Raw genomic sequence first — 227,088 nt, 5'->3', positions numbered from 1 at the left:
GCAGCTCAAAGGCGCGGGCGAGTTCCTCCAGCAGCCGCGCCTGGCTGGCGCTCTCGGCGAGCTTGCGGCCGAGCGCCTCGCGGGCGTTCTGCAAGGCGTGCTCGACCAGTTCGCGCTTCTCGCCGCGCTTGGGCACCGCGACTTCGACCCGGTGACCGGCGCGGGTGGACAGCGCCTCCTCCAGCAGTTCGCGTTCGGCGATGTCGTGGCTGAGCAGGACGAGGCGCGGGCAGGGCTTGTCCTCGTAGAACTGGGCGAGGAAGGATTCCAGCACCTCGCCGACCTCCAGCGCGCGGTCGGCGCGCGGGTAGAGCGCGTGGTTGCCCCAGTTCTGGCCAGTGCGGAAGAAGAACACCTGCACGCATGTCGCCCCGCCTTCCTGATGGATGGCGAAGACGTCCGCCTCCTCCACCGAGCGCGGGTTGATGCCCTGCGTGCCCTGCACGGCGGAAAGCGCGGCGAGGCGGTCGCGCAGCGCGGCGGCGCGCTCGAATTCCAGTTCCTCGGCGGCCTGTTCCATCTCGCGGGCGAGTTGCTCCTTCACCGCGCGGCTGCGGCCGGAGAGGAAGTCGCGCGCTTCCTCCACCAACTCGGCATAGGCGGTGTGGCCGATCTCGCCGGTGCAGGGGCCGGCGCAGCGCTTGATCTGAAACAGCAGGCAGGGACGCGTGCGCGACTCATAGAAGTTGTCCGAGCAGGAGCGCACGAGGAACGCCTTCTGCAGCGCGTTGATGGTGCGGTTGACCGCCCAGACCGAGGCGAAGGGGCCGTAATAGTCGCCCGGCCGGTTGCGCGCGCCGCGATGCTTGGCGATCTGCGGCGCGCCATGGTCGCGGGTGATGAGGATATAGGGGAACGACTTGTCGTCGCGCAGCAGCACGTTGAAGCGCGGCCGCAACTGCTTGATGAGGTTGGCCTCCAGCAGCAGCGCCTCGGTCTCGGTGCCGGTGGAGACGAACTCCATCTCGGCCGTGGCAGCCACCATGCGCATGATGCGGGCGGTGAGCCCGGCCGGGCGGGTATAGGCGACGATGCGCCGCTTGATGCTCTTGGCCTTGCCGACATAGAGCACGCCGCCGTCGGAGCCGATCATGCGGTACACGCCGGGGCCGTTCGGCGCGTGCCTGATGGCGCGGGTAATGGCGGCGCGGCCCATGGCGACCGTGCCCGGGGCGGGCTCGGATTCCTCCGGCTCGGCCGCCAGCAGGACGAGATCGTCCTCGGTCTCGGCGCTCTCGGCCTCGTCGGCGTCGATATCGGGCATGTCGGCGGTGGGGCGGGCAATCATGAGTCCCTAGATACGTATTCGTGACCACGCCGAACAGGGGCTTCCGCCCAGACCTGCGGGTCGACATGCTAGAAGTCGCGCGCGCCCGATGTGGCGGAAGCGCCACGGAGACCAGATTGCTCTCAGCCTTGAAGACCGCCGGCGCCGCGCGCTTTCCGCGTCTGTTCGCGCTGGCGAGCGTGCCGGCCGACTGGCGGGCGGCGGCAAATCCCGCCAGCGAGCTGCAATTCCTGCCGCTGGTCGTGCGGCCCGGCGACATGGCCTGCGACGTCGGCGCCAATCGCGGGCTGTTCACCTACTGGCTGCTGCGGCTGGGGGCGCGCGTCGCCGCCTTCGAGCCCAATCCCGCCATGATGCGCGTGCTCGCCTGCCGCTTCGCGCGGGCCCGCGACGAGGGACGGCTGACGCTCGGCGGCCACGCGGTCAGCGACATCGACGGAAAGGGCGTGCTCCACATTCCGCACGACCATTCGGCGCTGGCGACGCTGGACGGTCGCCTCGACGGCAACGAGGCGGTCGACGCCATCGCGGTGCTGCGCCATCGTCTCGACGATTGCGTGCGCGGGCCGGTCGACTTCATCAAGATCGACGTCGAGGGCCACGAGGCCGCCGTGCTGGAGGGCGCGCGCCGGATCCTCGCCGCCTCGCATCCCACGGTGCTGCTGGAGGCGGAGGAGCGCCATTGTCCCGGAGCGCTCGCCCGGGTGCGGGCGATACTGGAGCCGCTCGGCTATGAGGGCTATTTCGCGCAGGCGGACGGGCTGCATCCGGTGGCGGCCTTCGATGCCGGCCGCATGCAGGACATCGGCGCCCTGAACGAGGAAGGAACGCGCGTGCGCGAGGCGTATGGCTACGTCAACAACTTCCTGTTCGTGGCCCGCCCGGAGGTGCGCGAGCGCCTCCTGAACTGGCGGCCCTCCCGCGCGCTGCTCCGCGCCTGAGGCGAGGGCGCCGGAACGGATGCGTTCCGCGGCCAGCGGCCATGCGCGCATGCCACGTGTGTTCGTGCGCGAACGGGTCTATGGGAGCGGGCCATGTCCCGCCCCAGCGACGCCGTTTCACGCCCCGCCATTCCCCTGACCGGCTACGCCTTCGGCGCCGCCGGGGCGATCCTGTTCGCCTCCAAGGGCATCATCATCAAGCTCGCCTATGCGGAGGGGATCGACCCGGAGACCCTCCTGGCGCTGCGCATGGCGCTGTCGCTGCCGTTCTATCTCGTCATCGGTGCGCTCGCGGTGATGCGGATGCGGGCGAAGGGCGAGGCGCTGCCGGGGCCGGGGCTGATCGCGAAGTCGATGGCGGTGGGGGCGCTCGGTTACTGGTTCTCCTCCTATGCCGACTTCCTCGGGCTGCAGTACATCTCGGCCTCGTTCGAGCGGCTGATCCTGTACACCTACCCGTTCTTCGTCGTGCTGTTCGGCGCGCTGCTGTTCGGCCAGCCGATCCGCCGCAAGGCGCTGTGGACCTTCGTGGCCGCCTATGGCGGACTGGCGCTGATCTTCGCCGAGCGCTTCTCGGTCGATGGCAGCAGCACGGTGCGGGGCACCTTCTTCGTCGGGCTGGCGGCGATCAGCTTCGCACTCTACCAGCTCATGGCGAGCAGCCTGCTGCGCAGCATCGGCTCGGCGCTGTTCACCTGCATCGCGATGATCTCGGCCTCGTTCGTCGCGCTGACCCAGTTCGCTCTGATCCGCCCGGTGGAGGCGCTGGCGGTGTCCTCGCACGGGCTCGCGCTCGCGGCGATGATCGCCATCGGCGCGACGGTGCTGCCGAGCTTCTTCATGAACGCCGCGCTCAAGCGCATCTCGGCGCAGGCCAACTCGATGATCAGCACGGTGAGCCCGGTGGCGACCATGGTGATGGCCGTGCTCATCCTCGGCGAGACGGCGAACGCCACCGAGCTTGCCGGCGCCGTGGTGGTAATGGTCAGCATCGGCTGGTTCACGCTCAGCGACGCCCGCCGCCGGCGCTAGGCGGGCGCTCCGGGATCAGTCGTCCTCGGCGTCCGGCGTGCGCCAGGCGAGGTGCTGGCCGCCATCGACCGCGATCATCTGGCCGGTGACGCTGGCGGCGCGCGCCAGATAGGCTACCGCCCCGGCGATCTCCTCCGGCGTCGGGCCGCGCCCGAGCAGCACCGCGCCCGACTGGCGGGCGAAGGCGTCGGCATCCTGCTGCGGATTGGCCAGCGTCGGGCCGGGGCCGACGCCATTGACGCGCACACGCGGCGCCAGCGCCTGCGCCAGCATCCGCGTCGCCGCCCACAGCGCCTCCTTGGCAACGCTGTAGGAGAAATAGGCCGGCGTCGGCTTCAGCACCCGCTGGTCGATGATGTTGACGACCGCGCCGCGCGCGCCGTCGGGAAGCTGCGCCGCGAAGGCCTCCGCGAGAAAGACCGGCGCGCGCAGGTTGATCGCGAAATGGCGGTCCCACAGGGCGGTGTCGAGGCGGCCGGCGCTGTCGGGGTGGAATTCCGAGGCGTTGTTGACGAGAAGTTCGAGTGGGCCGAGCGCGGCCACGGCGGCCGGCACCACACCGGCAACCGCCTGCGGGTCCGACAGTTCCGCCGTGACGACGGCGACGCGGGCGCCGGCGGCTTCCAGTTCGGCGCGCGCCTCGTCCGCCGCCGGGCCGGCCCGGCGCACATGCAGGACGATGTCGTAGCCTTCCGCCGCCAGGCGCCGGGCGATGGCGCGCCCGATGCGCACCGCGCCGCCGGTCACGAGGGCGACGGGGCGTCTGTTCGGGGCGAGGATGGAACGTTCGGTCATGGGGTACTCATGCGACGCTGCGGCGGAATCGTCTATCGCGATGCCGTCGATTTACGCCGGCCGCACGGCAACGGATCACCGCCATCCATGGCGGCGTCAACCCTTCATTAACCAACAAATCGGCGTTTCATTCGATAATTCAGTGTATTCACAATCGCAAAATCGCATGCCTTGCGATCGTGGCTGAAGTAAATATTCGAATACCTTATGTAAACGCTTCTTTAAGCATAACGCATTCTTTCATCATCATCTAAGATTTCGATCATACATTTATCCGACTGTCAGCCTTATCTCAGGCGGAAACGCCGCTCCACGCGTGGATGCGACGCCTGAACGAGATCTAGGAGACGATTATGAAGAGCACTATCCTCGCCGGCGTCAGCCTCGCCGCCCTGCTGGCCGTGCCGGCCGCCGCTGCCGACCTCGCCTACAAGGCGCCGGCCGCCTATGCGCCGCCGCCGATGGCGTTCACCTGGACCGGCTTCTACATCGGCGCCAATGCCGGCTATGGCTGGGGCACCGCCGACTGGTCGCCGGACATTGACGGCTTCATCGGTGGCCTGCAGGCCGGCTACAACTGGCAGGGCGCCGGCCCGCTGGTGCTCGGCGTCGAGACCGACATCCAGTATGCCGACGTCTCCAGCGGGATCTTCTCGCTCGACTATTTCGGCACGGTGCGCGCGCGCATCGGCTACGCCTTCGATCAGGTTCTCGTCTACGGCACCGGCGGTCTCGCCTATGGCGGCGGCACTTACGAGACCTGGGGCCTGTCGAACTCCAAGAACCAGATCGGCTGGACGCTGGGCGGTGGCGCCGAATACGCCATCAACAACAACTGGAGCGTGAAGGGCGAGTATCTCTACGTCGATCTCGGCGAGGAGTCGTACCAGACCCTGACCGGCCCGCGCGATGTCGGCGTGAGCAGCAACATCCTGCGCGCGGGCGTGAACTACCGCTTCTGATGCCGCGAGGCGGACGGCGCCGCCGCCGTCTTGCCCGGTCTGCCGCAAGGCCCCGATGGCCGCGCGCTCCTGTCGAGCGCGTGGCCATTGTCGCTTGCGTCCCCTGCTTGCGCGGGAGTGAGTGGGTCAAATAGTGATATTCATGCAACGGTCCATGGGTTTGTTGAATGGATCGTGGCAAAATTGTTGCGTAGCGCACCGATTCGTGATCGGCAAAATTACCTCCGAGAAGTGAGGCACGGCAAGGCTTTGCGCCCGAGGGCACGTGGATTCAGGCGTCGGCGCGGCGGGTCTGGCGACCGATTCCGCCGTAATCCGGCCCTCGCCGTGCCAATGTGGGCCCCTACTTCACCTGCCGACTGAATGGCGTAACCGCGTTCACGTTGCAGGTTTATTCGGAGAGTACCCATGAAGAAGATCATCAGCTCGGGCGTCGCCGCCGTCGCCCTTCTCGCCGCGGCCCCGGCCTTCGCCGCCGACCTGCCGCAGCCTTATCCGACCAAGGCGCCGGCGGCGGTCATCGCCGAGCCGGTCTTCACCTGGACGGGCTTCTATCTCGGCGCCAATGCCGGCTATGCCTGGGGCTCGGGCGAGGGTGCCGCGAGCACGCTCGGCATCAACCCGGACGGCTTCCTCGGTGGCGGCCAGATCGGCGTGAACTACCAGTTCGACAACAACATCGTGCTGGGTGCCGAAGCCGACTTCCAGGGCTCGGACATCAAGGACAGCAGCATCTACGGCTATGAGTCGAAGCTCGACTATTTCGGCACGGTGCGCGCCCGCCTCGGCTACGCCATGGGCAATGTGCTGCCCTACGTCACCGGCGGTCTCGCCTGGGGCCACCACGAGGTCAGCGACAACCTCCTCGGCCTGAGCTCCGACAAGACCCTGGTGGGCTGGACGGTCGGCGGCGGTCTCGAATACGCCCTGACCAACAACTGGACCGTCAAGGCCGAGTATCTCTACATGGATCTCGGCGACGACTATTACGACAGCATCGGCGACAAGAGCGGCCTGACCGCCAACATCGTCCGCGCCGGCGTGAACTACAAGTTCTGATCCGGGCCGCCGGGGCGAGGGCTCCGGCGCGTCTTTCGATGAAGGCTCCGGCCATGCGGACTGAGGTTCGCGCGTGGCCGGGGCCTTTTTCGCGTTTGGGAGGCCGTGCGCGGCCCGCCGGCTCAGACCGCCGGGCGGGTTGCCTCGAAAGCGGGCACGCGTGCGGCGAACGCGTCCAGCCAGGCGACGAGGGCGGGATGGCCGGCACGCCACGCGCCGGCAAAGCGCAGGTCGAGATAGCCGAGCGCGCAGGCGAGCGCGATCTCGGCGGCATCGGCGGCGCCGCTGACCGGCGCCTTGCGGGGCGGGGACGCCTCGAGAGCCTTGAGCCCGCGCGCGACCTTGCCGGCCTGATGGTCGACCCAGTTCGCGCTGCGCTCCTGCGCCGCGCGGTAGCGGCCCTCATAGACCTGCAGCAGCGCGGCATCGCTGATGCCGTCAGCGAGGGCGAGCGCCGTCAGCACCGCATAGCGCGGTTCGCCGGCGGCCGGAATGATGACGCCGCCACCGGCGAGCGCGTCGAGATAGTCGAGGATCACCCGGGAATCGTAGATCGGCGCGCCTTCGTCCCGGAGCAGGACGGGGATCTTGCCGAGCGGGTTCTGGCCGCGCAGGGAATCGGCGGGATCGCTGGTGTCCGCCGGCACGACGTCGAGGTGGAGGCCGCACAGGACGGCGCCGATCTTGACCTTGCGGCCGAAGGGGGAGGCGGGGGAGGAACGCAGTTTCATCGCGGGGCAAGCCGTTGTCGCAGGCGCGTCGCCTGCCGGGGGGATCCGCCCCCGGAGCGCCATGCCCGGTGCCGACCGTCCCGCCGGGGCGCGGTGCCCCGGCTTCGCCGAACGCTTATCAGTCGGCCGGCTGAAGGTCGATGGCCTTCGGACCCTTGCCGCGCTTGTCCGGCTCGACCTCGAAGCTGACCCGCTGGCCTTCGGCGAGCGAGCCGAGCCCCGAGCGCGTGACCGCCGAGACATGCACGAACACGTCGCGTCCGCCGTCGTCCGGACGGATGAAGCCGTACCCCTTCTCGGTGTTGAAGAACTTGACGGTACCCATGGTCGCCATGCGCCTGCTCCTTACCCTCGGACGGCCGCGACCATCCGCCGGTTCAATATGCTGGCGAAGCTAAAGCAAGACCGATGCCGGATGATGACGCGGCGCGCCGATTCAGCGTTCCGGGGTCAGCCAGCCGACCCGGACGCGGCCGGCGCCGTCGGTGGAAAGCACCGGGGCAAGGGCGGAAAGCACGCTGCGCAACTCGTCCGCCAGCGTGAAGGGCGGGTTGACGATGACCATGCCGCAGCCGGTCATGGTGTCGGCCTGCCGCACGGCGCGCAGGTCGAACTGCACGTTCAGCGTCTTGGGGATTCCGGCCCGCTCGATCTCGCGGCGGAAGGCGTCGACCGCGCGCACATCCTTGATCGGATACCAGAGCGCATAGATGCCGGTGGACCAGCGCCGGTGCGCCTCGGCCAGCCCCTGCGCGAGCCGGTGGAACTCGCCCGGCTCCTCGAACGGGGGATCGACCAGCACGAGGCCGCGCCGTTCCCTCGGCGGCAGATAGGCGTTGAGCGCCTGCCAAGCGTCGGTCGCCAGCACCTTGGCGCGGGCGTCGCGGCCGACCGATTCCTCCAGCGCCGCGCGCACGCCGGGCTGGGTCTCGCAGAACAGCAGCCGGTCCTGCGGGCGGGCGAGCGCCTGCGCGATCAGCGGCGAGCCGGGATAATGGCGGAGCGCCGTCGCCAGCGCCGCATCGTCCGCCGCCGCCACGTTCACGGCGCGCACGGCGTCGAGCCAGGGCGCCAGCAGTTCGGCGATCGCCGGGGCGAAGCGGGCGCGCAGCACGGCGCCGATGCCGCCCTCCCACTCGCCGGTGCGGCGGGCCTCGTCGCCGGCCAGATCGTAGAGGCCGGCGCCGGCATGGGTGTCGATGACGCGGAAAGCGGCATCCTTGCGGGCGAGATAGGCGAGGATGCGCGCCAGCACCACGTGCTTGACGACGTCGGCGAAATTGCCGGCATGGAAGGCGTGGCGATAGTTCATCCGGTCCTCATCGCGCCGACGCGCCCTCGCGTACGGGCGGCATCACCACGCGGGCGGCGCGGCAGGCGCGCCGGTCGACTTCCGGGCAGGGGGTGAAGCCGAGCGAGCGATCGAGGCAGATGCGCACTTCGGTAAGCCGGCGGCCGTCGCAGCCGACCGCGATCATGTCGGCGGCGAGGCCCGGATTGTCGGCCCGGAACGCGCTCTCGACCTCGGCGGGCGAGACCATGCGGTAGTCGTCGAGCCGGCGGAAGGCGGCCGGGATGGTCACGCCGGCATAGGCGCGGCGCACGAGGTCGAAATAGGCGGCCGGGTCGGGCGTGGCGCAGGTGCCGTGCGTGCGCCATTCATGTAGCACGAGGCGGCGGCTCGGCATGATGTCGAGCATGGAGCGCAGCACCGGCTCGGGCACGTAGGGGGCGGGGGTCACGCAGTTCTCCGGCCAGCCCCGCTTATATTGCGGCCACAGCCCGTGCACGACGAAGGCGAAGGGGCGGGCGGTGGCACACTGCGCCGGCTCGGCGCGCTCGCCCATGGCCTCGCAATAGGAGGGCGACCAGGACAGCGCCAGCACGTAATGGTCGAAACGGCCGGGCTCGCCCTTCTGCTGCGCGCCCGCCAGAGCGGGCCAGAGCATCAGCGCGGCAAGGACAAGCCATGCCACGCCCGCGCGCCTCGGGGCGCCCATGGTGCCGACCGGGCTCCGCGCGGCCAGCCTCAGGGCTTGGCCATGCGGCAGTTCGGCTCGTAGGTCCAGGAGCGGTCGAGGCCCTCGACGCACCATTCGACGCCCCAGGAGAAGCCCAGGAAGCCGCCATCCTCGACGATCGAGTACCAGACGGTGTGGCGGCGCGGGCCGGAGGCCACCTTGCCGGTGGTGCCGCCCTGATAGGCGCCGCTGCCATAGGCACCTTCGGTGCCGAAGCTCGGCGTGCCCTCGACGCCCGTGACCACGACGTCGGCACGGCAGAAGCGGCGCGGGATGTTCTCCTCGCCCCAGGGCCGGAAGGCGATCTCGCGGATATGGTCGAAGCTGTTGATGGTCAGGCTCGAATTCCAGAAGCGCGATTCGGTGGTGGCGAAGTGGCTCTGGATGCGCGAGAGCGCCGAAGGCGTGTCGCAGGCCGGAATGTTGCCGCTGTAGTTCGGGCCCGACAGCCAGAAGTTCTTCTCGAAGAAGTTCGCCGCCTCGGCGCTGCCGAGCGAGGCCGTGAGCATGCCGGCCGCCGCGAGGGCGCACATGGTCCGGCCGAAAAGGCCCGTCGTTCCCTTGCCGTCGGCACGCATCGCACGTCTCCAATACCCGTAGGGTTGGGAAGATGCGTCGCCCCGCCGGCCGGGTCAATGACGGCAAGGCCACACTGCGCCGGATTCCGGCACCGTCGCGGGCGGAAGGCCGCCGTTCAGATCAGCCGGATGACGTAGAGCTTGCGCGTCGTCTCGACGACTTCCCAGATTCCCTTGAAGCCGGGGCGGATGGCGAAGCTGTCGCCCGCCTTCACCCGGACCGGCTCCTTGCCGTCCTCGTGCAGGATGGAGACGCCCTCGGTGATCGAGCAGAACTCCCATTCCTCGTAATCCACCCGCCAGGCGCCGGGCGAGGACTCCCAGATGCCGGCGAACAGGGCGCCGTCCGGCAGGGTCTCGAAGTTCCAGGTCAGGTGGCGCGGCTCGCCCGAGACGATGCGCTCGGGCAGCGGCACCGTCTCCTCCGGCGGACCGAGATCGGCGGGGTCGAAGGACAGGAGGAACGACATGGAGACCTCGGCGGATGAACCCGTACGGCGGCCCGGCAGGGCCTCCAAACAAGAGCGGCGCGGACATCCTGCTGGATGAGCCGCGCCGTCTCAAGCCGCTTCGATGCCCCCCAGCGTCGAAGCGAATGGCTATTCCGCCGGCGCCGGTTCCGCGTGGACGGCGGATGGCGATTCCTCAAGCGCGGCGTATTTCGCGCAGGCGAAAAGGAAGCCGGCAACCAGAAGGTAAGCAAATGCCACCGCTGGAGTCACGGCAAATCCGACGCTCTCCCCGTGCATGAAGCCGAAAAAGGTGAGGACAGCGCCGGCAAGGGCAAAGGCGGCCGCGTTGACGAGCTGGCGTTCGACCACGAAGACGCCGATGGCGCCGAGCACGAGGCCGACCAGGATGGCGCCGCCGCCCATCACCTCCAGCCCGTGATAGAGCACGCCGACCTGACCCATCTTCTCGATGCCGATGGCGGCCGCCGAGGTGCCCGCGAGGCCGAGCGAATTGTCGATCAGCAGCTTGGCCCAGGCCGCCAGATGCGGTGTCAGCGCCAGCACCACGGCCGGCGCATGCTTGGCCGGCGTGGTCTGGAAGGCCTGCGCCCCGATCAGCATGCCGATGTAGAGCAGGATGGGTGAGATGGCGACGACCGGGATCAGCGCCAGCAGCAGCGCGATGATGCCGAACCAGGACAGCACGATGACCATCACGCCGGTGGCGGCGGAATAGCCGATGCGCCCGCCCATCGATTTCCAGCCGGGGTGGCCGATATAGACCGCGTTGATGAAGGGGTTGCCCATCAGGCAGCCGATCAGGCTGACCACGCCGTCGGCGGTCAGCACGCGGGTGGTCGGATAGTGGTCGCCGGCCGCCTCGGCGCTCTCCACATTGTCCATCGCCTCGACCAGATCGTAGATGCCGAAGGGAATGGCGGTGACGAGGATGACGCCGAGATAGTTGAAGCCGTGGAACACGTGGTCGAAGGCGGGCAGCGGAACGGAGAAGCCGAACGTGGCGAAGGCGTCGCCGACCTTGTCGACGCTCATGCCGCCATAGTTCAGCCCGAACAGGTTCGAGCCCCAGGCGATGATCATGCCGACCGCGATGGCGATGAGGCCGGCGGGAATGCCCTTGGGATATTTCACCCCGCCGAACCAGCTCACCATGATGATGGCGAAGCAGACGAGGCCGATCACCGGGGTCGAGAAGATCTCGAAGGCCGGGCGCATCGAGATGAAGGCGATGGACACGCCCGCCAGCGTGCCGAGCAGGGCCGCGCGCGGCGTGATCTTGCGGATCCACGGCGCGACGAAGCCGCCGATCATCAGGATGAAGCTCTGGAAGAACACCCAGACGAGGCCGGCCTCCCAGCCCTGCACCGGGTCGCCGGTGGCGGCGCCGATGGGCAGCATGATGACGAAGGTGACGACGAACATGTGCGGCACGCTGATGCCCGAGGGCAGGGCGCACACATCGTCGCGGCCGGTCTTCTTGGCCAGCTGGTAGCCGAGGAACGCGTAATAGGCGGTGGACAGGAACATCATCAGCCCGACCGCCGGCAGGATGCGGCCGAAGACGATCTCGGGCGGCATCTTCAGCACGAACTGCAGCAGGCCGGTCAGCACCAGCATGTTGACGAGAATGTTGGTGCCGAAGCCGAACAGCGCGTTCCAGTCGCCGGGGGTCCACAGCGTCGGGCGCGTGCCCATGCGGGCGGGGGAGATCGGGGTCATTTCGGTCGCGGACATGCGGCAATTCCTCGAATGGCAAATGACGGGTGGCATGCGCAGGCGGGCGGCGCCGGGCGCCGGACGAAGCGGCTTCAGGCGGCGCTGGAGCGCGCGGCCTCGGTCTTGTTGCCGAGCGCGGCGAGCAGCGCGGCGGAATCGGACACCCAGCCGAATATCCCGCCCTGCGCCTTGATCATCTCAAGGCCGACGCGGTGGAAATCCGGGAAATAGGAGGCGCAGCAATCGGCCAGCGCCACGCAGCGATAGCCGCGGTCATTGCCTTCGCGGATCGTGGTGTGGACGCACACTTCGGTGGTGACGCCGGCCACCAGCAGGGTGTCGATGCCGCGGTTCTTGAGGATGAGTTCGAGGTCGGTCTGGTAGAAGGCGCCCTTGCCGGGCTTGTCGAGCACAACCTCGCCGGCGGCCGGGTAGAGTTCGGGGATAATGTCGTGCCCGGCCTCGCCGCGAATGAGGATGCGGCCCATCGGGCCGGCGCAGCCGATGCGCGCGGTGGGCTCGCCGCGCTCCACCTTGGCGGGGGGCGCGTCGGCCATGTCGGGGCGATGGCCCTCGCGGGTGTGGATGACCAGAATGCCGGTCGCGCGCGCCGCCGCCAGCGCCCGCTGGCAGGGGCCGACGGCGGCCTGCAGCAGCGAGACGTCGTTGCCCAGCGTCTCGCCGAAGCCGCCCGGCTCCAGAAAGTCGCGCTGCATGTCGATGATGACCAGCGCGGTACGCCGTGGATCGAAGGCGAGGGGGGCCGGCTCGGCGGCCAGGAGTGAGTCGGGCATGGCGTCTCCGCGGGGCGGTGGGGGGCGACGGACGCAGGCGGCCGGCACGGCCTCGCCGCGCGGTCGGCGTTGTATGCATTGGTGTATGCATCGCCCATGCCAACGGGGATGGCAGAATAAGTCATTGATTTTGATTATTAAAAAATAAGGAGCGCAGTGGCGCCGGTCGTCGATGGCGCCAAGGATTAGGTCATGATGACCAAATTTTAGTCGTCGAGGCAGCGCTGCCTCTCGCGTGACCGGCGGCGCCCCGGGCGTTCGGCGAGGCGGCGACGGGGTTTGATCGCTCCGCGCGGCGCCGCCTTTGCATGGGCCGATTCTGCCCCCATATTCGCGCCATGGCCAAAGCAGCTCGTCCCGGCGGATTCTCCGAACGCTCCCAGCGCGCGTTCGAGCCCGCACAATCCGCAACGCTCGATCCCGCCCTCGCCGAGAAGCTCGGCGTGGCGCCGACCTCGGGCGCCTCCGCCACCGTCGCGGCGCTGACGGCGCTGATCGAGACCGGCCGGCCGGAGGTGGACGGTCAGCTCTGGGTGCCGCACCGGCCGGCGCGGCCGGAGAAGTCGGAGGGCGGCGTCCGCTTCGTGCTGAAGTCGGACTACACGCCCAATGGCGACCAGCCGCAGGCGATCGAGGAACTGGTGGCGGCGGCCAATGAGGGCGAGCGCGACCAGGTGCTGCTCGGCGTCACCGGCTCCGGCAAGACCTTCACCATGGCCAACGTCATCGAGCGGGTGCAGCGTCCGGCGCTGGTGCTGGCGCCGAACAAGACGCTGGCGGCGCAGCTCTATGGCGAGTTCAAGAGCTTCTTCCCCGACAATGCGGTGGAGTATTTCGTCTCCTATTACGACTACTACCAGCCCGAGGCCTATGTGCCGCGCACCGACACCTTCATCGAGAAGGAATCGTCGATCAACGAGCAGATCGACCGCATGCGCCACTCGGCCACGCGTTCGCTGCTGGAGCGCGACGACGTGATCATCGTCGCCTCGGTGTCCTGCATCTACGGTATCGGCTCGGTCGAGACCTATGCGTCGATGACCTTCAAGATCGAGGTCGGCGAGCGCGTCGACCAGCGCCAGCTTCTCGCCGATCTGGTGGCGCTTCAGTACAAGCGCACGCAGGGCGATTTCGGGCGCGGCACGTTCCGGGTGCGCGGCGACGTCATCGAGATCTTCCCCGCCCATTACGAGGATCGCGCCTGGCGGGTGTCGCTGTTCGGCGACGAGGTGGAGAGCATCCAGGAATTCGACCCGCTCACCGGGCAGAAGTCGCAGGACCTGAAATTCGTCAAGCTCTACGCCAACTCGCATTATGTGACGCCGCGCCCGACGCTGATCCAGGCGATCCAGGGCATCAAGGCCGAGCTGAAGCATCGCCTCGACGAGCTGAACGCCATGGGCCGGCTGCTGGAGGCCCAGCGGCTGGAGCAGCGCTGCACCTTCGACCTCGAAATGATGGAGGCGACGGGTAGCTGCGCCGGCATCGAGAACTATTCGCGCTGGCTCACCGGCCGCCAGCCCGGCGAGCCGCCGCCGACCCTGTTCGAATATGTGCCCGACAACGCGATGATCTTCTGCGACGAGAGCCATGTGACCATCCCGCAGATCGGCGCCATGTATCGCGGCGACTTCCGCCGCAAGGCGACGCTGGCCGAATACGGATTCCGCCTGCCGAGCTGCATGGACAACCGGCCGCTGCGCTTCGAGGAATGGGAGGCGATGCGCCCGCAGACGGTGCATGTCTCCGCCACGCCCGGCAAATGGGAGATGGAGAAAACCGGCGGCGTGTTCGTCGAGCAGGTCATCCGCCCCACCGGCCTCGTCGATCCCGAGATCGAGGTGCGCCCGGCCCGCACGCAGGTCGACGACCTGCTGGGCGAGGTGCGCCAGACCGCGCAGCAGGGCTACCGCACTCTCGTCACCGTGCTCACCAAACGCATGGCCGAGGACCTGACCGAATATCTGCACGAGAACGGCATCCGCGTGCGCTACATGCACTCGGACATCGACACCATCGAGCGCATCGAGATCATCCGCGACCTCAGGCTCGGCGCCTTCGACGCGCTGATCGGCATCAACCTGCTGCGCGAGGGCCTCGACATCCCCGAATGCGGGCTGGTCGCCATTCTCGATGCCGACAAGGAGGGCTTCCTGCGCTCGGAAACCTCGCTGATCCAGACCATCGGCCGCGCCGCGCGCAATGTCGACGGGCGCGTGCTGCTCTATGCCGACAGCATCACCGGCTCGATGGAGCGGGCGATGGCGGAGACGCAGCGCCGCCGCGACAAGCAGATCGCCTGGAATGTCGAGCACGGCATCACGCCGGAGAGCGTGAAGAAGGCGATCGGGGACATTCTCAACAGCGTCTATGAGCGTGACCATGTGACGGTCGATTCCGGCCTCGCCGAGGGTGCGGCGACCTATGGCAACAACCTCGCCACCGTCATGGCCGACCTCGAAAAGCGCATGCGCGCCGCCGCCGCCGACCTCGACTTCGAGCAGGCTGCGCGGCTGCGCGACGAGATCAAGCGGTTGCAGGCGACGGAACTGGTGCTGTCGGACGATCCGCTGGCCCGGCAGGACAGCGTCGACGAGCGCACCGGCGGCTATCGCGGCGAACGCAAATATGGCCGCGCCGCCAATATGCCGGAGAAGAAGGCGAAGGGTGGAGGCCGGGCCGGCACCGGGCGCTCTTCCCCGGGGCATGTCTCCTCGGGGCACGAGGCGCGCGCGGACGAGGCGCAGGCCGCCTATGAGCCGGGCGAGCCGCCCATGTTCGCGCCGCGCGCGGCTTCGCGCATCGTCAAGCCGTCGCTGGACGATATGGGCCCCGGCACCGACCGGGTGGAGCCGCTGCGCGTGGAGGACTGGGTACGCCCCGAGCGTCCCGATCCGATGACCAAGGGCCATCGCAAGGGCGGAAGGCGGGCGCCGAAGCGGTGAGGGCGGCTATCCGCGTGGTCCCGCATTGACGTTGCGCGGCAGAAGGCTTCCCCTGCGCCATGCCGGATCGCGCGCGGCATGTCGTGCGCTGCGGATCGCGGCGGGGGGACGACATGAACTTCACGCAGGCTGTTTCCAGCGTTCTCGGTAACTACTCCACCTTCACAGGCCGCGCGCCGCGCTCGGAATACTGGTGGTGGGCGGCCTTCTCCATCCTCGTGAACATCGCCACCAGCGTCATCGATACGGCGATCTTCGGCACCTATGCGCTGGTGCATTATGGCGAGATGACCGCATTCACCCCGATCACGACGCTGGTCGGGCTGGCGCTCATCATCCCCTCCATCGCGGTGGCGGCGCGGCGCTTCCACGACATGGACCGCACCGGCTGGTGGCTGCTGATCGGCTTCACCGGCATCGGCGCCTTCGTCGTCTTCTTCTGGTTCATGGTGAAGGGCACGCCCGGCCCGAACCGCTTCGGCCCCGACCCGCTGGGGCAGTAGCCAGCAAAAAGGGCGGCTCGCGCCGCCCTTCGTTCTTCCTGTTCCGCAGGCGCGTGCGCCGTTCAGCCCTGCTGGATGGCGCTGAGCTTCCAGTCGCCGCCGGGGGCGCGCGTGAAGGTCCAGAATTCGACCGCCTGCTCCTTGCGCTGGGGATCGCCCTGCACGACGCGGCCGGTGGCCTTTTCGCGGGTGACGTCGGTCAGTTCGTAGCGCATGGCGACGGTGGCGTACTCGCCGGTCTCCTCGGCCCAGGCTTCCGACAGGTCGCCCTGAAGAAGCTTGACGTCGCCGAGCTGGTTCTCCAGCCCGTCGCGGTCGAGCTCGTCGAGCTCGCCGGCGAGATAACCGGCCATTTCCGGCGTGGCGAGGCCGGCAAGGGCGGCGCGGTCGCCGCGGCTATAGGCGTCCTGCACGTCGCCGAGCATGCGCTCGAAGGCATCGAAATCCGAGCCCTCCAGCTTGATCGGCTTGCCGCGCGGGCCGGTGCCGAAGCCGAAGCGCGGGGCGGCCGCGCCCGTGCCGCCGGCTGGCGCGGCGGCGCCGTTCAGCGCCTCGCGGGCCATCGGCTCGGGACGTCCGTCCGGGCGAGCGCCGCCGGCATAGGACGGCTGGTTGCGCGAGCGCATCCAGCCCATGACCAGCCGCACGACGATGAAGATGAGCGCGACCTGAAGCAGCAGGCCGAGAATGCCGGACAGGCTGCCGAGGCCGGAGAAGAAGCCCGAACCCATCAGCAGGCCGAAAATGCCGGCGCCGAGCAGGCCGCCCATCAGCCCGCCCATGAAGCCGCCACGGTTGAAGAAGCCGCCGGGACGGGCGGCCGCAGCCGTGCCCAGAGTCGAGGCGCCGGGCTGCGCCTGAGGCGTTGCCGAGCGCTGCATGGGCTGCGCGGTGGGGGCGGTGGGCGTGGGCGCCGGGGTCGACCAGGTGCGGGAGCCACGGCTGCCGAAACTCATGCTGCGGCCGGCGCGGGCCTCGGCGAAATCGCTGGCGACGAGGACGCCGGCGGCGACGAACAGGGCGCCGATGGCAAGGCGCAGGGCAGCGGAACGCAGGCGCAGGGATCGCAAGGGACACGTCTCCAGTGACATCATGCGGCACGTGCCGCAACGTCATCTATATGGGGTGAGGCGGGTGGAATGCCAGCCCTCACGCGTCGCGCGCACGGGCACGCGGCGTGCGGAAGGTGCGTCCGGGCGGCATGGGGCCGGCGTTCGCCGCCGCTTTCAAGCGCTCGCACATTGACGTGAGGGGGGCGCGGATTCGGCGAAACGCGGGAGGTGCCGAGGGCTCGGCGGCGGCGCGCAAGTGGGCGCCGGATCCCGGCCGGACTCAGTTCTCCGGCGGTGGCGCGGCGCACCGAGGGCGTCGCGCGGGCGGGCGTGTCATTCGCCGCCGGGGAGGGCGGCAGGCCGGCGCTTCAGAAGCCGAGCCGCGATTCGATGGCGGCGATCGAGCCGACCGGGGCGTTCACATTGTCCGCCTTGCGCTCGCCGGGTATGGCGGGACGTGCGGGGGCGATGCTGGCCGTCTGGCCGAAGGCGGTCTTGGTGGGCGGCAGGGCAGCGGGGGTCTGAACCTCGTTGCGGTTCATGACGGGGGGCATTTCGAAGTCCTTCCTGTTACGCATACGCGTCTCGATAGCAGCCTTCCGGCTGTTCCTTTTCCGGCGCCGCACGACGGCGACACCGGCCTTCACGATCATGGTTATGAACCGGTAACCCTGAATCTTTCCTGATCGACCCGTTCATGCTGGCGGGGGTTTCGTTCAGAATCGCGGCGGCTCTGGGGCAATTGGCGAGAAATTCGCCGGCTGTGGCCTCATTGCCGCAATCCCCGCGCAAGCTTTGGCCCTCGCTTGGCGCGCGGTTCGTCCCATGGATGGGGAAAGGACGCCTGAGCGGGCCGATGGGGGCTGCGTCGATGGGGATGACGGCCCACGCGAGGGTGTCATCGGCGGCATGCTAATTGCTAAGTTCGGCTTAGTCTTAAGGAGTATCGCCATGTCCGTTGCCCTCACCATCGCCCTGACCGATGCCGAGCCCGAAGCCGATGGCGAGCTCGACCTGTCGCTGCGCGACGACATCCGCATGCTCGGGCGCGTGCTGGGCGAGACGCTGCGCGACCAGGAGGGCGAGCCGACCTATGAGCTGGTGGAGCTGATCCGCCGCGTCTCCACGCGCTTCCATCGCGAGGAGGACGAGGGCGCCCGGGCTGAGCTGGAGGCGATCCTGAACGGGCTCGGCCCGGAGCAGGTCATCACCATCGTGCGCGCCTTCTCCTATTTCTCGCACCTCGCCAATATCGCCGAGGACCAGAACGTCATTCGCCGCATGCGCGCGGCGGCGGCGTCCGGTCGCGGCCCGGCGCCGGCGACCATCGCCAACGCGCTCGACGAGGCGCGTCGGCACGGCATCTCGACGGCGGAGCTGCGCAAATTCTTCGACACCGCGCTGGCGAGCCCGGTGCTGACCGCGCACCCGACCGAGGTGCGCCGCCGCTCGACGCTAACCCACGAGATGAAGATCGCCGAACTGCTGGCCGACCGCGACCGCCGCGACCCGACGCCGGAGGAGCAGGAGCTGGCCGCCGAGGAACTGCGCCGGCGCGTGCTGACGCTGTGGCAGACCAACCTGCTGCGCAAGACCAAGCTGACCGTGCTCGACGAGGTGGCGAACGGCCTTGCCTATTACGACTACACCTTCCTGCGGCAGCTGCCGAAGCTCTATTCCGCGCTCGAGGACAGCCTCGCCACGCTGGAGGGCGCCGGGGACGCCGCGCCCGAGGTTGCCTCCTTCGTTTGCATCGGCAGCTGGATCGGCGGCGACCGCGACGGCAATCCCTTCGTCACCGCCGATGTGACGCGCGAGACCCTGCGGCTGCAGAGCGCGCAGGCCGTGCGCTTCTATCTGGAGGAACTGGACGCGCTCGGCGCCGAGCTGTCGATCAGCACCATCCGCGTGCATGTGTCCGAGGAACTGCTGGCGCTGGTGGACGCCTCGCCCGACCTCTCGCCGCACCGGCGCAACGAGCCCTATCGCCTCGCCGCAACCGCCATCGCGGCGCGGCTGCGCGCCACCGCCTTCCGGCTGGAAGTGGCCGACCTCGCGGGGCTCACGGTCAAGCCGGCCGACCTGCCTTACGCCAGCGCGGCGGAGCTGAGGGCTGATCTCGACGTGATCGACCGCTCGCTGAAGGCGCACAAGTCGGCCGCCATTGCGCGCGGCAAGCTGCGGGCGCTGCGCCGCGCGGTGGATTCCTTCGGCTTCCATCTGGCGGTGCTCGATTCCCGCCAGAACTCGGACGTCCATGAGCGCTGCGTCGCGGAGCTGCTCGAGATCGCCGCGCCCGGCACCAACTACAAGGCGCTGCCCGAGGGTACGCGCGTGGCGCTGCTGCTGCGCGAGATGACCACCGCGCGCCCGCTCACCTCGCCCTTCGTCCCCTATTCCGACGAGACGGTGGGCGAACTCGCCATGCTGCGCACCTGCGCCCGCATCCACAACATTTACGGCCCGGAAGCCATCCAGACCTGCATCATCTCCAAGGCCGAGGGCGTCTCGGACATGCTGGAGCTGGCGCTGCTGCTGAAGGAGGTCGGCCTCGTCGACCCCGCCGGCTCCTCGGCCGTCCACATCGTGCCGCTGTTCGAGACCATCGAGGATCTGCGCAACGCCGCCCGGGTGATGGAGCAGATGTTCCGCCTGCCGGAATACCGCAAGCTGGTCGACAGCCGCGGCGGCGTGCAGGAGGTCATGCTCGGCTATTCCGACAGCAACAAGGATGGCGGCTTCGTCACTTCCGGCTGGGAACTCTACAAGGCCGAGATTGAGCTGATCGAGGTGTTCCGCCGCCACGGCGTGCGGCTGCGCCTGTTCCACGGGCGCGGCGGCTCGGTCGGGCGCGGCGGCGGGCCGAGCTACGACGCCATCCTCGCCCAGCCGGGCGGGGCGGTGCAGGGGCAGATCCGCATCACCGAGCAGGGCGAGATCATCTCGTCCAAGTACTCCAACCCGGCGGTCGGGCGCGGCAATCTCGAAATCTTCGCCGCCGCGACCATCGAGGCGACGCTGCTCTCAGACGACGCCAAGGCGCCGCGCGAGGAATATCTCGACGTGATGGAGGATCTGTCGGAGTCGGCGTTCAACGCCTATCGCGGCCTCGTCTACGAGACTCCGCGCTTCGAGGACTATTTCTGGGAATCGACCGTCATCAACGAGATCGCGACGCTGAACATCGGCTCGCGGCCGGCCTCGCGCAAGAAGACGCGCCGCATCGAGGACCTGCGCGCCATTCCGTGGGTGTTCTCGTGGGCGCAGTGCCGGCTGATGCTGCCGGGCTGGTACGGTTTCGGCACCGCGATCCGCTCCTGGCTCGCCACCCATCCCGACGGGCTGGGGCTGCTGCAGGAGATGTACCGGGAGTGGCCGTTCTTCCGCACCCAGCTCTCCAACATGGACATGGTGCTCTCCAAGAGCTCCATCGCCATCGCCTCGCGCTATGCCGAGCTGGTGGAGGACGAGGAACTGCGCGAGAACATCTTCGGGCGCATCCGCACCGAGCATCAGGCGGCCATCGACGCGCTGCTGGCGATTTCCGAGCAGCCTAAGCTGCTGGGCTCCAACCCGATGCTCGACCGCTCGATCCGCGCCCGCTTCCCCTATATCGACCCGCTCAACCATGTGCAGGTCGGCCTGCTCCGGAAGTACCGCGCCAACGACACCGACGAGAAGGTGCTGCAGGGCATCCAGCTCACCATCAACGGCATCTCTGCGGGGCTGCGGAACTCGGGCTGAGAGGGGCGCCGAGCCCCATTCGGGCGACGGGAGATGACGGCGCGGCGGGAGAGGGTCATAGTGGAGCCTTCCCGCCCGCCATCGACGATTGAACGATGTACACGCCTCCCGCTTTTCGCGAAGACGACCCGGCCACGCTGCTCCAGATGATGCGCGAGACGCGTCTGGCGACGCTCGTCACCACCACCGCCGAGGGGCTGCTGGCGACGCCGCTGCCGCTCTATCTCGACGAGGGGGAGGGTTCGCAGGGCGTGCTCTACGGCCATGTCGCCAGGGCCAACCCGCAATGGAAGGCGCTGCCGCTGGCCGAGGCGCTGGTGATCTTTCAGGGGCCGGAAGCCTACATCACGCCGTCCTGGTACGCCTCGAAGCAGGAGCACGGCAAGGTCGTGCCGACCTGGAACTATGCGGCGGTTCATGCCTATGGGCCGGTCGAGTTCTTCGAGGACGAGGACCGGCTGCGCGAGGCGGTGACGCGGTTGACCGATCTCCACGAGCGCCCGCGCGCCGCGCCCTGGGCGGTCACCGATGCGCCGGAGGCGTTCGTGCGGGCGCAATTGAAGGGGATCGTCGGCGTGCGGCTGCCGATCGCCCGGCTCGAAGGCAAGCGCAAGATGAGCCAGAATCGGCCCGAGGCCGACCGCGAGGGCGTCGCGGCGGGGCTGCGCGAGAGCCTTAGCGAGGCCGACCGCGAGGTCGGCGCGATGATCCCGACAGCGGCCAAGTAGATGTCCTTCAGCCGCCCGCGATGGAAGGCGTTGTTTCCGGTGCGAGTTTCGGCGGTACCCGCGCCAGCACCAGCGCCGCCTTGATCAGCGCGGCATTGTCGGCCGCTTCCTCGCCCGAGGGCAGGTGCCTGCCGTCCTCCAGACCGATGCGCCCGTCGAGGCCGCGCATCAGCGCGTCGCGGTAGAGCGGCCAGACGGTGGCGTCATAGCCGTGCTGAAGTACCGGCACGTCGAGGCTGGCGGCGGCCAGCACGGTGCGGATGGCGGCGGCGGCCGCCAGGCCCTCGGCCTCGTCCTGCTCGTTGATCTCGATGAGGATGCGCAGGCACTCCCGCGCCTGCGGCAGCTTCACGAGGCGGTCGGCGTCCGCCACCGACCACAGCCCCGCCTCCACGCCGATGCCGCGCGAGAGGGCGAGGGCAATCATCTCCGGCGCGTCCGGCTCGATGAGGTTGACCGACACATAGTCCGGCAGCGCCTTCCAGCCGCGCACCGCGTCCAGCCTTTCGCCGGCGATTCCCGCATGGGTCGACAGGCCCACGGGTATGCTGGGCACGCGGGCGCGGATCGCTTCCAGCGCGGCGGCGACAGGGGCGGGGGCGAGCGTCTCGGCGCCGCCGGCATCGCGCGGGTGCAGATGCAGCTCGCCGGCGCCCGCCGACACGACGGCGGCGGCATCGGCCGCCAGTTCCGACGGGGTGAGCGGCGTATGGGGGTGGAAGTCCTTGCCGCGCGATCCGTTCAGGCAGGCTTGCAGCATCGGTGTCTCCTCGTCGGGCTGGTGTCGGGGTCAACCCGCGAGGAAGCCTTTCCGTTTCAGTCTTTGTATGGCGCGGTCCAGAGACTGAAGGAATTCCGAGCGGTCGCGCGGGGAGAAGGGGCGGGGCCCGCGTGTGATCTCGCCCGCCTCGCGCAGATCCGCCATCAGGTTGCGGGTGGCGAGCTGCATGCCGATGGACGAGGCGGTGAAAGGCTTTCCGGTCGGCCCGATGGCCTCGGCGCCCCGGGCGACGACCCGCGCGGCGAGCGGCACGTCGGCGGTGATGACGAGATCGCCTTCCTCCACCCGCTCGGCGATCCAGTCGTCGGCGACGTCGAGCCCGGCCGGCACGATGACCCGCTCGACCTCGACGTCGCGCGGCACGGCGATGAAGGCGTTGGCGACCAGAAACACCTTGATGCGGTGGCGGGCGGCGACGCGGTAGGTCTCCTCCTTCACCGGGCAGGCGTCGGCGTCGATATAGATGAGTATCGGCTTCGTCAAAGTAGAACCGGAGTTACAGGGCGCCTCACCAAGAAAGAGGGGCTGCCCTCGCGGACAGCCCCTCCCATGTCAGACCGCGGTCCGGTCCGGTAACCGCCGAAAAGGCGGTGCGAAGTGTCGCATCACGCGGCACGGACCTCGCAAGAGGCAATGGTCCAGGTCACGGATACCGACGACCGCAGATCAAGACGATCAGACACTGGATCACCTCCTTTCAATTGTTGACGACATCTGAAGCTTAGCCCGATTCGCGGCTGCGTCATCCGTCCGTCACGCCGAGAAGGCGGATTTGCCGTTCACTTCGCGTTACGATGCGCAATCTTTGGTGCACGCCTATTAAGGAGGCAGTCATGCGGAGCCCGTGGTCGCGGCTGGTCGCCGTCCTTGCGGTGGCGGTGCTTTGCTGCCCGCCGTTCGCCCGCGCGCAGCAGGCTTCCGACGCGCATGCGCCGGAGCAGGCGAGCGCACTCGGTATCGGCCAGAAGGTGGCGACCGGGCGTCGCTGGATGGTGACGGCGGCGAATCCGCTTGCTGCCGAGGCGGGCGCCTCGATGCTGCGCGCCGGCGGCAATGCCATCGACGCGCTGGTGGCGACGCAGCTCGTGCTCGGACTGGTCGAGCCGCAATCCTCCGGGCTCGGCGGCGGCGGCTTCCTCGTCTATTGGGACGCGAAGGCGAAGACGCTCACCACCTTCGACGGGCGCGAGAGCGCGCCGCGCGCGGCGACGCCGACGCTGTTCCAGGACGCGGCCGGCGCGCCGCTCGCCTTCCTCGATGCCGTGGTCGGCGGCCGCTCGGTCGGCGCGCCCGGCACGCCGCGCCTGCTGGAGACGGTCCACCGGCGCTATGGCCGGCTCGGCTGGCCGAGGCTGTTCCGGCCGGCGCTGGCGCTGGCGGACAAGGGGTTCGCCGTCTCGCCCCGCCTTGCCGGGCTGATCGAGGGGGAAAAGGAGACGCTGGCGCGGGATCGTGCCGCGAGCGCCTATTTCCTGCCGGGCGGCACGCCGCTGAAGGAGGGCGCGCGGCTGCGGAACCCGGCCTATGCCCGGACGCTGCGGCTGCTGCGCGAGCGTGGGGCGGATGCCTTCTATGGCGGCGCGCTGGCGCGGGAGATCGTGCGCACGGTGCGCGGCGCGGCCAATCCGGGGCTGCTCTCGCTTGGCGATCTGCGCGAATACCGGGTGAAGGAACGCCCGCCCGTCTGCGCGCCCTATCGCGGGCTCGACGTGTGCGGCATGGGGCCGCCGAGTTCCGGGGCGCTCGCCCTCGGGCAGATCCTCGGCATGCTGGATTTCTACGACCTCAAGGCGAAGGGGTCGGACTCGCCGGAATCCTGGCGGCTGATCGCCGACGCCTCGCGCCTCGCCTTCGCCGACCGCGAACGCTACATGGCGGACGAGGACTATGTGCCGATGCCGACGCGGGGCCTTCTCGCGCGGGACTACCTCGCCGGCCGGGCCGCCGCGCTCGCGCGCCCGGACGCGCTGCCCGAGGCGGCGGCGGGCACGCCGCACTGGGACCACGCCATGGCGGCGCCGGCGCGGGCGGACGGGACGGCGCCGGAGCTGCCCTCGACGACGCAGATCACCATCGTCGACGCCTCCGGCAATGTCGCCTCCATGACCTCGACCATCGAGGCGGCCTTCGGGTCGCGGCTCATGGTCGGCGGCTTCCTGCTCAATAACGAACTCACCGACTTCTCCTTCCGCTCGCACCGCGACGGCGTGCCGGTGGCCAACCGCGTCGAGCCGGGCAAGCGGCCGCGCTCGTCCATGGCGCCGACGGTGGTGATGAAGCAGGGGCGCCCGGTTCTGGCGCTCGGCTCGCCCGGGGGCAGCCAGATCATCGGCTATGTCGCCAAGACGCTGATCGCCCATATCGACTGGGGCCTGCCGCTCGCCGAGGCCATCGCGGCGCCGAACGTGCTGGCGCGCTTCAAGGCGGTGGAGATCGAGGAGGGGAGCGCGGCGACGGCGCTGGCGCCGGAACTGCGCCGGCTGGGCTTCGAGGTGAAGACGGCGCCGATGACCTCGGGCGTGCAGGCGGTGTCCATCGGCCCGCAGGGTCTCGTCGGCGCCGCCGATCCGCGCCGCGAGGGAGTGGCCATCGGGGAGTAGAACCTTCGGCTTCCGGTCCGGGCGTCAACCCGGCCGAGCGCAGTGGAAGCCGGATTCGCTCTTTGATGTTTGCGCGATCCCGGATCGCGCCTGCGGCGCGTCCGGGATGACGGCCTCCGCTCAGTGGCTGATCATCCACGGACGCGCGGAGGGGAAGCTCTTGGCTCCGCTGGCCGCGGTGGCGGTCTTCGACTTCTTGGTGCGGCTCTTCATGCCGCCGGAGCAGCAGGAGCAGCTCGACGGGTGCTTCCTGGCGGCGAACTCGCCCGTCGTCATCGGCGCGTTGGCGGCGCGCTCATTGGTCGAGTGAGCGACCAGGCTCTCGCGCGACATGCCGCTGAAATGCGGCGCCGTCAGCATCACGCGGGGCGCGAGCGTGCCGCAGTCCGGGCAGGGTTGCGGCGCCTGATACTCGCTCATCGGCCGCATCTCGGTGAAGTCGCCGCAGCTTTCGCATTGATATTCGTAGACGGGCATCGGCGTGTCCTCTGGGCGTTTCCTCGGAGGAGGTGGAGCGGCGTGCTGAGCCGCCGCCCCGGATCCTGTGAAGTGGGGCGGGGCGGCGCTTTGCGCCGCCCCGCATGCACCGGACATAAGCGGGGGTCAAAGGTCCGGTGAAAGCGGCATGTCGATGGAGCCGTCGAGGAACTTGGTCGGCCCGGCGGCGGTCGGGTTGATGTCGAAGTCGAAGATCTCGGTCGGCAGCCACAGGGTGGCGCAGGCGTTCGGGATGTCGACGACGCCCGAGATGTGGCCCTGCACCGGCGCGGTGCCGAGGATCGAATAGGCCTGAGCGCCCGAATAGCCGAACTTCTTCAGGTATTCGATGGCGTTGAGGCAGGCCTGGCGATAGGCGATGTGGACGTCGAGATAGTGCTGGCCGCCATATTCGTCGACCGAGATGCCCTCGAAGATCAGGTAGTCCTTGTAGTTCGGCGTGACCGGCGAGGGCTTGAAGATCGGGTTCTTGATCCCGTACTTGGCCATGCCGCCCTTCAGCACCTCGACCTTGAGGTGCACCCAGCCGGCCATCTCGATGGCGCCGCAGAAGGTGATCTCGCCGTCGCCCTGGCTGAAGTGCAGGTCGCCCATGGAGAGGCCGCCGCCTTCCACATAGACCGGGAAGTAGATCTTGGAGCCGCGCGACAGGTCCTTGATGTCGCAATTGCCGCCATGCTCGCGCGGGGGAACGGTGCGCGCGCCGGTGGCCGCGGCGGCCGCCTTCGCGTCGCCGGTGAGCCGGCCCATATGGGCGGTGGCGGCGAAGGGCGGGACGGCGAGGGCGGGCACGCGGGTCGGGTTGGTGTCGATGAGCGCCTGCTCGCGGGTGTTCCAGGTCTCGAGCAGCTTCGGGTCGGGCAGGCAGCCGATCAGGCCGGGATGGATCAGCCCGGCGAAATTAACCCCCGGCACGTGGCGCGAGGAGGTGTACATGCCCTTGAAGTCCCAGATCGACTTCTGCGCCAGCGGGAAATGGTCGGTCAGGAAGCCGCCGCCATTCTTCTTGGAGAAGAAGCCGTTGAAGCCCCACTGGCTGTCGGGCATGGCGCCGATGTCGAGCAGGTCGACCACCAGCAGGTCGCCCGGCTCGGCGCCCTTGACGCCGATGGGGCCGGACAGGAAGTGCACGATCGACAGGTCGATGTCGCGCACGTCGTCGGCGGAATCGTTGTTCTTGATGAAGCCGCCGGTCCAGTCATAGGTCTCGACGATGAAGTCGTCGCCGGGCTTCACCCAGGCCACCATCGGAATGTCCGGGTGCCAGCGGTTGTGAACCATGTCGTTGTCATAGGCCGACTGGTTCAGGTCGACTTTGATAAGCGTCTCGGTCATGCGTTTCTCTCCCCGGGGACAAGCTGGAAACGTGGGCAGGCTGGGCACGGCGGTCTGGCGGGGGGCTCAGACCGAAAGGAACTTGGAGACCTTCGCCTCGTCGATGTCGGCGCGCACGTCCTCGTGGACGATCTCGCCGTTCTCGATGACGAGCACGCGGTCGGCGATGTCGAGGGCGAAGGAGAGCACCTGCTCCGAGACGACGATGGACAGGCCGCGTTCGTCGCGGATGCGCTTCAGCGTGCGCGCCATCTCGCGGATGATGGAGGGCTGGATGCCCTCGGTCGGTTCGTCGAGCAGCAGCACCTTGGGCGCGGTGGCGAGCGCGCGGGCGATGGCGAGCTGCTGCTGCTGGCCGCCGGAGAGGTTGCCCCCGCGCCGGCCCTTCATCTCCAGAAGCACCGGGAACAGCTCGTAGATATCCGGCGGCACTGTGCTCTCGCCGCGCGGAATGAGCCCGGTCTCGATGTTCTCCTGCACCGTCATGGTGGAGAAGATCATGCGGCCCTGGGGAACGTAGGCGACGCCGCTGGCGACGCGCTCATAGCTCTTGAACTTGGTCACGTCGGTGTCGCCGACCGTCACCGTGCCGCTCTTGGTCGGCACGATGCCCATGAGCGACTTCATGAGCGTGGTCTTGCCCATGCCGTTGCGGCCCATGATGGCGATGATCTCGTTGGGCGCGACCTTGAAGTTGAGGCCGTGCAGCACCTCGCTCTCGCCGTAGGAGACGTGCAGGTGGGATACGTTCAGCATGATCCGCCCCTCAATGGCCGAGATAGACTTCGATGACCTTCGGGTCCGCCTGGACCTTGGCCATGGAGCCCTCCGAGAGAATCTTGCCCTGGTGCAGCACCGTGACCTTGTGGGCGATGTCCTCGACGAACTTCATGTCGTGCTCGATCACGATCACCGAACGGTTCTTGATGATGGTGTTGAGCAGTTCGGCGGTCTTCTTGCGCTCGGACACGCTCATGCCGGCCACCGGCTCGTCGAGCATGAGCAGTTCGGGGTCCTGGATGAGCAGCATGCCGATCTCCAGCCACTGCTTCTGCCCGTGCGAGAGATATTCCGCGCGCTGGTCGAGCTGGTCGGCGAGGAAGATGGTCTCGGCGATCTCCTGCACCCGCTCCTTCACCGCGGTGTCGCGGCGGAAGGTCAGCGCTCCCACCACGGACCGGCCCTTGGGATAGGAAATTTCGAGGTTCTCGAAGACGGTGAGATCCTCGTAGATCGACGGATTCTGGAACTTGCGCCCCACCCCGGCGCGCACGATCTCGTGCTCCTTCATCCGGGTCAGCTCGCGCTCCTTGAAGCGGATCGAGCCGGTGGTCGCCCGGGTGCGGCCGCAGATGAGATCGAGCACCGTGGTCTTGCCGGCCCCGTTGGGACCGATGATCACGCGGATCTCGTTCTCGTCGACATAGAAGGACAGGTCGTTGACCGCCTTGAAGCCGTCGAAGGAGACGGTGAGCCCTTCCACCGCGAGAACGAAGTCCTTGTTCATGGTGTCGGCGATGACTTGCGGGTTCATGGCACCAGATCCTCACTCGGCCGCGGCGGGGGCCGTCGTCCCGGAGGACGGCGGGACGGGAGGCGTCGCCGAACGCTTCGCGGAGCCGCCGAACAGCGGGCCCAGATGCGGGGCGATGTAGGACTGCCAGAGGCCGGCGATGCCGTTCGGGAAGATGAGCACCACGGCGATGAACAGGCCGCCGAGGCCGAACAGCCAGAGTTCGGGGAAGCTCTCGGAGAAGGAGGTCTTGGCCCAGTTGACCACCAGCGTGCCGTAGATGGCGCCGAGGATCGACAGGCGCCCGCCGACCGCCGTGTAGATGACCATCTCGATCGAGGGCACGATGCCGACGAAGGACGGCGACATGAAGCCGACCTGCAGGGTGAACATCGCCCCGCCGACCGCCGACAGCGACGCCGCCAGGCAGAACACGAAGATCTTGAAGCTGGAGACGTCGTAGCCGGAGAAGCGCACCCGGTCCTCCTTGTCGCGCATGGCGACGAGGATGCGGCCGAGCTTGGAGGACTTCACGTAGAAGGCGAGCAGGATGCAGGCGATGAGCAGCGCCACGCAGACGAAGTAGAGGATGGTCTTCGCGCTGTCGGTGCGGATGTCCCAGCCGTGCAGGCTGCGCAGGTCGGTGATGCCGTTGATGCCGCCGGTATAGCCCTGCTGGCCAATGATCAGGATGGTCATGATCGCGGCGAGCGCCTGGGTGATGATGGCGAAGTACACGCCGCCCACGCGCCGCTTGAACATGGCGTAGCCGAGCACGAGGGCGAAGAAGGCCGGCACCAGGACCACGGCGATGGTGGTGAAGCCGAAGCTCCGGAACGGCTCCCAGAACCACGGCAGCGACGTGATCTGGTTCCAGTCCATGAAGTCCGGGATGCCCGGCGTGGTCTGGATCTTGGTGTTCTCCGGGCTGGAGGATTCCAGCTTGAGGAACATCGCCATGCAGTAGCCGCCGAGGCCGAAGAACACGCCCTGGCCGAGCGAGAGAATGCCGGCATAGCCCCAGCACAGCACGAGGCCGAGCGCCACGAAGGCGTAGGTCAGGTACTTGCCGACGAACTGCAGGCGGAAATTGTCCAGCGTCAGCGGCAGGACCACGACGAGGATGAAGGCGAGGACGACGATCCCGATGATGTCCTGGGGTCGCAGGAAGAAGGTGCGGCTGGACGATTTGCTCATGTGCGCCTCCTCAGCGACGGACCTTGATGACGAACAGGCCCTGGGGCCGCAGCATCAGGATGATGACCACGCCAAGCAGCGTGAGGACCTTGGCCATCGAGCCGGAGAGGAAGAACTCCATGGTCGACTGGGCCTGCGAGATGGTGAAGGCGGAGGCGATGGTGCCGAGAAGGCTCTGCGCGCCGCCGAAGACGACGACCAGGAAGGTGTCGACGATGTAGAGCTGTCCGGAGGTCGGGCCGGTCGAGCCGATCATGGTGAAGGCCGAACCGGCGACGCCGGCGATGCCGCAGCCGAGGCCGAAGGTGTAGCGGTCGATCTTCTCGGTGTTGATGCCGACGGCGCCGGCCATGACGCGGTTCTGCACCACGGCGCGCACCTGCTTGCCCCAGGCCGACTTGTACATCAGCAGGGCGACGGCGACGGTGATGGCGATGGTCAGACCCATGACGAACAGGCCGTTGATCTGCACCTCGACCACCTCGGTGACGGGCAGCGAACCCATCATCCAGCTCGGCAGCTCGACGCCGACCTCACGGGGGCCGAAAACGGAGCGGTAGACCTGCTGGAGGATGAGGCTGAGGCCCCAGGTGGCGAGCAGAGTGTCGAGCGGGCGTTTGTAGAGACGCCGGATCATCAGCCATTCCACCGCCATTCCGAGCGCGCCGGAGGCGAAGAAGGCCAATATCATCGCGATGAAGAAGTAGATGCTAAACAGGGCCGGAATGTAATGTAGAAACAATTGCGATGTGAAATAGGTGACATAGGCGCCGAGGATCATGAACTCGCCATGCGCCATGTTGATGACGCCCATCTGGCCGAAGATGATCGCCAGACCCAGCGCCATGAGAACGAACACCGAGAACAGGATGAGGCCGGCGAAGCCTTGCATCAGGAAGATCGAGCTGAGTTCGCTCAACGAGTATTCGGAAAACATTCAGAAATCCCCCGGCGTGCGCGCGTGCGGCGCGGTCCCCGTCAACGGAAAGAGCCCCGGAGAGGGCGCGAGCCCTCTCCGGGTGGGAGCTTCAACCGATCACTGGTAGCCCTTCGGGAACGGATCGGGCTCGATCAGCTCGGGGGTCTCGAAGACCACCTTGAACTGGCCGTCCGGCTGGGCCTGGCCGACGCGGGTCTTGGACCACAGATGGTGGTTCGGGTGGATCTTGACGTAGCCTTCCGGCGCCTTGGTGAACTCGATGCCGGCCGAGGCCTCGGCGATCTTGTCGATGTCGAAGGAGCCCGCCTTCTCGACGGTCATTTTCCACAGCCACGGGCCGAGATAGGCAGCCTGGGTGACGTCACCGATCACGGTCTTCTCGCCCCACATCTTCTTGAAGGCGGCGACGAAGTCCTTGTTGTTCGGATTGTCGAGCGACTGGAAGTACTTCATGCAGCTATAGGCGTTGACGAAGTTCTCGCCGCCGATGCCGTCGATCTCGTCCTCGGTCACCGAGATGGTGAGCAGGGTCTGCTTCGAGAGGTCGATGCCGGCCGCCTTGAGCTGCTTGTAGAAGGCGACGTTCGAGCCGCCGACGACCGCGGCGTAGATCACGTCCGGCTTGGTCAGCTTGAACTTGTTGATCACCGAGTTGAACTGGGTGTGGCCGAGCGGGAAGTAATCCTCGCCCACGACCTTGCCGGCCAGCTTGTTCTCGATGTGCTTGCGGGCGATCTTCATCGAGGTGCGCGGCCAGATGTAGTCCGAGCCGATGAGGTAGAAGCTCTTGGCGCCCTTGGTCTTGTTGACCCAGTCGAGGCCGGCGAGGATCTGCTGGGTGGCTTCCTGGCCGGTGTAGATGACGTTCTTGGACTGCTCGAGGCCTTCATAGAAGGTCGGGTAGTACAGCATGCCGTTGTACTGCTCGACGACCGGCAGCACGGCCTTGCGCGAGGCCGAGGTCCAGCAGCCCATGATGGCCGCGACCTTGTCGTTGACCAGCAGCTTCTTGGCCTTCTCGGCGAAGGTCGGCCAGTCGGACGCGCCGTCCTCCTGGATGAACTTGATCTTGCGGCCGAGCACGCCGCCCATCGCGTTGATCTGCTCGATGGCGAGCTTCTCGGCCTGCACCGAGCCGGTCTCCGAGATCGCCATGGTGCCGGTGACCGAGTGCAGGATGCCAACGGTGACTTCCGTATCGGTAACGGCGAGGCCCGTGGTGTTCACGGCAGACGTCGCCGGCGCCTGGGCGAAGGCGGGAGTAGAAAAGAGGCCGGTGTTTGCGAGAAGAGGCACGGCCGGCAGCGTCGCCATGCCCATAAGGAGCTTGCGGCGCGTGCTCGAAAACTTGGAAGAATTGTCGTTATTTGAAGACATAAGTTCCCCTCCACGGGTTTGACGTGGCCTTAACAAGCTTAGCTATGTGCTTGCATTGACCGGATCGTGGGGGGCGATGACGCGATGCAGCAATACGTCGATTGACGTATAGGGGATTGGCGGCGGCTCCTACACAGTGACCCGGTAAGCTCGGCGTCGCGTGTGCGTTCGCCGGCGTACATGTTCGCGCGCGCGCGTATAGAAGTTCAATGATCTGGCTTGTGGTAAAGGTGGAAGCTGTTCGCCCTATTTGGATTCAATTTGAAATTAAATCATTGACAGATGGGTCGGCGCTGTCACCGATACACGGCGGTCAACGTGACGCGGACAGTGTCGACTTAACTGGAACGGTTCGTGCTTGATATTCGGCCGGCGGAGGTGGGCTCCGTCCGGGTTCGATGCAGTGCAGCAACAACAAAATGCGTGGGGAGGTTAAGCGCGCGGGCATGTCTGGCGTCGATGCGGCGAGGCGGAACCCTATGGCGGCGGAACAGAAGATCGTTCGCGTGCGGCGCCGCTACAATCAGTGGGTCGTCAACGAGACGCTGGAAGACTACGCTCTGCGCTTCACGGCCAAGAGCGCGCGCCGCTGGTCGGCGCTGCGCGTGGCCAATACCGCGCTCGGCGCGGTGTCCTTCCTGGCGCTGGAGGCGATCGGCGGGGCGATCACGCTCGCCTACGGCTTCCAGAACGCGGTGGCGGCCATTCTCGTGGTCTGCGCCATCATCTTCGCCGCCGGCCTGCCGATCAGCTACCACGCCGCCAAGTTCGGCGTCGACATCGACCTGCTCACCCGCGGCGCCGGCTTCGGCTATATCGGCTCCACCGTCACCTCGCTGATCTACGCCTCCTTCACCTACCTGTTCTTCGCCATCGAGGCGGCGATCATGGCGCTGGCGCTGGAGATGTGCTTCGGCGTGCCGCTGATGATCGGCTATTTCATCAGCGCGCTGGTGGTGATCCCGCTGGTGACGCACGGCATCACCTTCATCAGCCGGTTCCAGCTCTGGACGCAGCCGTTCTGGCTGGTGCTGAACATCATTCCCTTCGTCTTCATCTTCCTGATGGCGGATGATCCGATGGCCGGGTGGACCTCCTTCACCGGCCAGTTCGGCGCGCGCGACGGCTCGTTCGACCTCGTGCTGTTCGGCGCCGCCACGACGGTCGTGTTCGCGCTGGTGGCGCAGATCGGCGAGCAGGTCGACTTCCTGCGCTTCCTGCCGCGCCGGGCGCCCGGGCGCAGCGAGACGGCGCGCAATGTGCTGTGGTGGGTCGCGCTGCTGAGCGCCGGGCCGGGCTGGATCATCCCCGGCGGCATCAAGATGCTGGCCGGGTCCTTCCTTACCTATTTCGCGCTCACCCAGGGCATTCCGCTGCTCCACGCCGCCGAGCCCACGCAGATGTATCTGGTGGCGTTCAAGACGGTGCTGTCGCCGGAGGTGGCGCTCGCCTTCACCGGCGTCTTCGTCATCCTGGCGCAGCTGAAGATCAACGTGACCAACTCCTATGCGGGGTCGATCGCCTGGTCGAACTTCTTCTCGCGCCTGACGCACAGCCATCCGGGCCGGGTGGTCTGGCTGGTGTTCAACGTCACCATCGCGCTCACCCTGATGGCGCTCGGCATCTACAAGGCGCTGGAGCAGATCCTCGGCCTCTACGCCATCGTGGCGGTGGCGTGGGTGGCGGCGCTGGTGGCCGATCTCGTGGTCAACAAGCCGATGGGCTGGAGCCCGCCGGGCATCGAGTTCAAGCGGGCGCATCTCTACGACATCAACCCGGTCGGCGTCGGCGCGGTGCTGGCCGGCACGCTGGTCGGAGTCATCGCCTTCGCCGGCTTCTTCGGGCCGACGCTGAAGGTGTTCGCGCCCTTCCTCGCGCTGGTGGTCTCCTTCGTCGCGGCCGCCGCCATCGCCTTTGCCACCGGCGGGCGCTACTACATCGCCCGGCGCACGGCCAAGAACTGGGATGCCCGCCATACGCTCAAGTGCTGCATCTGCGAGCACAAGTTCGAGCCGGAGGACATGGCGCACTGCCCGGTCTATGCGGGCCCGATCTGCTCGCTGTGCTGCTCGCTCGACGCGCGCTGCAACGACCGCTGCAAGGAGGATGCGCGCTTCCCCGACCAGATACTGGCGGCGATGCGAGCCACGCTGCCGAGCTGGGTGGTGGCCCGCGTCAATTCGCGGCTCGGCCACTATATCGGCGTCATGTCGCTGCTGGCGCTGGTGATCGGCGGCATATTGGGCGTGATCTATTTTCAGGCGACCTTCGCGCCGGCGGCCGAGCGCGAGGCGGTCGGCAATGTGCTGTTCACGCTCTATTTCATCCTGCTCATCATCGCCGGCGTCGCCGCCTGGCTGCTGGTGCTGGCGCAGGAAAGCCGCAGCGTCGCGCAGGAGGAGAGCAACCGCCAGACGTCGCTGCTGATGCGGGAGATCGAAGCGCACAAGCGCACCGACGCCAAGCTGCAGAAGGCCAAGGAAGCCGCCGAGGCCGCCAACCTCGCCAAGAGCCGCTATGTCGTCGGCATCAGCCACGAGCTGCGCACGCCCCTCAACGCCATTCTCGGCTACGCCCAGCTTCTGGAGCGCGACACGCTGATCCCGCCGCACCGGCGCGACGCCATCCGCGTCGTGCGGCGCTCGGCCGAGCACCTGTCCGGCCTGATCGACGGGCTGCTCGACATCTCCAAGATCGAGGCCGGGCGGCTGCATCTCAACCGCGACGAGGTGCGCATCGGCGACTTCCTCGACCAGCTTGTCGACATGTTCCGCCTTCAGGCTACCGCCAAGGGCATCGACTTCGTCTATGTGCGCCCCGAGCGGCTGCCGGCGGTCGTCTACACCGACGAGAAGCGGCTGCGGCAGATCCTGATCAACCTCCTGTCCAACGCGATCAAGTTCACCGCCAGCGGGCGGGTGGCCTTGCGCGTGGGCTATCGCAACCAGGTGGCCGAGTTCGAGGTGGAGGACAGCGGCATCGGCATTCCCGCCGCCGACCACAAGCGCATCTTCGAGCCGTTCGAGCGCGGCGAGCGCGCCGGCACCTATTCCACCGCCGGCATCGGCCTCGGCCTCACCATCACCAAGCTGCTGACCGAGATCATGGGCGGCGAGATATCGCTAACCTCGACGCCCGGGGAGGGCAGCACCTTCCGGGTGAAGCTGATGCTCTCGGAGGTCACGAATCCCTCCGGCGTCGCCCCGATCCAGCACCGGCACATCGCCGGCTATACCGGCCCGCGCCGCACGGTGATGGTCGCCGACGACGACGCCGCCCATCGCGACCTGATGCACGAGCTGCTGGTGCCGCTCGGCTTCACCGTGCTGGCGGCCTCCGACGGCGTGCAGGCGCTCGACATGGTGCGCGAATGGGACCCGGACCTGCTGCTGCTCGACATCTCCATGCCCGGCCTCAATGGCTGGGAGGTGGTGCGGCTGCTGCGCGACGAGGGGCGCGCGCGCCCGCGCATCATCATCATCTCGGCCAATGCGGGGGAGATACACGGCGACGGGCTGTCCCAGCACGACGACCATCTGGTGAAGCCGGTGCATCTGCGCACGCTGCTGGAGAAGATGGCCGTGCTGCTCGACCTCGAATGGATCGGCGAGGCCGAGCTGACCGCGCAGGCGGTGAAGGAGGTGGTGCCGGCCGGCAGCCTTCAGGCGCCTTCCGGCGTGCATATCGACGACCTCGTGAAGCTGGGCGAGATCGGCTATGTGCGCGGCATCCAGGCCAAGCTGAGCGAGATCGAGGGCGCCTCGCCCGACCACAAGGCGTTCGTCACGCATATGCGCGACCTGATGGAAACGTTCGACCTCAAACAATACATGGCTGTCCTGGAGGCGTTGCGCAGCAATGATGCATAGCGTGGAGCGCCGAGACATCGTCCTCGTGGTGGACGATTCGCCGGAGACGCTGAGTCTCCTCACCGACGCGCTCGAAGCGGCGGGCGCAACGGTGCTGGTCGCCGTCGAGGGCGCCAACGCGCTGGCGCTGGTCGAGCGCATCACGCCCGACATCATCCTCATGGACGCGGTGATGCCGGGCATGGACGGGTTCGAGACCTGCCGCCTGCTCAAGCGCAACAAGGCGGTCGCCCATGTGCCGGTCATCTTCATGACCGGCCTGTCGGAGACCGAGCAGATCGTGAAGGGGCTGGAGGCCGGCGGGGTCGACTATGTGACCAAGCCGATCTCGCCGGACGAGCTTATCGCGCGCATCCGCGTGCATCTGGCCAATGCCCGCCAGACCCACAGCGCCCGCGCGGCGCTCGACGCGGCCGGGCGCTACCTGCTCTCGGCGACGCGCGAGGGCCGGGTGCTGTGGTCGACGCCCCAGGCGACGGCGCTGCTGACCGCGATCACCATCTCGCCGCCGGGCGACAGCTTCATGCTGCCCGAATCGGTGCGCCGCTGGCTGGAAGGCCGCAAGGGCGAGTCCGCGGCGGCCGAGCCGAACGTGATCGAGCTTGCCGTCGACAGCACGCCGCGCCGGCTCAAGCTCTCCTATGTCGGGCAGATCGGCCCTGAGGAACTGCTGCTGCGCATCGTCGAGGACGAGGGCCTGCCGCCCGAGCAGGTGCTGAGGGCGAAGCTGAACCTCACCGTACGCGAGGCCGAGGTGCTGATGTGGCTGGCGCGCGGCAAGGCCAATCGCGACATCGGCGAGATTCTCGGCCTGTCGCCGCGCACGGTGAACAAGCATCTCGAGCAGATCTACGCCAAGATCGGCGTGGAGAATCGCGCGGCAGCCACGGCGCTGGCCGTCACGGCGCTCACCAGCCGGTAGCTGCGCACCCCTCTGGCGGTCCGCCGGATTTTCCGCCATAAAGCCCGACCCGCGCCCAGGTGGCGGCATGTATGTACCGTCCGTCGCTGCCCGGCGCGCCGAGGGGGATGGTATCCGGCCCGCTCGGCGAATCACGGGGTGCCTCGAATCGTGCAGCCGCGCCATTTGCCCGCCTGTTGGGCGGAATCCCGGCCGGATTTGGGGGCGTACTCATAAAATTCAAATCTGAAGCGAAAAAACTGCGATATAATTTCAAAATTGTTGCTTTATCGACAACGAAGTGTAAATTCCGCCGCCAAGCCCAGGCTCGACGGGGGTCGCCAAGGTGAACAAGAAGCATATCGTTACGGGTGGAATTGCTCTGGCATGCGGCGCCACGCTTCTCGGCGGCATCGCCTTTGCGCAGCCGCGTTGGGCCGGCAGCGACCTGCAGGGCGCCGTGGAGCGCGTGTGCGTGGTGGAGATCAGTTCCTCCGCCGGCCGCATCGAGCTGCAGAATCTCTGCTTCAACCCGCGCGCCGTCCGCATCAGCTGGGGTGAGGGTCGCCTCGTCGACTACTGCCTCAACAGCGGCGGCGACGTGCGCTTCGTCACCAAGCTGGCGGACACCTACCGGCTCGTGCGCGAGCAGGACATCCTGCTCTGCCAGTGAAGCCGGGCCGGCATCGCCGCCGGCTTTAGCGAAGTTCCATTTGATCCTATGGCGCCATCCGTACCCGCGGGTGGCGTTTTCGTCAGGCGTCAGCCGTCCGCGCCCTCGCGGGTCGGGGCCAGGCGATCGAGCTCGTCGTCGGCGAAGAGCCGTGAGCGGGTGAGGAAGCGCACGTCCCGCCCGTTCTCCAGGCTGAACATGCCACCGCGCCCGGGCACCACGTCGATGATCAGCTGCGTGTGCTGCCAGTAGGCGAATTGCGAGGGGCTCATATAGAAGGGCGCCCCGCCGATCTCGCCCATGCGCACGTCGCGGTCGCCGACGATGTAGTCGCCCTGCGCGTAGCACATGGGCGAGGAGCCGTCGCAGCATCCCCCCGACTGGTGGAACAGCAGCGGCCCGTTGGCGGCGGCGAGGGTGGCGATGAGTTCGAGGGCGGCCGGTGTCGCCAGCACCCTGGGAATGGTGTCGGCGACGGTTGCGGCTTCGGCTTCGGCGGTGCTCGTTGGGCTCATGAGGGCCTCCTTACGAAAAAAGCCGCCGTCCCGGCGAAGGGTTCCGGGACGGCGCAACGCCGGTATGACGGCGAGGCAGGCGGCTCGGCGGGCGACGGCCCGGTGGCTCCGGTTGCCGCCCGCCGGCCATCCGCTCAGAAGAAGCCGAGCTTCTTCGGGCTGTAGCTGACCAGCATGTTCTTGGTCTGCTGGTAGTGGTCGAGCATCATCTTGTGGTTCTCGCGACCGATGCCGGACTGCTTGTAGCCGCCGAAGGCCGCGTGGGCGGGATAGGCGTGGTAGCAGTTGGTCCACACGCGGCCGGCCTGGATGGCGCGGCCGAAGCGGTAGGCGCGGTTGCCGTCGCGGGTCCACACGCCGGCGCCGAGGCCGTACAGCGTGTCGTTGGCGATGGAGAGCGCGTCCTCGTCGTCCTTGAAGGTGGTCACGGACACGACCGGGCCGAAGATCTCCTCCTGGAAGATCCGCATCTTGTTGTGGCCCTTGAACACCGTCGGCTTCACATAGTAGCCGCCGGCGAGGTCGCCGCCGAGATTGTTGCGCTCGCCGCCGGTGAGCACCTGCGCGCCTTCCTGCTTGCCGATGTCGATATAGGACAGGATCTTGTCGAGCTGCTCGGAAGAGGCCTGGGCGCCGATCATGGTCGCCGGGTCGAGCGGCGAGCCCTGAATGATGTCTTCCACCCGCTTCAGCGCCTTCTCCATAAAGCGGTCATAGATGCTTTCCTGGATCAACGCGCGGCTCGGGCAGGTGCAGACCTCGCCCTGGTTGAGCGCGAACATGACGAAGCCTTCGACCACCTTGTCGAAGAAGTCGTCGTCCTCGGCCACCACGTCCTTGAAGAAGATGTTCGGCGACTTGCCGCCCAGCTCCAGCGTGACGGGGATGAGGTTCTGGCTGGCGTACTGCATGATCAGCCGGCCGGTCGTCGTCTCGCCGGTGAAGGCGATCTTGGCGATGCGGTTGGAGCTGGCGAGCGGCTTGCCGGCTTCGAGGCCGAAGCCGTTGACGATGTTCAGCACGCCCGGGGGCAGAAGGTCGGCGATCAGCTCGGCCAGCACGAGGATGGAGGCCGGGGTCTGTTCGGCGGGCTTGAGCACCACGCAATTGCCGGCGGCCAGCGCCGGGGCGAGCTTCCACACCGCCATGAGGATGGGGAAGTTCCACGGGATGATCTGCCCGACGACGCCGAGCGGCTCGTGGAAATGGTAGGCGATGGTATCGTGGTCGATCTCGCTGATGCCGCCTTCCTGGGCGCGCACGGCGCCGGCGAAGTAGCGGAAATGGTCGATGGCGAGCGGCATGTCGGCCGCCGTCGTCTCGCGGATCGGCTTGCCGTTGTCCCAGGTTTCGGCCAGCGCCAGGAGGTCGAGATTTTCCTCCATGCGGTCGGCGATCTTGTTGAGAATCTGGGCGCGCTCGGCGGCCGAGGTGCGGCCCCAGGCGTCCTTGGCGGCATGGGCGGCGTCGAGCGCCTTCTCGATGTCGGCCGCGTCGGAGCGGGCGATCTCGCAGATCTTGCCGCCGGTGACGGGCGAGGTGTTGTCGAAATAGCGGCCGCCGACCGGCTCGACGAACTGGCCGCCGATGAAGTTCCCGTAGCGGGCCTTGAAGGGCGACTGCTTGGTGATGGCGAGTTCAGGTTTGTTCATATGTTCCTCCCAGGCTGGGAGTCCGAGAATTGCACCCGTTGTGCCAGTCCTTTGCGGCGATGCACAAATTCGATACTGCATGGCGGCAAGATGTTGGTATTGCTCGCGGGCGCGGTGCTCTCGCGAAGCGGTGATGATCATTCGCGTGGACGCGCCACGAAAACTTTGCAACAACTGTCCGATATAACAACAAGACCTGCGACACGTGTGGCATTTTGCAACACTCCGGGAGGATCGCATGCGCCCCGAGGTCTCATCGCGCACGGTGCTCGCCGCGCGCCGGCAGTTCTTTCAGCACGCCCGCCCGGACCGGCCGCTGGACGCGCTGGTGCCGGAGCCGATCCTGCGCTCGTGGCAGCGCTGCCAGGAACGCGGGCTCGACAGCGCCGCGCTGCCGCGCCTCGAACCGCTGACCGCCTATGAGCTTAGCGCCGTCGCCGAGCGGCACGAGCGGCTGCGCCGGCTGTGCCGGCCGGAGATCGAGAGCCTCTACGCCGACGCCATGCAGACCGGCTGCGTGGTCATCCTCACCGATGCCGACGGGCTGATCCTCGACGCGCTCGGCAATGCCGACTTCGCCGCCCGCGCCGCGCAGGTGGCGCTGCGCCCCGGCGTGCTGTGGGGCGAGAACTCGACCGGCACCAACGCGGTCGGCACCGCGCTGGTCGAGGGCCGGCCCATCGCCGTGCATGGCGGCGAGCATTATTACGACCCGCACGGCATCCTCTCCTGTTCGGCGGCGCCGATCCTCGATCCCTATGGCCGCACCGTCGGCGCGCTCGACCTGTCCGGCCCGGCGGCGGTCGACCATCGCCACGCGCTCGGCCTCGTGCGCATGGCGGTGGCGCAGATCGAGCACCGTTTCTTCGACGAGGATTTCGCCGGGAGGCGCATCCTGCGCCTGCAATCCGAGCGGGCCCTTTTGGGAACCGCGCGCGAGGGCGTGCTGGTGTTCGAGGATGAGCGGCTGGTGGCCGCCAACCGCACCGGGCTCGGCCTTGTCGGCGCCGACTGGTCGGCGCTCGGCGCGGCGCGGGCGGACGCGCTGCTGGAGCGCCTGCCGCGTCCCGACGGCGAGACCCATGCGCTGCGCGGCGCCCGTGGCGAGGCCCTGTTCGCCCGTTTCGACGGCGCCGGCGGCAGCATCGCCCGTGCCTTGCGGCCGACGACGCCTGCGGCCCGGCTGCGGGACGCCGGGCCGGTGCTCGGCACGCCCGAGCGCGAGGCGATCGGCCGCGCGGTGCGGATGGTGGATGCCGACGTGCCCGTGCTGGTGCGCGGGGAGACCGGCACCGGCAAGGAACTGGCGGCGCGCGAGATTCACCGGCTCAGCACCCGGGGGGGCGGCCCCTTCGTGGCGGTGAACTGCGCCTCGATTCCCGAGACGCTGATCGAATCCGAGCTGTTCGGCTATGAGGACGGCGCCTTCACCGGCGCGCGCCGGCATGGCCGCAAGGGCCTGCTGCGCGAGGCCGATGGCGGCGTGCTGTTCCTCGACGAGATTGGCGACATGCCGCTGGGGCTGCAATCCCGGCTGCTGCGCGTGCTTCAGGAGCGCGAGGTCGCCCCGCTCGGCGGCGGTCGGCCGGTCAAGGTGGACTTCGCGCTGCTCTGCGCCACCCATCGCGACCTGCGCGCGCTGGTGGAGACGGGCAGCTTCCGGCAGGACCTGTATTTCCGCATCGCCCATTACACGGTGGAACTGCCGCCGCTGCGGGCTCTGGCCGACCGGCGCGCCATCGTGCGGGCGCTGTGGCAGCGCCTCGTCGACGACGACCGGATCACCCTCTCGGAGGGTTGCGAGCGGCGTCTGGCGGAGCATGGCTGGCCGGGCAATTTCCGCCAGCTCGCGGGCACGCTGCGGGCTCTCGCCGCCCTTGCCGAGCCGCACCGGCCGGTGAACGAGGACATGCTGCCGGCCGACATCCTGTCCGCCTCGCCGATCCCCGCCGCGCCCGCGCCGGACACGCTCGACGCCCTGACCGTGGAGGCGATGCGGCGCGCGCTCGATGCCTGCGGCGGCAATGTCTCGCAGGCGGCGCGCCGGCTGGGCGTCAACCGCTCCACGCTCTACCGGCGCCTCTTCCAAGCCTGATCGGCCGCGCGGCGGGAACCTGCCGCGCTGCCGCCCGTTGCCTCTCCAGACAAGCAACGGAGGCATGACCATGGTCCGCGATCCCCGCCGGCTCGACCAGAATCCCGTCGTCGTCGACCCGGCCAATGTCGATGCCGTGCTCGACGACCGGCTGACCGGGGTAAGCGACCCGCTCGCCCCTCCGCTCGACGAGGTCGACAACGACAATCACCCCACGGATGGCAAGGAGGCGCGCCGCGACGGCGGGCGCTTCCACAAGGAGACGCTGCAAACCGTCGACGGTTCGCTCGACGGCACGCCCGAAGAGCCGGACGATCCGCGCCGCTGACGCGCCGCGCGCTCAGGGGTCGGTCGGCTCGGGGTCGTTCTCGGGGGCGTCCGGGTTGCCCTCGACGCGGTCGCGGTAGAGCGAGGCGCGGGCCAGCAGCATCAGCGTCACCGGCGTGGTGATGGTGATGAAGAGGGCGATCAGCACCTCGTGCACCAGCGGCCGGCTCTGCAGCACCGAAAAGCAGATCATCGAGGCGACGAGGATCGAGCCGGTGCCGAGCGTGGCGCCGAGCGAGGGGGCGTGCAGCCGGGCGTAGAAATTCGGCAGCCGCCACAGGCCGATGGAACCGATCAGCGTCACCAGCGCGCCGGCGACGAGCAGGAACGAGACCAGGAGCGCCGCCCAGAGCGGCAGGTCGGGAACCGGGCTCATTCGACCACCTCGCCGCGCATGAGGAACTTGGCGAGCGCCACCGTGCCGACGAAGCCGAGCAGGCCGATGACCAGCGCCGCCTCGAAATAGAGCGTGGCGCCGCTGCGTATGCCCAGCGTCAGCAGGATCAGCATCGCATTCACGTAGAAGGTGTCGAGGCCGATGATGCGGTCCTGCGCGCGCGGGCCGCGGATGAAGCGCAGCGCCGCGCAGGCCATGGCGAGGGCGAGCAGTATCTGCGCCACCGTGATCGACCAGCCGAGGATCGCCGCGCTCATTCGAAGATCTCCATCAGCAGGGCCTCGTAACGCTGCTTGATGATGCGCACCCACTCCTTCTCGTCCACCAGATCGAGCACGTGCAGCATCAGGACCCCGCGCGAGGGATCGTAATGCACCCATTGGGTGCCCGGCGTGCAGGTCAGCACGATGGCCAGCACGGCGAGGCCGTAGCTGTTGGTCAGGTCGAGCCGCAGGCTCATGAAACCGGAATGGGTGCGCCGCTCCTCGCCGCCGAGGATGATGCGGCCGACGGCGATGTTGGAGCGGAACACGTCGACGAAGACCCGCCCGGCGAGGCGGGCCACGGCGCGCGGGCGGCGCAGGCGCGTCGGCGGTGGATCGAGCGCCACCATCAGCCAGCAGCCGCCGAAGGCCACGACTGCGCCGAGCACGAGCTGGCCGGCGGAGAGGCTCTGCATCAGCAGCAGCCACATGGCGAGGAGGGCGAGGAACAGCAGCGGATGCGGCAGCACCTTGCGGATGAGGCTCATGGCGTGCCTCCCGGCGCAGCACGCCCGGCCGGAGTATTGCCGGAAGCGGCGGGACCGAGCACCTCGCGGGCATATTCGCTGGGCCAGTAGAGGATCTGCGCGGTGGCCTCCATGTAGCGCATGGTCGGACCGCCCGCGACCGTCATCGCCGCGCACAGGAACAGCAGCACCCCGACCGGGATCGCCTCGATGGCGCGCACGCGCGGAATCTCGTTCTCCGCCGGCACCCAGAGCGTGCGGATGCCGTTGCGGGTCATGGCGATCAGCGTGGCGAGGCCCGACATCATCAGCAGCGCGACGAAGGCCCAATGCGCGGCCGGAATGTCCCCGGCCTCGTTGATCAGCGCCGACAGCATGGCGAATTTGGCGATGAAGCCGGAAAGCGGGGGCAGGCCGGCGAGCAGCGCGGTGCAGGCGACGAAGGCGCCGCCCAGCACGGCGATGGTGGCGGGAATGGCGACGCCGACTTCCTCGTCCTCGTCCTCGATGTCCTCCTCCGGGTCGCCGAAAATTTCCAGCGTCACTGCCAGCACGTCGGCGCCGGCCGCTTGGCCGCGCTCGATCAGCTCCACCAGCAGGAAATAGGCGCTGATGGCGAGGGTGGACGCGGCCATGTAGTAGAGCGCACCGGAGATCACCGCACTGTTGCCGGTGCCGATGGCGGCGAGCAGCGTGCCGGAGGACACCAGCACCGCATAGCCGCCGAGCCGCTGCATGGACTGCGAGGCCAGCACGCCGATGGCGCCGAAGGCGATGGTGGCCATGCCGCCATAATAGAGCCAGAGCGCGCCGAATTCCTCCGAGGCGCCGGCCTCGTCGCCGAAGCAGAGCAGGAACAGGCGCAGGATCACATAGACGCCGACCTTGGTCATGATGGCGAACATCGCCGCGATCGGCGCGCAGGCGGCGGCATAGGTGGTCGGCAGCCAGAAGCTCAGCGGCCACATGCCGGCCTTCACCAGGAAGGCGATGCCGAGCACCGCCGCGCCGGCCTCCATCAGCACGCGCGCCTGCGGCTCCAGCGTCGGCACGATGCGGCTCAGATCCGCCATGTTGAGCGTGCCGGTGACGCCGTAGATCACCGCGACGCCGATGAGGAAGAGCGAGGAGGCGACGAGGTTGATCGGGATGTAATGCAGCCCCGCCCGCACCCGCGCCGTGCCGGAGCCGTGCAGCACCAGCCCGTAGGAGGCGGCGAGCAGGATCTCGAAGAAGACGAACAGGTTGAACAGGTCGCCGGTGAGGAAAGCGCCGTTCAGGCCGGTCAGCAGCAGCAGGAACAGCGTGTAGAAGCGCGGCCCCGCCTTGTGCCAGCGCGCCATGGCGAAGAGCAGCGTCGCGCTGCCGAGCAGGGCGGTCAGAAGCAGCATCATCGCGGCGAGGCGGTCGACCACCAGCACGATGCCGAAGGGCGGCGGCCAGTTGCCGAGCGGATAGACGAAGATGGTCGACCAGCGGTCGCCCGAGGGCATGTTGACCAGCACGATCAGCGTGACCGCGATGCCCAGAAGGGCCAGCACGGTGGCAAGGCTTAGCACCATCTTCAACAGGCGCCGGCGCTCGTCGAACAGCAGCATGAAGGCGCCCACCGCCAGCGGCAGCAGGACCGGCAGGATGGCGAGATGCTCGATTGCCGGGGTCGTCGCGCCGGTCATCGCTCCGGCTCCCGTCCGTCGACATGGTCGGTGCCGGTGCGCCCGCGCGCGGCGAGCAGCACGACGAGGAACAGCGCCGTCATGGCGAAGCCGATGACGATGGCGGTCAGCACCAGCGCCTGCGGGATCGGGTCGGCCAGCACGGTGGGGTCGCCGGCCGTTCCCGTGCCGATGATCGGCGGGGCGCCGACCCGCAGTCCGCCGCCGGCCATGGCGAAGATGAACAGGTTGACCGCGTAGGAGACCAGCGAGAGGCCGATGATGACCTGATAGGTGCGCGGGCGCAGGATGAGCCACACGCCCGAAGCGGCGAAGATGCCGATGCCGATCGACAGGATGATTTCCATCAGTCGCCTCCCTCCGCCGCCTGGGCGGCGCGCGAGCTGCGCAGCGACTGATGGGCGAGGGCGATCAGGATCAGCACGGTGGCGCCGACCACCAGCGAGAACACGCCGAGGTCGAACAAAAGGGCGGACGCCGCCGGCATCTTGCCGATGAAGGGAATGTCCAGATACTGGAAATGCGAGGTGAGGAACGGGTAGCCGAACCACCAGGAGCCGGCCCCCGTCGCCGCCGAGGTGAGCAGGCCGAGCCCCATCCAGCGCAGCGGCAGCACGCGCAGATGGTCCTCCACCCAGCGCGTGCCGCTCGCCATGTACTGCACCACGAAGGCGATGGAGAGGGTGATGCCGGCCGCGAAGCCGCCGCCCGGCAGGTCGTGGCCGCGGATGAACAGATAGACCGCCATCACCGCGATGACCGGGAACAGCCAGTTCATGATCAGGCGCGGGATCAGCATGTAGTCGGTCACGGTGTCGCCCGGCGAGCGGTCCGGCTCGGCCTCGTCATAGGCGTTCTGCACGCGCTGCTGCTCGGGCGCCGCGACGCTCTCCGGCGCCGGGCGGAAGCGGCGCAGCAGGGCGAAGACGGTCAGCGCGGCGAGGCACAGAACCACGATCTCGCCCATGGTGTCGAAGCCGCGGAAGTCGACCAGTATGACGTTGACGATGTTGCGCCCGCCGCCCTCCGTGTAGGCGCGCTCGACGAAGAAGCGCGACACGGTGTCGGGCACCGGGCGGGTCATCAGGCAATAGGCGAGGAAGGCCATCAGCCCGCCGAGCGAGCAGGCGAGGGCGAGGTCTATATAGCGGCGCACGAGCACGCCCAGCGGCGGCCGCGTCGGGTAGACCTCCTCGATCCGCTTGGGCAGCCAGCGCAGGCCGAGCAGCAGCAGCACCGTGGTCACGATCTCGACCAGGAGCTGGGTGAGCGCGAGGTCCGGCGCCGACAGCCAGACGAAGGTGACGCAGGTGACGAGGCCGGCGCCGCCCACCAGCACCAGCGCGGCGAAGCGGTGATACTTGGCCTGATAGGCGGCGCTGAGCGCGCAGGCGATGCCGACCGCCCACAGAAGCGCGAAGGCCGGCGCCACCGGCGAGCCGGGCAGGCTGCCGGCGCCGACCGCCCCGTTGACGATGAAGGGCGACAGCGCCGCCGCCACCGCCAGCGCGATGACGATGCGCATCTGCGGCTGCAGCCGGCGCGTGCCGAGCGCCGACTCGGCCGCGCGCGCCCATTGCCAGGAGATCGTCACCAGCAGCTTCTCGAAGATGCGCTGGCCCTTGAGATCGCGCAGGAGCGGCGGCCCCTCTATGCCGCTCTCCAGATAGCGGCGCAGGGAGAAATACAGCAGCACGCCGCCGGCCAGCGCGATGAAGCTCATCAGCAGCGGCAGGGTGAAGCCGTGCCAGAGCGCGAGGCTGTAATAGGGCGGCGTGGCGTCGAGCAGGCCCTTCACGACGGTGGCGAGCATCGGCCCGACCGTCAGCCCGGGCACGATGCCGATCAGCAGGCAGATCAGCACCAGAAGCTCGATGGGAAAGCGCATCCAGTGCGCCGGCTCGTGCGGGCGATGCGGCAGGCCGATCGGGGGCGGGCCGAAGAACACGCCGAGGATGAAGCGCAGCGAATAGGTAACGCTGAACACGCCGGCCAGCGTCGCCCAGTAGGGCAGGCTGTCGTCGAGCAGCGAGCCGGTATGCTCGGCCACCGCCTCGGCGAAGAACATCTCCTTCGAGATGAAGCCGTTGAGCAGCGGCACGCCGGCCATGGCGGCGGCGGCGACCATGGCCAGCGTCGCGGTGAACGGCATGTAGCGGTACAGGCCGCTGAGCTTGCGGAGGTCGCGCGTGCCGGTCTCGTGGTCGATGATGCCGGCGGCCATGAACAGCGAGGCCTTGAAGATGGCGTGGTTCAGCGTGTGGAAGACCGCCGCCACCGCCGCCAGCGGGCTGCCGAGGCCGAGCAGAAGCGTGATCAGCCCGAGATGGCTGATGGTCGAATAGGCCAGCAGCCCCTTCAGGTCCTGCTGGAAGATGGCGATGAAGGCGCCGAGCAGCAGCGTCACCAGTCCCGCCGGCACGACGAGATAGAACCACGCGTCGGTGCCGGCCATCACCGGCCAGAGCCGCATCAGCAGGAAGATGCCGGCCTTCACCATGGTCGCCGAGTGCAGATAGGCGGAGACCGGGGTGGGTGCCGCCATGGCGTGCGGCAGCCAGAAATGGAACGGAAACTGCGCGCTCTTGGTGAAGGCGCCGAGCAGGATCAGCACCAAGGCCGGCTCGTAGAGGCTGCTGTCGACGATGAGGTCGCGCGCCTCCAGCACCTGGTCGATGTCGTAGCTGCCGACGATGCGGCCGATCAGCAGCACCCCGACCAGCAGGCACAGCCCGCCCGTTCCGGTGACGGTAAGCGCCATGCGCGCGCCGTCGCGCGCCGTCGCCGAATGGTGCCAGTAGCCGATCAGCAGGAACGAGAAGAGGCTGGTCAGCTCCCAGAAAAAGACGAGCTGCACCAGATTGCCCGAGATCACGATGCCGATCATCGAGCCCATGAAGGCGAGCAGGAAGGAGAAGAAGCGCGGAACCGGGTCTTCGCGCGACATGTAGTAGCGCGCATAGAGCACGACCAGCGCGCCGATGCCGTAGATCAGGATGGCGAAAAGCCAGGACAGGCCGTCCAGCCGGAGCGTGAAGTCGAGCCCCAGCATCGGGAGCCAGGACAGCCACAGCCGGATCGGCCCTTCGTCGGCGACGCCGGCATAGAGCCAGATGACGATGCCGCCTCCCGCCACCGCCACGCTTCCAGCCAGAACCGCCGCGGCGTTGCGCGCGTGGGTCGGCAGGAACCCCGCGGCGAGACTGCCCAGGAAGGGCAGAATCAGCGCGACGAGGAGAAGCGTGCCGTTTGACATAGGTAGCGGGAGCCTCCCTGCGGGCGGATTTCCTCAGAGTCTTGCGAGATGTCGCCCATTATGGTTGATTTGGTCGTCTTCACGCAAGGCAGAAGCGATGGAATTGGCGCCCGAACAATGCCGCGCCGCACGCGGGCTGCTCAACTGGACCCAGGAGCACCTCGCGGAACGCGCCGGCGTTTCCCGCAGCACCGTCCGTGACTTCGAGCGGCACCGCCACGTCCTGCACCGCGGAACGGAATCGATGCTCGTCCGCACGCTTCAGGACGCCGGGGTCATGCTGCTGCCGCCCGGCGAGCACGGCCCGGGCGTACGCATCCGCTGAGCGGCATTCCGGTTTCCGCATCATCCCGGCCGGAGCGAAGCGTAGAGCCGGGATCGCGTGCCGTTGATGGCTTGTGGGACGATCCCGGATCGCCCTGCGGGCGTCCGGGATGACAGCTTCTTGGTCCCTATTTCCACATGGACCGCATGCGCGCGCCGATGTCGATACGCGCGGCGGGCTCGGCGCGCGAGGCGGGGGCCTCGGGCTGCGCCGGCGGCCAGGCGGCGACGCTGAAGCGGTTGAGGATCGTGGGCGGGATGAAGCGGGTGCGCGCGGCATAGACATGCCGGTCGCCGCGCGCGGCCTGCCCGTGGACGAAGAAGCGCTGCGGCAGCATCAGGTGCAGGCTGTCCTTTGCGCGCGTCATTGCGACATAGAGCAGGCGGCGCTCCTCCTCGATCTCCTCGCGCGTGCCGGCGCCGAGGTCGATGGGGATGCAGCCGTCGACCGCGTTGAGCACGAAGACCGACTTCCATTCCTGCCCCTTGGCGGAATGGATGGTGGAGAGGATCAGGTAATCCTCGTCGAGATGGGGCGGTCCGGCCTCGGCGCTGGTGGCGTCGGGCGGGTCGAGCGTCAGTTCGGTGAGAAAGCGGGCGCGGGACGGATAGCTCGCCGCGATCTGCGCGAGTTGCACAAGGTCGGCCTGCCGGCTCGGCGCGTCCTCGTGGATGCGCTCCAGATGCGGCTCGTACCATTGCCGCACGAGGTCGAGCTCGCCCGGCCAGCCGGCCGCCGGCGATTTCAGCGTCCGCGCAAGGGCGAGAAAGGCCGGCCACTCCTCCTCCGCCCGCGCCGGCGGCGTCACCGCCTCCAGCGCCGGCAACAGCGTCCCCTCGGCGCTCACCGCGTCGAGGATGCGCCCGGCGGTGGCCGGGCCGAGGCCGGACAGCAGGCGCAGCACCCGGAAGCCCGCCACGCGGTCGCGCGGGTTCTCCATGAAGCGCAGCACCGCCAGCACGTCCTTGACGTGGGCGGCGTCGAGGAATTTCAGGCCGCCGAACTTCACGAAGGGAATGTTGCGGCGGGTCAGCTCCACTTCCAGCGGGCCGCTGTGGTGGGCGGCGCGGAACAGCACCGCCTGCGCCTTCAGCGCGATGCCGTCCTCGCGGTTTTCCAGCACGCGGGTGGCGACGAAGTTCGCCTGCTCGATCTCGTCGCGCACGCTCACCAGCACCGGGCGCTCGGCAGAGGCGCGCTCCGACCACAGGTTCTTGGCGTAGCGCTCGCTGGCGAAGTCGATCACCGCATTGGCGGCGGCGAGGATGGGCTGGGTGGAGCGGTAGTTCTGCTCCAGCATCACCGTGTCCGCGCGTGGGCTGAAATGACCGGGAAAGTCGAGGATGTTGCGCACATTGGCGGCGCGGAAGGAATAGATCGACTGGGCGTCGTCACCGACCACGGTCAGGCCGCGCCCGTCGGGCTTCAGCCCGAGCAGGATGGTCGCCTGCAGCCTGTTGGTGTCCTGATACTCGTCGATCAGCACATGGTCGAAGCGGGCGGCGAGGTCGGCGGCGAGCGCCGGCTCGCTCGCCATCTGCGCCCAGTAGAGCAGCAGATCGTCGTAATCGAGCACGTTCTGGCGCTGCTTGGCCTCGACATAGGCGGAGAAGATCGCCTTCAGTTCGGCGTTCCAGCCCGACACCCAGGGGAAGGCGCGGCCAATGACCTCCTCCAGCGGCTGCTCGGCATTGACCGCCCGCGAATAGATGGCCAGCAGCGTGCCCTTGGTGGGGAAGCGCTTCTCGGTCTTCGACAGGCCGAGCTCGTGGCGCACGAGGTTCATCAGGTCGGCGCTGTCCTCGCGGTCGTGGATGGTGAAATTGGGGTCCAGCCCGATCTGTAGTGCGTAGTCGCGCAGCAGCCGGGCGCCGACGCCGTGGAAGGTGCCGGCCCAGGTCAACCCCTCGGTCAGCGTGCGCGCCTGCGGCCCCATCACCTGCCCGGCGATACGCTCGACGCGTCGCGTCATCTCCGCCGCCGCGCGGCGCGAGAAGGTGAGCAGCAGGATGCGGCGCGGATCGACGCCGTTGACGATGAGATGGGCGACCCGGTGGGCGAGCGTGTTGGTCTTGCCCGAGCCGGCCCCGGCGATGACCAGCAGCGGCCCGCCGGCGATGTCGCCGGGCCCGCCCACGCCATGCTCGACCGCGCGCCGCTGCTGCGGGTTCAGCTTGTCGAGATAGGCGGCGGGCTGCATGGGCGGACGAATCCCCGGGGGCGGATCACGCCTCCAGAGAGCACGTTTCGCGTTTTGTTCGCAACCGCGCCCGGCGGGGCCAGGCACCGCGCCTCACGCGAAAAGGCCGCCCCGTGGGGCGGCCTTCGAGGCATCGGTGCGGCGGGCAGGGGGGCGGCGCCGGGCGCCGTCGTCTCAGTCGCCGAACAGTTCGTCCGTCGCGGTGATCAGCCCGATGCTCGGATTGGCGGCGCAGTACTCGCCGAGCTTGCCGGCATTCTCGACGAACTTGTCGGTGTCGATCACCGGCGGCGCGTCGACGTCCTTGTAGTAGGCGTCGAGCCAGGCCAGCGTCAGCATGATCTCGGTCTTGTCGCTCTCGAGGAACTGCCCGCAGGTGGTCGTTGAGAGGTCGATCTTGTCCGCCATGGCGGTGAGGGGAAGGCAGGCGAAAGCGACGGCCAGGATGAGCTTCTTCATCGGTGAACTCGCGAAAGGAGGACCCGGCGCGGGTCCGCTGGACGCTACCATGGAACCGGCGCGCCGCCGAGCCGGGCGGCGGGGCGACGCGCGGATATTTCCGGCGTCCTAGCCGCGCTTGCGCACGAATTCGGTGCGCAGCACGAGGCCCTTGATGCCCTCATAGCGGCAGTCGATCTCTTCCGGGTTGTCGGTGAGGCGGATGGTCTTGATCACCGTGCCCTGCTTGAGGGTCTGGCCGGCGCCCTTGACCTTGAGGTCCTTGACGAGGACCACGGAATCCCCGTCCGCGAGCAGGTTGCCGGAGGCGTCGCGCACCTCGACGACGCCGGCGCGGGCCGCCAGCATCTCCGAGGCAGGGCGCCATTCGCCGGTCGCTTCGTCATAGACATAGGCATCGTCTTCGTCGGCCATGATCGCCTCCGTTGGTGGATGAGGGCTGACCCAGCCGATGGGGGAAGGGCGGGGCGAGGCCTCGCCCTTCCGGACGCTCGTTCAGGGCACCTGACGCACCGCGCCCTTGGCGGCGCTGGTGGCGAGTGCCGCATAGGCGCGCAGCGCGGTGGTGACGTTGCGCTTGCGCGGCGCCGCCGGCGTCCAGCCATGCGCTTCCTGCTCCTCGCGGCGGGCGGCCAACTCGGCGTCGTCGACCGCGAGATGGATGCGCCGGTTGGGGATGTCGATCTCGATCGTGTCGCCCTCGCGCACCAGCCCGATCGTGCCGCCCTCGGCCGCTTCCGGCGAGACATGGCCGATGGACAGGCCCGAGGAGCCGCCGGAGAAGCGCCCGTCGGTGATCAGCGCGCAGGCTTTCCCGAGGCCCTTCGACTTGAGGTAGCTGGTCGGGTAGAGCATTTCCTGCATGCCCGGCCCGCCGCGCGGCCCCTCATAGCGGATGAGCACGATCTGGCCCGGCTTCACCCGGTTGCCGAGGATGCCGGACACCGCGTCGTCCTGGCTCTCGAACACGGTGGCGGTGCCGGTGAACTTCAGGATGCTCTCGTCGACGCCCGCCGTCTTCACGATGCAGCCATCCTCGGCGAGATTGCCGTAGAGCACGGCGAGGCCGCCATCCCGGGAGAAGGCGTGCTCATAGTCGCGGATCACGCCCTTCGCGCGGTCGAGGTCCACGTCGTCGTAGCGGGCGGACTGGCTGAAGGCGACCTGCGTCGGCACGCCGCCGGGCGCGGCGCGGAAGAATTCGTGCACCGCCTCGCTGGCGTTGCGCTTCACGTCCCAGTGCTCCAGCGCCATGGCGAGCGTCGGGGCGTGGATGGTGCTGACGGAGGTGTCGAGCAGGCCGGCGCGGTCCAGCTCGCCGAGAATGCCCATGATGCCGCCGGCGTGGTGGACGTCCTCCACATGCACGTCCGGCACCGCCGGGGCGACCTTGCACAGCACCGGCACCCGGCGCGAGAGCCGGTCGATATCGGCCATGGTGAAGGGCACCTCGCCCTCATGCGCAGCGGCCAGCAGGTGCAGCACCGTGTTGGTCGAGCCGCCCATGGCGATGTCGAGCGTCATCGCGTTCTCGAAGGCTTCGAAGCTGGCCACCGAGCGCGGCAGGATGCTGGCGTCGTCCTGCTCGTAATAGCGCCGCGCGAGGTCGACGATCGTATGGCCGGCCTCGACGAACAGCCGCTTGCGGTCGGAATGGGTGGCAAGCGTCGAGCCGTTGCCCGGCAGCGACAGGCCCAGCGCCTCGGTGAGGCAGTTCATCGAATTGGCGGTGAACATGCCCGAGCAGGAGCCGCAGGTCGGGCAGGCCGAACGCTCGATCACCGCGACGTCTTCTTCCGAGATGCGGTCGTCGGCGGCGGCGACCATGGCGTCGACGAGGTCGAGCGCCCGGGTCTTGCCGCCCAGCACCACCTTGCCGGCCTCCATCGGGCCGCCGGAGACGAACACGGTCGGGATGTTGAGGCGCAGCGACGCCATCAGCATGCCGGGGGTGATCTTGTCGCAATTGGAGATGCAGACCATGGCGTCGGCGCAGTGGGCGTTGACCATGTACTCCACGCTGTCGGCGATCAGCTCGCGCGAGGGCAGCGAATAGAGCATGCCGTCATGGCCCATGGCGATGCCGTCATCGACCGCGATGGTGTTGAACTCCTTGGCGACGCCGCCCGCCGCCTCGATCTCGCGCGCCACCAACTGGCCGAGGTCCTTCAGGTGGACATGGCCCGGCACGAACTGGGTGAACGAGTTGACTACGGCGATGATCGGCTTGCCGAAGTCGCCATCCTTCATGCCGGTAGCGCGCCAGAGGCCGCGCGCGCCGGCCATGTTGCGGCCATGGGTCGTGGTGCGTGAGCGATAGGCGGGCATGGAATTCCTCCAGACTATTTGCCGCGCTTATGCGCCTCGCCTCCTTTCCGCGCAACCGTTTCGGACGATTTCCGGCGGCGCGGATGCGGTGGCCGGCCCTGCGGCGAGCCGCTCGCCAGGCCGCTTGCCAAGCCGGTGCCGACGTCTTCTTCTGGAGCCCGCGAGGGGCCGCGACCGGGCCCCGGGGGAGACGCGCCGTGATCACGCTGCACCATCTGAGCTTCTCGCGCTCGAGCCGGATCCTCTGGCTGATGGAGGAACTCGGCCTCGAATACGAGCTGGTGCGCCACGAGCGCGACGCGCGCTTCAAGGCGCCGGCCGCGCTGCGTGCGGTGCATCCGCTCGGCAAGGCGCCGGTGATCGTCGACGGCAATCTCGTGCTCGCCGAATCCGCCGTCATCCTCACCTACATCAACGACCGCTATGGCGAGGGCCGCCTCGCGCCGCCGCCGGGCACCGCCGGGCATTACCTCCACGAGGAATGGCTGCATTATGCCGAGAGCACGGCGGCCTTCCCGATCATGACCATGCGCATCGGCGCCATCACCGGCGGCATGAGCGAGGCGCTTCGGGCCTTTATCGCCCCGACGCTGGCCGCCACGCTCGACCACATCGCCGCCCGCCTCGCCGATCGCCCCTATCTGATGGGCGAGGCGCTGACGCTGGCCGACATCCAGATGTGCTACCTGATCGAGGTGGCCGCGCGCACCGGCCTGCTCGGCGGCCATCCCGCCCTGCCGGCCTATCTCGAACGCCTCACGGCGCGCCCGGCCTTCCGGCGGGCGGAAGCGACCGGCGGGCCGATGATGCCGCCCGAATGAGCTTCTTCCCGCTGCACGGCGTGGCGCCGCTCAGCCGCGGAACCTGATGCGCCGCTCGCGGCAGCGCTGGCCGACGAGGCACTGCTTCACATCGCGCGCGGGGAGCCAGGCCGGCTCCGAGCGCTGCGAGGCGCAGTAGCCGGGATCGGCAACGAAGCGGTCATAGAGATTCGGCCCGGTGCCGATGACGACGGCCCCTTCGCGCCGCACCAGCGCCTGCAGGTCGGCGCAGCGCGTCGCCAGCGAATCCGGCCGCGCCTGCGCCATCGACGGCGCTGTCAGAGGCAGCAGGAGAGCGGCAAGGAGAAGGGCAACGGCGAGGAGAAGGGCACGCATCCGGCGTCTCCCTTGCGGCGCCGGGCGAGCCCGGCGGCTTCGAGGAATGGTGGGCCCGGCAGGACTCGAACCTGCAACCAGACCGTTATGAGCGGTCGGCTCTAACCATTGAGCTACAGGCCCGTTCCGGCGCGCGCCGAGGCGGCGGCGGGCGGGCGGAAGCTAGCAAATGGTTGCCACCGCGCCAACCGGCATGGGCGCGTCGTCCACCTCTGCCGTCCGTCCAGTTCCGCGCCGCCCCGCAGGCCCGATGGCGGGCGCGGCGGCCATTTCCGCGTGAGGGCGGTGCATGCGGGGCGCCGCCGCCGCAATGCCGCCGCCTTCCCGAAGTGGTGTCGGGCGCTGCCGCTTCGTCACCCGGCTGGTTCAAGGAAGATAGTCATGAAGCTCATCCGCGCCTCCCTGTGCGCCGTCCTGCTCCTCTCGGGCCTGTCGCCGCTTGCCGCGCAGGACATGTCCGCGAGCGCCCGCCGCACCACGCTCACCGTGAGCGGCGAGGGAACGGCGAGCGCCGCGCCGGACATGGCGACGCTGTCCTCCGGCGTGGTGAGCGAGGCCAAGACGGCCCGCGAGGCGCTCGACGCCAATTCCTCGGCGGTCGCGGCGGTGATCGAGGCGATCAAGGCGGCCGGCATCGAGCCGCGCGACATCTCCACCTCCGGCTTCTCGGTGCAGCCCAGCTACGCCCCGCCGAAGAAGGACAGCGGCGATGCCCCGCGCATCGTCGGCTATCAGGTCAGCAACGGGGTCACCGTCCGGGTGCGCGACCTGTCGAAGCTCGGCGACCTGCTGGACCAGCTCGTCACCAAGGGCGCCAACCAGATCGGCGGCATCGCCTTCGACATCGCCGAACCGGGCAAGCTGGAAGACGCCGCCCGTGTCGCGGCGGTGAAGGATGCCCGCCATCAGGCCGAGATCATCGCCGAGGCGAGCGGGGTGCGGCTGGTGCGCGTGGTTTCCGTCTCCGCCGATGGCGGCGCCCGCCCGATGGTGCGCCAGTTCGCCGCCGCGCCGGCGATGATGAAGGCGGATTCGGTGCCGGTGGAGGCCGGCGAGACGCTGCTGCGCGCCGGTGTCACCATCACCTACGAGATCGAGCCGCGCTGACCGCGCGCCTCACGCCGGCGGGCGGGGCGGAACCAGCACCTTCAGAGCCCCGGGCATGATCCGGTAGTCGAGCGGGATGGCCTCGCGGCCCAGCTCGCCATCGGTCGAGACCCAGACGCGGTTGCGGTTCGGTCGGCGCAGCACGATGTGCCGGCCGGTCAGGCTGACGATGCCCGGATTGCCGCGCCAGCTGTCCGTCACCATGTCGGCTCCGGCCCTGAGCAGCGCGAGGGCGCCGCGATCCTCGGCGACGTGGAGTTCCAGCACGCCCTCGTCGAGCCGGCCGCGCCGCCAGCCGGGGCCGCTGAAGCGGTTCACCGACAGCAGCGCGGCGAAGGCGCGGAAACGGTGCTCGGTGCCGTCGACGGTCACGTCGAGGTCGAAGCGGCCGCTGCGGCGCAGCGCATAGACGGCGGCGATGGCGACGGCGAGGAAGCGCCAGAGCTTCCATTTGCGCGCCGTTTCGCGGGCGCGCGCCATCTGGCTGAAGAAGCCCATGCCGGAGATGGTGTGGAAGGGGCGCCCGCTGAGCGCGGCGAGGTCGATCGTCTGCTCCTCGGCCGCGTCGAGGGCGGCCAGCGCCTTGTCGAGCCCGGTCGGCATGCCGAGATCGCGGGCGAGCAGGTTGAGCGTGCCGAGCGGCAGGATGCCGAGCACCTTGTCGGTACCCTCAAGACTGCGCGCCGCCAGACTCACGCTGCCGTCGCCTCCGCCGACGATCACCGTGTCGTGCGGGCCGCGCCCGGATTCACGGATGGCGCGCACGAGGTTCCTGCCGCTGAGCAGGTGCACCTCGACCTTGCGGCCTTCGCCCTCCAGCGTCTGCCCGACAAGGTGGCGCACCTCCTCGGCGTTCCGGTCGAGAAGCGTACCGGCGCGGGCATTCAGCAGAACCAGAAGGTGGCGCATCGGGGCCTTGGGGATGAGACCGCCGGAATCGGCGGCATGCAGGATACTTCCCTGCAATTCGGACGATGCGAAGACGTTCCTTTGGGGGAGGCGTTCTTACCGCAACGCGCGCACGCGCCGCACGATATCGCGGCGCGGCCCCAACTGCCCGCCGAGCGCCGCCCCGGCGCGGGACCGGGACGGCGTTGTGGGCGGGGATCAGCCGCCGACGAGGTCGCGGCACAGAGCGACGATGCCTGAATCATAGGCGCGCGGCTCGGACAGCACGCCCACGCAGCGCACCTTCTTCGCCGCCATGTCGCCGGTGCGGCTGCCGGGCGCGGCGGCGCTGTTGCCGGCCGAAGTGCCGGGGGTGACGCCCGGACCTGTGCCCGGGCCGCCGGGACTCCCGGGATCGCCGGGGTCGGCGGGAGAGCCGGGGCTGCCGAGGCCGATGCCGACAGCCGCCGAGGCGGTGCTGGCACCGCCGACATCGACGCGCGCGGCGGTGTTCAGGCCGCCGAGAGTGGTGGTGCTGTCGATGTCGGCCGCCTGCGTGCCACCGACCACGGCGCGGGTGTCGCTGGTGAGGCCGGTCGTACCGAGTGCCGTCAGCCCGACATTCGCATTGACGAGGCTGCGGGAGGCCGGGCGCCGGTCGGCGACGGTGGCGTCGACGTTGGTGGTGATGCCGCGCGCGCCGCCCAGCCGCGCCTGCGCATCGGCGCCGAGGGCGCGCTGGCGCGTCGAGCCGACCGCCACGTCGGCCGCCACGTCGGCCGCCACGCCGCGCGTGCCGAGCAGCCGGGCGTTGACGTCGGCGATGTTGCCGCTGGTGCTGCGGCCGATGGCGACCGGCGCGCGCCGGCGCAGCAGGTCGATCTGGATGCCGGCGACATTCGCCGCGACCGGCGCGCGGCCGGTGACGGAGGTGGTGGCGTCGCCGCGCATAGTGTCGCGCGTGATGGTGCCGACCGTGCCCAGCGTCGAACCGACCGCCGAGCCGAGCCCGGCAGTGGCGCCGGTCACGCCGTCGCCGGCCGCCGTGCCGATGTCGCCGACGGAGCGCCCGACGCTCGACACCGCACTTCCGACGCCCGACACGGCACCGCCGGCCGCACCGACGCCGCCGAGCGACTCGCCCGTGCCCGACAGCGCACCGCCGGCCGCGCGGCCGATGCCCGACACAGTGTCGCCGGCCGCACGACCGATGCCACCGAGGGCTCCGCCGATGCCGCCGCCCGCTCCCCCGCGCGAGCCGGGCCGGGCGTCGGCCGCCGTCGTCATCACGAGGGATGCCGCGAGAAGGCCCGTACCGATCAGGGCGGCTCCTCGTCCATTCTTTTCAGTCTTCCACATTGCAACGCTCTCCAGTTGAAGGCCGGCGTCGACACAATCGCCTGGCGCCTTGGGCACAAGCGACGGGCCTGCCCAGAGTTTCAGCGGCGGAGAGGGGGCATCGGCGGGTTCGGCGCGAAAATTGGGCTGGATGCCGGCCGGCGGTAGGATGCGGTCGTGTCGGTGGTACCGGGGCCGTGGCCGCCGGCGTGGCGGTCACGGCGTTTTGAAAAGCGTCAGGATCGGCGGCGCGGCAGGGCGGCCGGACGCAGGCGCCGCAGCAACCGGGCGGCAAAGCCGCGCGGGCGCGGCGGCCGGCGCGCCGGATCGCGCGGTCCGGCCCGTGGCAGCAGCAGGGCCTGCTCGGCCTCCCGGGCGCGCCGGAAGGCTGCGGCCGCACCGTCCGGGTCGGGAAGGCCGCCGAGCCCTTCGGCCAGCGCGGCGGCGTAGCGGCGCAGGTCGGCCGGCTCGCCGCTTTCCGCCGCGCGTTCGAGCGCGCGCAGGGCGAGGCGGTGCAGTTCCGGGTAGGGGGCCGCGCGCAGGGCGTCGGCGACGTTGCGGCAGAAGGCGGGCACGCCGCAGCCGATGGCGCGGGCGAAGCCCTCGCGGGCGTGGTCAAGCCGGCCGGTCAGTTCCAGCGTGAGGCGGGCATGGTCGAACAGGCCGCGATAGTCCTCGCCGGCCGCGCCCCTCGCGTACCAGCGCAGCGCCGCCGCCGGGCGGGCGGGGCGGTCCCAGCCGAGTTCCAGATAGCGGCCGACCATCGACATCGCCTTGGCGTTGCCCCGGCGCGCCGCGCGCAGATACCAGCCGAGCGCCTCGCGGCGGTCGGGAGCGACCCCGCTGCCGTGAAGCAGCAGCGTGGCGAGGTTGAACGGCGCCCAGGCATGGCCAGCCTCCGCCGCCCGGCGGTAGTGCCGGGCCGCCTCGGCGGGGTCGGCCGGAGTCCCCCAGCCGAGTTCGTGGCAGCGCCCGACCATGTTGATGCCGTCCGCGCTGCCCGAATCCGCGGCGACGCGAAACCAGCGCAGCCCAGCCTCCGGGTCGCGCGGGACGCCGTGGCCGTCGACCAGCATCTGCCCCCAGGCGATCTGCGCGTTGACCAGCCCGTTGAGCGCCGCCGCCTCGATCCAGCGGGCGGCCGTCGCGGGCGCCTCACTGATGCGTTCGCGCAACAGTTCCGGGCCCATTCGCTCAATGTCGGTGAAGGAAATCCATTCGTCGCGCATGCGCCTGCGGTCGCCCGTCCCTGTACGGTCCGCGCCGCCTGACGTGCCGGAACGGCCGAAAACCCTTCTGTCACATAATGTATATGTCCACTCATCGGCAATGAACCGGATCAAGATTTAGATTTTAATAATTCGAAACTGCAAGTTTGAATCTGTCTAACAAGTCTAAGTTGGAACATGTAAAAAACATAATGTTTGAAGCGGGTTAGAATCGCGTCTAATAGCCAAAACAACCAAAATTTAAGGGGCTCTGGTCAGATGAAGACATTGAAGACTCTCCGGGATACTGCACCTAATGCGGCTCTGACGGCCGGGCTCGCGGTCACCATGTCGGCGCTTCCGATGTTCGCCGCGTCCGCCCAGCAGGCGGCTGCCACCAGCGGCACGGAAGAAGAGCTGCCGACGGTGACGGTCGAAGGCGAGGGCTCGCCGGCGAATACGCTGGAGGCCACGACCGGCATTTCGCGTCTGCCGGGCACGGTGCAGGACACCCCGCAGGTCATTCAGGTCATCACCCAGGAGACCATGCAGCAGCAGGGCGTCACCACGCTCGAACAGGCGCTGCGCAACGTTCCGGGCGTCACCGTCGGCATCGGCGAGGGCGGCGGCGGCATGAATGGCGACCAGTTCCGCATCCGCGGCTTCCAGTCCAAGGGCGACGTCTACATCAACGGCCTGCGCGACTTCGGCGTCTATGTGCGCGACAGCTTCGCCTATGAGAGCGTCGAGGTGCTCAAGGGCCCGTCTTCCGAGAGCTTCGGTGCCGGCACCACCGGCGGCGTGATCAATTCCACGCTCAAGCAGGCGCATATCGGCGACAAGTACGATTTCGAGGGCCAGTTCGGCTCCGGTCCGCTGTATCGCGGCGTGTTCGACGTCAACAAGCAGCTCGACGCCACCACGGCGGTCCGCATCGTCGGCATGGTCAACGAGCAGGACGTGGCCGATCGCGACAATGTGGAATCGAACCGCTACGGCCTGATGGCGGATGTCGGCTTCGGCCTCGGCACCGACCAGAGCCTGCACCTGAACTTCCTGTACCAGAACGGCGACCGCACGCCCGACTACGGCGTGCCGATCATCGCCCCGCAGACGAACACGCAGAAGGCGCTCTACGGGACGCTCGGCCAGCCGGTGACGGAGTGGGGCGTGCCGCGCTCGAACTTCTACGGCAAGGTGACGGACACCGACCAGACCGAAGCCAACATGTTCACCGCCAACTACAAGCGCGAGGTGAACGACTGGCTGACCATCACCAACGATTCGCGCGTCGGCTACTACACACGCTACTTCTCGGCGTCGGTGCCGGAGTGCAGCACCTCCTGCGCCACGACGTTCTTCAACGGCGGCAACCCGCCCGTCACCTTCGGCGGCGGCAATCCCGGCTTCTATCAGGAGAGCTGGGCGGGCCAGAACATCACCACCGGCATCGCCAAGTTCACCACCGGCTTCCTGCGCCACGAAGTCGTCGCCGGCCTCGACATGTATTTCGTCAATGACGAACGCACGCTGGTCTCGGTGTATGGCAGCAAGGGCGAGCAGACCATGTGGGACCCGGTCTACGCCAACACGACCGGCTATTTCCTCTACCAGAATCCCTGGGGCAACAACGGCCAGCGCAACTCGAGCGCCACCGATATCGGCATCTTCGCCAGCGACCGCATCTGGCTGACCGAGCAACTCTCGGTCCTGGGCGGCATCCGCTACGACAGCTACACGGCCGACTACTCGCAGTACTGCCAGTACAGCTCCCGCTCGACCTACTGCCCGCCGACCCTCGGCTGGGTCAGCGCCGACACGACGACGCAGTTCTGGAGCCCGAAGGCGAGCGTCATCTGGGAGCCGACCAACGAGCAGACCTATTACGTCTCCTGGGCGCGCTCCTACTCGCCGCAGGGCATGTTCCCGACCAACGACGTCACCGTCGTCAACCCGTCGCAGAACAACCTGGAGCCGGAAGAGAACGAGACCTACGAGGCCGGCTTCAAGATCTCGATGCTCGGCGGCCGCCTCGGCTTCACCGGCTCGCTGTTCCGCGTCGACAAGAGCAACGCCTATTACGTCGACCCCGTGACCCTCGATACGGTGGAGACCGGCGAGAACCAGCGGGTGCAGGGCGTCGAACTGGGCCTGACCGGCAACATCACCGACGCGTGGACGATCCAGGCCGGCTACGCCTATTACGACAGCGAAATCCAGACCGCGACCACGGCGTCCTATGTCGGCAACGAGGTGCCCTTCGTCTCGCAGAACAACTTCACCCTGTGGACGACCTACGACCTGACCAAGGACGTCTGGAAGTCGCTGCCGGGCACGCTGCTGGTGGGCGGCGGCATCACCTATGCCGACCAGTACTACACCAACACCGCCAACACCTCGATCATCCCCGAGACCTTCTCGCTCGATGCGCTGCTCTCGTACCAGTACGAGAACTACCGGATCGCGCTGAACGGCTACAACCTGACCGACGAGCTGAACTATTCGGCGGGCTGGGGCAACCGCGCGGTGCCGGCCTCGGGCCGCACCTTCACCCTCACCATCGGCGCGACCTTCTGACCGCGCGCCTTTCTGCTGACCGTCTCAATCTGGGGGAAGGCCGGGGTTCCGGCTTTCCCCCTCTTTTCGTTTCCGGAACCGAGCCATGCTGATCCAGATTCCCGATCTCCTCACCCGCGAGGAAGTCGCCCATTGCCGCCGCGTGCTGGAATCCTCGCCCTGGGTCGACGGGCGCGTGACGGCGGGCCAGCAGGCCGCGAAATCCAAGTTCAACCTTCAGATTCCGGTGGAATCGACGGAGGCCGCCGAGCTTGGCGACCTGGTGCTGCGCGCGCTCGGGCGCAGCCCGGTGTTCAACTCGGCGGTGATGCCGCTGCGCGTGCTGCCGCCGATGTTCAACCGCTACGATGTCGGGATGCGGTTCGGCGCCCATGTCGACGGCGCGATCCGCACCGTCCCCGGCGCCGGCATCCGCATGCGGGCGGACGTGTCGACCACTATCTTCCTGACCGAGCCGGAGGAGTATGACGGCGGCGAACTGGTCATCGAGGACACGTACGGCGCGCATGAGGTGAAGCTGCCGGCCGGCCACGCCGTGGTCTATCCCGCCTCCAGCCTGCACAGCGTCAACGAGATCACCCGCGGCAGCCGCTGGGGCTCGTTCTTCTGGTCGCAGTCGATGATCAAGGATCAGGAGCGGCGCGCCATGCTCTACGACCTCGACCGGGCCATCATCGGCACCCGCACCCGCCTGCCGGACGACGACCCGGCGGTGCTGTCGCTGGCCAATGTCTACCACAACCTGCTGCGGCACTGGGCCGAGCTGTAGCCCCGTCCGCGATCCGGGCCGCCGGGCCGGATGCCGATTGACAGGAATTGGGTCGCGTGGGAACGCGGGGACCGCACGCGGCACAGGCGCCGCGCGAGGCACATTCCATGGTCGGGTCTTCGCTTTCCACCGAACTCATCGGCGGCGTCGCCGCCGTGCTGACGACGCTGTGCTGGCTGCCGCAGGCCCTCAAGATCCTGCGCACCCGCGAGACGCGCGACCTTTCGCTCGTCGCCTATCTCGCCTTTGCCGGCGGGGTGGCGCTATGGCTGGTCTATGGTGTGCTGATCGGCTCGATTCCGGTCATCATGGCCAATGCCTCGACGCTCGTCCTGCTCGTCGGCATCCTGTCGCTCAAGCTGCGCTACGGCTGAGGCGGGGCAGGGCGGCGCGGGGCAGGACAGTCCCACCCTCTATCGACGGAACCGCGATGACCGGCCTCTTTCCTCCGGCGCTCACGCCGATCCTGCTGCTGTTCGCCTCGAACGTCTTCATGACCTTCGCCTGGTACGGCCACCTCAAGCACAAGTCGACGCCGCTGATGATCGCCATTCTGGCGAGCTGGGGCATCGCCTTCTTCGAATACTGCCTCGCCGTGCCGGCCAACCGCTATGGCTCGGCCGTCTATTCCACGGTGGAGCTGAAGACCATCCAGGAGGTCATCACGCTGGTGGTGTTCGCCGGCTTCTCGGTGCTCTGGCTGAAGGAGCCCTTCTACTGGAACCACCTGATCGGCTTCGCCTTCATCGCACTGGGCGCCTTCTTCATCTTCCAGAAGTGGTAGGCGCTCAGTCCGCCGGGCCGAGGCGCAGCAGGCGCCCGTTCGAGGGATCGTCGGTCAGCAGCCACAGTGCGCCGTCCGGGCCCTGCCTGACGTCGCGGATGCGCTGCCCGCGCCCGGCGAGCAGGATTTCTTCGCCGACGACGCGTTCGCGCGCCTCGTCGAGCCGCAGCCGCACCAGCCGCTGGCCGGACAGCCCGCCGGTGAACAGGTCGCCCTTCCACGCCGGCAGCAGGCTGCCGGTATAGAAGGCGAGGCCCGACGGCGCGAAGGACGGGTCCCAGTATTTCACCGGCTGCTCCATGCCGTCCTTCGCCGTGCCCTCGCCGATGCGCGCGCCGCTGTAGTCGCGGCCATAGGTGATGACCGGCCAGCCATAGTTGCGGCCGGCCTCGGGGCGGTTGAGCTCGTCGCCGCCGCGCGCGCCGTGCTCGATCGTCCACAGCCGGCCGGTGGCGGGGTCGATGGCGGCGCCCTGCACATTGCGGTGGCCGTAGCTCCAGATTTCCGGCCGGGCGCCGTTCCGCGTGCGGAAGGGGTTGTCGCCGGGCACCGAGCCGTCGGGGGCGATGCGCACGATCTTGCCGATATGGCTGGAGAGCTGCTGCGCCTGCTCGCGCAGCGAGTAGCGGTCGCCGAGGGTGACGAACAGCGTGCCGTCGCGTCCGAAGGCGAGACGCGAGCCGTAATGGCTGCCGCCGGCCGCCGCCGGCTGCTGGCGGAAAATGATCTCCAGCCCTTCCAGCCGGGCGTCGCCGCCCTGCTCGACCAGACGCGCCCGCGCCACCGTGGTGCCGGAGGCCCCCTCGCGCGGCTCGGCATAGGAGAGATAGAGGCGCCCGCTGCTGGCGAAATCCGGCGCCAGCGCCACATCGAGCAGCCCGCCCTGTCCGCGGGCGAAGACCGGCGGCACGCCCGCCACGGGAGCGGACACCGTGCCGCTGCGGCTGACGATGCGCAGCCGGCCGGGGCGCTCCGTCACCAGCATGCGGCCATCCGGCAGGAAGGCGAGGCTCCACGGACTGGCGAGGCCGGCGGCGACGGTCTCGACCTCGAGCGGGCCGGCCGACGAATCGATCCGTTCGGGTTCCTGCGCCATGGCGGGAGTCAGCAGCCCGGCCAGCAGCGCAAGGGAAAGCAGACGGTGGAGAGGTCGCAAGGGGCAGGCTCCGGGCTTCGCGGCGACGGAGCGAATGGTTAGAGCAGGTTGGCCCGCCCGCCAACTCGGGCGGGCTGACAAGGCCGTGACGGGCCGTCCGGCGCGGGGCTCAGCCCTGCCGGCGGCCGGCGCGCTCCGAGCTGCGGACCGGCTGCAGCGTCTGGCGCAGCATGAAGGTGGTGAGCCCGCACAGGCCGACGAAAGCCGCCAGAAGCACCGCGCCGGCGGCGAGGCGCCCGTCGCTGGCGGCGGTCGGGGTGAATTCCAGCGCCGAGGCGCGCTGCAGGCCGAACATGCAGAGCACCGCCACGATGGCGAAGGTCAGGGAAAGGACGACGCCCGCTTCCATCACCGCGCGGCGCAGGCGCCGACGGGCGGTGTGGCGGGGGGCGGCACCCGCGGCGATGCGGGGCGGCGTCTGGGTCTGGGACGGCTGCGACATCACGAACATCCTCCGGTCAGTTGGGGCACAGGGCCCGTCCGACGGGAGGTAATCTCAGGTGCGAACGCGGCTCCGCTTCGACGCCACTTTGCGGAACACGGCGCCATTTCGGGGCCATTTCGGGGCAAGTCGTTAAGCGATGTTAACCAATTGGCTGCTGGCCTCGGGCCGCCAGCCCATGTCGACATGGCCGGGCGCGGCCGCCACGCGGGCGAGCCATGCCTGCACCGCCGGAAATCCGGTCAGGTCGAACTCGCCCTCCTGCGCCACATGGGTGTGCGCGTAGAGGGCGAGATCGGCGATGGTCAGCCCGCCATCGACGAAGAAGCGTCGGCGCGCCAGATGGCGCTCCATGACCCCGAGCGCCGCGTAGCCCTCTTCCAGCCAGCGGTCGATGTCGTGGGTACGAAGCTCGCGCCCGCCACGCACCAGCTTCAGCCAGAACCGCGCCGCGCCGATATTGGGCTCGTGGCTGTGCTGCTCGAAGAACATCCAGCGCAGCACCTCCGCCCGCTCCAGCGGCGCCTCGGGCAGCAGCGAGGTGCCCTCGGCGAGATAGAACAGGATGGCGTTGGATTCCGGGAGGTAGCGCCCGCCCGGCAGTTCGAGCAGCGGCACGCGCCCTTCCGGGTTCTTCATCAGGAAGTCGGGCGTGCGGTTCTCGCCGCGCAGCAGGTCGACGTCGACGAGTTCGAAGGGCAGGCCGAGCCGGGCCAGCAGCAGCCGCACCTTGTAGCAGTTGCCGGAGCTCTGCATGGCGTAGAATCTGAGCATGCAAGGTCTCCGGCATGGCGCGAAACAAGGGGTGCAGCGGCAGGATAACGCAGTGCCGGGCCGGGGGGCACGTAGGGAATCGCTTGCCGGGGCGCAAGGGCTCGACTAGTTGTCGCGCGCAAAACATCCTCAAGGGAGCTCGGCCATGAGCCTGATATCCGCCGCCCTGAAGCGCATCAATCCCTCGCAGACGATTGCCATTTCGAACAAGGCGCGGGAGCTGAAAGCGGCCGGTCGCGATGTGATCGCGCTGGCGGCCGGCGAACCCGATTTCGAGACGCCGGACAACGTCAAGGAAGCGGCCATCAAGGCGATCCGCGACGGCCAGACCCGCTACACCGCCGTCGACGGCATTCCCGAGCTGAAGGCGGCCATCGTCGCCAAGTTCAAGCGCGAGAACGGCCTCGACTACAAGCCGAGCCAGATCACGGTCGGCACCGGCGGCAAGCAGGTGCTGTTCAACGCGCTGGTGGCCACCGTCGATGCCGGCGACGAGGTGATCATCCCGGCGCCGTACTGGGTCAGCTATCCCGACATCGTGCAGTTCGCCGGCGGCACCCCGGTCGCCATCGAGACGAAGCTGGAAGACAATTTCAAGCTGAAGCCCGAGGCGCTGGAAGCGGCGATCACGCCCAAGACCAAGTGGCTGATCTTCAACTCGCCGTCGAACCCGACGGGGGCGGCCTATTCCCGCACCGAGATGAAGGCGCTCACCGATGTCCTGGTGAAGTACCCGCATGTATGGGTCCTCACCGACGACATGTACGAGCACCTCGTCTATGACGACTTCGAGTTCGTCACCCCGGCGCAGATCGAGCCCGCGCTCTACGAGCGCACGCTGACCATGAACGGCGTTTCCAAGGCCTATTGCATGACAGGCTGGCGCATCGGCTACGCGGCCGGCCCGGAGGCGCTGATCAAGGCCATCGGCACGCTGCAGTCGCAGTCCACCTCGAATCCCAACTCCATCGCCCAGTGGGCGGCGGTCGAGGCGCTGAACGGTCCGCAGGACTTCATCGCCGCGAACAACAAGGTGTTCAAGGAGCGCCGCGACCTCGTGGTGTCGATGCTCAACCAGACGGCGGGCCTCACCTGCCCGAAGCCGGAGGGCGCCTTCTACGTCTATCCCTCCTGCGCCGGGCTGATCGGCAAGAAGACCGCCGCCGGCAAGGTGATCGACACCGACGAAACCTTCGCTTCCGAGCTTCTGGAAGCCGAGGGCGTGGCGGTGGTGCATGGCTCGGCCTTCGGCCTCGGCCCGGCGTTCCGCATTTCCTACGCCACCTCCACCAAGGATCTGGAGGAGGCGTGCCTTCGCATCCAGCGCTTCTGCGGGTCGCTCCGCTGAGGTAGAAGAGTGTTGAACGGCCGGGAGGCGCGCCCCGGCCGGCAAGCGCCGCACAACGGCGGGGGCGCCGGTTCCCGAGAGCCGGCTGCGCGTCATCGTCAGGAGATTTGAATGTTCCGTACTGTTCTGTCGCGCGGGCTGCTCGCCGCCGCCCTTGTCGCCGGCACCGCTACCCTGGCCGCCGCGCCCGCCTCTGCCCAGACCAAGCGGGTCGAGGTCGGTTCGCTCGCCTGCAAGGGCTCCAAGTCGGTGAGCTTCATCATCGGCTCGAAGCGCACGCTCGACTGCACCTTCACCGCCGCCGGCGGCAGGAAGTTCGCCTATGAAGGCAGCATCCGCCGCTGGGGCCTCGACCTCGGCGTGACCGGCCGCAACATCCTGCTGTGGACCGTTCTGGCGCCGTCGAAGGGCGTGCGTTCGAGCGATCTCGACGGCACCTATGTCGGCGTGTCCGGCAGCGTGGCGCTCGGCGTCGGCGTGGCCGGCAACGTGCTGGTCGGCGGCTCGAACAAGACCATCGCGCTGCAGCCGGTCAGCGTCGAGGGCCAGACGGGCGTCAACGTCGCGCTCGGCGTTGGCGACCTGCGCCTCACCTCCAAGTGAGTGCCGGCCGGTCAGCCGGCCTGCCTCGTGCTATCGAAAGAGCCCGGCGGACCTTCCGCCGGGCTTCTTTTTTGCCGAATTGCACAACAAGTTGAAACACGGCCTGAAATAAAGCGCCGGCTCGACGCGTACTCTCTTCGGTACCACCAAGGAGGCCGCCATGCTGATCCGCCGTCGCCGCTCATGGGAGCTGCCCGAGAGCGCCGCAACGCCCGAATCCGTCTATCTGACCCGCCGCAGGCTGCTGGGCGCCGGAATCGGCCTGCTCGGCGTCGCCGGGCTGGGAGCGGCCCTGTCGCCGTTCGCCGAGGCCGCGCCCGAGCCGGGCGATCCGGCCAATGATCCGACCCGCGATCTCTATCCGGCCCGGCACAACGACGCCTACACGCTGGACCGGCCGGTGACGCCCGAGGACATCTCCGGCAACTACAACAATTTCTATGAGTTCGGCTCCGACCGCTCGGCCTACCAGATCGCCGATGTCGCGGCCCGCATGCCGCGCCGGCCGTGGACGGTGAAGATCGACGGGCTGGTCGAGCAGCCGCGCGAGGTCGGCATCGACGACCTCATCCGCGCCATGTCGCTGGAAGAGCGGCTCTACCGCCACCGCTGCGTGGAGGCGTGGTCGATGGCGGTGCCGTGGACCGGCTTCCCGCTGAAGGACTTCGTGGCCTGGGCCAAGCCTCTGTCGGGCGCGAAATATGTGCGCTTCGAGACCTTCGTGAAGCCCGACGTGGCGCTCGGCCAGCGGCGCTTCATCTACCCCTGGCCCTATATTGACAGCCTGACCATCGAGGAGGCGACCAACGAGCTGCCGCTCCTCGTCACCGGCATCTACGGCAAGCCGGCGCCCAATCAGTTCGGCGCGCCGCTGCGCCTTACCGTACCGTGGAAGTACGGCTTCAAGTCGGTGAAGTCGATCGTGCGGATCTCGTTCGTCGCCGAGCGGCCGGTCGGGCTGTGGGAGCAGGTGCAGGGCCGCGAATACGGCTTCTGGGCCAATGTGAACCCCGCCGTCTCGCATCCGCGCTGGAGCCAGGCGACCGAGCGCGACATCGGCACCGGCGAGCGGCGGCCGACGCTGATCTACAACGGCTATGGCGCGCAGGTGGCCGGTCTCTACAAGGGCCTGACCGGCGAGAAGCTGTTCATGTGAAGCCGGCGCCGCGGAGCGCTTGGGACAAGAAAAAAGCCGGGCTCGAAAGAGCCCGGCTTAAGTTTTCGCCGCCTGAGCGGCGAACCTTCCAGAGGGGAACAGCCGAAGCGATGTCGCATCGGCGTCGCCCTAGATATGATCAAAGAGAGGGCAGCCTGCAATAATGTATGCCCGCATGGCAGGCATGCGGAATTGCATTCAGGCTGTTACGCGCCTGTCACTGCCCGCGATTTGAGCGCCGGCAGCGTGTGTTCCGGGGCTGGCGATCATCGCCAAGTTGCGCGATGCTTCCCCCAAGGCCGCCGCCGAGCGGCCGTTCCGGGAGGAACGTCGATGCCCCATTCCGATTTGATCCCGCGTGCCGTCCGCCTCGCCCCGCTGGCCGTGGCCCTCGCATTGTCCCTGTCCGCCGCGACGCCAGCGCCGGCCGCCACGGTGCGGGTGGCGGTGGCCGATATCGGCTTCACCGATTCCTCCGGCGAGATGCGCGACCAGAGCGCCGAGCACGAGGCGCGCCGCCGTGCGCTCACCCAGGTGCTGCGGACCGACATCGGCGGCGACGCCGGGCATGAGAGCCTCGCGCTCACCTGCGAGGGGGCCTGTCGGCTCGATGCGGAGGGGGTGGAGGCGTTGCGCCAGCGGGCGGGCGCGGCGGGCGCCGCCTATCTGCTGGTGGGCAGCGTCCACAAGATGAGCACGCTGGTGATGTCCATGCGCGTCGCGGTGCTGGAGACGGGCACCGGCCGGCTCGTTGTCGAGCGGCTGCTGAGCTTTCGCGGCGACAATGATGCGGGCTGGCGCCATGCCGGCGACTTCGTGACCCGCGAGGTGGTCTCCGGCCTGCCGGGCCGCTGACGCTTCAGAAGTTCCAGCGCTGCGCCTTGGCGACGAGGAAGTCGCGGAACACCTGGATGCGGGCGACCGAGCGCATTTCCTGGGGGTAGACGAAATAGGCTTCCAGCGTCGGCGTGGTGCGCTCGGGGAAGAGCTGCACCAGCGTGGCGGAGTCTTCCAGCAGGTAGTCGGGCACGATTCCGATGCCCACGCCGCGCTCGACCGCGCGCTTGAGGCCGAGCACGTTGTTGACCGAGAGCGCCGGCACGCGCGATTCCTGCCCGTCCTCCAGCCCCGCCCGCTCCAGCCAGTTCAGCCCCTGGAAATAGGAGGGGATCGGCCCGCCGAGCAGGATGATGCGGTGCTGGTCGATCTCTTCCAGCGTGCGCGGATGACCGTTGCGCTTGAGGTATTCGGCCGAGGCGAAGGCGTGGAAGTGCACGGTGAACAGCTTGCGCTGGATCAGGTCCGGCTGCACCGGCTGGCGCAGGCGGATGGCGACGTCGGCCTCGCGCATGGCGAGGTCGAGCTCGTCGTCGGTCAGGATCAGCGTGATGCGGATATCGGGATAGAGTTCGAGGAACTCGCCGATGCGGGCGGTCAGCCAGTGGGTGCCGAGGCCCATGGTGGTGGTCACGCGCAGTTCGCCATTCGGCTTTTCGCGCGAGTCGGTCAGCTTGGCGCGCGCCGCCTCCAGCTTCATGAACACTTCGTGCGCGGTGCGGTAGAGCAGGTCGCCCTGCTCGGTCAGGATCAGCCCGCGCGCGTGGCGGTGGAACAGCGGGATGTTGAGTTCCTGCTCCAGCGCCGAGACCTGCCGGCTCACCGCCGACTGCGAGAGGCCGAGGGCCTCGCCCGCATGGGTGAAGGAGCCAGCCTCCGCCGCCACATGGAAGACCTTGAGCTTGTCCCAGTCCATGTCGCGCGCGCGATTGGCCTTGTTATCCATGCGATCGGACCCTCTGGCGATCATTCGGCGGCGTGGGCGAGCGACTCGCGTACGGAGAGGAAGCGCTCGGCCTCAAGGGCGGCCATGCAGCCCATGCCGGCCGCCGTGACCGCCTGGCGGAAGGTGTCGTCGGCGACGTCGCCGGCGGCGAACACCCCCTCGACCGAGGTCTGGGTGGAGTGCGAGGCGGTCCACACATAGCCGCTCGGCTTCAGCTTGAGCTGGCCGGCGACGAGATCGGTCGCCGGGGCGTGGCCGATGGCGATGAACACGCCGTCCGCCCTGCGCTCGGAAAGAGCGCCGGTGACGACATCCTTGAGCACCACCCCGGTCACGTGCGGGGGATCCTCCTCGCCCTTCACCTCGTGCAGCGCCGCGTTCCACACCACCTCGACCTTGGGGTGGGCGAACAGGCGCTCCTGAAGGATCTTTTCGGCACGGAAGCCGTCGCGGCGGTGCACCACCGTGACCTTGGAGGCGAAATTGGTGAGGAACAGCGCCTCCTCGACGGCGGTGTTGCCGCCGCCGACAACGATCACTTCCTTGCCGCGATAGAAGAAGCCGTCGCAGGTGGCGCAGGCGGAGACGCCATGGCCGCGATAGGCCTGCTCGGAATCGAGGTCCAGCCAGCGCGCCTGCGCGCCGGTGGCGAGGATGACGGTCTCGGCGATCCACACCGTGCCGGAATCGGTCTCGGCGCGGAACGGCCGGCGGGAGAGGTCCAGCGTCGTCACGAGGTCGTTGACGATGCGCGTGCCCATCTTCTCGGCCTGCGCCTGCATCTGCTCCATCAGCCACGGACCCTGTATGGGGTCGGCGAAGCCGGGATAGTTCTCGACGTCGGTGGTGATGGTGAGCTGGCCGCCGGGCTGGATGCCCTGGATCAGCACCGGCTCGAGCATGGCGCGGGCGGCATAGACCGCCGCGGTGTAGCCGGCCGGACCGGAGCCGATGATCAGCACCTTGACGTGATGGGTCTGGCTGGCGGAAGGGGCCGGCGACATGAAAGGCTCGCTCAGGTTGGCGGCGAGGCGTGCCCTCGCCGGGACGGAACTGCGCTCGGGCTCACTCATGCGCCTGCCCATGCATGCTTCGCAAGGGGCGGCAGGGTCAGCCATGCGAAAATGTAGGGACTGGCCGAACCCACCGCAAGGCGGAGCCCGTCTATCCATTAGTTTTCCAGAAGGAAGATTGCGCAGCGATGGCGCGCAAGATAATTGCTCTGGCCGTCGGCTGCACTATGTTCGCGGCCGAAGGCGCGCCGTCCCCGGCCGCTGCAACGGGAGACGCCGCGTGGCCCGCCGTATCGACGCGATCGACTGGAATATCCTGCGCGAGCTTCAGGGCGATGGCCGCATCACCAATGTCGAGCTGTCCCAGCGCGTCGGCATTTCCGCCCCGCCCTGCCTGCGCCGCGTGCGCTCGCTGGAGGAGGAGGGCATCATCAAGGGCTACCGCGCCCTGCTCGACGAGAAGAAGCTCGGCTTCGACCTGATGGCGTTCGCCATGGTTCACCTCGTCAGCCAGGCCGAGGCGGACCTGTCCGCCTTCGCCGCGCAGGTGGAGCGCTGGCCGCTGGTGCGCTCCTGCTGGATGCTCTCGGGCGAGACCGATTTCATCCTGCTGTGCGTCGCGCCGGACCTGCGCACCTTCCAGAACTTCGTGCTGGAGCTGACCGGGGCGCCCAATGTGCGCAACGTGAAGACGGCGCTGACGCTCCGGCAGAGCAAGGACGCCGCGGTGGTGCCGATGGAAGGGGACACGCCTTGATCGTCGCCACCGCGACCGACACCACCTATGTCGAACTGACCGGCATCCTGCTCGCCTCGCTGGCGGACAGGGCGGCCGGCGACTTCGAGACGGTCCACGTCTTCTGCGACGGCGTGAGCGACGCCGACAAGGCCCGGCTGCAGGCGAGCTACGGACTGGCCAATATCGACTTCATCGACCTCACCGACGAGATGGCCCGCCATTTCGCCGGCCGGCCGGAGAACCACCATCTCTCGCGCACCGCCTATGCGCGCATTCTGATGCCGCTGAGCCTGTCGGAGGCCACCGGGCGGCTGCTCTACATCGACTGCGACACGGTGGTGAACGCCCCGCTGGCCCCGCTCGCCAGCCTGCCGATGGAGGGCTTCGCGCTGGCGGCGGTGGACGATATCGCCCGGCAGGTGCCCGAGCGCCACGCCAAGCGCAACCGCGACATCGGCCTGCCCGACGACATGCGCTATTTCAACAGCGGCGTGCTGCTGATCGACCTTGAACGCTGGCGGGCCGAGCGCATCAGCGAGCGCACCATCGCATTCGTCGACGCTCATCCCACCCTGCCGATGATGGACCAGGACGCGCTCAACGGCGCGCTGCGCGGCGAGTGGCTGCCGCTCGACGAAAGCTGGAACCTGCATCGCCGGCTGGAAAAGGGCGCCTATACCGACGATCCCGCCATCTGGCAGGGCGCGCGCATCGTGCATTTCATCGGTCAGGTGAAGCCCAACTACACCGACTGCAACCACCCCGCCCGCGACCTGTTCCTCGCCTATCGCGCCCGCACGCCCTTCGCGGGCGACCCGCTGAAGACGAAGTTCGGGCGCAAGGTGGAGAAGAAGGGGCGCAAGCTGCGGCGCTTCTTCGGCAAGCTCAAGCGGCGCGTTTTCGGAGCCTAGCGAATGGAATACAGCCTCGTCGACGAATACGCGAAGCTGCACGCGCGCCACCGCTACGGCGCCACGGCGCGCCACGCGCTGGCCGACATGCTGCCGCACATCATGGCGCTGAAGCCCGCCTCGCTGATCGACTTCGGCTGCGGCCAGAGCAATCTCGCCTTCCTCATCGCCGCCAAGGCCGGCATCCCCGAGATCCATCGCTACGATCCGGCGATCCCGGAGATCGCCACCCTGCCGGGCCGGCAGGTCGAGCTGGCGGTGAATGTCGACGTGATGGAGCACATCCCCGACGAGGAGATCGATTCCGTGCTCGCCTCCATCGCGGCGAGCGCGCGCGACGCGCTGTTCGTCATCGACACCGGGCCGGCCAAGATCCTGCTGTCCGACGGGCGCAACGCCCATGTCTCGCAGCACGGCGCCGACTGGTGGCTGGCGCGGCTGAAGCCGCATTTCCCGGCCATCCGCGAAATGCCGATCCACCGCCGCGCCCGCGTCGCCTTCAAGACCTGGGACAGCGAGGTGAGGGGGGCGACGGGCCTTGCCGTGCGCGCCCGCGAACGCATCATCTACCGCACGCAGAAGCTCGCCCGCTCGGCCGCTCGCAAGCTCTCGCAGCTGGCAAATGGCGGGGCGCGCCGGTGAAGCTGCTGGTCCTGCGCGACAAGAAGCCGGGGCATTTCAACCAGGCGGAAGGCGTCGCGCTGGCGATCGGGCGGCTGGCGCCGGTGGAGGTCGCGCGGATCGACGTGCGCCCGAGCTGGTTCGCCCATGACGACGTGCGCAAGATCATCATGCGCCGCTGGGGCCGCGATGCCCGCTACTGGCTGAAATCCATGTACGCCATCGAGGCGGACCGCCTCGACAGGCCGGACGTCATCGTCGGCTCGGGCCGCCCGACCGTGGCTGCGGGCATCCTCATCAGCCGGGCGTTCGGCGGCGTGCCCTTCGTCTATTCCGGCGGCATCGGCGGCTACGACACGCGCGAGGTCAGCCTGATGATCGTCGCCTCGCCGCGCGCGGCCGGCAACCCGCGCTCGGCCTGGGCGCCGATCCCCTCCATCGTCGATCCGGCCGACTATCCCGCCCCGCGCCGTCTTGCCTCTCCCGCCGACCTGAAGGGGGCGGAGATCGCGCTGCTGGTCGGCGGCACCGCCTATCGCAAGGAATGGCCGCGGAACGAGTGGGACGCGCTGATCCGGCTGGTGCGCGACGTGGCCCGCGAGCATGGCGTGCGCTGGCGGGTGACGACCTCGCGCCGCACGCCGGACGAGGTGGGCGCGCTGTTCGCCGGGCTGGCGGGCGAGGGCGTGCTGGCCGAGTTCATCGACTACCGCACGGCCGGACCGGGCTCGGTGCGCGCGCTGTTCGGCGCCGACGCGGTGGCGGTGACGGAGGATTCGATGAGCATGCTGGTCGAGGGGCTGACGGCGGGTCGCCCGGTCATCGGCCTGCGCTCGGCCAAGGTGCATGACGGCTACGCCAGCGAGGCGATTTCCGCGTGGGCGGCCAAGAGCTGGGCGGCGCCGTCCTTCGCGCCGAGCCTCGCCATCCTGCCGCTGGGAACGGTCGATTCCGGGCAGTTCGCCCGCACGCTGGCAGGGCTTGAGCCGCCGACGCTGGACGTGCGCGGGGAACTCGCCCGCCTGATCGCGCCGGTGCTGGGCCTGGAGAGGCCTTGATCTGAAATACTGCCCTCATCCGCGGGCTTGACCCGCGGACCCAGGGCACTTGGCGCGCCGGGTCGCTGGGTGCCCGGGTCAAGCCCGGGCATGAGGGAAATCGGATTGGCGTCATCCCGGCCGAAGGTGAAGCCGTGGAGCCGGGATCGCTCTCCTTCCTGCATACACGATCCCGGATCGACCTTCGGCCGTCCGGGATGACGGGAAAGAGGCCGGACCTCACCGCGCCGCCCACGCCTGTTCATAGACGGCGTTGATCTTCTGCGCCTCGACCTCGATCGAATGGGTCTCGACGACATGGCGGCGCGAGGCGGCGGCGGCTTCGGCGCGGGCGGCATCGTCGAGCTGCATGAACGCCTCCACCGCGCCGGCCATCTCGCCGACATCGCCGGGCGGAACCATGGTGCCGGTGCGGCCCTCGACCACGAGTTCCTCGAAGGCGCCGACGGTCGTCGCCACCACCGGCACGCCGCAGGCCATGGCCTCCAGCGGGGTGACACCGAAGCCCTCCCAGCGCTGCGGGGCGACGTAGAGATCGAGAGCGCGATACCACAGGGCGATATCGGAGGTGGCGACCTCGCCGGGGAAGAGGATGCGGTCGGCAAGGCCGGCCTTCGCGACCTTCTCGCGCTGCTCGGCGAAGAAGGCGGTGTGCGCGCCGGTCGCCCGCCCCAGCACCACGCCGCCCCAGCCGGGGTGGTTCGGCAGCACGCGGATCAGCGCGTCGACGAAGACGTCGGTGCCCTTCTGGGCGCGGATGCGGCCGAAGCAGCCGATCATCTTCAGCTCTTCCGGCAGGCCGACGTCGCGGCGCGCCTGCGCCTTGTCGGGCGCGGGGGCGAAGGCGCCGACGTCGATGCCGTGATGGATCACCGTGGAGGGGCGCTGGAGATAGGCGGCGGTCTTCTCGGAGGTGGAGATTACCGCATCCATGCGCCCGATCAGGAAGCGGCTCCAGCCCGTGTGCCAGCGCTGCGAGGCGGAGGTGAAGACGAGCGTGAGCTTCATGCGCAGCACGTCGCGCAGCACGACGCCGGCCAGCATCTCGACATTGCGGCGGGCGTGCCAGATGCGGGTGCGCCGGCGCGCCGGTCGCCGCCAGAAATGGAGAAGCCCCGGGAAGCCGATGCGCGGCACGCTATCGGCAAGGCCGGGCCCGAGCGCGGCGATGCCGACATCCCGGGCCTGGTAGGGCAGGACGCGCTCCAGCGTCGAGGTGACGCCGGAAAGGCGGCGCTTGAAATTCGGTGCCACGACTTCGAGCCGGGCCGGATCTATCGCCGCCTTTTCCGTCATGGGAGCGTGCCCGCGCCGGCCGTCAGGCGAAGCGGACGTTGGCGATCTCGTAGGAGCGGGCGCCCTTGGGGGTGACCACCTCCACCGAGGTGCCGCGCTTCTTGCCGATCAGCGCGCGCGCCAGCGGCGAGGAGATGGAAATGCGGCCTTCCTTGGCGTCGGCTTCCATGTCGCCGACGATCTGCCACACGCGTTCCTCCTCCGTGTCCTCGTCGATGAGGGTCACGGTGGCGCCGAACTTGACGACATCGCCGGTCAGCTTGGCGACATCGATGATCTCCGACCGCGAGAGCTTGTCCTCAAGCTCGGCGATGCGGCCCTCATTCAGGGCCTGCTGCTCCTTGGCGGCGTGGTACTCGGCGTTCTCGGAGAGATCGCCATGGGCACGCGCCTCGGAAATCGCCTCGATGATGCGCGGACGCTCGACCTGCTGGCGCCGCTTGAGTTCTTCTTCCAGTGCGGCATGGCCGCCGGCGGTCATCGGAATCTTTTCCATCGGTCTTTTCTTGACCTCCCAAAAGCAAAGGAAGCCCCCGCGGGGGTCCGTCCGGGCCAACCGGCCTCGACGAACCTCCCGCGCGGGCTTAATCCATTGTTCGCGGCGGACTGTCTGCGCCGTCGGGCGCCGTCAGTGCCGGCCGGAGCCGAAATAGTCCTGCAGGGCGCGCACTTCCAGATCGCCGCCAATATAGGCCTTGATCCCCCGCGCCGCCGCTATGGCTCCGGACAGCGTGGTGTAATACGGGACTTTGTGCAAGAGGGCGGCCCGGCGCAGCGAGCGGGAATCGGCGAGGGCCTGCACGCCCTCGGTGGTGTTGAACACCAGCTGCACGCCGCCGTTCTTGATCAGGTCGACGATGTGCGGGCGGCCTTCCAGCACCTTGTTGATCTTGGCGCTCTCGACGCCGTTCTCGGCGAGGAAACGCTGCGTGCCCGAGGTGGCGATCACCTTGAAGCCGAGCGCGACCAGCAGCCGCGCGGTGTCGAGGATGCGCGACTTGTCCTGATCGCGCACCGAGATGAACACCGTGCCGGACGTCGGCACCTTGGTGCCGCCGCCAAGCTGGCTCTTGGCGAAGGCGACCGCGAAGGAGGTGTCGAGGCCCATCACCTCGCCGGTGGAGCGCATCTCCGGGCCGAGCACGGTGTCGACGCCGGGGAAGCGGGCGAAGGGGAACACCGCCTCCTTCACCGCCACATGGTCGCCGGTGAAGGGCGTGAGGCCGAACGAGGCCAGCGCCTCGCCCGCCATGATACGGGCGGCGATCTTGGCGATCGGCTGGCCGACCACCTTGGCGACGAAGGGAACGGTGCGGGAGGCGCGCGGGTTCACCTCCAGCACGTAGATGGTGCCGTTCTTGATGGCGTACTGGACGTTCATCAGGCCGCCGACATTGAGCGCCAGCGCCATCTTGCGGGTCTGCGCCTCAAGCTCGGCGATGGTCTCGGGCGACAGCGAGTGGGGCGGCAGCGAGCAGGCCGAATCGCCCGAATGGATGCCGGCTTCCTCGATGTGCTCCATGATGCCGCAGATGAAGGTGTCCTTGCCGTCGGCGAGGCAGTCGACGTCGACCTCGATGGCGTCCGAGAGATAGCGGTCGAACAGCAGCGGGTTCTTGCCCAGCAGCGTGTTGATCTGGCCGGTCTTGTCGTTGGGGTAGCGCGCCTTGATGTCGTTCGGCACCAGCCCTGGCAGGGTGCCGAGAAGGTAGTCGCCGAGCTGGCTGTCCTCGTGGATGATCTGCATCGCCCGGCCGCCCAGCACATAGGAGGGGCGCACGACGAGCGGATAGCCGAGATCGGCGGTGACGAGGCGGGCCTGCTCGACCGAATAGGCGATGCCGTTGGCCGGCTGGCGCAGCTTGAGCTTGTCCAGCAGCGTCTTGAAGCGGTCGCGGTCCTCGGCGAGGTCGATGGCCTCGGGCGAGGTGCCCAGGATCGGGATGTCGGCCTCTTCCAGCGCGCGGGCGAGCTTGAGCGGGGTCTGGCCGCCGAACTGCACGATGACGCCGTGCAGCGTGCCGTTGGCGCGCTCGCGGTCGAGGATCTCGATCACGTCCTCGGCGGTCAGCGGCTCGAAATAAAGCCGGTCCGAGGTGTCGTAGTCGGTGGAGACGGTTTCCGGGTTGCAGTTGACCATGATGGTCTCGTACCCGGCATCCTTCAGCGCGAAGGCCGCGTGGCAGCAGCAATAGTCGAACTCGATGCCCTGGCCGATACGGTTCGGGCCGCCGCCGAGGATGGCGATCTTGCGGGCGTCGGTGGGACGCGACTCGTCGGCCGGCGCGCCGGCGAACGGCATCTCGTAGGACGAGTACATGTAGGCCGTCGGCGCCGCGAACTCGGCCGCGCAGGTGTCGATGCGCTTGTAGACCGGGCGCACGTCGAGGGCGCGGCGCTGGGCGCTCACCTCGGCCTCGTGCAGGCGGGCAAGGCCGGCGAGGCGCGAATCCGAGAAGCCCATGGCCTTGAGCCGGCGGAAGGCGCCGGCGGTCTTCGGCAGGCCGTGCGCGCGCACCTTCGCCTCGGTCTCGACGATCTCGCGGATCTGCTCGAGGAACCACGGGTCGATCCTGCAGCCGGCGTGGATCGCCTCGTCGTCGAGGCCGAGGCGCATGGCCTGCGCGACGTTCAGGATGCGGTCCGGGGTCGGGGTGCCGATGGCGGCGCGGATGGCGTTCTTGTCGTCGCCGAGGCCGAGGCCCTCGATCTCGATCTCGTCGAGGCCGGTCAGGCCGGTCTCCAGCGAGCGCAGCGCCTTCTGCAGCGATTCCTGGAAGGTGCGGCCGATGGCCATCGCCTCGCCGACCGACTTCATCGAGGTGGTCAGCACCGGGTCGGCGCCGGGGAACTTCTCGAAGGCGAAGCGCGGGATCTTGGTGACCACGTAGTCGATGGTCGGCTCGAACGAGGCCGGGGTGGCGCCGCCGGTGATGTCGTTGGCGATCTCGTCGAGCGTGTAGCCGACCGCGAGGCGCGCGGCGACCTTGGCGATCGGGAAGCCGGTCGCCTTGGAAGCCAGCGCCGAGGACCGCGAGACGCGCGGGTTCATCTCGATGACGATCATGCGGCCCGTTTCCGGGTCGATGGCGAACTGGACGTTGGAACCGCCGGTCTCGACGCCGATCTCGCGCAGCACGGCGAGCGAGGCGTCGCGCATGCGCTGATATTCCTTGTCGGTCAGCGTCAGCGCGGGGGCGACGGTGATGGAGTCGCCGGTGTGGACGCCCATCGGGTCGATGTTCTCGATGGAGCAGACGATGATGCAGTTGTCCGCCTTGTCGCGGACGACCTCCATCTCGTACTCCTTCCAGCCCAGCACGCTCTCTTCCACCAGCACCTCGTTGGTGGGGGAGGCGTCGATGCCGCGCTCGATGATCTCGATATATTCGGACTTGTTGTAGGCGATGCCGCCGCCCTGGCCGCCCATGGTGAAGGACGGGCGGATGATGGCCGGCAGGCCGATCTCCTCCAGCGCTTCCAGCGCCTGCGGCAGCGTCTTGATCTGGCGCGAGCGCGGCGTGTCGAGGCCGATCTTGGTCATCGCGTCGCGGAACAGCTCGCGGTCCTCGGCCTTGTCGATGGCCTCGGCGGTGGCGCCGATCATCTCGACGTCATAGGCGTCGAGTACGCCCATCTTGCGCAGCGAGAGCGCGCAGTTGAGCGCCGTCTGGCCGCCCATGGTGGGGAGCAGCGCGAAGCCGCCGGGGACGGCGTGGCGCTCCTTGGCGATGATCTTGGCGACGATTTCCGGGGTGATCGGCTCGATATAGGTGGCGTCGGCCAGATCCGGGTCGGTCATGATCGTCGCCGGATTGGAATTGACCAGGACGACCCGGTAGCCCTCGGCCTTCAGCGTCTTGCACGCCTGGGTGCCGGAATAGTCGAACTCGCAGGCCTGGCCGATGACGATGGGGCCGGCGCCGACGATCAGGATGGTGGAGATATCTGTGCGTTTCGGCATCGGATCCCGTGCGGCTCGCGCATTTGTCCGGGCGCACGAAAAAGGACGCGTCGAGAACGCGTCCTTGGGCGGACCCGGATTGAACTTTCTGGGCGAGGGTGCCCCCGCAATTGGGGGCTTCCCTTAAACCAGATTCCCTCGGGGGGGAAGGGCGGACGACGACGCCCGCCCGCCCGGCGGTGGAAGACGGCCTCAGGCCGCCTTCTTGTTCTTCGCGATCATCTCGACGAAGCGGTCGAACAGATAGTGGCTGTCCTGCGGGCCGGGGCTCGCCTCGGGGTGGTACTGCACCGAGAAGACCGGCTTGTCGGAAAGCGCGATGCCGGCATTCGAGCCGTCGAACAGCGAGACGTGGGTCTCCTGCGCGGTGGCCGGCAGGCTGTCGCGGTCGACCGCGAAGCCGTGATTCATCGAGGTGATCTCGACCTTGCCGGTGGTCATGTCCTTGACCGGGTGGTTCGCGCCGTGATGGCCCTGATGCATCTTCACCGTGCGCCCGCCGACGGCGAGGCCGATCATCTGGTGGCCGAGGCAGATGCCGAAGGTCGGCACGCCCTGCGCGATGATCTCGCGGATCACCGGCACCGCATATTCGCCGGTGGCGGCCGGGTCGCCCGGGCCGTTGGAGAGGAACACGCCGTCCGGCTGGAGGGCGAGAATCTCCTGCGCCGAGGTGGTGGCGGGCACCACGGTGACCTTGCAGCCGGCCCGCGCCAGCAGGCGCAGAATGTTGCGCTTCACGCCGTAGTCGATGGCGACCACGTGATGCGCCGGCGCCTTCTGCGTGCCGTAGCCCTCGGGCCAGCTCCAGGTCGTCTCGTCCCAGCTGAAGCGCTGGGCGGAGGTGACCATCGGCACGAGGTCCATGCCGACCAGGCCCGGCCACGCGGCGGCCTCGGCCTTCAGCGCCTCGATGTCGAACCGGCCGTCCGGGGCGTGGGCGATCACCGCGTTGGGCATGCCGCCGTCGCGGATCAGCGCGGTCAGCGCGCGGGTGTCGATGCCGGAGATGGCGATGATGCCGCGCGCCTTCAGCCAGGAGTCGAAGTGGCGGGTGGCGCGGTAGTTGGACGGGTCGGTGATGGCGGAGTGCAGCACCACGCCGCGCACGCCGGAGGCACCGGCCATCGAGATCGTCTCGATGTCCTCCTCGTTGGTGCCGACATTGCCGATATGGGGAAAGGTGAAGGTGATGATCTGCCCGGCATAGGAAGGATCGGTCAGAACCTCCTGATAGCCGGTCATTGCCGTGTTGAAGCACACCTCGCCGACCGCGTGGCCCGTCGCGCCGAGGCCGAAGCCCTCCAGCACGGTGCCGTCGGCCAGCACGAGGAGGGCGGTCGGGAGCGGCTCGGCCCACACGTCGCCGCCGGAGTGCTGATCAGCGCTACCGTTCATTGAACTTGTTCCCTGTCGTTGTGTGCCCTAATTAGTCGGTTGCCGCGCCGGATGCCAGCCTTCACGCTGCGTATCTGGGCCTCGAATTGCGGATGGCTGCACGCAGGACAGGTGCGGCCTGCGTGGCGGCGTTCCCCTCGCCCGGGGCAGGGCAGGGGGCGGACAAGCATCGGATCGCGAGCAGCGGTGCGGCCCGGAACGGCACGTTTCCGGCGCGCAGCCTCGCCAATGGCAGGAAGGCGTACGGAACGTGTTGCGCGACCAGATCAACAATTCGCTGAAAGACGCCATGAGGGCGCAGGACAAGCGGCGCCTTGCGACGCTGCGTCTCGTCAACGCCGCGATCAAGGACCGCGACATCGAGGCGCGCGGCCATGGCAAGGACCCGCTTTCCGACGACGAGCTGCTCGGCTTGCTGGCCAAGATGATCAAGCAGCGCGAGGAATCGGCCAAGGTCTACGAGGAAGCCGGCCGCGCCGACCTGTCGACGCAGGAGCGCGAGGAAATCGCGATCATCCAGTCCTTCCTGCCGACCCAGCTGACCGAAGCCGAATCGCAGGCAGCCATCGCCGCCGTGATCGCCGAGATCGGCGCGGCCGGGCTCAAGGACATGGGACGCACCATGGCGGCGCTCAAGGAGCGCTATACGGGCGTGATGGACTTCGGCAAGGCCAGCGGCACGGTCAAGAACCTGCTGACGGCGGGCTGACCCGTCCCGGCCGGCGGGCGTCCGGGACGCCCGCCCGAAGCCTTTCTTCCCTCCGCGTGCCCCCATCCGCGTGCCCTCCATGCCGCCAGTCCCCGAAACCCACCCGCAGGCCGGCGCGCCCGATGGCGCGGCGCCGCGCGGGGCGAGCCTGACCTGGGCCGGCTGCCGGCGCGGGGCGCGGGCGATCCTCGCCGTGCTGCCGCCGGTCTTCGTGTTCGGCGTCGCCTTCGGCATCGCCGCGCGCGGCCACGGGCTGGAGGGCTGGCTCGCGACGCTGATGAGCGCCATCGTCTATGCCGGCGCCTCCCAGTTCGCCGTGCTCGACCTGTGGACGACGCCGATCCCGTGGCTGCCGCTGCTGGTCGCGACCTTCGCCATCAATGCCCGGCACATCCTGCTCGGGGCCTCCATCCGCTCGCTGTGCCGGGGCCTCCCGGCGTGGAAGGTCTACGGCACGATGACGCTGCTCAGCGACCTCAACTGGGCGGCGCTGATTGCCGCCGAGCGGCGCGGCGAGCGCGACCTCGGCTTTCTCCTCGGCGGCGGCCTCATGATGTGGGTGACGTGGGTGACGGCGACGGTGATCGGCGCCGTGGCCGGCGGCCTGACGCTCGACGACGTGAAGACCTACGCGCTCGACCTCGTGCTGGTGACGTTCTTCGCCACCACGCTTGTCGGGCTGCGGCGCGGGCGGGTCGACGACCTGCCCTGGGCGGTCGCCGGCCTCGCCGCCATGGCGGCGGTGTGGTTCCTCCCCGCCAACTGGCACGTTCTGGTCGGCGGGCTCGCCGGCGGCATCGCCGGCCTCGTGCGCGACGAGATGAGGCGGCCATGAGCACCGCCAACGCGCTGCTCGTCGTCTTTGCCATGGCCCTCGTCACCTATGCGACGCGGGCGGGCGGCATCTTCCTCGTCGGCTTCATGCCGATGTCGGCCCGGATGGAGTCGTTCCTGCGCTATCTCGCTGGCTCCGTGCTGGTGGCGCTGGTGGTGCCGGCGACGGTGCGCGGCGGGGCCGAGGCCTATGTCGCGGTCGGCGTCGCCGTCCTCGGCATGCTGGCGCTGCGCCGTGCGCTGCCGGCCATCGCGCTCGGCATCCTCGCCGCCGCGCTGTGGCGCGCCTATATGGGGGCGAGCTGAGGAGGCGGGGGGGCTCCTTCGCCTCCTCAGCTTTCGCGCCATGACCGGGTTCGTCCGGCCATGGCGCCGCCGTCGGTCATTCGGCAAGGCGCCGCTCGTATTCTTCGCGGTAGCGGGCGACGAGCGGCCAGAAGGACGGGCGCTCGCCCTCGCCCAGCTCGCCTTCCAGCAAGGCGAGGTGGGAGTGCCAGCCGCCGGCCACGCCGAGCAGGGTGCTGTGCCGGGCAAGGCGGGTATGGGTGACGGTGAGCAGCACGCGCTCGCCGCGCGGGGCAAGCTCGAAGGAAACCTCCGATTCGGAGGGCGTGCCGGCCTCCCAGGTGAAGCGCAGCAGCCGGTTCGGCTCGCAGGCCAGCACCACGCCCTGATTGTGGATCTCGCCGGCATGGCAGGCGAAGCGCTCCGGCGGCGGCTCGTCGCCACCGAGTTCGTTGTTGCGGAAGACGAGATCGACCGCGCCGCCGGTCCTCAGCTCCATGGGGCCGTCGGCGAGCCAGAGGCGGCGCTTTTCCGGTTCGGTGAGATAGGCCCAGACCCGCTCGACCGGGCCGGGCAGAAGGCGTTCGAAGCGCAGCGTGTCGGCGGCCTCGCGGGTGGCGTAGCCGTTGGCGGCGTGGGTGTTCATGCGTCGTCTCCCTTGGTTTCGATGGGAAGCACGGGTTCGGGCTGGCGCAGCAGCGCGTCGAGGGCGTCGAGCCGCTCGGTCCAGAAGCGCTCGTAGAAGCTCAGCCATTCATGCGCCTCGGCGAGGCGGTCGGGCTGGAGCCGGCACAGATGCTGCCGGCCCCTTATCTGGCGGGCCACCAGCCCGGCGGCCTCCAGCGCCTTGATGTGCTTGGAGGCGCCGGCCAGCGACATGGCGAAGGGCTCGGCGAGTTCGCTCACCGTGCGCTCGCCCATGGCGAGATGGTTCAGCATGGCCCGCCGCGTCGGGTCGGCGAGGGCGTGGAAGATGTGATCGAGCCGGCTGGCGGTGTGGGGGATATGTTCAACCATGTGGTTTAGTATTTGCCCGGCCGTGACGATTGTCAACCGAATGGTTTAGCGTTTCGCGATTTTTCCGCCGGTGGATTGCGGGGATTGCGGGACCGCCGGCCCGCCGCCACATCGAGGGCACGGCGTCATCAAACGGCCTGCCTCTTGCCTGCTAGAAGGGGCGTTCGACCGGAGAACCGATTCCCGACATGCGCTTCCCGCCCTCGTTCCTCGACGAGATACGTGCCCGCCTCCCGGTCTCGGAGGTTGTGGGCAAGCGCGTGCAGTTGAAGAAGCAGGGTCGCGAGTGGCGCGGCCTGTCGCCGTTCAATCCCGAGAAGACGCCATCCTTCTACGTCAACGACCAGAAGGGCTTCTACCACTGCTTTTCCTCCGGCAAGCACGGCGACCAGTTCGACTTCCTGATGGATGTCGAGGGCCTGCCCTTCCCGGAGGCGGTGGAGCGCCTCGCCTCCATGGCGGGCCTGCCCATGCCGGTGCAGTCGCGCGAGGAGGAGCAGCGCGAGAGCCGGCGCAAGACGCTGCACGAGGTGATGGAACTCGCCGCCAAATATTTCGAGGCGGTGCTGCAGAACCGGGCCGGCGCCAAGGGTCGCGGCTATCTCGCCGATCGCGGGCTCGGCCCGGCGACGCAGGCGCGCTTCCGCCTCGGTTACGCCCTGCCTGAGCGCTTCGCGCTGAAGGAGGCGCTGGGCGGCAAGGGCGTGCCGGTCGAGGACATGATCGAGGCCGGGCTGCTGGTGAGCGCCGAGGACATCGCCATTCCCTATGACCGCTTCCGCGACCGGGTGATGTTTCCCATCACCGACCTGCGCGGACGCGTGGTCGCCTTTGGCGGCCGGGCATTGGAAAAGGAGGTCTCGGCCAAGTATCTCAACTCGCCGGAGACCTCGCTCTTTCACAAGGGCTCGCTGCTCTACAACGGCTTCTCCGCCCGCGCCGCCGCCCATAATGGCGCGACGGTGATCGCGGCGGAGGGCTATGTCGATGTCATCGCGCTGGTCGAGGCGGGCTTCGCCGGCGCCGTGGCCCCGCTCGGCACGGCGCTGACCGAGGAGCAATTGGCGCTCTTGTGGAAAATGGCGCCGGAGCCGGTGCTGCTGTTCGACGGCGACAAGGCCGGCCGGCGCGCCGCCTGGCGGGCGCTGGACCTCGCTCTGCCGCATCTCAAGCCCGGCGTCAGCCTCTCCTTCGGCATGCTGCCCGACGGGCAGGACCCGGACGACCTCGTGCGGGCCGGCGGGCGCGAGGCGGTCGACGCGGTGCTCCAGCAGGTCCGCCCGCTCGCCGACGTGCTGTGGGCACGCGAGATGGAGAGCGCCAGCGTCGACACGCCCGAACGCCGCGCCGCGCTGGAGGCGCGCATCGGCGAGATCGTCCGCGTCATCGCCGACGAGACGGTGCGCAAGCACTATCGCAGCGAGCTGATGGACCGTTTCCGCCGGCTGTTCGCGCCCGTCGTCGTGCAGGGCGAGGGCGGCCGGCGCGGCGATTGGCAGGGGCGCGGCGCCGGCGGGCAGGGCGGCTTTCCCGGCCGCGGCGGGCGGCGCCCGGCGCCCGGGCGCCCGTCGGCCGGGGTGACGGCGGGCGAGACGATGCGGCGCTCGGCGCTGGTGCGCGGCGCGGCGGCCGAGATTCCTCGCAACGAGGCGCTGCTGCTGTTCGCCCTCATCAACCATCCCTGGCTGATCGACCGCTGCGCCGAGGAACTGGCCGACCTGTCGTTCCAGAACAAGGAGGCCGCGGAACTGCGCCGCGCGCTGCTCGACGCCCATATGGAGGGCGACACCGAGGAGGCCGGCCGCCTCGCCGCCCGGCTGGAGTCGCACGGGCTGGCGCCGCTGGTCACCCGACTCGCCCGCACCGCCATCGCGCGGCACGACTGGCCGGCCTTCGCCGATGCCGCGCCCGCCGATGTCGAACTCTGGTGGCATCAGCGGCTGGTCTTGCACCGGCGCGGCCACGCCCTATCTAAGGAACTGAAGGAAGCCGAGAATCGACTCGCCGAGGAGCCCACCGACATGAACTGGGCCCGCTTTCTCGATGTACAAAGACAGCTCGCGGCACTTGACGGAACCGAAGCTTTGGTAGAGGGGTTCGGCGCTGCGTCGGGTCGCCCGGCGCGGTCGATGTAGAAGTCCCCTGGGTTGCCCGTCCGCGCATGTCCATCGTGCGTGGTGCGTGTGGCCCCGTTTGTGTCTCTCCACCGTGGCGGAGACGCGGGGTTGAACGATCGAAGGACGGCGCCGCAAGGACAGCCGTCGCCCGCCGGGGCGGTTTGCCGCACGGCGCTTGAGGAGCACACGCATGGCGAAGCAGGCAGCGGAAGCGACGGAAGCCCCCGAGAAGGATGGCGACACCCCGGATAGCCCGTTGCTCGACCTTTCGGACGCCGCCGTCCGGAAGATGATCAAGCTCGCCAAGAAGCGGGGCTATGTCACCTATGACGAGCTGAACGAGGTTCTGCCCTCCGAACAGAACACCTCGGACCAGATCGAGGACATCTACGCGATGCTCAACGAGATGGGCATCAACGTCGTCGAGGCCGAGGAGGCGGAAGCCGAGGCCGAGGGCGAGGAGGGCGCCACCGAGGCGGCCGAGGACGAGGAAGAGTCCGGCGGCGAGATCGCCGAGGCCAGCCCGCGCGCCGTCATCCGCTCCGAGACCAAGTCCGAGCCGGGCGAGCGCACCGACGACCCCGTCCGCATGTATCTGCGCGAGATGGGTTCGGTCGAGCTGCTCTCCCGCGAGGGCGAAATCGCCATCGCCAAGCGCATCGAGGCCGGCCGCGAGGCGATGATCGCGGGCCTGTGCGAGAGCCCGCTTACCTTCCAGGCCATCATCATCTGGCGCGACGAGCTGGTGGAGGGCAAGGTCCTCCTGCGCGACATCATCGACCTCGAGGCGACCTATGCCGGTCCCGAGGCGAAGAACGGCCCCATCGTCGAAGGCGGCTCGCTGGCGCCTGACGGCGAGGAGGAGCGCGAGCCCACCATCGGCGAGACCATCGCCGATGACGAGGACGACATGGAGAACGCCCTGTCGCTCGCCGCGATGGAGGCCGAGATCAAGCCGAAGGTGCTCGAGACCTTCGACCGCATCGCCGACGCCTACAAGAAGCTGCGCCGCCTGCAGGACCAGAACGTCGAGTCCAAGCTCAAGAACGAGAGCCTGTCGCCCTCGCAGGACCGCAAATACAAGAGCCTGAAGGACACGCTGATCGGCGACGTGAAGTCGCTGTCGCTCAACCAGGCACGCATCGACAACCTCGTCGAGCAGCTCTACGACATCAACAAGCGTCTGGTGTCGCTGGAAGGCCGGCTGATGCGCCTCGGCGAGAGCTTCGGCGTCGCCCGAGAGGACTTCCTCAAGCAGTATCAGGGCTCCGAGCTCGACCCCAAGTGGATCGCGCGGGTGAAGAACCTGACCTCGCGCGGCTGGAAGGGCTTCGTCGGGCAGGAACTCGACGCCATCAAGGACCTGCGTTCGGAAATCCACGCCCTCGCCACCGAGACCGGGCTGGAGATCCAGGAATTCCGCAAGATCGTCCAGATGGTGCAGAAGGGCGAGCGCGAGGCCCGGCAGGCGAAGAAGGAAATGGTGGAGGCCAATCTGCGCCTCGTCATCTCCATCGCCAAGAAGTACACCAACCGTGGCCTGCAGTTCCTCGACCTGATCCAGGAAGGCAATATCGGCCTGATGAAGGCGGTCGATAAGTTCGAGTACCGCCGAGGCTACAAGTTCTCGACCTATGCGACGTGGTGGATCCGTCAGGCCATCACCCGCTCCATCGCCGATCAGGCGCGCACCATCCGCATTCCGGTGCACATGATCGAGACGATCAACAAGATCGTGCGTACCTCGCGCCAGATGCTGCACGAGATCGGCCGCGAGCCGACCCCGGAGGAACTGGCCGAGAAGCTCGGCATGCCGCTGGAGAAGGTGCGCAAGGTCCTCAAGATCGCCAAGGAGCCGATCAGCCTCGAGACGCCCATCGGCGACGAGGAAGACAGCCATCTCGGCGACTTCATCGAGGACAAGAACGCGATCCTGCCGATCGACGCGGCGATCCAGAGCAATCTGCGCGAGACGACGACGCGGGTTCTCGCCTCGCTCACCCCGCGTGAAGAGCGCGTGCTGCGCATGCGCTTCGGCATCGGCATGAACACCGATCACACGCTGGAAGAGGTCGGCCAGCAGTTCTCGGTGACGCGCGAGCGCATCCGCCAGATCGAGGCGAAGGCGCTGCGCAAGCTCAAGCACCCGAGCCGTTCGAGGAAGCTGCGGAGCTTCCTCGACAATTGAGGTAGCACGTACCGTGCATCCGGAAAGGGCGGCCCCAGGCCGCCCTTTTTCGTGTCCGGAGGTGCCGGGGTCGGCAGCCGGCCGCTTCGCCATTGGCAACGCGGCGGGCCTATTCGGCGCATCGACGGGCTTGCGGCGCGGCCGTATATTCCCGCGATGCGAAACAAAGTGGGTGGCGGTGGCCGATCCTGGCCAGCAGACCTCTTGACGACCCAGGGGACGATTGAATGGTGAATCTGGGTCGAAATGCGACGTTCTATGCCGACGCCGGCGACGACCGGAAGGCCGCCGCGGAATTCAACTGGACGCGGCATAAGCGCAGCCTTCTATCGAGATACCTTTCCGCTTTGCCCCGGAAGGACAAGGTCGTCGATGTCGGCTGCCGCGACGGCCGGAACGCCGAGTTCTTCAAGCAGGCCTGCGGCATCGCTGAGATGCATGGCGTGGATATCGCCGATGCCCCGCTAGAGCATGCGCGCCGCCGGGGAATCCACACGGCCCGCTGGATTTCCGGCGAGTCGCCCTTTCCGGCCGAGGATGGTTCATTCGACGCGGTGATCGCGATGGATGTCATCGAGCACATCTACGACACGGAAGAGTTCATCCGTGAGCTCGCCCGCGTCACGCGCGATGACGGCGTGCTGCTCGTCACCATTCCCAATCTGGCCTGGTGGCGCAGCCGGCTTCGGCTTCTGGTGGGCAAGATGCCCGACGGGGCGGCGAGCATCTCGGTCAATGTCGCGCTTGATCGCTGCGTCGACCTTAAGCACCTGCGCATGGGCATCGCCGCCGAATGGACCCACATGTTCGAGAGTGCGGGCCTGACGGTTGAGGACAGGGCCGGCTACACCTTCGACATCCTCAAGGGCCCGTCGGGGGCGCTGGATCACTGGCTTTCCCGGTGGCCGACATTGGCCCATAGCATCCTCTACGTCCTCAGGAAGTCGGACGCCGCCCGGCGCGGCGGCTGACCTTCCGGCTCCCGGTTCGCCCCGACGCCCCAGGTTCGGCGAAATACGTCTATAGGTTGTATCTCTTTCCCTTGATGACCCGTGCCGTGGGAACCGTGCGGCGTATCCAAGACCGGCGCCGAACTTCCGGTCTGCTTTGTTTTCCGTTGTACAGAAAGGACCGGCGTCGGTAACCTGTCGAAACGACAGCTTGACAGTGCTGTAACTCCGTATTCAACTTAAAGTTGAATATAGGGGGCTGCCATGAATCCGTTCGTCGTGCTCGCCGGTACGCTTCTTCCCGAAATCCTCAAACTGACGCTGGGGCCGAAGTCGGCGCCCATCGCCGAGGCCGTCACCAAGGCGGTTCAGCAGGCGACGGGCACCACCAGCCCGGAACAGGCGCAGGAGCAACTCGCCGCCGATCCCAAGCTCGCCAACGAACTGAGGCTGGAACTGGCGCGCATCGCCGCCCAGGGCGAGGAGGCGCGCCGGCAGGCGGAGCTGGAGGAACTGCGCCTCACCATCGAGCGGGAGAGCCGGGCAGCGGCCGAGGCGATGGCCCATCGCGAGCGCGACGACAAGGACCGCGAGGGCGCGCGGGGCATGTTCCTGGCGCTCGCCAGCGCGCGCAACCCGCTCGCCTGGGCGCCGGTCGTCATCTCCGTCGCCGTCGTCGGCGGCTTCTTCTGGATCCTGTGGGCGCTGATCCAGCCGGTTCCGGCCGGCGTGACCTCGCCCTTCGCCAATGACGGGCCGCTGCTCCAGATCATCAACATCGTGATCGGCGGCCTCGTCTCGGCCTTCGCGACCGTGGTGAGCTATCATCTCGGCTCGTCCGCCTCCTCGCGCGCCAAGGACACGGCGTCTTTCCAGATGCAGGAGCGGCTCGCCGACCAGACCGGCGAGGCCATACGCGGGCAGCGCGCCGGCCCGGGCGGCGCCAGGCCGGGCGGCGACGGCGGCCGGCCGGCGGCGCCGGAGCCTGTCAAGGCGGCCAAGTTCCAGCGCTGCGCCGACATCGTGCTGGTGCATGAGGGCGGCTTCGTCAACCATCCCAAGGACCCCGGCGGGGCGACCAATCTGGGCATCACCCTCGCGACGCTGGCGGAGTGGCGCGGCACCGAGGTCAGCGTCGACGACGTGCGCAACCTCACCCCGGAGGAGGCGCGGGAAATCTACCGCGTGCGTTACTGGAACCCGCTGAACTGCGACGCGCTGCCGCCGGGAGTCGATCTGGTGGTCTATGATTTCGGCGTGAATGCCGGCCCGGTGCGCTCGGCAAAGATGCTGCAGAAGCTCGTCGGCGCCAAGGAGGACGGCGCGGTCGGGCCGGCCACGCTCGCGGCGGTCGCCACCCGGGCGCCGGCGGACATCGTCCGCGCCTTTTCCGAGCGCCGGCTCGACTATTACCGTTCGCTTGGCACGTGGGAAACCTTCGGCAAGGGCTGGACCAACCGCACCGTTGCCGTCGAGAAGGAGGCCGTCCGCATGGCCGGCGATGTGAAGCAGGCGGCCTGAGGGCGCGCGCGAAGGTACGCCTCCCGGCGCGCGGCTCACTCGCCCGGGAGCGGGTGGTTCTTGCGGCGCGTCGTCTTCGTGGTCACGTCGACATAGGCGAGCACCAGCGCGAAGCCGGCGAACGCGACGACGGTGGCGGCGACGAAGATCACGGTTTCGGTCGGCATGACGTCCTCCTCGGTTCGTTTCGGGGAGGCTAATGCGGCGGTGGCGTTCTGCCCTTGCGGTATGTCAATGCGCCGCGCGGCGCTCTTGCGCGGCCGCGTCAGGGCACCGATACCGCCCGGTCGACCAGCAGGGCGAGGCCGACCAGCAGCAAAAAGCCGAGCATGAACAGCGCGAACAGGGTCAGCGAGATGCGGCGCGCGACCGCGGATACGCCGGTCATGCCGATCGCGCCGGCGATGATCGAGACGATCAGGAAGATGGCGGCGTATTTCAGCATCCCCGGCTCCCGTTCTGCTGCCCGTCAACGGCGCGCGCGCCCGAAGGTTTCGGCCGCGTGCGTCAGGCGCCGTCGGAGCGCCCGTCCTGCTCGGTCGGGAAGTCCCCGCCCGGCGCGTCCGTGTCGGGCGCGTCCGGCTTGGCGGGCCCGGCCTTGCCGGCCTCGGGACGGGGCTTTCCGGCGGACAGGGACTTGCCGGAGGGCAAGGGCGGCGCCGGGCGCGGCTGCGGCTTGACCGGCGGGGCCGGCCGGCGCCAGCGGCGGAAGCGCGACACCGGCCCGAGTTCGGGCTCGGGGCGCGGCACGGTGCCGGTCGGCGCCGAGGCTATCGGCTCGCTCATCGGCTCGACGGTGCGCTCCCTCTCGCGCAGGCTCATGCGCCAGACGACGAAGAGCAGCAGCAGGGCGAAGGCGCCGGAGGTGAAGTAGAACAGCGCGCCGGGCCCGTAATGCTGCATGCCGAGCGAGGCGAGGGCAGGGCCGATCACCGAGCCGATGCCGTAGAGCAGCAGCAGGCCCGCCGCCGTCTCCACCGCGTCGGAGGCGGGGGTGCGGTCATAGGCATGGGCGGCGGCGAGCGAATAGGCCGGCAGCGACAGCGCGCCGTAGAACAGGCCGAGTACGCTCAGCCCGACGAGATCGAACTGCATCGCCCCGAGGGCGAGGCCCGAGAGCATGGCGCCGACGGTGAGCGCGCCGAGGATGCGGCGCCGGTCCATGCGGTCGGACAGGAAACCGATCGGCCATTGCGCCAGCGCGCCGGCGACCACCACGGCGCTCATGAAGGTGGCGGCGCCGTCGGCGGTAAGCCCGCGCCCGATGCCGAAGATCGGCCCCAGCGACCACAGCGAGCCGTTGGTGAGGCCGATCACGAAGCAGCCGACCATCGCCACCGGCGCGGCGCGGAACAGCCGCACGAGGCGGATGCGGGCCGTCTCGATCGGCGCCGGCTGCCCGGCCGAGGTGATCGCCACCGGCAGCGTCGCCAGCGAGAACAGGATGGCGGCGAGCGAGAACAGCTCGAAGCCGCGCACCGGGTAGAGCGTGATCATCATCTGGCCGGCGGTCAGCGCCGCATAGTCGACCATGACATAGGCGCTCATGACGAAGCCGCGCGTCTGGTTGGTGGCGCGGTCGTTCAGCCAGCTCTCGATCACCAGATAGAGCCCGGCGAAGCAGAAGCCGGTGATGGCGCGCAGCACGAACCAGAAGATCGGATCGATGAACACCGGGTGCGCGATCATCGTCGCGACGACGCCGGAGGTCAGCGCCGCGAAGGCGCGTATATGTCCCGAGCGGCGCACCAGATGCGGCACGACGAGGCAGCCGACCACGAAGCCGAGATAATAGGACGAGCCCAGAATGCCGAGATTGATGGCGCTGAAGCCCTCGAAGGCGCCACGCAGCGGCAGCAGCGTGTTCTGCAGGCCGCTTCCCGTCACCAGGAAGAACACGCCCAGAAGCAGCGCGGCGACAGGCCCGAGGGTCTGGGACATCAAAGCACCCGGCGAACTGGCAAGGAGGTAGGGCTTTTTGCGTTGCGGAATCTGAATTCCGCCCGGAGTCGGTTAACCTTGATCGCAGGCGATGTCGAGACGGGGATTGGTATGGTCGAGGCCACGGTGAAGCTGACGTCGGAATTCTTCGAGGCGGAGGTCGCCGCGCTCGGCGCCGAACTGGTCCGGCTCACCGACAGGGACGGGCGCGATCTGCTCTGGAACGGCGATCCCGCCTTCTGGAGCGGGCGGGCGCCGCTGCTGTTTCCCATTGTCGGCCGGCTGCCGGGCGACCAGCTCGTCCACGAGGGCGTCGCCTATCCGATGGCGCAGCACGGCTTCGCCCGCCGGCGGGTGTTCGCGCTGGAGGCGCATGACGGCGCCTCGGCGCGCTTCGTCCTCGCGGCGGACGCGCAGACGCGCGAGCAGTACCCGTTCGATTTCGTCCTGCGCGTCACCTACACGCTGGTCGAGGCGACGCTGGCGGTCGAGGTGGTGGTGGAGAATCCCGGCGCCGTGCCGCTGCCGGCGAGCGTCGGCTTCCATCCCGCCTTCCGCTGGCCGCTGCCCTATGGCGGCACCCGCGACGGCCATCGTCTGATCTTCGAGAAGGCGGAGACCGCGCCGATCCACCGGCCGGTCGGCGGCCTGCTGTCCACCGCGACCGAGGCCAATCCGGCGGTCGACACCATCATCGAGCCGACCGACGCGATGTTCGAGCGCGACGCGCTGATCTTCCTCGACCTGCGCTCGCACCATGTGCGCTACGGCGTGCCCGGCGAGCCGGGGCTGGAGGTCGCCTTCCCCGGCATGCCGCATCTGGGCCTCTGGTCGAAGCCCGGCGCGCCGTTCCTGTGCATCGAGCCGTGGGCCGGCTATGCGACGCCGCAGGTCGCGCCGGTCGAGTTCACGCAGAAGCCGGGGCTGAGCCACATTCCACCCGGCGGGGCGCAGGCCTTCGGCCTCTCCGTGCGCTGGCTGCCCGATATCGGCCGCTAGCCTCCCGTCCGCTCAGGCGGGCGGCCGGGGCAGGCGCTGCTGGCGCGCCTCGCGCAGCGCCTGCGCGTCGGCGGCGGCGACGATGGCGGCGCGGCCCGCGCGCTTGGCCTCGTAGAGCGCGGCGTCGGCGTCGGCGATCAGCGTGTTGATGTTGATGCCGCCGCCCTGCACCGTCGCCACGCCGATGCTGACGGTCAGCATGTCGGTCGAGGGGTGCGCGATGGCGCGCGCGGCGAGGCCATGGCGGATGCGCTCGGCCACCTCGACGGCGCCCGCCGCATTGGCGCCGGGAAGGATGAGCGAGAACTCCTCGCCGCCATAGCGGCAGCCGAGGTCGTCCTGCCGCGCGGCGGCGCGCAGCACCTGCCCGAAGCCGCGCAGCGCCTCGTCGCCGGCCTGATGGCCGAAGGTGTCGTTCAGCGACTTGAAGCGGTCGAGGTCGAGCAGCAGCAGGGAGAGCGGCTCGCCGGTGCGCTGGCAGCGGGCGCCGGCGCGCATCAGTTCCTCGTCGAAGGCCCGGCGGTTGGCCAACCCGGTCAGCGGGTCGAGGCGGCTCAGGCGGGACAGTTCCATGTTGAGCGTGCGCAGTTCCAGCTCGTCGACCGCGATCGCCGCCAGCGCCTCCAGCGGCTCGACATCGAACGCCGCGGCGCCGCCCGCAGTGTCGCGCATGATGCAGAGCGTGCCGATGACCAGATCGGGCGTCAGCTTCAGCGGCACGCCGGCATAGAAGTGCTGGGTGATGAAGGGCAGCGCCGGGTGGCCGGCGAACCGCTCATCCGTGTGCAGGTCGCCCACCACCAGCGGCTCGCCGGTGGCGACGATGCTCTGGCACACGGTCTGGGGGCGCTCGGCGACGCTGGGGATGGCGTCGGACGTCACCGCCTTCATCCACTGATGGGCATCGTCGACGAAGCCTATAAAGGCGACGTCGGCGTCATAGAAGCGCTGCGCCAGCCAGGTCAGCCGGTCGAACCGCTCCTCGCGCGGCGTATCCATGATGCCGCAGGCGGAGAGCGCGGCGAGCCGCGCGGCCTCGTTGGCGGGAGGTTCGGGAGTGCGCCACATCAGGGATCCCTCAACGTTACCCGCCGGCGCGGTTCATCCGCGGCGGCCTTCTCCCGGAGGCTCCCCCGGGCTGTCGAAATGGTCAATGGCATTTACTAATTCGTGGATGAAAGTTTCGCACCACGTATGGATGGTGTTGGTGTGCACCTTCTCCCAGTTAGCCTGCCAGCGGGCGCGGCGCTCGTCGAGCGGCATGGCGAGGGCGGCATGGGCGGCCTCGGCCATGCCCTCGACATCGTAGGGATTGACCAGCACGGCACCGCTCAGTTCGTCCGCCGCGCCGGCGAAGCGCGAGAGGATCAGCACGCCGGGATCTTCCGGATTCTGCGCGGCGACATATTCCTTGGCGACGAGGTTCATGCCGTCGCGCAGCGGCGTCACCATGCCGAGGCGGGCATTGCGGTAGATGGCGGCCAGCGTCGCCCGCTGGAACGGCCGGTTGAGGTAGCGCAGCGGCACCCAGTCGAACTCGGCATATTCGCCGTTGATGGCGCCGGCCAGCTCTTCCAGCTCGCGCCGCAGCGCCCGGTATTCGGCGACCTCGCCGCGCGAGACCGGCGCGATCTGCATCATCGTCACCTTGGAGCGGTGCTCGGGGTAGCGGCTGAGAAGCTCGCCAAAGGCGGCGAACTTGCCGGGCAGGCCCTTGGAATAGTCGAGCCGGTCGACGCCGACGGCAAGCTGGCGGCCGGCGAGGCTGGCGCTCAGGCGCTCCTCCTCCTCGCTGCCGACGGAGGCCTGCGCGTCGGCGACGAAGGCGTCGGCGTCGATGCCGATCGGGAAGGCGGCGACACGGAATCGCCGCTCGCGCAGCCCGACCACGCCGCCCGGCGCGATCCAGCCGCGCACCTCGGACGAGATGTAGGTGAGCAGCGCGCGCACATCGTGCTCGGTTTGCAGGCCGACCAGATCGTAATGCGACAGGTCCTGCACCAGCGCGGCGTGCGAGGGCAGGCTGAGGAACACCTCCGGCGTCGGCCAGGGGATGTGGTGGAAATAGCCGATGCGCCCCTCGAAGCCGAGCTTGCGCAGCTCCGCCGCCAGCGGGATGAAATGGTAGTCATGCACCCAGACGATGTCGTCGGGGCGCAGCAGCGGCCGCAGGGCGCGGGCGAAGTGCTCGTTGACCCGGCGATAGCCCTCCCATTCGCTGCGCCGGAACGACAGCGAGCCGAGCCGGTAGTGGCACAGCGGCCAGAGCGAGCCATTGGCGTAGCCGGCGTAGTGGGCGCGCTGGTCGTCCGGGTCGAGGGTCAGCAGCGCATAGGTCACGCGGCCGGAGCGGAAGACCTTCGGCGTGTCGGGCGGGTCGACCTGGGTCTCGCCGCTCCAGCCGAACCACAGCCCGCCATGCTTGCCCAGCGCCTCGCGCAGGGCCACGGCCAGCCCGCCCGCCTTGGCCGCCCGCTCACGGGGCGAGGCCACGCGGTTGGAGACGATCACGAGCCTCGCCAGAACGCTTCCTCCCATGTCTTGGACAGGCGCATCGCGGTGTCGATGAGACCGACCATGGAATAGGTCTGCGGGATGTTGCCCCACAGTTCGAGCGTGCGGTTGTCGATGTCCTCCGACAGCAGCCCGGCTTCGTTGCGCCGGGCGAGCAGGCTGGTGAACATCTCCCGCGCCTCCTCGCGCCGTCCGATCAGGTCGAGCGCGCCCGCATACCAGAACGAACAGATGGTGAAGGAGGTTTCAGGCACGCCGAAATCATCCTCGCCGGCATAGCGCATCATGTAGCCGTTGCGCTTGAGCTCGCGGCCGATGGTCTCCACCGTGGCGACGTAGCGCGGATCGTCCGGCCGCACGAAGCCGAGTTCGGCGAGCAGCAGCAGGCTGGCGTCGAGCTGGCCTTCCTCCTGCGCGTCGACGAAGCTGCCCATCTCCTCGTTCCACGCGAAGGCGAGGATGCGGGTGCGGATCTCGTTGGCGTGGTCGGCCCAGAACTGCGCCCGCTCGGGAATGTCGAGCACGCGGGCGATGCGCGAGAGCCGGTCGCAGGCGGCCCAGCTCATCACCGCCGAGAAGGTGTGCACCCGGCGCCGGCCGCGCAGCTCCCACAGGCCGGCATCCGGCTCGAAGGCGAATTCGACCGCCCGCGCCCCGACGCGCTCCAGCAGTTCGAACAGCGCGCGATCGCCGCGTCCGGGCAGGCGTTCGTCGAAGAACATCTGCGCCGCCGCCAGCACGACATGGCCGTAGCCGTCATTCTGCACCTGCTCGGCGGCCTGGTTGCCCACCCGCACCGGCCCCATGCCCTGGAAGCCGGGCAGGGCGGTGGCGAAATGCTCCTCCAGCGGCGCGCCCGGCACGATGGAATAGACCGGCGCCAGCCGTCCCGACGGCTCCGAGGCGATCACCGTGGTCAGGTAGCGGATGTAGTCTTCCATGGTGCGGGTGGCGCCGAGCAGGTTGAGCGCCCGCACGGTGAAGTAGGAATCGCGCAGCCAGCAGTGCCGGTAGTCCCAGTTGCGGATCGAGTGCGGCGCTTCGGGAATCGAGGTGGTGAGCGCGGCGACGATGCCGCCGGTCTCCTCATAGGCGCACAGCTTCAGCGAGATGGCGGCGCGGATCACCGCGTCCTGCCATTCATAGGGAATGGAGAGGTAGCGCACCCATTCCCACCAATAGTCGCGGGTCTTCTCCTCGAAGCCGCGCGCGGTGTCGGCGAGGCTGGAGGCGAACGGCTCGTCCGGGCCGATGACCAGCGTGGCGGCGCGGTTGAGCACGAAGGGCCGCTCCTCCGTCACATAGACGATGGGCAGGTCGGTGGTGGCGCGCAGCGTGAAGTCGTCGCCGGAGAAGCGCATATGGTTGGAGCCGCGCACCGGCGTCGGGCGGTTCTGGCCCCAGCCGGAATGCGGGCGCAGCCGCACCGTGACGCGGCAGGTGCCGCCGATCGGCTCGATGCGGCGCACCAGCATGGCCGGCCGGTAGATGCGGTCATAGAGCTTGAAGCGCGGGGCGAAGTCGGTGATGCGCAGCTTGGCGCCGTCGGCGCTCTCGAGAATGGTCTCGATGATCGCGGTGTTGCGCTGGTAGCGCCGCGTCGCCTTGACCTGCCCGTCGAGCCGGACGTCGAAGAAGCCGGCCTCCGGCTCGGTACCGCCGAGCAGCGAGGAGAAGATCGGGTCGCCGTCTATGCGCGGCCAGCAGCACCAGGCGATGCGTCCATTGCCGTCGATGAGGGCGGCGATGGTGCCGTTGCCGATGGCGGCGAGGTCGAGAAAGGAACTCACGGGTCGACTTTCTCCAGCAGTTCGGGAATGCGGACCAGCCAGTCGCGCACCTGCGACGGGCCGGCGAGGCGGAAATCGACCTGCCCGGTGGGGCGCGGGCCGACCGCGACGGCAAGGCCGCCGGCGGCGCGGACGGCGCGGAAGCCGTCCTCGTCGGTCACGTCGTCGCCGAGGAAGACCGGCCGGCGGCCGGTGAACAGCGCGGTGCGCATGAACTGCTCGACCGCCGTTCCCTTGTCGTGGCCGCCCTGGCGCACCTCGATGACGAAGCGGCCCTTGAGAAACTCCACGCTGCCGTCGAGCCCGCTGCCGAGGTCGACCACGGTCTGCATCACCTCGTCGGCGAACTGGGGGACGGCGCGGAAATGCACCGCGAGCGAGAGCGGCTTGTGCTCGATGAACACGCCCGGCCAGGCGGAGAGCGCGCGGTCGAGCGACTGCTCCAGCGGTCGGCGCCATTTCGGGGTGGGGATGGGTACGGCCGGCGCGTCCGGCGCGAGGCGTATCTCGGCCCCGTGCTGGCCGGAGGCGGCCAGCCGCGCAGGTGCGAAGCGGTGGTCCATCCAGTCGATGGTGCGGCCCGAGACCAGCGCCACCGCTCCGTCCAGCGCAAGCTGGAGGCGGCTCAGCAGGTCCGGCAGATCATCGGGAATGGTGACGCCTTCGGGGTGGTCGGCGTGGTCGATGAGCGTGCCGTCGATATCGAGGAACAGGGCCCAGTCGGGATCGGGTGACGGCTGGAGGCCGTCCGCCGGTGCGGTTGGTGTTCTCGCCATGCGTTCGGTATACCCGCGCCGTTCCGTGCATCAGAGGTAACTGGATAAGAAAACGCACCCGGCGTCCGTCTCGTCCGGTAACGTCATGCTGTAAACGCACGATTCCCGATGGCGTTCCGTTACCCCCGCAGGAAATTGCGGCGCGGGGTCGCCGCGCGCCCGTCGCCCGGTCTAGCCGCCGGTGACGCGCTCGTCCGGCGCGTGCAGCCGGACCCCGTTGCGCCCGCCCTGCTTCACCGCATACAGCGCCTGGTCGGCGTCCTCGATTAGCGCCGTCCGCAGATCGCCGGCAGGGATCGAGGCGGCCAGCGGCGGCAGGCTGGCGACGCCGATGCTCACCGTCAGCCAGCCCGTGGGGCTGGCCTCGTGCGGGATGGCGAGCGCCGCGATGGCCTGCTGGATGTTGGCCGCGACCTTGAGCGCGCCGGCCGCGTCGGTGCCGGGCAGCAGGACCAGAAACTCCTCGCCGCCGAAGCGCGTGACCATGTCGCCGGGGCGTGTCGCGGCCCCGACCATGGCCTGCGCGACGGCGTGCAGGGCCTCGTCGCCGCCGAGATGACCGTAGCGGTCATTGTACTTCTTGAAGCGGTCGATATCGATCATCAGCACCGAGAGCGGGGTGCCGTCGCGCTGGCTGCGGCCGATCTCCCAGGGCATCAGCTCTTCCAGCGCATGGCGGTTCCACAGGCCGGTGAGCGCGTCGGTGCGCGCTGCCTCGGTCAGCTTGTGGTTGGCCTCGCTGAGCTGGCGGTTGGCGTTTTCGAGCTGGGTCTCCAGCCTCTTGCGGTCGGTGATGTCGACCAGAACGACATGGATGGCGAAGGCCTTGTTGTCGGAGTCGCGCCGGACCGGGCGCGAGGCGACGATGTAGACGCGGCCGAGCGCGGGGAACTCGTGATTGGGAATCGAGCGGCCGGCGTCGAAGGTTGCGAAGTCGCGGGCGATGCGCTCGTCGGCCAGCGGGCCGAAATACTGGGCGGCCCTGCGTCCCACCAGTTCAGGGCCCGGAGTCGCGAGCAGGCTGGCCATTTCCTCATTGACCGCGATATAGCGTCCCTCCCGGTCGAGCACGCAGGCCGGCACCGGGAATTTTATGTAGAGCTCGCGGAGTTCCAGCTCGGAAATTTGCGACAGCATGCAATCACGGCTCATCTTGAGAAGGTGAAGGCCGTCAGCATGCGCATGCGCTTCCGGATTACTCCTCAGGCTACCATGAAAAACGGGGAAGTTGTACTCGGTTGTGGTGCCACCGCCCGGCTGCGGCCTTGCCGCCCAAGGGTGCAGCGGCTACATAGCCCCCCATCACACAACCGCATCGCGACCCGGTTTCGCGGCCGGCCACGGCATCGTCCGCACGCGCAGGATTTGGACATGGCTTCGTATCAGTACGTCTACCACATGCACGGCATGACCAAGGCCTATCCGGGCGGCAAGAAGGTGCTCGACAATGTGCACCTCTCCTTCTACCCGAACGCCAAGATCGGCATTCTCGGCCCGAACGGCTCGGGCAAGTCCACCCTGCTCAAGATCATGGCCGGGATGGACAAGGACTTCTCCGGCGAGGCCTGGGTCGCGGAAGGCGCGCGCGTGGGCTACCTGCCGCAGGAGCCGCTGCTCGATCCGACCCTGTCGGTACGTGAGAACGTGATGCTCGGCGTCGCCCGGCAGAAGGCGATCCTCGACCGCTACAACGAACTCGCCATGAACTACTCGGACGAGACCGCGGACGAGATGACCGCGCTGCAGGACGAGATCGAGGGCCAGGGCCTGTGGGATCTCGACAGCAAGGTCGACCAGGCGATGGACGCCCTCGGCTGCCCCGAGGAAGGCTCCGACGTGTCGAAGCTCTCGGGCGGCGAGCGCCGCCGCGTCGCGCTGTGCCAACTGCTGCTCTCGCAGCCCGAGCTTCTGCTGCTCGACGAGCCCACCAACCATCTCGACGCCGAGACCACAAACTGGCTCGAAGGCCATCTGCGCGCCTATCCCGGCGCGATCCTGATCGTCACCCATGACCGCTACTTCCTCGACAACGTGACCGGCTGGATTCTCGAACTCGATCGCGGCCGCGGCATTCCCTATGAGGGCAATTACTCCTCGTGGCTGACGCAGAAGACCAAGCGCATGGCGCAGGAAAATCGCGAGGACGAGGCCCGCCAGCGCGCGATCGCCTCCGAAGCGGAGTGGATGGGGGCCTCCCCGAAGGCCCGCCAGGCCAAGAACAAGGCGCGTATCCAGCGCTATGACGAGCTGGTCAAGAAGGCGTCCGAAAAGGGCCCGACCACCGCCCAGATCGTCATCCCGGTCTCCGAGCGGCTTGGCAACAACGTCATCGAGTTCAACGGGCTCACCAAGTCGTTCGGCGACAAGCTGCTGATCGACGACCTGTCGTTCAAGCTGCCGCCGGGCGGCATTGTCGGCGTCATCGGGCCAAACGGCGCCGGCAAGACCACGCTGTTCCGCATGATCAACGGGCTGGAGACGCCCGATGCCGGCGCCATCACCATCGGCGACAGCGTGCAGCTCGGCTATGTCGACCAGAACCGCGACGCGCTCGACGACAAGAAGACCGTCTGGGAGGAAATCTCCGGCGGCAACGAGATTCTCTATCTCGGCAAGCGCGAGATCAATTCGCGCGCCTATTGCGGCGCCTTCAATTTCAAGGGTGGCGACCAACAGAAGAAGGTCGGCATGCTCTCGGGCGGCGAGCGCAACCGCGTGCATCTGGCCCGTATTCTCCAGCAGGGCGCCAACGTCCTCCTGCTCGACGAGCCGACCAACGATCTCGACGTCGAGACGCTGCGCGCGCTGGAAGAGGCGCTGGAAGACTTCGCCGGCTGCGCGGTCATCATCTCGCATGACCGCTTCTTCCTCGACCGCATCGCCACCCACATGCTCGCCTTCGAAGGCGAGGGGCATGTCGAATGGTTCGAGGGCAACTTCCACGACTATGAGGAAGACAAGAAGCGCCGCCTCGGCGTCGACGAGATCATCCCGCACCGGATGAAGCACAAGAAGCTCACGCGCTGAGGCGCCCCCCGCGCGCTCTACGCCCTGCCGCATGAAAAGGCCCGTCCGGGAAACCGGGCGGGCCTTTTACGTTGGCGGCGGCGCGTGGCGCTCAGGGCCTGAGCGTGAAGACGGCGGTGGCGTTGGGCGGGCGCGAGGGCGAGGTGAAATCCTCCCAGAAGGCGGCATTGAACCGGCCGGGGGAGGGCGAGACCAGGACGAACTGGTTCCTGCCATTGGTGGTGAAGGTGAAGACGTTGCCCGCATCGCGCTTCACGTTCACTTCGACGATAATCTTGTTGTAGGTGTAGACGATCCGGTCCGGGCCGGTGAACTGGATGTAGCTGACATTGTTGGGGTCGCGCTTGGCCTTCAGCGCCGGGCTCCAGATCCAGCGGGCCTTGTAGTGCTCCTTCCCGAGGCTGATGGAGGGCTTGGCCTGCGCCGCCGTGACGGGCGCGACGACCGGGAGGCCGACGGCCAGAATCCCGGCGGCGACGAGCGCGCCGGCGATGAGCGTCCTGAACTTCATGAGGTCCTCTATCCGCAGGGCGCGACCGCCCATCCGGCTTCCCCCGGCGCGGTTCGCCGATGCCGTCCGCCGGCACCAGGGTAAGGCTAGGCGAGAGGCCGGCGCGCCTACAAGCGGCTCCGGCCCGCCGGTCCGTCCCGCGCGGGGTTCATGCACAGCCCGTTGCCCGCATCGCCGCGCGAAAACCTCAACTCCGCGTCAGGCAAGCACCGGCGAGGCGACCGACGGTTCTCATCGGCCGGCGATTGGGCTATGCCGAGGACATGCACCGCCTCCTGACTGGCCTTCTCACGCTCATCGCGGGCGTCGTGTCCCTGGCGGGCGCGGCCCTCGCCGATGCCGGCTTCGACCGCTTCATCGCCGCGCAATGGCCGGCGGCGCAGGCGATGGGGATCTCGCGCGCCGCCTTCGAGCGCGAGACGCGCGGGCTCGCGCCCGACTATTCGCTGCCCGACCTCGCCATTCCCGGCAAGCCGCGAAAGCCGGACGGGCAGGCCGAGTTCGTGCAGACCCCGGCCGCCTATCTCTCCGACAAGGCGATCGCCAATTACGCCGCGCGGGGGAGGGCGCTGGCGCGCCAATATGCGCCGCAGCTCAAGGCCATCGAGCGCCAGTTCGGCGTGCCGGGGCCGATCCTGCTCGCCATCTGGGCGCGCGAAACCTCCTATGGCGGGGCCAAGCTGAACCATGACGCGCTGCGCGTGCTGGCGACGCAGGCCTATGTGGGCCGCCGCAAGGACGAGTTCCGCGCCGAATTCCTCGCCGCGCTCAAGATTCTCGACGAGGGGCACGTCACCCGCGCGCAGATGAAGAGCTCCTGGGCCGGCGCCATGGGGCTCACCCAGTTCCTGCCGACCGGCTACCTCGCCTATGGCGTCGATCTCGACGGCGACGGCACCGCCAATATCTGGACCGACGTGCCCGAGGCGCTGGCCGCCACCGCCAGCCTGCTGAAGGAGAAGGGCTGGCAGCCCGGCCGGCGCTGGGCCTATGAGGTGGCCCTGCCTTCGGGCTTCGACTGCACCCGGGCCGAGCCCGAGGCGACCGCGACCATCGGCGACTGGCTGCGGCGGGGCGTGAAGATCATCGACGGGCGGAGCGTGCCGGCGGCCGCCATGAAGGATCAGGCCTCGCTCATCATGCCGGCCGGACCGTTCGGGCCGGTATTTATGACGCCGGCTAACTATTTCGTCCTTAAGGCCTATAATTTCGCCGATCTCTACGTGCTCTATGTCGGCCATCTCGCCGACCGCATCGAGACCGACAGGCCGTTCGTAACCCCTTGGTCCGACATCGCTCTTGTCAAGACGCGCGACCTTGAGTTCATGCAGAAGGTGCTGACGCGCGAGGGATATTACGCCGACAAAATAGATGGCAAGGCGGGCATGAAAACCCGCGCCGCCTTGGGCGCCTACCAGAAGGCCAACGGCCTCGCGCTCGACTGCTGGCCGGACGCGCAGGTGCTCGATCACATGAAGCGCGGCGGATAACAAAGCCGGCTACGCAATGACTCGGCCGAATCACCCGAGTTCATCAATTATGCCGTGATTTCGCATCTGCCGACAGGCACGTGCGGGCCTGTCCACGCCGTCGGACGGGGGGCGGGCGGAACTGGCGCGCGGGCCTAGCGTGCCATGCGGCTGATGAAGCGGATGTCGGCGCCGCCGGCAAGATCGGCCGCCGAGAGCCAGAACACCTCGCCCTCGCTGTCCTCGGTGTCGAGCCACAGGAAGGGCATGTTGGGGAATTCGGCTTCCAGTATCTCCCGCCCGGTGCCGATCTCGCAGATCAGCCCACCCTGCGGGGAGAGATGCGCCGGCGCTTCCGTGAGGATGCGGCGCACGATGTCGAGCCCGTCCGGCCCGCCGTCGAAGGCCAGCAGCGGCTCGTGGCGGTATTCCGGCGGCAGCGCCGCCACCGCCTCGGCATCGACATAGGGCGGGTTGGTGATGATGAGGTCGTAGATTTCGCCGGCGACCGGGGCGAACAGGTCGCCCTCCAGCAGCCGCACGCGGTCTTCCAGCTCGTGCTCGGCGACATTCTCGGTCGCCAGCGCCAGCGCGTCGGGGGAAAGGTCCACCGCATCGACCTCCGCGTTCGGGAAGATCATGGCGGCGAGGATGGCGAGGCATCCCGAGCCGGTGCACAGATCGAGCGCCCGCGTCACCGTCATCGGTTCGGGCACCAGCGAGAAGGGCTCGCCGCCGGTCAGCTCGCCCGCCAGCAATTCGCCGATGAAGGAGCGCGGCACGATGGCGCGCGCGTCGGAACGGAACGGCACGCCCTGAATATAGGTGCGCCCGAGCAGATAGGCGGCCGGCTGGCGCGTGGTGCAGCGCGCCTCGATCAGCCCGGCGAGCCGGGTGCGCTCCTCGACAGTGAGCCGCGCGTCGAGCCAGGGGGCGAGGTCGTCGACCGGCAGCCGCAGCGCCTCCAGCACCATGAAGGCGGCTTCGTCGATCGCGCCGGTGGTGCCGTGGCCGAAGGCGAGCCCGGCCGCGTTGAAGCGGCTCACGCCGTAGCGCACGAAATCCCTGACCGTGACGAGTTCGTCCGCTGCCGCCATGTGGTCCTCCCTCACGTCCGGGCGCCCGCCTGTCCCGAGGCGCCAAGCGACAGCACGGCGCGGCGGGGAAAGCAAGCGCGCGCCGCCGCCCGGCTTGTAATCAGAACGTCATGGATCAATAGGATGGAGACCACTCACGCTTGGGGAGCGAGGCATGGCCGCGCCGGCGAACGACGAAATCACCCTGGTCATCGACCGCTCCGTGGCGGTCGTGCTGTTCGAGTTCCTCTCCCGCACGGTGGACGACGCCGATGGCGAGGCGCTGACCGAGTTTATCGAGGACGAGGCCGAGATCCCCGCCCTGTGGGCGCTGCTCGCCGGGCTGGAGAGCGTGCTGACCGAGCCGATGGCGGAGGATTATGAGCGCCGGGTGCTCGCCGCCCGCGAGGCGGTGATGAAGCGATTCGGCGGCGCCTTCTCGGGCAAGGGCGACGACTAGGCGCGGGGGTCTTCCCCGGGCAAGGCAGAGGCGGGAGCGGGCGATGAAGACGCAGGCATTGTGGACCGCCGTCGACGACTACATCGCCGATGCGCTGGTGCCGCCCGACGCGGCGCTCGACAGCGCGCTCGCCGCCAGCGCGGCGGCCGGCCTGCCGGACATTGCCGTGGCGCCCAATCAGGGCAAGTTGCTGATGATCCTCGCCCGGCTCGCCGGGGCGCGGCGCATCCTGGAGATCGGCACGCTCGGCGGCTACTCCACCATCTGGCTCGCCCGCGCGCTGCCGGCGGACGGGCGGCTGGTGACGCTGGAATACGCGCCCGCCCATGCGGCGGTGGCGCGGGCCAACATCGCCGCCGCCGGGTTCGGGGCGCATGTGGATATCCGCGTCGGGCCGGCGCTCGACAGTCTCGCGGCGCTGCGGGACGAGGGCGCGGCGCCCTTCGACCTAGTGTTCATCGATGCCGACAAGCCGAACAACCCCCGATATCTCGACTGGGCGCTGCGCTTCGCGCGCGTCGGCACCCTCATCGTCGCCGACAATGTGGTGCGCGAGGGCAAGGTGCTCGAGGCCGGCCATGCCGATCCGCGCGTGCAGGGCGTGCGCGCGTCCTATGACTGGTTCGCCGGCCAGCCGCGCGTCTGCGCCACGGCGGTGCAGACGGTGGGCGCCAAGGGCCATGACGGCTTCGCCATCGGCCTCGTGACGGCGTAGGGCGGCCTCAGGGGATGGCGGTGCGCGACACCGCTGCGGGGGTGGCGGGGGTGCTCGCCGTCGCTGCCTTGGGCGCGGCCGGCGCCATGTCGGCGGAACGCTGCTGCGCCTCGATATTGGCGACCATGGCGCGGCCGAGATCGCGGGCGAAGCAGTTATAGCCCCAGTCGTTCAGGTGGAACTTGTCCTTCCAGAGGAAGGCGTCGAACGACATGCCGGCTTTCTCGTGCCATTCGCGCATCAGCGCGAAACGGTGATAGACGCCGACGCCTTCCTCGGCCGCCACCCGGTCGATGGTGCCGAGCATCTGCGCGGTGTCGGCATCGTCGATCACGCGCGGGGCGTATTGCGGATCGACCAGCACGAGGTCGGCATCGAGCGCGCGCACGCGGGCGACCGCCTCGCGCAGCAGCGCCTCGGCGGTGGCGGGGCCGTCGGCGCGGAACAGCGCGTTCACGCCGGACTGCCAGAGCACCAGCGTCGGCTGGCGGGAGGCGACGTCGGCCTCGAAGCGCGCCAGCATCTCGGGCGCGTCCTGCCCGTTCACGCCGCGATTGACGATGGTGATGTCGGCGTCGGGGAAGCGCTCGCGCAGCATGGCCTGCAGCCGGTTGGGATAGGCGGCCTCCGCCGAGGTGGCGCCGGCCCCGGCGGTCGAGGACGAGCCGATGGCGACTATGACGACGGGCTTGCCCGCCCGCAGCCGGGCGGCGGTGCGCGCCAGCGGCACGCCCAGCCGGGCCTGCGTCCGGCTGGTGGCGGGGCAGGCGGCCGGGATCAGCGCCGTCGCGCCGCCGGTCAGGGGCTGGCTGCCGGTCAAGGTCTGCGCACGGGCTGGAACGGCGGTGCCGAGAGCGAGGACGGCGGCGAGGAGAAGGCAGGTCTGGCGCATGTCAGCGGGAACCCAGGGCTCGGGTCTGGACGCCATCGACGATCATGCCGACCAGAAGCCGGCCGATGCACTGATGCACGTCGGCGAAGAGGGAGGCGGAGGGGCGGGCGCTGTCGAAGTCGAAAATGCCCTCATCCTCCCAGAAGCGCATGATGGCGTAGCGGTCGAAGAAGGGCACGCCGGCCTCGCGCGTCGCCCAGCGCAGGGCGTTGGTGTAGGGCGCGACGTCGAAGGCGAAGGCGGTGCGCGGGCTGTATTGCGGGCTGACCACGATCACGTCGGCGCCGGCGCCGTGGGCATAGCCGATGCCGGTGTCCACCGCGTCGGAGAAGGCGGAGGCGTCCGCGCCCAGTATGGTGTCGTAGGTGCCGGTCTGCCAGATCATCAGCGCGGGGCGGGTTTCCGCCAGCACGCCGGGCAGGTCGCCCAGTATCGCCTCGGCGGTGGCGCGGGGCTCATTATGGGTGGTCACCGCGACGCCGCCGTCGGGATAGCGCGCGCGCAGGGTCTCCTCGATGTAGCTCGGGAAGCTGCGCGGCATGTTGGAGGTCTTCTTGGCGCCGGAGGCGCTGTTCAGCACGAGGATGGTCGTGGGTTCCTTGCGCTCCAGCGAGCGGGCGAGGCGCGGCAGCGGGAAGACGGCGCGGGTCAGCGCGGACGGTGCGGCGCATACGCTCGCCGTCTCGGCGAACGCCGCCGAGCCGCCCCCCATGGCGAGGGTCGTTGCGAGAAAGACACCCCAAAGCCAGCGTTTCACGATGATCCGAGTCGTTCCGCCATCCTGCGCGCCGCCGCGTCGCGCTCGGCGCGAGCATACCATGAGAGCAGCGCCGAGAGCGCCACCATCAGGCAGATGCCCGCGAGGCTCAGCGTCAGCTGCATGGTCAGCGATCCTGTCACTTCGTTGAGCACGAAATGTGCGGCGAAAGAAAGGAACACGCCGAAACAGAACACTTCGAGCGAATGCTGGCCGCACAGGATCATCGGCCGCAACACCGGCCAGCGCAGCGCCGGCATGTCCACCGGCACGAGGCGCACCACCACGACGGCGAGCGCGAGGAAGTGCAGCAGCCGCAGCGGCGACAGGTCGGTCTTGCTGATCGGGTAGATGATCTCGCCCACCGCGTCGGGCACGAAGCCCTCCAGCGGCGGCCACCACCAGCTCAGCACCACGAGCAGCGAGACCACCAGATAGGCCGCCGCCAACGCCAGCACCGCGCGCGACTGGATCAGCCCGGTCAAGCGGTCGCTGCCGCCGAGCCCGCACCAGCCGCCAAAGGCGAACAGGAACTGCCAGGCGAAGGGGTTGAAGAACCACATGCGGTCGTCGGGATAGCCCGGCAGGTTGAAGCCCCACACCTGCACCGCCGCCCAGAGCAGGAAGGAGGCACCGAGCGTCGCGTCGGGCCACCGCTTCAGCGCGATCAGGATCGGCGGGAAGGTGGCGAGCAGCGCGATATAGAGCGGCAGCACGTCCATATTGGCCGGGCGGAACTTCAGCAGCAGCGCCTGCACCAGCGCCACATCGGGTTCCGCCAGGAATTGCAGCGCGCCCATCTCCTCCGCGTAGAGCGGGTTCTCGAAGCTGCCGACGACATAGGAAATCTCGGCGAGATAGATGACGAACAGGAAGATGAAGGCGACGTAGAGCTGCCAGGCCCGGCGCAGGATGCGCGCCGAGGTGACGATCGCCCCGCTGCCGTTGAGTTGCCGGCCATAGACCATGGCGGCGGTGTAGCCGGAGATGAAGACGAAGATCTCGGTGGCGTCGGAGAAGCCGAAGTTCCGGTTGGTGATCCAGTTCGCCACGTTGTTCGGCACGTGGTTGAGGAAGATGAACCACAGGGCAAGGCCCCGGAACAGGTCGAGCCGCAGGTCGCGCCCGCTGGCCGCGGACGGGGCCGGCCCTTCGGCCGGTCCCGTGGGGTACGCCGCCGGTGCGGCGCTCGAACTCACCGGCTCTCGCTCACTTCTTCAGGCCGAGGCCGAGGAAGAGCACGGCCACGCCGTTGAAGACGAGGTCGATTCCGAGCAGCAGGCCGAGCACCCACATGCCGCTGACCGGCCAGCCGGCGATGATCTCGATGCCGAGCAGCACGGCGATGACCGCCGAGAAGGCGATCCAGCCCCAGCCCTGCGCCGGGCGCAGCTTGAAGGCGGCGACGAGACGGAACACGCCGCCGATGATCAGCGAGATGCCGAGGAACAGGGTGAGGAATTCGGCGGCGACGAGCGGCACCACGATGGCGACAAGGCCGGCGGCGAGGAACAGCAGGCCGTCCAGCAGCCAGAAGGCGAAGGCGCCCCACGTCTTGACCTGGAAGGCGTGGACGATCTGCGCGCCGCCCGTGATCGCCATCAGCACGCCGATATAGAGAACGGAGACCACCGTGCTGAGCACGAGATTGCCGAGGGCGATCGCCCCGGCGATGATCATCAGCGCGCCGAGGGCGACGAACCAGCCCCACTTGGCCTTGAGTTCGGAAAGCTGCCCGGCGACATAGCTGCCGGGTGTCGGCGTCATGGAATCAGTCGGAAGAGACATTGTCGTCAATCCTCTCATGGCTCGCCACGCCGGCAGGGCGGTAACGACATCCCGCCCCCGGAGTTCCAGCGACTCGTCCAAGCGACGAGCGCCGTATCGTATAGGCGTGGACGGCGCGCCAGTAGTCAGGGATTGTCGCCATCCAGAACTTGCCGGGAGAACGCGATGCCGAGCTTCGTCGAAACACAGGCCGACCTGTTCGGCGCCCCCGCCGCGATCCCCGCCCAGCGCCTTGCCGCGCGCCTCGCCGGAACGCTCATCGCCGATGGCGACAGCTTCGCCACCCGCGCCGTGCCCGGTCTCACCGTCACGCTGGAGGGCGTGCCGGGCGACCGCCATGCCGGCCATTCCCGCCCGGCCGACAGCCGCGTGCCCTGGTATCCGCGCGGCACGCCGATCCGCAACGCCCGCCAGATCTCGCTGGTGGCGCCGGACGAACTGGCCGAAATCGCCCGCCGCCTCGGCGTGAGCGAGGTGCGGCCGGAATGGATCGGCGCCAATCTGGTGATCGAGGGCGTGCCGCATCTCACCGCGCTGCCGCCGGGCACGCGGCTGCATTTCCCGGGCGGGGCGGCGCTGGCGGTGGAAGGGGAGAACGCACCCTGCCGCCATGCCGGGGCGGCGGTGGCGGCCGCGACCGGCGAGAGCGCGGCGGAGCTTGGCTTTCCGAAGCTCGCCGGCGGCCTGCGCGGGCTGGTGGCGTGGGTGGAGCGCGCCGGCGAACTCGTCGCCGGCAGCGATATCGAGGTCCGGGTGCCGCCGCAGCGGCTGTGGACCCGCTAGAGGGCGTCCCGCCAGACGGGGGACGAAGCGGGCGCTCGGCGCCCGCTCATCGGTCTCAGCGGACGGCGACGCCGGTATCCATCACCGGCACGGCGGCGGTGGTGTTCGGTACCGAGCCAGTGGTCGCCGGAGCCTGCGAGGCCGAGGCGGTGGCCGGCGCATTGCCCGGCAGCACGACGACCTTGGTGCCGACCTTCACGCGCTCATAGAGGTTCTCGACATCCTCGTTGAGCATGCGGATGCAGCCCGACGACATGAACTTGCCGATGGTCGAGGGCTGGTTGGTGCCGTGAATGCGGTAGATGGTGCCGCCGAGATACATGGTGCGCGCACCGAGCGGGTTGCCCGGGCCGCCCGCCATGAAGCGCGGCAGGTAGGGCTGGCGCTCGATCATTTCCGCCGGCGGGCGCCAGTCGGCCCATTCCGCCTTGCGGCTGATCTTCTCGGTGCCGGCCCAGGTGAAGCCCTCGCGGCCGACGCCGATGCCGTAACGCTCGGCCTTGCCACCCGGCAGCACGTAATAGAGGTAGGTATTGGGCGTATCGATCACGAGCGTGCCCGGCGCTTCCTTCGTCACATAGTCGACGATCTGGCGCTTGAGGTTCAACGGCAGCTCCTTGGCGGGGCCGGTCTCGGGCTGGTCCTCGGGCGGCAGCATGGCGACGCTGGAGCCATTGGCACCGTAATTATTGGTCGCGTCCGGCTGCGCGGTGGCGGCCGGCGCTCCATAGGTCGGCGCGGGCGCGGCGGCGCTGCCATAGGACGAGCCCATGCCTGCCGGCTGCTGGCCGGAATAGGCGCCCGGCGGATAGCCGGCCGGCTGGCTCGCCGGATTGGTGTAGGGCGCATTGGCGACATGCGGCGCGGCGCCGGGAACGGCGGCACCCGGCACGCCGACCGGCGGCTGCTGGATGCCGGCGCCCTGGATCGGCTGCGCATAGGGATCGCGCACGCCGGGGGGCGTGGTGCCGTAGGTCTGCGGTGCGGCGGCGCCCTGCGAGGAGCCGTAGGGATCGTAGGCGGCGGGAACCTCTACGTCCTCGACGGCGCGGCTTCCCGCGGCCTCATAAGCCGACTGGCCCTGCGTGGCGGGATCCTGCTCTGCGGCGGAGTTGTACTGCGCTGCCGCGCTGCCGACCGAGGCAAGGACGGTGAGAGCGACAGCAGGAGCGAAACCGAGGCGAACGACCATCATCAAGCCTTAACCGAATCTGCCGGGACGTGAATGCGGGAATGCTTATCGTGAGGGAATGGCGCAGGATCAAGGCAGGTTCAAGACCGTAAAGGGTCACGAAATGGCGCGCGGGCCGGTGACATGCGCGTGGCGCATGGCCGATGCATTGCTGCCACAGGTCACTCTGGGGAACCTCGCCCTTCGGCACGGTCGCGGTGCCAGCCGACGACGGCATCGGGGTGGCAGTCGGTGGAGGCGAAGTAGGGTTTGACGTCGAGAAGCGGCGTGCCGTCCAGGCAGTCGAGCCCGGCGACGACAAGGCGGTCGTCATGGATCTCCAGCAGCCGCGCGGCGCTGATCGCGATCGGATTCGGGCGGGCGGGGCTGCGCAGCGCGAAGGTGCCGCGCGGCTCGCCATAATAGCGCGGCACCTGCACGACGAGGTTTCGCGGCGAGCGGTCCATGAAATAGAGCAGCCAGACATGGCTGGTGCCCGCCAGCCCCCGCAGCGCCGGGCGGAAGGCGGGGTCGATCTCCACCGTGCAGGGAGCGTCGGACTGGCCGGCGTTCTTCGGGCAGTCGGCGCGGTGGGTCCATGGCGTGCGGATGCGGCCGATGAAATAGAGTCCGGCATCGGGCGCGGCGGGCAGGTCGACCGCGATCTCGCCCGGACGGGCACCGAACGCCCCGGCGTCGCCGGATGTGCCGCCCGTCCCGGCAGGCGCCGCCGCCGGGGTGTCCGCGCCGTCGTCCATCGCCGGCCCCTGCCTGTCGCTCGTGCCCATCTCACTGTCTCTCATCGCGCACACCGCGCACCCCTTGCGCGGCGCTCCGATAAGACATAAACATATCTTTATATCTTTCTCGGAGTTCCCGTGTCCGGTTCATCGCTCGGTTTCGCGCAATTGCTCGACGGCCTCAAGGCGGCCGGCGAAGACACGCGCCTGCGCCTGCTGGCGCTGATCGGCGAGGGCGAACTCACGGTTTCCGAGCTTACCGAGATTCTGGGCCAGTCGCAGCCGCGAATCTCGCGCCATCTCAAGCTGCTGGCGGAAGCCGGGCTGGTCGAGCGGTTCCGCGAGGCCAGCTGGGTGTTCTACCGCCGCGCGCTCGACACCCCCGGCGGCGCCCTGACCGACGCTCTGCTCGACCTGCTGGCGCCGGACGATTCCATCGTGCTGCGCGACCGCGAGCGGCTGGAGGCGGTGCGCGCCGCACGCGCCGCCCATGCGCAGGACTATTTCCGCGCCCACGCCCATGAATGGGACGCCATCCGCCGCCTGCACGCGCCGGAGGAGCAGGTGGAAGCCGCTATAAAATCGGCGCTTTCCGGCGTCCGCATCGGCAGCCTGCTCGATCTCGGCACCGGCACCGGGCGGGTTCTCGAACTGTTCACCGATGAGATGGAGCGCGGCGTCGGCATCGACCTTTCGGCCGAGATGCTGGCGGTGGCACGCGCCAATCTGGAGCGTGCCGGAGTGCGCAACGCCACCGTCCGGCAGGGCGATATCTACAATCTGGCCTTGCCGCGCGACGCTTTCGACGTGGTGATCGTCCATCAGGTGCTGCACTTCCTCGAGGACGCTCCGCGCGCCATCCGCGAGGCGGCGCGGGTGCTGCGCCCGGGCGGGCGGCTGCTGATCGTCGACTTCGACCCGCACGATCTCGAATTCCTGCGCGAGCAGCACGCCCATCGCCGGCTCGGCTTCTCGCCGGAAATCATGGAGAGCTGGCTCACCCAGGCCGGCCTCGTGCCGCAGTCCCACCGCTCGCTCGCCCCGAAGGGCGAGGGGCCGCTCACCGTTTCGCTCTGGCTGGCCCGCGACCCGCGCGTCGTGCTGGCGGATGCCCCACAAAAGCAGGAGGTCGCCTGATGTCGTCGGATGTCGAGCGCCGCAGCCGCCGCGCCGGCGGGCGGCCCATTTCGGTCTCGTTCGAATTCTTCCCGCCGAAGACGCCCGAGATGGAGGCCACGCTGTGGAACTCCATCACCCGGCTGGCGCCGCTGGCGCCCAAATTCGTCTCTGTCACTTATGGCGCAGGCGGCTCCACCCGCGAGCGCACCCATACGACGGTGGAGCGCATCGTGAAGGAGACCCGGCTGGCGCCGGCGGCGCATCTCACCTGCGTCTCCGCCACGCGCGGCGAGGTGGACGAGGTGGTGCGCGGCTACTGGGATGCCGGCGTGCGTCACATCGTGGCGCTGCGCGGCGACCCGCCGGGCGGCGTCGGCCAGACCTATGAGCCGCATGGCGAGGGCTACCGGACGACGGCCGAGCTGGTCGCCGGCATCCGCCGCACCGCCAATTTCGAGGTGTCGGTCTCGGCCTATCCCGAGAAGCACCCGGAGAGCCCGTCCTTCGAGACCGATCTCGATATCCTCGCCGCCAAGGTCGATGCCGGGGCGACGCGGGCGATCACCCAGTGCTTCTTCGACAACGACTTGTACTTCGCCTTTCTCGACAAGGTGCGCGCGCGCGGCATCGACGTGCCGATCGTGCCGGGCATCCTGCCCGTGTCGAACTTCAAGCAGGCCAGGAACTTCTCCGAGAAGACCGGCACCTACATGCCGGACTGGCTGGCCGCCCGCTTCGAGGGGCTCGACAACGACCCCGAGACCCGCAAGCTGATCGCCGCCGCGGTGGCGGCCGAGCAGGTGTTCGATCTGGTGGATCGCGGCGTCACCGAGTTCCACTTCTACACGCTCAACCGCGCCGACCTCGTCTACGCCATCTGCCACCTGCTCGGCATCCGCCCGCCGCAGGAGGCGGGGCAGGGCGAAGGCAAGGGTCAGGCGGCGGCGTAGGTAAAGGCATGCGTTGCCCTATATAGTAGGGGAACCTGCGGAGGCTTTCGAATGAGCGAGCCGGACAATTTCATCCTGAAGCTGCTGCGCGAGATACGCGCGGAGATTGACAGTGGTCGTCAGGAAAATCGGGCGCGCTTCGATGCGCACGACAAACGCTTCGATACGCTGGACGCCAAGATCGAGAGTCTGAAGCAGGCCATGCATGGCGAGTCCGTGCTCGGCCGCTACGCCACCGCCGAATTCGAGGACCGTATCGAAGCGATCGAGAAGCGTCTCGAAAAGCTCGAAAAAGGTCATTGATCACAATTGTTTCGTGTGAAGCTGTCATGCCGGCCTCGTCTCCGCGCATGATGAGATGAGTGTCCCATGACCGCCAAGCCCGCCGACACCCTCGACGCCCTTAACGCCGCCGCGCGCGAGCGCATTCTCGTGCTCGACGGCGCCATGGGAACAATGATCCAGCAATTGAAGCTGGACGAGGCCGGCTATCGCGGGGAGCGGTTCAAGGCGTGGAACCGCGACCTCAAGGGCAATAACGACCTGCTCAACCTGACGCTGCCGGATGCGGTGCGCGACATCCACCTCGCCTATTTCATGGCGGGGGCCGACATCGTCGAGACCAACACCTTCTCCGGCACCACCATCGCCATGGCCGATTACGGCATGGAGAGCCTCGTCCGCGAGATCAATTTCGAGGGCGCCAGGCTCGCCAAGGAGGCCGCGCGTCTCGCGGAGCAGAAGGACGGACGCCGCCGCTTCGTCGCCGGCGCCATCGGCCCGACCAACCGCACGGCCTCGATCTCGCCCGACGTCAACGATCCCGGCTTCCGCGCCACCTCGTTCGACGAGTTGGCCACCGCCTATGGCGAGCAGGCCGCCGCGCTGCTCGACGGCGGCGCGGACCTCCTGCTGATCGAGACCATCTTCGACACGCTGAACGCCAAGGCGGCGGTGTTCGCCATCGAGCGCCTGTTCGCCGAGCGCGGCATCCGCGTGCCGGTGATGATCTCCGGCACCATCACCGACCTGTCGGGCCGCACCCTGTCCGGCCAGACGCCGGAGGCGTTCTGGAACTCGCTGCGCCATGCCCAGCCCTTCTCCATCGGGCTGAACTGCGCGCTGGGCGCCAAGGAGATGCGCGCCCATATCGACGCGCTCTCGCGCATCGCGGACACCCTTGTCTGCGCCTATCCCAATGCCGGCCTGCCCAACGAGTTCGGCCTCTATGACGAGAGCCCGGCGGCGATGGCAAGGCTGGTCGGCGAGTTCGCCGCCTCGGGGCTGGTGAACATCGTCGGCGGCTGCTGCGGCACCACGCCGGACCATATCCGCGCGATTGCCGACGCGGTGGCCCCGCACGCGCCGCGCATCATCCCCGAGATCGAGCCGATGCTGCGGCTGTCGGGGCTGGAGCCGTTCGAGCTCACCCCGATCATCCCCTTCGTCAATGTCGGCGAGCGCACCAACGTCACCGGCTCGGCCCGCTTCCGCAAGCTCATCACCAATGGCGACTACACCGCCGCGCTCGCGGTGGCGCGCGACCAGGTGGAGAACGGCGCGCAGGTCATCGACATCAACATGGACGAGGGCCTGCTCGATTCCGAGAAGGCGATGGTGACGTTCCTCAACCTGCTCGCCGCCGAGCCGGACATCGCCCGCGTGCCGGTCATGGTCGACTCTTCCAAGTGGAGCGTCATCGAGGCCGGACTGAAGTGCATCCAGGGCAAGGGCATCGTCAATTCGATCTCCATGAAGGAGGGTGAGGAGGCGTTCCGCCACCATGCCCGCCTCGTGCGCGCCTATGGCGCCGCCGTGGTGGTCATGGCCTTCGACGAGAAGGGCCAGGCCGACACCTATGAGCGCAAGGTCGAGATCTGCTCGCGCGCCTACCGCATCCTCGTCGACGAGGTTGGCTTCCCGCCCGAGGACATCATCTTCGACCCCAACATCTTCGCGGTGGCGACCGGCATCGAGGAGCATGCGGGCTATGGCGTCGCCTTCATCGAGGCGACCCGCGCCATCCGCCAGCAGCTTCCGCACGCCCATATCTCGGGCGGCGTGTCGAACCTGTCCTTCTCATTCCGCGGCAACGAGCAGGTGCGCGAGGCGATGCACGCCGTGTTCCTGTATCACGCCATCTCGGCGGGCATGGACATGGGCATCGTCAATGCCGGCCAGCTCGCGCCCTATTCCGAGATCGAGCCGGAACTGCGCGAGGCCTGCGAGGACGTGGTGCTCAACCGCCGCGACGACGCCACCGAGCGCCTGCTGGCGCTGGCCGAGCGCTTCAAGGGCGGCGGCCGCGAGAAGAAGGAGGCCGATCTCACCTGGCGCACATGGCCGGTCGAGAAGCGTCTGGAGCACGCCCTCGTCAACGGCATCACCGAGTTCGTCGAGGTGGACACCGAGGAGGCGCGCCTGTCCGTCGCCCGGCCGCTGCACGTCATCGAGGGGCCGCTGATGGCCGGCATGAACGTGGTCGGCGACCTGTTCGGCGCCGGCAAGATGTTCCTGCCGCAGGTGGTGAAGTCGGCGCGCGTGATGAAGCAGGCGGTGGCCTATCTCATGCCCTTCATGGAGCAGGAGAAGCTCGACAACGGCACGACGGAGGATTCCTCGGCCGGCAAGGTGCTGATGGCGACCGTGAAGGGCGACGTGCACGACATCGGCAAGAACATCGTCGGCGTCGTGCTCCAGTGCAACAATTACGAGGTGATCGACCTCGGCGTGATGGTGCCGACGGCGAAGATCCTGGAGGCGGCGCGCGAGCACAAGGTCGACGTGATCGGCCTGTCCGGGCTCATCACCCCCTCGCTCGACGAGATGGTCCACGTCGCCTCCGAAATGGAGCGCGAGGGGTTTTCCGTGCCGCTGCTGATCGGCGGGGCGACGACGTCGCGCGTCCACACGGCGGTGAAGATCGCCCCGCAATATGTGCGCGGGCAGGCGGTCTACGTCACCGATGCCAGCCGCGCGGTGGGCGTGGTCTCGAACCTCCTGAACGACAACACCCGGGCCGACTATGTCGCCAATCTGCGCGCCGAATACGCCAAGGTCGCCGACGCCCACGCCAAGTCCGACCGCAACAAGGTGCGCGTGAAGCTGGAGGATGCTCGCGCCAACCGGCTGGCGCTGGACTTCAACGGCTACCAAGCGCCGGTGCCGACCTTCCTCGGCACGCGGGTGTTCGACGAGTACGATCTCGGCGAGCTGGTGCCCTATATCGACTGGACGCCGTTCTTCCAGTCCTGGGAGCTGACCGGCCAGTACCCGCGCATTCTCGACGACGAGAAGGTGGGTGTCGCCGCACGCGCGCTCTATGATGACGCCCGCAAGATGCTCGACAAGATCGTCGCCGAGAAGTGGCTCACCGCCCGCGCGGTGGTCGGTTTCTGGCCGGCCGGCGCGGTGGGCGACGACATCGTGCTGTTCGAGGACGACGCCCGCGCCGCCGAGCTCGCCACGCTCCATACGCTTCGCCAGCAGATGGCCAAGCGCGAGGGGCGCACCAATCTGGCGCTGGCCGATTTCATCGCCCCGACCTCCACCGGCGTGCCCGATTATGTCGGCGGGTTCTGCGTCTCGACCGGCTTCGGCGAGCATGAGCGCTCGGAAGCCTTCAAGGCGGCGCATGACGACTATTCCGCGATTCTTCTCAAGGCCTTGGCGGACCGTCTTGCGGAAGCGTTCGCGGAGCGGATGCACGAGCGCGTCCGGCGCGAATTCTGGGCTTATGCGCCGGATGAAGTCCTTGATAATCAGAATCTGATTCAGGAAAACTACCGCGGCATCCGCCCCGCGCCGGGCTATCCGGCGCAGCCCGACCACACGGAAAAGGCGACTCTTTTCAAGCTGCTCGACGCGACTTCGAAGATCGGAGTCGAGTTGACCGAGAGCTTCGCCATGTGGCCCGGCGCGGCGGTGTCGGGGCTCTACTTCGCCCATCCCGACGCTTCCTATTTCGGTGTCGGGCGGATCGAGCGCGATCAGGTCGAGGACTACGCCGCCCGCAAGGGAATGAGCGTGGAGGAGGCCGAGCGCTGGCTGGCGCCGGTGCTCAATTACGACCCGCTGACCTACCGGTCGGTGGCGGCCGAGTAGCCGCGATGAGCGCGCTCGACGGGGATACGCGGCGGGTGCTGGTCTGGGCGCTCGTCGCCTTTCTGGTGTGGGCGGTGGCGGCCTATCTGCTGCTGCCCCGCCTGTGGCGGCATCACGAGCACCAGCCCGGCATCAAGCACATGCCGATGGTGACGCAGACCAAGCAGGGCATTCCCGGCGACCCGATCAATGTCGGGCTGGTCGGGAGCGAGGACGACATCCTCCATGCCATGGCGGAGGCCGGCTGGCGCCCGGCCGATCCGGTGACGCTGAAGTCGTCCATCGCCATCGTCGGCTCGGTGCTGCTGCGCCGTCCCGACCCCGAGGCGCCGGTGAGCCCGCTGTTCTATGGCGGGCGCCAGCAGGATCTCGCCTTCGAGAAGGAAGTCGGCCGCAGCGCCGACAGGCGCGACCATGTGCGGTTCTGGAAGGTGCTCGACAAGGGCGTGGAGGATGCGCCGGTGTGGCTCGGCTCGGCGACCTATGACCGGGGCGTCGGCGTCAGCCACTATACCGGCGCCGTCACCCACCATATCGGCCCGGACGTCGACGCGGTGCGCGGCCTGCTGATCGACGACCTCAAGGCCGCCGGCGTGGTACGCACGGCCTATCAGGTCACGGGTCTCGGCCCGACCCTGTTCGGCCGCAATGGCGGCGGCGATCCCTACTACACCGACGGCGAGATCTGGTTCGCCCGGCTGATGCCGAACGGCGAGAAGAACGCCGATCCGCCGACGATCGTCACCCCGCCGCCGGCGGTGGTGTTCAAGGACGCCGTGTGGAAACAGGTCGCCGGCCTCGTCGGCGCGGAGTGACCGGCCGAAAAGGCCGGCGGCACTTCCGATGCGACGAAGCCCCGGACGTTGCCGACCGGGGCTTCGGTAAGACCGACCTGCCAGAAGGGGTCAGAACTTGTAGTTCACGCCGAGCTTCACGGTCTGGAGCGTGACGTCGATATTCGTTCCGGCCGCGCTGTCCCAGTTGATGTCGCCGAGATCGGCGTAGAGGTATTCCCCCTTCACGGTCCAGTTGTCGGTGACGGCATATTCGAGGCCACCGCCGATGGTCCAGCCCCACAGCGTTTCGGTCTTCGAGGCGCTGCCCGACCAGAACGGGTCGTAGACCCCGCCGGTATAGCTCGACCACTGCTCGGAAACCTTCACATTGCCCCAGGCGAGACCGCCGGTGACGTAAGGCAGGAAGCGGTCCATGGCATAGCCGAGGCGCGCGCGCACGGTGCCGAAGGACTCGATCTTGGTGTCGATCGAGCCGAAGTCCTGATCGTCCAGGCCGATATCGGCCGCCGTGTAGTTCAGCCGGTCGGTGAGCGAACCGAACTGGAAATCGGCTTCGGCGCCCAGCACGACATTGTTGCTGAGCTGGTAATTGTAGCCGATCTGCCCGCCGCCGAACCAGCCGGTCGGATCCGAGCCGCCATTGGCGGCAATGGAGTCCCAGCCGGCATAGTGCCAGGCGAGGTAGTTGTCCCAGGGCGCCGAGCCATCGCCCCAGCCATAGCCGACATTGCCGCCGAGATAGAGGCCGGTCCAGCTGAAGGCCGGCACATAAGCCACAGCCGGCGCCTTCACGGGATAGGGCAGGTCGGCGGCGAGGGTCGGGCCGGCGAGTGCCACCGCAGCAGCACCGCCGAGAAGAACGGTCTTGATACGCATGATACGCCCCCAGAGGGTGAGTGAGGGGCAAGACTATGCGCGCGGCGTGATTAACAATCGGTCACGGCCGGGACGACAAATCGCGTTTCCCGCTCAACCCGCCGGAAAGTCCTGCCTCAGGCGTCCGCGATCGCCCGCTCCAGGAAGCGCGCCAGGGTCAGCGTCTGCCGGTCGCGGCCGAAGCGGCCGACGAGCTGGATGCCGAGCGGCATGCCGGTCGCGCCGGTCATGCCGGTAACGTTGACGCAGGGCGCCCCGCTCAGCGTCCATAGCCGGTTGAAGACCGGCGAGCCGGTGGAGCCCAGCCCTTCCGGTGCCTCGCCGGTGGTGGAGAAGGTCAGCACCGCGTCGAAATCGGCGAACAGGTCGGCGAGCGCGTAGCGGGCGCGGCGGGCGGCGCGGCGGGCGGCGTCGTATTCCTCGGGCGTGACGCGCGCGGCGGCTTCGAGATAGGTGGCGAGCGTCGGCGAGAGCGCGTCGCGGTGGCGGTCCCACTCGTCGGCGAAGGCGAGCGCGGCCTCGTAGGCCTGCAGCGGCACGGTGGCGGCGTCGCCGGCCTCCAGCGCCTCCGGCAGTTCGATATCGCGCAGATGCGCGCCCGCCCGTCCGGCGGCGGCCGCCGCCGCCTCGAGCGCGGCGTGGGCGTCGGGGGTGGCCAGATGGGCGCGCGGCGTGCGCACGACCGCCAGGCGCGGCGCCGGCGCGTCGTCGTCGAAGCTGAAGTCGCGGCCGGTGAGCGCCCCGGCGGCGAAGGCGACGTCGGCGACATGGGCGCCGAACAGGCCGATCGTGTCGAGCGACCAGGAGAAAGGCTTGAGCCCCAGAACGGGGAGCAGCTTGAAGGAGGGCTTGTAGCCGGTGACACCGCAATAGCCGGCCGGGCGGATGATCGAGCCGCCGGTCTGGGTACCGAAGGTGATCGGCAGCATGCCGGCCGCCACCGCCGCCGCCGAGCCGGCGGACGAGCCGCCCGGCGTGTGGGTGATACGGCGCGGGTTGCGGGTGACGCTGGGCGTCATGAAGGCGAATTCGGTGGTGACGGTCTTGCCGGCGATGAGCCCGCCGGCGCGCAGCGCCATGCGCACCACGGCGGCATCCGAGACCGGGCGATAGCCGGCATAGAGCGGCGAGCCGCGTTCGGTGGGAAAGTCCACCGTGTCGAGAATGTCCTTCACGCCGAGCGGCAGGCCGGCGAGCGGCGTCTGCGCGAGCCCGGGTGCCTTGGCGGCGGTCAGCAGCGCGTCGAGATCGAGGCTGGCGAAGGCGCGGATGTCGTCCTCGCGCGCGCGGATCGTCGCGGCGCAGCGTTCGGCGACATCGACCGGGGAGAGGTGGCCGGAGCGAACGGCCTGGGCGAGGGCGGCAGCGGAGAGCATCTCGGTCATGTCACTGCCTCTCGCATGCAGCGCCCCGGCAGGCAAGGCCCGCGAGCCATGCGCGTCGCCGCCATGCGTATGCGTAACGCGCGGGCGGCTTGGAAAAGTCTGGCATGCGGTATGCAATAAACTCCGGCGTATCGTTCTTCGAGAGGGTTCGCGCCGATGCCGATCGTCCTGAACTGTTCCGCAGACCTTGCCCGCCGGCTCATGCTGTCGCCGCGTCCGAGCTACTGGGGCAACCTTCACGCCATTCTCATCAAGGCCCATGACCCTTCCGAGGGCGTCTACCACTGGCCGCGCGTCGCCGAGACCGACGAGATGAAGGGCATGGGAGGGCCGCAACGATGAGCCACCTCATTCTCACCGTATGTCTGCTCGCCGAGCCCGCCAATTGCCACGAGGAGCGGATCGCCACCGAGGCCCGCATGGCCATGCCGATGGAGTGCACGGCCGCGATGACCGAATGGGCGGCCCGCCATCCGGCCTGGCGCGTCGCGCGCTGGCGCTGCGGGCTGGTCGAGCGCGACGTCTGAGGCGTCGGCCGGCTCCTGCGCCGGTTCGATCCTGCCACGGGACCGCCATATCCGGCGCGCCATGATCGTGTGTGCCCGCAACGGAGTTCCAGCCATGGCTCTGCTCGGCTTCTCGACCCTGGGCCTGTCGCCCTTCGCCACCGTGTCCGCCATGTATGTGCTTGGCTTCGCCGGAATCATGATCGTCGCCTTCGACGCGGCGGCGGACGGGGGCGAGGACGACTGATCCACCGCCCGGCGGGGGCGGGATGGTGGCGCGGGGCGGTGCGAGGCGCTAGCTTGGCGCGGGCGGCGCATGGCTGCTCGACCTTCGACGGGACCGATGCGCGGCGCCACTTTTCTTCTCGTCGTCAATTTCTTCATCGGCCTGTCCTTCGCCGCCGCCTTCCTCGGCGTGTCGTGGCGCTCGCGCGCCGGGCTCGGCCGCTGGTGCGCGGCCGGCTTTCTGTGCGCGGCGGCCACCGTCGCGGTGGAAGCGCTGGCGCCGCTGCTGCCATCGGAGCGGCAGATCTCGCTGATCTCCTCGACGCTGCTTCTGGCCGCCGTCACCCTCGTCGCCATCGGCGTCACGCGGCACTACCGGCCGGCGGAGTCGATCCGGCCGCTTCTCGCGGCCTTCATCGTCGCCGAGGCGCTCAACCTCTCGCTCCGCCCCGGCCTGCCGCGCGAATCGCTCGCCCATGCGCTGATCTACCAATGGCCCTACGCGCTCATGCTGGGGATCGCGGCCGGCGTGGTCATCACCGCCCGCCGGCGCCGGATGACCGATGCCGCGCTGGCCGGCGTGCTGGTCGCCTGCGCGCTGCATTTCCTCGCCAAGGGGCTGCTGCCGCTGGTGGACGGGCTGCGCGCGCCGGACGTGCGCGACTATATTCTGAGCGTCTATGCCTACTACTCGCAGACTTTCGGCGCGGTGCTCTCGCTGCTGCTCGGCCTCTCCCTTCTAGGCGTCATCGTCGCCGAGGCGGTGCTGGCGCTGCAGCGCGATTCGCTTTCCGGCGCGCTGAACCGCTCCGCCTTCATCGAGCGGGCCGAGGCCGCGCTGGCGGCGCTCCCGCCCGGGCGCACGGCCTGCCTCGTCATGAGCGACCTCGATCATTTCAAGTCGGTCAACGACCGCTTCGGCCACGCGGCCGGCGACGAGGTGATCGCGGCGTTCGGCGCCGTGCTGATCGCGGCGGCGGGCGAGGCTGGCCTGTGCGGCCGGCTCGGCGGCGAGGAGTTTTGCCTGCTGCTGCCGGAGGCGGGGCCCGACGCCGCCTGCGACCGGGTCGAGGCGATCCAGGCGGCGCTGGCGGGGCTCGGCTTCGAGCGCCTGCCGCCGGGGGAGCGGGTGACGGCCAGCTTCGGCGTGGCGCCCGCCCGGCGCGGCATCGCCTTCGACGCCGTGCTTGTCGAGGCCGACATGGCGCTCTACGCCGCCAAGCAGGCCGGCCGTGACCGCTACGTGCTGGCCGGGGAAACGGTGGCCGGGGGCGGGTCCTTCCGCATTGCCGGCGCCCCGGCGCGCCCCTTCTGACCCTGCGGGTGCGGCGCCGGCGCCACGCCGGACGGCTTCCATCGGATTCGGTGATGGCAAGGCGCGCGGAATTTCGTTTGAGTGCTTGCGCGCGGGGCGCTAAGCGCGGATCGTCTTACCAACGCTCCGGGGCGTGCGCGCATGAACATCCTCTCGATCCAGTCCTGGGTTGCCTACGGCCATGTGGGCAATGCTTCCGCCATGTTTCCCATCCAGCGCCTCGGCCACGAGGTGTGGGGGCTGCACACGGTGCAGTTCTCCAACCATACCGGCTACGGCGCCTGGCGCGGCGAGGTGTTCGGCGCCGGGCTGATCCGCGATCTCGTCGGCGGCATCGAGGAGCGCGGCGTGCTGCCGCGCTGCGACGGCGTGCTGTCGGGCTACATGGGCTCGGCCGAGATCGGCGATGCCATCCTCGACACGGTGGGCCGGGTGAAGGCCGCCAATTCCGCCGCGCATTACTGCTGCGACCCTGTCATCGGCGATGTCGGGCGCGGCATCTTCGTGCGGCCGGGCATTCCCGAATTCATGCGCGAGCGGGCGGTGCCGGCGGCCGACATCATCACGCCGAACCAGTTCGAGCTCGACTACCTCGCCGGCCGCGAGACCACCACGCTTGAAGGGGCGCTCGCGGCCTGCGACGCGGTGCATGCGACCGGCCCCCGTGTCATCATGGTCACGAGCCTGCACACGGAGGACACGCCGACCGATTCGATCGACCTCGTGGCCTCCGGCCCGGATGGACGCTTCCGCGTGCGCACGCCGAAGCTGGACATCTCGGTGAACGGGGCGGGCGATGCCATCGCGGCGCTGTTCTTCGTGCACTGGAAGGCGACGCACTCGACCGCCGAGGCGCTGTCGAAGGCCGCGTCCTCGGCCTATGGCTTGCTTGCCCGAACGGCGGCGGCGGGATCGCGCGAGATCCTGACCGTTGCCGCCCAGGATGAATTCGTCACGCCGTCTCGCGTCTTCACGCCGGAGAAGATCTGACCGCCATGGCACGCCGCTTCGTTGTCCTCGACGTCTTCACCGACCGGACGCTGTCCGGCAACCCGCTGGCCGTCGTGCTCGATACCGAGGGGCTCGACGGCAACCACATGCAGGCTATCACCCGCGAGTTCAATCTCTCGGAGACGGTCTTCATCCTGAAGCCGCAGGAAGAGGGCAGCCGGGCCAAGCTGCGCATCTTCACCATCAACCACGAACTGCCCTTCGCCGGGCATCCGACGGTGGGCGCGGCGGTGCTGCTGGCGATCCGCGACGGGGTGGAGACCTCGACCGACTTCGTGCTGGAGGAGAATGTCGGGCCGGTGGCCTGCCATGTCACCGTGCGGCGCGAGCGCTCGGGCAGCGCCACCTTCACCGTGCCGCGCATCCCCGAGATCATCGACGCCGCGCCGATGAGCCGGGAAGCCTGCGCGCAGGCGCTCGGCCTCGACACCTCCGACATCGGCTTCGACGATTACGGGCCGGTCGTCGCCTCGGCGGGCGTGCCCTTCGTCTGCGTGCCGCTGGCCTCGCGCTCGGCGCTCGCCCGCATTAGCCCGAGCGCGGCGCGGCTGATCTCGACCTTCGGCGGCGGGGCGGATTCGGTTTACGTGTTCTGCCGCGACGAGGACGGCGAGGGCGATTTCCGCGCCCGCATGTTCGCCGCGAACATGGGCATCGACGAGGACCCGGCCACCGGCTCGGCGGCGGCCTCGCTGGCGGCGGTGCTGCTGGCCGGCGAGAAGCCGGGCGACGGCTTCCACGCCTACGACATATTGCAGGGCGTCGAGATGGGGCGCCCGAGCCTGGTGCGCCTCGGCCTGCAGGTGACGGGCGGGGCGCTGGCCGCCGTCACCATCGGCGGCGGCGCGGTGATCGTCTCGGAAGGCGTCATCCATGTGTGATGGCGCCGCTGCCGCCCGTGCGGCGGTGCGGGCGTGAGTGCCGAGGCGCCGGCTGTCGTCGCCCTCGACCGGGTGGAGATGAGCCTCGCGCCGGAGCCGCACGTCTTTCCTCCCGCCGAGCGCGCCGCCATCGACGCCTATTTCGCCGAGCGGCAGCGCGCCAATCCGGCGCTGTGGAACGGGCGGGTGCTGGTCCTCGAGTCATTTCGCGTCGAGGGGCGGGTGCTGACCGGGCGCTACACGCCGGCCGACTATGCCGCGCTGCTCTGGCTGCTCGGCCACCGCGACCCGCATGGCCATCTGCGCAACTGCTTCGCCATGGGCGCGCTGCGCGGGAGCGACGGCGGCTTCGTGATGGCGCGCATGGCGCCGTGGACCGCGAATGCCGGACGCGTCTACTTCGCCGCCGGCACGCCGGACCTCGCCGACGTGACGCCCGAGGGGCGCGTCGACATGGAGGGCAGCCTGCTGCGCGAATTGCGGGAGGAGACCGGCATCGCCGCCGGCGAGGTGACGCTGGCGCCGGGCTGGACCGCGCTGATCGATGCGCGCCGCGTCTCGCTGTTGCGCGAGATCGTGGCCCGTGACGACTCGCCGACGCTCGCCGCGCGCATCCGCGCCTTCGCCGCCCGCGACGCGCGGCCGGAGATCGACGAGGTGATCGTCGTGCGCGGCCCGCAGGAGGTTCCCGACGGCGCGCCACCTTTTATGCGTGCCTATCTCGCAGCCGTCTGGGGACGCGATAGAATGGAGCCGTGACTTTTCGGACTGAACAGTTCGAAAATGGCACGGGGCTCGCATGAGCGGGCGCATCACGGGGGCCGCGTTGGGGCGGACCGCCGTCCTTTGATCGGGGAGGTCATTCACATGCCGGTTAAGTCGTCTGGTTCCCTGCCGCTTTTTTCGTCATCCCTGCTCGATCGGCGGCAGATGCTGGTTCTGGGCGCCAGCGCCGCCGCGCTGACCGCCTTCGGTGGCGAGGCGCTGGCCGCCAAGGCCAAGCCGATCAAGGTCGCAGCGATCTATACCGTGCCGGTCGAGCAGCAGTGGGTCTCGCGCATCCACAAGGCGCTCAAGGCCGCTGAGGCGCGCGGCGACATCACCTACAAATTCTCCGAGAACGTCGCCAACACCGACTATGAGCGCGTTATGCGCCAGTACTCGGAAGAGGGCGCCGACCTCGTGGTGGGCGAGGTGTTCGCCGTCGAGCGCCCGGCCCGCAAGGTCGCCGCCGACTACCCCAAGACGGCCTATCTGATGGGCTCGTCCTTCGGGCCGACCAAGCCGAACTTCTCGGTGTTCGACAACTTCATCCACGAGCCGTCCTTCCTGACCGGCATGGTGGCCGGCAAGACCACCAAGTCGAACATCATCGGCCTCGTCGGCGGCTACGCCATCCCCGAGGTGAACCGGCTGATGCAGGCCTTCATGGAAGGCGCCAAGTCGGTGAACCCGAACGTCAAGTTCATCGTCACCTTCATCAACTCCTGGTACGACCCGCCCAAGGCCAAGGAAGCCGCCTTCGCCCAGATCGACAAGGGCGCGGACGTTCTCTACGCCGAGCGCTTCGGCGTCTCCGACGCCGCCAAGGAGCGCGGCATCAAGGCCATCGGCAACGTCATCGACACGTCGAGCCAGTATCCCGGCACGATCATCGCCTCGGCGCTGTGGCAGATGGAGCCGACCATCGACAAGGCGATCAAGGAAGTGATGGACGGCACCTTCGTGGCCGCCGATTACGGCCCCTACAGCTACATGGCGGAAGGCGGCGCCAGCCTTGCCCCGCTCGACCCGAAGGTGGTGTCGCCGGAGGTGATCGAGATGGTGCTGGTGAAGGAAAAGGAGATCAAGGACGGCCTTTTCCGCGTCAACGTCAACGACGCCGAGCCGAAATCGACGCTGTGACGTCGACGCTGTGACGGCGCCGCCGTGACGCCGGCCTGCGAGGCCGGCGGTCCGTAATTCCCTCTCCCCGTCGGGGAGAGGGTCAGGGTGAGGGGAGTTTCCGGTGCTCGCCCCTCACCCGGCCGCTTCGCGGCCGACCTCTCCCCGGCGGGGAGAGGTTCGCAATGAGGCCGGCTCGGCGCCCGTTCCATGCACCCCGACCCACGCCCGCTCGTCCTCTCGCTGACCGGCATCACCAAGCGGTTCGGACCGCTGACGGCGAACGACGCCATCGACCTCGACGTGCGGGCCGGGGAGATCGTGGCGCTGCTGGGCGAGAACGGCGCCGGCAAGACCACGCTGATGAGCATCCTGTTCGGCCATTACGTGGCCGATGAGGGCAGCGTCCACATCGCCGGCGACGACGGCCAGCTCGTCCCGCTCCCCGGTGGCTCGGCCGAGGCGGCGCTCCGGGCCGGCATCGGCATGGTGCACCAGCACTTCGCGCTGGCCGAGAACCTGACCGGATTCGAGAACATCGTGCTCGGCACGCAGTCGCTGTGGAGCTTCCGGCTGCGGCGCGGCGAGGCGCGCGCCAAGATCGAGCGGCTGATCGCCGACAGCGGCCTCGCGGTCGATCTCGACGTGCCGGTCGCCCGTCTCTCGGTCGGCGAGCAGCAGCGCATCGAGATCCTCAAGGCTCTGTACCGCGACGTGCGGGTGCTGATCCTCGACGAGCCGACCGCCGTGCTGACGCCGCAGGAGGCGGACGGCCTCGCCGCCACCGTGCGCAAGCTCGCGGCCAAGGGGCTCGCCGTCATCTTCATCAGCCACAAGCTGCACGAGGTGCTGGCGCTGTGCGAGCGCGTGGTGGTGCTGCGCGGCGGCGCCAAGGTCGCCGACCGTCCGAGCGCCGGTGCCGACCGGGCGACGCTGGCCGAACTCATGGTCGGACGGCCCATCCCGGCGCGCGAGCGTCCGCCCTCGACGCCCGGCGCGCCGGTGCTCAGCCTGCGCGGCGTGAGCGTGGGTGCCCCCGGTCAGCGCGACCGGCTGGAAGGGGCGAGCCTCGAGGTGCGCGCCGGCGAGATCGTCGGCATCGCCGGCGTCTCCGGCAACGGGCAGGGGGCGCTCGCCGCGCTGGTGGCCGGCCTTGCCGCCGCGCGTACCGGCGAGGCGCAGCTTTCCGGCGTGGCGCTGGCCGGGGCCGACCCGGCCGGGCGCGTGGCCGCGCAGGTCGGCCGCATCCCGGAGGACCGCCACCGCGACGGCACCATCGGGGCGCTGTCGGTGGCCGAGAATTACGTGCTGGAGACGATTTCCGCGCCGGAGAACCAGCGCGGCGGGGTGATGCGGCGCACCGACATCCGCACCCGGGCGGCGGCGGCCATCCGCGCCTATGATGTGCGCTGCCCCGGCCCGGACGCGGCGATCCGCGCGCTCTCCGGCGGCAACATGCAGAAGGTGGTGCTGGCCCGCGTGCTGGAGCGCGAGCCCAAGCTGGTGCTGGCGCATCAGCCCACGCGCGGCCTCGACATCGGCGCCACCACGGACGTGCACCGCCGGCTGATCGCCGCGCGCGGACGCGGGGCGGCGGTGCTGCTGATCTCGGAAGACCTCGACGAACTGTTCGCGCTGTCCGACCGTATCGCCGTCGTGCATGCCGGGCACCTGTCGCCGGCAATGGACGCCGCCGGCCTCGACGTGCGCACCGTCGGCCTGATGATGGCCGGCCATTCGGCGGGGGAGGCGGCGTGATGGATGGGCGCGCAGAGTGCGGCCGGTGGCCGAGTGCTCCCTCTCCCCGAGGGGGAGAGGGCCGGGGTGAGGGGGGCTTGCAGCCCCGACACCGTGCCGCCCCTCACCGACCCGCTTCGCGGGCCACCTCTCCCCGTCGGGGAGAGGGAGAAGACGCAGCGTCGGCGGAGCGCATCCCGCTTCACCTCTCCCCGTCGGGGAGAGGTCGGCCCGTAGGGCCGGGTGAGGGGGCGAACCGTGCCATCAATGCGCCAACCGCGCGTCTCTCGTCATGGCCGGGCTCGGCCCGGCCATCCACGTCCCCTCGCCAACAGGCGTGGATCCCCGGGCCACGCCCGGGGATGACGTGGAAAAAGCGGCAAACGTCTTTCCCCAGAGCGAGTGCGCCATGATCCGCTTCGTCCCGCGCGAGCGCACGCCGGTCTGGCTCACCGTCGCCGTCTCCATCGGCTCGGGGCTGGCGGCGCTGCTGCTTACCGCCATTCCGCTCGCCCTGTCCGGGGCGCCGGTCTTCGCCGCCTTCGCGCTGATGTTCGACGGCGCCGCCGGCAACGGCTTCGCGCTGGCCGAGACGCTGACCCGCGCCACGCCGCTGATCTTCACCGGCCTCGCCGCCGCCGTCGCCTTCCGGGCGAAGCTGTGGAACATCGGCGCCGAGGGCCAGCTCTATGCCGGCGCGCTGGCCACCGTGGCGCTCGGCGCCGGGCTGATCGAGGCGCCGTCCTATGTGCTGGTGCCGCTGGTGCTGGTCGGTGCCGCGACGGCGGGGGCACTGCTGCTGCTGGTGCCGGTGCTGTTCAAGACCCGCTTCGGCGCCGACGAGGTGGTGGTGACGCTGCTGATGAACTTCATCGTGCTGCTCTTCGTGCAGATGATGCTGGAAGGGCCGATGAAGGACGAGATGGCGCTCGGCTGGCCGCAGTCGGCGCCGGTGCTCGACGAGGCGACGCTGCCGAAGCTGGTGGCCGGCTGGCGCCTGCACTGGGGGCTCGTCCTCGCCGTGGTGGCGGCGGTGCTGCTGCATGTCTTCATCAGCCGCACGGTGTGGGGCTTCCGCATCCGCGCGGTGGGCGAGAGCGCCCGCGCGGCGCGCTATGCCGGCCTGCCGGTCGGCAAGGCGATGGCGCTGGTCGGCATCCTCTCGGGCGGCCTCGCCGGCCTGGCCGGCGCCAGCGAGGTCGCGGGGCTGAAGGGCTACCTGACCTCCGACCTCTCTCCCGGCTTCGGCTATGCCGGCATCGTGGTGGCGACGCTCGCCAACCTCTCGCCGCTCGGCGTGGTGCCGGCCGCGATCTTCGTCGCCGGCGTGTTCGTCGGCGCGGATTCGATGAGCCGGGCCATCGGCGTCTCCAACTACCTCGCCGACCTCGTGGTCGCCTTCGCCCTGCTCAGCGTGCTGGTCGGCGGGCTGCTGACCCGCTTCCGCATCGTCCTCATACGCCGGGAGACCGCGTGATGCTGTGGTCCGCGCTGGAAATCCTGACCCAGGCCAATTTCTGGGCCGCGACGATCCGCATCGCCACGCCGCTGATATTCGGCGTGCTCGGCGCGCTGCTGTGCGAGCGGGCGGGCGTGCTCAATCTCGGCATCGAGGGCATCTTCGTCGCCGGCGCCATGTCCGGCTGGCTGGCGGTGTATCTGGGCGCCCCGCTCTGGGGCGGGGTGATGGTGGCGGCGCTCACCGGGGCGGGCTTCGGGCTGATCCACGGCGTGCTCACCGTGCCGCTCGGCCTGTCGCAGCATGTGACCGGCATCGGGGTGACGCTGCTGGCCACCTCAGCCGCCTATTTCGGCTACCGCGTCGCCTTTCCCAACGTGTCGACGCCGCCGCGTATCGAGCCGTTCCCGCCGCTCGACGTGCCGGTGCTGGGCGATCTGCCCTTCATCGGGCCGATCCTTGCCCAGCAGACGGCGCTGACCGTCTTCGCCTTCGCCTGCGTCGGCATCCTCGCGCTGGTGCTGGCGCGTACGCCGCTCGGCCTCGCGCTCAGGGCGGTGGGCGACAACCCGGAGGCGGTGGAGGCGCAGGGGCTGTCGGTCGTCGCGCTGCGCATCGGCGCGGTCATGGCGGGCTCGGCGCTGATGGCGCTGGGCGGGGCGTTCCTGACGCTCTCGGCATTCAACGCCTTCTATTTCGGCATGATCAACGGGCGCGGCTGGGTGTGCATCGCGCTCACGGTCTTCGCCTCCTGGCGGCCGGGCAAGGCGCTGCTGGGGGCGCTGCTGTTCGGCGCGCTCGACGCCTACCAGCTGCGCATCCAGACGATTGCCGGCGGCGTGGTGCCGAGCCAGATCTTCCTGATGCTGCCCTATATTTTCTCCATTGCCGCTCTAGTGCTGGTGGCGCGCCGCGCGGACTATCCGCGGGCGCTGATGAAGCCCTATTTCAAGGGCCAAAGGTGAGTCTGGACGCATGAGCCTCGACCTTCTGGTGAAGAATGCCCGCCTGCCGGACGGGCGGGCGGGCGTCGACATCGCCTGCCGCGACGGGCGCATCGTGGCGGTGGAGCCCGCCATCGAGGCCGAGGCCGGCCAGGTGATCGAGGCCGGCGGCAAGCTGGTCTGCCCGCCCTTCGTCGATCCGCATTTCCACATGGACGCGACGCTGTCGCTCGGCCTGCCGCGGCTGAACACCTCCGGCACGCTGCTGGAGGGCATCGCGCTGTGGGGCGAGCTGAAGCCCATCCTCACCCATGAGGCGGTGATCGAGCGGGCGCTGCGCTATTGCGACCTCGCGGTGAGCCAGGGCCTGCTCGCCATCCGCTCCCATGTCGACGTGTGCGACGACCGGCTGCTGGCGGTCGAGGCGCTGCTGGATGTGCGCGAGAAGGTGAAGGACTATATCGACCTCCAGCTCGTCGCCTTCCCGCAGGACGGCTATTACCGCTCGCCGACGGCGGCGGCGAACCTCGCGCGGGCGCTCGACATGGGCGTCGACGTGGTGGGCGGCATCCCGCATTTCGAGCGCACGATGGCGGACGGCGCCGCCTCGCTCAAGGCCCTGTGCGAGATCGCCGCCGAACGCGGCCTGCTGGTCGACATCCATTGCGACGAGACCGACGACCCGCTCTCGCGCCATATCGAGGCGCTGGCCTACGAGACCCAGCGTCTGGGATTGCAGGGGAGGGTGACGGGCTCGCACCTGACCTCCATGCATTCCATGGACAATTACTACGTCTCCAAGCTCATTCCGCTGATCGCCGAGGCCGGCGTCCACGCCATCGCCAATCCGCTGATCAACATCACCCTTCAAGGCCGGCACGACACCTACCCCAAGCGGCGCGGCCAGACCCGCGTGCCGGAGCTGCGGGCGGCGGGCGTCAACGTCGCCTTCGGCCATGACTGCGTGATGGACCCCTGGTACTCGCTCGGCTCGGGCGACATGCTGGAAGTGGCGCACATGGCGCTGCATGTCGGCCAGATGACCTCGCGCGAGGCGATGACCTGGTGCTTCGAGGCGGTGACGACCAACTCCGCCCGGCTGATGCATCTCGACGGCTACGGGCTGGAGCCGGGTTGCAACGCCGATCTGGTGGTGTTGCAGGCCGCCGATCCGATCGAGGCGATCCGGCTCAAGGCCGCGCGGCTCTTCGTGGTGCGGCGGGGCCGGGTGATCGCCGAGGGCGCGCCGCGCGTCTCCGCGCTCGACCTGCCGGGCCGCCCGGCGCTGGTCGACCCGGCCGCCTACGCGCCGGGCACCCGGAACTAGAGCGTTTTCGAGCGAAGTGGATACCGGTTCGCGTGAAGAAAACGCGACAAAACAAAGATCCCGTCGTCATCCCGGACGGCCGGAACGGCCGATCCGGGATCGCCCGCCGCATCTTGTGTTGCGCGCGATCCCGGCTCTGCGCTTCGCTCCGGCCGGGATGACGTTTGCCACTCAATAAAGCCGGCCCGGCAGCACGATGACGGTCGGCTTCGATGGCAGCGTTTCGCGCGAGATCACCAGTTCGGGACTCTCGCGCCGCTCCACGAGGTACTGGCTGCTGGCGAAGCGGTCGAGGAACTGGTTGAGCGTGCCCTCGTTGAAATAGTGCATCGGGATGACGAGGGGCGCCTCCAGCGCCTTGAGCACCTCGATCATGCCGTCGACATCCAGCGTGTAGCTGCCGTCGACCGGGGCCAGCACGACGTCGATGCGCCCGAGCGCGCCGAGGTCTTCCTGCGTCAGCGTGTGGTGCAGGTGGCCGAGATGGGCGATGCAGATATCGGCGGCGCGGAAGATGAAGATCGAATTGCCGTTGCGGATCGTGCCGCCTTCCCAGTCGCGGATGTTGGTCGGCAGGTTGCCGATCCAGAGATCGCCGACGTCGAGATCGTAGCGCACCGGGTCGCGGTCCTCGCGCCAGCCCTTGAGCACGTGCTCGATGCCCGGATCGGGGTTGAGCGAGTAATGCGTCGAGTGCGCGCGGTTCATGGTGGCGACGCGCGGCACCACGGCGGGGCGCACATAGTCGTTGTAGTCGGTCGCCACGCTCACGCCGCCGGCGGTCTCGATCAGGAAGGTCGAGTGCCCGATATAGGTGAGCCCGACCTGCCGTTCCGCCACGAAGGCCGCCGGGACAACGCGCGGACCGGGCGGGGCGATGAAGGGGATTTTCGCCACCAGCTTCGGGCAGCGGTCGGCCTGCGCGGCGGCGGGGCTCGCGCCAAGCGTGGCACCGAGCGTCGCGCCGGCGAGCAGGGAGGCGAGGGTGAGCAGGCAGGCGGTCGCGAAGCGCGTCATCACGGGACTCCGGGGCGGCTGTCCCGGCATCATCCGTCGTGCTGCGGCGCGGCGCGAGTAACGAAATCGTGGCGCTTCCCTTAGGCAATCGGTCCCGTCGCGCCGTCATCCCGGCCGAAGCGGCGCAGCCGCGTAGAGCCGGGATCGCATACAGGTCCACGCGATCCCGGATCGGCCTGCGGCCGTCCGGGATGACAGCTAGGCCGGGATGACGGGCAGGCGCCGGGATCGTCGGCGGAGCGGACGCGGCCCTCAGCGCAGGAAGGGGTTGGTGCGCTTTTCCTCGCCGATGGTCGAGGCGTTGCCATGACCGGGCAGGACGGTGACGCCGTCGCCGAGCGGCAGCAGCTTGGTCTTGATGCCCGCGATCAGCAGTGCGTGGTCGCCATAGGGGAAGTCGGTGCGCCCGACCGAGCGCTGGAACAGCGTGTCGCCGACGATGGCGAAGTCGGCCGGCTTGTGCACCAGCACGATATGGCCGGGCGTGTGGCCGGGCACGTGCAGCACGTCGAAGACGATGCCGCCGATGTCCACCGTGTCGCCCTCGTCCAACCAGCGGTCCGGCGTCACCGCGCGGCCGGGGATGCCGGTGCGCACGCCGTCGGCGGGCAGGTTGTCGAGCAGGAACTTGTCGCCCTCATGCGGGCCCTCGACCGGAATCTTCAGCGTCTCGGCAAGCTCGGCGGCGCCGGCGGCATGGTCGATATGGCCATGGGTGAGCACGATCTTCTCGGCATTGACCTCGAGTTCCTCCAGCGCGGCGAGGATGCGCGCAATGTCGCCGCCCGGGTCGATCACCGCCCCCCGCTTCGTGGTCTCGTCCCAGACGATGGAGCAGTTCTGCTGGAACGGGGTGACGGGGACGATGGCGACCTTCAGATCGGGCATGGGGGTTCCTCGGAGGGCAGGCGGGCGGAATGTGGTCGAACATATGCCGGCGCGCAAGGCGCGGGCCGGCGTGCCGCCTTGTGGCGTAACGGCGCCAATGCTATCCCGCGACCCATGAGCACCGAGCCGATCGCCAACATCCGCAACTTCTCCATCGTCGCCCATATCGACCATGGGAAGTCGACCCTCGCCGACCGCCTGATCCAGATCACGGGCGGCCTGTCCGAGCGTGAGATGTCGGAGCAGGTGCTCGACAGCATGGATATCGAGCGCGAGCGCGGCATCACCATCAAGGCGCAGACGGTGCGGCTGTCCTACACGGCCAAGGACGGCAAGGACTACGTCCTCAACCTCATCGACACGCCCGGCCATGTCGACTTCGCCTATGAGGTGAACCGCTCGCTGGCCGCCGTCGAGGGCTCGCTGCTGGTGGTCGACGCCTCACAGGGCGTCGAGGCGCAGACACTGGCCAACGTCTACCAGGCCATCGACAACAATCACGAGATCGTGCCGGTCCTCAACAAGGTCGACCTGCCGGCCGCCGAGCCGGAAAAGGTCAAAGCGCAGATCGAGGACGTGATCGGCCTCGATGCCTCGCAGGCCATCCTCATCTCGGCCAAGACCGGCATCGGCATTCCCGATGTGCTGGAGGCCATCGTCACCCGCCTGCCGCCGCCCAGGGGCGACCGCGAAGCGCCGCTGAAGGCGCTGCTGGTCGATAGCTGGTACGACGTCTATCTCGGCGTCGTCGTGCTGGTGCGCATCGTCGACGGCGTGATGAAGAAGGGCATGCGCATCAAGATGATGCAGACCGGCGCCGTCTACGAGGTGGACCGGGTCGGCGTGTTCACCCCCAAGCTCACCGTGATGGCGGAGCTCGGCACCGGCGAGATCGGCTTCCTCACCGGTTCGATCAAGGAAGTGGCGGACACCCGCGTCGGCGACACCATCACCGACGAGAAGCGCCCGACCTCCGAAGCGCTGCCGGGCTTCAAGCCGGCGCAGCCGGTGGTGTTCTGCGGCCTGTTCCCGGTCGATGCCGCCGATTTCGAGGATCTGCGCGCCGCCATGGGCAAGCTGCGTCTGAACGACGCCAGCTTCTCCTTCGAGATGGAGACCAGCGCCGCGCTCGGCTTCGGCTTCCGCTGCGGGTTCCTCGGCCTGCTGCATCTGGAGATCATCCAGGAGCGGCTGGAGCGCGAGTTCAATCTCGACCTCATCGCCACCGCCCCCTCGGTCATCTACGAGATCGAGATGAACGATGGCAGCGTGATCGACATGCACAACCCGGCCGACATGCCGGATGTGATCAAGATCAAGGAAATCCGCGAGCCGTGGATCCGCGCCACCATCCTGACCCCGGACGACTATCTCGGCTCGGTGATCAAGCTGTGCCAGGACCGGCGCGGCAGCCAGATCGAGCTGACCTATGTCGGCGCGCGCGCCATGCTCACCTATGACCTGCCGCTCAACGAGGTGGTGTTCGATTTCTATGATCGGCTGAAGTCGATCTCGAAGGGCTATGCCTCCTTCGACTACCAGATCACCGACTACCGCGTCGGCGACCTTGTGAAGATGTCGATCCTCGTCAATGCCGAGCCGGTGGACGCGCTCTCCATGCTGGTGCACCGCACCCGCGCCGAATATCGCGGCCGGGCGATGTGCGAGAAGCTGAAGGATCTGATCCCGCAGCATCTGTTCCAGATTCCGATCCAGGCCTCGATCGGCGCCAAGATCATTGCCCGCGAGACCATCAAGGCCCTGCGCAAGGACGTCACCGCCAAGTGCTATGGCGGCGACATCTCCCGCAAGCGCAAGCTTCTGGACAAGCAGAAGGAGGGCAAGAAGAAGATGCGCCAGTTCGGCAGGGTGGAGATCCCGCAGGAAGCCTTCATCGCCGCGCTCAAGGTCGACGACTGAGGCACCCGCTACCCACGCCGGCCGTTTCGTGCTGACATGGCCTTGTCCAGCTTCAACGGGGATGCCGCAGATGGCGTACAAATTCGAAGTCTACAAGGACAAGGCCGGCGAGTTCCGCTTCCGCTTCCGCGCGTCCAATGGCGAGGCGATGTTCTCGTCGGAGGGCTACAAGGCCAAGGCCTCGGCCCTGAGCGCGATCGAGTCGATCAAGAAGAACGCGCCGGGCGCGGAGACCGAGGACACCACCAAGGAATGAGCCGGCCGGCTTTGCCCGCCACATTCCCGCACGCATGAAAAAGGCCGGGCTTGCGCCCGGCCTTCCCGTCTGTACGAAGCCTCGCCCGCGTCAGATGACGTAGGGCGGCACATGGTAGTAGTCGTTGACCTTGCGGTCCCAGTCGCGGTCCTGCCAGGAGCGCTCGTCGGCGCTGGCATGGTGCGGGGCGCCGCTGAGCTGCTCCTCGGTGATGTCGACGACGTAGCCGTCGAGGGCCTCGTCATATTTCAGCAGCGACCACGGCAGCGGGTAATAGTCCTCGCCGAAGCCGAGGAAGCCGCCGAAGCTCATCACCGCATAGGCGCTTTGGCCGCTGAGCTTGTCGATCATGACGCGGGCGATGGACCCGATCCGATCGCCGTTCGGGCGGTAGACGGCGGTGCCTTCGACCTTGTCGCTGCCGATCAGCGTGCGGGTCTCGCGCGCGTCGAGATTGTGCTGCGTGCTTTGCATTTTCTAGCCTCCCTTGTCCGTTGCGTGTCGGGGGGAGAACGTCCGGTCCCGCGTGGGAGTTCCGCCGGCGACGGTGGTAAACCGCCGTGTCGGCGAAGAAATTTTCCCTGCCGGCATATTGGCCGGCGCCGCCGGTATCGCGGCGGGGGCGGGGCGGGGGACGGACGTCCGGCGGGCGGGTGGCGCCGGGCCGCGCCGGCCGATATCTTCGCGCGGCCGACCGAGGAGAATCACGCCATGACCCGCGAAGCCGACCCCTTCGCCGCCAGCCGCCGCAGCGTCCTTCGGCTCGCCGGCTCCGCCGCGGCGCTGGTGCTGGGCGCGGGGGTGCTCGACGCCCGCCGCGCCCGCGCGCAGGAGACCGAGGTCGATGCGCTCAAGCCCGGCCAGTATGTGTGGTACCCGGACCGCGCGCCGGAGGGCTTCGTCGCCATCATCGTCTCGCTGCCCGACCAGCGCTGCTATGTCTACCGCAACGGGGTGCGCATCGGCGTGTCGACCTGCTCGACCGGCAAGGCGGGCCACGAGACCCCGGTCGGGGTGTTCACCATCCTGCAGAAGGACGTGGACCACCATTCCTCGATCTATGACGACGCCTCCATGCCCTTCACCGAGCGGCTCACCTGGTCGGGTGTGGCGCTGCATGCCGGCGGGCTGCCGGGCTACCCGTCCTCGCATGGCTGCGTGCACCTGCCGCTGGCGTTCTCCAAGCTGCTCTTCGCCGTCACCCATTACGGCACGCCGGTCATCATCGCGGATTCGCACTCGCAGCCGCTCGACGTGCTGCATCCCGGCCTCGTCATGCCGGCCGACGCGACCGTCGCGATCCAGAAGGACGACCCCAAGAATGCCAACGGCACGCCCGACACGGCGGCGGCGCCCGATCCGGCGCAGGACGCGGTGGCGATGATCATCAGCGGCGCCGACAAGGCGCTCACCGTCATCAAGGACGGCGCCACCGCCTTCACCGCGCCCGTCACCATCAAGGACCCGCAGACCCCGCTGGGCAATGTCGTCTATGTGCTCAAGAGCGTGGGCGGCGAGGTCTCGTGGACGGCGCTGTCCTTCGAGGGCAACGGAGCGGCCGGCGGCAAGGCCGCGAGCGCCATCGACCGCGTGACCGTCGCGGCGGCGGCGAACCAGCAGCTTGCCAAGCTGCTGGTGCCCGGCTCGACGCTGTTCATCACCGATCTCTCCGCCACGCCGGATACCCGCTCGGACAAGGATTTCGTCATCCTGTCCCAGGCGGCGAGCTGAGGCGCGCCATGGGCGCGCGGCGGGGCAGGGCGGGCGCGGCGGCGCTGGCGGGCGTGCTTGCCGGCCTGTGCCTCGTGGCCGCCGGCGGCGCCCTTGCCCAGCAGGTCGATCCGGCCCGGCTCGGCGAGACGCCCGCCAAGCAGGTCTTCGGCGCGCTGAAGAAACCCGCTCCGCTGGAGGCGCGCGCCATCGGCTTCTATTCCAAGGGCTGCCTTGCCGGCGCCGAGGCGCTGCCGGTGAATGGGCAGACCTGGCAGGCGATGCGCCTGTCGCGCAACCGCAACTGGGGTCATCCGAACCTCATCGCCTTTCTGGAGCGCTTCTCCGCCGCCGTGCCCACAGTCTCGCAATGGCCGGGAATTCTGGTCGGCGATCTCTCGCAGCCGCGCGGCGGGCCGATGGTGAGCGGCCATGCCTCGCATCAGATCGGCCTCGACGCCGACATCTGGCTCACCCCGATGCCGAAGCGCGAATTCACCCGCGAGGAGCGCGAGAAGATTTCCGCCACCATGGTAGTGCGCAAGGACCGGCGCGACGTCGACGCGGCGGTGTGGACGCCCTCGCACATCGCGGTGATCCGGGCGGCGGCGCAGGACGGCGAGGTCGAGCGGGTGCTGGTGAACGCGGCCATCAAGAAGGCGCTGTGCCGGGATGCGAAGGGCGATCGCGCCTGGCTGCAGAAGGTGCGGCCCTATTGGGGGCACGACTACCACATGCATGTGCGGCTCTCCTGCCCCGGCGGGGCGCCGGACTGCCGGGCGCAGGACCCGGTGACGCCGGGCGAGGGCTGCGGCAAGGAGCTGGACTGGTGGTTCTCCGAGGGCAATATCAACCCGAAGCCGCCGGCGACGCCCCCCAAGCCCAAGCCGCCCATGCTGATGAAGGAACTGCCCGAAGCCTGCCGGCAGGTGGTGCTGGCGCCGTAGGAGATCTCGGCAAGGCTGCCGGCCCACATGAAGGTGGTCGCTCCCTCTCCCCGTCGGGGAGAGGGGTGGGGTGAGGGGGATTCTAAAGCTCGCCGGACTATGGCCCCTCACCGACCCGCTTCGCGGGCCACCTCTCCCCGACGGGGAGAGGGAGGTTGATCCGGCCTTCCCGGAAGGGCCGGCAACTACCCCCGCCCGTCCTCGAGAATCATCCCGGCCGCCTTGTCGGCGATCATGATGGTCGGCGAATTGGTGTTGCCGGAGACCAGCGTCGGCATGATGGAGGCGTCGGCCACCCGCAGCCCGCCAATGCCGAACACCCGCAGCCGCTCGTCGACCACCGCCATCGGATCGGAGGCAAGGCCCATCTTCGCCGTGCCGACGGGATGGAAGATCGTCGTGCCGATGTCGCCGGCGGCGCGCGCCAGAGCTTCCTCGCTGTCGTCGAAGGCGGCGCCGGGCAGGAATTCCTCCGGCGCGTAGGGCGCCAGCGCCGGCTGGCCGACGATGCGGCGGGCGACGCGGATGCTGTCGGCGGCGACGCGGCGGTCCTCCTCGGTGGCGAGGTAGTTCGGCCGGATGCGCGGGGCAGCGGCCGCGTCCGCGCTTGCCAGCGTCAGGCTGCCCCGGCTGGTCGGGCGCAGATTGCACACGCTCATGGTGAAGGCGGGGAAGCGGTGCAGCGGCTCGCCGAACTTGCCGAGCGAGAGCGGCTGCACGTGGAATTCGAGGTCGGCGCGCTCGATCTCCGCCCGCGAGCGGGTGAAGATGCCGAGCTGCGAGGGCGCCATGGTCAGCGGCCCGCGCTGGAACAGGGCGAAGTCGAGCCCCATTTTCGCGCGGCCGAACAGCGAATGGTACTGCTCGTTCAGCGTCGGCACGCCGGAGACCTTGTAGATCATCCGCAGTTGCAGATGGTCCTGCAAATTGGCGCCGACGCCGGGCCGGTCCAGCACAACGGGGATGCCGTGCTCGGAAAGCTCGGCGCCCGGGCCGATGCCGGACAGCTTGAGCAGATGCGGCGAGCCGATGGCGCCGGAGGCGAGGATGACCTCGCCGCGCGCCCGCGCCACATGGCGCACGCCGTCCTTCACATAGGCGACGCCGACGGCGCGGCCGTTCTCCACCAGCACGCGCTCGGTGCGCGCGCCGGTCTCGAGGCGCAGATTCGGGCGCGACAGCACGGGCTTGAGGAAGCCGCGCGCGGCGCTCCAGCGGAAGCCGCGCTTCTGGTTGACCTGGAAATAGGACGAGCCCTCATTATCGCCGGTGTTGAAATCAGGGATCGGCGCGATGCCGGCCTGCCGGGCGGCTTCGCGCACCTCGTCGAGCAGCTTCCAGGTGAGGCGGGGGAACTCGACCCGCCATTCGCCGCCCGCACCGTGGAAGGCGCCGGCGCCGAGATAATGGTCCTCATGGCGCTTGAAGACGGGCAGCACGTCGTCCCAGCCCCAGCCGGCGAGGCCGAGCTGGCGCCAGTGGTCGTAATCGCCCGCCTGGCCGCGCATGTAGATCATGGCGTTGATGGCGGAGGAGCCGCCGATGGTCTTGCCGCGGGGATAGTTCAGCGCGCGCCCGTTCAGCCCGGCCTCGGCCTCGGTCTTGAAGCACCAGTCGGCGCGCGGATTGCCGATGGCGAAGAGATAGCCGACCGGGATGTGAAACCAGATCCAGTTGTCGCGCCCGCCCGCTTCCAGCACCAGCACGCGGTTGCGGGGATCGGCGGAAAGCCGGTTGGCCAGCACGCAGCCCGCCGAGCCGGCGCCGACCACGATGTAGTCGTAGGTTTCGGGGGAGGCGGGGCTGACGGCGGACATGAAACACCTGCGGGGGAAAGTGGCGTCGGCAAACTGCCGGCCGCCACCTCCCCCCGCAATGTGAAAATCCGCGCAACGGCTGTGGGCGGGGACCGTGGGTCCCGCGCCGAAGCGTCAGAACTTGTAGCTGAGGCCGACGCGCACGTCGTTGGTGGTGTAGGCGTGGTCCACCGTCAGCGAGTAGTAGTAGGGCAGGTAGGAGGACGAGTCGCCGTAGTCGGTGTAGCGATACTCGATGCGCGCCAGGATGTTGTCGGTGACCGCATATTCGAGGCCGCCGCCGATGGTCCAGCCCGACACGTTCTCCGAGGGGGAGACCCGATCGCCGTACAGATCGTTGTTCTCATAGGTCGTCGTGGTCGAGCCGAAGGCATAGCCGGCGGTCACGAAGGGCAGGAAGCGGTCGAAGGCGTAGCCGACGCGCGCGCGCACCGAGCCGAACCACTCAAGCTCGTGCGTCGCGGTGACATTCCACACGTCGATGCCGAAGGCGGAGGCGGAATCGGAGGAGCTGAGGTTTCCGCCGTTGATGTCCGCCTCGATGCCGACGACCAGATTGGAGGCGAACTGGTAATTGTAGCCGACGAAGCCGCCGCCGAAGAAGCCGTTCGGGCTGCCCGATGAGGTGGCATAGTCGGGATTGCCGGGCACCGACAGGGAGCTCTCCGCGTCCGCCCAGCCATAGCCGATCTGGCCGCCGAGATAGAGGCCGGTCCAGCTGAAGGCGGGCGCGTAGGCCGCCGCCTTGAGCACCGGCGCGGGCGCCGGCGGCATGTCCGCCGCGAAGGCGGCGCCGGAAGAAAGAAGCAGCGTGCCAGCGATCGCCAAGGCCTTCATGTCGTCCCCCAAGTCTTTCTGCGGCTCCCTGCGGAGCCTACGCAACGTTCCACAATGGCGAGGTTCGCCTTGCCTCGCGTTCAGGTGAAGTCAAGAACCGCTACAACCATGACGTCAAGCGCGGTCGCCCGCTCTGCGCCGGCTGCGTGCGCTTCGGTGGCACAGCGTGACGTCCGAGCAACATGATCTCGGTCCTCCGTTCAGCCGTCCGTCAGCGAGGGGAGCGCGCCGGCCGTCCGGACTCACGAGCGCAGCTTGCTGGCGAACAGGCCGATGGTGCGGGCATAGACCTCGGCCTTGTTCCAGCCGAGCAGGGCCTGATAGTTCGGCTCGCCCGGTCCCCAGCCGGCGCCGGCGCGCCAGCCATAGCCGCGCAGGTAGTTGGCGGTGGAGGCCAGCACGTCGGGCGCGCTGCGCACGAGGTCGGCGCGGCCATTGCCGTCGAAATCGACCGCGAACTTCACATAGGACGAGGCCATGAACTGGGTCTGGCCGATCTCGCCGGCCCATGCGCCGCGCATCTCGTCGAGGGTGAGGTCGCCGCGCTGGTAGATGCGCAGCGCATCGAGAAGCTGGGCGGTGAAGAAGCCGGTGCGCCGGCAGTCATAGGCGAGGGTGGAGAGCGAGCGCAGGATCGGCATCTTGCCCTGGTTGACGCCGTAATCGGTCTCCAGCCCCCAGATCGCCACCACCACCTCGCCGGGCACGCCGAAACGCTGCTCGATGCGCTGGAGTGTCGAGGCATATTGCTTGAGCTTCTGCTTGCCGGTGGCGATGCGCCCGGCGCTGATGCGGTTGGCGGCGAACTGCTCGAAGCTCTGCTTGAAATGCTTCTGGTTGCGGTCGAGGCGGATCACCTGCGTGTCGTAGGTCACACCGTCCAGCACGCGCAACGTGCCCGGCGCGATGCCCTGCGCCGCCGCCTCGCGCTTGAAGGCGGGCAGCCAGGCGCCGAAGCCGGACGCGTCGTTGCCGCACGGCGCGGCATGGGCCGGAGCCACGGCGAGCCCCGCGAGAAGCGCGGCGATCACGCCGCCCGCCCGCAGGCGCAAAAGACAACCTTCGATCATCGCCAATCCCCCAAAAAACCAGTGGCCGAGCATCGCGCAGCGAGATGAACGGCCGGTATCCGTACGGACTCAGATGCCGATGCGTCCGAACCCCGGCAGCTTGATGCCCGGCCGGCGGATGTCCAGCCCGGCGACGGCGCCGAGTATGTTGATCTCGACGCCCTCGACCCAGGCCAGCGTCAGCCCCGCATAGCCGTCGAGCGTGACGCGCAGCCCGGTGCGGGAGGGGGCGAGGCCGAACCAGCCGCCCTCGACCGGAAAATCCTTGCCGATGGCGGTCGGCGGCAGCGCGATCCCCATCTCGGGCACCTGCGACAGCACATAGGCGGTGAAGCTGTTCGAGTTGGGCCCGGGCCAGACATGGTAGTCCCCGGCGCCGTCATAGGGATAGGACTCGATGGCGGCGCGCAGCTTCGGGATCAGCGCCTCGGCATCCGGTCCGCTGGCCTCGAACACGATGTCTGGGTCGTTGCCGTACCAGCGCCCGTCCGGCGCGTAGCCATTGTGGCGGATCGGGCGGCCCCAGCCGACCTTGTCGTAGCGCTCATAGGCGCGGGCGCCGTCTTCCTTGAACACGATCCAGCTATGCACCGCGAAGATGCCGCGCCAGCGCCCGACCCGGGCGGCGTAGACGCGCACCATCGCCTCGGGGTGTTCCTTCGCGGCGGGCAGGGTGCCGGTGCTCGACCAGTCCGCCGTGCTCCAGCTCCGCGTCCAGTCGGTGCCATGCCACTGCACGAGCGCATGCGCGCCGAGCGGCATTGCGAACAGCAGGAGGAAGCCGAGGAGGGCGAGGCGGGCGGCACGGGCCATCCGGCCAATCTGCGCGGAAATCGGCTTCGCACAAGGCTTTGCCGCGTCGCACGCGAAAATGTGTCCGGCCAGTTGCAATTCGTTCGCAACTGCATTGACATTTCGGTGCGCTGCGTCATCTTTAATGCAATTCATTCGCAATAGCGGTTTTAGGCGATGCTGGACAAACTTCAGGCGGGCGGCACGGGCGGTGGTTTTGGCTGGCGGCGCGAGCGCGGCGATCCCGCGCTCTCCGAGGTGCATGGCACCATCGCGGTGCCGAAGAAGTCCGGCTTCTGGCGTTTCGCCGCCTTCCTCGGCCCGGGCTATCTCGTCGCCACCGGCTATATGGACCCGGGCAACTGGGCGACCTCGCTCGCCGGCGGCTCGCGCTTCGGCTACAGCCTGCTGGTCGTCGCTCTGCTCTCCAACATGATCGCCATTCTTCTGCAGGCGCTGTGCTCGCGGCTCGGCATCGCCTCGGGGCGCGATCTGGCGCAAGCCTGCCGCGACGCCTTCCCGCGCCCGGTCGGCTTCGTGCTGTGGATCCTCGCCGAAGCGGCGATCTGCGCCACCGACCTCGCCGAGGTGATCGGCACCGCCATCGGCCTGAACCTGCTGTTCGGCATTCCGCTTGAACTCGGCGTGGTCATCACCGCGCTCGATGTGTTCCTGATCCTGTGGCTGCAGAATCTCGGCTTCCGCTTCGTCGAGGCGCTCATCGTCGCGCTGCTGTTCGTCATCGCGACCTGCTTCGGCATCCAGATCGCGCTGGCCGATCCGAACTGGGGCGACGTGATCCGGGGCTTCGCGCCGACGACGGAGATCGTGACCAATCCGGACATGCTCTATCTCGCGCTCGGCATCCTCGGCGCGACGGTGATGCCGCACAATCTCTACCTTCACTCCGCCATCGTGCAGACCCGCCGCCACGACGACACGCTGGACGGCAAGCGCGACGCGATCCGCCTCGCCACCTGGGATTCGACGCTGGCGCTGATGTTCGCGCTGACCATCAATGCCTCGATCCTCATCCTCGCCGCCTCCACCTTCCATGCCGGCGGCACCGGCGAGATCGCCGATCTCGGCAAGGCGCACGAGCTGCTCAACCCGCTGCTCGGCAGTTCCATCGCGCCCACGCTCTTCGCCGTCGCCCTGCTGTGCTGCGGGCTCAGCTCGACCGTGACCGCGACCATCGCCGGGCAGGCGGTGATGGAGGGCTTCCTCAACATCCGGCTGGCGCCGTGGCTGCGCCGGCTGATCACCCGCACCATCGCCATTGTGCCGGCGGCCTCGGTCACCATCGCCTATGGCGAGAGCGGTGCGGGCGCGCTGCTCATCCTCAGCCAGGTGATCCTCAGCCTTCAGCTGCCCTTCGCCATCGTGCCGCTGATCATGTTCACCGCCGACCGGCACAAGATGGGTGCGCTGGTGGCCCCGCGCTGGCAGATCGTGCTGGCCTCGCTGGCGGCGGCGCTGATCATCGCACTCAACATGAAGCTGCTGTTCGACTTCATCACCGGCGCTTGATCGCCCCGGCGGGCGGGGGACTAAGGTCCGTCTTGCGTCCGTCGCCTCACGGGGGTCTCATCGGGCCGCGCGACCTGCTTCGCGCGGCCCGGCTCGGGCCACCGGCGAGGGCGACCATGGACGGCGGAACCAGCTTCTTCGGCGATCTGCTCGGCTCCATCGCCGAGCGCGGCCGCTCTCTGCTCGATCTCGGCCGCGAGCGCCGGCCGGCCGGCGCCGTGCGCGCGGCCGGCGTGGCGGAACTGTGCGAGCGGCTGCTGACGGGGCAGGGGGAAGCGTCCGGCGTCGCGCTGGCGCGCGAGATCCTCATCGCCTATCGCGGGCTGAAGACCGGCGAGCGCATCGCCTTCTTCGAAACCCTGATGCTCACCTTCGGCCCGGACGCGGCGCGGCTGGACAAGGCCGTCGCCGCCCATTTGGCCGCGCCGGGCGGGCGCTCGGTCGCCGAACTGCACGCGGCCAGCGAGCCGCGCCGCCAGCAACTGATCCGCCGGCTCAACCTCGCGCCGGGCGCGACCGCCCAGCTTGTCGCCATGCGCGCCGATCTTCTCGAATCCCTGCCGCGCCGCCCCGATCTTGCCGAGGTCGACCGCGACTTTACCCACCTCTTCGCCTCCTGGTTCAACCGAGGATTTCTCGTGCTCCGCCGGATCGACTGGTCGACGCCCGCCAATGTCCTGGAGAAGATCATCCGCTACGAGGCGGTGCACGAGATCCGGGACTGGAACGACCTGCGCGCACGCGTCGATTCGCCGGACCGGCGCTGCTACGCCTTCTTTCATCCCGCGCTGGTCGACGAGCCGCTGATCTTCGTGGAGGTGGCGCTGACCCGCGAGGCGCCTGACGCCATCGCCCCGATCCTCGACGCCCGACGCACCCCGCTCGACCCGCAGGCGGCGCGCACCGCTGTCTTTTATTCGATCTCGAACTGCCAGAGGGGGCTGGGCGGCGTCACCTTCGGCAATTTCCTCATCAAGCAGGTGGTGGAGGAAATCTCCCGCGAGTTCCCGGCGCTGCGCCACTTCGTGACGCTCTCGCCGGTGCCGGGCTTCCGGGGCTGGCTCGACGCCGAGATCGCCGGCGAGACCTCGCTCGTCGTCACCGCCGAGGACCGCGCGGCGCTGGCGCCGCTCGCCGCCGGCGTGCCGGACGAGGCCGCGCGCGCGGCGGCGCGCCCGGTCGTCGAGGCTCTCGCGGCGCATTATTTCCTGGTCGCCCGCACGGCCAAGGGCAAGCCGATCGACCCGGTGGCGCGCTTCCATCTCGGCAACGGCGCCCGGCTGGAGCGTATCAATGCCTTCGGCGACCTCTCGCCGCGCGGCATGAGCCAGGCCTACGGGCTGATGGTCAATTACCGCTACGTGCTGGAAGACATCGAGAAGAACCACGAGGCCTTCTTCGACCGCGGCGCCATCGTGGCGAGCCCTCAGGTCAAGAAGCTGCTGCGCGCGGACAGCCAGCAGACGCTGCCCGCATTGCGCGAGGGCGCGGGGTAGGGGCACCGTCAACCGCCGGCGGGCTCGATCCTTGACACGACCGCCCGCCCTGTGCCCGATGCCGGCAGGCTAATCTTGTCGGGCGTGCGGAGCGTTCCATGCGGTTTCTTCCCCATCTGCTGAAGCGTTTCGTGCACAAGGGGCAGCTCGTCGTCATCGAGCCGGGCGGGCAGCGCGTCTATTTCGGCAGTGGCGAGGGCGGGCCGAGCGTCGTCATGCGGCTGCACGACGACAAGCTCGACCGCGAGCTGTTCTTCAATCCCGAGCTGGTGGCGGCCGAGGCCTATATGGATGGCCGGCTCACCTTCGAGGACGGCTCGACCGTCTACGACTTCCTCTACCTGTTCTCGATCAACCGGCGCGGCCTCGCCTCGCACCCGGTGCAGCAGGCGCTGCGGCGCAGCTGGCGGGCGCTGAAGCGCTGGCACCAGTCCAACCCGCTCGGCCGCTCGGCCAAGAACGCCCAGAGCCATTACGACCATCCCCCGGAATTCTACCGGCTCTGGCTCGACAGCCGGATGATCTATTCCTGTGCCTATTTCCCCACCCCCGACGCCTCGCTGGAAGAGGCGCAGGAGGCCAAGCTGCGCCACATCGCGGCCAAGCTGAAGCTGGAGCCCGGCATGCGGGTGGCCGAGATCGGCTCGGGCTGGGGCGCGCTCGCCATCTATCTCGCCCAGCTCGGCGTGCACGTCACCGCCATCAACGTCGCCACCGAGCAGCTCGCCGAATCGCGCAAGCGCGCCGAGGCGGCGGGCGTGGCCGACCGCATCACCTTCTTCGAGCGCGACTATCGCGAGCTGACCGGCACTTACGACCGCGTCGTTTCCGTCGGCATGATGGAGCATGTCGGCGTCAATCATTTCGACGAGTATTTCGGCACCATCAAACGCCTGCTGGCGCCCGGCGGCTTCGCCATGATCCACGCCATCGGCCGCATGTCGCCGCCCGGCTCGACGGCGCCGTTCATCCGCAAATACATCTTCCCCGGCGGCTATGTGCCGGCGATGTCGGAGGTGTTCACCTCGCTGGAGCGCGTGGGGCTGTGGACCGGCGACTGCGAGATCCTGCGCCTGCACTATTACTGGACCATCCGCCACTGGCGGGTGAACTTCGAGGCTAGGCGCGCCGAGGTGGTGGAGATGATGGGCGAGCGCTTCGCCCGCATGTGGGAGTTCTATCTTGTCGCGGTCGAGCTCGGCTTCCTGCACGGCTCGAACATGGTCTACCAGCTCCTGCTCTCCAACGAGCGCGACGACGTGCCGGTCATCCGCGACTTCATCGTCGACGAAGAGCGCGCGCTGGCAAGGCGATAACCTCTTCATCCCGGCCGAGAGCCGGGATGACGGTCAACGGTCGGTGCCGTAGGCGGCGAGGAACACGCGCACCGCGCGCTCGACATGCGCCTCGATCTGCGCAAGCGTCGGCTGCTCGCCGACGCCGAACAGCAGGCCCTTCACGGCGTTGCTCTGGCACATGTTGAGGAACAGGAACGCCGCCTCCAGATCGTCGTCGATGTCGAGGCGGCCGAGATCGGCCTGCCGGCGCAGCAGCCCGGCGAGGCGCTGTCCGCCATGGCAGGGGCCGGCGTCGAAGAAGGTGCGGCCGACACGCGGGAATTTCTCCGCCACTGCGATGACCATGCGGATCAGCCTGATGTGGTCGGGCTGCACCATCATGGTCATGAAGGAGACGCCGATGCGCCGCAGCAGCGTGGCCACGTCGTCGATCGACGGGTCGACCTCGAACAGGTGCTCGGCCGAGCGGGCGCGGTCGTTCTGCACCAGCGCCTCGAACAGCTCTTCCTTGCTGGCGAAGTAGACATAGATCGTCGCCTTGGAGACGCTGGCGGCGCGGGCCACCTCGTCCATGCTGGCGCCGTCGAATCCCTTGTCGAAGAAGACGCGGCGGGCGCCATCGATGATGTCGCGGCGCTTGGCGGATTCGACGTCGGCGCGCGGCGCGACGGTCTCCGTGTCGATGGTGCTCATTCCTGCCTCCCGGCACCCCTGATAGGGCGATCCGGCCATCCTTGTCAAAGCAGTTGACTAAACTGTTTAGTTTGATATGTAAAGCGAGAATTGAACTGAACGGTTTAGTTGCGAGAGCGGAGGGCGGCATGGCCAAGGCGGATATCAAGATCGCGGACGTCAAGGTCGCGGACATCGAGATGGCGGACGCGGCCCGGGCGGAGCGGCCGCGCGGCAGCGATCCGGTGCCGCTCACCTCGCGCCGGCCGAATGTCCCGGCGCCGGTGGCGGACGCCCCGCCGGCCGCTGCGGATCAGCCCGCCCGCCCGCCGCGTTCGCGCCGCAAGGCGGTCATCGGCGCGGTGCTGGCGCTGGTTCTGACGGGGAGCGGCTATTACGGCCTCGACTGGTGGCGCACCGGCCGCTTCCTGGTCTCGACGGACGACGCCTATGTCGGCGCCGATACCTCGGTCCTCGCCGCCAAGGTCGCGGGCCATATCGTCGCTATGGAGGTCGACACCAACCAGCCCGTCAGGGCAGGGGACGTCATCGCCCGCATCGACGACGGCGACTACCGGCTGGCGCTGCAGGCGGCCGAGGGCAAGATCGCCACCCAGCAGGCGGCCATCGACCGCTTCGGCCAGCAGATGGAGGCGGCACGCGCCGGCATCGATCAGGCGCGGGCGCAGCTTGTGGCCGACCAGGCCGAACTGAACCGCACCCAGCTCGAATTCGACCGCCAGTCCGAACTGGTGAAGTCGCAATATTCCAGCCGCGCCACGCTCGACAATGCCCGCGCCGACCGCGACAAGGCGCAGGCCTCCGTCGACGCCGCCCGCGCCTCGCTGGTCTCCGCGCAGGCCAATGTCGCCGTGCTCGATGCCCAGCGCACCGAGGCGATGCGGGTGCTCGACGAGTACCGCACCGCCCGCGATCAGGCGCAGCGCGACCTCGACTTCACCGTGGTGAAGGCGCCGTTCGACGGCATCGTCGGCAACCGCGCGGTGCAGGTCGGCCAGCTGGTTCAGGCCGGAACCCGGCTCGCCGCTCTGGTGCCGATCTCGCAGGTCTATGTCGACGCCAATTTCAAGGAAACCCAGCTCGGCCGGCTGCACAGCGGCCAGAAGGTCGACATCGAGGTCGACGCCTATCCCGACGAGGATTTCCACGGGCGCGTGGTGAGCGTGGCGCCGGCCTCGGGCTCGGTGTTCAGCCTGCTGCCGCCGGAGAACGCCACCGGCAACTTCACCAAGATCGTCCAGCGTGTGCCGGTGCGGATCGAACTCGACGAGGCCGCCCGCGCCAAGGCCGAGCTGCGCCCGGGAATGTCGGTGGTCGCCACCGTCGACACCCGCAGCGCCGAATAGGCGGGGGCGCCACCATGTCCGACATCACCGCAGGAACGGCACCGGCAGCGGCACCGCGCGCGGCCTCCTCCGAGGGGCGGCGCATGTTCGCCTTCCTGTGCATGGTGTTCGGCATGTTCATGGCGATCCTGGACATCCAGATCGTCTCCGCCTCGCTCGCCGAGATACAGGCGGGCCTCGCCGCCTCCTCGGATGAAATCTCGTGGGTGCAGACCAGCTACCTCATCGCCGAGGTGGTGATGATCCCGCTTTCGGGCTTCCTGTCGCGGGCGCTGTCGACGCGCTGGCTGTTCGCCGCCTCGGCGGTCGGCTTCACCTTCATGAGCTTCATGTGCGCGACGGCGACCTCGATCAACGAGATGATCGTCTACCGCGCGCTGCAGGGCTTCCTCGGCGGCGGCATGATCCCGACCGTGTTCGCGGCAGCCTATTCGGTGTTTCCGCGCGAGAAGCAGGGCGTCGTCGCGCCGCTGATCGGGCTGGTGGCGACGCTGGCGCCGACCATCGGCCCGACCATTGGCGGCTATCTCACCGACCTGTTCTCCTGGCACTGGCTGTTTCTGGTCAACATCATCCCCGGCATCTTCGTGGTCGTCACCACGGTCACGCTGGTGGATTTCGACGAGCCCGACCTCGCACTGCTCGACCGCTTCGACTGGTGGGGCCTCCTCTTCATGGCGGGCTTCCTCGGCAGCCTCGAATTCGTGCTGGAGGAGGGGCCGACCAATGACTGGTTCGAGGATCGGGCGATCTTCGTTTTCGCCCTCGTCGGCGTGTTCTCGGCGGTCGCCTTCTTCGCCCGCGTTTTCATGGCGCGCGAGCCGGTGGTGGACCTGCGCGCCTTCGCCAACCGGAATTTCGCGGTCGGCTCGGCCTTCTCCTTCGTGGTCGGCATCGGCCTTTACGGGCTGACCTATCTCTACCCGCTCTATCTGGCGCGGGTGCGCGGCTACTCCGCGCTGATGATCGGCGAGACGATGTTCGTCTCCGGCCTCGCCATGTTCCTGTGCGCGCCCATCGCCGGGCGGCTGATGGGCAAGGTCGATCCGCGCGCGATGATCGCCTTCGGCTTCGGCGCCTTCGCGATCGGCACCTGGCAGGTCACGGGGATCACCAAGGACTGGGACTTCTGGGAACTGCTGATCCCGCAGATCCTGCGCGGCGTCGGCATCATGATGGCGATGATCCCGATCAACAACGTGTCGCTCGGCACGCTGCCCCTGGCCCAGCTCAAGAACGCCTCCGGCCTGTTCAACCTGATGCGCAATCTCGGCGGCGCGGTCGGCCTGGCGCTGATCAACACCGTTCTCAATGACCGTTGGGACCTGCATCTGGCACGCCTGCACGAGAACGTCCAGTGGGCCAGCGCCGCCGCCGTGGAGCGCCTCGATTCGATGACGCACGCGCTCGGCGCGCTGGGTTCCGACGCCGAGGCGGCGGCGCTGAAGCGGCTGGCGGGGCAGGTGCGCATTCAGGCGGAGGTGATGGCCTTCTCCGACGTCTTCCTGGTGCTCACCGTGCTGTTCGCCCTGCTGCTGGTCGCCTCGCCGCTGATGAGCCGCCCCGCGCGCGGCGCCGGCGGGGGAGGCGGGCACTGAGGGGGGCGCGGCAGGCATTGGTCATCCCGGCCGAGCAGAGCGAGAGCCGGGATCGCGTCCCGCGCCTCCTGCCGACGATCCCGGATCGGCCTCTGGCCGTCCGGGAGGACGATTTTCCCCCGCCCTTGCCGACCGACCCGCAGTCGGGTAAACAGCGCCGGAGAGAGCAACCTCGCGAGAGCCGCCGTGACGATGTCGTCCGCCCGCCGCTTTGCCGCGACCCCGACCGCCCTGCGGTTTCCGGGGAAGGTTCTGCTCGCGTCCGGCCTCCTTCTTCTTAGCCGCCCCTGAGGGCCGGCCGGGCATCATGCCTGGGCGCTCAGGGGACGACGCCTCACACTCCGCCGACCAGACCATTCGCGCCGGATGAAGCCTTGGGCTCCCGGCCGCAGGACGCCGAGAAGGAAGCCTTTCATGTCCATCGATCACGACCGCGTCGTCATATTCGACACCACCCTGCGCGACGGCGAGCAGTGCCCCGGCGCCTCCATGACGCTGGAAGAAAAGCTGGAAGTCGCCGACCTGCTCGACACCATGGGCGTCGACGTCATCGAGGCGGGCTTCCCCATCGCCTCCAATGGCGATTTCGAGAGCGTCGCCGAGATTGCCCGCCGCACGAAGAACGCGGTGGTCGCCGGCCTCGCCCGCGCCATTCCCGCCGACATCGCCCGCGCCGGCGAGGCGGTAAAGGGCGCGCGCCGCCCGCGCATCCACACTTTCGTGTCGACCTCGCCGATCCATCTCGAGCACCAGATGCGCAAGTCGCAGGATCAGGTGATCGACATCATCACCGCCACGGTGACGCAGGCGCGCAACCTGATCGACGATATCGAATGGTCGGCGATGGACGCCACCCGCACGCCGATCGACTATCTCCAGCGCTGCGTGGAGACGGCGGTGAAGGCCGGCGCCACCACCATCAACCTGCCCGACACGGTCGGCTACGCCACGCCCGGCGAATATGAGGCGATGTTCCGGCAGGTGCGCGCCTACCTCATGGAGCGGGTGCCGAACGGCGACAAGATCGTCTTCTCCGCCCATTGCCATGACGATCTGGGCCTCGCCGTCGCCAATTCGCTGGCCGCTCTGGCCGGCGGCGCGCGGCAGATCGAATGCACCGTCAACGGCCTCGGCGAGCGCGCGGGCAATGCGGCGCTGGAAGAGGTGGTGATGGCGATCAGGACGCGCGGCGACGTGCTGCCCTTCGCCACCGGCATCGAGGCGACCATGCTGACCCGCGCCTCCAAGCTGGTCTCGGCGGTGACGTCCTTCCCGGTGCAGTACAACAAGGCCATCGTCGGCCGGAACGCCTTCGCCCATGAGAGCGGCATCCATCAGGACGGCATGCTCAAGAACAACACCACCTACGAGATCATGACCCCCGACAGCGTCGGCGTGTCCAAGACCTCGCTGGTGATGGGCAAGCATTCCGGCCGCGCCGCCTTCCGCGACAAGCTGAAGGCGCTGGGCTACGAGCTGGGCGAGAACGCGCTGAACGATGCGTTCAGCCGCTTCAAGGAACTCGCCGACCGCAAGAAGGTGGTCTATGACGAGGACATCGAGGCGCTGGTCGATCACGAGATCGCGGCTGCCCATGACCGCGTAAAGCTGGTGTCGCTGACGGTGATCGCCGGCACCCACGGCCCGCAGCGCGCCACCATGAAGATGGAGGTCGACGGCGTCGTCATCACCGAGGAATCGGCCGGTAACGGCCCGGTGGACGCGACCTTCAACTGCATTCAGGCGATCATGCCGCATTCTGCCAAGCTGGCGCTCTATCAGGTGCATGCCGTCACCGAGGGCACGGACGCGCAGGCCGAAGTGTCGGTGCGGCTGGAGGATGGCGACAAGGCCGTGACCGGGCGCGGTTCCGACCCCGACACGCTGGTCGCCTCGGCGCAGGCCTACATTATCGCCCTCAACAAGCTGGCGACCAAGCGTGGCAGTTTGAACGCGCAGGCGCAGCCCGCCGCCGAGTGAGGCGGGCAGGATCAGCGCGGACGGACTGAAGGACAGGCGGCGCGGGGTTCACCCTCCGCGCCGTTTCTATGTCGGCGCCAGCGGCACGCCGCATTCGCGCGCGACCTGGGCGGCGAGAGCCTCCATCAGCGCGTCGACCGCGCCGTCGCGGGCGAGCAGGGCGCCGTTGACCGAGCGCACCGGCCGGATGAAGCGCACCGAATTGGTCAGGAACACCGCATCAGCGCCGATCAGCGCGGCGGGCGACAGCGGGCGCTCCTCCACCGCGAGGCCTAGCGCGGGAGCGGCCTCGATCACCAGGGCCCGCATGATGCCGGGCAGGCAGCCCTCGCCGAGCGAAGGCGTGATCAGCCGGCCGGCGATCAGCACGAAGAGATTGGCGATGGTGGTGCAGGCGACGCGGCCCTGCGTGTTGAGGATCAGCGCGTCGTCGACCCCGGCGCTCGCGGCCTCGCGGGCGGCGAGGATATGGTCGAGATAGCCGAGCGTCTTCAGATTGGCGGTAGGCGAGAATTCGTTGCGCCGCCCGCTCGCGGTGACGAGCCGGGCCGGCTGGCCGAGCAGGGCCGGGCTCCACGGCGTCGTCGTCACCACCACGGTCGGCGTGCCGGTGCTGGTCGGCCACAGGCCGCGCGCGGCGCTCCCGCGCGTCAGCGTGGTGCGCAGGATGGTCGGCGCCGGCTTGAGTGCGGCGTCGATGGCCTTCTCGATGCGCGCGCGCTCCGCCGCGATACCGATGGCCTCGCCCGCCGCCATCAGCCGGTCGAGATGGCGCGCGCGGGCGAAGACGGTGCCGTTAAGGGCCAGCGCGGTGTCGAACACGCCGTCGCCGAGCGTGAAGCCGCGATCCTCGATGGAGACGGTTGCCACCATCTACCTCTCCCCCAGGGGTAGAGGTCGGCCCACAGGGCCGGGTGAGGGGCGATCGCCGACCGGATCGGAGAGCGCGACCCCCCTCACCCCAGCCCTCTCCCCGCCGGGGTGAGGCAGCAGCAGGCCGGGCCGGCGGAATTCCCGCGCCAGCTTGAGGAAGTTGGCGAGAATGTCGTAGCCGTGCTCCGTCAGCACCGATTCCGGGTGGAACTGCACGCCGTAGGTCGGGTGCGCGCGATGGGCGAGGCCCATGATCTCGCCATCCTCGCTCCAGGCGGTGGCGACGAGCGGCGCCGCCGCGTCCAGCTCGACCGCCAGCGAATGGTAGCGCCCGGCGGGAAAGGGCGAGGGCAGGCCGGCGAACACGTTGCGCCCCTCATGGCGCACCTGCGAGGCGCGCCCGTGCATCGGCTCCTTCGCCCGCACCACGCGCCCGCCGAAGGCCTGCCCGATGCACTGGTGGCCGAGGCAGATGCCGAGGATGGGCAGCCGGCCGGAGAGGGCGCGCACCGCCTCGAGCGAGACGCCCGCCTCGTTCGGCGAGCAGGGGCCGGGCGAGATCACCAGCGCCTCCGGTGCCAGCCTTTCGATGGCGGCGAGGTCGAGCGCGTCGTTGCGCTCGACCTCGACCTCCTCGCCGAGTTCGGCGAGGTAGCGCGCCACGTTGAAGACGAAGCTGTCGTAATTGTCGATCAGCAGGATCATGCCGGCGCCTCCGGCGTGAAGGCGCGGAACAGGCGCTCGGCCTTGGTCAGGCTCTCGGCGTGCTCGGCGGCCGGATCGGACAGGGTGGTGATGCCGCCACCGACACCGAAGCTCGCTGCGCCGTGCTCCACCGTCACCGTGCGGATGGCGATGTTGAGGTCGATGGTGCCGTCGAAGCCGATATAGCCGATGGAGCCGCAATAGACCCCGCGCGCCCGGCCTTCCAGCTCGCGGATGATCTCCATGGCGCGGATCTTCGGTGCCCCGGTGATCGAGCCGCCGGGGAAGGAGGCGGCGATCAGGTCCAGCCCGTCGCGGCCCTGCGCCAGTTCGCCCGTCACCACCGAGACGAGGTGATGCACATTGGCGTAGGTCTCCAGCCCGCACAGGCGCGGCACCTTCACCGTGCCCGGCCGGCACACGCGCGAGAGATCGTTGCGCAGCAGGTCGACGATCATCACGTTCTCGGCGCGGTCCTTCTCGCTCGCCGTCAGCTCGCGGCCGCGAAAGGCGTCGAGCGTCGGCTCCACCGAGCGCGGCACTGTGCCCTTGATCGGGCGGGTCTCCACCTCGCGGCCGGCGATCTTCACGAATCGTTCGGGCGAGGAGGAGGCGATGATGCGGTCCTCGTTGACGATCAGCGCGGCGAAGGTCGCCGGGTTGGCGCGGCGAAGCTGCTCGTAGAGGGCGAGCGGGTCGACCTCACCCAGTTCGGCCTCGAAGCGCTGGGTGAAGTTGGCCTGGAAGATGTCGCCGGCGCGGATGTAGTCGATCACCCGCGCCACGGCGGCCTTGTAGCCTGCGGCGTCGAAGTTCGAATGCCAGTCCCCCGCCACCACCGGCGCGCCGGGGGCGGCCTCAGGCGTGGCGAGGCGGGCGGTGGCGTCGGCCAGACGCTCCTGCGCCCGCCGCGCCCGGCGGGCGGGATCGGCTTCCGGCCAGCCGGTGGAGACGAGGAAGGCGCGCTCGGCCACCACGTCGAAGGCGACGACCAGATCGTAGAAGCCCAGATCGATCTCGGGGCCCTCGCTCTCCGGCCCTTGGCCGGACTCCGGCTGCGGGGCGGGGAAGCGGTCGAACAGGCGGCCGGCCTCATAGGCGAAATAGCCGGCGGCTCCCGCCTGAAAGCCGGCCCCGCCCGGCAGCCGGGGCTGCGCATAGGCCGCCAGCCGGGCGCGCAGCGCCGCCAGCGGCGGCGCGCTCTCGCGCTCGCCGTTCCAGCGCGCCACGCCGGCCTCGACCCGGAAGCGGCCGAAGGGCTCGGCCATGACATAGGACCAGCGCCCGAGGAGAGGATGGCGCATTGCGCTGTCGAGGAAGGTCAGGCCCGCCACCGGCGCGCCCTCGCGCCGCGCGAGCCGGCGCGCCGCCTGCCAGGGATCCTGCCAGGCGATTTCGACGACGAGGGGAGGCGGCTCCTGAATCATGCCCCGAATATGGAACGTCGCGGCGCGGCTTCCTAGGGTCCCGCTGCGCCGCGCACGCGGTAGACATGCGGTAGCGTCGAACCGGCGCGGCTCTTGTGCGTTGCGAGGTAAGCGTTTCCGTCGAAAGAGAGGCTTGACGGTTGGGTAAGCCGATGATGGCCTAGGCAAAACAACGGAAGGCGGTCGCCCTTGGGCGGACGTCAGCGCGGGTAACGCACACAACACGTCTCGGGAGGGACATATGAAGAGTTTCAAGGGAGCCGCCGTCGCGATCGCGGCACTGGCGCTTGCGGTCGTGCCGTTCGCCGATGCCAAGGCGCAGGACTTTCCCAGCCGGCCGGTCACCATGGTCGTGCCCTTCGCGGCCGGCGGCCCGACCGACACGGTGGCGCGCCTCGTCGCCGAATCCATGTCGCGCACGCTCGGCCAGCAGGTCGTTGTGGAGAATGTCGGCGGCGCCGGCGGCACCCGCGGCGCTGGCCAGGTGGCGAAGGCCAACCCCGACGGCTACACGATCCTCCTGCACCATATCGGGCAGGCGACCTCGGCCACGCTCTACCGCAAGCTGCCCTACAATGTGCTGACCGACTTCGAGACCGTCGGCCTGGTCACCGACGTGCCGATGACCATGATCGGCAAGTCGACGCTGCAGCCCAAGGACGCCGCCGAGCTTATCGCCTATGTGAAGGACAAGAAGGACGCGGTGATCTACGGCAATGCCGGCGTCGGTTCCGCCTCGCATCTGTGCGGCATGCTGTTCATGTCGGCGCTGGGCACGCAGATGACCACCGTTCCCTATCAGGGCACGGGCCCGGCGATGAACGACCTCGTCGGCGGCCAGATCGACCTGATGTGCGACCAGACCACCAACACCACCGGCCAGATCAAGGCCGGCAAGGTGAAGGCCTATGGCGTCACCACCAAGCAGAAGGTGAAGTCGCTGTCCGACATCCCGACCCTCGACTCCGCCGGCCTTCCCGGCTTCGAGGTTGCGGTGTGGCACGGCATGTACGCGCCCAAGGGCACGCCGAAGGCCGAGATCGACAAGCTGAACGCCGCTCTCGTCGCCGCGCTGCAGGACCCCAAGGTCATCGCCCGCTTCGCCGATCTCGGCACCGAGCCGGTCGCGCTCGACCGCGCCACGCCGGAGGTGCACAAGCAGTTCCTCGCGGCCGAGGTGGCCAAGTGGAAGCCGGTGATCGAGCAGGCCGGCGTGTTCGCCGACTGACGACAGACCTGTTCGCCTCCCCGTCCGCCGCGCTGGCGCAGAGCCCGCGCGGCGGACGTTCTTCCTCATCCCCCGTCCCGGGAAGGGCTCCATGACGCGCTTCGTCAAAAGTCCGAAGGATGTCGCCAGCGGCATCCTGCTGATCCTGCTGGCCGCCTTCTTCGCCTGGCAGGCGCTCGACCTGCCGATGGGACGGGCCATCCGCATGGGGCCCGGCTATTTCCCGATGATCCTCTCGGCGCTGCTCGCCCTCTTCGGGCTGATCGTGCTGATCGGTGGTCTGACCGTTCCCGCGCCGGAGGACGACGAGGGCATCCGCTTCACCCGCTGGCCGTGGCAGGCGCTGGGGCTGGTGACGCTGGCGGTGGTGGTGTTCGGCCTCGGCATCCGTCCGCTCGGCCTCGGCCCCTCCATGGGGCTCGCCGTGTTCATCTCGGCGCTGGCGAGCCGGCGCTTCAACATCGTGACCGGCCTCGCCTCGGCGCTGATCATGGTCGCGTTTTCCTGGGCGGTGTTCATCAAGGGCCTCGGCCTGCCGCTTCCCCTGCTCGGCCCCTGGCTGGGCGGCTACTGATCGGGAGCGTCACCCTTGGAAATCTTCGACAATCTGGCGCTCGGCTTCTCCGTCGCCGTCACCTTCCAGAACATCTTCTACTGCTTCATCGGCGTGCTGCTGGGGACGCTGATCGGCGTGCTGCCGGGGCTCGGCCCGGTGCCGACCATCGCCATGCTGCTGCCGATCACCTTCGGCCTGCCGCCGGTCTCGGCGCTCATCATGCTGTCCGGCATCTATTACGGCGCGCAATATGGCGGCTCGACCACGGCCATCCTCATCAACCTGCCGGGCGAGAGTTCCTCGGTGGTCACCGCCATTGACGGCTACCAGATGGCGCGCAAGGGGCGCGCCGGCGCGGCGCTGGCCACGGCGGCGCTGGGCTCCTTCTTCGCCGGCTCGGTGGCGACCTTCCTGCTCGCCGTCTTCGCCCCGCCGCTGGCCGATCTCGCGCTGAAATTCGGCCCGCCGGAATATTTTGCGCTGATGGTGCTCGGCCTCGTCGCCTCGGTGGCGCTGGCCGCCGGCTCGGTGGTCAAGGCGCTGGCCATGGTGGTGCTCGGCATCCTGCTCGGCCTGTCGGGGCAGGACGTCTACACCGGCACGCCGCGCTTCACCTTCGACATGCTGGAACTCGCCGACGGCATCGAGTTCGTGGCGCTGGCGATGGGCGTGTTCGGCATTGGCGAGATCGTGCGCAACCTCGAGGACGAGCACATGCGCAAGGTTCTGGTGCAGAAGGTGAAGGGCCTCCTGCTCTCCAGGGAGGACATAAAGCGGATCGTCGGCCCGATCCTGCGCGGCACCTTCCTCGGCTCCTTCCTCGGCATCCTGCCGGGCGGCGGGGCGATCCTGTCCTCCTTCGCCGCCTATTCGATCGAGAAGAAGATCTCGCGCCATCCCGAGCAGTTCGGCAAGGGCGCCATCGAGGGCGTGGCGGGGCCGGAAGCGGCCAACAATGCCGGCGCGCAGACCTCCTTCATCCCCATGCTCACCCTCGGCATCCCGTCCAACCCGGTCATGGCGCTGATGATCGGCGCGCTGATCATCCAGGGCATCGTGCCGGGGCCGAATGTGGTGAACGAGCAGCCGAACCTGTTCTGGGGCATCATCGCCTCGATGTGGATCGGCAATTTCATGCTGGTGGTGCTGAACCTGCCGCTCATCGGCATGTGGGTGCGGCTGCTCACCGTGCCCTATCACATCCTGTTCCCGCTCATCGTCGGCTTCTGCTGCATCGGCGTCTACAGCGTGAACAACAATGCCCTCGACGTCTTCACCATGGCCCTGTTCGGGCTGGTCGGCTACGTGCTGGTGAAGCTCGACTGCGAGCCGGCGCCGCTGCTGCTCGGCTTCATCATCGGGCCGATGCTGGAGGAGTATCTGCGCCGCGCCATGCTGATCTCGCGCGGCGATCCGACCGTCTTCGTCACCCGGCCGATTTCCGCGACCATGCTGGCGCTGGCCGTGCTGGCGCTGGCCGTGGTGCTGCTGCCCTCCGTGCGGCGCCGGCGCGAGGAGGCGTTTAAAGAATGAGGATGACGGGCCGTCACGGTATGGACACGTCCGAATCCCTCTGCTACACGACCCCCCGTTCGCGGCGCCACGGCCTCGCGACACCCGGTACGGGCGCATAGCTCAGTTGGTAGAGCAGCTGACTCTTAATCAGCGGGTCCTAGGTTCGAGCCCTAGTGCGCCCACCACTTTCTCCCGATAGTGGTCTTCCTGTTCCGGATGCGGCGTGATGCCGACGCCGTCCCGGCCATGCGCCCAGCGCATCGGTGCAGGGTATGTGCGCATTCAATTTCCATCCCATTCCCTGAACGACGATATATGCTCGCGGTGCGAAGCGGCGCGCACCGGCGCGCCGGCGCCCTCGGAGACGCGATGCCCGGCCCATGTTCCAGTGGATCGACAGCGTTGATACGCCTCTGCTGATCGTCGATATCCGCGCGTCGCTCATCGTCGCGGCGAATCCGACGGCGCGTGCCTTTTTCGACGGGGCCTTCGACCGCCCGCTGCCGCTGCCGCTGGCCGACATTATCAAGGTCAGCGGCTCGGTGCCGTGGTCCGAGCTGACCACGCCGGAGCTGGACGGCCGGGCGCGGGCCTTCCCGATGCTGCTGGCCGGCCACGACAAGCTGTTCCATTGCAGCATCCGGCCGCTGACCGACACCCATCACGTGATCAACCTGATGCCGGCGGTCGGGCGCGATTTCCAGAACACCCTGCTGGAAATTCTCGACGACCTGCCGGTGGGGATCGAGATCTACAACAGGGACCTGATCGGCACCTTCTACAACAAGGCCTCCGACGAACTCTTCCTCTACGACCAGAAGCCGATCGTCCATCATGACGATTGGTGGGAATTCGGCTTCCCGGACCCGCAGGAGCGCGCCGCCGCCCGGGCGGAATGGAAGGCGAAGACCGAGATGTCGCGCCAGAATCCCTCGGCGGTGCAGTACAGCGAGTGGAAGGTCCGCTGCAATGACGGCTCCACCCGCAACGTCCAGTTCCGCTATCGCTGGGTGCGCGATCACTACGTGCTCGCCCTGTGGGACGTCACCATGGAGCGCGAGACCGAGCGCCAGTTGCGCCAGCTCGCCGTCTCCGATCCGCTGACCGGCCTGTGGAACCGCCGGCGGCTGGTCGAGGACGGCCATCGCGCGCTGGCTCTGGGTCAGTCCGAGGGCTCGACCTGTTCGCTGCTGATGCTCGATCTGGATCGCTTCAAGCAGATCAATGACAGCCTCGGCCACGCGGCGGGCGACGAGGTGCTGCGGGCGGTGGCCGAGCGCGGGCTCACCCAGTTGCGGCGCGCCGACATCATGGCGCGCATCGGCGGCGAGGAGTTCGCCGTGCTGCTGCCGCGCACCAGCGCCGAGGACGCCCGCGCCATCGCCGTGCGCGTCCTGGAGGCGCTGAGCGCGCCGATCGCCCTGTGCGACGGCACCGTCATCGAGGTCACGGCGAGCATCGGCGTCACCGCCACCGGCCCGGAGGATGTGGATTTCGCCGCCGTGATGCGCCGCTGCGATCAGGCGCTCTACGAGGCCAAGTCGGACGGGCGCAACCGTATCGTGATGCATCCGCCGGCGGCACCCTAATAGGGCCATGTTCGGGGAGGATGCTTGCCGGTTCGGGGCGCTTCGCCCCTCGCTCGCTGGGAGGCCGCCATTCCCGACCCTACATCCATGCTCTGCGCCCATTGCCAGCGTTGCGGGCGCCGCTCGGCGCTCGGGCGGGCCGATACCGACGCGATTGAGGCGCACACGGCGGACGAAGCGCCGCCGCGCCTGCGCTGCGACATGTGCGGCGGGCGGCGGGTGAAGCTGTTCCACGCGCGCGGCCCCACCGAAATGCTGGCCTTCCTCACCGGCCGCATCTAGCCGCGCCGAACCAATCGGCCCCGATCGCGTTGACCCGCCAGAGAGGGCGCGCAGGGCGCCGGCGACGAGGGTGGATAAGATGGCGGCATCGAAGAACGGCAACGGCATTCACGGCAGCGGGGCGGAAGATCCGCCGGCCGCCGCTTCACCCGTCTCGGAGTCCCCCACCGCTCAGCCGGCCGCCGCGCGCTCAAGCCGGATTTCCAGCCGGCCGGGGCGCGCCGGGCCCGGCAACCCGGCGCTTCGGGCGGCCGCCCGGGAACAGGACGTCGGCGAGGCCATTGCGGCCGACCGCCCGGCGCGCACATATTCCTTCGGTACCGTCGTGACGGCCGGGCTGCTGGGCTTCGTGCTCGGCCGCCTGTTCACGCGCTGAACGCGCCGGCGGACATCGGCCGGGCGACGCCCCCACGCCGCTCGGCGAACGCATTCTGGAAGGCATCCATGCAGACCCTCGCCGTTCGTCACGTCACCCGGTACAGCTACGCCAACCCCGTCGTCTTCCAGCCGCACCGGCTGATGCTGCGCCCGCGCGACAGCCATGATCTGCGTCTGGTCGGGGCCAGCCTCGTGCTCTCGCCGCACGCCAATGTGCGCTGGGTGCATGACGTGTTCGGCAATTCCGTCGCTCTCGTCGACTTCCTCGAGCCGGCCAGCGAGCTGACGATCGAAAGCGTGCTGACCATCGAGCGCTTCGGTTCCGGCGGGCTGGTGTTCGAGCTGGACGAGAGCGCCCAGACCTACCCCTTCGTCTACTCCTCCGACGACCGCATCGATCTCGGCCGCATGCTGGACTGCCACTATCCCGACCCCGGCGGCGAGCTGGAGGCATGGGCCAAGGGCTTTGTGGCCGGCCGCTCGACCGACACGATGGCGCTGCTGACGGATATCAACAACGGCATCCATCAGGGCTTCAGCTATGCCATGCGGCATGAGGAGGGCACCCAGTCGCCGCAGGAGACGCTGAGGCTCGGCACCGGCTCGTGCCGCGACTTCGCGCTGCTGCTGATCGAAGCGGCGCGCGCGCTCGGCTTCGGCGCCCGTTTCGTGACCGGCTATCTCTACGACCCCGCTCTCGACGGCGACTCCCCGGCCGTGGTCGGCGCCGGCGCCACCCATGCCTGGGCGGACATCTACCTGCCGGGCGCCGGCTGGGTCGAGTTCGATCCGACCAATGCGAGCATCGCGGCCGACAACCTCATCCGCGTGGCGGTGACGCGCGACCCCAGCCAGGCGGTGCCGGTGGCGGGCGGCTTCACCGGCGGCGTGGGCGACTATCTCGGCATGACGGTGGATGTGTCGGTGCGCTCGGTCGAGCCGGAGCCGCTGGCGGCCTAGCCGGGTTGCCGATCACACAAAAAAGGCCCGCCGCGAGGCGGGCCTTTGCGTTTGTGGCGTCCGGCGTGCGTCAGGCGCCCGCGCCCTCCAGCGCCGGATAGTCGGTATAACCCTTGGCGCCGCCGCCATAGAGCGTGTCGCGGTCAAGCTCGTTGAAGGCCGCGTCCCGGCGCAGCCGCTCCACCGCGTCGGGCGAGGAGACGAATGCCTTGCCGAAGGCGACAAGGTCCGCCTTGCCGCTGGCGACCGCCGCCTCGGCCATGGCCTTGTCGTAGCCGTTGTTCACCATCCAGGTGCCGCTGAAGCGCTTGCGCAGCGCCTCGAAGTCGAAGTCCGGCACGATGTCGCGCGGGCCGCCGGTGGCGCCCTCGATCATGTGGACATAGACCGGGCGGAAGCTCTCCACCACGTCCATCACATGATTGAACAGCGCCTGCGGGTTGCTGTCCGACAGGTCGTTGGCCGGCGTGACCGGCGAGAGGCGCAGGCCGGTGCGCTCGGCGCCGATCTCGGCGGTGACGGCCGCCAGCACTTCCTTGAGGAAGCGCGCGCGGTTCTCGATCGAGCCGCCATAGGCGTCGGTGCGCTTGTTGGCGCCGTCGCGCAGGAACTGGTCGATGAGGTAGCCATTGGCGCCGTGCAACTCCACGCCGTCGAAGCCGGCGCGGATGGCGTTGGCCGACGCCTTGCGGAAGTCGTCGACGATGCCGGGGATTTCCTCAAGCTCCAGCGCGCGCGGCTCCTCGGTCTCGGCGAAGCCATTGTTCACATAGGTCTTGGTGTTGGCGCGCACCGCGGAGGGGGCCAGCGGCGCCGCGCCGCCGGGCTGAAGCGAGCGGTGCGAGACGCGCCCGACATGCCAGAGCTGCACATAGATGTGACCGCCCTTGGCGTGCACCGCGTCGGTGATGCGCTTCCAGCCTTCCACCTGCGCGTCGGTAAAGACGCCCGGCGTGTCCTGGTAGCCCTGCGCGGTGGCGGAGATCTGCGTCGCCTCGGTGACGATGAGGCCGGCGGAGGCGCGCTGGCCGTAATACTCGACGGCGAGCGGGGAGGGGACGAGGCCGGCACCGGCGCGGTTGCGCGTCAGTGGGGCCATGACAATGCGGTTCGACAGCTCGACGCCGCCGAGGCGGTAGCGGTCGAAAAGGGACGGTTGGGTGGTCATGGGATGTCCTGTCCTGAAGAAGGAGCGTTAGCTTTCGAGGAACATTTAAGCATTCACCCCCGTCTTCCAAGAGATACCGTCGCGGCGTGGCTGCAATGCAACATCTGCATGGGATCGGTCGACAGGGCGGTTTATGCGGGCTTTACGTTCAGGCCCGCCAACTCACATCGAAATCCAATCCGGCCCTGTCTAGCTTCCATCACGCGGCGCACGCATCGCGCCGCTCATTCTCGATGGAACCCATGCGCACACTCGAAAAGCGCCTGTTGAACCCGCAAACGCACCTTCCTGCCTCCTCGCGCGGTTCGGCGCGCCTCGTCCGGATGGCAGTGCGGAAAATCGCCGTCGCCGTCCATCACCTGCACTTCCTGGTCGGTCAGGACCGACAGGGGCACTGGCTCGCGGTCGAGCGCCACGGCCTCGCCGGCGGGATATTCGCCACCCGGGAAGCCGCCCTGCGCTATGCGAGGGACGAAAGCCAGCGCCGCCCCGGAACCGTCCGGCTCACGCGCCGCACCATCGCCTTCCGCATCTGACACCGGCCGCCTCGCCGGGAGCGCCCCGCTGCCGGCGGGGCGGCCACGCGCTGACGCAGGAGGTAAGCCCATGTTCAGCGGAATTCTCACCACGCTTCTGACGCCCTTCGACGGCGCCGAGATCGACGAAAGCGCCTTCGCCGCGCTCGTCGACTGGCAGCTTGCCGAAGGGGTCGACGGGCTGGCGACCTCAACCATCGCCGGCGAGGGGCCCACTCTGTCGCCGGCCGAGCGCTATCGCCTCTGCCGCATCGCCGTGGAGGTGTCGGCCCGGCGAGTGCCGGTGCTGGCGGCGACGGGCACCAACGGCACGGCCGCGACCATCGAGCTGACGCGCGCGGCGCGCGCCGCCGGCGCCTCGGCGGCCATCCTTGTCGCGCCCTACTACAACAAGCCCTCGCAGGAGGGCATCTTCCGCCATGTCGAGGCGGTGGCGCGGGCGGTCGACCTGCCGCTGATCGTCGAGAACGTGCCGACGCGCACGAATAGCGTCATCGCACCCTCGACCATCGAGCGGCTGGCGCGCCTGCCCGGCGTCGTCGGCTTCGTCGACGCGGCGGTCGATCCGCAGCAGATGCGGGACAATGCGCTGGCCTGCGGCGACCGGCTGGCGACGCTGGCGCCGCGCGAAGGCGCGATGCTGGTGGGGCACAGGGTGAGCGGCTGCCTGTCGCTGGCGGCCAATGTCGCGCCCTCGCTGTGCCGGGACGCCTGGGAGGCCGGCTTTGTCGACCCGCGCGCCTCGGCCGAACGGCCGTCGCCGGCGACCCACCTGCGCGAGCTTTACCGCGCGCTCGACCTGGAATCCGAGCCGATCGCCGCGAAATACGCCCTGTCGCTGCTGTGGCCGGGTTTCGATCCCCAACCCCGGCTGCCGCTCGCCCCGGCCCGCGAGGAGACCTGCGCGCAGATCCGCGTGGCGCTGTCCCGCCTGTCGGCGGCTCTCGACGCGATGCCGCCAGAGGCGGACGGCGACGCCTCGGCGCGCCGCCGCCCGCTTTCCGTTGCGGCGCCGGACGCCGCGAGATCGGCGGTCCCGCCGTCATGAAAGCCCTTGCCTGGATGTTCCTCATGTCCCCTCGCACATCCCGCTACTCCCATGGCCGCGGCGTCCTCACCCGGCTCGCGGTCACGCTCTCGCTGGTCCTTGCAGTGGCGATGATCATCTCCTGGCTCAGCCGGGGCTGACCGGGCGGTGGCACCCCCCAACGGATTCGCTCGCGCCGGACGTTCGCGCGGCCTGCAATTTCGCGCCGCTTGCTCTAGAAGGGGGAGGCCGGGCAAACGGGGCCTTCCGCATGATCGACATCGCCACGCGCGTCTACAACCACACCTGGAAAATCGACCCCATCGTGCGTTCCGTGCTGGACACGGATTTCTACAAACTGCTGATGGCGCAGACGATCTACCGTCGGCATTTCCACACCCGCGTCACCTTCGGCATCATCAACCGCACGAAGAGCGTGCGCATCGCCGATTTCGTCGACGAGGGGGAACTGCGCGAGCAGCTCGACCATGTGCGCACGCTGTCGCTCACGCGCGGGGAGAGCACCTGGCTGCGCGGCAACATGTTCTATGGCAAGCGGCAGATGTTCTCGCCGGACTTCATCGCCTGGCTCGAGGGCTTCCGCTTCCCCGCCTATCACCTCGAAAAGCGTGATGGCCAATATGAACTGACCTTCGAGGGGCCGTGGATCGAGACCACCATGTGGGAGATCCCCGCGCTCGCCATCATCAACGAGCTGCGCTCGCGCGCCGTGCTGCGCAGCATGGGCCGCTTCGAGCTTCAGGTGCTCTATGCGCGCGCCATGACGCGGGTATGGGAGAAGGTGGAGCGGCTGAAGGCGCTGGGGGGCGCCAGCGTCGCCGATTTCGGCACCCGCCGCCGGCACGGCTTCCTGTGGCAGGACTGGTGCGTGCAGGCGGTGATGGAGGGACTGGGCGAGCGCTTTCTCGGCACCTCGAACTGCCTCATCGCGCTGCGCCGCGAGGTGGAGGCCACCGGCACCAACGCCCACGAACTGCCCATGGTCTATGCCGCGCTGGCCGACACCGACGCGGCGCTGGAGCAGGCGCCCTATCGCGTGCTGGCCGACTGGCAGCAGGACTATCAGGGCAACCTTCTGGTCATCCTGCCGGACACCTTCGGCACCAGCGGCTTCCTCGCCGACGCGCCGGACTGGGTGGCGAACTGGACCGGCATGCGCATCGACAGCAAGGAGCCGATCGAGGGCGGCGAGGAGGCGATCGCCTGGTGGCGCGCACGCGGGCAGGACCCGACGCAGAAGCTCGCCATCTTCTCCGACGCGCTCGACGTCGAGGACATCGAGCGCATCTACCGCCATTTCCAGGGACGCGTGCGCATGGGATTCGGCTGGGGCACGCTGCTCACCAACGACTTCCGCGGCTTCGCGCCGGAGGGGCGGCTCGACCCCATCTCGATCGTCTGCAAGGTTATTTCGGCGGATGGGCGGGCGACGGTAAAGCTGTCCGACAACCCGACAAAGGCGATGGGGCCGGCGGAGGAAATCGCCCGCTATCGCCGAATCTTCGATTCGGCTCCCGAGCCGGCGCGGGCGGTGCTGGTCTAGAGCGCCGCCATACCGGGCAACTCCTTGTAGGTATTATAATAAATTGCCGATGCCAGAAGGCCGATTCGGCCCAGAGTTGCCGCATTCTTTGTTCATAAGGAAATTTCCGGCATGTGACATTCTTGCATCAAGTACTATTTTGTCGGTAATGTGCGGCTCGTCGCATTCGAAGACGGGTTACGGAACGCGGTCATCCTCCTCCGGGAGGGTGCCCTGAACGGACTGGAAGCAACGCATGCGAAGTGGTCAGCGCCTCGTCACCGACCCGATCCCGAATGTGTCTGGCTGTTGCCGGCCCACTTTCCGGTCCGCGTGCCGAGCCGATGCCGACGCCTTCCCGGCGGTTCTCCCGCCGGTCCTTGCTTCCCGTCGTGTAGCGTAGAGTTCCCCGCGCCATGCCAACCTCATCACAAGAGCCGCGTGGTCCCGGGCTCTCATCGTCGCTGGTCACTGACTTTCGGGCGATCCTCAGTTCCCTTGAGCAGGAGAAGGCGGTCCAGCCGGGCGCCCCGGAGCCGCGCGAACGTCCGGCCGCAGCCGTTCCGCTGCCGTCGCGCGCGTCGGCCGATGCCGCCAACCCGGCGGCGGCTTCCACGCCGCGCCCTTATGGCGAGGTGCGCGAGCGCATTGCCGCTCTCGGCGATGTCGGCGACCTTCTGAACCGTCGTTCTGTCGGCGCGCCCGGTACCGGCGCCCGGCCGGCGACGGGCGCTGGCGCGGCGGCCGACAGCCAGCCGCGCCGCCGCAGCTTCGGCGCCGCCGCGCGTGCATCGGGCGAGGCGGAGGGGCGGCGCAAGCGCAACTCCTCCAAGGACATCATCACCTGGCAGCGCCTTGGCGCGCTCGCCATCTTCATCGCGGTGGTCGGCGGCGGCGCGGTGCTGCTGCAGTCGCTTGCCGCGCGCGAGGAGGCCAAGGTCGCCGACGAGGTGATCGGTAACGCGGCGGTGGCCAGCGTGGCGCCCTCCGTGCCCGTTCCGGCGGCTGCGGCTCCGGCGCAGCCGACCGCCGTCCAGACGGCCCAGCTCCAGCAGGCCGCGCCGACGCATAGCGCGCCGTCCTCGGTTACGCCGTCGCCGGATTCCCTTGCGGATAATCTGCCGCCTCTCCTCCGTGACACGGCCTCGCCCTTCGACGCCAGCGCGCCGGTCGCGGTGACGGCCTTCGCCGCGCCGGCCACGGCCGCCCGCTCGGTCGTCGCCCCCGCTGCCGTCGAGCCTGAACCCGTCGCGGTCCCGGCCGTCGTGCCTGAATCCGTCGCGGCCCCGGCTGTCGTGGCGACGCCGGCTCCCAAGCCGGTTGCGCTGCCCAAGGAAGCGCCGCTTCCGCCGGCCCGCCCGGCTGTGGCGAGCGCCGAGGCCGCTCCCGCGCGCGCCGCTGCCGAACCCGAGACCGCGGACGAGGCTGAAGCGCAATCCGGCTTCGGCGGCGATCCGGTCGGTACCGCGACCATCCGTTCGTCGGTCACGATGCGCGTCGCGCCCAAGCGCGGCTCGGCGGCGGTCGGCAACCTTTCCGCCGGGCAGAAGGTCGAACTCGTCGCCTGCCATGGCTGGTGCGAGGTCATTGCCGAGGGCAAGCGCGGCTTCATCTACAAGAGCTTCGTCAACGCCGGAACCTCCGCCCGCGTCGAGACTGAAGCCGAGGCGGACGCCGCGACCCAGTGAGCGGCGCGGTAACACGTTGAAGCAATTATTGAAGCGTCGGCCCCGGCTTTGCGAATCCCGCCGTCTCGCCACGCCCCGGGGTGCGTGATAGACCGCCGGACAACATTGTTGACTGAAGGGTGATCGAATGGTTCAGGGCCCGAGCGGGGCGAGCAAGCCCGTTCGCGTCGGCGTCGTCGGCGTCGGCATCATGGGTTACAACCATGCCCGCGTGCTGACCGACCTGCCGGGCGCGGAACTGGTCGGCATCGCCGATCCCGATCAGGGGCAGCGCGAGAAGGTCGCCGCCATGCTGGGCTGCGCGGCCTTCGCCAGCCTCGACGATCTGGTCGCCGCCGGTGCGGACGCGCTGGTGATCTCGGCGCCGACCCATCTGCACCACGACGTGGCCCTCGCGGCGATCGCCGCCGGCCGCCATGTGCTGGTGGAAAAGCCGATCGCCCCGACCGTCGCCGAGGGCGAGGCCATCGTCGCCGCCGCCCGGGCGCAGGGCGTGGCGCTGATGGTCGGCCATGTCGAGCGGTTCAACCCGGCGGTGGAGGCGGTGAAGAACGCCATTCGCGGCGAGGAAATCCTCTCCATCGGCATCACCCGCGTCGGACCGTTTCCCCCGCGCATGTCGAATGTCGGCGTTGTGATCGACCTCGCCGTGCACGACATCGACCTGATCTGCCATTTCACCGGCTCGCACATCACCGAGGTGCAGCCGCAGGTGAAGGCGGCGGTGGCCGAGCGCGAGGACATCGCGCTGCTGCAGTTCCGCACCGCCAACGGCGTGCTGGCCCATATCAACACCAACTGGCTGACGCCCTTCAAGGCGCGCACGGTGCATGTGGCCACGCGCCAGAAATACGTCATCGGCGACCTGCTGACCCGCCAGGTGACGGAGTATTTCGACTACAGGCCGGACGGCAGCTATTCGATGCGGCACCTGCCGGTCGCCTATGCCGAGCCGCTGCGGCTCGAACTCACCCGCTTCCTCGAAGCGGTGCGCGGCGAGCGCGCGCCGGCGGTGACGGGCGAGGATGGCGTCGCCGCCATCGCCACCGCCATGCGCTGCCTGTCGACCCCCGAATCGTCCGCCGACCCCGTGCAGCTGCGCGCCGCCGGCTGAGAGGAATCCGATGAATTCGCATGTGAAGACCGAACTGGCGCCGATCCCCTTCATCGACGTGGCGTCGCAGAGGGCGCGGCTCGGCGCGCGCATCGACGAGGCGGTCGCCCGGGTGCTCGACCATTGCCGCTTCGTGAACGGGCCGGAAGTCACCGAGTTCGAGCAGCAGCTCGCCGCCTTCGCCGGTGCCAAGCACGCCATCGCCTGTTCCAGCGGCACTGACGCGCTCGCGCTCATCCTCATGGCCTGGGGCGTCAAGGCGGGCGATGCCGTGTTCTGCCCGGCCTTCACCTTCTGCGCCACCGCCGAGGTGGTGCCGTGGGTCGGCGCCTCGCCGGTCTTCGTCGACGTGCTCGAAGACACCTTCAACATGGATCCGGCCAGCCTCGAAGCGGCGATCAAGGTCGCGCGCGACAAGGGCCTCAACCCGAAGGTCGTCGTCCCGGTCGACCTGTTCGGCCAGCCCGCCGACATGGACGCCATCGAGCCGATCGCCCGCGCGCACGGGCTGAAGATCCTGTGCGACACCGCGCAGGGCTTCGGCGCCACGTGGAACGGCCGGCGCACCGGCTCCTTCGGCGATGCCTCGGCCACGAGCTTCTTCCCGGCCAAGCCGCTCGGCTGCTTCGGCGACGGCGGCGCGGTGCTGACCGATGACGACGATCTGGTGCCGGTGCTGAAAAGCCTGCGCGAGCACGGCCAGGGCGTCGACAAGTACGAGAACGTGCGCATCGGCATGACCGGCCGGCTCGACACCATCCAGGCCGCCATTCTCATCGAGAAACTCACCATTTTCGAGGACGAGATCGCCGCCCGCCAGCGCGTCGCCGATCGCTACAACGCGGCGTTGGGCGACCTGTGCACGGTGCCGGCGGTGGACCCGCGCGCGACCTCGGTCTGGGCGCAGTACACGATCCGCCTGCCGCACGGCGTGCGCGACGGCCTTGCCGCGGCGCTGCAGAAGGAAGGCGTGCCGACGGCGGTCTATTACCGCATTCCGATGCACCGCCAGCCGGCCTATGCGCGGTACCCGGCCGCCGGCAACGGCCTGCCGGTCTGCGAGCGGCTCGCCGGCGAGGTGATCAGCCTGCCCATGCACGCCTATCTCGACGCGTCGGCGCAGGAACGCGTGATCGCCGCCGTGCGCCGCGCGCTGGGCGGCTGAGGCGCCGCCGCCTCTGCGGCCGGCTCCTGTCGTTTCGTCATCCCGGACGGCCGAAGGCCGGTCCGGGATCGCGCAAACATCGCAGAGCGATCCCGGCTCGTCGCAGCGCTCGGCCGGGATGACGAGGCGGGGGAGCGGCGACATGCCCGGCCATGACGGTCGCGGCCGGTTCCTGTAGGATGGGCGGGTTCTCGCAGGAGACCGCCCATGACGCCGCCCGCGCTTAAGCGCATGACGCCGGAAGAGTTCTATCGCTGGCCGGGCGAGGAGGGCGTGCGCTACGAGCTGGTCGACGGCTTCCCCGTGAAGGCGATGACCGGCGCGAGCCGGCGCCACGACCGGATTGTGGTCAATGCGCTGATCGCCTTGGGCAGCAAGCTGCGCGGTTCGCCTTGCCGCCCTTCCACCGACGACATCTCCGTCGCCACGATGAACGGCAATATCCGCCGCCCGGACGTCTCGGTCGATTGCGGCGATCTGCCCGACACCACCTTCGAGGCGACCTTGCCGCGCCTCGTGATCGAGGTTCTCTCGCCCTCGACCCGCCAGACCGACCTCGTGCGCAAGCTGGAGGAATACAAGGCGCTGTCCTCGCTCGCCTATATCCTGCTCGTCGAGCCGGATCTGCCGCGCGTGCTGCTGTGGTGGCGTGCGGCCGGCAATCTGTGGGAGCTGGCGCAGTTCGACGGGCTCGACGGCGTGATCGGTCTGCCGGAGATCGGCGTCGAGCTGGGCATGGCGGAGCTTTATGAGGACGTCGCCTTCTCCGATCCGCTGGCGGGCGGGGGCGGGCTCGGATAGCTTCCGCCACCGCTTGTTGCGGTCGGATTTGCCATGATTCGCTCCATCTTCACCGTCGGCGGCTGGACGCTGCTCTCGCGCCTGACCGGCTTCGCGCGCGATATCGTCATGGCGGCGGTGCTCGGCGCCGGGCCGCTGGCGGATGCCTTCTACATCGCCTTCCGCCTGCCCAACCATTTCCGCTCCATCTTCGCCGAGGGCGCCTTCAACACCGCCTTCATCCCCGCCTATGCCCGGGTGAAGACGGTGGAGGGCGACGCCAAGGCGCGCGGCTTCGCCGATGGCATCCTCACGGCCGTCGTGCTGGTGCAACTGGCCATCCTCGCGCTGGCGCTGCTGGCGACCGACTGGGTGGTGGCGACGCTGGCGCCGGGCCTGTCGGGCGATCCCGAGCGCTTCGGTCTCACCGTCGACTTCACCCGCATCACCTTTCCCTATCTCGGCCTGATCGCCGTGGTGACGCTGGTCGGCGGCGTGCTCAACGCCAATGACCGCTTCTGGGCGGCGGCGGCGGCCTCGATCCTGCTCAACGTCGCCATGGTGGGCACGCTCAGCGTCGCCGGCCTGTTTCCCACCGCCGGCCATGCGGCGGCGTGGGGCGTGCTGATCTCCGGTTTCCTCCAGCTCGGCCTGCTGGTGTTCGACGCCGAGCGGCACGGGCTCGGCCTGCGCTTCGGCCGGCCCCGTCTCGACCCGGAGATGCGCGCCTTCCTGCTCGCGCTGGGCCCGGCCATCATTGGCTCGGCCGGGGTGCAACTGGCCATCTTCGCCGACACCATCATCGCCTCGTTCCTGCCGCAGGGCGCGGTGGCGGCGTTGTTCTATGCCGACCGTATCAACCAGCTTCCCATCGGGGTCGTCGGCATCGCCGCCGGCATCGTGCTGCTGCCGGAGATGTCACGGCGTATTTCCGCCGGCGATATCGAGGGCGCGCGCCATGCGCAGTCCCGCGCCATAGAGCTGACGCTGCTGCTGGCGCTGCCCTTCCTCGCCGCCGCGCTGACGATCCCGGAAATCATCATGCGCGGCCTGTTCCTGCGCGGGGCCTTCACCGGCGAAGCCGCCGCCGCCGCCGGGGCGACGCTCGCCGCCTACGGCATCGGGCTGGCGCCCTTCGTGGTGATGCGCGCCTTCATGTCGCCCTTCTACGCGCGGGGCGATACCCGCACGCCGGTGATGGCGACGCTCGGCGCGGCGGTGGTCAACATCGCGCTCAAGGTGGCGCTGATGGGCAGCTTCGCCCAGGTGGGGCTCGCCTTCGCCACCTCGATCGGCGCCTGGATCACGGTGATCGTGCTCGCCATCCTCGCCCGGCGGCGCGGCTATGAGTGCGGCGACGCGCAGCTCCTGCGCAGCCTGCCGCGTCTCGGCCTGATCGGCCTGGCGCTGGCCGCCACGCTGGTCGCGGCCGCCATGGTCGCGGCGCCGTTCGCGGCGCGACTGACCTTTGGGAAGGACGAGGCGCTGCTGGCCATGTGCATCGCAGCGGGTGGGGCGGTCTATGCCGGGCTGGTGCTGGCGCTGCTTGGACCGCGCTACCTCCGGGGATTGCTGCGCGGGCGGCCCTGAGCCGCGACATTGGGAAACCTTTTATTGCTTACGCAGGTCCGCAAAACTGTGCTAGTGGCCACTTGCGCCATGCGTTCCCGAGGCGGGCCGGGTCGTGTCGCATGACTTCGGGCTGCGGACCCGAAGCCGGTTGACGCCTATCTCGGAGACGGATGAATGACCAACGCGCTTCCGCGTCTTTCCCTCGTTGCCCTGGCCCTTGCCGCCGCGCTGGCGGGCTGTTCGGACCAGAATCAGGCCCAGCAGGGCGCCCCGCCGCCGCCGAGCGTGACCGTCGCCAAGCCGACGACGCGCACCATCACCGATTACGACGAGTATGTCGGCCGCTTCGCCGCCGTCGATCTCGTCAATGTCTATGCCCGCGTCTCTGGCTATCTCGACAAGGTGGCGTTCAAGGACGGCGAGGTCGTCAAGCAGGGCGAGCTGCTGTTCAGCATCGACCAGCGCCCCTTCCAGGTGGCGCTCGATCAGGCACAGGCCAATCTGGAGCGCACGCAGGCGGAACTCGATTTCGCCCAGTCCGACCTTCAGCGCGCCCAGACGCTGATCGACGACAAGACCTCGAACGCGATTTCCAAGCAGGCCTACGACCAGCGCCTGCAGAGCGAGCGCACGGCCCGTGCCTCCGTCGCCGCCGCCAAGGCGGCGGTGCATGCCGCGCAGCTCGACATCGAGTTCACCGATCTGCGTTCCCCGGTGACCGGCCGTATCGGCGACCGCAAGGTTTCCGTCGGCAACCTCGTCACCGGCGGCGCGGGCGGCGCCAACACCAACACGCTGCTGGCCACCATCGTCTCGCTGGACCCGATCTATTTCGAGTTCACCTATGACGAGGCCTCCTATCTGCGCTACCAGCGCATGGTGAAGGATATGGGCGACAAGGCCCAGTCGATCCCGGTGCGGCTCCAGCTCATCGACGAAAAGGGCTTCACCCATGAGGGAATGCTCGACTTCGTCGACAACATCATCAGCCAGGACACCGGCACGATCCGCGGCCGCGCGACCTTCCCCAATCCGGATGCGACCTTCACGCCCGGCATGTTCGGCCGCATCGAGGTGCCGTCATCGGCGCCGCATCAGGCAGTTCTGGTGCCCGACGTCGCCATCGGCACCGAGCAGACCCGCAAGTTCGTCTATGTGATGGCGCCCGGCGACCAGCCGCAGGTGCCGACGATGAAGTATGTGACGCTCGGGCGCGTCTATGACGGCCAGCGGGTCATCACCAGCGGCCTCGGCACGGACGATCTCGTCGTGGTCAACGGGCTGATCCGCATCCGTCCGGGCGCGAAGGTGGTGGGCAAGGCCGAGGCGCCGGCCGCCCCGGCCGCCAGCCCTGCGGGCGCGTCGACGGGCACTCCCGCCAAGACGCCGGCCAATTGAGCCCGGAGCCGGCTACATGAAATTCTCACACTTCTTCATCGATCGTCCGATCTTCGCCTCGGTGGTCTCCATCGTGGTGATGATCCTGGGCACGGTCGCCTTCGTCTCGCTGCCGATCGCGCAATATCCCGACATCGCGCCGCCGGTGGTGAACGTGACCGGCCAGTATCCCGGCGCCAGCGCCGAGACGGTCGCCGACACCGTGGTCGCGCCCATCGAGCAGCAGATCAACGGCGTCGAGGGGATGCTCTACATCTCCTCCAACTCGACGGCGGACGGGCGCTTCTCCATCGCCGTCACCTTCGACATCGGCACCGATCTCGATATCGCGCAGGTGCAGGTGCAGAACCGCGTCGCCACGGCGACGCCGCGCCTGCCGCAGGACGTGCAGCAGATCGGCGTGACGGTGAACAAGGCCTCGCCGGACATGCTGATGGTGGTGAGCCTGTTCTCGCCCGACGATTCCCGCGACTCGCTGTTCATTTCCAACTACGCCAACCTGCAGATCAAGGATCAGCTCCAGCGCGTGCCGGGCGTCGGCTCGATCACCGTGTTCGGCTCGCGCGACTACGCCATGCAGGTCTGGCTCGACCCGATGAAGCTGCAGGCGCTGAACCTGACCGCCGGCGACGTCACCGCCGCGCTTCAGGCGCAGAACCTCCAGGTCGCCTCGGGCGTGCTGAACGCGCCCCCGGTGCCCAACCAGCTCGCCTTCCAGGTGGCCGTGCGCACGCTGGGGCGCCTGTCGACGCCGGAGGAGTTCGGCAACATCGTCGTGCGCGAGAGCGGCACCGCCGTGGTGCGCCTGCGCGACGTCGCGCGCATCGACATCGAGGCGCAGGACAATTCCTCAATCTCCTATTTCGACTCCAAGCCCTCCGTGGCACTCGGCATCTTCCAGCTTCCGGGATCGAACGCGCTCGCAACGGGCGAGGCGATCGAGGTCGCGATCAAGGAAATTGCCAAGAGCTTCCCGCCGGGAGTGACCTATTCGACCGCCTACAACCCGACCCAGTTCATCGCCGAATCCGTCCGCGCGGTGGAGGACACGATCCTTGAAGCGATCGTGCTGGTCGTCATCGTGGTGGTGCTGTTCCTGCAGACCTGGCGGGCGGCGATCATCCCGATCCTCGCCATCCCGGTCTCGCTGATCGGCACCTTCTTCATCATGAGCCTGTTCGGCTTCTCGCTGAACAACCTGTCGCTGTTCGGGCTGGTGCTGGCCATCGGCATCGTGGTCGACGACGCCATCGTCGTGGTGGAGAGCGTGGAGCACAACATCTCCACCGGACTCTCGCCGCGCGAGGCCGCCTACAAGACCATGGACGAGGTAGGCGGCGCGCTGGTCGCCATCTCGCTCGTGCTGGCCTCGGTGTTCATCCCCTCGGCCTTCATCACCGGCATCTCCGGCGAGTTCTACCGCCAGTTCGCGCTGACCATCGCCGGCTCGACGCTGATCTCGCTGCTGGTCTCGCTGACGCTCTCGCCCGCCATGTGCGCGCTGCTGCTCAAGCCGCACAAGGGGCCGGACCATAAGCCGGCCTGGTATGCGCGCCCGTTCACCGGCTTCTTCTACTATTTCAACAAGGGATTCGACGGCATTTCGCGCGGCTATGGCTGGCTCACCGGCAAGCTGGTGCGCATCGCCTTCGTCGTGCTGCTGGTCTACGTCGCCATCCTCGCCGGCGGCTTCAAGGTGTTCCAGTCGACGCCGCAGGGCTTCATCCCGGCGCAGGATCGCGGCTATCTCATCGTCGCCGCGCAGCTTCCGGGCGGCGCCGCCCTGTCGCGCACCAATGCGGTGATGACGCAGGCGGCCAAGGACGTGCTGGCGACGCCGGGCGTGGCCCATGTGGTGAACATCGTCGGCTTCTCCGGCGCGACCTTCACCAATGCGCCGAATGCGGGCGCCATGTTCGTCATCCTCGGCCCGGCGCAGGAGCGCGCCGAGCACCCCGAGCAGTCGGCCGCCGCCATTCAGGGCATCCTGTTCGGCAAGCTGGCCTCCGTCGAGGAAGCGCAGATGATCGTCGTCATGCCGCCGCCCGTCTCGGGCATCGGCAATGCCGGCGGCTACCGCATGATGATCGAGGATCGCGGCGGGCGCGGCTATGGCGCGCTGCAGGGCGCGGTCTACGCGATGATGGGCAAGGCCAACCAGACCCCGGGGCTCAAGCAGGTCTATTCGCTGTTCGAGACCTCGACGCCGCAGCTCTTCCTCGACATCGACCGCACCAAGGCGCAGCTGCTCGGCGTCAACATTGCCGACGTGTTCTCGACCCTGCAGACCTATATCGGCTCGTCCTACGTCAACGACTTCAACCTGTTCGGCCGCACCTACCGCGTGCAGGCGCAGGCCGACGCGCCCTACCGCCTGACGCAGGAGGACCTGCTGCGCCTCAGGGTGAAGAACGCCGAGGGCCAGCTGGTGCCGCTCGGCTCCTTCACCACCGTTCAGGACATTTCCGGCCCCTACCGCGTGCCGCGCTACAATCTGTATCCGGCCGCCGAGCTGGACGGCGACACCATGCCGGGTACCTCGCAGGGCGAGGCGATCCAGAAGATGCAGCAGATCGCCGCCGAGACGCTGCCGGACGGCTTCGCCTATGAGTGGACGGCGCTGGCCTACCAGCAGGTGAGGGCGGGCAACACCGCCATCTTCGCCTTCGCGCTGGGCGTGGTGTTCGTGTTCCTCGTGCTGGCGGCGCAGTATGAGAGCCTGACCCTGCCGCTGGCGGTCATCCTCATCGTGCCGATGTGCCTCATCGCCGCTGTGGTGGGCATCCAGATACGGGGGCAGGACAACAACATCCTGAGTCAGGTCGGCTTCATCGTCCTGATCGGCCTCGCGGCCAAGAACGCGATCCTGATCGTCGAGTTCGCCAAGCAGCTCGAGGACCGGGGCGAGAACCGCTTCGCCGCCGCGACGCAGGCCGCGCAGCTGCGCCTTCGCCCGATCATCATGACCTCGCTCGCCTTCATCTTCGGTGTGGTGCCGCTGGTGATCGCGCGCGGCGCCGGCGCCGAGCTGCGCCAGGCGCTCGGCACGGCAGTGTTCTCGGGCATGATCGGCGTGACGGTGTTCGGCCTGCTGTTCACCCCGACCTTCTACGTGATCAGCCGCTGGCTCGCCGGCCTCGGCACGCGCCGCAAGGCCGGAGGGCAAGGGACGCCGACCACGACACCGACCACGACACCGACCACGACACCGACCACGACACCGACGCCGACCTCCGCGCCGCACTGAGGCGTTCCGGCGGCCGGCTACCGGCCGATCCGGACCGGCGGGACATGACCGCCCGAAAGAAAAACCCCGCAGCTCCCCGAGCGGCGGGGTTTTTCTTTTGGCGAGGACGTCAGATCAGGCTGGATCGGGGCAGGCGTTGAATATCTCTGCGAGCGCCTTTCCGGACCCTTTAAGCTTGAAGACCTTGTCCACGGTCACGCCCCTGTAGGACAGGCGAAAGGCCGCCTCCTTGGCGTCCCGCATCTGGCGGGCCATGGGTGCCGAATCTTCGATCTGAACGATCCGGTCGTTCAGCGCCATGCCGCTCGTCTCGATGATGTCGTTCTTGTCCGCCCGGAACTTGATCTCGAACTCCATGCCTTCGTCGAACCGTCCCGAACCGAACCCGAGCTCGCCGACGACCACTGAGACGCCGTTCGGGAAGCAACGGACCGCGAGGACATTTCCGGCCTGTACGGTCGAGGCGATAATCTTGCTCTTCCCCTCAAAGCGATCCGTGTCGATTGAGACCTCCCAGGATCCGAAACGCTTCTTCGTCTCCTGGGCAAGGCTTCCAGCGCTGGATGCGACGACGAGCGCGGCCGACAGCACGATCAAGACAGGACGCATGTTCAACTCCAGTTTGTGCCGGAGGTAAATATTACTGACGGATTGAACAATTGCCATGCCCGACGTGCCCGAGCGCATCGGCAATAAGGCCGGCCGCCAAGACAGAAAAGCCCCCGCGGGGGCGGGGGCTTTTCATCTCGAACGGGGGGGCGGCCCGCCGGTCAGTCGAAGCGGCCGGCGGCGTGGGCCAGCAGGGTGTAGACCTTGCCGGTGTCGGAGGTCAGATAGGTCTTGGTCAGCGCCTGGCCGCGCTCGTCGCGCGAGACCTGCTCCAGCAGGCGCTCGAACTCGCCGATATAGCGGTCGACCGTGTCGCGGAACTCGAGGTCGCGCCGGTACTTGCGGCGGATTTCCTCGAAAGTCTGCTGGCCCTGCATGGTGTAGAGGCGGCGGGTGAAGACGTTCCGCTCGCCCTTCTTGTAGCGTTCCCACAGGTCGACGGCCGCCTCGTGGTCGATCATGCGAGCGATGTCGACCGAGAGCGAGTCGAGCGACTCGATGGTGTGATGGACCGGGCGCTCGGGCTGGCCCTGGCGGCTGTCATAGCCGCCGACCGGACCGCGCGAGCCGCCGGACGGACCACCGCGCGGCGAACCGCCGAGGGCCGGGCCGTCGCCGTCGGAGGCGCGGGCCAGCAGCTCGGAGAGCCAGCCGCCCTTGTCGGCGCCGCCGGGATTGATGTTGCCGGGATTGATCCCGCCGCCGAGATTGCCGCCCCCCAGATTGCTGCCGCGCTCGGGAGCGAGCGCCGGGCGGCGCGCCGGCACATTGCCGCCGCCGAGGCCGGTGGGACGGGCCGGTTCGAAATAGGAGCCCTGCGCGGGCCGGCTCGGCTCGTTGCGCGGGGCGACCGGCTGGCTGCGCTGGACCGGCGCCGGCGCGATCGGGGCGATCGAGGCCGCCGGCATGGCGGGGGCGGGCGCCGACGGGGCCGGGGCGCGCGGCCGCGAGCCGGTGTCGACGTCGAGCGTGCGGCCGTGACGCGAGACGATCTCGTTGAGCTCGGCCAGCGCCTTGATCTGCTCGGCCACGGTGCGGCGCATGGCGGAGGCGTTCGCCTCGGTCTCCTCGGGCAGTTCCATGATGCCGCGCTTGAGTTCCTCGCGGGTCGTCTCCAGCAGGCGCTGGATGTCGAGCACGGAGGCGCGCAGCGCCTGGGCGGCGCCGGTGAAGCCCTGATTGGCCTGATGCATCAGCGTGTCGACCTCGCGCACCGCCTGCTCGTAGGTCTGGTGCAGGGAGGCGAGGGTGCGCTGGCGCTCGGCCTCGGTGGTCGAGCGGATCTCTTCCTGCTGGCGCACCACCTGCTCGGTGGAAGCGGTCGCGGTGTTGATGATCGAGCGCGAGATTTCCGTGACGCGCTGCTCGGCGCGGCCGAAGGTGCCCTCCAGCGTGCTGGTGTACTGGGCGAGGCGCGAATCGAGCTCGGCGGTGCGGTCGTTGACCTGCGTGGCGAGCGAGATGAGCGCCTCGTGGCGCCCGCCCAGCGTGCCGTCGAGGTTCTCGTGCGCCGCGCCAAGGGCGGTGGCGACGCTGGTGATGATGCCGGCCTGCTCGCTGAAGCTCTCGCTGAGCCGGGCCACGTCCTGCAGCACGTCGGTCGAGACCGAGCGCAGGTCGCGGATCTGCTCGTCGAGGCGGGTCGAGGCAAGGCGGCTCGCCTCGTCGACATTGGTGACGGTCGAGCGGAAGGCGCCGAGGCGCTCGGTGATGGTCTTCTCGATCTCGGCGAGGTTGGTGACCGAGCTGGCGAGCACGTCCTGAAGCTGGACGTTGACCTCGCCGAGCCGCTCCAGCAGGCCGGACACGTCGCCCTGCAGCGCCTCGTTGGTGGCGGCGATCTCCGACACCGCCGCGCGGCCGCTCTCGGCGATCGCCGAGATGAGCCCGCTGCCGCGGCCTTCCAGCGAGTTCGAGAACTCGTCGGCGAGGCGCGCGAACTCGGTCGAGGCAAGCTCGGTGGCCCGGCGGGCGCTGTCGACGAACTGGGCGCCGCGGCCGTCGAACTCGGTGAGCAGGGAGTTGCCGGCCTGCGCGATCTCCTGCGTGACCTGTCCGCCGATCTGCTGCAGCGAGGACGAGACCTCGCCGGTGATCTGCTGCAGGGAGTTGTTCACGTCGCCGCTGACCGCCTGGATCGAGGAGGTCAGCTCGCCGCCGATGTTCTGCAGCGAGGAGGTGACTTCGCCGCTGATCTGCTGGAGCGAGGCGACGACCTCGCCGCTCAGCTGCATGAGCTGGTCGGCGCGGCTGCTGGTGGTGGTCTCGAAGGCCGAGACGATGGCGTCCGAGCGCACTTCCAGCGTGTTCAGCAGTTCGTCGCTGGCGCGCATGATGTCGGTGATGGCGCCGTTGCGGGTGTTGTCCAGCGCCTGCACCAGACCTTCGCGGTGGTCGTCGATGGCGGTGAGCAGCTCGGTGCTGGCGCGGGCGATCTCGCTGGTGATGCCGATGCTGCGGTCTTCCAGCGCCGCGAGCAGGCCGTTGCCGCGCTCCTCGACGATGCGGGCGATCTCGTCCGTGCGGCTGTCGAACAGCGAGGTGACCTCGCCAGCGCGGTCGACCAGCGTGCGGCTGACATTGTCGACCAGCGTGGTGAGGCTGTTCTCGATCTCGGTCGCCTCGTTGCGAAGCTGGCCGGCGACGGCACCGATGCGCTGGCCGAGCAGGTCGGCCATGGCGGCGCCGCGCACCTCGACGGAGGTGGCCACATTGTCGATGCGGCCGATGATGGTCTCCTCGAAATTGCCGACGCGGTCGTCGAGCGTCGAGGCGATTTCCTGGGCGCGGGCGGCCAGTGTGCGGTCGGCCTGCTCGATGTGCTGCGAGAGCTGCTCGGTGATGGCGCCGGCGCGGTCGTCGAAGAAGCCGTTCAGCATCTCCAGCGAATGGCTCATCGCCTCGTTGGCCTGGCGCGCGCCTTCCGAGAGGGTCTGGGCGAATTCGACGGTGCGGCTGCCCAGCGTCTCGTTGAGGCCGTCGACGCCACGGTCGAGCACGCCCTCGATGTTGGCGATGCGCATGTCGAGCGAGGCCGCGACCTGCTCGGCCTTGGCCGAGACCTGATCGTCGAAGCCGGAGAGGTTGGTGTCGATGGCGCGGGTGACGGCCTCGACGCGGTCGGCGATGCGCTGGACCAGCTCGACGCCCTGGGTCTGCAGCACGCCGTCGAAATCGGCGAGCCCGTCGACGATCTGGCGGCCGAGCGCGGCGCTGTCGCCGGAGATGCGCTCGGCGATCTCGGAGCCGCGCACGCCCACCACGTCCTCGAAGGCGCGCAGCTGGTGCTCAAGCTGCTCGCGCACATGGTCGCCACGGATCGAGAGGTCGGAGGAGAGGATGTCGGCGGCCTCGCGGAACTGCTCGGTGACGCGGGCGCCATTGATGGCGAGGTTCTGCGCCGCCTCGGCGCCGACCTGCGCCAGTTGCTCGGTCAGCACCTGGCTGCGGTAGTCGATGTCCTGCGAGACGCGGCCGGCGGCCTCGGCGAGGGTGTCGTGAATGCCGGTGCCGGCCTGCGAGAGCTGGTGGACGACGCGCTGGCCGGTCTCGCCCAGCAGGCGCTCGAGCTCGGCGCCGCGCACGGCGACGGCGTCGTAGATGCGGTTGCCGGTGTCGGCGATGCGGTCGGCGAGGTCGTCGCCGCGCACGGTGATGGTGTCGGCGACGCGGTTGCCGGTCTCCTCCAGCTTGCGCACGACGTCGCCGCCGCGCACCGAGAGGTCGAGCACGAGGGCGTCGCCGGTGCTCTTGAGGGTCTGGTTGACCTCGCTGGCGCGGATGGCGATCTCGTCGGCGAGGCGCGTGCCGGTGTTGACCAGCGCGTCGGTGATCTCGTCCGAGCGCGCCGACAGCGTGGCGGTGAGGTTGTGGGTGGTGGCGGCGAGCTTGTCGCCCATCTCCTCGGTGCGCAGGTTCACCACGTGCGACAGCTCGGCGGCGGTGCGCAGCAGCCGGTCGCCGATCTCGTCGGTACGGGTGGCCAGCGTGTCGGTGAGGTTCTCGGTGACGCCGGAGAGCTGGCGGCTGATTTCGTCGGTGCGGGTGGCCAGCGTGTCGGTGAGGCGCTCGGCGACCCCCGACAGGCGGTGGCTGATCTCGTCGGTGCGCGTCGCCAGCGTGTCGGTGAGGTTCGAGGTGACCCCGGACAGGCGGTGGCTGATCTCGTCGGTGCGCGTCGCCAGCGTCTCGGACAGGTCCGAGGTGACGCCGGACAGGCGCTGGCTGATGTCGTCGGCCTGCACGGAGAGCGTCGAGATGAGGTGCTCGCTGGCGTCGGACAGGTTGGTGTTGACTTCCGAGCCGGTGGCCTGGAGGCGGTCGATGAGGTCGCCGCCCTTCTCGGACAGCGCCTCGATGATGGTGTCGCCGACGCGGCCAAGGGCGAGCGTGATGTGCTCGCCCTTGTCGGAGAGGGTGGTCGCCACGCGGTCGGCGGCGATCATCACCGTCTCGTTTATGCGTTCGCTGACGCTGCCCACTTCCTGCGCGAAGGCATAGTGGGAGGTGGCGATGGATTCCCGGATGTGCTCGGTCTGCGCGAGAATGGCGTCGCGCTCGCCCTGCAGGCGCTCGACCAGCTGGTGCATGCGGCGGCTGTTGTCGTCATAGGCCTCGGCGAGCGCGGCGACTTCGCTGCGCACGAAGGCTTCCGCCTCGCTGGCGCGGCTGGCGGCCTGCTCGAGGCCGGCGAGCTGCTCAAGCCCGGCTCCGGCCATCACGCTCGGCGCGGCGGCCGGCGCCACCGGGGCGGGCTGGGCGACCGGGGCGGGCGCGGGGACGGGCTGCGGCTCGGCGAGACGGATGGCGACCTGCGCCATCGAATGGGCGACGATGCGCATCTCCTGCATGCGGCGCACCATGGCGGCCAGCACGAAGAAGAACACCGGCGGGACGACGAGGGCGGCGACGCTGCTGAGGAAGCCCGGCGTGGCGATCAGCGTCTCCAGCGCCGGGAAGGGGCGGCCATACTGCGCATAGAGCAGGGCGCCGCCGGCACCGATCCAGGCGACCGAGGCGAAGGCGGCGAGGAAATAGGGGGCCGGCGAGGGGCGGCGCTGCAGTGCGGAAAGCAGCTGGCCGATGCTCTGGCGGTCGTCATTGGCCGCGCGGCGGCCCTGCGAGGCCGACTGGCGCGGCTCGCCGCGCGGGCCTTCGGTGGCGGCGTCGAAGCGCGAAGCGTCGGTGCGGGTCTCGCCACGCGGAAGGGCGGCGGCGACGCCACCGGCGATCGCGCTGCCCGCCATGGCGGCGGCGAGGGGGTCCACGCTCGGGGCCGGCTTGCTGCCGGAGGCCTCATTGGGAGAGGCGAAGTCGAAATTCGGTTCGTCGCTGCGCTCGGAGGCCTCGAGCGAGGGGGAGTCGAGCGTGGCGTCCTGAAGTTCGAAGGCGGCGCGGCCCAGCGTGTCGGCGGGATCGGCATCGTTACCGAACAGGTCGAGGTCGCTGAGATACAGGGAGGCGTCGACGCTGCCCTCGTCGTCGTCTTCCGTTCCCGAGCGGTTTTCGATGCGGGGGCCGTCCGGCTCGCGGGCCGGCGGCAGCTCGAATTCGTCATGGTCCCCGGTCTCCGGGGCGGCGTACCCGTCATCGCTCGTCAGGTCGAGACTCAGGGCCTCCTCGATGGCCGACAATGCGGCCTCCGCGGGATCCTGGTGAACCTTCTTCGTATTCGTCGACATGGGCAGACGCCTCCGGTCCGTACGCTACTCCGACCGGCTTTCGCCGTCGGGCCGGGGTTTCGCGAGATGTGGCCTCCCCGTCCGCCCGGATAAGTCGGGCACTTGACGAGAGGAAAGCCAGTCCCCCGCACCGTTATCCTACGCTCTTGATGTATAAAAATGGAACTGGGGTTAATGCAGCGATTTGAGTTATCGTTAACGGCCTGTTCATCATGTCCGGAAACGTTTGATTCACACACATTGCGGCACTGCACGCAAGCAGGTCCGGGTCGGCGAATCGCCTCACGCTTCCGTGCCCGCACGGCCATGGCGGAGGTGCTGGCATTCCATGCCGGCCGAGGCTATCTAGAGCGGCCTCCTTATAGCCCTTCAAGAACATCGAAGCCTTTCCCCATGCCCAAGATCACCTACATCGACGCCGCCGGCACCGAACGCGTGGTCGACGCGCCGGTCGGCTCCACCGTCATGGAAGCCGCGATCCGCAACGGCGTGCCGGGCATCGACGCCGAGTGCGGCGGTGCCTGCGCCTGTGCCACCTGTCACGTCTATGTGGACGAAGCATGGCAGGCGGCGACCGGCGAGCCGGGTCCGATGGAAGAGGACATGCTCGATTTCGCTTCCGACGTGCAGCCCAACTCGCGCCTGTCCTGCCAGATCAAGGTGACGGACGCGCTGGACGGGCTGATCGTGCGCACGCCCGAGCATCAGGGCTGACACGTCATAGCTGACGTGTCGGGGCCGGCGCGCTTCAGGGCTGCGTCTCCTCGTTCCGGCTGACCAGTCCCGACGCCACGTCGGTGAGTGCCGGCGCGGGCAGGGCGGCGAACGGCATCGGCCGCGTCACGTCGATGGCGGCGAGCCCGAGCCGGGCCGTCAGCAGCCCGTTGACCACGCCTTCGCCGAGCCGGGCCGAGAGCTTGGCGGCGATGCCGTGCCCCACCACCTGCTGGATCAGCGAATCCCCCGCCGCCATGCCGCCGGTGACGGCGAGATGGGCGACCACCTGCCGGAACAGCCGCACCATGCCGAGCGCGCCCGGCCGCCCGCCATACAAATAGGCGAGCTGGCGCACGAGGCCGATGGCGGTCAGCAGTACGAAAATCAGGTCCACCGCCGCGCGCGGCGAAACCGCCGTGACGACAGAGACGCGCCGGGCGGCGTTCGACACCAGCCGCGTGGCCTCGGCGTCCAGTGGCCCCATGAGCTGGCGCTCGGTGAGGCGGACGAGGTCGGCGCCGTCGATGATGGCGCCGAGGTGGCTCTTCAGCTCGGTGCGGGCGCGGAACAGGCGCGGCGAAGACTCGGCGATAGCGAGAAGCTCCCCCGTCACCTTTTCGGCGAGCCGGCGGTCGTCCTTCTCCAGCGCGCTCGCGGCCTCGGTGCGCAGATGGTTGAGCGTGCGCAGCCGCATCAGCCCGAACACCTCGCGCGCCAGTATGGCAAGGCTCGCCAAAGCGAGCGCGGCGGCAAAGCCCAGCCCGGCATAGCCGAGCCAGTCGGCCCGCGCGAACAGGTCCTCGATCAGCTTGGAGACGGCGAGCCCGGTGCCGAGGCTGACCAGCCCGCCGAGCCCGGTCCAGAACAGCGTGCCCCAGCGCGAGGTCTTCGGCGGGGCGGGCGGCAGGGCGGGGGCCTCGTCCGCCACCTCGACGGGGGCGGGCGTGACCACCACCGCGCCGCGCCGCACGGGGCCGCCATCGCCGGCGAGCACGACGTCGGGGTCGTCGAGACGGAAGGCCTGCGGACGGCGCGGGGTGCGTTCGTTCATCGGTTGCTATTTCAGCCGGTCGCCGAGGAGGAATTCCAGCGCGCGATCCAGACGTATATGGGGCATCGGCAGAGCGAGGCCATCGGCGTTGCGCTCGACCTCGGGCGGGCGGAAGCGCAGGAAGCGGAAATCCCCGCCCGCCGCGTCGGAAAGTCCGCTGAAGCCGTGGGCGGGGTCGAACAGCGCGGCCGGGTTCTCGGGCAGGTCGCCGGGAAAGACGGCGGCCTCGGCCAGCCCGTCGAAATCGTCGGCGCCGTGCTGGCCGGCCTCGGGCACGCCGACAATGGCGGGCAGATGGACGCGCCCGCGCTTCACCATCGCCTCGCGCGTCGCCCGCACAGCGGAAAGCGCCACCACGTCGATCTCCGCGCCGGCGTCGTGTGCCCGCGCCAGCGCCCGCTCGACGAGGCGGCGCAGGATCGCCTCCAGCGGGTCGTGGCTGGTGTGGTGCAGATGGTCGGCCTTGGTGGCGGCGAACAGCACGCGGCCGATGCGGTGGCGGAACAGGGCGGAAAGCCAGGAGTTCCGCCCGGTGCGGAAGGCGGCGAGGATGCCGTCCAGCGCCGCTTCGAGATCCGCCAGCGCCGCCGGGCCGGCATTGAGCGCCGAGAGTACGTCGATCAGCACGATCTGGCGGTCGAGCCGGGCGAAATGGTCGCGGAAGAAGGGGCGGACGATGCGCTCCTTATACGCCTCGAAGCGCCGCTGCATCATGGCGTGCAGCGAGCCGGCCGGGGCCTCGGCGCCTTCGGAGAGGTCGAGCGGGGCGAAGGTGAGGGCGGGCGAGCCTTCCAGGTCCCCCGGCATCAGGAACCGGCCGGGCGGCAGCAGGCTCATCGAGACGGTCTCGGCGCGGCAGGCGGCGAGATAGTCGGTGAACAGGCCCGCCAGCCGGCGCGCCTCGGCCTCGTCCGCCGGGGCGTCGGCATCGACGCTCTCCAGCGCGGCGAGGAAGGGGCCGGCCAGCACCCGCCGCGCCGGGGCGCGGGCGAGCAGCAGGCTGCGGGCCGAGAATTCCGCGAAATTCTGGTCGAGCAGCGGCAGGTCGAGCAGCCACTCGCCGGGATAGTCCACGATGTCGAGGGTGAGGGTGCGCCGGCCGCCGCGCGCGGGAGCGTAGTCGATGGCGAGCCGCAGCTCGCTGATGCGCCGCGTCGATTCAGGCCAGCGGCGGTCGTCGACCAGCGTCGCCAGATGCCCCTCATAGTCGAAGCGGGGCACGCCGTCGTCGGGCTGCGGCTCCAGCCGCGCGCCGGCGATGCGACCCTCATGCATGGCGCGGAAGACCGGCAGCCGCCCGCCGCGCGTGAGCGCGTGCACAAGCGCGGTCGTGAAAACGGTCTTGCCGGCCCGCGAGAGCCCGGTGATGCCGAGCCGCAGGGTCGGGCTGGCGAAGTCCTCGGCGCGGTCGATCACCGTGCGCGCCGTGAGGAGCGCCTCGTCGAGCAGCCAGTCGAGCCGTGAGGCCACGTCTACTCCTTGTCCTTCTCGACGCCGAGCGCGCGCGGCGTGACGAAGCGTTCGAGCGTGCCGCGCCCCGGGCGCAGATCCGCCCAGCGCTCGATGGGCACGTCGATGACGGCGAGCGCGCCGGTAGGGTACTTCGGCAGCACCTTGGCGCGCTGCTCGCGGCGCAGCAGCGCGGCGGCGAACGCCTCCATGCCGGGATTGTGCCCAAGGATGAGAAGCGGCGAGAACGCCTCCTGCCCGCGCACGAGCCCCAACAGGTGCTCCGACGGCGCTTCGTAGATGGCCTGCTCGTAGACGGGCTGGACATGGGTCGGCCAGCCGCGCGTGGCGATCTCCCAGGTCTCGAGGGTGCGCCGGGCCGGCGAGACCAGCGCGCGCGCCGGCAGCAGGGCCTCGTCCGCCATATAGGCGCCGATGGCCACAGCCCCGCGCCGGCCGCGCGCGGCGAGCGGACGCTCGATGTCGGGCACGCCCTCGGGCCAGTCGGACTTGGCGTGGCGGAGCAGCAGGAGGCGGAGCATGGGGGCAGCGTTCCGGTGAGCGGTTACGAACATATAGGCAGGCTCGCCCCGCATGCGAGCGGCGGGCTGCGTCGCTTGTGTGACACCAAATTCGTTAAGTGACTTTTCGGCAACCACAGGCAGCGTAGGGTACTGTATTGAATAACGACGTGGTTCACAGGATGGCGACAATGCGTGCAATCGGCTGGGCGGGTGTGGTGTTGGTCGCCGGGACGATGGGGCTGTCGACGTCGGCGGTTCGCGCCGCCGATCCCGCCTATGAAACCGATCCGACTTACGCCAAGGCGGAAGCGACCAATCGCGAATGGACGCTCACCCTGGGCGGCTACGTGATGGGGCAGCCCACCTGGTCCGGCTCCGACGAATACGAGTTCGGCTTCAAGCCGATCATCAGCGTCACCCGCGCCGACCGGCTGAGCCGCTTCTCCAGCTTCAATGACAACCCCAGCATCGCGCTGTGGGACACCGGCGTGTTCGAGGCCGGCGTCGTCGGCAAGTTCGACTGGAGCCGCGATTCGAGCAGCGCCCGCGCTCTGTGGGGCCTGAACGACGTCGACTATGCCTTCGAGGTCGGCGGCTACGCCCAGTGGTTCCCGGCCGACTGGCTGCGCCTGCGCGGCGAACTGCGCTACGGCTTCGGCGGCTTCGACGGCGTGGTGGCGGACATCGCGCTCGACGCCATCCATTTCAGCCCTGAACTGTGGGGCGCGACCTTCTCGGCCGGCCCGCGCATGACGCTGGCGAGCTCGGGCTACATCGACGCCTATTACGGGATTACCCCGTACGAATCGCTGAACGCCACCGCGCTCGGCAACCCGCTGGCGCCCTATCAGGCGGGTGGCGGCATCTATTCGGTGGGTTTCGGCGGTCAGGTGCTCAAGCGATTCACCGAAAACATCACCGGCTCGGTCTTCGCCGAGTACAAGTACCTGATGGACGCGGCGGCAGACAGCCCGCTCGTTGTGCAGAACGGCGACCGCAACCAGTTCCAGGCCGGCGTCTCGCTCTCCTACACCTTCTTCCTCGGCTTCGAATAACGGCCGTCCTTCGCGGGCGGCAGGCCTGTGCCCGCGTCCGGCACGGCGTTGCTGCGTCCTGGCGGGATGCCTCGAATCGGCGCGCAAGCTGCTGAAAAATCCAGCATTTCGTGTCGCGTTGATGACGCTGACAGATGTTGTGCCGGGCAAGGCGTGGCGATATAAGCTCCGCCCGACAGGGGTGCCCCCGCAACACGAGGACGAAGGCCGATGTCGATCGAGATCGACCAGGAGTACCGCCCCCGCGAGGACGAGCCTTTCATGAACGAGCGGCAGCGGGAGTATTTCCGCCAGAAGCTGCTGCAGTGGAAGGACGACATCCTGCGCGAGGCGAAAGAGACGCTGCAGCACCTTCAGGACGAAAACCAGAATCACCCCGACATCGCCGACCGTGCCTCTTCCGAGACCGACCGCGCGATCGAGCTCAGGGCGCGGGACCGCCAGCGCAAGCTGATCGCCAAGATCGACTCGGCGCTGGAGCGGATCGACGACGGCTCCTACGGCTATTGCGAGGAGACCGGCGAGCCGATCTCGCTCAAGCGCCTCGAAGCCCGGCCGATCGCCACGCTGTCGATCGAGGCCCAGGAGCGCCACGAGCGGCGCGAGCGCGTCTACCGCGACGATTGACGGCAGCCGGCTCGGTGCCCGGTGCGCGCTGTACGGGTTGAGTTGAAACGTCCTTGAATCGAAACGGCGATCTGCCACGCAGATCGCCGTTTTCTTTTGCTCGGATGATCGGGCGCGTGCGCGCCGCGCGCGGGCGGGACGTCCCCGGTCAGGGGCGCCGGCCGCGCCCAAGGAGATTCGCCATCTCCTCCTCGAACGGATCGGACGATTCCGCTGCCGGCTCGACGGGCGCGCGCAGTTCCGGCGCCCGCAGTTCCGGTGCGCGCGGCTCGGGCGCGCGGGCCTCCGGGATACGCGCTTCCGGGATACGCGGTTCGGGAATGCGGGCCTCGCCTGTCCGGACTTCGCCTGCCCGGATATCGGCGGCGCGGAACTCGGCGGCGCGGAAGTCGGTGCCGCGCAGGTCGGGTGCCGGCACGGCGGGCACCATCGGCGCGGCCTCGGCGGATTCCGTGCGCGGACGCTCCTCGGCGGCGCGAGGCGGGACGACCGGCGGGATCACGCGCTCGGCCTCGGCCGGTTCTGCGGCAGGGCTGCGCCGCACGGGCGCGATTTCGGGAGCGACGGGACGGCGCAGCGCCTCCTCCAGCTCATCGGCCATGCCGGCGAGCGAGGGGTCGAGCTTGGCCGACAGGCGCGGCGCCGGCTCGGCCGCGCGGGGCGGCGGGGCGGCGCGGCGGGGCGGCGGCGTGGGGGCGGGCGCCGGCTCAGTGATTTCCGGCGCCGGGGGAACCGCCGGCCGGCGGGACAGGGCGGCGGCGAGCTCGGCGTCGACCGTCATCTCGCGCGGCGGCAGCTGCGGCGGCTGTGGCGGGGTACGCGGCGCCACGGGCGCGGCAACCGGGGCGGGTGCCGGCGCCGTCGGGCGCTGCGGGGGCTCGGCCGGGCGGGCGGGCGCCATGCGCGGCTCGGGCGCAGGAGCGGCAGCCGGCGGCGGTGCCGCGCGCGGATCGCGGGCGACCGGCGCGGGTTCGCGCTGCGCGCGCGGGGCCTCGCCGACCGGCTCGCGCAGGCGGACGCTCGGAATGCCGCTCTCCACGAGGAAATCGCTGCCGCCGCCGAGAATGACCAGATGCTGGATCTCGTCGCGCTGGATCAGCACGAGGCGCCGATTCTCGTCGATCTGCACCTGGTCGATCACCGCCAGCCTATGGCCGGCGACAAGCCCGTGGTTGCGGTGGCCATGACCGCGGCGACCGATCAGCACGACCAGAATCGCCACCAGTGCCAGCACGGCCAGCACGGCGAGAGCCAGCCCAACCGGACCCAGTCCCGACATCATTTCCAACATGGCCACATCTCCGCCAAGCGCGGTCCGGGGGCGCATTGCCCTCCGGCCCGCCGGGTACACGTGCCTCCTTTGTGTCGCGGAAGGCCGCTTCCGGCAAGTCCCGGCGAAACGCGGGGCGCCGACGGGACTCGCGCGACGCGGATAAGCCCAATCGGCCCTTGCTCCCAGGGGCCGGGTCGGGCACCAAGAAGGCGAGGTTGAATCGCCCTCGCGCCGCTTCGGCCGCGCAGGGCTTCTGGCTAGGACATGGCGGACAGCGGACCCGACGATCCCACGCTCGACCGGCCCGAGATCGGCGGCAGCATCCGGCTGGTGCTGCTTGTCGCCCTCGCGCTCGTGGGCGCCGTCGTCTCGCTGCTGCTGCTCGGCCGCGACCGCGCCGACCCGTGGATCATCGGCCTGCTGACGGTGCTCGCCGTCGTCGGCGTGTTCGCGCTGTTCGCCTATGCCACCGGCCTGCTGCGCTTCGGCCTTCCGGACGCGCGCGACGAACTGGCCCGCCGCATCGTCGACAGCGCGCCGGACGGGGTGAGCATCGTCGACCCGCTGGGGCGGGTGCTGTACGCCAATCCGCGCTATTACGAGATCACCGGCGCCGCCTCGCCGCAGGAGGCGCGTCCTGTCGAACGCCTGTTCACCAGCGATCCTGATGCCTCAGAGGCGGTCTACCGGCTCGCGCAGGGCGTGCGCGAGGGCAAGACGCTGACCGAGGAAGTGCGTATCGCCGGTCCCGGCCAGCCGGTGCGCTGGCTCAAGCTCGGGGCGCGGCCGGCGGCCGGGGGCGGGCGCGGCCCACGGGCCGCCGTGTGGACGGTGAGCGACCTCACCCGCGAGCGCGAGCGGCAGGAGACCGCCTTCCTCGAGCTCCAGCACGCCATCGACTATCTCGACCACGCCCCGGCCGGCTTCTTCTCGGCGGCGGGCGGGGCGATCCACTATATCAACGCGACGCTGGTCGACTGGCTGGGCTACGACCTCGCCGAGTTCGGCCCCGGCGGACTCTCCGTCGCCGACATCGTGCCCGGCCCGGCGGCGGCGCTGCTGACCGGCATGGCGGCGCTGCCCGGCGGCGTGCGCACCGAGGTTCTCGACCTCGACCTGCGGCGCAAGAACGGTCAGACCCTGCCGGTGCGGATCTGGCACCGTGTCGCCTATGCCTCGGACGGCACGCCGGGCGCCTCGCGCACGCTGGTCGTCAACCGCTCGCGCGAGGACAACGCCGCCGATCCCGCCCGCGCCGCCGAGGTGCGCTTCGCCCGCTTCTTCCATAATTCGCCCGTCGCCATCGCCGAACTGGACGCGCAGGGGCGGATCGTGCGCGCCAACGCCATGTTCGCCCGCCTGTTCGGCGGCCGCGAGGGCGAGCGCCGGCGCCTCGTCGACGTGGTGACGGATGCGGCGCGGGTGCCGCTGGAAGCGGCCATCGCCGCCGCCGTGGTCGGTCAGGCGCCATCCGCGCCGGTCGATATCGGCCTCGACCGCGAGGGCGGGCGCTCGGCGCGCTTCTATTTCGCCTCGGTGGAGGAGGGCGGCGCCGCCCATGAGGCGGTCATCGTCTATGCGATCGAGACGACGGAGCAGCGCGCGCTGGAGGCGCAGTTCGCCCAGTCGCAGAAGATGCAGGCGGTCGGCCAGCTCGCCGGCGGCGTGGCGCACGACTTCAACAACGTGCTGACCGCCATCATCGGCTATTCCGACCTGCTGCTGGCCAATTCGCGCCCGACCGACCCGTCCTTCCAGGACGTGATGCAGATCAAGCAGAACGCCAACCGCGCGGCGGGCCTCGTGCGCCAGCTCCTCGCCTTCTCGCGCCGGCAGACGCTGCGCCCGCAGGTGCTGCGGCTCGGCGACGTGATGAGCGATCTCACCATGCTGCTGCGCCGCCTGCTCGGCGAGCGCGTGAAGCTGGAGGTGAAGGAGGAACGCGACCTCTGGCCGGTGAAGGCGGACCTGAACCAGTTCGAGCAGGTCATCGTCAACCTCGCGGTCAATGCCCGCGACGCCATGCCGGACGGCGGCACGCTGACCATCCGCACCGCCAATGTCACCGCCGCGCAGGCCGAGCAGTTCGTCGAGGCCGGGCTGCCGGCGGCGGATCATGTGCTGGTCGAAGTGGCGGACACCGGCACCGGCATTCCCCCGGCCATTCTCGACAAGATCTTCGAGCCCTTCTTCTCCACCAAGGAGGTCGGCAAGGGCACCGGCCTCGGCCTCTCCACCGTCTACGGCATCGTCAAGCAGACCGGCGGCACGCTGCAGGTGGAGAGCGAGCTGGGCGGCGGATCGGTCTTCCGCGTCTTCCTTCCGCGCCACATTCCCGACGCGGCCGAGCTGGCGCCGCGCGCCGCCGAGCCGGAGCCGGCGCCGAAGGCGACCGACCTCACCGGGCGCGGCACGCTGCTGCTGGTGGAAGACGAGGAGGCCGTGCGCGCCTTCGCCGCCCGGGCGCTGGTCTCGCGCGGCTACCAGGTGCTGGAGGCCGGCTCGGGCATCGAGGCGCTCGAGGTGATGGAGAAGCACGGCGGCGAGGTCGACCTGATCCTCTCCGACGTGGTGATGCCGGAGATGGACGGCCCGACGCTGCTGAAGGAGTTGCGCGGCACCCATCCCGACATCAAGGTGATATTCATGTCGGGTTATGCCGAGGAAGCCTTCGCCAAGAACCTGCCGGAGGGTGCGGATTTCGGCTTCCTGCCGAAGCCCTTCACCCTCAAGCAGCTGATCGAGGCGGTGAAGAAGAGCATGGGCCGCAGCGAATAGCGCGCGGTCGGCCACAGCGTCTGGAGAAACCGATGAACGCCGCGATCGAAGACGTCTTCAAGGCCCTGGCCGCCGACCGCGCTGCGCGCGCGCAGGAGAAGGTGGCGAGCCTGTTCGCCGCCGACCCCGACCGCTTCGCGGCATTCTCCGCCTCGTTCGAGGATATGCTGCTCGATTTCTCCAAATGCTCGCTGACCGCCGGCACGCTCGGCCTGTTGATCGATCTGGCCAAGGCCGCCGGCATCGAGGAGAAGCGCGCGGCGATGTTCGAGGGCGTGCATATCAACGTCACCGAGGACCGCGCGGTGCTGCACACGGCGCTGCGCGACCCCGGCGAGACGCCGCTGGTGGTCGACGGGCAGGACGTGCGCGCCGACGTCGCGGCGGTGCTCGACGCCATGACCGCCTTCGCCGAGGGCATCCGCTCGGGCGCGCTCAAGGGCTGGACCGGCAAGCCGATCACCGATGTGGTGAATATCGGCATCGGCGGCTCCGACCTCGGCCCCGTCATGGCCACCATCGCGCTGTCGCCCTATCACGACGGCCCGCGCGCCCATTACGTCTCCAATGTCGACGGCGCCCATCTCTACGACACGCTGAAGGATCTCGATCCGGCCTCGACGCTGATCATCGTCGCCTCCAAGACCTTCACCACGCAGGAGACGATGGCGAACGCCGCCAGCGCCCGGCACTGGATCGTCGAGGCGCTCGGCGAGGCTTCGGTGGCGAGCCACTTCGCCGCCGTCTCCACCGCGCTGGAGAAGGTCGCCGCCTTCGGCATAGCGCCGGACCGGGTGTTCGGCTTCTGGGACTGGGTCGGTGGGCGCTACTCGGTGTGGTCGGCCATCGGCCTGCCGGTCATGATCGCGGTCGGTTCGGCGCATTTCCGCCGCTTCCTCGCCGGCGGCCACGCGCTCGACACCCATTTCCGCACCGCGCCGCTGGAGAAGAACCTCCCCGTTCTGCTCGGGCTGATCGGCGTCTGGCACCGCGACGTCTCGGGCTACGCCACCCGCGCTGTGATCCCCTACGACCAGCACCTCGCCCGCCTGCCGGCCTATCTCCAGCAGCTCGACATGGAGAGCAACGGCAAGCATGTGACGCTCGACGGCGAACTCGTCGCCCGCGACACCGGCCCGGTGGTGTGGGGCGAGCCGGGCACCAATGGCCAGCACGCCTTCTTCCAGCTCATCCATCAGGGCACCAGCCCGATCCCGGTCGAGTTCCTCATCGCCGCGCATGGTCATGCCGAGGAAGAGGAGCCGGGGCTGAAGCGCCAGCACGCCATGCTGATCGCCAACTGTCTCGCCCAGTCCGAGGCGCTGATGCGCGGACGCACGCTGGAGGAGGCGAAGGCGCAGCTTCTCGCCGCCGGCCGCGACGAGGCGAGCGCCGCGAAGATCGCCCCCCATCGCGTCTTCACCGGCAGCCGCCCTTCCGTCACCATCGCCTATGACAAGCTCGATCCCTACACACTCGGCCGCCTGATCGCGCTCTATGAGCACCGCGTGTTCGTCGAGGGAGCGATCTGGAACATCAACAGCTTCGACCAGTGGGGCGTCGAGCTTGGCAAGGAACTCGCCAGCACGCTGCTGCCGGCGGTGGAGAGCGGCGTCGCACCGGAGAGCCTGTCCAGCTCGGCGGCCGGTTTGTTGCATCATCTGGTGGCGAAGTAGGCTTTCGACGTCACCCCGGACGCCGGCGCGGCCGGCGGTCCGGGAGCGCCTGCCCGTGCCTGCGCGATCCCGGATCGGCCCGCGGCCGTCCGGGATGACGATCCTAGGAGTTCGAGGAAACCATGATCCGCACCGTCGCCACCACGCCCTTCGACGGCCAGAAGCCGGGAACCTCCGGCCTGCGCAAGAAGGTGCCGGTCTTCCAGCAGCCGCACTATGTCGAGAACTTCGTCCAGTCGGTGTTCGACAGCCTGACGGACTTCGAGGGCGAGACGCTGGTCGTCGGCGGTGACGGCCGCTACTACAACCGCGAGGCCATCCAGACGGTGATCAGGATCGCCGCCGCCGCCGGCTTCGGCCGGGTGCTGGTGGGCAAGGGTGGCATCCTCTCGACGCCCGCCGCCTCTGCCGTCATCCGCAAGCATGGCGCCTTCGGTGGCCTCATTCTGTCGGCCAGCCACAATCCCGGCGGCGAGCACGGCGATTTCGGCATCAAGTACAATATCGGCAATGGCGGCCCAGCTCCCGAGCCGGTGACCGATGCGATCTTCGCGCGCTCGAAGGCGATCACGCAGTACCGCATCTCCGACGCGCCCGACGTCGATCTCGACACGCTCGGCCTCACCCGCGTCGAGGACATGGTGGTCGATGTCGTCGATCCGGTGGAGGACTATGCCGAGCTGATGGGGACGCTGTTCGACTTCGACGCGATCCGCGACCTGTTCGGCTCCGGCTTCACCATGCGCTTCGACGCGATGAGCGCGGTGACGGGCCCCTACGCCACCGCCATTCTGGAGGAGACGCTGGGCGCCGCGCCGGGCACGGTGGTACATGGCGAGCCGCTGCCCGATTTCGGCGGCCATCATCCCGACCCCAACCTCGTCCACGCCCACGACCTCTACGAGCGCGTGATGGCGCCGGATGGTCCGGAATTCGGCGCCGCCTCGGACGGCGACGGCGACCGCAACATGGTGGTCGGGCGCGGGCGCTTCGTCACGCCCTCGGACTCGCTCGCCATCATCGCCGCCAACGCCCATCTGGCGCCGGGCTACAGGGACGGCATCAAGGGCATCGCCCGTTCCATGCCGACCAGCGGCGCCGCCGACCGCGTGGCCGAGAAGCTCGGCGTCAAATGCTACGAGACGCCGACCGGCTGGAAGTTCTTCGGCAATCTGCTCGATGCCGGCCTCGCCACCGTCTGCGGCGAGGAGAGCTTCGGCACCGGCTCGAACCATGTGCGCGAGAAGGACGGCCTGTGGGCGGTGCTGATGTGGCTGAACATCATCGCCGTGCGCCGGCAGGGCGTCGCCGAAATCGTCGCCGGGCACTGGGCGGATTTCGGGCGCAACTACTACACCCGCCACGATTACGAGGAAGTCGATGCCGCCGCCGCCGACGCGCTGGTGGCCGATCTGCGCGCCCGGCTCGCCACGCTGCCGGGCACCGTGATCAACGGCCTCACCGTCGAGAAGGCGGACGATTTCGCCTATCACGACCCGGTCGACGGCTCGGTGACGACGAAGCAGGGCATCCGGGTGTTCTTCGCCGACGGCTCGCGCATCGTCTACCGGCTGTCCGGCACCGGCACGGCGGGGGCGACGCTGCGCGTCTATCTCGAACGCTTCGAGCCGGACGCCGCGCGCCACGACCTCGACACGCAGGACGCGCTGTCCGACCTCGTGGAGATTGCCCGCACCCTGCCGGATATCGAGGGCCGCACCGGGCGCAGCGCGCCGACCGTCATCACCTGAGGCGCGCGACAGGCCACATATAAGCAAAGGGCGGCCCGCAGGCCGCCCTTTTGACGTCGAACGGCCCGCGCTTCAGCGTAGCGAGCCGGTCCAGAGCATTTCGAGCCGTCGCAGCACGCTGAAGGCGATGCCGAGTTCATAGGCTTCCTGATCGTCGCGCCCGCTCTGGTGGTTGTCGTGCATGCCGCGAATGGCGTCGCACAGGCTCTGCGCCTTCGCGGTCAGGCGCAGGCGGGCCGAGCGGCGGTCGCGCAGCGAGGCCGAGCGGTGCACGTAATTGGCGTCGACAAGCTGCTTGAGATTGTAGGAGGCGTTGGAGCCGAGATAGTGGCCGCGCTCCAGCAGGTCGCGCACCGACAACTCGTCTTGGCCGATGGTGAACAGCAGCATGACCTGCGAGGGGCTGATGTCGTCGGTGCCGAGCCGGGTGAGTTCCACCCGCAGCAGGTCGAGGAAGCGCCGGTGCGCCCGCTCGATCAGCCGGGCGATCTCAAGATGCGTGACCGGGACCTGGGTGCCGGAGGAGTCGATGAAGGTGGAGACTGCCGAATAGGTCGGCCGCTGGGCGCCCGCCATTTCCTCCGCTGCGCCCTTCACATCCTTGCCAGCCATCCGCCTCGTCCTTGCGATTGGTCCTCGAACCTACAGCGTCGACCACAACATTGTCTGCGATTCTGTAGCAATTCAGTATGCCACGAACCTGTCGCGCTTTGCTGCGGTGCGATGCGGGAAGTGCCACAAAACGCGGAGATTGCACAAGGATTTCTGAGGCGATCCCCTAAACGAGGTAAAGAAGAAGAGTAGGGCGGCCGCGCTCCCGGCGCGGCTGCCCCCTCCGCGGGCGGCGCGGAGCCTAGTGCTTTTCCTGCAGATGCGCCTCGAGGAACCACAGCGCCTTGTCGAGCGAGCGCGAGGCGGCGGTGAAGATGTCGGCGGTGGTGGCGTCGCCGGCATCGTCGGATTCGTCGATCGCCTTGCGGACATTGTTCGCGACGGTACCGAAGCGCTCGATCAGCTCCTTGAGGTGATCGTGCACGGCGTGGATGTCGACCGGATAGGCCTTGAGCGGCGTCGCGCCGGCGACGACCTGCGTGGTGCCCAGCGCGGTGCCGCCGAGCTGGACCACGCGCTCGGCCATGGTGTCGTTGTGGTCGTCAAGCTCGGTGCGGAAGCCGTCCAGCATCTCGTGCACGGCGATGAACTGCGGGCCCTTGAGATTCCAGTGCGCCTGCTTCGTCGCCAGCGCGAGGTCGATGCCCGCGGCGAGATTGGCGTTGAGCAGTTCGATGGCGACCTTCTTCGCATTGGACGGGACGTTGTTCAGGGTCTTGAAGTCGCTCATGGCTGGTCCTCTGATGATGACGGCGCAAGGATAACCATTACGGCCGCACGGGCGATGCGGAATTGCATCCATGCGCAACAAATTGGCCGTATTGCACGACGTTCAAGTGGCGCTGGCGCCGGTATTCGGGGGCCGCGTCGCGGCCCTTGCCGTCAGCGCGACCGGCGCTCGACGACGCCGGCAAGGACGCACAGAAGCTCGAACATGATGGTCGCGCCGGTCAGTGCGGTGAGGCCCGAGGGGTCGAAGGGCGGGGCGACTTCCACCAGATCGGCGCCGATCAGGTCGAGCCCGTCCAGCAGACGCACCATGGCCTGCGCCTCGCGGGTGGAGAAGCCGCCGATTTCCGGCGTGCCGGTGCCGGGAGCCTGCGAGGGGTCGATGCCGTCAATGTCGAAGGTGACGTAGGTCGGCTTGTCGCCGACGATGGCGCGCGCTTCCGCCATCACGTCCTCGACCCCGCGCGCGATCAGTTCCTCGATGAACACGATGCGCACGCCGACCTCGCGCGCATAGTCGTAATTGCCGGCGTCCGAGATCGCCCCGCGCAGGCCGATCTGGATGAACCGCTTCGGGTCGACCAGCCCTTCCTCGATGGCGCGGCGGAACGGGGTTCCGTGGGTGTAGCGGGCGCCGTTGAAGAAGGTGTCGTAGGTGTCGGAATGGGCGTCGAACTGGATCAGCCCGACCGGGCCGTCCACTGCCAGCCCGCGCAGGATCGGCAGGCTGATCAGGTGGTCGCCGCCGGCGGTCAGAGGCAGGGCGCCCGCCGCCTTCACCCCGGCATAGTGGCCCGAGATGAGATCGAGCGAGCGCATCAGGTCGAACGGATCGGTGATGACATCGCCGCAATCGGCCACCCGGACGCGGTCATAGGGCGAGAGGCCGGTGACGTGATGCACGCGGCGCATCAGGCTCGACTGGTTGCGCAGTTCGCGCGGCCCGTGCCGGGTGCCCGCCCGGTTGGTGACGCCGAGGTCGAAGGGCAGGCCGAGAATCGCGATGTCCACCTCGGACGGCTCGGCCACCGGCAGGCGCATGAAGGTGGGAAGGCCCGCATAGCGCGGGATGCTGCCGGAATCGAGCGGTTCGAACTTGTCCGTCATGTCACTGCCTTGGCGGGCCTTCGTGCCCGTGCTGAAAAACGATGCCGGTGTCCCGGCCCGGCTGCGCCGCAGGCGGGGCGCCGTGTTTCTCTCCTGGGTCCCGGATCGGCGCCGCGCGTCGCGCGGCTTGTCCGGGAAACGGGATCACATCCCGAATTCCTTGCGGATGGCGGCGGAGATGCGGGTCACGTAGTCCTCCATCAGCCATTCGCCCTTCTCGGCGGTAGAGCCGATGGCGACCGCCAGCACGCCGGAGGGCGGCAGGCCGAAATCGGCCGGCACCGGGAAGCGGTCATAGGGCGGGAAGGTCGCCGGCCCGTCGTTCGGCGCCTTGTCCATCTCCACCAGCTCGGGCCGCAGCAGCAGCATGAGCGAGGTTTCGAGCAGGCTGGCATGTTCAAGGTCGATGCCGGGGAAACCGTCCGGGAACAGCCGGTCGAGCGTCGCGCGCCGGGCGAACTCCCAATATTCCAGCCGCATCACGTCGAAGCCGGTGATGCCGTCGCGGGCGATCTCGCGCAAGGCGAGGTCGAGCCCCTCGACGGACGGCCAGCAGTTCTCGTAATGGCCGTTCACCACGATGAGCCGGCGCACGCCCTGCCGCGCGAGGTTGCGGATGACGTCGCGCACCACCAGCGAAAAGGTGTGGGCGTCGAGGCTGAGCGTGCCGGGAAACACCTCGCCGCCGCCCGAGCGCGGCATCGACTTGCAGCCATAGTTCACCGTCGGCGCCACCAGCCCGCCGACCTCGCGGGCAACCCGCTCGCACACCCCGGTAGGCAGCACCACGTCGACATTGAGCGGCAGATGGGGCCCGTGCTGCTCGGTGGAGCCGAGCGGCAGCAGCACCGGCGCGCCAGCGGCGATCTTCGCCGCGAATTCCGGCCAGCTCAGTTCGTCGAGACGCACGCTGTCGACCATTCCGTTCCCCTGTTCCGTGTCTGTGCGGTCAGTGCATCGCCGCGCCGCCATCGACGCTGATGCACTGGCCGGTGATGAATCCGGTCGCGCGGCTGGCCAGGAAAAGCACCGCCTGCGCGACCTCCTCGGGCCGGCCGACGCGTCCCAACGGGTTGCCCGTCTCCAGCCGCTTGATGTCGTCGCTCAGATTGTCGAAATCGAGCAGCGGCGTGTCGACCGGCCCCGGCGCGATGGCGTTGACAAGCACATGCGGGCCCAGCTCGCGCGCCCAGGAGCGGGTGAGTGTGAGCACGGCGCCCTTGGTGCCGGCATAGCCGGAGAAGCCGGCACGGCCGAGATAGGCAAGCTCGGAGGCGATGTTGATGATGCGCCCGCGTATCGGCGGCTCGCCGCTGAAATGGCGCAGCGCCTCGCGCGCCATCAGGATCGGCCCGCGCACATTGACCGCCGCCATGCGCTCATAGGTGGCGATGTCGAAGCTGGCGAGCGGGGTCTCCACGCAGATGCCGGCGCAATTCACCACCACGTCGAGCCCGCCGAGTTCGCGCAGCGCTGCCTCCATGCCGCCGGCGACGGCGGCCTCGTCCGCGACATTGGTGAGGATGGTGGGCCAGGTCGTCGTCTGCTCGGGCGGGTGCAGGTCGAAGCCGACGACCTTGGCCCCGGCGGCGCTGAGCGCGTCGGCGCTGGCCCGGCCGATGCCGCTCGCCGCGCCGGTGACGATGACACGCAGTCCCTTGTGCGGCGCTACCATGAGCCTTCTCGCCGTTCGGCGCGCGCGTGGCGTTCGGAAGGGATCGGACGGCGCGGCACGAGCGACTCCTCAGATGGGCATCATCATGCTCCGACAAAGTCACTTCAAGGAAAATAGGATTTAGTGAAAGATTGCATCGGCAATCGTCGATACGAATCCAGCCCCGCCCGATCACGCTTCACGGATCCCCGCATGCGCCGCCTCGACAATATCGACCTGCGTCTCCTGCGCGTCTTCGTGGTGCTGGCGGAGGAGGGCGGCTTCCAGGACGCGCAGATCGCGCTGAACCTTTCGCAGTCGACGCTCTCCACCCATCTCGCCGCGCTGGAACGCAAGCTCGGCGGCCAGCTCTGCGAGCGCGGGCGGGCCGGCTTCCGGCTGACGCCGTTCGGCGACTCCACGCTCGCCGCCACCAAACGGCTGTTCGAGGACATCGAGGCGTTCCATGGCCGCGTCGGCCGCGACCAGCGCCGGCTGGTCGGCCGGCTGCGGGTCGGCATCGTCGACGGCGTGGTGACGAGCCCGCAGCTCGGGCTGCAGACCGCGCTGGCGCGCTACATGGACTATGCGTCCGAGGTGTTCGTCGATCTCGAACTCGGCACCCCGCTCGATCTTGAGCGCGCGCTGATGGACGGCGCCCGCGACGTGGTGGTCGGCCCGTTCTCGCAGAAGGTGCCGGGCATCACCTATGTGCCGCTGCACCGCGAGCCACAGGCGCTCTATTGCGGGCGCGGCCATCCGCTGTTCGATCTGCCGGCCGCCGAGATCGGCCATGCCCGCATCGAGGAGGCGCTGTTCTCCGTGCGCCGCTACCGCCATCTCGACGACCTGTACCGGGTGAACCATCCGCGCGCGAGCGGGGCGATCATGCAGATGGAGGCGCAGGTGATGATGATCCTGTCCGGCCGCTTCATCGGCTACCTGCCGCGCCACATCGGCGAGGACTGGGCGGGGCGGGGGCAGATGCGGGTGCTGCGGCCGGAGAGCTACGGCTTCGATTCCGTGCACTTCGCCGCCACGCGCCGGCTCAAGGGCGAGCAGCCCCTGGCCGATGCCTTCATCCGCGAACTGAAGGCGATGGCCCGCCAACTGCCCGAGCCGGCCCGCGCGCCGGAGGCCGCGCTCCCGGCTCAGGCCAGCCGGTAGATCCAGTCGGGCAGGATGTAGCGCCGGCCGACGAAGACGAAGCCGAGCGGCACGCCGCCATTGTCGATCACGCTGTCGCGCAGGGCGATGGCGGGCGCCTTGCGGGTCTTCTCGGCGCGCAGCATCAGCACGTTGCCGTCGACCAGCTCCTCGAAGCGGTGGCCGACCGCCTCGGCGTCGCGCGCCGTGCCGCAGACGACGATGGCCTCGAAGGTGGCGCCGAGTTCGTCCATCAGCCGGCGTGCCTCGGCGCTGGACAGGCGGATGTCGAGCAGGCGCGAGCGCGAGCGGTCGCGCAGCGTCCACAGCAGCGGAACCTCGCTCGGCGCCACCAGGAGCCCGCCGGTGTCGCGCGCCCCAAGGTCGCTGGCCGGCTCCGCCCCCGGCGCGGTGAGGTCGACGAAAAGCGTGCGCAGGCCGCGCTGGAGGGTGATCTCGGTGGCGACCCCGTGCGCCAGAGGCGCCAGCGCCTCGTCGGGATCGGGAACGAGGAACTGCATCCGGCGCAGTGGCGCCCCGTCCACCTCGGTGTCGAGCAGCAGCGCGGCGAGGCTGCCGACGTCCCGGTCGGCGTCGTTGTCGTCCTCGGCCCGGGAGAGGTTGCCGTACTCGCCGAGCATCGGCAGTTCCAGCCCGCGCTCGGCCTCGTGCGGCATGATGAAGGAGGTGCGCAGCGCCGCCGCGACCGCCCCGGCGGCAACGCCGAACAGAATGCCGCCGAGCAGGCCGGCGCCGAGCAGGGGCAGGCGCATGTTGCGGCTGGTGACGGCCGCGCCGGCGTCCTGCACGAGGCGCACGCTGGACTGGCGTTCGGTGGCGGCGGCTTCCTCGATCTGCGCGGCGGTGGCCCGGCGCAGATATTCGCGATAGCTCTCGTTGAGGGTGTCGCGCCGGCGGTTGAGTTCGACCAGCTCGGTCTCGGCGACGCGCAGTTCGGAGAGGCGCTTCTCGGCGACCTGCTGCTGGTCGGCGAGTTCCTTTTCCTGCTTGCCGAGCGCGTCCGCCTCGATGCGCAGCGACAGGATCATGTTGCTGAGATAGGCGATCGAGGGGTTACGCACGTCGCGCGTGGTCTGGTAGGCGCGCTGGTTGCGGGTGGCGATCTGCTGGCGCACCGTCTCGATCTTGCGGTTGATCTCGCGCATCATCGAGCCGTTGGGCGCGTACTGCATGGCGATGCGGTCGCGCTCGACCAGCAGGCGGCTGAGCAGGGCGTTGTCATCGTCGCCACCGGCCGAGTCGGCCGTCTGGCCGAAGTCGAACACCGTTTCCGGCTGCGCCTTGAGCTGGCGCTCCGCCTCGGTGATCTGGCTCGTTACCGCGACGCGGCGCTCGGCGACCTGCCGGCGGCGCTGCACCACCGCGTCGACCTGGTTGGCGGCGAGCACGGCGTCCTGGGTGAAGTCGATGATGCCGGTGCGGGCCTTGAGCAGTTCGACGGCGGAATCGGCCTCGTTCAGCTCGCGCTTGAAGCGGTCGACCTCCAGCCGCAGGAAGCGCGCGGTCGGGTTCTGCATGATGGCGCGCCGGCGCGCCAGGAAGACCTGCACCAGCTTGTCCGCCGTCTCCACGGCGAGGTCGCGGTCAGGCAGGGTGAAGGAGACGTCGATGACATTCGATCCGTCGCGCACGCTGACCCTGAGATCGGTGCGGAAGCGGGCGATGGCCCGGTCCATCGGGCCGGTGGTGCCGAACAGGTCGCGCAGCCGGGCCAGCGGACCGGGTGGGTAGAGCCGGTCGATGCCGATATCCTCGATCACCGCGCGGATGACGTCCGCGCTTTCGATGATCTGCACCTCGGATTCGACCTGCTTCAGCCCCTCGATGGAGAGCACCGCCGGGCCGCTGTCGGTGATGTTCTGCTGGTTCGTCACCTCGCGGCTGACGATGACCATCAGCAGGCTGGAGGCGGTGTACTCGGTCTTGGCCAGCGTCGCGGCGCCGACGCCGACGGCGATCGGGATGAGGCCGAAGAGGATGACGACGCGGATGTGGAAGAAGGCGGAGATGAGGAAGTCGCGGATCGTCAGCCCCGACGCCCAGCCGCCGGCGCCGACGGGGGGCGCCGGGCCGTCAAATTCGGCGGCTGGAGTGCCCGACATCGACATTACGCTTCCTCTGGCCGTAGCGGGCGGCGAGCGCCTCGATGCGTCCCGGGCCATGACGCACCATGCGAATTTGCCCGATTAGCCCTAATGACGGGTAAACGGGGCTTTCTATGGGTAAGCGCCGTCAGAACGCGCGCGGCATGAGGCGGCGTACCGCGATCGCCGTCCCGACGGCGCCCTGGACGATGACGAGCGCGCTCAGCACGGCGGCGCCGTTCATGCCGTAGAGCGGCACCAGCACCGCGCCGGCAAGGGTGCATACGAGAAGCTGGCCCGCATTGAGCCAGCGCAGCATGCCGCCATAGCCGGTCATCGCCAGCATGATGTCCTGGCAGGGCAGCAGGCAGTTGACCAGTTGCCCGAGGCTCATGATCACCAGCGCGGTCGCCGCGATCTCGAAGCCGGGCCCGATCAGCGAGAGCAGCGGGGCGGGGAAGATCATCATCACCGCCAGCGGCGGCAGGCCGCACAGCGCCACCAGCAGCCGGGCGCGGCGGTTCTGCGCGCGCAGCGCCTCCCACTCGCCGAGCCGGTGCAGCGCGGCGAAGCGCGGCGCGGAAATGGCGCCGATGGAGATGATCACCACCCAGATCAGCATGGAGAGCCGGCTCGCCACGCTGAAGGCGCCGACCTCCGCCGCCGTGGCGAAGGCGGCGAGCAGAAGCAGCGGCACGGAGTTGAGCGACACCTGCACCACCTCGACGATGCCGAGCGGCAGCGCCGTGCGCCACAGCGCGGGCAGGGCGGCGGCCGCGGCGACGGCGTCCGGGTCGACCTCGACATCCTCAGGCTTGGGCGCGGCGACCTGAGCGCCGCGCGGGATCAGCGCGAGGCCGATCAGCGCCGAGGCGAGGTTCGATGCCGCCAGCGCGTAGAGCATGCCGTCGAGCGAATGCACGCCGGCGAGCATGGCGAGCAGCGCGAAGGACGGCCAGGCGGCGTTCTGCACCCACTGGCCGGCGACGCTGCGCCCGTGCCCGAACAGCACGTTGGCGATGTAGACGCACAGCGCCTGCGGAATGATGGTCGCCGCGCCGATGAGCAGCGGGCGCACAAGGTCCGGGTCGCCGAAGACATGGAGCGAGGCGGGCTGCGCCAGCGCCAGCGTCGCGAGCGTGGCGGCGATGCTGCCGAGCACGGTCCAGCCGAAGCCGGTAAGCATGGAAGCCCGCGCTTGGGCGAGGTGGCCGAGCGCCAGATCGCCGGCGATATGGCGCACCACCGCCTTTTCGAAGCCGGCGCGGGCGATGGTGGAGGCCAGCCCGACCCAGGTCATGCACAGGAAGTAGAGGCCCGCCTCATGCGCGCCGAGGATGCGGGCGGCCAGCATGTACAGGCCGAGCTTGGCGACCAGCTCGACCCCGCGCGCCACCAGCCCACCGGCATAGGGGCCGTAAATGGCGATCATCCGCCGCAGCTCGGGAAGGCGCACCTTGCTCATGCCGTGCAACCGGATCGCGGTGTCGCGCGAGACAGGCGCCGGTCGCCGTGGCATATGCGGCACCTGTGCCACCGGGCGAGTCGCTGAGGGGACATCACTGGCATGAACCATGGTCGCCGCGCCGCCGCAAGGGCCCGCCGCGCCGCCTCCGGGCGGGGCATGGCGTCCGGGCTGGCCGGTGCGGCGCTGCAAGGGGCGCTGCTTGGGGTTTTTCTCGCCGTGCCGGGAGCGGGCCCGGCGTCGGCGCAGGCCGGGATCAGCGACCTGCCGGCCTCGGAGATCGACCCGCTGATCGATCCCGCGCCCTTCGACGGCCGCCTCGCCATACGCGACTATCTGCGCGCGGTCCTGCCGCCGCGCTGGTGGGCGAACGAGCCGCAATTCTCGCTCGGCGCCTATGCCGTCACCATCCATCCGCCGGACGACTGGGACGGCAATCCGACCTCGGCGGTCATGCGCTTCTGCCCGCCGAGCTACAGCGTGCTGTGGACCAAGCTCGACCGCATCGAGCTGCGGCCCTTCTACCGCAACGCGCCGCGCGCCGGGGTGACCTGCCGGAAGGGCTGAGGGACGCTCGAAAAGGCGTTCGATATCAGTGCGTTAACCATTAAACCTTCCATTAACCGCGTTCCTTTAGGTTTCACGCGTCGCGAACCCGTTCCCGCGTGCCGATTCCCTTCGGCGCGGGGAGGTGGTGTTCCCAGGATTCGCGGGCCGGCCGGAAGTCATTCGGGAGCCGATGTAATGCGTAGACGCCTGAGCGGTGACGGTCGGGTCGCCATGTCCAACCCGTCGCCTGTGCGCGGCGTGGCGGGCCTGCGCGTGCCGGTCCTCCTGCTCGCCGGGCTTGCGCTCGCGGGCTGCCAGACCAGTCGCGACACGACCGGCTCCATCGGCCGTCCGGCCCCGGCGGGCGACGCCTTCACCACCGGCCAGGAATTGCGCTTCACCGAGGTCAATCCGACCGGATTCCGCCCGTGGAGCAGCCAGATGCCGCCCTACCGGCTGGGGGCCGGCGACAAGCTGAAGATCAAGTACTTCCTGACCCGCGAGATGGACGAGGAACTCGTCGTCGCGCCCGACGGCACCGTCGCCCCGCGCGCCATCGGCCAGCTCAAGGTCGAGGGGCTGACGCTCGCCGGCACGCAGGAAGTGGTGCGCCGCGCCTCCAAGGTGGAGCTTGCCGACCAGAAGGTGGTCATCTCGCTCGAGGACGCGGTGTCGGCCAAGGTCTATATCGGCGGCATGGTCGAGAAGCCGGGCCCGTACAATCTCGCCCAGATGCGCAACGGCACGCTGCAGAGCATCCTCACGGCCGGCGGCTTCACCGAGGAGGCGCGCACCGGGCAGGTGGCGATCATCCGGCGCGGGCCGGACAACCTGCCGATGCTGCGCCTGATCAACGTGCAGGACATCGTCGAGACCGGCTTCACGCTCGACGACGTGCAACTGGCCGCCGGCGACATCATCTATGTGCCGCGCAGCTCGGTCTCCGAGCTCAATGTCTGGATCGACCAGTTCATCAACAAGGTTGTGCCCTTCCAGCGCACCTTCAACTATACGCTGGGCACGCAGAGCGTGAACTGAGGGCCCGGCGGGCAGGCGAGGAGCACGGCCGATGGCCGAGGCATCGGGCGACAAGGCGGTCGTCGCGTCGGGGCCGAACGATGTGGCCCGCGACCTGACGGACGGTGTCGCGCAGGCGATTTTTCTCGGGATTCCGGTGGCGCGGCTCGATGCCGTGCAGGCGGCCGCGCGCATCGCCGCGCGCCCGGCCGACGCGCCCTTCGCCTATGTGGTGACGCCCAACGCCGCGCATCTGAACCGGCTGATCCGCATCCGCGACACCCGGCTGCGCGCCGCCTATGAGGGGGCGTGGCTGCGCCTGATGGACGGGCAGCTGCCGCGCGCGCTGGCGCGGCTGCTGTTCGGGCTCGACCTGCCGCACGCCGCAGGCAGCGACGTCACCGATCTCCTGCTCCGCCGCCATATCCGCCCGCAGGACCGCGTGACGGTGATCGGCGGAAGCGGCGAGATGGTCGCGAAGCTGAAGGAGATGTTCTGCCTCCTCGACGTCGCCCATCTCAACCCGTCCATGGGCTTCATTGCGCGGCCCTCCGAGGTCGCGGCCTGCGTCGATTTCGTGATCGCCCATCCGGCGCGCTACGTGTTCTTCGTGGTGGGGGCGCCGCAGAGCGAATATCTCGCCCATGAGGTGGCCATGCGGGGCGGGGCGACCGGCTGCGGGCTCTGCGTCGGCTCGTCGCTCAGCTTCTCCACCGGCATGGTGCCGCGCGCGCCGAAGCTGCTGCGCGATCTCGGCCTCGAAGGGGTGTACCGGCTGGCGCTCAACCCGCGCGCCCACGCCCGGCGGGTCTTCGTGGACTCGCTGCCGATCCTGTGGATCGCGCTGGTCGCCCGGCTGAACCCGTCGGCCTACGGGCTCGTTGCGGGGAAGGGGCGGCGATGAGGATCGCGGGCAAGCGCCGGGCGGTGGTGACGCTGCCGCGCGCCTTCGTCCAGGAGTCGGCTCCGCGCACCGGCGAGCGCCTCTCCGGCGCGATGACGACGGCGCTGCTGCTCGCCTGCCTGCCGCTCTTCGCACAGACCTTCTATTACCTGCACGAGCTTACCCTTCCCTATCTGCTGTCCAAGGGCTGGCCGATCCTCACCCTGCCGGCCACCCTCTACGCAGCGATCTGGCTGCATCTGCCGGCCAAGCGGTACTATCTGATCTATCTCGCCTATGCCCTCGGCCTGACGCCCTTCGTCTCCATCCTGCAACTCGGCAACGGGCTGATCGACGCGCTGATCACGACAGTGAAGATCTGGCCGCTGACCTATTATTTCGGCCTGTCGGCGGCGCTGTACTGGCTCTCGCCGACCTTCGCCCGCACGCGGGCGGCGCTGGTGACGCTGGGCGCGGGCACCTTCATTCTGATGCTGGCGCTGTGGCTTCTCATGCCGACCAGCTCCTATGTGAACAATCCCGAGCTGGGCAAGCTGTTCATGATCGAGGAGGAGCGCGGCTACCGCATCTACATGCCGATGTTCTTCGGCGCGCTGTTCCTGTTCTACCTCACCCGCAGCTTCATGCAGCGGCCGGACCTGCTGAAGCCGCTGGCGGTGCTGATCGGCTTCGTGCTGCTGCTCACCATCTACAAGCAGCGGGCCGCCATCGCCGCGATGTTCATCGTCTGCGGCTACGGGGTGCTGGTGTCGATGGCGCCGCGCCTGCGGCTTCTGGTGGGCGGCATTGCGGTGGCGACGGTTCCGGTCGCGGTCGCCTATTTCATGCTGCGCGACGTCGAGGGGCTGGCCGATTCACTTGGCGGCTCGCTCACTGTGCGCCAGACCTCCTTCGCGCTCGGCTCGGCCTTTCTTGGCGAGGATCCGTGGCGCTGGCTGTTCGGCGTCGGCGCGACTACGCGCTTCGGCAGCATCACGCTGGCCGACATCTTCCAGAACAGCAATTTCTACGTCGCCGATCTCGGCTGGTTCGGTGTCGTGTTCGAATACGGGATCGTCGGCGCCGCGCTGCTGGCCGGGCTCTATGTGCTGAGCTTCTTCGTCCTGCTGCGCGCCACGCGCGGGATCGACGACCCGATGATGCTCGCCCTGTCCGACTACATCCTCTACATGCTGGTCACGTCGCCGGTCTATTCGCTGGTCTTCACCCCCGGCGAACTTGGCGTCGTCCTGGCGCTCGGCGTCTATATGAACCGGGCGCATGGCCGGGTGGTCTCGACACCCGCGCCGCCCCACCGCATAAGCTTCTCCACCCACCGACACCGCCTCAGGACCTGACATGCTGCGCCGCGTCGCCAAGCTGCTGCACGAACCCGCCTTCCGCCGCGCGCCGCTGACGGTGATCGGGCGCGGCATCGCGCTGGCCTTCAATGTCGCGCTCCGGCGCAGCCCGGTGTTCGAACTGGTGCCGGGCGCGCGGCTGCGGGTGCCGCCGGACCTGCGCTTCACCTCGGTGACGGCCTATCTGCTGCGCGACGCGGTGGAGCCCGAGCTGAACTACCTGCAGAAATTCGTCGGCAAGGGCGACGTCTTCGTCGATGTCGGCGCCAATGTCGGGCTGTTCACGCTCAAGGCGGCGCCGCAGGCCGGCCGCATCGTGGCGGTGGAGCCCGGCGCCGAGGCGGGCGGGCAGCTCGACGCCAATATCGCGCTCAACCGCTTCGACAATGTCGCGGTGGTGCGCAAGGCGTTGTCGGACACCCCCGGCAATGCGGCGCTGTTCCACAATCCGCTCGGCCATGACCCGCAGGCCTATTCTCTGGTCAGCGACGGCTCGGATGCGGGCAGCGAGACGGTCGAGGTCACGACACTCGATCTGCTGGTGCGCGATCTCGCCCTGCCGCGCGTCGACTGCATCAAGATCGACGTCGAGGGTGCCGAGGGGCAGGTGATCGCCGGCGCCGCGGACACGCTCGCCGCCTACCACCCCACCGTGATCTTCGAAATGAACTGCCCGACGCTGGTCAAGGCGGACGGCGACACGGGGGCGGCGTGGAACCGCCTCGCGGCGCTCGGCTACAGCTTCGCGAAACTCGACGACGAGGGCGGGCTGCATGCGCTCGCCACGCGTCCGGCCGATTTCATGAACGTGGTGGCGCGCCATCCCGCTGGCCCGGCGCTGCGCGCCTGAGCCGGGCGCTCACGGCATCGTCGCGTCGCAGCCAGCCTTTTCAAGCGTCAGGCAGATGAGGCCCGCCAGCGTGCGGTAGTCCGGATTGTCCGGCCCGGGCGGGCCGGGCGGCACTTCCAGCAGCGCGTAGAGCATGGCGCCGCCGCGGGGATCGCGCAGCACCTCCATGAGCGTCGTCGCCGTGTAGTCGACCGTGTAGCGTGGCCCGCCCTGGGTCGAGGGCATCACCGAGACGCCGAGGGCAAGCGGTCCCTTCCACGCCGCTCGGTAGGCGCGGAAGGCCTGCGCCGGGCGGTAGGCGGGGCCGGCGTCGTAGCTCATGATCGAGACGAGATCGAGATCGGCCGCCGCCTGCGAACGCAGCAGCGCCATCATCGAGCCGCGCCACGGGCTACGCGGCAGGGCGTCGGCGAAGGTGCCCTCGCCATAGGCGCCGACGCTCCACCCGGCGGTGCTGATCACGTAGGGTCGTGGCAGCGCCGCCCGCACGCGGCGGACCAGCGCGATGAGGAACGCATCGTCGGCGCAGCGCATGCGCCCGGAAACCGGGACGCAGGAGGGGTTGGCGGATTCGAAGTCGATGTCGACGCCGTCGGCGCCGAGGTCGCGCACCAGCCGGGCGAGGGCGGTCTCGTCGAGGCGGTCCCAGCCATGCGCGTTGGCCCCGCCGATCGAGACCAGCACGGCAATGTCGGGATGGCGGGCCTTCAGGAGAGCGATCGCCTCCTTCAGCACGGAACCGGGATAGGGGTATTGCAGCCCGGTGCCGGCGATGTCGAGATCGCCCCGATAGACCATGTCCGGCCGGGCGAAGCTCAGCGCGACATGGGTGAGATAGCCGGGCAGGCGGGCGAGGGTGGTCTGCTCGCCCCGCGTGGCCGCCACCTCGTACCAGCTGGCGTGATAGGCGAGGAAGGGGCGCTGCGGCTCCGCCCGCGCCGCGCCGGGCGCGAGGGCCGCGAGGCACACGGCCAGCAGCAGCGTCAGAAGGCCGAGGTGTCGGCGAGACCCTTGGTCATGGTCAGCAGGATGATGCGGATATCGAACCATATCGACCAGTGCTCGATGTAATACAGATCCAGCTCGACGCCGCGCGCGGCCTTTTCCATCGTGTAGATGCCGCCGCGCATGCCGTTGATCTGCGCCCAGCCGGTGATCCCCGGCTTCATGCGGTGGCGGGCGACGTAGTCCTGCACGGCTTCATAGCGCAGATCGTCGTTGATGAGCATGTTGGGCACGTGCGGGCGGGGCCCGACCACCGACATCTCGCCGCGCATCACGTTGAGGAGCTGGGGAATCTCGTCGATCGACAGGCTGCGCAGGATGGCGCCGACGCGGGTGATGCGGGGATCGCGCTGCACGGCGCCGACCGAGCCGTCATCCTCGGGGTCGAAGCGCATGGTGCGCAGCTTGTAGACCATGAATTCGCGCCGGTTCAGCCCGACACGGGCCTGCCGGAACAGCACCGGACCGGGCGAGTCCAGCTTGATCGCGAGCGCGGCGAGCAGCAGAACGGGGCCGAAGACGATGAGCCCGACGCTGGCAATGGTGTAATCCTCCAGCGCCTTCAACACGCTGAGGGAGCCCTTCAGAGGACGCTGCTGGACCTGAAGCGCGGCACGCTCGCCGATCCGGGCGACATGGGCGGAGCCTGCGGTGAACACCTCCGGTTCCATCTCGACCATGACGTCGGTCGCCACGCGGTGAAGCTGGCGCGTGATGGCACCGATGCGGCGCATGTCGCCCCAGTCCTTGGTGACGATCACGAGGTCGAAGATGTCGGTCTTGGCGAGTTCCAGCAGGTCGTCGATCTCGCCCAGCACCGGCGGCACGCCGTCGCCGGCGGTCTCCGCGTTGCTCGCCGCGCGCCCGCCGTCGCGGAAGACGCCGACGAAGGAGAGGAGGCCGCTGGCGCCGGTGTCGCGGCTGTAGCGTTCGATCAGCTCATAGGCGCGGTCGAGGTCGCCGATGACGACCGTGCTGCGGACCAGCAGTTCCTTGCGGTCGACCCAGGCGACGGCCGCCCGCGCCAGGACGAGGCGGCCGAAGAGCAACAGCACCAGTGTCAGCAGCGCCCAGGGCTGGAACTTCTCCGGGTCGCCCGGCTGCGGCGGCACCAGCGCATAATAGATGACCCATACCGCGATCATGGCCGGCGCCAGGCCGACGAGAACATGGACGATCTGCCGGCGTACCCGGCGATAGTGCTCGACCCGGTAAGCCTGCCCCAGCATCAGCACGCCGCAGAAGATGAACGCGCCGATGATGCCGAGCAGCGCGGTCTGCCGCGCCGCGAATATGTGCCACACCCAGTAATAGCTGGCGGAGGCGATGCCGATCATGGCGAGATCGCACAGGATGACCAGCCGGTTGACGAGGCCATGGGTCCAACCCGTCATCCGGCGTCTCCGTGCATGTCGCGGCAGGCCCGGCGCGGCCATGCGCGGAGCGCATTCGGGCCGGAGCCGCGATCGGGATGCGGGGGGAAGGTCGAGTACATCGGCATCCATGAAAAGGGTCGCGCTCGCCGCTCGCGTGCAATACATCCTGCACGGTAGCGGTCGCCGCTTACCAAAGGCTCTCGTAGATTGGTTTATCGGGCGTTTAGCGTCCAGCGGGCTAGATGCCCCGGCGCACCCGATCGCTCAGGTTGCGGCGGTCGCGGATGATGGCGGCGAGCGCGGCCTCTTCCGCCTCGCTGCGCGGCAGCTGGGCGAGCTGGTCGATCTGGTTGAGCGCCACCAGCCGCAGCAGGTCGTCGCGCACATGCCCCCCCGCGTCGCGCGGCAGCACGGCGACGATCTGGAGATGCTCGGGCGGGAGAATGTCCGGCAGAGTCGCCGCCAGATGCGCGCGCAGCGCCTCCTCGCCTGCGTCCGGCTCAGCCTCGACGAAGGCGTAGAGGCCGAAGCTGTGGCCGGCGGTCGGGAAATCGCAGATATGCACGCCGGTGACGCCGGCGACCCCGCTCAGGGAACGGGCGATGCGCGGACCCTGCTCCATGGCGCGCGGGCCGCGCCCTTCGGTGTCGTGGTAGTTGAGCAGGCGGCGGGTGACGAAATTGTAGATCTTCTTGCCGGTCTGCATCCAGATGCGGGTGAACAGGCTCTTGCGGGCCAGGATCTTCTTCTCGCGCGCGGTCAGCGCCTGCGGGCAGTAGCTGCGCTTCTGCTTGAGCAGGTGGCGGATGTCCTCATAGGCGGCGAGGCGGAAGGTCTTGCTGCGCCGGGCGAACACCATGGCGAGCTGGAAGTCCATCAGCACCGCGCGGCCATCGGCGGCGTAGAGCCAGTTCTGCGGCTTGGCGAGGTCGTTATGGGCGATGCGGCGCCGGTGCACCTCGCGCAGGCCCCGGCGGGCGGAGCGGAAGAAGGCGAGGTCGCCATAGGGACGCGCGATCTGCAACGGAATGCCGTCGACGAAGCCGCGCACGAGATGGCCTTCCTCGAGCGCATAGACCGGCACGGTATGGCCGCTGCCTTCGGCGCGGCGCAGGGCGCGGGCCTCGCGCTTGGCGAAATGGCGGGCGAGCGGCTTCACCCACCATTTCACCTCGGCATAGTTGCGACGCACGGCCGGGAAGGCATTGCCCTGCGCGTCGCGCCAGATTCCGCGCTCGATGGTGGAGAAGGTGTCGCGCTTGAGGACGGTATCGAGCTCGAACACGCCGCCGGAGGGAGGAAGGCTGCTCACGCGGCCACCTCACGGGCGGGGTCGGCATGGCGAAGCGCCCAGGCGTCGAGATCGGCCAGCGCCCGCGCGGCCAGAACCTGCTTCTTGGCGACCGTCTTCTGGGTGCCGCGCAGGCGGTTGCCGTCGGCGTCGCGGGTCGGGTTGGCGTCGAGCGGCGGGAACAGGCCGAAATTGACGTTCATCGGCTGGAAGGAGCGCGGGCCGGCCTCGACGGTCTCGATATGGCCGCCGGTGATGTGGTTGATGAGAGCGCCATGGGCGGTGGTCGCCGGCGGCAGCGCGACCTCGCGCCCCAGCCGCTCGGCGGCGGCGAACAGGCCGGCCATCAGGCCCATGGCCGAGCTTTCCACATAGCCCTCGCAGCCGGTGATCTGGCCGGCGAAGCGCAGGCGCGGCTCGGCTTTCAGCCGCAGGGTGGAATCCAGCACGCGGGGCGAGTTGAGATAGGTGTTGCGGTGCAGGCCGCCCAGGCGCGCGAACTCCGCCTTCTCCAGTCCGGGGATCATGCGGAACAGGCGGACCTGCTCAGCATGGCGCGCCTTGGTCTGGAAGCCGACCATGTTGTAGAGCGTGCCGAGCGCGTTGTCCTGTCGGAGCTGGACGACGGCGTAGGGCTTCACCGTCGGGTTGTGGGCGTTGGTCAGGCCCATCGGCTTCATCGGGCCGTGGCGAAGGGTTTCGGGACCTCGCGCCGCCATCACCTCGATCGGTAGGCAGCCGTCGAAATAGGGCGTGGCGGCGATGGCCCCGGCCTCGAAATCCTTGAACGGCACGGTGTCGCTGGCGACCAGTGCGGCGACGAAGGCCTCGTACTGCTCCTTGTCCATCGGGCAGTTGATGTAGTCGGCGCCGGTGCCGCCGGGTCCCATCTTGTCGTAGCGCGACTGGAACCAGCACACGTCCATGTTTATGGAATCGAAGTGAATTATCGGCGCGATGGCGTCGAAGAAGGCCAGCGCCTGCTCGTCGGTGCGGGCGCGGATGGCTTCGGCCAATGCGGGGGAGGTGAGGGGGCCGGTGGCGATGATCACGCTGTCCCACTCGTCCGGCGGCAGGCCGGCGACCTCGCCGCGCTCCAGCGTGATGCCGGGCTGCGCGAGGAGGGCCTCGGTGACGGCGGCGGCGAAGCCCTCACGGTCGACGGCGAGCGCGCCGCCGGCGGGTATCTGGTGGCTGTCGGCACAGGCCATGATGAGCGAGCCGAGCCGGCGCATCTCGGCGTGCAGCACGCCGACCGCGTTGTTCTGGGCGTCGTCCGAACGGAAGGAGTTGGAGCAGACGAGTTCGGCCAGCGCGTCGGTCTTGTGCGCCTCGGTCCCGCGCTCGGGCCGCATCTCGTGCAGCACCACCGGCACGCCGCGGCGGGCGAGCTGCCAGGCCGCCTCGCAGCCGGCGAGGCCGCCACCGATGATATGGACCGGGCGCTTTTCGGTGATGCTCATATCCTGCCGCTGCTCAACAAATCCGTGCGCGGCTTAGCACGGAACCGGGGCAAAAAAGAACGGCCCCGGAAAATTCCGGGGCCGTACAATGAGTGCCGTGAGGTGGACGATCGGTGCGATGAGGCGCGTGCGCCTCACCTCAAGGCCGCATCACGCCGCAGCGGCGGCGCGACGGGCAACGCTGGTGATCTCGCCACGCGCGACGTTGATGTCGGCGAGGGTGCGGTCGTCGAGCTGCGAGAGCTCGACGAGAGTGCGGCGATACGCCTGCCAGCGGCGGATCTGCTTGGCAACGAGGCCCCAAAGCAGCATGTCTGTCTCCATCGGTTCGAAACTGGATCGCGGCCTCCCGACGAACCGGGTAGCTGCACGTCCGTTAATCATCTCGATGCCTAGATATTCGACAACATGCTCATTTGGTAGGAAATATACCGCATCCCAGCTTTGCGCGCCGCGCATGGCGCCCTCATAATTCATTCACGATCCGCAAGGCTGGCGGAAATATGGGCGGAATCAGGCGGCTTTCAGCGCCTGTTCCAGATCGGCGATGATGTCCGCCGCGTCTTCGATGCCCACGGAGAGGCGCACCACGTCCGGGCCCGCGCCAGCCAGCGTCTTCTGCTCGTCGGCGAGCTGGCGATGGGTGGTCGAGGCGGGGTGAATGATGAGCGAGCGCGTGTCGCCGATATTGGCGAGGTGCGAGAACAGCTTCACGCCCGACACTAGCGCGACGCCCGCCTCGTAGCCGCCCTTCAGCCCGAAGGTGAACACGCCGCCGGCGCCCTTCGGCGTGTAGTGCTGGGCGAGGTTGTGGTAGCGGTCGCCCGGCAGGCCGGGATAGCTGACCCAGGCCACCTTCTCGTGGTCGGCGAGGAATTTCGCCACTTCCAGCGCGTTGTCGCAATGGCGCTGGATGCGCAGCGGCAGCGTCTCGATGCCGGTGAGGATGAGGAAGGCGTTGAAAGGGGACAGCGCCGGGCCGAGGTCGCGCAGGCCGAGCACGCGCGCGGCGATGGCGAAGGCGAAATTGCCGAACGCCTCGCCGATGACGATCCCCTCATATTCCGGCCGCGGCTGCGACAGGAACGGGTAGCGCCCCTCGCGCATCCAGTTGAACGAGCCGCCATCGACGAGGACGCCGCCGATCGAGTTGCCGTGGCCGCCGAGGAACTTGGTCGCCGAGTGGATGACGATGTCGGCGCCGTGCTCGAAGGGGCGGATCAGGTAGGGCGTCGCCAGCGTGTTGTCGACGATCAGCGGCACGCCGGCGCGCCTGGCGATCTTCGCGATGGCGGCGATGTCGGTGATGATGCCGCCGGGATTGGCGATCGACTCGACGAAGATCGCCTTGGTGCGCGGCGACACGGCGCGCTCGAAGGAGGCAACATCGTCCGAATCCGCCCACACCACGTTCCAGCCGAAGCTCTTGAAGGCGTGGTTGAACTGGTTGATCGAGCCGCCATAGAGCTTGCGCGCGGCGATGAACTCGTCGCCCGGCGAGAGCAGGGTCTGGAAGGCGAGGAGTTGCGCGGCATGGCCGGAGGCCACGGCGAGGGCGGCGGTGCCGCCTTCCAGCGCGGCGACGCGCTCCTCCAGCACCGCGTTGGTCGGGTTGCCGATGCGGGTGTAGATGTTGCCGAACGCCTTCAGCCCGAACAGCGAGGCGGCATGATCGACGTCATCGAAGACGAAGGAGGTCGTCTGATAGATGGGTGTCGCGCGCGCCTTGGTGGTGGGGTCGGGCTGCGCGCCCGCATGCACGGAAAGCGTGGCGAAACCGGGCGAGTGATGCGGGGCGTCGGTCATGGCGATCTCCTGTCGGCGTTATCGGTGTATCGGCGGCGCGCTGGAGCGGCCGCCGTGCCGTTGCCGGGCAGTGTCGCGGCTTCCATAAAAAACGCAATATGGTTGTCAAAAGAAATAAACAGCAGAATTAGATCGTTAAATGGTCGCGCCGACCGAACCGCTTCGCCTCAGCCTACCGGCGGCAGCCGCAGGCGCGGAATCTCGATGGCGGGGCAGCGATCCATGATGACGGCGACGCCGGCCGCCTCGGCCTTGGCCGCCGCGCGGTCGTCGCGCACGCCGAGCTGACCCCAGATCAGCTTCGGGCGCGGCACCAGCGCGAGGGCCTCGTCGACGACCGCGTCGAGATGCTCGGGCGCGCGGAACACGTCGACCATGTCGATCGGCTCGGGCACGTCGGCGAGGCGGGCGAAGGTCGGCAGCCCGGCAATGTCGCGGCCGGCCTGTCCGGGGTTGATGGCGAACACGCGGTAACCCTGAAGGGCGAGGTAGCGCGCCACGCCATGGCTCGGGCGCTCCGGCTTCGGGCTGGCGCCGACCACCGCGATGGTGCGGACCTTGCCGAGCCAGCCGGCGATGAAGGCGTCGTCATAGAAATCGTGGGTCATGTCGCGTTCCGGGGCCAGCACGTGTTCCGTTACATATGGGCGCCATCGCGGCCGCGCGAAGGGGAGAAGGCAACGGAATCCGCCAGCTGGGCGCTCCGGTAGCGGGCCAGCGAGGCTAAATACAAGGACTTAGAAGCAGGTAATAAATTACCTAAATTGTAAGTCATTGAAATGTATGATTTATTCACGATCCTGTTGCGTTGACGTGAAGCAGCGTCTCGGCTAGAAGCCGCGCTACACGAGAAGTGCGGTCGCAAAGGCCGTACCCTGTAACGGATATTCCCATGCGCACCTATTCGGCAAAACCGGCCGACGTAGAAAAGAAGTGGGTCGTGATTGACGCTTCCGGCCTGGTGGTCGGGCGTCTCGCGGTCCTCATCGCTACCCGCCTCAAGGGCAAGCACAAGCCGACCTACACCCCGCACGTCGATTGCGGTGACAACGTCGTCGTGATCAATGCCGACAAGGTCGTCCTGACCGGCAACAAGCGCAACGACAAGGTCTATTACCACCACACCGGCTTCCCGGGTGGCATCAAGGAGCGGACGGCCAAGTTCATCCTTGAAGGCCGTTTCCCGGAGCGCGTCGTCGAGAAGGCTGTCGAGCGCATGCTCGCCCGCGGCCCGCTCGGCCGCAAGATTCTCGGCAATCTGCGCGTCTACAAGGGCGCCAGCCACCCGCACGAGGCCCAGCAGCCGGAAGTGCTCGATGTCGCTGCGCTCAACCGCAAGAATGTGGGGAACTGACCATGGCTGAGCTCATCCAGTCGCTCGACGGGCTCGAAGCCCTGAAGTCCCAGGCCGTCGAGGCCCCCAAGCATGTCCAGAAGCTGGACCGGCAGGGCCGCGCCTATGCTACCGGCAAGCGCAAGAACGCGGTCGCCCGCGTGTGGGTGCGTCCGGGCACCGGCAAGATCGTCGTCAACGAGCGCGACATCGAGACCTACTTCGCCCGTCCGGTGCTGCGCCTGATCATCCAGCAGCCCTTCTCGACGGCGGCCCGCACCGGCCAGTACGACGTGGTGGCCACCGTTTCCGGCGGCGGCCTCTCCGGCCAGGCCGGCGCGCTGCGCCACGGCATCTCGCGCGCGCTCACCTATTACGAGCCCGAACTGCGCGGCCCGCTCAAGAAGGGTGGCTTCCTGACCCGCGACTCCCGCGTCGTCGAGCGCAAGAAGTACGGCAGGGCCAAGGCCCGCCGCAGCTTCCAGTTCTCCAAGCGCTGATCCCGGTTCCATCCGGCATTTCAAAGGGCGGGCCTCGGGCCCGCCCTTTTTGCTTGGGCCCGCGCGTGGTTTCGCCGATATTCGCGCTGGGGGGGGGAATCGACACGGGGGCGGCGCGCCGGCCGGCGGATTCATGTTGCTCGATCCCTGGACGCTCTGGCTGGTGGTGCTGATCGTCGGCCTCCTCCTAGCCGCGTCGATGCTGTTCGCCTGGGCGCTGACGCCGGACGAGCCGGCGCTGGGCTTCTGGGCCGTCTTCAGCGGCCTGCTTGTAGCCGGCGTCTCCGGCGGCATGGCGCGCGGCCTCATCCCCGACTACGTCTCCATCGAGCTGGCCAACGCCGCGATACTGCTCGCCTACGGCACGCTGCATGCCGGGCTGCGCTGCTTCGACCGCCAGCGCCCGCGCATGGCGCCGCTCCTGCTCGTGCCCCTCGTCTGGATCGTCGCGCTCCGTTTTCCGCCCTTCAACGATGTGGTCGCCGGCCGCGTCGTGCTCATCGCGCTGCTGATCGGCGTCCTGCTGGTGCTGTGCCTGATCCAGACCTGGCGCGGCTGGACCTCGCCGTCGCGGCCACGCCTGGCGGTCTTCGTGCTGCTGGCGCTCATTCTGGTGCTGAATCTGGCGCGCATCCCGCTGGTCGCCACCCAGGTGGAGCAGAACCGGCTCACGACCTTTACGGATCCGCGCAATGCGGTGGTCGGCATCGTCGCCATCGGGATCGCCATTTTCCTGAACTACGCGCTGGTGCTGATGGTGCGCGAACGTGCCGAGCTGACCCATCGCAGCGCCGCGCGGCGGGACGAACTGACCGGGCTTCTCAACCGGCGCGGCTTCGTCGAGCAGGCGCTCGCCGCCGGCACAAGCGGCCCCGTGGCGTTGATGTTCCTCGACCTCGACCACTTCAAGCAGGTGAACGACCGCTTCGGCCACGCCACCGGCGACCGGGTGCTGGAGACCTTCGCCCGGGTGCTCAGCCTCAATCTGAGGCAGGGCGACATCGTGGCGCGGATGGGTGGCGAGGAGTTCGCCGTGCTGCTGCCGGGCGCCGACGAGGAGGCGGCGAGGCAGGCGGCGGATCGCATCCGCGAGGCGTTCCGGCGGGCCGTGGGCGAGATGCGCGCGGAAGGGCTCCCGCTGGCGTGCTCGTCGAGCATTGGCATAGCTTTGGGCCGGTTTCCGGCGGATGGCGAGGCGGCCCGCCGGGCGCGGCTGAAGGCGCTCACCGCCATCGCCGACGCCGCGCTCTACCGTGCAAAGTCGAGCGGGCGCGACCGGGTGGCGATGACAACGGACACCGCTTCCGGCTAAGTTCGCGCCGCCAGCCTTCACCTTTGCTTCGCCGGTTGGGCGGTAGAGGATGTGGGCCCCGCCCGCGTACAGAACTGCCTGCCACCGCATGACCTTCGATCCGTTGACTCTGTGGTCCGTCGTCCTTCTGGTCGGCCTGATGCTGTCCGCCGTGATGGTGCTGGTCTGGCTGCTGACGCCGGACGAGCCGGCGCTGCTGCACTGGGCGGCCTTCTGCACCTTCCTCGTGATGGGCATCGCCGGCATCATGGCGCGCGGGGTGATCCCCGATTTCGTGTCGATCGCGCTGGCCAATGCCGCGATCCTGTTCGCCTACGGGCTGATCTGGACGGGGCTGCGTGTCTTCGACCGACGACGGCCGCGCTTCGGCTATGCGCTGATCGCGCCGGCGCTGTGGATCATCCTGTGCCAGCTTCCGCTGTTTCGCGACAACCTCGTCAACCGGATCGCCCTCGGATCGGCGTTCGCGGCAACGCTCATGATGCTCGCCCTGATCGAGCTCTGGCGGGGCTGGGTGGCGCCTTCGCGCATGCGGCCGGTGGCGCTGGCGCTGATAGGCCTTTCGACCTGCCTGGCGCTGCTGCGCATTCCCTTCGCCTCGGTGCTCGTGCCGGACAATACGCTGCGGCTGGTCTCCGATCCGCGCTTCCTGTGGATCGGGATCGTGGCGATCTCGGTGCTGATCATCGTCGGGTTCACGCTGGTGATGCTGGTGCGCGAGCGCACCGAGCAGTTCTACCGCAGCGCTGCCCAGCGTGACGCGCTGACCGGCCTTCTCAACCGCCGCGGCTTTCTGGCCGAGGCTGTGCCCGCCTGCCGCCGGGGCGGTACGCTCGCCCTGATGCTGCTCGACCTGGACCGGTTCAAGCAGGTCAATGACCGCTTCGGCCATGCGGCGGGCGATCGCGTCCTGATGGCCTTCGCCCGGGCGCTGGCGCTGGACCTGCAGGCCGGCGCCATCCTCGCGCGTGTCGGTGGCGAGGAGTTCGCCGTCCTGATGCCGGATACGCGCACCGGCGCCGCGCGACAGGCGGCCGAGCGGGTCCAGCGCAATTTCCGTGAGGAACTCGCGAACGCCCACACTGTCGGCCATCCGATCGACTGCACCGTCAGCGTCGGCATGGCCGGTGGCGAACTGACGCCCTGCCACACGGACGCCCATGCCGAGGCGGCGCTCAATGTCCTGATGAAGCGCGCCGACGCCGCGCTCTACCTGGCGAAGTCGGGGGGGCGGGACCGGATCGAGACCCTCAAGGTCGGCCCGGAGGACCTGCGCGCGGGCTGAGCCGCCGCTCCGGCAACGATGCCCAAAAGCAAAAGGGGCGCCCGAGGGCGCCCCTTCGCATGTCGCAGGCCGTCGGCCGGTCAGATCGAGTAGTACATCTCGAACTCGACCGGGTGCGGCGTCATCTCGAAGCGCATCACCTCGGCCATCTTCAGCTCGATATACGAGTTGATGAAGTCGTCCTCGAACACGCCGCCCTTCTTGAGGAACTCGCGATCCTTGTCGAGCGAGGCAAGCGCTTCGCGCAGCGAGCCGCAGACGGTCGGGATCTTCTTCAGCTCCTTCGGCGGCAGATCGTAGAGGTCCTTGTCCATGGCCGGACCCGGATCGATCTTGTTCAGGATGCCGTCGAGGCCGGCCATGAGCAGCGCGGCGAAGGCGAGATAGGGGTTCGCGCCGGGGTCCGGGAAGCGGGTCTCGACGCGCTTGGCCTTGGGAGACGTGGTGTAGGGGATGCGGCACGAGGCCGAGCGGTTGCGCGCGGAATAGGCGAGCAGAACCGGCGCCTCATAACCCGGGACCAGACGCTTGTAGGAGTTGGTAAGCGGGTTGGTGAAGGCATTCAGGGCCTTGGCGTGCTTGATGATGCCGCCGATGTACCACAGGCATTCCTGGCTGAGGTCGGCATATTTGTTGCCGGCGAACACCGGCTTGCCGCCCTTCCAGATCGACTGGTGCACATGCATGCCCGAGCCGTTGTCGCCGAAGATGGGCTTCGGCATGAAGGTGGCCGTCTTGCCATAGACGTTGGCGACCTGGTGGATGCAGTACTTGTAGATCTGCAGCTGGTCGGCCATCGTCACCAGCGTGTCGAACTTCAGCCCAAGCTCGTGCTGGGCGGAAGCGACCTCGTGGTGGTGCTTCTCGACCTTGGCGCCCATGCGGGCCATGGCGGCAAGCATCTCGCCGCGCAGGTCCTGGCAGCTGTCGACCGGGGGAACCGGGAAATAGCCGCCCTTGGTGCGGACGCGGTGGCCGAGATTGCCACCCTCATACTCGGTGCCGCCATTGGTCGGCAGTTCCACCGAATCGAGCTTGAAGCCAGTGTTGTAGGGGTCGGCGGTGAAGCGCACGTCGTCGAAGATGAAGAACTCGGCTTCGGGACCGATATAGATGGTGTCGCCGATGCCGGTGGACTTCAGATAGGCCTCGGCCTTCTTGGCCATGCCGCGCGGGTCGCGGCCATAGGGCTCGCCCGTGGTCGGCTCCAGCACGTCGCAGACCACGACCATGGTGGTCTCGGCGAAGAACGGGTCGATGCTGACCGAGTCGAGATCGGGCTGCAGGTGCATGTCCGACTCGTTGATGGCCTTCCAGCCCGCGATGGACGAACCGTCGAACGCCTGGCCGTCGGCGAAGAAATCTTCGTCGACCATCGAGATGTCGAAGGTTACATGCTGCCACTTGCCGCGCGGATCGGTGAAGCGCAGGTCGACGTATTTGACGTCGTTGTCCTTTATTAGCTTCAGTACATCCTTGGCCGTCGTCATATTGTTCGTACCTCTTCTGATACTGCCGTCTTTTTCAGGGCAGATGAATCCCAAGCGGATGGTCAACGACGATACGCGCCGCATCCGTCAGGATGCGGCGCGCTCGGTAGGCCCGACCATACTACGCTGGCTATCAGATGGCGTCGACGCCCGACTCGCCGGTACGAATGCGGATGGCTTCCTCGATGTTCGACACGAAGATCTTGCCATCGCCGATGCGCCCGGTCTGGGCGGCGCGGCGGATCGCGTCGATGGCGGTTTCCACCGTCTCGTCGCTGACCACGATTTCGATTTTCACCTTGGGCAGGAAATCGACGACGTACTCGGCGCCGCGATAGAGTTCCGTATGACCCTTCTGCCGGCCGAAGCCCTTGGCTTCGGTGACGGTGATGCCCTGCAGGCCGACTTCCTGCAGCGCTTCCTTCACCTCGTCCAGCTTGAAGGGCTTAATGATGGCCTCAATCTTCTTCATCTGTATCCGTCTCCCTGACTCGACGATCCGCGACGCCCGGCCGAGTCAGGTCGCGTAGAAGCAGAACCCATGCCAAGCCATTCCGCCGTCTCAAAACGCTGCGATATCACATCATCGCACGCAGCCGCGCGGCCGCAAACTCGGGAATAATCCTAAGAATGGCTAATAAATAGACACTATGAGTAAAAAATAGACAAACATCTTCGATGAACATGCATTGCTCGCGCGTGAAAAATAGGCAGATGCCAATGATTGCCGCGTTCCCGGCCTGGCCTCACGCCTTTTCATTGTTTTCGCCTAAGCTGTCCCGGCAGGCTGCGGGCGCATCTTCCGCCGCGGATTCATGAGGTCGCGGGCACGGACATGGAACTTCTGACCCCTGAGGAAATGGGGCGTGCCGACGCCTTCACCATTGCCGGCGGTGTCGCCGGCGAGCTGCTCATGGAACGGGCGGGACGGGCGGTTGCGCGGGTGGCGGCGCAGGCGGCGGGCGTCGGCTCGCGGGTGCTCATGCTGTGCGGTCCCGGCAATAATGGCGGCGACGGATTCGTGGCGGCGCGCCACCTCGCCGGCGCCGGCTACAAGGTGCGGGTCGCACTGCTCGGCGAACGGGCAGGGCTGCGCGGCGATGCGGCGATCATGGCCGGCCGCTGGCCGGGAGCGGTGGAAGACGCGTCGCGGGCGTCGCTGGAGGGCGTCGACCTCGTGGTGGACGCCCTGTTCGGCGCCGGGCTCGCGCGCGATCTCGACGGGGAGGCCCGCGCGCTGGTCGAGCGGGTGAATGCCAGCCGGCTGCCGGTCGTGGCGGTCGACCTGCCCTCGGGCATCGACGGGGCGAGCGGAGCGGTGCGCGGCGCCGCCATCGAGGCGCGCTGGGGCGTCACCTTCTTCCGCCCCAAGCCCGGGCATCTGCTGCTGCCCGGCCGTCTCCATCGGGGCGCGCTCACCGTGGCGGATATCGGCATCCTCCCGGCTGCGCTCGACGCCATCGCCCCGCGCGCCTTCGAGAACGTGCCCGAGCTGTGGAGCACCGCCTTTCCGGTGCCGCGCCCGCAGGGCCACAAATATGCGCGCGGCCATCTGGTCGCGGTGTCCGGCCCGGCCTTCGCCACCGGGGCGACCCGGCTGGCGGCGCGGGCGGCGCTGCGCGCGGGCGCCGGGCTGGTGACGGTCGCCTGTCCGGCGGAGGCGCTGGCGATCCACGCGACCAATCTGTCGGCGGTGATGGTGCGCCCGGTCGAGGATGCGGCCGGCCTGGCCCATCTGCTGACCGACCGGCGGCTGAACACGGTGGTGCTCGGGCCGGGGCTCGGGGTGGGGCAGGGCGCGCGCGACCGGCTGCTGGCCTGCGCCGACCGCCGGCTGGTGCTCGATGCCGACCTCCTCACCAGCTTCAAGGGCGACGTCGACACGCTGGCCGGAATCGTGCGCGCCGCGCCGGCGGCGGTGGCGACGCCGCATGACGGCGAGTTCGCCCGTCTGTTCGGGCGCTGCCCCGAGATTATGGAGGCCCCGTCCAAGCTGGAGCGCGCGCGCGCCGGTGCCGTCCGGCTCGGTGTCACGGTGCTGCTGAAGGGGGCGGATACAGTGGTCGCGGCGCCGGACGGGCGCGCCGCCATCGCCGCCAACGCGCCGCCCTGGCTCGCCACGGCCGGGGCCGGCGACGTGCTGTCGGGCATCGCCGGCGCGCTGCTGGCGCAGGGCATGCCGCCCTTCGAGGCGGCTGCCGCCGCCGTCTGGCTGCACGGCGAGGCGGCGCGCGAGGCGGGGCCGGGGCTGGTGGCGGACGATCTGGTGGACGCGCTGCGCCCGGTCTACCGGCGGCTGTTCGCGGCGCTCGGCGCGGGTGCCTAGTATCCCGCTCGCGGAAAGTGAACGTGCGGGGCCGCGCGCGGCGGCGGGGCCTCGCTTTTGGGGCTGGCGCTGGGGCAGGGCCGTGCTATAAGCCCGCACCCGGCTGGCGGCACCTTCTCGGGTGTGCGTTCGTGCGCCGTTGTGAGGCCCGATCTGGTGGCTTGGCGGGCGGATGGCGCGACCGCGGGCGTGGCGGAACTGGTAGACGCGCTGGATTTAGGTTCCAGTGGCGAGAGTCGTGGGGGTTCGAGTCCCTCCGCCCGCACCAGTCTTTCCCTTGTCCGGTGCCGCCCTCCGAACCATTTGACCGAGCGAGGCCACGGCGCGCAGGCGACGTGCCCGCACTCAGACATTCGAGAGCACCGCGCAAGCGGCAAACAAGACGAAGGCCGATTGAACATGCAGGTCACCGAACTCCTCGCCGAAGGTCTCAAGCGCGAATATCGCGTGGTGCTGCCGGCCGCCGAACTGGACGCCAAGGCGAACGCCCGCTTCGCCGAGCTCAAGGACAAGGTCCGTCTCAACGGCTTCCGTCCGGGCAAGGTGCCGGTCGCCCATCTCAAGCGCATGTACGGCAAGTCTGTGCTGGCCGAGGTGATCGACCAGGCGGTCAACGAGGCCAACAACCAGATCGTCGAGG

General features: G+C 68.8%; 203 protein-coding genes, 3 tRNA genes and 1 pseudogene (2 of these 207 cut by a window edge). 106 read left to right on the top strand and 101 right to left on the bottom strand.

The features are described 5' to 3' along the window. Positions 1-1,288 carry the 5' portion of an excinuclease ABC subunit UvrC gene (uvrC, locus tag GBB76_RS07000; protein WP_152302639.1) on the bottom strand. The gene continues 791 nt to the left of window position 1, outside the view, so the window shows 1,288 of its 2,079 coding nt (coding positions 1-1,288); the start codon lies at positions 1,286-1,288; its stop codon lies off the left edge, out of view. Positions 1,289-1,404: 116 nt separating this feature from the next. Between uvrC and GBB76_RS06995 the strand changes: the two genes are divergently transcribed. Together GBB76_RS06995 and GBB76_RS06990 are read left to right on the top strand one after the other, a co-directional pair. Then, positions 1,405-2,229, top strand: coding sequence for an FkbM family methyltransferase (locus GBB76_RS06995; RefSeq protein WP_152302638.1), 825 nt, complete (start codon positions 1,405-1,407; stop codon positions 2,227-2,229). Between the two features lie 93 nt (positions 2,230-2,322). Beyond that, entirely contained in the window at positions 2,323-3,261 is a 939-nt protein-coding gene (locus GBB76_RS06990; protein WP_152302637.1) for a DMT family transporter, read from the top strand. Between the two features lie 15 nt (positions 3,262-3,276). On the opposite strand, the gene GBB76_RS06985 is transcribed toward GBB76_RS06990, so the two are convergent. Next, on the bottom strand, positions 3,277-4,056 hold the full coding sequence (locus GBB76_RS06985) for an SDR family oxidoreductase (RefSeq protein WP_152302636.1): 780 nt from the start codon (positions 4,054-4,056) through the stop codon (positions 3,277-3,279). A 353-nt stretch (positions 4,057-4,409) separates the two neighbouring features. On the opposite strand from GBB76_RS06985, the gene GBB76_RS06980 reads away from it, so the two are divergent. Then, on the top strand, positions 4,410-5,018 hold the full coding sequence (locus GBB76_RS06980) for an outer membrane protein (RefSeq protein WP_152302635.1): 609 nt from the start codon (positions 4,410-4,412) through the stop codon (positions 5,016-5,018). Positions 5,019-5,426: 408 nt separating this feature from the next. Further along, a complete protein-coding gene (locus GBB76_RS06975; RefSeq protein WP_152302634.1) occupies positions 5,427-6,077 on the top strand; it encodes an outer membrane protein in 651 nt (216 codons plus the stop codon). A gap of 122 nt (positions 6,078-6,199) precedes the next feature. On the opposite strand, the gene GBB76_RS06970 is transcribed toward GBB76_RS06975, so the two are convergent. From GBB76_RS06970 to GBB76_RS06935, 8 genes are all read right to left on the bottom strand, one after another. Further along, positions 6,200-6,808 (bottom strand): glutathione S-transferase family protein, encoded by a 609-nt coding sequence (locus GBB76_RS06970; protein ID WP_152302633.1) that lies wholly within the window; start codon positions 6,806-6,808, stop codon positions 6,200-6,202. Positions 6,809-6,926: 118 nt separating this feature from the next. After that, a complete protein-coding gene (locus GBB76_RS06965; RefSeq protein ID WP_152302632.1) occupies positions 6,927-7,142 on the bottom strand; it encodes a cold-shock protein in 216 nt (71 codons plus the stop codon). A 102-nt stretch (positions 7,143-7,244) separates the two neighbouring features. Further along, positions 7,245-8,120, bottom strand: a complete 876-nt coding sequence (locus GBB76_RS06960) for a 23S rRNA (adenine(2030)-N(6))-methyltransferase RlmJ (protein WP_152302631.1) — start codon at positions 8,118-8,120, stop codon at positions 7,245-7,247. A gap of 7 nt (positions 8,121-8,127) precedes the next feature. Next, complete coding sequence (locus tag GBB76_RS06955) at positions 8,128-8,808, bottom strand: ribonuclease T2 (RefSeq protein ID WP_152302630.1); 681 nt, start codon at positions 8,806-8,808, stop codon at positions 8,128-8,130. A 29-nt stretch (positions 8,809-8,837) separates the two neighbouring features. Further along, the gene (locus GBB76_RS06950; RefSeq protein WP_152302629.1) at positions 8,838-9,407 is read right to left on the bottom strand and encodes a hypothetical protein; all 570 of its coding nucleotides are present in this window, start codon (positions 9,405-9,407) and stop codon (positions 8,838-8,840) included. A 116-nt stretch (positions 9,408-9,523) separates the two neighbouring features. Further along, entirely contained in the window at positions 9,524-9,877 is a 354-nt protein-coding gene (locus tag GBB76_RS06945) for a cupin domain-containing protein (protein WP_152302628.1), read from the bottom strand. 129 nt (positions 9,878-10,006) lie between these two features. Beyond that, positions 10,007-11,614: a regulator gene (locus tag GBB76_RS06940; RefSeq protein ID WP_152302627.1), complete on the bottom strand. Its 1,608-nt coding sequence runs from the start codon at positions 11,612-11,614 to the stop codon at positions 10,007-10,009. A gap of 74 nt (positions 11,615-11,688) precedes the next feature. Then, the gene (locus GBB76_RS06935; protein ID WP_152302626.1) at positions 11,689-12,390 is read right to left on the bottom strand and encodes a cysteine hydrolase family protein; all 702 of its coding nucleotides are present in this window, start codon (positions 12,388-12,390) and stop codon (positions 11,689-11,691) included. 338 nt (positions 12,391-12,728) lie between these two features. Between GBB76_RS06935 and uvrB the strand changes: the two genes are divergently transcribed. Together uvrB and GBB76_RS06925 are read left to right on the top strand one after the other, a co-directional pair. Then, positions 12,729-15,335 (top strand): excinuclease ABC subunit UvrB, encoded by a 2,607-nt coding sequence (gene uvrB, locus GBB76_RS06930; RefSeq protein ID WP_152302625.1) that lies wholly within the window; start codon positions 12,729-12,731, stop codon positions 15,333-15,335. Positions 15,336-15,448: 113 nt separating this feature from the next. Next, entirely contained in the window at positions 15,449-15,838 is a 390-nt protein-coding gene (locus GBB76_RS06925; RefSeq protein WP_152302624.1) for a DUF805 domain-containing protein, read from the top strand. 62 nt (positions 15,839-15,900) lie between these two features. On the opposite strand, the gene GBB76_RS06920 is transcribed toward GBB76_RS06925, so the two are convergent. Both GBB76_RS06920 and GBB76_RS06915 read right to left on the bottom strand, forming a co-directional pair. Then, entirely contained in the window at positions 15,901-16,908 is a 1,008-nt protein-coding gene (locus GBB76_RS06920; protein ID WP_152302623.1) for a TIM44-like domain-containing protein, read from the bottom strand. A 350-nt stretch (positions 16,909-17,258) separates the two neighbouring features. Further along, the gene (locus GBB76_RS06915) at positions 17,259-17,444 is read right to left on the bottom strand and encodes a hypothetical protein (protein WP_152302622.1); all 186 of its coding nucleotides are present in this window, start codon (positions 17,442-17,444) and stop codon (positions 17,259-17,261) included. A 397-nt stretch (positions 17,445-17,841) separates the two neighbouring features. On the opposite strand from GBB76_RS06915, the gene ppc reads away from it, so the two are divergent. Next, positions 17,842-20,634 carry a phosphoenolpyruvate carboxylase gene (ppc, locus tag GBB76_RS06910; protein WP_152302621.1) on the top strand — a complete coding sequence of 931 codons (2,793 nt, stop codon included), beginning with the start codon at positions 17,842-17,844 and terminating at the stop codon, positions 20,632-20,634. Between the two features lie 95 nt (positions 20,635-20,729). Continuing rightward, positions 20,730-21,362 (top strand): FMN-binding negative transcriptional regulator, encoded by a 633-nt coding sequence (locus tag GBB76_RS06905; RefSeq protein ID WP_152302620.1) that lies wholly within the window; start codon positions 20,730-20,732, stop codon positions 21,360-21,362. Between the two features lie 7 nt (positions 21,363-21,369). Here GBB76_RS06905 and GBB76_RS06900 read toward each other — a convergent pair whose 3' ends face one another. Both GBB76_RS06900 and GBB76_RS06895 read right to left on the bottom strand, forming a co-directional pair. After that, positions 21,370-22,122 (bottom strand): 3-keto-5-aminohexanoate cleavage protein, encoded by a 753-nt coding sequence (locus GBB76_RS06900; protein WP_152302619.1) that lies wholly within the window; start codon positions 22,120-22,122, stop codon positions 21,370-21,372. Positions 22,123-22,152: 30 nt separating this feature from the next. After that, complete coding sequence (locus GBB76_RS06895; RefSeq protein ID WP_152302618.1) at positions 22,153-22,626, bottom strand: YaiI/YqxD family protein; 474 nt, start codon at positions 22,624-22,626, stop codon at positions 22,153-22,155. 350 nt (positions 22,627-22,976) lie between these two features. Here GBB76_RS06895 and ggt point away from each other — a divergent pair, with 350 nt between their 5' ends. Next, positions 22,977-24,743, top strand: coding sequence for a gamma-glutamyltransferase (ggt, locus tag GBB76_RS06890; protein ID WP_152302617.1), 1,767 nt, complete (start codon positions 22,977-22,979; stop codon positions 24,741-24,743). Between the two features lie 120 nt (positions 24,744-24,863). Here ggt and GBB76_RS06885 read toward each other — a convergent pair whose 3' ends face one another. The 7 genes from GBB76_RS06885 to urtA form a co-directional block, all read right to left on the bottom strand. After that, positions 24,864-25,220, bottom strand: coding sequence for a zinc ribbon domain-containing protein (locus GBB76_RS06885; RefSeq protein ID WP_152302616.1), 357 nt, complete (start codon positions 25,218-25,220; stop codon positions 24,864-24,866). A 126-nt stretch (positions 25,221-25,346) separates the two neighbouring features. After that, positions 25,347-26,576, bottom strand: a complete 1,230-nt coding sequence (fmdA, locus tag GBB76_RS06880; RefSeq protein WP_152302615.1) for a formamidase — start codon at positions 26,574-26,576, stop codon at positions 25,347-25,349. A gap of 66 nt (positions 26,577-26,642) precedes the next feature. After that, complete coding sequence (gene urtE, locus GBB76_RS06875) at positions 26,643-27,332, bottom strand: urea ABC transporter ATP-binding subunit UrtE (RefSeq protein ID WP_152302614.1); 690 nt, start codon at positions 27,330-27,332, stop codon at positions 26,643-26,645. Positions 27,333-27,342: 10 nt separating this feature from the next. Next, the gene (gene urtD / locus GBB76_RS06870; protein WP_152302613.1) at positions 27,343-28,110 is read right to left on the bottom strand and encodes an urea ABC transporter ATP-binding protein UrtD; all 768 of its coding nucleotides are present in this window, start codon (positions 28,108-28,110) and stop codon (positions 27,343-27,345) included. Between the two features lie 12 nt (positions 28,111-28,122). Beyond that, the gene (gene urtC / locus GBB76_RS06865) at positions 28,123-29,286 is read right to left on the bottom strand and encodes an urea ABC transporter permease subunit UrtC (protein WP_152302612.1); all 1,164 of its coding nucleotides are present in this window, start codon (positions 29,284-29,286) and stop codon (positions 28,123-28,125) included. Positions 29,287-29,296: 10 nt separating this feature from the next. Then, positions 29,297-30,223 carry an urea ABC transporter permease subunit UrtB gene (gene urtB, locus GBB76_RS06860; protein ID WP_152302611.1) on the bottom strand — a complete coding sequence of 309 codons (927 nt, stop codon included), beginning with the start codon at positions 30,221-30,223 and terminating at the stop codon, positions 29,297-29,299. 99 nt (positions 30,224-30,322) lie between these two features. Beyond that, a complete protein-coding gene (gene urtA, locus GBB76_RS06855; RefSeq protein ID WP_152302610.1) occupies positions 30,323-31,603 on the bottom strand; it encodes an urea ABC transporter substrate-binding protein in 1,281 nt (426 codons plus the stop codon). Positions 31,604-32,082: 479 nt separating this feature from the next. Between urtA and GBB76_RS06850 the strand changes: the two genes are divergently transcribed. The 3 genes from GBB76_RS06850 (at position 32,083) to GBB76_RS06840 (ending at position 37,046) form a co-directional block, all read left to right on the top strand. Then, positions 32,083-35,472 (top strand): ATP-binding protein, encoded by a 3,390-nt coding sequence (locus tag GBB76_RS06850; protein WP_152302609.1) that lies wholly within the window; start codon positions 32,083-32,085, stop codon positions 35,470-35,472. Beyond that, entirely contained in the window at positions 35,462-36,394 is a 933-nt protein-coding gene (locus GBB76_RS06845; RefSeq protein ID WP_152302608.1) for a response regulator transcription factor, read from the top strand. The genes GBB76_RS06850 and GBB76_RS06845 overlap by 11 nt, the downstream gene beginning before the upstream one ends. Before the next feature lie 325 nt (positions 36,395-36,719). Then, entirely contained in the window at positions 36,720-37,046 is a 327-nt protein-coding gene (locus tag GBB76_RS06840) for a hypothetical protein (RefSeq protein WP_152302607.1), read from the top strand. Positions 37,047-37,135: 89 nt separating this feature from the next. Here GBB76_RS06840 and GBB76_RS06835 read toward each other — a convergent pair whose 3' ends face one another. Both GBB76_RS06835 and adh read right to left on the bottom strand, forming a co-directional pair. Next, entirely contained in the window at positions 37,136-37,561 is a 426-nt protein-coding gene (locus tag GBB76_RS06835; RefSeq protein WP_152302606.1) for a DUF779 domain-containing protein, read from the bottom strand. A 134-nt stretch (positions 37,562-37,695) separates the two neighbouring features. After that, positions 37,696-39,213 carry an aldehyde dehydrogenase gene (adh, locus tag GBB76_RS06830; protein WP_152302605.1) on the bottom strand — a complete coding sequence of 506 codons (1,518 nt, stop codon included), beginning with the start codon at positions 39,211-39,213 and terminating at the stop codon, positions 37,696-37,698. Positions 39,214-39,451: 238 nt separating this feature from the next. Here adh and GBB76_RS06825 point away from each other — a divergent pair, with 238 nt between their 5' ends. Together GBB76_RS06825 and GBB76_RS06820 are read left to right on the top strand one after the other, a co-directional pair. Then, positions 39,452-41,308 carry a sigma-54-dependent Fis family transcriptional regulator gene (locus GBB76_RS06825; protein WP_152302604.1) on the top strand — a complete coding sequence of 619 codons (1,857 nt, stop codon included), beginning with the start codon at positions 39,452-39,454 and terminating at the stop codon, positions 41,306-41,308. A 70-nt stretch (positions 41,309-41,378) separates the two neighbouring features. Next, positions 41,379-41,636 carry a hypothetical protein gene (locus GBB76_RS06820; protein ID WP_152302603.1) on the top strand — a complete coding sequence of 86 codons (258 nt, stop codon included), beginning with the start codon at positions 41,379-41,381 and terminating at the stop codon, positions 41,634-41,636. A gap of 12 nt (positions 41,637-41,648) precedes the next feature. Here the strand turns inward: GBB76_RS06820 and mnhG are convergent, their stop codons facing one another. The 6 genes from mnhG to GBB76_RS06790 are packed head-to-tail and all read right to left on the bottom strand — an operon-like array spanning position 41,649 to position 47,694. After that, positions 41,649-42,011 (bottom strand): monovalent cation/H(+) antiporter subunit G, encoded by a 363-nt coding sequence (gene mnhG / locus GBB76_RS06815; protein ID WP_152302602.1) that lies wholly within the window; start codon positions 42,009-42,011, stop codon positions 41,649-41,651. After that, positions 42,008-42,289, bottom strand: a complete 282-nt coding sequence (locus tag GBB76_RS06810; protein ID WP_152302601.1) for a K+/H+ antiporter subunit F — start codon at positions 42,287-42,289, stop codon at positions 42,008-42,010. The genes mnhG and GBB76_RS06810 overlap by 4 nt, the downstream gene beginning before the upstream one ends. Then, the gene (locus GBB76_RS06805) at positions 42,286-42,783 is read right to left on the bottom strand and encodes a Na+/H+ antiporter subunit E (protein ID WP_152302600.1); all 498 of its coding nucleotides are present in this window, start codon (positions 42,781-42,783) and stop codon (positions 42,286-42,288) included. The genes GBB76_RS06810 and GBB76_RS06805 overlap by 4 nt, the downstream gene beginning before the upstream one ends. Beyond that, a complete protein-coding gene (locus GBB76_RS06800; protein WP_152302599.1) occupies positions 42,780-44,438 on the bottom strand; it encodes a monovalent cation/H+ antiporter subunit D in 1,659 nt (552 codons plus the stop codon). Before GBB76_RS06800 ends, GBB76_RS06805 begins: the two co-directional genes overlap by 4 nt. Continuing rightward, positions 44,435-44,785 carry a Na+/H+ antiporter subunit C gene (locus GBB76_RS06795; RefSeq protein WP_152302598.1) on the bottom strand — a complete coding sequence of 117 codons (351 nt, stop codon included), beginning with the start codon at positions 44,783-44,785 and terminating at the stop codon, positions 44,435-44,437. The genes GBB76_RS06800 and GBB76_RS06795 overlap by 4 nt, the downstream gene beginning before the upstream one ends. Further along, a complete protein-coding gene (locus GBB76_RS06790; protein ID WP_152302597.1) occupies positions 44,785-47,694 on the bottom strand; it encodes a monovalent cation/H+ antiporter subunit A in 2,910 nt (969 codons plus the stop codon). The genes GBB76_RS06795 and GBB76_RS06790 overlap by 1 nt, the downstream gene beginning before the upstream one ends. 97 nt (positions 47,695-47,791) lie before the next feature. On the opposite strand from GBB76_RS06790, the gene GBB76_RS06785 reads away from it, so the two are divergent. Beyond that, the gene (locus GBB76_RS06785) at positions 47,792-48,019 is read left to right on the top strand and encodes a helix-turn-helix transcriptional regulator (RefSeq protein ID WP_152302596.1); all 228 of its coding nucleotides are present in this window, start codon (positions 47,792-47,794) and stop codon (positions 48,017-48,019) included. Between the two features lie 127 nt (positions 48,020-48,146). Here the strand turns inward: GBB76_RS06785 and GBB76_RS06780 are convergent, their stop codons facing one another. The 4 genes from GBB76_RS06780 to ilvD form a co-directional block, all read right to left on the bottom strand. Next, a complete protein-coding gene (locus GBB76_RS06780) occupies positions 48,147-50,219 on the bottom strand; it encodes an ATP-dependent helicase (RefSeq protein WP_152302595.1) in 2,073 nt (690 codons plus the stop codon). 174 nt (positions 50,220-50,393) lie between these two features. Then, positions 50,394-50,678: an HdeA/HdeB family chaperone gene (locus GBB76_RS06775; protein ID WP_152302594.1), complete on the bottom strand. Its 285-nt coding sequence runs from the start codon at positions 50,676-50,678 to the stop codon at positions 50,394-50,396. A 108-nt stretch (positions 50,679-50,786) separates the two neighbouring features. Beyond that, complete coding sequence (locus tag GBB76_RS06770; RefSeq protein ID WP_152302593.1) at positions 50,787-51,092, bottom strand: alkylphosphonate utilization protein; 306 nt, start codon at positions 51,090-51,092, stop codon at positions 50,787-50,789. An 81-nt stretch (positions 51,093-51,173) separates the two neighbouring features. After that, entirely contained in the window at positions 51,174-53,006 is a 1,833-nt protein-coding gene (gene ilvD / locus GBB76_RS06765) for a dihydroxy-acid dehydratase (protein WP_152302592.1), read from the bottom strand. A gap of 197 nt (positions 53,007-53,203) precedes the next feature. Between ilvD and GBB76_RS06760 the strand changes: the two genes are divergently transcribed. Continuing rightward, positions 53,204-53,827 (top strand): glutathione S-transferase family protein, encoded by a 624-nt coding sequence (locus tag GBB76_RS06760; RefSeq protein ID WP_152302591.1) that lies wholly within the window; start codon positions 53,204-53,206, stop codon positions 53,825-53,827. A 30-nt stretch (positions 53,828-53,857) separates the two neighbouring features. Here the strand turns inward: GBB76_RS06760 and GBB76_RS06755 are convergent, their stop codons facing one another. Together GBB76_RS06755 and GBB76_RS06750 are read right to left on the bottom strand one after the other, a co-directional pair. Continuing rightward, positions 53,858-54,163, bottom strand: coding sequence for a hypothetical protein (locus GBB76_RS06755; protein ID WP_152302590.1), 306 nt, complete (start codon positions 54,161-54,163; stop codon positions 53,858-53,860). Positions 54,164-54,210: 47 nt separating this feature from the next. Then, positions 54,211-54,286, bottom strand: a tRNA-Ile gene (locus tag GBB76_RS06750). Positions 54,287-54,544: 258 nt separating this feature from the next. Here GBB76_RS06750 and GBB76_RS06745 point away from each other — a divergent pair. Further along, the gene (locus tag GBB76_RS06745; protein ID WP_152302589.1) at positions 54,545-55,270 is read left to right on the top strand and encodes an SIMPL domain-containing protein; all 726 of its coding nucleotides are present in this window, start codon (positions 54,545-54,547) and stop codon (positions 55,268-55,270) included. A 9-nt stretch (positions 55,271-55,279) separates the two neighbouring features. Here the strand turns inward: GBB76_RS06745 and GBB76_RS06740 are convergent, their stop codons facing one another. From GBB76_RS06740 to GBB76_RS06730, 3 genes are all read right to left on the bottom strand, one after another. Continuing rightward, positions 55,280-56,179: a diacylglycerol kinase family protein gene (locus GBB76_RS06740; RefSeq protein WP_152302588.1), complete on the bottom strand. Its 900-nt coding sequence runs from the start codon at positions 56,177-56,179 to the stop codon at positions 55,280-55,282. A 198-nt stretch (positions 56,180-56,377) separates the two neighbouring features. Continuing rightward, positions 56,378-57,517, bottom strand: a complete 1,140-nt coding sequence (locus GBB76_RS18825; RefSeq protein WP_246669065.1) for a hypothetical protein — start codon at positions 57,515-57,517, stop codon at positions 56,378-56,380. Between the two features lie 215 nt (positions 57,518-57,732). Further along, positions 57,733-58,725 (bottom strand): tetratricopeptide repeat protein, encoded by a 993-nt coding sequence (locus tag GBB76_RS06730; protein ID WP_152302587.1) that lies wholly within the window; start codon positions 58,723-58,725, stop codon positions 57,733-57,735. A gap of 327 nt (positions 58,726-59,052) precedes the next feature. On the opposite strand from GBB76_RS06730, the gene GBB76_RS06725 reads away from it, so the two are divergent. The 4 genes from GBB76_RS06725 to GBB76_RS06710 all read left to right on the top strand — a co-directional run bounded on the left by GBB76_RS06725 (position 59,053) and on the right by GBB76_RS06710 (position 62,834). Then, complete coding sequence (locus GBB76_RS06725; RefSeq protein WP_246669064.1) at positions 59,053-61,281, top strand: TonB-dependent siderophore receptor; 2,229 nt, start codon at positions 59,053-59,055, stop codon at positions 61,279-61,281. 85 nt (positions 61,282-61,366) lie between these two features. Beyond that, the gene (locus GBB76_RS06720) at positions 61,367-62,050 is read left to right on the top strand and encodes a Fe2+-dependent dioxygenase (protein ID WP_152302585.1); all 684 of its coding nucleotides are present in this window, start codon (positions 61,367-61,369) and stop codon (positions 62,048-62,050) included. Between the two features lie 107 nt (positions 62,051-62,157). Then, positions 62,158-62,424, top strand: a complete 267-nt coding sequence (locus GBB76_RS06715; RefSeq protein ID WP_152302584.1) for a SemiSWEET transporter — start codon at positions 62,158-62,160, stop codon at positions 62,422-62,424. 56 nt (positions 62,425-62,480) lie between these two features. Beyond that, the gene (locus GBB76_RS06710; protein WP_152302583.1) at positions 62,481-62,834 is read left to right on the top strand and encodes a DMT family protein; all 354 of its coding nucleotides are present in this window, start codon (positions 62,481-62,483) and stop codon (positions 62,832-62,834) included. A 4-nt stretch (positions 62,835-62,838) separates the two neighbouring features. Here GBB76_RS06710 and GBB76_RS06705 read toward each other — a convergent pair whose 3' ends face one another. The 3 genes from GBB76_RS06705 to GBB76_RS06695 form a co-directional block, all read right to left on the bottom strand. Continuing rightward, positions 62,839-63,930 carry a PQQ-dependent sugar dehydrogenase gene (locus GBB76_RS06705; protein WP_152304775.1) on the bottom strand — a complete coding sequence of 364 codons (1,092 nt, stop codon included), beginning with the start codon at positions 63,928-63,930 and terminating at the stop codon, positions 62,839-62,841. Positions 63,931-64,099: 169 nt separating this feature from the next. Beyond that, positions 64,100-64,432 (bottom strand): hypothetical protein, encoded by a 333-nt coding sequence (locus GBB76_RS06700; protein WP_246669063.1) that lies wholly within the window; start codon positions 64,430-64,432, stop codon positions 64,100-64,102. 132 nt (positions 64,433-64,564) lie between these two features. Beyond that, a complete protein-coding gene (locus tag GBB76_RS06695) occupies positions 64,565-65,206 on the bottom strand; it encodes a glutathione S-transferase family protein (protein ID WP_152302581.1) in 642 nt (213 codons plus the stop codon). 145 nt (positions 65,207-65,351) lie between these two features. Between GBB76_RS06695 and GBB76_RS06690 the strand changes: the two genes are divergently transcribed. The 4 genes from GBB76_RS06690 (at position 65,352) to GBB76_RS06675 (ending at position 69,168) form a co-directional block, all read left to right on the top strand. Beyond that, positions 65,352-66,554, top strand: a complete 1,203-nt coding sequence (locus tag GBB76_RS06690; RefSeq protein WP_152302580.1) for a pyridoxal phosphate-dependent aminotransferase — start codon at positions 65,352-65,354, stop codon at positions 66,552-66,554. 111 nt (positions 66,555-66,665) lie between these two features. After that, entirely contained in the window at positions 66,666-67,157 is a 492-nt protein-coding gene (locus tag GBB76_RS06685) for a DUF992 domain-containing protein (protein ID WP_152302579.1), read from the top strand. A gap of 160 nt (positions 67,158-67,317) precedes the next feature. Then, positions 67,318-68,313, top strand: a complete 996-nt coding sequence (gene msrP / locus GBB76_RS06680) for a protein-methionine-sulfoxide reductase catalytic subunit MsrP (RefSeq protein ID WP_152302578.1) — start codon at positions 67,318-67,320, stop codon at positions 68,311-68,313. A gap of 333 nt (positions 68,314-68,646) precedes the next feature. Further along, on the top strand, positions 68,647-69,168 hold the full coding sequence (locus tag GBB76_RS06675) for a DUF2380 domain-containing protein (protein WP_246669062.1): 522 nt from the start codon (positions 68,647-68,649) through the stop codon (positions 69,166-69,168). Between the two features lie 4 nt (positions 69,169-69,172). On the opposite strand, the gene GBB76_RS06670 is transcribed toward GBB76_RS06675, so the two are convergent. Beyond that, entirely contained in the window at positions 69,173-70,066 is an 894-nt protein-coding gene (locus tag GBB76_RS06670) for a LysR family transcriptional regulator (protein WP_202911212.1), read from the bottom strand. 50 nt (positions 70,067-70,116) lie between these two features. Next, positions 70,117-71,100, bottom strand: a complete 984-nt coding sequence (gene trxB, locus GBB76_RS06665; RefSeq protein WP_152304773.1) for a thioredoxin-disulfide reductase — start codon at positions 71,098-71,100, stop codon at positions 70,117-70,119. A gap of 289 nt (positions 71,101-71,389) precedes the next feature. Between trxB and GBB76_RS06660 the strand changes: the two genes are divergently transcribed. From GBB76_RS06660 to GBB76_RS06645, 4 genes are read left to right on the top strand one after another with little or no spacing between them, the layout of a single operon-like run. After that, complete coding sequence (locus GBB76_RS06660; RefSeq protein WP_152302576.1) at positions 71,390-71,866, top strand: Lrp/AsnC family transcriptional regulator; 477 nt, start codon at positions 71,390-71,392, stop codon at positions 71,864-71,866. Continuing rightward, positions 71,863-72,759, top strand: coding sequence for a glycosyltransferase family 8 protein (locus tag GBB76_RS06655; protein WP_152302575.1), 897 nt, complete (start codon positions 71,863-71,865; stop codon positions 72,757-72,759). Before GBB76_RS06660 ends, GBB76_RS06655 begins: the two co-directional genes overlap by 4 nt. Before the next feature lie 3 nt (positions 72,760-72,762). Next, positions 72,763-73,401, top strand: coding sequence for a methyltransferase domain-containing protein (locus GBB76_RS06650; protein WP_152302574.1), 639 nt, complete (start codon positions 72,763-72,765; stop codon positions 73,399-73,401). Beyond that, positions 73,398-74,438: an ELM1/GtrOC1 family putative glycosyltransferase gene (locus GBB76_RS06645; protein ID WP_152302573.1), complete on the top strand. Its 1,041-nt coding sequence runs from the start codon at positions 73,398-73,400 to the stop codon at positions 74,436-74,438. The genes GBB76_RS06650 and GBB76_RS06645 overlap by 4 nt, the downstream gene beginning before the upstream one ends. A gap of 219 nt (positions 74,439-74,657) precedes the next feature. Here GBB76_RS06645 and GBB76_RS06640 read toward each other — a convergent pair whose 3' ends face one another. The 4 genes from GBB76_RS06640 to carA form a co-directional block, all read right to left on the bottom strand. After that, positions 74,658-75,734, bottom strand: a complete 1,077-nt coding sequence (locus GBB76_RS06640; RefSeq protein ID WP_152302572.1) for a glycosyltransferase family 4 protein — start codon at positions 75,732-75,734, stop codon at positions 74,658-74,660. A 22-nt stretch (positions 75,735-75,756) separates the two neighbouring features. Further along, positions 75,757-76,230, bottom strand: a complete 474-nt coding sequence (greA, locus tag GBB76_RS06635; RefSeq protein ID WP_152302571.1) for a transcription elongation factor GreA — start codon at positions 76,228-76,230, stop codon at positions 75,757-75,759. A 132-nt stretch (positions 76,231-76,362) separates the two neighbouring features. Then, entirely contained in the window at positions 76,363-79,698 is a 3,336-nt protein-coding gene (carB, locus tag GBB76_RS06630; protein ID WP_152302570.1) for a carbamoyl-phosphate synthase large subunit, read from the bottom strand. A gap of 192 nt (positions 79,699-79,890) precedes the next feature. Beyond that, on the bottom strand, positions 79,891-81,096 hold the full coding sequence (gene carA, locus GBB76_RS06625; RefSeq protein WP_152302569.1) for a glutamine-hydrolyzing carbamoyl-phosphate synthase small subunit: 1,206 nt from the start codon (positions 81,094-81,096) through the stop codon (positions 79,891-79,893). A 250-nt stretch (positions 81,097-81,346) separates the two neighbouring features. Here carA and GBB76_RS06620 point away from each other — a divergent pair, with 250 nt between their 5' ends. The 3 genes from GBB76_RS06620 (at position 81,347) to GBB76_RS06610 (ending at position 82,945) form a co-directional block, all read left to right on the top strand. After that, positions 81,347-81,805 (top strand): GatB/YqeY domain-containing protein, encoded by a 459-nt coding sequence (locus GBB76_RS06620; protein WP_152302568.1) that lies wholly within the window; start codon positions 81,347-81,349, stop codon positions 81,803-81,805. A 79-nt stretch (positions 81,806-81,884) separates the two neighbouring features. Next, a complete protein-coding gene (locus tag GBB76_RS06615) occupies positions 81,885-82,640 on the top strand; it encodes an AzlC family ABC transporter permease (protein ID WP_152302567.1) in 756 nt (251 codons plus the stop codon). Then, the gene (locus GBB76_RS06610; RefSeq protein ID WP_152302566.1) at positions 82,637-82,945 is read left to right on the top strand and encodes an AzlD family protein; all 309 of its coding nucleotides are present in this window, start codon (positions 82,637-82,639) and stop codon (positions 82,943-82,945) included. Before GBB76_RS06615 ends, GBB76_RS06610 begins: the two co-directional genes overlap by 4 nt. A 76-nt stretch (positions 82,946-83,021) precedes the next feature. Here the strand turns inward: GBB76_RS06610 and GBB76_RS06605 are convergent, their stop codons facing one another. Both GBB76_RS06605 and GBB76_RS06600 read right to left on the bottom strand, forming a co-directional pair. Then, the gene (locus GBB76_RS06605) at positions 83,022-83,570 is read right to left on the bottom strand and encodes an SRPBCC family protein (RefSeq protein WP_152302565.1); all 549 of its coding nucleotides are present in this window, start codon (positions 83,568-83,570) and stop codon (positions 83,022-83,024) included. After that, a complete protein-coding gene (locus GBB76_RS06600) occupies positions 83,567-83,941 on the bottom strand; it encodes a helix-turn-helix transcriptional regulator (RefSeq protein ID WP_152302564.1) in 375 nt (124 codons plus the stop codon). Before GBB76_RS06600 ends, GBB76_RS06605 begins: the two co-directional genes overlap by 4 nt. A 188-nt stretch (positions 83,942-84,129) precedes the next feature. On the opposite strand from GBB76_RS06600, the gene dnaG reads away from it, so the two are divergent. The 4 genes from dnaG to GBB76_RS06580 all read left to right on the top strand — a co-directional run bounded on the left by dnaG (position 84,130) and on the right by GBB76_RS06580 (position 90,717). Beyond that, a complete protein-coding gene (gene dnaG / locus GBB76_RS06595; RefSeq protein WP_152302563.1) occupies positions 84,130-86,076 on the top strand; it encodes a DNA primase in 1,947 nt (648 codons plus the stop codon). A 172-nt stretch (positions 86,077-86,248) separates the two neighbouring features. Next, positions 86,249-88,246: an RNA polymerase sigma factor RpoD gene (rpoD, locus tag GBB76_RS06590; protein ID WP_152302562.1), complete on the top strand. Its 1,998-nt coding sequence runs from the start codon at positions 86,249-86,251 to the stop codon at positions 88,244-88,246. A 227-nt stretch (positions 88,247-88,473) separates the two neighbouring features. Beyond that, positions 88,474-89,217 (top strand): bifunctional 2-polyprenyl-6-hydroxyphenol methylase/3-demethylubiquinol 3-O-methyltransferase UbiG, encoded by a 744-nt coding sequence (locus GBB76_RS06585; protein WP_152302561.1) that lies wholly within the window; start codon positions 88,474-88,476, stop codon positions 89,215-89,217. Between the two features lie 243 nt (positions 89,218-89,460). Beyond that, a complete protein-coding gene (locus GBB76_RS06580) occupies positions 89,461-90,717 on the top strand; it encodes a glycosyl hydrolase 108 family protein (RefSeq protein ID WP_152302560.1) in 1,257 nt (418 codons plus the stop codon). A gap of 35 nt (positions 90,718-90,752) precedes the next feature. Here the strand turns inward: GBB76_RS06580 and GBB76_RS18915 are convergent, their stop codons facing one another. The 3 genes from GBB76_RS18915 to GBB76_RS06570 all read right to left on the bottom strand — a co-directional run bounded on the left by GBB76_RS18915 (position 90,753) and on the right by GBB76_RS06570 (position 92,658). Continuing rightward, the gene (locus GBB76_RS18915) at positions 90,753-90,884 is read right to left on the bottom strand and encodes a hypothetical protein (protein ID WP_256366651.1); all 132 of its coding nucleotides are present in this window, start codon (positions 90,882-90,884) and stop codon (positions 90,753-90,755) included. Positions 90,885-90,982: 98 nt separating this feature from the next. Next, a complete protein-coding gene (locus GBB76_RS06575) occupies positions 90,983-91,162 on the bottom strand; it encodes a DUF1328 family protein (RefSeq protein WP_152302559.1) in 180 nt (59 codons plus the stop codon). Positions 91,163-91,224: 62 nt separating this feature from the next. Beyond that, positions 91,225-92,658 (bottom strand): MFS transporter, encoded by a 1,434-nt coding sequence (locus GBB76_RS06570; protein ID WP_152302558.1) that lies wholly within the window; start codon positions 92,656-92,658, stop codon positions 91,225-91,227. Positions 92,659-92,736: 78 nt separating this feature from the next. Here GBB76_RS06570 and GBB76_RS06565 point away from each other — a divergent pair, with 78 nt between their 5' ends. Continuing rightward, positions 92,737-93,657, top strand: a complete 921-nt coding sequence (locus GBB76_RS06565) for an aldose 1-epimerase family protein (protein ID WP_246669061.1) — start codon at positions 92,737-92,739, stop codon at positions 93,655-93,657. 12 nt (positions 93,658-93,669) lie between these two features. Here GBB76_RS06565 and GBB76_RS06560 read toward each other — a convergent pair whose 3' ends face one another. From GBB76_RS06560 to GBB76_RS06540, 5 genes are all read right to left on the bottom strand, one after another. Continuing rightward, positions 93,670-94,725: a sensor domain-containing diguanylate cyclase gene (locus GBB76_RS06560; RefSeq protein WP_152302557.1), complete on the bottom strand. Its 1,056-nt coding sequence runs from the start codon at positions 94,723-94,725 to the stop codon at positions 93,670-93,672. A 33-nt stretch (positions 94,726-94,758) separates the two neighbouring features. Further along, positions 94,759-96,168, bottom strand: coding sequence for a trehalose-6-phosphate synthase (locus GBB76_RS06555; RefSeq protein WP_246669060.1), 1,410 nt, complete (start codon positions 96,166-96,168; stop codon positions 94,759-94,761). Next, positions 96,165-97,961 carry a glycoside hydrolase family 15 protein gene (locus GBB76_RS06550; RefSeq protein ID WP_152302556.1) on the bottom strand — a complete coding sequence of 599 codons (1,797 nt, stop codon included), beginning with the start codon at positions 97,959-97,961 and terminating at the stop codon, positions 96,165-96,167. The genes GBB76_RS06555 and GBB76_RS06550 overlap by 4 nt, the downstream gene beginning before the upstream one ends. Beyond that, entirely contained in the window at positions 97,958-98,737 is a 780-nt protein-coding gene (gene otsB, locus GBB76_RS06545) for a trehalose-phosphatase (protein ID WP_152302555.1), read from the bottom strand. The genes GBB76_RS06550 and otsB overlap by 4 nt, the downstream gene beginning before the upstream one ends. A 171-nt stretch (positions 98,738-98,908) precedes the next feature. Then, positions 98,909-99,874 carry a GGDEF domain-containing protein gene (locus tag GBB76_RS06540; protein ID WP_162375501.1) on the bottom strand — a complete coding sequence of 322 codons (966 nt, stop codon included), beginning with the start codon at positions 99,872-99,874 and terminating at the stop codon, positions 98,909-98,911. 234 nt (positions 99,875-100,108) lie between these two features. Between GBB76_RS06540 and ettA the strand changes: the two genes are divergently transcribed. Continuing rightward, the gene (gene ettA, locus GBB76_RS06535; protein ID WP_152302553.1) at positions 100,109-101,764 is read left to right on the top strand and encodes an energy-dependent translational throttle protein EttA; all 1,656 of its coding nucleotides are present in this window, start codon (positions 100,109-100,111) and stop codon (positions 101,762-101,764) included. Between the two features lie 91 nt (positions 101,765-101,855). Here the strand turns inward: ettA and GBB76_RS06530 are convergent, their stop codons facing one another. Beyond that, on the bottom strand, positions 101,856-102,275 hold the full coding sequence (locus GBB76_RS06530; RefSeq protein ID WP_152302552.1) for a hypothetical protein: 420 nt from the start codon (positions 102,273-102,275) through the stop codon (positions 101,856-101,858). Positions 102,276-102,538: 263 nt separating this feature from the next. Here GBB76_RS06530 and GBB76_RS06525 point away from each other — a divergent pair, with 263 nt between their 5' ends. Then, entirely contained in the window at positions 102,539-103,765 is a 1,227-nt protein-coding gene (locus GBB76_RS06525) for a lytic murein transglycosylase (protein ID WP_152302551.1), read from the top strand. 134 nt (positions 103,766-103,899) lie between these two features. Here the strand turns inward: GBB76_RS06525 and prmB are convergent, their stop codons facing one another. Next, entirely contained in the window at positions 103,900-104,841 is a 942-nt protein-coding gene (gene prmB, locus GBB76_RS06520) for a 50S ribosomal protein L3 N(5)-glutamine methyltransferase (protein WP_152302550.1), read from the bottom strand. Positions 104,842-104,995: 154 nt separating this feature from the next. On the opposite strand from prmB, the gene GBB76_RS06515 reads away from it, so the two are divergent. Together GBB76_RS06515 and GBB76_RS06510 are read left to right on the top strand one after the other, a co-directional pair. Further along, positions 104,996-105,280 (top strand): hypothetical protein, encoded by a 285-nt coding sequence (locus GBB76_RS06515; RefSeq protein ID WP_152302549.1) that lies wholly within the window; start codon positions 104,996-104,998, stop codon positions 105,278-105,280. 43 nt (positions 105,281-105,323) lie between these two features. Next, positions 105,324-105,995: an O-methyltransferase gene (locus GBB76_RS06510; protein WP_152302548.1), complete on the top strand. Its 672-nt coding sequence runs from the start codon at positions 105,324-105,326 to the stop codon at positions 105,993-105,995. A 7-nt stretch (positions 105,996-106,002) separates the two neighbouring features. Here GBB76_RS06510 and GBB76_RS06505 read toward each other — a convergent pair whose 3' ends face one another. Genes GBB76_RS06505 through GBB76_RS06490 form a run of 4 tightly spaced genes read right to left on the bottom strand, consistent with a single transcriptional unit; the run spans position 106,003 to position 109,411 of the window. Beyond that, positions 106,003-106,887 carry an SGNH/GDSL hydrolase family protein gene (locus GBB76_RS06505; protein ID WP_152302547.1) on the bottom strand — a complete coding sequence of 295 codons (885 nt, stop codon included), beginning with the start codon at positions 106,885-106,887 and terminating at the stop codon, positions 106,003-106,005. Between the two features lies 1 nt (position 106,888). Further along, entirely contained in the window at positions 106,889-107,644 is a 756-nt protein-coding gene (locus tag GBB76_RS06500) for an SGNH/GDSL hydrolase family protein (RefSeq protein ID WP_246669059.1), read from the bottom strand. Next, positions 107,641-108,843: an OpgC family protein gene (locus GBB76_RS06495; RefSeq protein ID WP_152302546.1), complete on the bottom strand. Its 1,203-nt coding sequence runs from the start codon at positions 108,841-108,843 to the stop codon at positions 107,641-107,643. Before GBB76_RS06495 ends, GBB76_RS06500 begins: the two co-directional genes overlap by 4 nt. 10 nt (positions 108,844-108,853) lie before the next feature. Next, entirely contained in the window at positions 108,854-109,411 is a 558-nt protein-coding gene (locus GBB76_RS06490) for an HdeD family acid-resistance protein (RefSeq protein ID WP_246669103.1), read from the bottom strand. Positions 109,412-109,597: 186 nt separating this feature from the next. On the opposite strand from GBB76_RS06490, the gene GBB76_RS06485 reads away from it, so the two are divergent. Next, complete coding sequence (locus GBB76_RS06485) at positions 109,598-110,215, top strand: MOSC domain-containing protein (protein WP_152302544.1); 618 nt, start codon at positions 109,598-109,600, stop codon at positions 110,213-110,215. A gap of 55 nt (positions 110,216-110,270) precedes the next feature. On the opposite strand, the gene GBB76_RS06480 is transcribed toward GBB76_RS06485, so the two are convergent. Together GBB76_RS06480 and tsaA are read right to left on the bottom strand one after the other, a co-directional pair. Beyond that, on the bottom strand, positions 110,271-111,410 hold the full coding sequence (locus tag GBB76_RS06480; RefSeq protein WP_152302543.1) for a L,D-transpeptidase: 1,140 nt from the start codon (positions 111,408-111,410) through the stop codon (positions 110,271-110,273). A gap of 158 nt (positions 111,411-111,568) precedes the next feature. Beyond that, positions 111,569-112,189, bottom strand: a complete 621-nt coding sequence (tsaA, locus tag GBB76_RS06475) for a tRNA (N6-threonylcarbamoyladenosine(37)-N6)-methyltransferase TrmO (RefSeq protein WP_246669058.1) — start codon at positions 112,187-112,189, stop codon at positions 111,569-111,571. Between the two features lie 75 nt (positions 112,190-112,264). On the opposite strand from tsaA, the gene GBB76_RS06470 reads away from it, so the two are divergent. The 5 genes from GBB76_RS06470 to GBB76_RS06450 all read left to right on the top strand — a co-directional run bounded on the left by GBB76_RS06470 (position 112,265) and on the right by GBB76_RS06450 (position 119,114). Beyond that, positions 112,265-113,263, top strand: coding sequence for a metalloregulator ArsR/SmtB family transcription factor (locus GBB76_RS06470; RefSeq protein ID WP_152302542.1), 999 nt, complete (start codon positions 112,265-112,267; stop codon positions 113,261-113,263). Further along, a complete protein-coding gene (gene metF / locus GBB76_RS06465; RefSeq protein ID WP_152302541.1) occupies positions 113,263-114,195 on the top strand; it encodes a methylenetetrahydrofolate reductase [NAD(P)H] in 933 nt (310 codons plus the stop codon). Before GBB76_RS06470 ends, metF begins: the two co-directional genes overlap by 1 nt. 51 nt (positions 114,196-114,246) lie before the next feature. Continuing rightward, positions 114,247-114,498: a hypothetical protein gene (locus GBB76_RS06460; RefSeq protein ID WP_152302540.1), complete on the top strand. Its 252-nt coding sequence runs from the start codon at positions 114,247-114,249 to the stop codon at positions 114,496-114,498. A gap of 66 nt (positions 114,499-114,564) precedes the next feature. Next, the gene (gene metH, locus GBB76_RS06455; protein ID WP_152302539.1) at positions 114,565-118,299 is read left to right on the top strand and encodes a methionine synthase; all 3,735 of its coding nucleotides are present in this window, start codon (positions 114,565-114,567) and stop codon (positions 118,297-118,299) included. 5 nt (positions 118,300-118,304) lie between these two features. After that, positions 118,305-119,114, top strand: a complete 810-nt coding sequence (locus GBB76_RS06450; protein ID WP_152302538.1) for an LssY C-terminal domain-containing protein — start codon at positions 118,305-118,307, stop codon at positions 119,112-119,114. A gap of 90 nt (positions 119,115-119,204) precedes the next feature. Here GBB76_RS06450 and GBB76_RS06445 read toward each other — a convergent pair whose 3' ends face one another. After that, positions 119,205-119,972 carry an outer membrane protein gene (locus GBB76_RS06445; RefSeq protein WP_152302537.1) on the bottom strand — a complete coding sequence of 256 codons (768 nt, stop codon included), beginning with the start codon at positions 119,970-119,972 and terminating at the stop codon, positions 119,205-119,207. Positions 119,973-120,088: 116 nt separating this feature from the next. Continuing rightward, positions 120,089-121,357, bottom strand: coding sequence for an amidase (locus tag GBB76_RS06440; RefSeq protein WP_152302536.1), 1,269 nt, complete (start codon positions 121,355-121,357; stop codon positions 120,089-120,091). 156 nt (positions 121,358-121,513) lie between these two features. Here GBB76_RS06440 and GBB76_RS06435 point away from each other — a divergent pair, with 156 nt between their 5' ends. The 12 genes from GBB76_RS06435 to GBB76_RS06385 all read left to right on the top strand — a co-directional run bounded on the left by GBB76_RS06435 (position 121,514) and on the right by GBB76_RS06385 (position 132,646). Further along, positions 121,514-121,699, top strand: a complete 186-nt coding sequence (locus tag GBB76_RS06435; protein WP_152302535.1) for a hypothetical protein — start codon at positions 121,514-121,516, stop codon at positions 121,697-121,699. Beyond that, positions 121,696-121,884, top strand: coding sequence for a hypothetical protein (locus tag GBB76_RS06430; RefSeq protein ID WP_152302534.1), 189 nt, complete (start codon positions 121,696-121,698; stop codon positions 121,882-121,884). Before GBB76_RS06435 ends, GBB76_RS06430 begins: the two co-directional genes overlap by 4 nt. 94 nt (positions 121,885-121,978) lie before the next feature. Beyond that, complete coding sequence (locus GBB76_RS18910; RefSeq protein ID WP_256366650.1) at positions 121,979-122,110, top strand: hypothetical protein; 132 nt, start codon at positions 121,979-121,981, stop codon at positions 122,108-122,110. Between the two features lie 69 nt (positions 122,111-122,179). Beyond that, the gene (locus GBB76_RS06425) at positions 122,180-123,403 is read left to right on the top strand and encodes a diguanylate cyclase (RefSeq protein WP_152302533.1); all 1,224 of its coding nucleotides are present in this window, start codon (positions 122,180-122,182) and stop codon (positions 123,401-123,403) included. Between the two features lie 141 nt (positions 123,404-123,544). Continuing rightward, a complete protein-coding gene (gene pdxY, locus GBB76_RS06420) occupies positions 123,545-124,393 on the top strand; it encodes a pyridoxal kinase PdxY (protein WP_152302532.1) in 849 nt (282 codons plus the stop codon). Between the two features lie 5 nt (positions 124,394-124,398). Next, positions 124,399-125,295, top strand: coding sequence for a PhzF family phenazine biosynthesis protein (locus tag GBB76_RS06415; RefSeq protein WP_152302531.1), 897 nt, complete (start codon positions 124,399-124,401; stop codon positions 125,293-125,295). Positions 125,296-125,328: 33 nt separating this feature from the next. Further along, the gene (locus tag GBB76_RS06410) at positions 125,329-126,054 is read left to right on the top strand and encodes an NUDIX hydrolase (protein ID WP_246669057.1); all 726 of its coding nucleotides are present in this window, start codon (positions 125,329-125,331) and stop codon (positions 126,052-126,054) included. Between the two features lie 108 nt (positions 126,055-126,162). Next, positions 126,163-127,200, top strand: coding sequence for a BMP family protein (locus tag GBB76_RS06405; RefSeq protein ID WP_152302530.1), 1,038 nt, complete (start codon positions 126,163-126,165; stop codon positions 127,198-127,200). Between the two features lie 189 nt (positions 127,201-127,389). After that, a complete protein-coding gene (locus tag GBB76_RS06400; RefSeq protein WP_152302529.1) occupies positions 127,390-128,937 on the top strand; it encodes an ABC transporter ATP-binding protein in 1,548 nt (515 codons plus the stop codon). A 388-nt stretch (positions 128,938-129,325) separates the two neighbouring features. Then, positions 129,326-130,393 (top strand): ABC transporter permease, encoded by a 1,068-nt coding sequence (locus GBB76_RS06395; protein WP_152302528.1) that lies wholly within the window; start codon positions 129,326-129,328, stop codon positions 130,391-130,393. A 2-nt stretch (positions 130,394-130,395) separates the two neighbouring features. Continuing rightward, positions 130,396-131,340, top strand: coding sequence for an ABC transporter permease (locus GBB76_RS06390; RefSeq protein ID WP_152304767.1), 945 nt, complete (start codon positions 130,396-130,398; stop codon positions 131,338-131,340). A gap of 10 nt (positions 131,341-131,350) precedes the next feature. Continuing rightward, entirely contained in the window at positions 131,351-132,646 is a 1,296-nt protein-coding gene (locus GBB76_RS06385; protein ID WP_152302527.1) for an amidohydrolase family protein, read from the top strand. A 171-nt stretch (positions 132,647-132,817) separates the two neighbouring features. On the opposite strand, the gene GBB76_RS06380 is transcribed toward GBB76_RS06385, so the two are convergent. Together GBB76_RS06380 and GBB76_RS06375 are read right to left on the bottom strand one after the other, a co-directional pair. Continuing rightward, a complete protein-coding gene (locus tag GBB76_RS06380; RefSeq protein ID WP_152302526.1) occupies positions 132,818-133,663 on the bottom strand; it encodes an MBL fold metallo-hydrolase in 846 nt (281 codons plus the stop codon). Between the two features lie 252 nt (positions 133,664-133,915). Further along, positions 133,916-134,551 (bottom strand): MBL fold metallo-hydrolase, encoded by a 636-nt coding sequence (locus GBB76_RS06375; RefSeq protein WP_152302525.1) that lies wholly within the window; start codon positions 134,549-134,551, stop codon positions 133,916-133,918. A gap of 114 nt (positions 134,552-134,665) precedes the next feature. Between GBB76_RS06375 and lepA the strand changes: the two genes are divergently transcribed. Together lepA and GBB76_RS06365 are read left to right on the top strand one after the other, a co-directional pair. Continuing rightward, positions 134,666-136,471, top strand: coding sequence for a translation elongation factor 4 (lepA, locus tag GBB76_RS06370; protein ID WP_152302524.1), 1,806 nt, complete (start codon positions 134,666-134,668; stop codon positions 136,469-136,471). Positions 136,472-136,541: 70 nt separating this feature from the next. Continuing rightward, complete coding sequence (locus GBB76_RS06365) at positions 136,542-136,727, top strand: YegP family protein (protein ID WP_152302523.1); 186 nt, start codon at positions 136,542-136,544, stop codon at positions 136,725-136,727. 90 nt (positions 136,728-136,817) lie between these two features. Here the strand turns inward: GBB76_RS06365 and GBB76_RS06360 are convergent, their stop codons facing one another. Further along, the gene (locus GBB76_RS06360) at positions 136,818-137,201 is read right to left on the bottom strand and encodes a PRC-barrel domain-containing protein (protein WP_152302522.1); all 384 of its coding nucleotides are present in this window, start codon (positions 137,199-137,201) and stop codon (positions 136,818-136,820) included. Positions 137,202-137,438: 237 nt separating this feature from the next. On the opposite strand from GBB76_RS06360, the gene GBB76_RS06355 reads away from it, so the two are divergent. Together GBB76_RS06355 and mepA are read left to right on the top strand one after the other, a co-directional pair. After that, positions 137,439-138,458 (top strand): L,D-transpeptidase, encoded by a 1,020-nt coding sequence (locus GBB76_RS06355; RefSeq protein ID WP_152302521.1) that lies wholly within the window; start codon positions 137,439-137,441, stop codon positions 138,456-138,458. A gap of 8 nt (positions 138,459-138,466) precedes the next feature. Next, positions 138,467-139,384, top strand: a complete 918-nt coding sequence (gene mepA, locus GBB76_RS06350; protein ID WP_152302520.1) for a penicillin-insensitive murein endopeptidase — start codon at positions 138,467-138,469, stop codon at positions 139,382-139,384. A gap of 185 nt (positions 139,385-139,569) precedes the next feature. Here mepA and GBB76_RS06345 read toward each other — a convergent pair whose 3' ends face one another. From GBB76_RS06345 to GBB76_RS06330, 4 genes are all read right to left on the bottom strand, one after another. Next, entirely contained in the window at positions 139,570-141,201 is a 1,632-nt protein-coding gene (locus tag GBB76_RS06345) for a GMC family oxidoreductase (RefSeq protein ID WP_152302519.1), read from the bottom strand. A gap of 114 nt (positions 141,202-141,315) precedes the next feature. Continuing rightward, positions 141,316-142,038, bottom strand: coding sequence for an outer membrane protein (locus GBB76_RS06340; RefSeq protein ID WP_152302518.1), 723 nt, complete (start codon positions 142,036-142,038; stop codon positions 141,316-141,318). A gap of 242 nt (positions 142,039-142,280) precedes the next feature. After that, on the bottom strand, positions 142,281-143,108 hold the full coding sequence (locus GBB76_RS06335) for a lytic transglycosylase domain-containing protein (RefSeq protein ID WP_152302517.1): 828 nt from the start codon (positions 143,106-143,108) through the stop codon (positions 142,281-142,283). A gap of 69 nt (positions 143,109-143,177) precedes the next feature. Continuing rightward, the gene (locus GBB76_RS06330; RefSeq protein ID WP_152302516.1) at positions 143,178-143,921 is read right to left on the bottom strand and encodes a DUF3750 domain-containing protein; all 744 of its coding nucleotides are present in this window, start codon (positions 143,919-143,921) and stop codon (positions 143,178-143,180) included. A 156-nt stretch (positions 143,922-144,077) separates the two neighbouring features. On the opposite strand from GBB76_RS06330, the gene GBB76_RS06325 reads away from it, so the two are divergent. From GBB76_RS06325 to GBB76_RS06315, 3 genes are all read left to right on the top strand, one after another. Then, positions 144,078-145,430 (top strand): Nramp family divalent metal transporter, encoded by a 1,353-nt coding sequence (locus GBB76_RS06325; protein WP_152302515.1) that lies wholly within the window; start codon positions 144,078-144,080, stop codon positions 145,428-145,430. A gap of 116 nt (positions 145,431-145,546) precedes the next feature. After that, a complete protein-coding gene (locus tag GBB76_RS06320; protein WP_152302514.1) occupies positions 145,547-146,926 on the top strand; it encodes a malonyl-CoA decarboxylase in 1,380 nt (459 codons plus the stop codon). A gap of 98 nt (positions 146,927-147,024) precedes the next feature. Beyond that, positions 147,025-148,242, top strand: a complete 1,218-nt coding sequence (locus GBB76_RS06315) for a cyclopropane-fatty-acyl-phospholipid synthase family protein (RefSeq protein WP_152302513.1) — start codon at positions 147,025-147,027, stop codon at positions 148,240-148,242. Between the two features lie 33 nt (positions 148,243-148,275). On the opposite strand, the gene GBB76_RS06310 is transcribed toward GBB76_RS06315, so the two are convergent. Then, positions 148,276-148,917, bottom strand: coding sequence for a TetR/AcrR family transcriptional regulator (locus GBB76_RS06310; RefSeq protein ID WP_152302512.1), 642 nt, complete (start codon positions 148,915-148,917; stop codon positions 148,276-148,278). Positions 148,918-149,045: 128 nt separating this feature from the next. Between GBB76_RS06310 and GBB76_RS06305 the strand changes: the two genes are divergently transcribed. The 3 genes from GBB76_RS06305 to GBB76_RS06295 all read left to right on the top strand — a co-directional run bounded on the left by GBB76_RS06305 (position 149,046) and on the right by GBB76_RS06295 (position 153,841). Then, entirely contained in the window at positions 149,046-150,263 is a 1,218-nt protein-coding gene (locus tag GBB76_RS06305; RefSeq protein ID WP_246669056.1) for an HlyD family secretion protein, read from the top strand. 14 nt (positions 150,264-150,277) lie between these two features. Continuing rightward, positions 150,278-151,861 (top strand): DHA2 family efflux MFS transporter permease subunit, encoded by a 1,584-nt coding sequence (locus tag GBB76_RS06300; RefSeq protein WP_152302511.1) that lies wholly within the window; start codon positions 150,278-150,280, stop codon positions 151,859-151,861. A gap of 414 nt (positions 151,862-152,275) precedes the next feature. After that, positions 152,276-153,841: a 2-isopropylmalate synthase gene (locus GBB76_RS06295; protein WP_152302510.1), complete on the top strand. Its 1,566-nt coding sequence runs from the start codon at positions 152,276-152,278 to the stop codon at positions 153,839-153,841. A gap of 66 nt (positions 153,842-153,907) precedes the next feature. Here the strand turns inward: GBB76_RS06295 and GBB76_RS06290 are convergent, their stop codons facing one another. From GBB76_RS06290 to pabB, 3 genes and pseudogenes are all read right to left on the bottom strand, one after another. Continuing rightward, positions 153,908-154,714, bottom strand: a complete 807-nt coding sequence (locus GBB76_RS06290) for an aminotransferase class IV (protein ID WP_152302509.1) — start codon at positions 154,712-154,714, stop codon at positions 153,908-153,910. Between the two features lie 132 nt (positions 154,715-154,846). Next, a pseudogene (locus GBB76_RS06285) lies at positions 154,847-155,419 on the bottom strand (aminodeoxychorismate/anthranilate synthase component II); the annotation flags it as partial. After that, positions 155,416-156,846 (bottom strand): aminodeoxychorismate synthase component I, encoded by a 1,431-nt coding sequence (pabB, locus tag GBB76_RS06280; protein ID WP_152302507.1) that lies wholly within the window; start codon positions 156,844-156,846, stop codon positions 155,416-155,418. The gene pabB and the pseudogene GBB76_RS06285, both read right to left, overlap by 4 nt. Positions 156,847-157,087: 241 nt before the next feature. Between pabB and GBB76_RS06275 the strand changes: the two genes are divergently transcribed. From GBB76_RS06275 to GBB76_RS06240, 8 genes are all read left to right on the top strand, one after another. Beyond that, entirely contained in the window at positions 157,088-158,074 is a 987-nt protein-coding gene (locus tag GBB76_RS06275) for a tripartite tricarboxylate transporter substrate binding protein BugD (protein ID WP_152302506.1), read from the top strand. Between the two features lie 91 nt (positions 158,075-158,165). Beyond that, positions 158,166-158,648, top strand: a complete 483-nt coding sequence (locus GBB76_RS06270) for a tripartite tricarboxylate transporter TctB family protein (RefSeq protein ID WP_152302505.1) — start codon at positions 158,166-158,168, stop codon at positions 158,646-158,648. Between the two features lie 15 nt (positions 158,649-158,663). After that, entirely contained in the window at positions 158,664-160,163 is a 1,500-nt protein-coding gene (locus GBB76_RS06265; protein WP_152302504.1) for a tripartite tricarboxylate transporter permease, read from the top strand. A 91-nt stretch (positions 160,164-160,254) separates the two neighbouring features. Further along, positions 160,255-160,330: transfer RNA gene (locus GBB76_RS06260), tRNA-Lys, on the top strand. A 195-nt stretch (positions 160,331-160,525) separates the two neighbouring features. After that, positions 160,526-161,734, top strand: coding sequence for a GGDEF domain-containing protein (locus GBB76_RS06255; RefSeq protein WP_152302503.1), 1,209 nt, complete (start codon positions 160,526-160,528; stop codon positions 161,732-161,734). Positions 161,735-161,821: 87 nt separating this feature from the next. Continuing rightward, positions 161,822-162,016 (top strand): hypothetical protein, encoded by a 195-nt coding sequence (locus GBB76_RS06250; RefSeq protein ID WP_202911175.1) that lies wholly within the window; start codon positions 161,822-161,824, stop codon positions 162,014-162,016. Between the two features lie 79 nt (positions 162,017-162,095). Further along, positions 162,096-162,392: a hypothetical protein gene (locus tag GBB76_RS06245; protein WP_152302502.1), complete on the top strand. Its 297-nt coding sequence runs from the start codon at positions 162,096-162,098 to the stop codon at positions 162,390-162,392. Between the two features lie 68 nt (positions 162,393-162,460). Continuing rightward, positions 162,461-163,354, top strand: coding sequence for a transglutaminase family protein (locus GBB76_RS06240; RefSeq protein WP_152302501.1), 894 nt, complete (start codon positions 162,461-162,463; stop codon positions 163,352-163,354). Positions 163,355-163,424: 70 nt separating this feature from the next. Here the strand turns inward: GBB76_RS06240 and GBB76_RS06235 are convergent, their stop codons facing one another. Continuing rightward, the gene (locus GBB76_RS06235) at positions 163,425-164,522 is read right to left on the bottom strand and encodes an alkene reductase (protein WP_152302500.1); all 1,098 of its coding nucleotides are present in this window, start codon (positions 164,520-164,522) and stop codon (positions 163,425-163,427) included. A 242-nt stretch (positions 164,523-164,764) separates the two neighbouring features. On the opposite strand from GBB76_RS06235, the gene GBB76_RS18630 reads away from it, so the two are divergent. The 10 genes from GBB76_RS18630 to GBB76_RS06190 all read left to right on the top strand — a co-directional run bounded on the left by GBB76_RS18630 (position 164,765) and on the right by GBB76_RS06190 (position 178,592). Then, positions 164,765-165,058 (top strand): RAG2 PHD domain containing protein, encoded by a 294-nt coding sequence (locus tag GBB76_RS18630; protein ID WP_162375434.1) that lies wholly within the window; start codon positions 164,765-164,767, stop codon positions 165,056-165,058. A gap of 70 nt (positions 165,059-165,128) precedes the next feature. Then, the gene (locus tag GBB76_RS06230) at positions 165,129-166,106 is read left to right on the top strand and encodes a dihydrodipicolinate synthase family protein (protein ID WP_162375498.1); all 978 of its coding nucleotides are present in this window, start codon (positions 165,129-165,131) and stop codon (positions 166,104-166,106) included. Positions 166,107-166,356: 250 nt separating this feature from the next. After that, complete coding sequence (gene pncB / locus GBB76_RS06225; protein WP_152302498.1) at positions 166,357-167,649, top strand: nicotinate phosphoribosyltransferase; 1,293 nt, start codon at positions 166,357-166,359, stop codon at positions 167,647-167,649. Between the two features lie 395 nt (positions 167,650-168,044). Further along, positions 168,045-169,316, top strand: a complete 1,272-nt coding sequence (locus GBB76_RS06220) for an SH3 domain-containing protein (protein ID WP_152302497.1) — start codon at positions 168,045-168,047, stop codon at positions 169,314-169,316. Between the two features lie 127 nt (positions 169,317-169,443). Next, positions 169,444-170,430 (top strand): Gfo/Idh/MocA family protein, encoded by a 987-nt coding sequence (locus GBB76_RS06215; protein ID WP_152302496.1) that lies wholly within the window; start codon positions 169,444-169,446, stop codon positions 170,428-170,430. Positions 170,431-170,440: 10 nt separating this feature from the next. Then, complete coding sequence (locus GBB76_RS06210; protein ID WP_152302495.1) at positions 170,441-171,595, top strand: DegT/DnrJ/EryC1/StrS aminotransferase family protein; 1,155 nt, start codon at positions 170,441-170,443, stop codon at positions 171,593-171,595. A gap of 207 nt (positions 171,596-171,802) precedes the next feature. Next, positions 171,803-172,396, top strand: coding sequence for a Uma2 family endonuclease (locus GBB76_RS06205; RefSeq protein WP_152302494.1), 594 nt, complete (start codon positions 171,803-171,805; stop codon positions 172,394-172,396). Positions 172,397-172,429: 33 nt separating this feature from the next. Next, entirely contained in the window at positions 172,430-173,965 is a 1,536-nt protein-coding gene (gene murJ / locus GBB76_RS06200; RefSeq protein ID WP_152302493.1) for a murein biosynthesis integral membrane protein MurJ, read from the top strand. A 156-nt stretch (positions 173,966-174,121) separates the two neighbouring features. Next, a complete protein-coding gene (locus tag GBB76_RS06195; RefSeq protein WP_152302492.1) occupies positions 174,122-175,345 on the top strand; it encodes an efflux RND transporter periplasmic adaptor subunit in 1,224 nt (407 codons plus the stop codon). Between the two features lie 16 nt (positions 175,346-175,361). Next, positions 175,362-178,592 (top strand): efflux RND transporter permease subunit, encoded by a 3,231-nt coding sequence (locus GBB76_RS06190; RefSeq protein WP_246669055.1) that lies wholly within the window; start codon positions 175,362-175,364, stop codon positions 178,590-178,592. A gap of 114 nt (positions 178,593-178,706) precedes the next feature. Here the strand turns inward: GBB76_RS06190 and GBB76_RS06185 are convergent, their stop codons facing one another. Together GBB76_RS06185 and GBB76_RS06180 are read right to left on the bottom strand one after the other, a co-directional pair. Beyond that, the gene (locus tag GBB76_RS06185) at positions 178,707-179,201 is read right to left on the bottom strand and encodes a hypothetical protein (RefSeq protein ID WP_152302491.1); all 495 of its coding nucleotides are present in this window, start codon (positions 179,199-179,201) and stop codon (positions 178,707-178,709) included. 161 nt (positions 179,202-179,362) lie between these two features. Then, positions 179,363-184,882, bottom strand: coding sequence for an apolipoprotein acyltransferase (locus GBB76_RS06180; protein WP_152302490.1), 5,520 nt, complete (start codon positions 184,880-184,882; stop codon positions 179,363-179,365). A 393-nt stretch (positions 184,883-185,275) separates the two neighbouring features. Between GBB76_RS06180 and GBB76_RS06175 the strand changes: the two genes are divergently transcribed. Then, positions 185,276-185,596, top strand: coding sequence for a 2Fe-2S iron-sulfur cluster-binding protein (locus GBB76_RS06175; protein WP_152302489.1), 321 nt, complete (start codon positions 185,276-185,278; stop codon positions 185,594-185,596). Between the two features lie 34 nt (positions 185,597-185,630). Here the strand turns inward: GBB76_RS06175 and GBB76_RS06170 are convergent, their stop codons facing one another. The 3 genes from GBB76_RS06170 to GBB76_RS06160 are packed head-to-tail and all read right to left on the bottom strand — an operon-like array spanning position 185,631 to position 188,641. Beyond that, entirely contained in the window at positions 185,631-186,650 is a 1,020-nt protein-coding gene (locus tag GBB76_RS06170) for a YcjF family protein (RefSeq protein WP_152302488.1), read from the bottom strand. 6 nt (positions 186,651-186,656) lie between these two features. Then, the gene (locus tag GBB76_RS06165; RefSeq protein WP_152302487.1) at positions 186,657-188,120 is read right to left on the bottom strand and encodes a YcjX family protein; all 1,464 of its coding nucleotides are present in this window, start codon (positions 188,118-188,120) and stop codon (positions 186,657-186,659) included. 2 nt (positions 188,121-188,122) lie between these two features. Further along, positions 188,123-188,641 (bottom strand): histidine phosphatase family protein, encoded by a 519-nt coding sequence (locus GBB76_RS06160; protein WP_152302486.1) that lies wholly within the window; start codon positions 188,639-188,641, stop codon positions 188,123-188,125. A 170-nt stretch (positions 188,642-188,811) separates the two neighbouring features. On the opposite strand from GBB76_RS06160, the gene GBB76_RS06155 reads away from it, so the two are divergent. Then, positions 188,812-189,678: a MipA/OmpV family protein gene (locus GBB76_RS06155; protein ID WP_152302485.1), complete on the top strand. Its 867-nt coding sequence runs from the start codon at positions 188,812-188,814 to the stop codon at positions 189,676-189,678. 210 nt (positions 189,679-189,888) lie between these two features. Next, positions 189,889-190,305 (top strand): RNA polymerase-binding protein DksA, encoded by a 417-nt coding sequence (dksA, locus tag GBB76_RS06150; RefSeq protein WP_152302484.1) that lies wholly within the window; start codon positions 189,889-189,891, stop codon positions 190,303-190,305. A gap of 148 nt (positions 190,306-190,453) precedes the next feature. Here the strand turns inward: dksA and GBB76_RS06145 are convergent, their stop codons facing one another. After that, positions 190,454-191,596, bottom strand: a complete 1,143-nt coding sequence (locus GBB76_RS06145) for a flagellar biosynthetic protein FliO (protein ID WP_162375496.1) — start codon at positions 191,594-191,596, stop codon at positions 190,454-190,456. Between the two features lie 246 nt (positions 191,597-191,842). On the opposite strand from GBB76_RS06145, the gene cckA reads away from it, so the two are divergent. The 3 genes from cckA to GBB76_RS06130 all read left to right on the top strand — a co-directional run bounded on the left by cckA (position 191,843) and on the right by GBB76_RS06130 (position 197,783). After that, positions 191,843-194,356, top strand: coding sequence for a cell cycle histidine kinase CckA (gene cckA, locus GBB76_RS06140; RefSeq protein ID WP_152302482.1), 2,514 nt, complete (start codon positions 191,843-191,845; stop codon positions 194,354-194,356). A 32-nt stretch (positions 194,357-194,388) separates the two neighbouring features. Then, entirely contained in the window at positions 194,389-196,032 is a 1,644-nt protein-coding gene (pgi, locus tag GBB76_RS06135; RefSeq protein WP_152302481.1) for a glucose-6-phosphate isomerase, read from the top strand. Between the two features lie 122 nt (positions 196,033-196,154). Further along, the gene (locus GBB76_RS06130; RefSeq protein ID WP_152302480.1) at positions 196,155-197,783 is read left to right on the top strand and encodes an alpha-D-glucose phosphate-specific phosphoglucomutase; all 1,629 of its coding nucleotides are present in this window, start codon (positions 196,155-196,157) and stop codon (positions 197,781-197,783) included. A 72-nt stretch (positions 197,784-197,855) separates the two neighbouring features. Here GBB76_RS06130 and GBB76_RS06125 read toward each other — a convergent pair whose 3' ends face one another. From GBB76_RS06125 to GBB76_RS06105, 5 genes are all read right to left on the bottom strand, one after another. Next, positions 197,856-198,395, bottom strand: a complete 540-nt coding sequence (locus tag GBB76_RS06125) for a MarR family winged helix-turn-helix transcriptional regulator (RefSeq protein ID WP_152302479.1) — start codon at positions 198,393-198,395, stop codon at positions 197,856-197,858. Positions 198,396-198,636: 241 nt separating this feature from the next. Then, on the bottom strand, positions 198,637-199,125 hold the full coding sequence (dps, locus tag GBB76_RS06120) for a DNA starvation/stationary phase protection protein Dps (RefSeq protein WP_152302478.1): 489 nt from the start codon (positions 199,123-199,125) through the stop codon (positions 198,637-198,639). 152 nt (positions 199,126-199,277) lie between these two features. Beyond that, positions 199,278-200,231, bottom strand: a complete 954-nt coding sequence (gene speB, locus GBB76_RS06115) for an agmatinase (RefSeq protein ID WP_152302477.1) — start codon at positions 200,229-200,231, stop codon at positions 199,278-199,280. A 144-nt stretch (positions 200,232-200,375) separates the two neighbouring features. Further along, positions 200,376-201,152, bottom strand: a complete 777-nt coding sequence (locus GBB76_RS06110; RefSeq protein WP_152302476.1) for a creatininase — start codon at positions 201,150-201,152, stop codon at positions 200,376-200,378. A gap of 28 nt (positions 201,153-201,180) precedes the next feature. Then, complete coding sequence (locus tag GBB76_RS06105; RefSeq protein ID WP_152302475.1) at positions 201,181-201,906, bottom strand: SDR family NAD(P)-dependent oxidoreductase; 726 nt, start codon at positions 201,904-201,906, stop codon at positions 201,181-201,183. Positions 201,907-202,098: 192 nt separating this feature from the next. On the opposite strand from GBB76_RS06105, the gene GBB76_RS06100 reads away from it, so the two are divergent. Then, positions 202,099-203,052 carry a LysR family transcriptional regulator gene (locus tag GBB76_RS06100; RefSeq protein WP_152302474.1) on the top strand — a complete coding sequence of 318 codons (954 nt, stop codon included), beginning with the start codon at positions 202,099-202,101 and terminating at the stop codon, positions 203,050-203,052. On the opposite strand, the gene GBB76_RS06095 is transcribed toward GBB76_RS06100, so the two are convergent. Further along, positions 203,037-205,154, bottom strand: coding sequence for a lipopolysaccharide biosynthesis protein (locus GBB76_RS06095; protein ID WP_246669054.1), 2,118 nt, complete (start codon positions 205,152-205,154; stop codon positions 203,037-203,039). The genes GBB76_RS06100 and GBB76_RS06095 overlap by 16 nt on opposite strands. A 130-nt stretch (positions 205,155-205,284) precedes the next feature. Then, positions 205,285-206,601: a lipopolysaccharide biosynthesis protein gene (locus GBB76_RS06090; RefSeq protein ID WP_152302472.1), complete on the bottom strand. Its 1,317-nt coding sequence runs from the start codon at positions 206,599-206,601 to the stop codon at positions 205,285-205,287. Positions 206,602-206,703: 102 nt separating this feature from the next. Between GBB76_RS06090 and GBB76_RS06085 the strand changes: the two genes are divergently transcribed. The 5 genes from GBB76_RS06085 (at position 206,704) to GBB76_RS06065 (ending at position 211,261) form a co-directional block, all read left to right on the top strand. Continuing rightward, entirely contained in the window at positions 206,704-207,168 is a 465-nt protein-coding gene (locus GBB76_RS06085; RefSeq protein WP_152302471.1) for a hypothetical protein, read from the top strand. Between the two features lie 177 nt (positions 207,169-207,345). Next, positions 207,346-208,188: a polysaccharide biosynthesis/export family protein gene (locus GBB76_RS06080; RefSeq protein ID WP_152302470.1), complete on the top strand. Its 843-nt coding sequence runs from the start codon at positions 207,346-207,348 to the stop codon at positions 208,186-208,188. A gap of 31 nt (positions 208,189-208,219) precedes the next feature. Continuing rightward, the gene (locus GBB76_RS06075) at positions 208,220-209,071 is read left to right on the top strand and encodes a WecB/TagA/CpsF family glycosyltransferase (protein WP_152302469.1); all 852 of its coding nucleotides are present in this window, start codon (positions 208,220-208,222) and stop codon (positions 209,069-209,071) included. Further along, positions 209,068-210,408 carry a hypothetical protein gene (locus tag GBB76_RS06070; protein WP_152302468.1) on the top strand — a complete coding sequence of 447 codons (1,341 nt, stop codon included), beginning with the start codon at positions 209,068-209,070 and terminating at the stop codon, positions 210,406-210,408. The genes GBB76_RS06075 and GBB76_RS06070 overlap by 4 nt, the downstream gene beginning before the upstream one ends. A gap of 1 nt (position 210,409) precedes the next feature. Continuing rightward, a complete protein-coding gene (locus tag GBB76_RS06065) occupies positions 210,410-211,261 on the top strand; it encodes an FkbM family methyltransferase (RefSeq protein WP_152302467.1) in 852 nt (283 codons plus the stop codon). Between the two features lie 9 nt (positions 211,262-211,270). Here GBB76_RS06065 and GBB76_RS06060 read toward each other — a convergent pair whose 3' ends face one another. The 7 genes from GBB76_RS06060 to GBB76_RS06030 all read right to left on the bottom strand — a co-directional run bounded on the left by GBB76_RS06060 (position 211,271) and on the right by GBB76_RS06030 (position 218,810). Further along, positions 211,271-212,230 carry a glycoside hydrolase family 18 protein gene (locus tag GBB76_RS06060; RefSeq protein WP_246669053.1) on the bottom strand — a complete coding sequence of 320 codons (960 nt, stop codon included), beginning with the start codon at positions 212,228-212,230 and terminating at the stop codon, positions 211,271-211,273. A 14-nt stretch (positions 212,231-212,244) separates the two neighbouring features. Continuing rightward, positions 212,245-213,660, bottom strand: a complete 1,416-nt coding sequence (locus GBB76_RS06055; RefSeq protein WP_152302465.1) for an exopolysaccharide biosynthesis polyprenyl glycosylphosphotransferase — start codon at positions 213,658-213,660, stop codon at positions 212,245-212,247. A 220-nt stretch (positions 213,661-213,880) separates the two neighbouring features. Beyond that, on the bottom strand, positions 213,881-214,954 hold the full coding sequence (locus GBB76_RS06050) for a serine/threonine protein kinase (protein ID WP_152302464.1): 1,074 nt from the start codon (positions 214,952-214,954) through the stop codon (positions 213,881-213,883). After that, the gene (gene trmFO, locus GBB76_RS06045; protein ID WP_152302463.1) at positions 214,951-216,396 is read right to left on the bottom strand and encodes a methylenetetrahydrofolate--tRNA-(uracil(54)-C(5))-methyltransferase (FADH(2)-oxidizing) TrmFO; all 1,446 of its coding nucleotides are present in this window, start codon (positions 216,394-216,396) and stop codon (positions 214,951-214,953) included. Before trmFO ends, GBB76_RS06050 begins: the two co-directional genes overlap by 4 nt. Positions 216,397-216,546: 150 nt before the next feature. Beyond that, positions 216,547-216,708: a DUF1127 domain-containing protein gene (locus GBB76_RS06040; RefSeq protein WP_152302462.1), complete on the bottom strand. Its 162-nt coding sequence runs from the start codon at positions 216,706-216,708 to the stop codon at positions 216,547-216,549. Positions 216,709-216,909: 201 nt separating this feature from the next. Beyond that, positions 216,910-218,202 carry an O-acetylhomoserine aminocarboxypropyltransferase gene (locus GBB76_RS06035; RefSeq protein WP_152302461.1) on the bottom strand — a complete coding sequence of 431 codons (1,293 nt, stop codon included), beginning with the start codon at positions 218,200-218,202 and terminating at the stop codon, positions 216,910-216,912. A 167-nt stretch (positions 218,203-218,369) separates the two neighbouring features. Next, complete coding sequence (locus tag GBB76_RS06030; RefSeq protein WP_152302460.1) at positions 218,370-218,810, bottom strand: CoA-binding protein; 441 nt, start codon at positions 218,808-218,810, stop codon at positions 218,370-218,372. A 284-nt stretch (positions 218,811-219,094) separates the two neighbouring features. Here GBB76_RS06030 and rplM point away from each other — a divergent pair, with 284 nt between their 5' ends. The 4 genes from rplM to GBB76_RS06010 all read left to right on the top strand — a co-directional run bounded on the left by rplM (position 219,095) and on the right by GBB76_RS06010 (position 222,632). After that, positions 219,095-219,556, top strand: a complete 462-nt coding sequence (gene rplM / locus GBB76_RS06025; RefSeq protein WP_152302459.1) for a 50S ribosomal protein L13 — start codon at positions 219,095-219,097, stop codon at positions 219,554-219,556. 2 nt (positions 219,557-219,558) lie between these two features. After that, positions 219,559-220,035 (top strand): 30S ribosomal protein S9, encoded by a 477-nt coding sequence (rpsI, locus tag GBB76_RS06020; RefSeq protein WP_152302458.1) that lies wholly within the window; start codon positions 219,559-219,561, stop codon positions 220,033-220,035. Between the two features lie 133 nt (positions 220,036-220,168). Next, a complete protein-coding gene (locus tag GBB76_RS06015) occupies positions 220,169-221,347 on the top strand; it encodes a diguanylate cyclase (RefSeq protein ID WP_152302457.1) in 1,179 nt (392 codons plus the stop codon). 88 nt (positions 221,348-221,435) lie between these two features. Further along, the gene (locus GBB76_RS06010) at positions 221,436-222,632 is read left to right on the top strand and encodes a diguanylate cyclase (RefSeq protein WP_162375494.1); all 1,197 of its coding nucleotides are present in this window, start codon (positions 221,436-221,438) and stop codon (positions 222,630-222,632) included. 80 nt (positions 222,633-222,712) lie between these two features. Here GBB76_RS06010 and glnA read toward each other — a convergent pair whose 3' ends face one another. Together glnA and GBB76_RS06000 are read right to left on the bottom strand one after the other, a co-directional pair. After that, positions 222,713-224,122 carry a type I glutamate--ammonia ligase gene (gene glnA / locus GBB76_RS06005; RefSeq protein ID WP_152302455.1) on the bottom strand — a complete coding sequence of 470 codons (1,410 nt, stop codon included), beginning with the start codon at positions 224,120-224,122 and terminating at the stop codon, positions 222,713-222,715. A 133-nt stretch (positions 224,123-224,255) separates the two neighbouring features. Beyond that, positions 224,256-224,594, bottom strand: coding sequence for a P-II family nitrogen regulator (locus GBB76_RS06000; protein WP_013167021.1), 339 nt, complete (start codon positions 224,592-224,594; stop codon positions 224,256-224,258). A 363-nt stretch (positions 224,595-224,957) separates the two neighbouring features. On the opposite strand from GBB76_RS06000, the gene GBB76_RS05995 reads away from it, so the two are divergent. The 3 genes from GBB76_RS05995 to tig form a co-directional block, all read left to right on the top strand. Beyond that, positions 224,958-226,448: an NAD(P)H-hydrate dehydratase gene (locus GBB76_RS05995; RefSeq protein ID WP_152302454.1), complete on the top strand. Its 1,491-nt coding sequence runs from the start codon at positions 224,958-224,960 to the stop codon at positions 226,446-226,448. Between the two features lie 183 nt (positions 226,449-226,631). Beyond that, positions 226,632-226,716, top strand: a tRNA-Leu gene (locus GBB76_RS05990). 131 nt (positions 226,717-226,847) lie between these two features. Next, a protein-coding gene (gene tig, locus GBB76_RS05985) for a trigger factor (RefSeq protein ID WP_152304764.1) crosses the window boundary here: on the top strand, positions 226,848-227,088 show its 5' end (the start). Its footprint extends 1,112 nt past the window's final position; the window shows 241 of its 1,353 coding nt (coding positions 1-241); it begins with the start codon at positions 226,848-226,850; its stop codon lies off the right edge, out of view.

The sequence above is a fragment of the Ancylobacter sp. TS-1 genome, from assembly GCF_009223885.1.
In the GTDB taxonomy this organism is placed as follows: Bacteria; Pseudomonadota; Alphaproteobacteria; order Rhizobiales; family Xanthobacteraceae; genus Ancylobacter.
The sequence above is the reverse complement of the archived record's forward strand: the minus strand, read 5'-3'. Positions and strand labels throughout refer to the sequence as shown.

Coding starts and splice junctions, on each gene's coding strand:
- GBB76_RS06990 (WP_152302637.1), top strand. CDS start 2,323: ATGTCCCGCCCCAGCGACGCCGTTTCACGCCCCGCCATTCCCCTGACC.
- GBB76_RS06985 (WP_152302636.1), bottom strand. CDS start 4,056: ATGACCGAACGTTCCATCCTCGCCCCGAACAGACGCCCCGTCGCCCTC.
- GBB76_RS06980 (WP_152302635.1), top strand. CDS start 4,410: ATGAAGAGCACTATCCTCGCCGGCGTCAGCCTCGCCGCCCTGCTGGCC.
- GBB76_RS06975 (WP_152302634.1), top strand. CDS start 5,427: ATGAAGAAGATCATCAGCTCGGGCGTCGCCGCCGTCGCCCTTCTCGCC.
- GBB76_RS06970 (WP_152302633.1), bottom strand. CDS start 6,808: ATGAAACTGCGTTCCTCCCCCGCCTCCCCCTTCGGCCGCAAGGTCAAG.
- GBB76_RS06965 (WP_152302632.1), bottom strand. CDS start 7,142: ATGGCGACCATGGGTACCGTCAAGTTCTTCAACACCGAGAAGGGGTAC.
- GBB76_RS06960 (WP_152302631.1), bottom strand. CDS start 8,120: ATGAACTATCGCCACGCCTTCCATGCCGGCAATTTCGCCGACGTCGTC.
- GBB76_RS06955 (WP_152302630.1), bottom strand. CDS start 8,808: ATGGGCGCCCCGAGGCGCGCGGGCGTGGCATGGCTTGTCCTTGCCGCG.
- GBB76_RS06950 (WP_152302629.1), bottom strand. CDS start 9,407: ATGCGTGCCGACGGCAAGGGAACGACGGGCCTTTTCGGCCGGACCATG.
- GBB76_RS06945 (WP_152302628.1), bottom strand. CDS start 9,877: ATGTCGTTCCTCCTGTCCTTCGACCCCGCCGATCTCGGTCCGCCGGAG.
- GBB76_RS06940 (WP_152302627.1), bottom strand. CDS start 11,614: ATGTCCGCGACCGAAATGACCCCGATCTCCCCCGCCCGCATGGGCACG.
- GBB76_RS06935 (WP_152302626.1), bottom strand. CDS start 12,390: ATGCCCGACTCACTCCTGGCCGCCGAGCCGGCCCCCCTCGCCTTCGAT.
- uvrB (WP_152302625.1), top strand. CDS start 12,729: ATGGCCAAAGCAGCTCGTCCCGGCGGATTCTCCGAACGCTCCCAGCGC.
- GBB76_RS06925 (WP_152302624.1), top strand. CDS start 15,449: ATGAACTTCACGCAGGCTGTTTCCAGCGTTCTCGGTAACTACTCCACC.
- GBB76_RS06915 (WP_152302622.1), bottom strand. CDS start 17,444: ATGCCCCCCGTCATGAACCGCAACGAGGTTCAGACCCCCGCTGCCCTG.
- ppc (WP_152302621.1), top strand. CDS start 17,842: ATGTCCGTTGCCCTCACCATCGCCCTGACCGATGCCGAGCCCGAAGCC.
- GBB76_RS06905 (WP_152302620.1), top strand. CDS start 20,730: ATGTACACGCCTCCCGCTTTTCGCGAAGACGACCCGGCCACGCTGCTC.
- GBB76_RS06900 (WP_152302619.1), bottom strand. CDS start 22,122: ATGCTGCAAGCCTGCCTGAACGGATCGCGCGGCAAGGACTTCCACCCC.
- ggt (WP_152302617.1), top strand. CDS start 22,977: ATGCGGAGCCCGTGGTCGCGGCTGGTCGCCGTCCTTGCGGTGGCGGTG.
- GBB76_RS06885 (WP_152302616.1), bottom strand. CDS start 25,220: ATGCCCGTCTACGAATATCAATGCGAAAGCTGCGGCGACTTCACCGAG.
- fmdA (WP_152302615.1), bottom strand. CDS start 26,576: ATGACCGAGACGCTTATCAAAGTCGACCTGAACCAGTCGGCCTATGAC.
- urtE (WP_152302614.1), bottom strand. CDS start 27,332: ATGCTGAACGTATCCCACCTGCACGTCTCCTACGGCGAGAGCGAGGTG.
- urtD (WP_152302613.1), bottom strand. CDS start 28,110: ATGAACCCGCAAGTCATCGCCGACACCATGAACAAGGACTTCGTTCTC.
- urtC (WP_152302612.1), bottom strand. CDS start 29,286: ATGAGCAAATCGTCCAGCCGCACCTTCTTCCTGCGACCCCAGGACATC.
- urtB (WP_152302611.1), bottom strand. CDS start 30,223: ATGTTTTCCGAATACTCGTTGAGCGAACTCAGCTCGATCTTCCTGATG.
- urtA (WP_152302610.1), bottom strand. CDS start 31,603: ATGTCTTCAAATAACGACAATTCTTCCAAGTTTTCGAGCACGCGCCGC.
- GBB76_RS06850 (WP_152302609.1), top strand. CDS start 32,083: ATGGCGGCGGAACAGAAGATCGTTCGCGTGCGGCGCCGCTACAATCAG.
- GBB76_RS06845 (WP_152302608.1), top strand. CDS start 35,462: ATGATGCATAGCGTGGAGCGCCGAGACATCGTCCTCGTGGTGGACGAT.
- GBB76_RS06835 (WP_152302606.1), bottom strand. CDS start 37,561: ATGAGCCCAACGAGCACCGCCGAAGCCGAAGCCGCAACCGTCGCCGAC.
- adh (WP_152302605.1), bottom strand. CDS start 39,213: ATGAACAAACCTGAACTCGCCATCACCAAGCAGTCGCCCTTCAAGGCC.
- GBB76_RS06825 (WP_152302604.1), top strand. CDS start 39,452: ATGCGCCCCGAGGTCTCATCGCGCACGGTGCTCGCCGCGCGCCGGCAG.
- GBB76_RS06820 (WP_152302603.1), top strand. CDS start 41,379: ATGGTCCGCGATCCCCGCCGGCTCGACCAGAATCCCGTCGTCGTCGAC.
- mnhG (WP_152302602.1), bottom strand. CDS start 42,011: ATGAGCCCGGTTCCCGACCTGCCGCTCTGGGCGGCGCTCCTGGTCTCG.
- GBB76_RS06810 (WP_152302601.1), bottom strand. CDS start 42,289: ATGAGCGCGGCGATCCTCGGCTGGTCGATCACGGTGGCGCAGATACTG.
- GBB76_RS06805 (WP_152302600.1), bottom strand. CDS start 42,783: ATGAGCCTCATCCGCAAGGTGCTGCCGCATCCGCTGCTGTTCCTCGCC.
- GBB76_RS06800 (WP_152302599.1), bottom strand. CDS start 44,438: ATGACCGGCGCGACGACCCCGGCAATCGAGCATCTCGCCATCCTGCCG.
- GBB76_RS06795 (WP_152302598.1), bottom strand. CDS start 44,785: ATGGAAATCATCCTGTCGATCGGCATCGGCATCTTCGCCGCTTCGGGC.
- GBB76_RS06790 (WP_152302597.1), bottom strand. CDS start 47,694: ATGTCAAACGGCACGCTTCTCCTCGTCGCGCTGATTCTGCCCTTCCTG.
- GBB76_RS06785 (WP_152302596.1), top strand. CDS start 47,792: ATGGAATTGGCGCCCGAACAATGCCGCGCCGCACGCGGGCTGCTCAAC.
- GBB76_RS06780 (WP_152302595.1), bottom strand. CDS start 50,219: ATGCAGCCCGCCGCCTATCTCGACAAGCTGAACCCGCAGCAGCGGCGC.
- GBB76_RS06775 (WP_152302594.1), bottom strand. CDS start 50,678: ATGAAGAAGCTCATCCTGGCCGTCGCTTTCGCCTGCCTTCCCCTCACC.
- GBB76_RS06770 (WP_152302593.1), bottom strand. CDS start 51,092: ATGGCCGACGAAGACGATGCCTATGTCTATGACGAAGCGACCGGCGAA.
- ilvD (WP_152302592.1), bottom strand. CDS start 53,006: ATGCCCGCCTATCGCTCACGCACCACGACCCATGGCCGCAACATGGCC.
- GBB76_RS06755 (WP_152302590.1), bottom strand. CDS start 54,163: ATGCGTGCCCTTCTCCTCGCCGTTGCCCTTCTCCTTGCCGCTCTCCTG.
- GBB76_RS06745 (WP_152302589.1), top strand. CDS start 54,545: ATGAAGCTCATCCGCGCCTCCCTGTGCGCCGTCCTGCTCCTCTCGGGC.
- GBB76_RS06740 (WP_152302588.1), bottom strand. CDS start 56,179: ATGCGCCACCTTCTGGTTCTGCTGAATGCCCGCGCCGGTACGCTTCTC.
- GBB76_RS18825 (WP_246669065.1), bottom strand. CDS start 57,517: ATGTGGAAGACTGAAAAGAATGGACGAGGAGCCGCCCTGATCGGTACG.
- GBB76_RS06730 (WP_152302587.1), bottom strand. CDS start 58,725: ATGCGCGACGAATGGATTTCCTTCACCGACATTGAGCGAATGGGCCCG.
- GBB76_RS06725 (WP_246669064.1), top strand. CDS start 59,053: ATGTCGGCGCTTCCGATGTTCGCCGCGTCCGCCCAGCAGGCGGCTGCC.
- GBB76_RS06720 (WP_152302585.1), top strand. CDS start 61,367: ATGCTGATCCAGATTCCCGATCTCCTCACCCGCGAGGAAGTCGCCCAT.
- GBB76_RS06715 (WP_152302584.1), top strand. CDS start 62,158: ATGGTCGGGTCTTCGCTTTCCACCGAACTCATCGGCGGCGTCGCCGCC.
- GBB76_RS06710 (WP_152302583.1), top strand. CDS start 62,481: ATGACCGGCCTCTTTCCTCCGGCGCTCACGCCGATCCTGCTGCTGTTC.
- GBB76_RS06705 (WP_152304775.1), bottom strand. CDS start 63,930: ATGGCGCAGGAACCCGAACGGATCGATTCGTCGGCCGGCCCGCTCGAG.
- GBB76_RS06700 (WP_246669063.1), bottom strand. CDS start 64,432: ATGTCGCAGCCGTCCCAGACCCAGACGCCGCCCCGCATCGCCGCGGGT.
- GBB76_RS06695 (WP_152302581.1), bottom strand. CDS start 65,206: ATGCTCAGATTCTACGCCATGCAGAGCTCCGGCAACTGCTACAAGGTG.
- GBB76_RS06690 (WP_152302580.1), top strand. CDS start 65,352: ATGAGCCTGATATCCGCCGCCCTGAAGCGCATCAATCCCTCGCAGACG.
- GBB76_RS06685 (WP_152302579.1), top strand. CDS start 66,666: ATGTTCCGTACTGTTCTGTCGCGCGGGCTGCTCGCCGCCGCCCTTGTC.
- msrP (WP_152302578.1), top strand. CDS start 67,318: ATGCTGATCCGCCGTCGCCGCTCATGGGAGCTGCCCGAGAGCGCCGCA.
- GBB76_RS06675 (WP_246669062.1), top strand. CDS start 68,647: ATGCCCCATTCCGATTTGATCCCGCGTGCCGTCCGCCTCGCCCCGCTG.
- GBB76_RS06670 (WP_202911212.1), bottom strand. CDS start 70,066: ATGGACTGGGACAAGCTCAAGGTCTTCCATGTGGCGGCGGAGGCTGGC.
- trxB (WP_152304773.1), bottom strand. CDS start 71,100: ATGTCGCCGGCCCCTTCCGCCAGCCAGACCCATCACGTCAAGGTGCTG.
- GBB76_RS06650 (WP_152302574.1), top strand. CDS start 72,763: ATGGAATACAGCCTCGTCGACGAATACGCGAAGCTGCACGCGCGCCAC.
- GBB76_RS06640 (WP_152302572.1), bottom strand. CDS start 75,734: ATGACGGAAAAGGCGGCGATAGATCCGGCCCGGCTCGAAGTCGTGGCA.
- greA (WP_152302571.1), bottom strand. CDS start 76,230: ATGGAAAAGATTCCGATGACCGCCGGCGGCCATGCCGCACTGGAAGAA.
- carB (WP_152302570.1), bottom strand. CDS start 79,698: ATGCCGAAACGCACAGATATCTCCACCATCCTGATCGTCGGCGCCGGC.
- carA (WP_152302569.1), bottom strand. CDS start 81,096: ATGAACGGTAGCGCTGATCAGCACTCCGGCGGCGACGTGTGGGCCGAG.
- GBB76_RS06615 (WP_152302567.1), top strand. CDS start 81,885: ATGCCGCCAGTCCCCGAAACCCACCCGCAGGCCGGCGCGCCCGATGGC.
- GBB76_RS06610 (WP_152302566.1), top strand. CDS start 82,637: ATGAGCACCGCCAACGCGCTGCTCGTCGTCTTTGCCATGGCCCTCGTC.
- GBB76_RS06605 (WP_152302565.1), bottom strand. CDS start 83,570: ATGAACACCCACGCCGCCAACGGCTACGCCACCCGCGAGGCCGCCGAC.
- GBB76_RS06600 (WP_152302564.1), bottom strand. CDS start 83,941: ATGGTTGAACATATCCCCCACACCGCCAGCCGGCTCGATCACATCTTC.
- dnaG (WP_152302563.1), top strand. CDS start 84,130: ATGCGCTTCCCGCCCTCGTTCCTCGACGAGATACGTGCCCGCCTCCCG.
- rpoD (WP_152302562.1), top strand. CDS start 86,249: ATGGCGAAGCAGGCAGCGGAAGCGACGGAAGCCCCCGAGAAGGATGGC.
- GBB76_RS06585 (WP_152302561.1), top strand. CDS start 88,474: ATGGTGAATCTGGGTCGAAATGCGACGTTCTATGCCGACGCCGGCGAC.
- GBB76_RS06580 (WP_152302560.1), top strand. CDS start 89,461: ATGAATCCGTTCGTCGTGCTCGCCGGTACGCTTCTTCCCGAAATCCTC.
- GBB76_RS18915 (WP_256366651.1), bottom strand. CDS start 90,884: ATGCCGACCGAAACCGTGATCTTCGTCGCCGCCACCGTCGTCGCGTTC.
- GBB76_RS06575 (WP_152302559.1), bottom strand. CDS start 91,162: ATGCTGAAATACGCCGCCATCTTCCTGATCGTCTCGATCATCGCCGGC.
- GBB76_RS06570 (WP_152302558.1), bottom strand. CDS start 92,658: ATGTCCCAGACCCTCGGGCCTGTCGCCGCGCTGCTTCTGGGCGTGTTC.
- GBB76_RS06560 (WP_152302557.1), bottom strand. CDS start 94,725: ATGTGGCGCACTCCCGAACCTCCCGCCAACGAGGCCGCGCGGCTCGCC.
- otsB (WP_152302555.1), bottom strand. CDS start 98,737: ATGGCGAGAACACCAACCGCACCGGCGGACGGCCTCCAGCCGTCACCC.
- GBB76_RS06540 (WP_162375501.1), bottom strand. CDS start 99,874: ATGCTGTCGCAAATTTCCGAGCTGGAACTCCGCGAGCTCTACATAAAA.
- ettA (WP_152302553.1), top strand. CDS start 100,109: ATGGCTTCGTATCAGTACGTCTACCACATGCACGGCATGACCAAGGCC.
- GBB76_RS06530 (WP_152302552.1), bottom strand. CDS start 102,275: ATGAAGTTCAGGACGCTCATCGCCGGCGCGCTCGTCGCCGCCGGGATT.
- GBB76_RS06525 (WP_152302551.1), top strand. CDS start 102,539: ATGCACCGCCTCCTGACTGGCCTTCTCACGCTCATCGCGGGCGTCGTG.
- prmB (WP_152302550.1), bottom strand. CDS start 104,841: ATGGCGGCAGCGGACGAACTCGTCACGGTCAGGGATTTCGTGCGCTAC.
- GBB76_RS06515 (WP_152302549.1), top strand. CDS start 104,996: ATGGCCGCGCCGGCGAACGACGAAATCACCCTGGTCATCGACCGCTCC.
- GBB76_RS06510 (WP_152302548.1), top strand. CDS start 105,324: ATGAAGACGCAGGCATTGTGGACCGCCGTCGACGACTACATCGCCGAT.
- GBB76_RS06505 (WP_152302547.1), bottom strand. CDS start 106,887: ATGCGCCAGACCTGCCTTCTCCTCGCCGCCGTCCTCGCTCTCGGCACC.
- GBB76_RS06490 (WP_246669103.1), bottom strand. CDS start 109,411: ATGACGCCGACACCCGGCAGCTATGTCGCCGGGCAGCTTTCCGAACTC.
- GBB76_RS06485 (WP_152302544.1), top strand. CDS start 109,598: ATGCCGAGCTTCGTCGAAACACAGGCCGACCTGTTCGGCGCCCCCGCC.
- GBB76_RS06480 (WP_152302543.1), bottom strand. CDS start 111,410: ATGATGGTCGTTCGCCTCGGTTTCGCTCCTGCTGTCGCTCTCACCGTC.
- tsaA (WP_246669058.1), bottom strand. CDS start 112,189: ATGAGAGACAGTGAGATGGGCACGAGCGACAGGCAGGGGCCGGCGATG.
- metF (WP_152302541.1), top strand. CDS start 113,263: ATGTCGTCGGATGTCGAGCGCCGCAGCCGCCGCGCCGGCGGGCGGCCC.
- GBB76_RS06460 (WP_152302540.1), top strand. CDS start 114,247: ATGAGCGAGCCGGACAATTTCATCCTGAAGCTGCTGCGCGAGATACGC.
- metH (WP_152302539.1), top strand. CDS start 114,565: ATGACCGCCAAGCCCGCCGACACCCTCGACGCCCTTAACGCCGCCGCG.
- GBB76_RS06450 (WP_152302538.1), top strand. CDS start 118,305: ATGAGCGCGCTCGACGGGGATACGCGGCGGGTGCTGGTCTGGGCGCTC.
- GBB76_RS06445 (WP_152302537.1), bottom strand. CDS start 119,972: ATGCGTATCAAGACCGTTCTTCTCGGCGGTGCTGCTGCGGTGGCACTC.
- GBB76_RS06440 (WP_152302536.1), bottom strand. CDS start 121,357: ATGACCGAGATGCTCTCCGCTGCCGCCCTCGCCCAGGCCGTTCGCTCC.
- GBB76_RS06435 (WP_152302535.1), top strand. CDS start 121,514: ATGCCGATCGTCCTGAACTGTTCCGCAGACCTTGCCCGCCGGCTCATG.
- GBB76_RS06430 (WP_152302534.1), top strand. CDS start 121,696: ATGAGCCACCTCATTCTCACCGTATGTCTGCTCGCCGAGCCCGCCAAT.
- GBB76_RS18910 (WP_256366650.1), top strand. CDS start 121,979: ATGGCTCTGCTCGGCTTCTCGACCCTGGGCCTGTCGCCCTTCGCCACC.
- GBB76_RS06425 (WP_152302533.1), top strand. CDS start 122,180: ATGGCTGCTCGACCTTCGACGGGACCGATGCGCGGCGCCACTTTTCTT.
- pdxY (WP_152302532.1), top strand. CDS start 123,545: ATGAACATCCTCTCGATCCAGTCCTGGGTTGCCTACGGCCATGTGGGC.
- GBB76_RS06415 (WP_152302531.1), top strand. CDS start 124,399: ATGGCACGCCGCTTCGTTGTCCTCGACGTCTTCACCGACCGGACGCTG.
- GBB76_RS06405 (WP_152302530.1), top strand. CDS start 126,163: ATGCCGGTTAAGTCGTCTGGTTCCCTGCCGCTTTTTTCGTCATCCCTG.
- GBB76_RS06400 (WP_152302529.1), top strand. CDS start 127,390: ATGCACCCCGACCCACGCCCGCTCGTCCTCTCGCTGACCGGCATCACC.
- GBB76_RS06395 (WP_152302528.1), top strand. CDS start 129,326: ATGATCCGCTTCGTCCCGCGCGAGCGCACGCCGGTCTGGCTCACCGTC.
- GBB76_RS06385 (WP_152302527.1), top strand. CDS start 131,351: ATGAGCCTCGACCTTCTGGTGAAGAATGCCCGCCTGCCGGACGGGCGG.
- GBB76_RS06380 (WP_152302526.1), bottom strand. CDS start 133,663: ATGACGCGCTTCGCGACCGCCTGCCTGCTCACCCTCGCCTCCCTGCTC.
- GBB76_RS06375 (WP_152302525.1), bottom strand. CDS start 134,551: ATGCCCGATCTGAAGGTCGCCATCGTCCCCGTCACCCCGTTCCAGCAG.
- lepA (WP_152302524.1), top strand. CDS start 134,666: ATGAGCACCGAGCCGATCGCCAACATCCGCAACTTCTCCATCGTCGCC.
- GBB76_RS06365 (WP_152302523.1), top strand. CDS start 136,542: ATGGCGTACAAATTCGAAGTCTACAAGGACAAGGCCGGCGAGTTCCGC.
- GBB76_RS06360 (WP_152302522.1), bottom strand. CDS start 137,201: ATGCAAAGCACGCAGCACAATCTCGACGCGCGCGAGACCCGCACGCTG.
- GBB76_RS06355 (WP_152302521.1), top strand. CDS start 137,439: ATGACCCGCGAAGCCGACCCCTTCGCCGCCAGCCGCCGCAGCGTCCTT.
- mepA (WP_152302520.1), top strand. CDS start 138,467: ATGGGCGCGCGGCGGGGCAGGGCGGGCGCGGCGGCGCTGGCGGGCGTG.
- GBB76_RS06345 (WP_152302519.1), bottom strand. CDS start 141,201: ATGTCCGCCGTCAGCCCCGCCTCCCCCGAAACCTACGACTACATCGTG.
- GBB76_RS06340 (WP_152302518.1), bottom strand. CDS start 142,038: ATGAAGGCCTTGGCGATCGCTGGCACGCTGCTTCTTTCTTCCGGCGCC.
- GBB76_RS06335 (WP_152302517.1), bottom strand. CDS start 143,108: ATGATCGAAGGTTGTCTTTTGCGCCTGCGGGCGGGCGGCGTGATCGCC.
- GBB76_RS06330 (WP_152302516.1), bottom strand. CDS start 143,921: ATGGCCCGTGCCGCCCGCCTCGCCCTCCTCGGCTTCCTCCTGCTGTTC.
- GBB76_RS06325 (WP_152302515.1), top strand. CDS start 144,078: ATGCTGGACAAACTTCAGGCGGGCGGCACGGGCGGTGGTTTTGGCTGG.
- GBB76_RS06320 (WP_152302514.1), top strand. CDS start 145,547: ATGGACGGCGGAACCAGCTTCTTCGGCGATCTGCTCGGCTCCATCGCC.
- GBB76_RS06315 (WP_152302513.1), top strand. CDS start 147,025: ATGCGGTTTCTTCCCCATCTGCTGAAGCGTTTCGTGCACAAGGGGCAG.
- GBB76_RS06310 (WP_152302512.1), bottom strand. CDS start 148,917: ATGAGCACCATCGACACGGAGACCGTCGCGCCGCGCGCCGACGTCGAA.
- GBB76_RS06305 (WP_246669056.1), top strand. CDS start 149,046: ATGGCCAAGGCGGATATCAAGATCGCGGACGTCAAGGTCGCGGACATC.
- GBB76_RS06300 (WP_152302511.1), top strand. CDS start 150,278: ATGTCCGACATCACCGCAGGAACGGCACCGGCAGCGGCACCGCGCGCG.
- GBB76_RS06295 (WP_152302510.1), top strand. CDS start 152,276: ATGTCCATCGATCACGACCGCGTCGTCATATTCGACACCACCCTGCGC.
- GBB76_RS06290 (WP_152302509.1), bottom strand. CDS start 154,714: ATGGTGGCAACCGTCTCCATCGAGGATCGCGGCTTCACGCTCGGCGAC.
- pabB (WP_152302507.1), bottom strand. CDS start 156,846: ATGATTCAGGAGCCGCCTCCCCTCGTCGTCGAAATCGCCTGGCAGGAT.
- GBB76_RS06275 (WP_152302506.1), top strand. CDS start 157,088: ATGAAGAGTTTCAAGGGAGCCGCCGTCGCGATCGCGGCACTGGCGCTT.
- GBB76_RS06270 (WP_152302505.1), top strand. CDS start 158,166: ATGACGCGCTTCGTCAAAAGTCCGAAGGATGTCGCCAGCGGCATCCTG.
- GBB76_RS06255 (WP_152302503.1), top strand. CDS start 160,526: ATGTTCCAGTGGATCGACAGCGTTGATACGCCTCTGCTGATCGTCGAT.
- GBB76_RS06250 (WP_202911175.1), top strand. CDS start 161,822: ATGCTCTGCGCCCATTGCCAGCGTTGCGGGCGCCGCTCGGCGCTCGGG.
- GBB76_RS06245 (WP_152302502.1), top strand. CDS start 162,096: ATGGCGGCATCGAAGAACGGCAACGGCATTCACGGCAGCGGGGCGGAA.
- GBB76_RS06240 (WP_152302501.1), top strand. CDS start 162,461: ATGCAGACCCTCGCCGTTCGTCACGTCACCCGGTACAGCTACGCCAAC.
- GBB76_RS06235 (WP_152302500.1), bottom strand. CDS start 164,522: ATGACCACCCAACCGTCCCTTTTCGACCGCTACCGCCTCGGCGGCGTC.
- GBB76_RS18630 (WP_162375434.1), top strand. CDS start 164,765: ATGCGCACACTCGAAAAGCGCCTGTTGAACCCGCAAACGCACCTTCCT.
- GBB76_RS06230 (WP_162375498.1), top strand. CDS start 165,129: ATGTTCAGCGGAATTCTCACCACGCTTCTGACGCCCTTCGACGGCGCC.
- pncB (WP_152302498.1), top strand. CDS start 166,357: ATGATCGACATCGCCACGCGCGTCTACAACCACACCTGGAAAATCGAC.
- GBB76_RS06220 (WP_152302497.1), top strand. CDS start 168,045: ATGCCAACCTCATCACAAGAGCCGCGTGGTCCCGGGCTCTCATCGTCG.
- GBB76_RS06215 (WP_152302496.1), top strand. CDS start 169,444: ATGGTTCAGGGCCCGAGCGGGGCGAGCAAGCCCGTTCGCGTCGGCGTC.
- GBB76_RS06210 (WP_152302495.1), top strand. CDS start 170,441: ATGAATTCGCATGTGAAGACCGAACTGGCGCCGATCCCCTTCATCGAC.
- GBB76_RS06205 (WP_152302494.1), top strand. CDS start 171,803: ATGACGCCGCCCGCGCTTAAGCGCATGACGCCGGAAGAGTTCTATCGC.
- murJ (WP_152302493.1), top strand. CDS start 172,430: ATGATTCGCTCCATCTTCACCGTCGGCGGCTGGACGCTGCTCTCGCGC.
- GBB76_RS06195 (WP_152302492.1), top strand. CDS start 174,122: ATGACCAACGCGCTTCCGCGTCTTTCCCTCGTTGCCCTGGCCCTTGCC.
- GBB76_RS06190 (WP_246669055.1), top strand. CDS start 175,362: ATGAAATTCTCACACTTCTTCATCGATCGTCCGATCTTCGCCTCGGTG.
- GBB76_RS06185 (WP_152302491.1), bottom strand. CDS start 179,201: ATGCGTCCTGTCTTGATCGTGCTGTCGGCCGCGCTCGTCGTCGCATCC.
- GBB76_RS06180 (WP_152302490.1), bottom strand. CDS start 184,882: ATGTCGACGAATACGAAGAAGGTTCACCAGGATCCCGCGGAGGCCGCA.
- GBB76_RS06175 (WP_152302489.1), top strand. CDS start 185,276: ATGCCCAAGATCACCTACATCGACGCCGCCGGCACCGAACGCGTGGTC.
- GBB76_RS06170 (WP_152302488.1), bottom strand. CDS start 186,650: ATGAACGAACGCACCCCGCGCCGTCCGCAGGCCTTCCGTCTCGACGAC.
- GBB76_RS06160 (WP_152302486.1), bottom strand. CDS start 188,641: ATGCTCCGCCTCCTGCTGCTCCGCCACGCCAAGTCCGACTGGCCCGAG.
- GBB76_RS06155 (WP_152302485.1), top strand. CDS start 188,812: ATGCGTGCAATCGGCTGGGCGGGTGTGGTGTTGGTCGCCGGGACGATG.
- dksA (WP_152302484.1), top strand. CDS start 189,889: ATGTCGATCGAGATCGACCAGGAGTACCGCCCCCGCGAGGACGAGCCT.
- GBB76_RS06145 (WP_162375496.1), bottom strand. CDS start 191,596: ATGTTGGAAATGATGTCGGGACTGGGTCCGGTTGGGCTGGCTCTCGCC.
- cckA (WP_152302482.1), top strand. CDS start 191,843: ATGGCGGACAGCGGACCCGACGATCCCACGCTCGACCGGCCCGAGATC.
- pgi (WP_152302481.1), top strand. CDS start 194,389: ATGAACGCCGCGATCGAAGACGTCTTCAAGGCCCTGGCCGCCGACCGC.
- GBB76_RS06130 (WP_152302480.1), top strand. CDS start 196,155: ATGATCCGCACCGTCGCCACCACGCCCTTCGACGGCCAGAAGCCGGGA.
- GBB76_RS06125 (WP_152302479.1), bottom strand. CDS start 198,395: ATGGCTGGCAAGGATGTGAAGGGCGCAGCGGAGGAAATGGCGGGCGCC.
- dps (WP_152302478.1), bottom strand. CDS start 199,125: ATGAGCGACTTCAAGACCCTGAACAACGTCCCGTCCAATGCGAAGAAG.
- speB (WP_152302477.1), bottom strand. CDS start 200,231: ATGACGGACAAGTTCGAACCGCTCGATTCCGGCAGCATCCCGCGCTAT.
- GBB76_RS06110 (WP_152302476.1), bottom strand. CDS start 201,152: ATGGTCGACAGCGTGCGTCTCGACGAACTGAGCTGGCCGGAATTCGCG.
- GBB76_RS06105 (WP_152302475.1), bottom strand. CDS start 201,906: ATGGTAGCGCCGCACAAGGGACTGCGTGTCATCGTCACCGGCGCGGCG.
- GBB76_RS06100 (WP_152302474.1), top strand. CDS start 202,099: ATGCGCCGCCTCGACAATATCGACCTGCGTCTCCTGCGCGTCTTCGTG.
- GBB76_RS06095 (WP_246669054.1), bottom strand. CDS start 205,154: ATGTCGGGCACTCCAGCCGCCGAATTTGACGGCCCGGCGCCCCCCGTC.
- GBB76_RS06090 (WP_152302472.1), bottom strand. CDS start 206,601: ATGAGCAAGGTGCGCCTTCCCGAGCTGCGGCGGATGATCGCCATTTAC.
- GBB76_RS06085 (WP_152302471.1), top strand. CDS start 206,704: ATGAACCATGGTCGCCGCGCCGCCGCAAGGGCCCGCCGCGCCGCCTCC.
- GBB76_RS06080 (WP_152302470.1), top strand. CDS start 207,346: ATGCGTAGACGCCTGAGCGGTGACGGTCGGGTCGCCATGTCCAACCCG.
- GBB76_RS06075 (WP_152302469.1), top strand. CDS start 208,220: ATGGCCGAGGCATCGGGCGACAAGGCGGTCGTCGCGTCGGGGCCGAAC.
- GBB76_RS06070 (WP_152302468.1), top strand. CDS start 209,068: ATGAGGATCGCGGGCAAGCGCCGGGCGGTGGTGACGCTGCCGCGCGCC.
- GBB76_RS06065 (WP_152302467.1), top strand. CDS start 210,410: ATGCTGCGCCGCGTCGCCAAGCTGCTGCACGAACCCGCCTTCCGCCGC.
- GBB76_RS06055 (WP_152302465.1), bottom strand. CDS start 213,660: ATGACGGGTTGGACCCATGGCCTCGTCAACCGGCTGGTCATCCTGTGC.
- trmFO (WP_152302463.1), bottom strand. CDS start 216,396: ATGAGCATCACCGAAAAGCGCCCGGTCCATATCATCGGTGGCGGCCTC.
- GBB76_RS06040 (WP_152302462.1), bottom strand. CDS start 216,708: ATGCTGCTTTGGGGCCTCGTTGCCAAGCAGATCCGCCGCTGGCAGGCG.
- GBB76_RS06035 (WP_152302461.1), bottom strand. CDS start 218,202: ATGACCGACGCCCCGCATCACTCGCCCGGTTTCGCCACGCTTTCCGTG.
- GBB76_RS06030 (WP_152302460.1), bottom strand. CDS start 218,810: ATGACCCACGATTTCTATGACGACGCCTTCATCGCCGGCTGGCTCGGC.
- rplM (WP_152302459.1), top strand. CDS start 219,095: ATGCGCACCTATTCGGCAAAACCGGCCGACGTAGAAAAGAAGTGGGTC.
- rpsI (WP_152302458.1), top strand. CDS start 219,559: ATGGCTGAGCTCATCCAGTCGCTCGACGGGCTCGAAGCCCTGAAGTCC.
- GBB76_RS06015 (WP_152302457.1), top strand. CDS start 220,169: ATGTTGCTCGATCCCTGGACGCTCTGGCTGGTGGTGCTGATCGTCGGC.
- GBB76_RS06010 (WP_162375494.1), top strand. CDS start 221,436: ATGACCTTCGATCCGTTGACTCTGTGGTCCGTCGTCCTTCTGGTCGGC.
- glnA (WP_152302455.1), bottom strand. CDS start 224,122: ATGACGACGGCCAAGGATGTACTGAAGCTAATAAAGGACAACGACGTC.
- GBB76_RS06000 (WP_013167021.1), bottom strand. CDS start 224,594: ATGAAGAAGATTGAGGCCATCATTAAGCCCTTCAAGCTGGACGAGGTG.
- GBB76_RS05995 (WP_152302454.1), top strand. CDS start 224,958: ATGGAACTTCTGACCCCTGAGGAAATGGGGCGTGCCGACGCCTTCACC.